This window comes from Streptomyces sp. NEAU-sy36 (genome assembly GCF_013423905.1).
GTDB classification, from domain to species: domain Bacteria; phylum Actinomycetota; class Actinomycetes; order Streptomycetales; family Streptomycetaceae; genus Streptomyces; species Streptomyces misionensis.
Genome location: NZ_CP058977.1, coordinates 4,510,847 through 4,735,643 on the forward strand (window position 1 = coordinate 4,510,847; position 224,797 = coordinate 4,735,643).

The following is a 224,797-nucleotide window of genomic DNA, read 5'->3' on the forward strand; positions in this document are numbered from 1 at the left end:
CCCGGGCAGGACGGCCGACTCGGGGGCCGTGACCGTCGGGGCCGGCTCCGTCCCGCCGCCGGGCACGGCGTCCGGACCGCGGGCGACGCGCGGGCACGCCCCCCGCAGGCCCCTGTCCCTCGACCGCGACGGCCCCCTTTTTTTTCACGCCCGCCGTCCGCCGTCGACCGACATCGCGATCCCGGTGACGTAGGACGCGGCGTCCGAGCAGAGCCAGACCGCCGCCGCGGCGGCCTCCTCCGGCGTGGCCAGTCGGCCGAGCGGTGTGATCGCCGCCTGCCGCGCGATCATGTCGGTACCGGCCGCCACCTCCTCGAACCCGGGAGTGCGGGTGGGGCCGGGGCACACGGCGTTGACCCGGACGCCGTCCGGGGCGTAGTCGACCGCGGTGACCTTGGTGAGGCCGACGACGCCGTGCTTGGCGGCCACGTAGGCGGGGGCGGTCGGGATCGCGTAAAGACCTCCGTTGGAGGCGATGTTCACGATCGCACCGCCCCCACGGCCGCGCAGTACGGGCAGTTCGTACTTCATGCAGAGGAACGTCCCGGTCAGATTGACGCGGACGACACGCTCGAACTCGTCCGGGGTCATCTGGTCGAGTCTGCGGTGGTGCGAGGCCATACCGGCGTTGTTCACCGCGAAATCGAGGCCGCCGAACGCGGCGACCGTGCGCTCGACGGCCGCCCGGACGGACCGTTCGTCGGCGATGTCGACGGTGACGGCCAGCGCTTCCCCGCCGTCCTTCCTGATGGTCTCGGCGGTCTCGGCCGCCGCGTCCGCGTCGATGTCGAGCACGGCCACGGCGGCGCCGCTCCGGGCGAACTGCTGCGCCGCCGCACGGCCGATCCCACTGCCGGCCCCGGTGACCAGACCCGCCTTTCCGGCGGGGCCGCTCATACCAGCGCCTCGTGGTTCGCCCAGGCGACCTTGTACGGGTGCCGGGCCTGCCAGCGGTCGATGACCTCGTGCACGCCCGGCGCGGTGAACGCCTTCGCGAGGGCGTCCATGTCGGCGACGGTCACCTGGACGATCGCGGTCGCGATCAGTGCCGGGATGGCTTCCTCGCCGGGGACGGGAAGGTGGCGCCGGGTCGCGACCGACTGCGCGCAGCCGGAGTCGAGCATGACCTGTTCGATATCCGCGAGGTACTGATCCAGCTCGGCATCGGGCAGCGGCCGGTCGAACGAGACAATCATCGTGTGGTTGATCATGCGGCAATTCTCGACTCCACGCGGCGCCCGCGTCCAAGACCGGTTCGCCATCCGGCGATAACCTGGAGGCATGATCCAACTGGAGACCCGCGAGCTGGAGTACTTCATCGCGCTCGCCGACGAGCTGCACTTCGGCCGGGCCGCCGTCCGGCTTTCGATCGCCCAGCCGGCGCTGTCGAAGGCCATCCGGCGGATCGAGACCCGGCTCGGTGTCCCGCTCTTCGACCGCTCCAGCCGGCACGTCGAACTCACCCCGGCCGGGAAGGCGTTGCAGGAACACGGACGGCACGCGCTCAACGCGGTCGGCGCCGCCATCCGGCACGCCCAGCGCGCCGGCGACACCCAGGCGCACCTGCGGCTCGTGCTCAAGCCCGGCGGCGACGCCGGACTGCTCTCCGGCCTCCTGGCCGCGTACGCGCACCAGCCGGACGCCCGCCAGGTGGACATCCTCTTCAGCGGCCCGGCCGATCGCACCGACTTCCTGCGCGCCGGCCGGGCCGACGTCGGCCTGCTGTACGCGCCGTTCGACGACCTCGACGGCCTGGCCCACGAGACGCTGCTCACCGAGGACCGCGTGGTCATCGTCCCGGCCGGACACCGGCTGGCCGGGCGCCCTTCGGTGCGGATGCCCGACCTGGACGGCGAGACGCTGCCACGCTGGAAGGGCGTACCCGGTGGCGAGGGCAGCGGCCCCGAGGTCGCCGACGTGGTCCAGCTGCTTCAGATGATCATGGTGGGCCGGATGATCGGGGTGCTCCCCCGCTCACTGGTCGAACCCCTCCCGCCCGGCCTCGTGTGCGTCCCGGTGGCCGACGCACCGCCCAGCCGCCTGGTGCTCGCCTGGGCCGAGCAGGACCGCCGGCCACTGGTCGCGTCATTCGTGACCGCCGCGCTCGGACTGCGCTGGAACGGGAAGCGATCCGGCCACGACGGACCCGCCGGACCGCGGGAGGTCCGGTGACCGGCCCCGCCCGAAGGGCTGACCGGCCGGCCAACAGGCAGGTGAAAAAGGGGAGATGAGCACCGGAAGCCCCTGCTATGGTGCGCCGATGTCATCGATCAAGAAGTTCCAGGTCACCTTCGACTGCGCGGAACCCGAGCGCGTCGCCCGCTTCTGGTGCGAGGTGCTGGGGTACGTCGTACCGCCGCCGCCGAAGGGGTTCGCCACCTGGGACGACTTCGACCGCTCACTGCCGCCTGAACGGCAGGGTTCCGCGTTCGCCTGCGTCGACCCCTCCGGCGTCGGCCCGCGGCTGTTCTTCCAGCGCGTTCCCGAGGGCAAGGCGGTCAAGAACCGAGTGCACCTCGACGTACGGGTCGGCACCGGACTCGTCGGCGACGAGCGCCTCGCCGCGCTGGAGGCCGAGCGCGCACGGCTGATGGCGCTCGGCGCCGTACACGTGCGGACGCTGCCGGCCGACGGCTTCAACGAGTCGTGCATCGTGATGCAGGACGTCGAGGGCAACGAGTTCTGCCTCGACTGAGATCCGGGCCGGCGGCCCGGCGCGCGCGCGGGCCGGTCCGTGTCAGGCCGCGAGGGTCTGGTGGAGGGCGTCCAGGCCGTCGCGGTAGATGCCGGTGAACAGGTCCACGACTTCGTCCTCGGTGGCGCCGTCGGGGTTGAAGCGGCCGGACCACTGGACCTCGGCGGCGTTCTCCTGGCCGGGGATCGCGTGGACCCGGATGGTGGAGAGGTAGCCGTCGACGGGGAACGGGGCCTGGAGGATGGTGTAGCTGTAGTGGCGCCCGGTCTCGCTGAAGTCCACGAGGCGTTCGAGGATGACCTCCCCCTCGGGGTTCTTCAGTTGCCGGACCCGGCCGCCTTCGAGGGGGATGCTCTCGGGGATGTAGGGGAGCCAGTCGGGCAGGGCGTCGAAGCCGCCGATGAGGCTCCACACCTTCTCGGGCGAGGCGGGCACTGTACGGCTGACGGATGTCGAGGCCATGGTCTTTCTCCTGGGTCTGTGGTGCCGGCGCGCTGGGACTCGGGGTCAGGCGCCGTTGGGCAGCGGGGCGGCCGGGCTGACCAGGCCGGCGGCGCGCAGGTCCTGCCAGAACGCGGCGGGGACGGTCTCGCCCAGGGCGGCCACGTCCTCGGCGATGCGGCTGGGGCGGGTGGCACCGGGGACGACGGCGGCGGCCACGGGGTGGGCGAGGGAGAACTGGAGCGCGGCGGCCTTGATGCCGATGCCGTGCTTGTCGGCGAGGGCCTTGAGGCGCTCGACACGCTCGATGATGGCGGGCGGTGCCTGCTGGTACTCGAAGTTGGTGCCTCCGGCGAGCACGCCGGAGCTGTAGGGGCCGCCGACGACCATGTCGACGCCCTGTTCCCGGGCCATGGGGAGCAGGCGCTGCAGGGCGTGCTCGTGGTCGAGGAGGGTGTAGCGGCCGGCCAGGAGGAAGCCGTCGGGACGCGGCTCGTCGAGGGCCAGGGTCAGCTCGATGGGCTCGGTCTTGTTGACTCCAAGGCCCCATGCCTTGATGACGCCTTCGTCGCGCAGCCGGGACAGGACGCGGAAGGCGCCGGTGCGCGCCTCCTCGAACTTCTGCAGCCACACGTCGCCGTGGAAGTCCTGGGCGATGTCGTGGACCCAGACGATGTCGAGGCGGTCGACACCCAGGCGCTTCAGGCTGTCTTCGATGGAGCGCTCGGTGGCGTCGGCGGTCCACTCGTGAACTATCTTGTTCGGGCGGCCGTGTTCGAACAGCCCGCCCTTCTCGCCGAGGTCGCGGGCGCCTTCCTCCAGCTCGTCGAGGATGACGCGGCCGACCTTGGTCGACAGGACGTAGGAGTCGCGGGGCTTGGTGGCGAGAACCTCGCCGAGCCGCAGTTCGGCCAGTCCGGCGCCGTAGAAGGGCGCGGTGTCGTAGTAGCGGATGCCCTGGTCCCAGGCGGCCTCGACGGTCGCGCGGGCCTCCTCGTCGGGGATCGCGCGGAACATGTTGCCCAGCGGCGCGGTGCCGAAGCCGAGCTTGCCGGGAAGGATGTCGGTGAGCGACATGGTGGAGCCTCTTCGTTCGTTGTCTCCGTGCCCGAGGTCTCCCTGCCGTTGAGCGAGATCCGGGCGGTCGGATGCCTCTGCGGGGTCGTCGGTCCGTGCGGGCTACGGTGGGGCAGTGGACGCACGGCCCGGCAAATAGATGCAGAAGCGCCTTACGGGTCATAACAATAATTGCAGACGCGTGGTAACGCAAGGAGGGTGGAGGCCCGTCGGCCAAGCTGTGCCGTCAGCGCCCTGACCCAGGCCCGATGCCTGCCCCGATCAAAGCCAGCCGGCCCAGCCGAAGGTCAGGAGATAGGCACGCACGGCTGCCGCCCGCCCGCGGCGCCCGCCACGACGGACCGCGAAAAGGGCGACGGCGAACCAGGCCGCGACCGCCCCACCGACGATCACCGCCGACCGGGCGCCGCCGATCGCAGCGGCCAACGCCACGACGACGGCCGTGATGACGAGCCCGGTATGGGCTCCGCCGGCACTCACGCGGAACAGCTCGCGCACGACCCTACGGTCCTCGGCGAGGACCCGCTCGTACGCATTCGGCTCCCGATCCGCGCCGCTTCGCTCCCGCATACCCCGCTCCACAAGCCTCTCCCCAGCCTCGCGAACCTCACACAGTCTGCCCTGACCGTCCCCGGCCGGGGCCCGCCCGGCCGCCGGGCAAGCCCCTGGTGTCCGAGGAACCCTGGAACTGACGCCTCAGCGCACCGTGGGCCGTTCCTCGGAGGCCATCACGCGCGCATGCTGCCCGCGCCGGCAGTGGACCAGCCGCTCCTGAAGGCCGAGCGCACGGGCCTCGGTCAGGAAGGCGTCGAGCGGGGAGCGGAAGACGGTGTAGTCGTCGTAGTGCACGGGCAGCACGTGCCGGTAGTCGAGGCGGCGGGCGAGTTCTGCGCCCTGGGCACCGTCCATGGTGACCACGAAACCGCCCGGCAGGGTGGTGCCGCCCAGGTGCAGCACCGCGAGGTCCGCGCCGGGGAAGCGGCGGGCGATCTCATCGAGGCCGTCGTAGCGGAGCGTGTCGCCGGAGACGTACAGCCGCAGCCGTGCCGGGCCGCCGCGGGGACCGAATTCCAGCATGCTGCCCATCACCGGCGGCAGCAGGCGCCGCAGCACCGGCTGCAGGGAGTGGCGACCGGGCAGCGATGTCACCCGGACCTGCGCGTCGCCCTGCCGGAAGGTGCAGCTCTCCCAGGTGCGCAGGCCTCCGGCCTGACGGAAGCCCTGCCAGGAGCGCAGCCGGCGGGCGGCATGGGGCGTGGTGACGATCGGCACCGACCGGTCCAGGTGCCGTCGGGCCCTGCGGTCCCAGTGGTCGCCGTGCAGGTGGGAGAGGACCACGGCGTCCAGGCGCGGCAGCTCCCACGGATCCAGCGCCGGTTCGGTGAGACGGCGGCTGATCAGTCCGTATCCGAGGTGGGCGGGTTCGCCTCGGTGCAGGAAGTTGGGGTCGGTGAGCAGGGTGAGGTCGCCGTACCGCAGCAGGACCGTCGCGTTGCCGATGAAGTGCAGGTCGACGGCGGAATCGTCGAAGCTCGCCATGGTGGTCCTTGCCCGACGGGAGGGGCCCGTCTGTGGTTGCGCGGGGACTGGACTGGGCCGTCCTGACCCACCCCGGAGTACCCGCGCCCGGCCGTCCGTACCCGGTACGGCTCGCAGGACCGCCCGGATCCCGGGGGCCCTTGGCGTCGTGCGGCCCGGCGGGAAAGCCCCGGCGGCCGCCCTCAGCCCGGGGCGACCCGGTTGACGGCCAGTGCGTCCAGGCGGTGGGCCCGCGCGTCGGAGGGGGCGTACACCAGGTGGCCGACCATCCTCGGCGGGCGGGCCGGGACGGGCTCACCGCGCAGTGCCGCCTCCACGAAGTGCCACATGCGTGCGCCGCACCGGCGGTAGAACCGCAGTTGGGTGCGGCGGCCGAACAGCCGCCATCCGAGGGAGGTGACGGGACCCAGCGTGGGCGCGCCCTGGGAATGGCACCTGGCCACGAACTCCACCGCTCCGGTCCGGCCGTCCTTCACGACCTCGTAGGTGACCTTCCCGCGCTCCAGGTGGCCACCGAGGGTCTCGTAGGCCCACCCCCAGGCGTGGTCCGTGCCGTCGCGCGTCTCGTCGACCACTTCGGTGACGCGTACGCCGCAGTAGAAGTGCAGGCCGTGGAACCGGGCTTCCAGCAGCATGTCACGGCCGAGCAGGGGTGCGGTCGGGTCGTACAGCGCCCGGACGATCTCCGGCGGGGAGAACTCGTAGTCGCGGATCAGGCGGCGGGCGTGCGTCCACGATCCCCCCGGCGCGGGAGGGCCCGGTGGCTCGGCGGGCAGCGGAGTGCGGTGGATGTCGACGTTCCAGGCGGGACGGCGCACTTCGGCCATCGAGTAGTTGACGGACTCGTCCGCGAGTTCGCGCCACGCCCGCACCACGTCGAGCCGTCCGAGGACCCGGTCAGCCAAGGGTCATCACTCCGGCCGCCGCAGCGATTCGCCGATCAGCCACAGCGTCGGCGGCCACAGGCCGACGAAGAGCGCGCGCCGTTCGGCGTTCCCCCGCTGCTCCTGGTCGACGGTCTTCGCGCGCACCCACAGCGTCACGCACAGCCCGATCGCGCCGAGCGAGGCGAGGTGCAGGTGAGCGCTGCGCACGCCCGCGCGGTGCAGAAGCCGGACCACCATGCGCGCCTCCGGGTTCGTCCACTCGTGTCGCACCACCGTGTCAGCATTGCTATACCAGGGTATGTCCATATTCATTCACATTTCTTCGTGCGTATTTCCACCGATCCGATGCCCTGAGGGGGGTCGATGTCCCCACCACGCTGGCCGCGGCCACTGACCGTGCTGGCGCGATGGCTCCTGGGCACGGTGCTGGTCACCTGGCGCTACCTCTGGGAGACGACGCCGCTGTACCGCGCGGGCGAATGCGAGGGCGACGAGCAGGACCGTCCACCGCGGATCCCGCCCGACGCGGTCGACGACACGGTGCAACTCGCCGAGGACGGCTTCGGTCCCCTGTTCCACCGGACCTTCCGGGTGCACATCGCGGGGGCGGAGGTCGACGGCGCCCGGCTGGTCGAGCAGCTCTGCTGTCACTTCGAACACTTCGTGCCGACGGAGGTGGTCGGCATCCGGGTGGGCGAACTCCGCGCCCACGGACTGAACGTGGCGGACGAACTGCTGGTGGAAATGCCGGGTCCGTGGAACGGCCCGGTGCGGGTCGTCCAGCGTGACAGTGAGCTGCTGCACCTGGTGACCCTGCGCGGGCACATGGAGGCCGGACAGGTGCAGTTCCGCGCACGCCGGGACGGCGACCTGCTGGTGTTCGAGATCGAGTTGTGGGCGCGCGCCGCCACCCGGCTGGTGCACGTGCTGTACTCGCATCTGCGCGTGGCGAAGGAGATCCAGCTCAACATGTGGGTCCGCTTCTGCCTGTCCGCCGTCAAGGCCTCGGGCGGCCGGCTGGTGGACGGAGTGCACATCCGCACCCGCCGGCTCCAGCCGTCCCGGATGACACCGCGGAAGGGATGAGGGCCGACCGGTGGCGAACAGCCCTCTGCGGGACCGGACCGTCGTCATCACCGGAGCAGCGCGCGGACTCGGCGCCACCCTGGCGCGCCAACTCGCCCGGCGCCGGGCGCGCTTGGCCCTCCTCGGGCACGAGGGGGCCGAACTGGGCGCGCTGGCCGCGTCGCTGCCCACCGCTGCCCTGGCGATCGAGGTCGACGTCACGGACCACACCGCCCTGGACGACGCGGCGGCCGAGGTACGCGGCCGTCTCGGCCGGCCCTCGGTGGTCGTGGCGAACGCGGGCATCGCCGAGGGCGGACCGTTCGCGGTGTCCGACCCCGCGTCGTGGCGCCGTGTCATCGACGTCAATCTGACGGGCAGCGCCCACACGGCACGGGCCTTCCTGCCCGATCTCGTCGCGACGGCCGGGTACTTCCTCCAGGTCGCGTCGCTGGCCTCGATCGGTGCCACACCGATGATGAGCGCCTACTGCGCCTCCAAGGCGGGTGTGGAGGCGTTCGCCCACGCGCTGCGGGCGGAAGTCGCGCACCAGGGGGTCGCCGTGGGCATCGCCTACCCCGCCTGGACGGACACCGATCTGATCCGCGAGGCCGAACGGTTCGCCGCGCTGCACGAGTTGCGGGTCCACATGCCGGCTCCCGGGCGCACCATCCACCGGCCCGAAGCGGTCGCCGCACGGCTGGCAAGGGCGGTGGAGCGCCGCCGTACCGCGGTCTACGCACCGTCGTGGCTGCGCTGCCTCCAGGCGGTCCGCTGCGCCCTGCCGCCCGTCGTACTGCGGGTGGCCCGGCACGAGTTGCCCCGCCTGGACGCCGGGCGGCCGCTGCGCGCCACCGGCCCGCTCGGCTCCGGCGGCCGGGCCGACCGGGCCGCGGCGGAGCCGGGAGAGGACTGACGTCCGTGCCGTAGGGAGCAGGGCCGGGGCGCGTGTTCAGCGCAGGACGAGGCGCCGGCCTGGGATGATCCGGTCCGGGTCGGCCCCGATGGCGGTCTTGTTTCTGCGGTACAGCGCCGACCAGGACTGGCCGTTGGCGCGGGCGATGCGGCTGAGGGTGTCCCCCGGGCGCACGGTGTAGGTCTGGGTGCCGGTCCGCTTCCCGGTGAACGGGTCGGCCGCCGCGCTCCTGCCGGTGCAGGAGGTGGCGGTGGAGGGCCGTTCCGGGACCGGTGTGAGGGGGGTGCAGACGGGGGTGGCGAGTCCGATGAGTTCGACCAGTCCCGTGCCGCCGGTGGGCGGGACGATGCGCGACCAGTTGTTGGCCAGCCAGACGTTGCCGGACGGGTCGATCTGCACCGCGGTGAGGTGCTGGATCGCCTTGTTCCGGAAGCCCTGCGCGGGTGACAGGACGGCGCCGGTGGTGCTGCCGGGCGGGCAGGCGCCCGTGTTGGTACCGCACAGTGTGTACACGCTCGGGGTGAGGAAGCCCGCGACCCACACACGGTCGGAGCCGTCGACGGCGACGGACCAGGGCAGCGTCTTCTCGGGCAGCTTGTACGCGCCCGCGACTCTCCCGTCGGGCGTGAGCCGGGTGACGGTGCTGTTGAAGTAGTTGTCGACCCAGGCGTTGTTCTCGGAGTCGATGGCGATGCCCAGGGGCCACTTGAACGAGCTGCTTCGGACGGGCGAGGCCGCCGTGGGTCTGAAGTCCGGCCCGATCACGGTGACGCTGCCGCTGAACTTGCCGATGAGGGGCGCCAGGGGGGTGTTCACCAACCGGGCACCGCCCAGGCCGGCGTTGCTGACCCAGGCCCGCCCGAAGCCGTCGATCTGGACGGCGAACGGGTGGTTGAGGCCGCCGCCGGTGATCTTGATCGCCTTGGCCGGGTCGCCGTGCGGGTAGACGACCACATTGCCCTGGCCCGGTGCGGTCTCCAGACCGTAGTTGTTCGCGATCCACACATTGCCGCGCTGGTCCACGGCGAGTCCCTGCGGATGGACGAGCCCGCCGTTCTTCCAGCCCCCAGGGGGGGACAGCGGTTTGCCGGTGGCCGAGTAGTGCGCGACGGAGTTGCCGCCGTAGCTGCTCATCCAGACCGAGCCGTCCGGGGCGACGGCGGCACCCCAGTCACCGCCCTTCATGCCGCCTCCGGGTATCGGGCTGCCCAGGACCGGACGGCCCGTCGGGTCGAGCACGCTGATGTAGGGGGTGGGCTTCCGGGTGCCGGGCAGCCAGTTGTCGGACGTCCAGACGTTCCCCTTGGCGTCGATGGCGATACGGCCGGGGGCGTACAGGTCGGTGTCGGTGTGGCGCAGCGCCAGTATCCAGGCGGTGGGTGGCGCGGCGAGCGCCGGTGCGTAGTGCTTCGCGGTGCGCGCCAGGCCGTAGAGCCCCGCCGGGGACAGTGTGGGATTGCGGACGAGGTTCAGCACGGCCTGCACGGTGTCCTGGGGCGTCGTGCCGCCGGGCGGTGTCGCCAGCCGGAGCAGGCGCTCGCACCGCGTGGTGTCGGACGCGCAGAGGGAGACCAGGTTGGCGAGCGTGTCGAGGGTGGCCAGGGTCTCGTTGGTGTTGCCGTTGTCGGCGTTGGTGACCGTTCCGCCGGGCTTGCCGGTGACCGGGTCGACGAGGTTGTACGTCGTCGCCGCGGCGTTCTGGAGCCCTGGACTCGGCCCGTCGATGCCGTGCCGACCGCTGAACTGGGCGAGGGCGTACGTGGCGGCGACGGTGGTGAGTTCGTTGACCCGTACCTGGTTCGTCGTCCGTGCGGGCACCGCCCCGCCCCGGCCGACCGCCACCACGGAGCGCAGCCGCAGCCGGCGGGCGCCGGAGGACGTGGCCTCCAGGTACAGCACCCCGGCGGCGGGCGGGGTGTAGGGGATGGCGAAGGAGCCGGTGGCGTCGGTCGTGACCCGGCCCAGCTGTCTGACCCCGGTGCGCGAGCCGGCGTAAAGCGTGACCGTCGCTCCCCGCAACGGCTTGCCCGCGCCGGTGACGGTGCCGTGCAAGGGCCCCGGTGATGCACCGAGCGGGACGGCCGGGACGTTGGCCGCGCCCATCACCATGGCCACCGAGGCCGCCGCCACGGCCGGAGCCCTCAGTGAGAGGCCCTTCCCCCTTCTCCTCCGGAGGCGCTTGGCGGTTGCCGGCCTGCGGGCGGGTATGCCGGATGAGCTCATGGCTGATGAACCTTTCACTGAGGTGGTCGGCCCGGCCCGGTGGAGGGAGTGGCCCGGCCGCCGCGAACTCGGGCGAGGACCGCGTCCGACGCGGGCCCGCCGCGCGCCGGGAGCGGGCGCGGAACAGGCCGGGTACGAGGGAGGCCGGTTACGAGGGAGGCCGGTTACGGGAGAGGTCCGCGCCGCGGCTATCCGGCCCGGGTCTCCCCCGTCCCGGGGAGGGTGCGGTCGACCTGCGGCACCCTGAGGGCGAACCAGCCGACCCTGCACCCGAAGAGCCAGACCACACCGAGGTAGAGGCCCTCACCGACCTGGCGCATCTCGTCGCGGACGCCGCGTGCGACGAGGGAGACCCTGGAGTAGTCGATGACGATGCACTCCTGCTCGTCCATCAGGCTCGGCCCCTTGTAGACCTGAGCCACGACGGCGAGCACGTCGAACGAGGTCATCCGGTTGCTCAGATAACCCTCGTGGTCGAAGACCTTGCCCCGCCACACGGCCGTGCGCACCAGCCAGGCGAGGGGGCGGGCGAGCCCGCTGCCTCCCCATCGCAGGATGCCGGTGCCCTCCAGCGGGCCTCTGGGGACGTCACCGGCCGGACTCGCTCGGAACAGTTCCACGAGACCGTCGTCACCGGCACTGATCAAGTCACCCTCGGTGAGCGCCACATCGTCCTCCTGACGGTCGCCTGAACCGTTGCCTGGGCCGCACCGTGGGACCGGGCGGAAGCCATCGCGAACGGCGCGGGCCGCCCTGCGTGACTCGGCGTGAGGCCACGACGAGCTCGGGGCCACCGGGAAGCCGGTCGCCGAACCGGCGGCCGCGCACCGGGGTTCGCTCTACTAGCTTCGCCGCAGCCACGTGGGCGTCACCACTGCTGTTAGCCCAACGGGGGGACCGAACGGAGCGCGGGCCGCGTGGGATCCGGGCCGCATCCGGTGGGCGGCCTGACCCCGCCGTGCGGCCGGACGGAGCGGTCGGCGCGTCTCTCGCCCGGGTCGGTCGACGTGACCGGATCCCGGGCCGGAGTGCGCCGGCCCGGAACCCGATGACCCCACCTTGCCGCTCCCTGCCCGGCCACGCGATTACCGCACAGGTAATGCCCGGCCCGCCCGGTCGCGTCACCCGTCGAAACGGCGCCGGACACAGCGCACCGGCCCCGCGGGACAAGGAGGCGCAGAGTTCCACTGCTGTTTCCGCGAGACCGGTGCACCGCACACATACCCAACGATGCGCCCGATACGCCCGTTCCGCCCCCTGTGTCGTTGCGCGGGTCCCCATGCATGACGTGGGGCCCGGCCTTACCCGGCCGGGCCCCACGTCGTGCATCTCGTTTACCGCCGGCGCATCTCACACCGGTCGTCTGCGTCTACCAGCGATACCAGCGACCCTTGCGGCCCGTGCCGTCCGCGGACCGGACGACGAAGCCGAGCAGCCAGACGACCAGCACGATCACCGCGATCCACCACAGTGCCTTCAGCGCGAAGCCCGCACCGAAGAGGATCAGAGCCAGAAGAAGAACCAGAAGCAGGGGAACCATTGCTATCAACCTCCTGGCCATCGAATGCCCTTACCTCGCACCTACATGCATACAAATCGCAAGTTATCTTCACGAAATGCGGGGCATGCGCACGCCGGGTGCGGTTCCCCCTCACGGGTCGCCGACGGGCCGGCCTCACCTCGGTGAGCGACCGGCTCCTTCCAGGCGCCGCCGCTGCGGACGCTCGCCGCCCCGGCTGCGCAGAGAGACGTCCGTCTCGGTCAGGACACGGTGGACGAACCCGTACGACCGTCCGTGCGCCTCGGCGATGGCCCGTATGGACATCCCCTGCTCGTACTGCTTCTTCATCTCCTGTGCGAGTTCCTCGCGGGCCGCACCGGTGATCTGCTTGCCCTTGTCCACGGTTCGTCTCCTTCAGGGGTCGACGCGATTGTGCTCGTCGTCTACCCCGGACCAGGGGAACCTTTCTTTCCGGACCGCAGGGCCGGGCCCGGCTCTCCCGGGGCTCGTCACACCTCTGCGCGCCCGGTGCCGCGCGCGTCGCCGCGGTCGGCCAGCGCCTCGGCGGCGCGGTTCCGGTGGGCACGGAAACGGCGCAGGTACGACCGCGCCATGGGCCCCGGCGGGATGCCGCGGGCGAAGGCCCGCATATTGCGTTCGCCCGTGTTGTAGCCCAGGGCGAGGAGTTCGTCGCGGGTGTAGCGGCGCACGTGCCGCCTCGGAAGGCGCCGGTCGAGGTCCTTCATGTGCAGGGCCGCCGCGTGGACGGCGAACGCGGGATCGTCGCGGAGATCCTGCCACCGCCCCGGCAGGCCGTGCGTGCGCCGTACCCGCTCGAACGTCGCGCGGTGCATGTTGGCCACACCGAAGGACGCCCCGGGCTTCCACCACTGCCACAGCCGTTCGAGCAGCGGATGGTGCGGTTTGTACGCCTCGACGTGCAGCACCGTCATGAGGAGCACGGGAGACACGCCGGCCTCCGCGGCGCTGCGCAGCACGGGCCCGGCGTAATCGGCCGGGTCGTAGCGGCCGGGCCGCAGCGGCGGCTTCCGCACACCGTCGCGCTCCGCCGGCGAGGATTGTCCACCCGGCCCCGTCGTCGATCGCTCAACCACCCGCACCCGTCCCTCCCTGCGCCGCCGGGCCGGCGCCCGAACGGCGGCACGTCCACCAGTCGGACGTCCGTCTGCCCCGCCCACCCGGGTGCCAATCCGGCGCCGACCTGCGGGAGTTTCGCCGCACGCCCCTCCCGCCAGCGCGTACACGGGCCGCCGGTACGGCCCCCCGCATCCGCAAGTGAACGCCGCGTCAGGGGACTTACCAGAAGTTTGCCGAACTTCCCTGCCGCCTCGCCAAACCGGTACCACCCCTGGCGAGCAGGTCGATACCGCACGGTAAACCACAGCGGGCACATAGCGGTTGACCAGCGAACTCGGCTATACATCCGCAGATCGGTTGCATCAGGAACTCAATTTGTTCGAATAGAGGGCCGCTGGCTACAGTCGGCCGCCATGACCGCAGACATCGCGTTGATCCGGAGCAGCTTCGCGGCTGTTCAGCCGCACGGTTCGCAGGTGACCGAGTACTTCTACGACCACCTGTTCACCCACCACCCCGGCGTGCGTCCCCTGTTCGCTGCGCACCTCGACGAACAGCGTGACCGCCTGTGGGCGGCGCTGGGCGCCCTGGTCGCGAACCTGGAGAACACCGACACCCTCATGGGCATGCTGCAGAACCTCGGGCGGCGCCACGCGGGCTACGGCGCACTGGCCGAGCACTACCCGGCCGTGGGCGCCAGCCTGATAGCGACCCTGCGCCACCACGCGGGCGATGCGTGGACACCGGCCGTCGAGGAGTCCTGGACGGCGGTCTACGGCGTGATCAGCAGCACGATGGTCGCCGCCGGCGAGGCGGCCCGGAGCTGATCCGGCCGCTGACGGCTCCTCACCGCGAGCCGTCGGACGGCACCCGATTTTTGGAGGTCACCCTGATGTCAGTCACCGGAGGGCGGACGTGAGCGATTCCCAGGCGCTGAGAGATTCCTTCGCTCTCGTCGGCAAGTCGGGGGACGAGGTGCCGCGGTACTTCTACTCCTACCTGTTCCTGATCGCGCCGGAGGTCCGGCCGATGTTCCCGGTGGCCATGGGGGCCCAGCGCGACCGGCTCGTCGCCGCGCTCGGGCGGATCGTCGCGGAGGCGGACGACCCGGACCGGCTCATTCCCTTCCTCCAGCAACTGGGCCGCGACCACCGCAGGTTCCAGGTCGTCGCCCAGCACTACGAGGCGGTGGGGCAGGCGCTGCTGGCCACGCTGGCCTACTTCCTGGGCGACGCCTGGACCCCGGAACTCCAGCGTGGCTGGACCGAGGCGTACTCCCTGGTGGCCCGCACCATGATCCAGGCCGCCGAAGCGGACGGTGCGGTCAATCCGGCCTGGTGGAACGCCCAGGTGGTGCGGCACGAGCAACGCGGCTTCGACCTCGCGGTGCTGACGCTGCGCCTGGACCAGCCGATGGCCTACCAGGCCGGGCAGTCCGTGATGGTGGAAGCCCCGATGCTGCCCAGCACCTGGCGGCCCTACACCCCGGCCAACGCGCAGCGCGCCGACGGGACCATCGAGTTCCACGTGCGCGCCGTCGACGGCGGCCTGCTCAGCCCCGCCCTGGTGTACGGGCTGCGCCAGGGCGACGTGCTGCGCCTGGGCGCCCCGGTCGGAAACCGGCTCACGCTGCGGGCATCCCAGGGCCGGGACCTGGTGCTGGTCGCCGGTGGCACCGGCCTGGCCCCGCTGCGGGCCCTGGTCGAGGAGATCGCGCAGCACGGCCCGTACCGCCGCGTCGACCTGTTCGTCGCGGCACGCGACAACCACGGCCTGTACGACCTGCCCGTCCTCAGGCAACTGGCCCAGGTCCACCCGTGGCTTCGCGTCACTCCGCTGGTCGGCGCCGACGCCGGCACCTTCGACAACCGAAGCCTCGCCGGCCCGGTCCTGCGCTCCGGCGCGGGAGGTGGACGCTCCTTCTACATCTGCGGTTCGTCGGCCATGGTCTCCGCCACCGTGCGTGATCTGGCGGGCGCAGGAATCCCCCACGACCTGCTGCACTACGAAGACGCTCGGTGATCGGAGACAAGTGAACGAGACAGGAGCCCCCCAGCCACAGGCGTCCCAGGAGCCCTGGGTGACGCCCGAGGCCCTGCGATCGATGACCTTTCCCCGCGCGCCCCTGACCCGTCGCGGCTACAGCGAAGAGGCGGTGCACGACGCGCTGCGGCGCTGCGCCCAGGCGCTGACCGCGCTCACGGAGGAGAACGACCGGCTGCGGGCGGACATGCAGCGTCACCGGGACTGGATCCGGGCGAACAACATCGGTGACGGCGGCAGCCCCACCGGGGTGCCGACCGTGGACGCCGTGCTGCAGCAGGCGCGCGCCCAGCAGTCGGCGGAGCAGACCGTCACCGCGGCCCGCGAGCAGGCCCGCAACATGGTGCGGGCCGCGAGGGCGCAGGCCGAGGCGATCCTTCAGCAGCGGTGGGAACAGGCTGCCCAGTCGACCGAGAACGACCAGGAGGAGACCGAGCGGCTCATCTCCTACCTGCGCCAGGTCGCGCAGTCGCTGACCGTCACCGCGGACCAGTACGACACCAAGCGCCCCGCGGCCGCCTCCCCTACGGCCCCCGCCGCCCCGCCAGGGCCCTGACCGGCGCGTACCGCGAACGGGCCCGTGGCCCGGCGCCGACGCGTTCGCGCCGAACCGGTCGGACGGGCCGGCACCACCGTCATGGGGGCGAGGGCCCGTCCGCCGACTCCTCCGTCGTGTCAGGCGGCGCTCTTCTTGCGACGGCGTCCGGTGCGCGCGAGGGCGTCGACGAGTTCCTCACGGCTCATCCTGGACCGGCCGGGGACGCCCTGGTCGCTCGCCCGCCGGTACAACTCCGCCTTGCTCGGCTGCCGCAACCCGTCTCCTTGCCGCCGGAGCCGCCGGCCCGGGAGCGCCTGGACGCCGTCCCGGCCTTCTTCGGCGTGGCCTTCCGGGCCGGCGTTTCGGAGGTGCCGCGCTGAAGCTGGTGGAAGTGTCCCGTAGCGAACTGACGGTCAGTTACACAGAGATCTCGTGTTGACCGATCCACCGCGGCCCCCGTCCGCCGAGCGCGCCGACCTGGGCTGTTGCCCCCCTGTCGGCCTCTGGACCGACCGTCGTCCCTACCGGCGGGAAACCTCAGATCTTCCGCAAACCTTGATCCACACGGTTGCCCGCCCCTCGGTCGGCTGCAAATGTTTCGCGCACCCCCCGCTCCAGTCGGCGACTCCCTCTCAGGAGGGGTGAATCGGAGGTTTCGTGACCACCCGCCGTACCCTGGTGACCGCCGCTTCGACGGCGTTGCTCACTCTTCCCCTGCTCCCCCACACCGCCGCCGCCTCGGCCCCCGCCGCCCCGCAGGAGACGGCTCCCGGGCTCCAGCCGCCCGCCAAGCAGGCAGTCGCCGTCGGTGACGGCGGTGCCGTCGCCAGCGTCAACCCCTACGCCACGCAGGTCGGTATCGACGTTCTGCGCCGCGGCGGCAACGCCATCGACGCCGCCGTCGCCACCGCGGCCGCGCTCGGTGTCGTCGAGCCCTACTCGTGCGGGGTCGGAGGCGGCGGCTACTTCGTCTACTACGACGCCCGCACCCGGACCGTCCACACCATCGACGGCCGGGAGACCGGACCGGCCCGCATGCGGTCCGACTCGTTCACCGATCCCGCCACCGGCAAGGCGATCCCGTTCGACGACGCCGTCAACTCCGGCCTCTCCGTGGGCGTTCCGGGCACCCCGGCGACCTGGCGGAAGGCCCTGGACGCCTGGGGCACCCTCACGCTGGCCGAGGCCATGCGGCCGGCGATCCGGATCGCGGACGAGGGATTCGTCGTCAACGAGCAGTTCCGCGCCCAGACCGAGATGAACGAGGACCGCTTCCGCGACTTCACCTCGACCACCCGGCTGTTCCTGCCGAACGGTCGGCTGCCGGTGGTCGGCAGCCTCTTCCGCAACCCTGAACTGGCCCGGACATACCGGGAGCTGGCCCGCACCGGCATGGACGCGATGTACTTCGGTGACGTCGGCCGCGACGTGGTGCGGACCGTCCAGAACCCGCCGGTGGCCCCGGGCTCCACGCGCACGGTGCGCCCCGGTCTCATGGAACGAGCGGATCTCGCCGCCTACCGGGTGGTCATGCGAGCCCCGACCCGTACGACGTACCACGGCCTTGACGTGTACTCCATGGCACCGTCCTCCTCCGGCGGCACCACGGTCGGGGAGGCCCTCAACATCCTGGAGAACCTCCACCTGTCGCCGGCCGACAAGGTGCAGGCCCTGCACGACTATCTGGAGGCCAGCCGGATCGCGTTCGCGGACCGCAACCGCTGGGTGGGCGACCCGGCGTTCTCCGACGTACCGACCACGGAACTGCTGGGCAAGGAGTTCGCGAAGGACCGCGCCTGCCTGATCCGGCCCACCACGTCGCTGACCAGCCCCGTCGCCCCGGGCGACCCGCGCCACCCCGCGGGCTGCTCCGACTCGGGCACCGGCGCCCTCGAACCCTACGAGGGCCGGTCGACCACCCACCTGGTGGCCTCCGACCGCTGGGGCAACGTCGTCTCCTACACGCTGACGATCGAGCAGACCGGCGGCTCGGCGATCACGGTTCCCGGCCGCGGGTTCCTGCTCAACAACGAGCTGACGGACTTCGACTTCACGCCCTTGCAGGAGGGCGTGCCCGACCCGAACCTGCCGGGGCCCGGCAAGCGGCCGCGCAGCAGCATGTCGCCGACGATCGTCCTGCGCGGTGGCAAGCCTGTGATCGCGGTGGGTTCGCCGGGGGGCGCCACCATCATCACCACCGTTCTCCAGACCCTCGTCAACCGCCTCGACCTCGGCATGACCCTGCCGGAAGCGGTCGCCGCGCCGCGCATATCGCAGCGCAACGGCGCGACGACGGAGGCCGAGCCCGCGTTCCTCGACTCGCCGGAGCGACCCGCGCTCGAAGCCCTCGGCGAGCGCTTCGTCCTGGCCCCGCCGGCCTTCACACCGTCACCCGAGATCGGCGCGGTCGCCGCGCTGGAGTTCGGGTCCCGCGGAAAGGTCACGGCGGTCGCCGAGCCGAAGCGGCGCGGCGGCGGCTCGGCGATGGTCGTCCATCAGAGGTCCTGAGGCCGCACCGGACACCGGCCCCCGGACTCCGTCCCCCGTACACGAACGCGTCGCGGTCGTGTACGGGGGGCGGCGGGAGCGCTCGGTGCCTCTTCGACGCCGGGGGCCACGCCGGCCCCCTCCCCGTCCGCCCCTGACCCGGGGCCCGGACGACCCTGGCGGGCACGGTAATTCGATGGCGCTCTCACCCGGGTGTGACCACCCTGTTCCCATGGCAGAACCCAGGAACCGCATTCGGGCCACGTACACCGACTCCACCGTCACCGTCTACCAGGCGTACACGCCGGAGATCGGCCGCCGGGCAGCCCATGAGGGCCGGTTTCCGCCGACGTGGAAGAGGGACCGGATGACCTGGATCAAGCCGTCGTTCCTGTGGATGATGTACCGCTGCGGGTGGGGGACGAAGGAAGGCCAGGAGACCGTCCTCGCCGTCGAGATCTCCCGCGAAGGCTTCGAATGGGCGTTGGAGAACGCCTGCCTCTCCCACTACGAGCGGGGGCTCCATGCCGACCAGGCCACGTGGAAGCGCCAATTGAAGCGGGCTCCCGCCCGGGTGCAGTGGGACCCCGAACGCGACCTGCGCCTCCAGCCGCTTCCCCACCGGTCCCTCCAGCTCGGCCTCGCCGGGGAGGCGGCACGTCTCTACGCGGACGAGTGGATCACCTCGATCACCGACATCACCCCTGTCGCCCACACGGTCCACGCGCACGTGAAGGCCGGGGACCTGGACGCCGCACAGCGACTCCTGCCCCGTGAACGCCCTTACCTTGTGAAGGAGGGCTTCCTGGCTCACCTGAGCCAGTGAGCCGGCCCCGGTCGGGGCGGGCTTCCGGTGCGAGGGACGGGTGGCATGGCGAACGCGGACGAACGTGTGGCACGGGTTCGTGAGGTGCGCAGGCGGCTCGCCCGGGAGGGGCCCCCGTGGGTGCGCGACCACGAGAGGGACTTCGAGACCGTCTCCGTCCCCGAACGCCATGGCGACCAACTGCGGGATCTGCTGGTCTCCGAGGGCGCCGGGAAGGTCGTGGAGATCGGTCTCGCGTACGCCGCTTCCGCGCTCGCCATCGGTGAGGCGCTGCTGACCGTCGACGCGACATCTCCCCGGCACGTCGTCATCGACCCGTTCCAGGAGAGCGAGTACGCCAACGTCGGCTGGAACCTGCTGTGTTCGGCGGGGCTCGACTCGATCGCCAGGCTCGTGCCCGGTCCGTCGTCGGTCGCGCTGCCACGGCTCCTCGGCGAGGGCTTCGTCGCCGACGCGGCCTTCGTGGACGGCAGTCACCGGTTCCACGAGGTCTTCGTCGACCTGTACTTCCTGCGCAAGATCGTCCGTCCCGGCGGCTTGGTCGTCGTCGACGACGACTGGTGGCCGTCCGTGCACACGGCCGTGCGGTACTACGAGCGGAACACGGGATGGCAGGCCCTCCCCGACGCCTTTCCCGGCGAGCCGGTCGGTGTCCGGCCCCAGGGCCGGCAACGGGCCCGCTGCAAGGCGTACCGTCTGCCCGACCCCCCGTTCGAGCCCTTCTTCCAGGACTTCCGCGCGTTCTGACCCGGAGACGACAAGCGGCCCGCGCCCAGGGCGCCGCCGACCACCGGCGACGGATCAGGCATGAACCGCCCCTACCCTGGAACCCGCTCCTCGTCCAACCCGTACATCAGGAAGCGAGGAGCGCATGTCCCAGGTCGAAGAGTCCATCGAGGTCAACGTCCCCGTCCGCGCCGCCTACAACCAGTGGACCCAGTTCGAGGAATTCCCCCGCTTCATGGGGGGCGTCGAGCGCGTCGAGCAGCGCACCGACACCCTCACCCACTGGAAGACGAAGATCGACGGGATCGAGCGCGAATTCGACGCGGAGATCACCGAGCAGATCCCCGACGAGCGCGTCGCCTGGACTTCGATCGACGGCGAGGCGAAGCAGGCGGGTGTCGTCACGTTCCACCGTCTGGACGACAACACCACCAAGGTCATGCTGCAACTCGGCTACACGCCGCAGGGCGTGACCGAGACCGTCGGGGACAAGCTCGGCTTCGTCAAGCGTCAGGTCAGCGGCGACCTGAAGCGGTTCAAGGAGTTCATCGAGTCCCGCGGCACCGAGACCGGAGCCTGGCGCGGGGCGGTCTGACAGCCAGGCCGGACGGCTGCCCGCGAGGTGACGACCGGGCACTGCCGAGACACCGGGCCGTGGAGACGGGTTCTTCGACAAGGGCGGGGCCCACCGCCGGCAAGGCGGCGGGCCCCGTCCGGCGTGCCGGGCCCGGCACGCCGGCGGCCAGGTAAATGCCTCGACAACGTCCCGCGCCGACCGGCAAAGTGGCCGCCCGTGACGAGCAGTGAGCTGTGGAACCGTGCGACCGCCGACCGTTACGACGCCGAGGAGACCGAGATGTCCTCCGCCGCCGTTCTCGGACCCACCCTCGATTTCCTCGCCGAACTCGCCGGGAACGGAAGGGCGTTGGAGTTCGCGATCGGGACGGGGCGGGTGGGCGTTCCGCTCCGGGAACGCGGCGTTCCGGTGGTGGGTGTCGAACTCTCGGAGCACATGGCGGCGGTCCTGCGGCGCAAGGTCGGCGAGGACGTGCTCCCGGTCGTCATCGGGGACATGGCCAAGACCGTCGTTCCCGGCGAGTTCAGTCTCGTCTATCTCGTCTACAACACGATCTCGAACCTGCTCACGCAGGACGAGCAGGTCGAGTGCTTCCGCAACGCCGCACGTCATCTGGCGCCCGGTGGCCGGTTCGTGATCGAGCTGGGCGTACCGCCGCTGCGTCTCCTGCCGCCCGGGCAGGTCGCGGTGCCGTTCGACGTCTCCGAGCGGCACCTCGGCTTCGACACCTTCGACCTGGTCGAGCAGATCCTCGTCTCGCACCACTTCACCCGCGACGGCGACGACGGCCGCTACCGCCGCGACGCCTCCTGGCACCGGTACGCCTGGCCGGCGGAGCTCGATCTCATGGCGCGGATCGCCGGGCTGGAACTGGAGCGCCGTGTCGCGGACTGGGACGGGGCGCCGTTCACGCAGGACTCGGGCAAGCACATCTCCGTGTGGCGCAAGCCGGCCTGACGCCGCCATCGGCCGGCTCCGGCGACGGTCTTCTTCCCCCCCCCCGGCGCCCTGTCTTGACCTGGAGCGCGCTCCAGCTTCGAGCATGGGCGCATGAACCCCACTCAAGCCACCACTCGACCCCCCGCCCGACCGCAGGTCGTCCTCGGGACGATGGACTTCGGCACCCGCGTGGACCGCGAGCAGGCCTTCGCGGTCCTCGACGCCTTCGTCGACGGCGGCGGAGTCTGGCTGGACACCGCGAACTGCTACGCGTTCTGGGCCGACCCCCGCGGCATCGGCGGCGCGAGCGAGGAGGTCGTCGGCGCGTGGCTCCGGGCCCGGCCGGGAGCGCGTGATGTGGTGCGGATCGCCACGAAGGTCGGGCAGAATCCGCTCGTTCCGCACTCCTGGCCGGACAGCGCCGAAGGGCTGTCCGCCCGCGCCGTCCAGGCCGGGGTCGAGGAGAGCCTGCTGCGGCTGGGGACCGATCACGTCGATCTGCTCTGGGCCCACGCGGAGGACCGTGCCGTGCCGCTGGAGGAGACGGTCGGTGCCTTCGGTGAGCTGGTCGCGAAGGGCGTTGCCCTGCGGGTCGGGGCGGCGAACCATCCTGCCTGGCGCGTCGCGCGTGCCCGGTCGCTCGCCCGGGAGCAGGGCGTGGAACCGTGGACGGCGCTGCAACTGCGCCACTCGCTCGTGCAGCCGCGCCCGTTCACCCCGGTCGCGGAGGCCGGCCACCGCATGCTGACCGCCGAGGACCTGGACCTGGCGCGGTCGGAGGGTCTGGGCGTCTGGTCGTACAGCTCGCTGATGTGGGGATCGTACGTTCGCCCGGACAGGCCGCTTCCGCGGACCTATGATCACCCGGGGACCGAACGGGTGCTCGCGGTCCTGGGCGACATCGCGGGGGAACTCTCGGTCACCGGGAACCAGGTCGTCCTCGCGTGGCTGATGCGGCAGGGGATCGACCCCATCGTCGGCGCGAGCCGGGCGGAGCAGATCGAGGAGGCGCTCGCCGCATGCCGGGTACGTCTCGACGAGGAGCACCTGGTGCGCTTCGCCGGAGCGCGGTAGTGACGGTTCACCCGGGAGACCGTATGACGACCTTCTCGCCGGCGGCGGCCGCCGACCGCACCGGCGTGTCCATCGACACGCTGCGCTATTACGAGCGCGAAGGGCTCATCGGACCGATCCGGCGTTCCCCGGGCGGGCGCCGGGAGTACACCGAGGACGACATCTTCTGGATCGGCCTGGTCACCTGCTTCCGCGAGGCGGGCCTCGGCATCGCGGACCTGCGGGAGTTCGTCGCCATCCTGCGCGCCGAGCACTCCGCTCGGGACCGGGTCGCCTTCCTCCGTGAGCGCCGTGCCGCACTGGAGCACCGGGTGGCGGCGCTCCGCCGGGCGATGGAGGTCCTCGACGACAAGATCTCCTACTACGCCGCGGAGTCCTGAGGCGGCCCCGGTTGCCTCCCGACACCCGCCGGCGCTCCTTCTCAGGGGCCGCCGGCGGGGTGTCGGGAGGCCGGGCCGGGGCTCAGGCCGTAGGCGCGGCGGTGTGGTCGCGCATGTCGATCGTGCCGTCGGCCGCCTCGACGACCACCGGGTCATGGGTGGCGACGACGGTGATGCAGCCGTGCTCGTGTGTGGTGCGTGCGATGAGTGCGGTCAGGTCGTCGGCGCGGGTCCGGTCGACGGCGGCTGTCGGTTCGTCGACGAGAAGGAGTTCGGGCCGGGTGAGCAGGGCGCGGGCCAGGGCGACGCGTTGGCGTTCGCCGCCGGAGAGCTGGTCGGGCCGGTGGCGGAGCCGGTGTCCGAGGCCGACGTCGGCGAGCAGCTCGCGGGCCCGGGCTCGGACCGCGTGGGGTCCGCGGCCGGCGAGGGAGGCTGCGGCGAGCAGTTGTTCCTCGGCGGTGAGGCCGGTGATGAGGTTGCCGCTCTGGAACATGTAGCCGATGCGGGTGCGGCGGGCGCGGGCGCGTTCGCGGTCGGTGAGGGCGGCCAGGTCGGTGTCGCCGAGCAGGACCCGTCCCTCGTCCGGGCGGAGCAGGGCGCCCGCGACGGCGAGGAGGGTGGACTTTCCGGAGCCGGAGGGGCCGACGAGGGCGGTGAGGACGCCCGGGCGGAAGGTGGCGGTCAGTGCCCGCAGGGCGGTGGTGCGGGATTCGCCGCGGCCGAGGGTGACGGTGATGTCGTCGAGTCGGAGGGTCATCGTGCGGCTCCCAGCATGATCATCGGGTCGACGGTGGTGACGCGGCGCAGGGTGAAGGCGGAGCCCGCGAGTCCGACGAGGGTCACCGCGGCCATGGTGGTGGCGAGGGTGGCGGCGGGGAGGCTGAAGGGCACCTGCTCGCCGACGAACAGGCCGACGGCAAAGGCGAGTACGGCTCCGACGGCCGTTCCGGCGACGACGACCACGGCGGCCTGCGCGAGAGTGTGGCCGAGCAGGCGGCGGCGGGAGGCGCCCATGGCGCGCAGCAGGGCGAGTTCCGGGGTGCGCTGAACCGTCCACACGGCGAAGAAGGCGCCGACGACCAGCGGTGCGATGAGGAAGAGGAACGTCTGGATGGAGGTCATCGTCAGGCGTTCGCCCTCGTAGCCGGGGGCCGCGGCGAACGCGTCACCGAGCGGAACGGTGGCCGTGTGGTGGCGGCGGTCCGCGTCGGCGAGCGTCGCGCCGTCGAAGCCGGCGGGGAGCTTGAGGGCCATCGCGCTGTACTGACGCGGGAGGTCGCCGGGGCGCGCGCCGGTGCCCGGTGTGGTGAAGCGGATGCGGCGCCAGGTGTCGGCGGTGACGTAGGCGGCGGGGACGTGCCCGTAGGAGGAGCGACCGGTGGTGCCGACGACCTTCAGCCGGATGCCGAGCCGGTCGATGGCGAGGGTGTCGCCGATGCGGACGCCGTCGCCGACGAGTTGGCGGGAGACCACGATCCCCTGGGGCGCGCTCGCGGCGAGGGGCTTGCCGTCGTCGGCCCCGGGGTCGGTGAAGGCGCCGGGTTCCACACCGAACGCGGCGAGGTCGACCTCGACGTGCCGGTCGGTGGTCCCGCGGGTGATGGCGACGCCGAGCGGGGTGGCCGAGACGCCGGCTTCCCGCCGCCAGCCGCCGACGGTCCGCTCGTCGATCAGACCCCGGGCGAACTGGTCGGAGCCCGAGCCGGCGGCGAAGGCGATGTGGGTGGCGGGCAGTCTGCGCAGGGCGGAGACGGTGTCGTCACCGAGGCCGGTGGTGAACCCGGAGACGATGCCGACGAGCGCGGCGACGAGGACGACGACGCTGCCCATCAGCAGGAAGCGGCCGCGGGCCGCCTTGAGTTCCAGCAGGGCGAGGAACACGGTGTTCCTTCCAAGGATAGGGACAGGGCGTCCCTAAGATAGAAGATGGGGACGCCCCGTCCCCAAGTGGGGGTCCTAAACTGACCGTGTGCCCAAGATCCACGCCGCGTCGGTCGCCGATCACCGCGCCCAGCAGCGGGCCGCCCTGCTCGAAGCGGCACGGGAACTGCTCGCCGAGGGCGGCGCCTCCGAGGTGACGTTCGCCGCGGTCGCCCGCCGCACCGGGCTGGCCCGCAACAGCGTCTACAAGTACTTCGCCGACCGCAGGCAGCTGCTGACCGAGGTGGTCCGGGAGGCCGCTCCGCGCTGGACCGAGCGCATCCGCGCCGCCCTCGCCGCCGCCGGCGACTCGCCCCGCGACCGGGTGGCCGCGTACGTCACCGCGCAACTGGAGATGGTCCGCGACGGCGAGCACCGCATCGCCCGGGCCGACGCCGACGCGCAGGACGCCGCGGCGCTGCGCGCGGGCGCGGACGCGGCACACCGGGCCCTGCTCGACCCTCTCGTGGGCGCACTGGCGGACCTCGGTGACGACGCCCCGCTGCGGACGGCACGGCTGCTGCAGGGGTTCGTCAACGCCGCGACCACGGCGCTGGAGGCGGGCGACGACTACGACGCCGTGGCGGACAAGGCCGTACGACTGGCCGTCGCGGCCCTCGGCGGTCTCACCGCCGAACCGTCGTCCCCGGTGCATACGTAGCGGCCCGGCGCGAACGAGACGGTCTGCCGCGGCCACTCGACTCGTCCGGGGCCTTGCTGTCAAAGTGATCAAGGCCGTGGACGAGCCGAGACCCGACATCGAGGGGGACGACATGCGATTCACCGATGGCCCGAGCGTGCACTGTGACGTTCACGTCCAGGCGGACGTGTGGCGGGTATGGGAGCTGGTGACCGACATCCGGCTGCCCGCCCGGCTCAGCCCGGAGTTGCAGCGCGTCGCCTGGCTCGACGGCGCGGACCGCCCCGTGGTCGGCGCCCGCTTCGAGGGGTACAACCACCACGAGCGGCTCGGCGAGTGGCGGACCGTCTCCCATGTCGTCGAGCTGGCCGAGCCGAGGGTGTTCGCCTGGGCCGTCACGGACCCGGACGGCCGTTACGGAGAACCGGCGCCCGATCCGGCACGGGCCATGGCGACTTGGCGCTGCGAGCTCCAGGCCGAGAACGGCGGCACCCTGCTGCGGCAGTCCGTGCTGATCGGGCCCGGCCGCAGCGGAGTCACGATGGCGCTCGAACGCCGGCCCGACCGCGAGGAGGAGATCCTCGCCTTCCGGTCGAAGGAACTGCTCGCCGGAATGGAGGCGACTCTTCAGGGCATCAAGGCCCTTGCCGAGCAAGGCGGTTGAGCCCGCAGGTAGGGCCCTTCGCCCGCAGGTTCCGCTTCCCGTGGGCGGTCAGGGGGTGCTCACGGTTGTCGTCACCCGTACCAGGCTGGGCCTGCGGGGTGTGGAGCCGAAGCCGAACCGAACCGGTGGACGCACCGCCGTGAGGGCACCGAGGCTCCGTCCCCGCACTACGGCGGTCATCCCGGTGATCCGGTGCAGGTCGTGGGCGCCGTACCACTCGTGGCGCCCGCCGCCGGCCGTGCCCCGGGTGCGCACGCCCAGCAGCAGACGGGCCGGCGGGTCCGTCACCGCGGTCCACCCGGGGCTGCCGGACAGCGCCGCGGGTACCGCACGCAGCAGCAGCCCCGCGGTTCCGCGCCGGCCGACCGTGAACCGCAGATCGAGCAGCGCTCCCGCGGTGACGGCCCAGACGTCGCCGGTGACGCGGACCCGTACGGGTTCGATGCGCACCTCGTCGAAGGCGTAGGTACCGGCGATGAACTCGGCCGTCCGCCGGGTCGGGGCCAGCAGCAGGCGGTGCCCGTCGGGCCGTTCGAGCATCACGTCGCTGAACGGCCCGAAGGGCGAGCGCCGCCAGTGGCCCACGACCAGCCGGGTCCCGGACGCCGTACCGAGGCCGGCGATCCAGCCCTCGAAGCGCATCCGGACCGGCCGCCGGGCCCGCGTGCCCTCACCGGGGGTCCGCATCATCCACCCGCGTCCTCGGGAGCGACCCGGCCCCACGCCGCGTCGCTTCACCGTCTCCCCTTCCGCCGCACCGGTCGCGAAGGCGCGAAGCGCACCGTGCGGACCCCGTCCGAGAAGTGCGCCAGCGGCTCCTCGGCGGGCGGGGGCAGCCCGGCCGCCCTCGTCAGCGTCTCGTCGAGGCCCTCGACGTGCGCCGCGCGCAGCGGCCAGGGCTCGTGCTCGACGGGCGTCTCCCAGAGCAGGCCGAACCCGTGGGTGAAGGCCCGCCAGCGCGAGGTCAGCCACACGTCCCGGCGGGTCGGCCGGAGTGGCTCGCCCGGCCGGACGGTCAGGCGGTACGACGGCCCGCCACGCCCCCGGACGCCGGCATAGGTCAGGGCGTCGCCGTCGCGGGACAGCCCCAGGTGCCCGAGGCGGTACGGCGCGCCGATCACGCGGGCCGCCAGCATCACGGGGGACGCCACTTCGAGGGACAGGAACCACAGGCCGTCCCTGCCGTCCCGGCCACGCGCGTAGGTGCGCAGATTGGTCTCCGCGAAGGGAGGCACGGCGAGCGGGGACCCCGGCACCCGTACGCCCGCCATCACGAACGGCGTCAGGCTCACCCAGGCCCGCCCGTCGCAGGTGTCCGCGGTCAGCCCGTCCGGAAGCAGGCGCTGCACCTGCTCAGCGGGGTAGGACCAGTGCACGAACGTCTGCGTCAGCCATTCGGCGCGCAACGCCGGCAGCCGTACGCGCTGCTCCGCTCCGTAGGACGCCACGGATCCCGACTTTCCCGCAGCCACCCCGTGAAACCGAACGAAGGGGCCTGCCGGCCCGCGGCGGCACACGCGCGGCGCGTGCCGGACGCTCCGCGCCGACCGTGGGGGCCGTGTCGCGTCAGCGGTATCACGGGCGATTCCCGTGCCCCGCCCGGAGCGGCCTCATGTGTTCCGTGGCGGTGGTGTCCGCGGCTGACGGTCACGGTGATCCGGCCACCGGTCCGCGGGGGCGTCGAGCGCCTGCCGTCGAGGACGGGAGCGAGCCGCCGCGGTGCGAGGGGACTGCCGTCGTACGTCATGTCACTTCACGGCGGCCTCGCGGTCCGCGCCGAGTACCAGGCGGTGCTGCCGGGGGACGAGGCGCAGCTCGTCGTGACGGCCCCGCCGGTCGCCGCGGCGGAGCCGAAGCAGGTGGGTTCGCACGCGGTGCGTGTTCCGGCCGTCGCTCAGCCGGTCGGCGTGCCCTGGTGGAAGTACAGCCGCCAGCCCGCTTCCGTCAGCCGCCACACCGAGCTTCTCCATGCCCGGCGGCCCTGGTGGTCGGCGAAGTACGTCAGGTGGACGACGCCCGGCGCGAGGACGGCCCCGGACATGTCACTGACCTCGACCGGCGACTGCGGGGACACCGAACCGTCGCTCGTCACGGCGAGGATCGACCGCACGTCCCAGCGGCGTCCGGAAGCCCCGATCTCGGTGAACTCCGGGTCCAGCAGTTCCAGGACCCGGGCCGGAGAGGCGCGCACCTCCGGATCGAGGAGGCGCATCTCGCCGTCGACGGCCGCCCGCACGGCCCGTTCGTCCTCGTTCACCGGTATCGGCTTCCCCTCGGGTGGGCTCGGCCGGTCACGACCGGTGGCCGCAGTGCCGGGCGGCGGTCGTCGCCGCGCGGGCCAGGACGTCGGCGGTCAGCGCGCCCGCCGCCACCGCGTGGGCGGCGGTGCTGGGCAGGCAGCGCTCGTGTTCGGGGTCGTACTCGGTCATGATGACGCCCGCGTGGTCGGTCGGGACCTCGGCGAGGGATGCCGGCCAGCCCTGTTCCCCGAGCGCCGTGTGCAGTTCGCGGGAACGTGCGACGTCGACCACGGGGTCGGCGGTGCCGTGCACCAGCCACACCGGTATCGGTGGGGGCGGGCCGCCGTCCCGGCGCAGGTCGTCCAGCGGAACGGTTCCGGTGCTGGGGGCGGCCGACGCGTAGGCGCCCGCGATTCCCACGACGGCCTGCGGTCGTCAGTCGCCGAATGCCGTGGGGTTCAGTGCGACGCCCACCGCGGCCTTGCCGCCGCGCGACCAGCCGGCGAGTGCCACCCGCCCGGGGTCTCCGCCGAGGCCGGCCGCGCGCTGCCGGACGAAGGCGGCGGACTCCCTCAGGTGCGTACGGCCGCCGTCCGGAGCGTCGGGGCGCCAGTCCGGCACCAGGACGAGTACGCCCACCTCCGCGGCGGCGCGGGCGACCGGCGCGAGGACGTCCCGTTCGTCGGGGCCCCGGCCGTGCCAGAGCAGCACCACGGGCGCGGGTCCCGGCGCACCCGTGGGCCGGTAGACGTCCATGAGCTTGCCGCTGGGCCCGTACCGGAGCCCCGCCGTGACGACGACTTCCGTGGCCACCGTCCGTCCCCCCTGACTGGTCGCATCGAACGACGTCACGCTATCAACGGAACAGTTGGAGGTCTGCTCGGACCGCCCGAGGGCTTGGCGACGGTCCTGGTCCGCGCTTCGAGAACTCCCCCGGCATCGGCCATCAGTTCTCGGCAGCGCTCCTGTCGTCGGCTTGGCGCGCTGCCTGTTCCAGGCGGTTGCGGTAGGACTCCCACCATGCCGAGTCGCCCGGTGCCATGCTGTCCCTGTCCCTGCGTTCGCCGACGTCGCCGTCGATGAGTTCACGGACGATGTCGGCGTGTCCGGCGTGGCGGTGTGTCTCGGTGAGCACGCGGACGACGGCGTGGTGCAGTGTCATCTCGTCGCGGCCGGCCGGCCACCAGGGCACCTTGCCGATCGTGTCGAGGGGCAGCGCCTCCAGTGTGGCGTCCGCGTGGGACCACGCGCGGCGGTAGAGGCCGACTATGTACTCACGGGACTCGTCGGCCGTGGCCCACATGTCCGCGTTCGTCTCGGCGTCGTCCCCGACCCAGGGCAGCGGCTCCTCGGAGGGCCGACCGAACGTGGCGCCGAGGTAGCCCAGTTCCACACCGGCGACATGCTTCACCAGGCCCAGCAGGTTGGTGCCGGTCGGCGTCAGCGGGCGGCGGATGTCGTACTCCGAGAGCCCTTCGAGCTTCCACAGCAAGGCATCCCGGGCGGTCTGCAGGTAGCGGTGAAGGTCGGCCCTGGCATCTGATGAGGTGGTCATGGGGTCACTTTGCCGCTTCCGCCGCCGTCTTCGGGGGGTTTCCGGCCCGGTGCCGGAAGTTCGGCACCGGGCCCGGGCGGGACGCTCGTCAGGCGGACGGGTTCACGACCACCTCGGCGGAGTTGTTCTCGGTGTCCGGATCGAAGGCGAAGGACGTGCCGTAGTCGGGCCGGGCGACGACGCGGCCCGTGGCGTCGGGGACGACCCGGTCGATGCGCAGCTGGAACGGGAAGCCGACCCGCAGGTCCGGCTTGGCCCACATCGGCAGTGTGCAGGCGTAGTGGCCGATGGCCGGGTCGTCGCCCGACTTCCAGGCGTTGCGGCAGGTGTCGGGCACGGATGTGGCGGTGGTGCCCTCCGGCAGGTAGAAGTCGAGCACGGCCACCGGGTCGCCGGAGCCGACGTTGCCGACCCAGGCCGGGCCCCGGTTGTCGAAGCGGAAGACGGCGGTGACGGTGTCGCCGGCCGCGCCGCTCACCTCGGTGCCGTGCACGGCGAAGTCGGCGGTGTTGTCGGCGTCGACGTGCAGGGAGCGGCCGTTGTCCGAACCGTCGAGGTCGGTGGCGCCGGCGCCCGGCTCGACCTCGTAGTCGAACCGCTCGTACAGCGCGTGGTCGGTGACGGCGAGCCGCAGCGGCTCCGGCGGTTCCACGGTGGCGCCGGGCGCGACCTCGGCGTCGAACGAGCAGGTCACATACGTCATCGACGTGTACGCGCTGACCTCGTCCGGGCCCGTGTACGTGCACTGCGGGTAGCGGGTGACGACATCGAGGCCGTACGTCGCCCACATCCGCACGCTGAAGCCGTGGGCGGTCTCGTTGCCCGTGTTGGTGACGGAGAACGGCACGGTGAGGCTCGTTCCGGGCTCGATCCCGGAGGCGTCCTGCGGGGTGCTCACACCGAGGTCCGGGCCGGAGCCGACGGTCACGGAGGTCTCCGCCGAGTACTCCGGGGCGATGAGTTTCCCGTCGGGCCCGCCGGTCGCCTCCGCCGAGTACTCGATCGCCCCCTGCGCGCCGACGGCGGCGCCCGCTGCGGCCCGCACCTTCAGCTGGACCTGCGGCGTGTACCGGGTCGGCACGTCCCCGGTGTCGCACACCGCGACCGAACCGGCGTCGTCCGGCGTGCAGTTGTCGGGCCAGACCACCTCGGCGACCCCGGCGAGTCCGGAGACGTCGACGGTCAGCCGGCCGTCTGTCACCGAGAAGTCGCCATTGTCGTGGTAGAGGCCGAGCGCCAGCGAGCGGTACTGGGCCGAGCCGTCCGCCGGAGCGACGGTGACCGCCTGCTCGTACGGCGCCTGTATCCACAACTGGTCGGTCTGCGCCTCGTCGGCGTAGGCCGTCCCCGTGCCGAGACCGGCGACGACCAACGCCCCCACGGCCGCGGCGCAGGCCCCGCGGCGCAGTGCGCGCGTGGCGGAGACAGAACTCATGACATCTCCCGATGAGTCGGACAACAGCCCGATGTAATGATCAGAATCGGGCGGCGAGTTGGACGACCTGGGAAGATGAAAGGTTGTAGACAGCCGGCACGGCGCGCGCCCTGTCCCACCGCCGCGTCGCGGAGGGACCCGCACTGTTCCGCCTGCGGCGGAACAGCGGACCGACCGCACTCGCCGCTCACTACAGTCCGGTCGTATGACGACGATTGCCACCCGCACGGTCGAGTACCCGGCCGACGGTCTGACGATGATCGGGCACCTCGCACTCCCGGCCGGAGCCGATCGCCGGCCCGCGGTGCTGCTCGGTCCGGAGGGCATGGGACTCAGCGACGTCGAGCGCCGCCGGGCCGATGCTCTCGCGGAGCTGGGATACGTGGCGCTGGCCTTCGACCTTCACGGCGGGCGCTATCTGGGTGATCCGGAGGAGATGCTGGCCCGTTGCATGCCGCTGCTCGCCGACCCCGACCGGATGCGGGGCATCGGTCATGCGGCGCTCGACGTGTTGCGCGCCGAGCCGCGGACCGACCCCGACCGGATCGCCGCCGTCGGCTACGGCACCGGGGGCGCCGTCGGGCTGGAACTCGGGCGCGACGGCGTCGACCTGCGTGCGATCGGGACAGTCAACGCGCTGACCACGGGCCGACCGGGCGAGGCGGCGCGCATTCGCTGCCCGGTGTGGGCCGGCGTCGGGTCGGAGGACCCGATCATGGGGCCCGCGCAACGGGAAGCGTTCACCGCCGAGATGCAGGCCGCGGGTGTCGACTGGCGCCTCGTGGTCTACGGCGGCGCCTTGCACGCCTTCCACCATCCGCCGGTCGACCACCCCACGGTCCCCGGCGTCGGCTACCACCCACGGCACGCCCAGCGAGCCTGGCACGACGTCGTCGATCTGCTCACCGAGTGCCTGACCGTAACGGAGTGACCTGGCCGGCGACCGCGATTCCGGGCCGCGGACCATGCCTGTCGACCGTCAGGCGGTGTTGCCCGAAGCTGGGACCGTGGACCGGCATGGCGTCCGCGCGCCGCGCGTGCGGCCAGTTCGGTGGCTCAGTGCTGGACCGGCGGGCAGTAGCCGGTCTGCTCGCCGATGCTGTTGATCTCGGCGTTGGAGCGCGGGTCACCGGCGTAGTTGATCTGGTTCGTGCAGCTCACCCCGGGCTTCTTCGGCGTGCCGGCGGGCTTGCTGCCCTTCTCCGGTGCCGGGCAGTAACCCGTCTGTTCGCCCACCGAGTTGATCTCCGCGTTGGACCGCGGGTCGCCCGCGTAGTCGATCTGGTTGGTGCAGCTGACACCGGGCTTCTTCGGCGTGCCGGCGGGCTTGCTGCCCTTCTCCGGTGCCGGGCAGTGGCCCGTCTGCTCGCCGATGCTGTTGATCTCCGCGTTGGACCGCGGGTCACCGGCGTAGTCGATCTGGTTGGTGCAGCTGACGCCGGACTTCTTCGCGCTGCCCGAACTCGTGGTCGTGGCCGAGCCCGCGCCGGTCTTGCCGGCCGGGGAGCCGGGCTGTGCGCTGCTCGTGGAACCGGCCGACGAACTGGCCGTCACGGAAGGGCTGGAGGAGGACGAGGCGCCGTCCGAGCCACTGCCGCTGCCGCTGCAGGCCGTGAGCGACAGACCGACGGCCACACCGGCGACAGCGAGCATCGAGAACTTCCGAACGCGCATCAGATTCCCCCTCAGGGCGGCTCCCGCTCCTGGTGAGCGGGCCTACTGCCCATCCAGACAGGGAGATCGGCGGCCCAGTTGCACCTCGGAGTTCGCTGAGACACACCTGTGACACAGATGGCCGATACACGCACACCGACTGGCGCGAACCGGCCTGGAGCCGGGCCGTGGCGATGCGTGGGGCACGGCCCGGGGCGGGCGGCTCGCGGTCAGGGACGCAGGATCAGCCGGATCGGGTCGCCGGTCTTGTTCTCCAGCCGCTCCACCGCCTCGGCGGCCTGCGCGAGCGGGAGTTCGCCGCTGATCGACCCGGAGAAGTCCAGCCGGCCGCCCTGGAGCAGGGACAGCAACTGCGGCAGCGCGACCGGCATGTCGGAGCCGTAGTGGCCGAGGATCTGCTGCTGGAGGTAGCTGAAGCGGGTGCCGTCGGCGACGGTCAGCGGCTTGTCGGTCAGGCCCACGAGCACCAGCCGCCCCTTGGGCGCGAGCATCTTCAGCGCCTGCTCGCGCACGGCCGGCACACCGGCGAAGTCGAACGCGGCGGCGAGACCCGCGGCGCCGGTCGCCGCGCCGATCCGCTCGCGCAGCGCCGGGTCGGCCGGGTCGAGTGCCAGGTCCGCGCCGTGGACGAGGGCGCGCTCGCGGGCGGTGGGATTGGGGTCGACCGCGATGACGGGGCAGGCGCCCACGGCCCGCAGCAACTGGACGGCGTGGACACCGAGTCCACCGACACCCCAGACACCGACCGCCTCCGCGGGCTTCACGGCACCGGTGACGGTGATGGCGCCCCACGGGGTGGAGACCGCGTCCGGGATGATCGCGCCCTGGTCGAAGGGGATGGCGTCGGGCAGTTCGGTGAGGGCGCCCTCGGCGGAGAGCGCGTACTCGGCCCAGCCGCCGTCGTAGTCCACGCCACGGGTGTAGGTGACACCGTCGCGGATCTCGCCTGCGTACAGCACGACCCGCCGGCCCGGGGTCCAACGGGTGACTCCCGGCCCGGTCTCCGCGATGGTGCCGGACACCTCGTGGCCGAGGGTGACCGTGTCGCCGCGCAGCAGCAGCGGTGTGAGGGTCCCGTCGATCAGATGCACGTCCGACAGGCAGACGCCCGCGGCCTCCACCTTCACCAGGACCTGGCCGGGGCCGGGCACCGGCTTCGCCACCTCCTCGATCCGCAGGGTGCGGCTGGGGATGTGCAGCCGGGCGGCGAGCATCTGCTCCATGACATGGCCTCCTTGACACGGCGGCGACCCGGGGCGCGCGAGACCCCTTAACGCAAGTCACCTTGCGATGAAACGTACGCCCGACCCGGGGGTAAAGCAAGTAGTCTTGCGTTAGGGTTGGGCATGGCCTCCTCCGACCAGCACGCACCGCCCTTGCGCCGCCGAGGGGCCCGCATGCGCTCCGCCGTTCTCGCCGCCACGGTGGACGTCCTGACCGAACACGGGCTCGCCGGCACCACCGTCGGCGCCGTCGCCCGCGCCGCCGGCGTCCACGAGACCTCCGTCTACCGGAGGTGGGGAACCCGGGAGAACCTGATCCTGGAAGCGCTGACCGAGCAGCTCGACGCGGCGATGCCCGTGCCGGACACCGGGCGCGTCCACGACGACCTCGTCGCCTACTTCGGCGCGCTGGCGCGGCTGCTCGCGACGGCGCAGGGCGAGGCGCTGCTCCGGCTGAGCGTCGAGCGCGACGACTCCCTGCCGGACCGCCGCCTCCCCTACTGGACCGAGCGCCTCGAACGCGGCGCCGTCATGGTGCGCCGGGGCATCGAGCGGGGCGAACTGGCCCCGGACGCGGATCCCGGCCTGGTGATCGAGGCCGTCAGCGGCGCCCTGTTCACCCGCGCCCTCATCAGCGGCGCCCCGCTCGACGAGGACTTCGCCGCACGACTCGTCACCCTCGCGCTCACCGGCGCACTCCCCCGACCAGCGGCGGGCCCCTGAACCGGCTTGGCACGCCCTGGACCATGACGCACAGGCATGGGAGTCGGGGGACCGAACCCGTCCGCGATGCGTCCCGCCGCGCATCGGCGGGGCCGGCGGGGAAGGCCGGCCGGCCGCACGGCATCGGCACGGTGCCCACCGGGGTGCTCCCGGTGGGCACCGTGCCGCGTGATGCGGAGAGGGCAGGATTCGAACCTGCGTGGACCCCTGGGGATCCGACCTTGAGGCGTGGCTCGTTGGTCCCCGATCAGCCGCTCCGGGCACCTCTCCTCGCTCCCGACCCCCCTTCTGCCGCCGGGGTCGCTCACGTGAAAGAGAGTGGCACGGGCCCCTGACACGGGGCTGACACGCCGACAACCGCCTGCGGGCCCCGACTCAGCCCGCGTACACACTACCCGCGTTTGCACATATGGCGCGTCCGCAACTATTCTCCGTGTGTGTGCCAGGGGCCCCGACCCCACCGGCACCCAGGCAAGTCGCACATCCGCCCCCAGGGCCCGCGCCACCTCAAGGAGCATCCGCACACATGGCCTCCTCCCCCATCCCCACCGTCACCCTCAACAACGGCGTCGAGATCCCGCAGCTCGGCTTCGGTGTCTTCCAGGTACCCGACGAGCAGACCACCGCCGCCGTGACCTCGGCACTGGAGGCCGGCTACCGCAGCATCGACACCGCCGCGATCTACGGGAACGAGACCGGCGTCGGCCGCGCCCTGGCCGCCGCCGCGCTGCCTCGCGAAGAGCTGTTCGTCACCACCAAGGTGTGGAACGCGGACCAGGGCCACGACGCCACCCTGCGCGCCTTCGACACGAGCCTCGCCAAGCTCGGCCTCGACTACGTCGACCTGTATCTGATCCACTGGCCGACCCCGGCCCGCGACCTGTACCGGGACTCCTGGCGGGCCCTGGAGCGCCTCGCCGCGGAAGGCCGCGTCCGCGCCGCCGGCGTCTCCAACTTCCAGCCCGGCCACTTGGAGCGCCTGCTGGACGGGGCGACGCTGACCCCGGCCGTCAACCAGATCGAGCTGCACCCCGGCCTCCAGCAGCCCGCTCTGCGCGCCTTCCACGCCGAGCACGAGATCGCCACGGAGGCGTGGAGCCCGCTCGCCCAGGGCGCGGTGCTCGACGACCCGGCGATCACCGACATCGCCGCCCGGCACGGCAAGTCCCCCGCTCAGGTCGTCATCCGCTGGCACCTCCAGCTGGGCAACATCGTGATTCCGAAGTCGGTCACCCCGGCCCGCATCCGCGAGAACCTCGACGTCTTCGACTTCGCGCTGTCGGAGCAGGAGATGACGGCGATCGCCGCGCTCGACCGCGACCTGCGCACCGGCCCCCACCCCGACGAGCTCAACTGAGCCGGCGTCCGCCCGGCCGGGTCTGAGCACCCGCCGCCCACCCCCTCGGGGGGCGGCATCCCGCGTCGGCGGGTTCGACTCCCATACCGAGCACGGCTCCTCCCCTCACCGCGAGGGGAGGAGCCGTGCTCGTTTCGGGGCCGTGGAACCCACGGGGACCAACCCCATGACCCCTCCGTGAAAATCGGGTGAAATTTGTGAAATACTCTTACCAGCTTGCTCTAAGTCAGCAACCGCATTCCACTTTCCCCTTCTTTGGCATACCCCACCTATGCCTTACACTAGGAGAATTAAATGAGAATATCGTTTCTTATCCACAATGTGTACGGTTTGGGTGGGACAAATCGGACGACCATCAATCTCGCCGAGGCGCTGGCCGAGCGCCATGAGGTGGAGATCGTCTCGGTCTTCCAGTCCAAGGACGCACCGCTGTTCGCCGTGGACCCGCGGGTCAAGCTGACCAGCCTGATCGACACGCGTGAGGTGCCGGAGAAGGACCGGGCCGTACCGGCCGAGGTCTTCCCGGCGGCCGAGGCCCGTTACCACCAGTACAGCACGATGACCGACGAGCGGGCCGCCGCCCACTTCCGGGAGAACGCCCCCGACGTGCTCATCGGCACCCGCCCCGGGCTGAACGTGTACGCCGCGCGCTTCGCCACCGAACGCACGCTGAGCATCGGCCAGGAGCACATCACGCTCGCCTCGCACCCCGAGGCCCTGCTGCCGGACCTCAAGGAGAACTACGCGCGTCTGAACGCGTTCGTCACCGTCTCCGAGGCCGACGCCGAGAACTACCGGCGCGACATGGCCATCCCGGGCCTGCCGGTCTTCTCCATCCCCAACAGCGTCCCGGCGCCCGCGGTGTCCCCCGCCGACCCCGCCGCCAAGACCATCGTCGCCGCGGGGCGCCTCGCCGTCGTCAAGCGGTACGACCTGCTCGTGCAGGCCTTCGCGAAGGTCGCCGCCAAGCATCCCGACTGGCAGCTGCGGATCTACGGCGACGGCAGCCAGCACGGCAAGCTGCGCGCCCTGATCAACGAGCTCGGCCTGTACAACAGGGTCCATCTGATGGGCCTGGCCTCGCCCATCGAGGCGGAGTGGGTCAAGGGCTCGATCGCCGCGGTGACCTCCGACAGCGAGTCCTTCGGCATGACCATCGTGGAGGCCATGCGCTGCGGCGTCCCCGTCGTGAGCACCGACTGCCCGCTCGGCCCCCGCGAGATCATCCGGGACGGCGAGGACGGCCTGCTGGTCACGCCGGGCGACGTGAACTCCATCGCCGACGGCCTGCTCCGGCTGATCGACGACGACGAGGCGCGGGCCGCGATGGGCGCCGCCGCCCTGCGCAACGCCGCGCGGTTCGACCCCGCGGCGATCGCCATGCGTTACGAGAAGCTGTTCCGCGAACTCGGCGCCCACGACTCCACCGCGGCGCCGGCCCGCCCCTCCCGCTGGAGCCGTCTGCTGCGCCCCCGCGCCAAGCAGGCGGACGCGGCCCGGACGGCCGCCCCCAAGGCTGCACCGAGGATGAGCGGCAGCGTGCACGCCGCCTCGGACGGGTCGCTGCGCGTCGTACCGGCCGCGACCGCCCCGGTCGACCAGGGGGAGCTGCTGCTGATCAGGCGCGGTGGCGAGAACCGTACGACCCTGCGGGTGCCGCTGGTCCCCGACGACCGGGGAGGCGTCAGCGCCGCCATCGAGCCCACCCTGGCATTGGGGAACGCGGTCTGGGACCTGTGGATCGATCCGGCGCACGGCCCGCGCAAGCGCCTGCGCAGCGACCTGCTCGACCTGCGCGGCCTGGTCGGTTTCCAGCCCGACCCGCGGCTGTCCCCGGTGCGGTCCTGGCTCCCCTACACGACGGTGGACGGTTTCGTGGCGCTGACCGCCCGCGAGGCCGAGGTGCACGCGGAGGCCCAGGACATCGACATCGACAACGGCGAGATCCGCGTGGCGGTACGGCTGTTCGGCACCGACGCCGACATCGAGGGGTTCGAACTGCGGCACCGCGGCGACACCGACCTCCCCGTCCTGGAGCCGACCTGGCACCGTGACGAGGACGGGCTGCTGCACGCCACCGTGACGTGTGCGACCGTCGCACGGCTCCACCGCGAGCAGCAGGACCTGTGGGACCTGTCGGTGCGTGTCTCGGGCCGCGCCGAACCGGTGCGCGTCGCCGGCTGGTTCGGCGATGTGCGGGAGCGCAAGAACGTGTACGTGTACCCCGTGACCGTGTTCGAGGACACGCCGCGCGGACGGGCCCGCGTCCGGCCGTACTACGCCGTCGACAACGGCCTGTCCGTCAACGCCGTCGACCTGAAGTAGCGGCACCGGCCGGGTCTCGCGCCGCACGGGTTCCTCGCACCCCTGGAGGTCCGGGGCGATCGTGGGAACCGGCGCGGCGGATGGCGTAATCGCGGGGCGGTGCGGGTGTGCGGGCTGCCGGTCGGCGGGCAGGGATGGTGAGCCCCGTTTCCGGCCACGGCCGCAGCACCCACCACCTCGACGAGGGACGCAGATGCAGATCGATCTCTCCGGCCGTACCGCGCTGGTCACCGGCTCCACGCAGGGCATCGGGCACGCCATCGCCGTCGGACTCGCGCGCGCGGGTGCGCATGTCGTCGTCAACGGTCGCGGCGAGGACCGCGTCGCGGACGCGGTCCGTGACGTGCGGGCCGCCTCCGGCAGCGAGCATGTCACCGGGGCCGCGGGGGACCTCGCGACGGAGCAGGGCACGGCCGCCGTGCTGGAGGCCGTGCCCGCGGTCGACATCCTCGTCAACAATCTCGGCGTCTTCGGTTCCGCGGCTCCACTGGAGATCGACGACGCCGAGTGGCGGCGCTACTTCGAGGTCAACGTCCTGTCCGCCGTACGGCTCATCCGCGCCTGTCTGCCCGGTATGAAGGAGCGGGGCTGGGGCCGGGTCCTCAACCTCGCCAGCGACTCGGCGGTGGTCATCCCCGCCGAGATGATCCATTACGGCATGACGAAGACCTCGCTGCTCGCCGTGGGCCGCGGCTTCGCCAAGGACGCCGCGGGCACCGGAGTCACCGTCAACTCCGTCATCGCCGGACCGACCCGCACGGGCGGCGTGGAGGAGTTCGTCCGCGAACTCGTCGGCGACGAACCGCCCTGGGAGGAGGCGCAGCGCGAGTTCATGGTCAAGTACCGCCCCCAGTCGCTGCTGCAACGCCTCATCGAGCCCGAGGAGATCGCCAACATGGTCGTCTACCTCGCCTCGCCGCTCGCCTCCGCCACCACGGGCGGCGCCCTCCGCGTCGACGGTGGTTACATCGATTCCATCCTCCCCTGAGTCCCGGCCACCCGCTTCGCCCCTACTCCGTGGCCTCCTCGTCGGCCACGGCGCGGCTCGCCAGACGTTCGTAGCGCTGTCTGGCCGCCTGCGGGGTGCCCAGGCCGAGGCCGAAGGCGATCTCCTGCCAGGTCATGCCGCGTCCGCGCGCCATCCGGAGGAGCGAGGTCTCCAGTTCGTCCATTTCCGCCCGGACCAGCGGGACGAGGCTCAGCGCGGCGGTGATGTCGGCCTGGTCCACCTCCGGTTCGCCGTCTTCGGGGTGCGCGGCCCCGCTCAGCAGGAACGACACGAGCCTGACGGCCTCGTGCGGCCCGAGGATTACCGGGTGGATCTGGCGGTGGCGTTGCGCCTCGGTGGCCGCGTGCCGCTCGGCGATGCGCAGCAGCGACGCGTGGACGCGGGCCGCGCGCGCCTGCTCGGGCCGCGGCGGCGCGAAGGGGTCGGTGTGCTGGTCGGAAGGTGACGACATGGCACGAGGATGCGGGGAGGCGTGACATGTTGTCAACAGTCAGTTTTGAACATCTAGTTCAAGCCGGGGCGGTACCAGACTGTTCCCGGCCCTGTGCGCCGGCGAAGAAGGCGGCCGTCTTTTCCAGGCCGTCCTCGCCGAACATGGTGTCCAGGCTGGCCGCGGAGCCTGCGGCGGACGCCTCGCTGCGCGGGAAGAGGGCCTCCTCGTACACCGCGAGGGCGGCCTCGACGTCGCCGGGGTGTGCGGCGATCGCCTGACCGAGTTCCGCGCCGTCGAGCATCGCCAGGTTGGCGCCCTCGCCGGCGAAGGGGGACATCAGGTGCGCGGCGTCGCCCAGCAGGGTGACCCCCGGGACACGGTCCCAGCGGTGCCCGACAGGCAGGGCGTGGATGCGGCGGGGCGTGAGCGTGCCGTCGGCGTCGGCGACGAGGCCGCGCAAGCCCTCGTCCCAGCCCTCGAAGTGGGCGAGGACCGCCGCCTTGGCGGCCGCGGGGTCGCCGAAGTCGATCGTGTCGAGCCAGTCCTCGTCGACCTTGAGCGCGGTGTAGACGTGGAGGCTGCCGTCGGTCTCCCGGTGCGCGAGGAAGCCGCGCCGGTCGCCGAGGCAGATGAAGAACCCGCCGCCGACGACGGCCGCGCTGCGCGGGTGGCGGGCGTCCGCGTCCAGCAGATCGGTCTCCACGAAGGAGATGCCGGTGTAGGCGGGCCGGGCGGCCGAGACCAGCGGCCGGATCCGCGACCAGGCGCCGTCGGCCCCGATCAGCAGATCGGTGGTGATGACGGAACCGTCGGCGAAGGCCACCTCGTGGCGTCCGCCGCCCAGCGGCCGGGCTGCGGACACCTTGCTGTTCCAGCGGATCGTTCCGTCCGGAAGGGAGTTCAGCAGCAGGTCGCGCAGGTCACCGCGGTCCACCTCCGGGCGGCCCCGGTCGGCGTCGTCCACCTCGCGCAGGTGCACGGTGCCGTCGGGGCCGACCAGGCGCATGGCCTGTCCGCCCTCGTGGATGATCTCGCGGAATTCGTCGTGGAGGCCGGCCGCCCGCAGCGCCTTCTGCCCGTCCTCCTCGTGGATGTCGAGCATGCCGCCCTGGGTGCGGACGCCCGCGGAGGCCTCCGCCTCGAAGATCGTGGCGTCGATTCCGTGGACGTGGAGGAGCCGCGCGGCCGTCAGGCCGCCGAGTCCCCCGCCGATGATCGCGACGGGGAAGTGGCTGGTGGTCATCAGGGGCCTCCCGGAGTGGTGTGCGCGGCAGCCATGGCGGAGCCCACGGGAGGCTCCGCCCCCGTGAACTCGCCGACCGAACGCCCTCAACATAACGAACGCGTTCGTTACGAACAAGTTCGGGACGGAGATGCGTGGGGCAAGAGCGGAGGCGGAAGACGGACGACCCCGCCCTCAGGGCTGCAGGAGACGGAAGTGGGCGCGGTCAGTCCGTGCCGGGGACGGGAGTGTGCAGGATGCCGTTGACGAGGACGTCGAAGCCCCAGCGCATGCGGTCCGCCACGGAACCGCCGAGCAGAACGGGCATGTGCGCCGCGATCGCCGGATGAGTGGTCCGGCTCGTGGCGTGCAGTGCGCGGGTCAGGGCGTTCCAGTCGTCCTCGGCCGCGGGGTCGTGCTCCCGCGTCGACTGCTCGGCGGCGGTGGCCGTGGCGTCCTGGAGCAGTTTGTCGACGCCCCAGGCGACCTGCTCGCGGGAAGCGCCGCTGCGGGCGAGCAGGTCGACGATCCGCTCCACCAGGCGCAGGTAGTTCTCGCCGCTGGGACGGGCGACGAGGGCCGACCGGGCGAGCTGAGGGTGCTCGAACAGGACGAGCGTGTAGGACGTCAGCACCGCCAGGAGCTGGTCGCGCCAACCGTCCCCGGCCGCGGCGCCGGCCAGCTCGACCTCCCCCAGCAGCGCGTCCAGCACGGCCGCGTGCAGTTCGGCGGTGTTGGCGACGTAGACGTACAGCGAGGCCGGCCCGGTGTCCAGTTCTTGTGCGAGGCGGCGCATGGTCACCTTCTCCAGCCCCTCGGCACGCATGATCCGCACGGCGGTGTCCACGATCCACTGCCGGGACAGGGCGGGCTTCGCCGGGCGCTCGCGGCGGCTGAGCGGCTCTCTTCTCGCTGTCACACCGCGATCGTAACGAACACGTTCGCCGGGCCCGGTCGCGGTCCGCTCGCGCCGACCGCTCAGCGGCAGGGCATGCTCATGTAGAGGGCCTGTTCGCCCGCCGAGGGGGTACCGTCGTAGAGCGCCGTGTCCAGCCCGCAGAAGGTGAATCCCAGCCGCCGGTTCCAGGCGGCGTAGCCGACGGTGGCGAAGCCCGCCAGGTTGCCGTCCGTGGCGACGGCGACGAAGGTACGGCTGTCCGTGTCCTCCTCGGCCCCGGGGGCGTCGGCGGCTCCTGTCTCCTCGGCCGGGAAGACCTTGCGCAGGGGCGGGTCCACCGGGACCTCACGGAGGGCGAACCCGTTCTCCGTGACGGCCACATGGAAGACGGTGCGGGTGGTGAAGGAGCCGTCGAGCGCCTCGACGGCCGCGGCGTCCTCGGGCCGGGCCGTGCGGAACTCGTACTCCGTGTCACTCATGCTCGTCGCCCGCCCTGTCACCCGGGCCGTCGACGGTCGTCATGGCCCGGGCCGTCGGATCCCAGAGGCCGCCCGCCTCGCCCCGCGCGAGGTGCTCGGCGTAGACGCCGGACTTCCAGGCGATGATGGAGCGGCACTCCTCCAGCGCCTCGATCCGGGCGTCGACGCGCTGCCGGTGGGCGTCGAGGAGGCGCAGGCGTTCGGCCTCGTTGCCCGGGCCCTGGCGCACCAGCTCGGCGAAGCGTCCGAGGTCGGCCAGCGGCATGCCGGACTCGCGGAGCCTGACGCAGATCAGCAGCCAGTCGACGTCGAGACCGGTGTAGCGCCGCCGTCCGCCCGCGGTGCGCCGGACCGGTCCGACGAGCAGGCCCTCGCGCTCGTAGAAGCGCAGTGCGTGGACACTGAGCCCGGTGCGCTCGGCCACCTCGCCGATGCTCAGCCACTCCTCGGTCGCCATGTCCCGCCCCCGTACGACTTGATCTAGACCTCGCTCGAGATCGTAGCGTCGGCCGCATGACCACCACCGAACAGCGGCCGACCGGCTCGCCCTTCTCCGCCCTCAGCACCGCCGAAGACGTCATGGCCGGCCTCGATCTCGCGGGCACCACCGCCGTGGTGACCGGGGGCTACTCGGGGCTCGGGCTGGAGACCACCCGGAGTCTGGCGGCGGCCGGGGCCCGGGTCGTCGTACCGGCACGGCGGCCCGACCTCGCCCGGTCGGCGCTCGCGGACGTGGCGGGTGCCGAGGTCGTCGCCATGGACCTGGCGGACCCGGGCAGCGTGCGGGCGGCAGCCGAGCGGATCAGCGACTTGCTGGACCGGCTCGACGTGCTGATGGCCATCGCCGGTGTGATGGCGACCCCGGAGCGCCGCGTCGGGCCCGGGTGGGAGGGCCAGTTGGCGGTCAACCACCTCGGCCACTTCCTCCTCGTCTGCGAGCTCCACCCCCTTCTGGCCGCCGCCGACGGTGCGCGTGTCGTCGTCAACAGCTCGGCGGGGCACACCCTGACCGGCATCCGCTGGCACGACCCGCACTTCCGCACCGGCTACGACAAGTGGCTGGCGTACGGCCAGGCCAAGACCGCGAACTCCCTGTTCGCCGTCCATCTCGACGCGCTGGGACGGGCGGACGGCGTACGGGCGTTCGCACTCCACCCGGGGAAGATCATCACCGGCCTCCAGCGGGAGATGACGCTCCGGGAACAGATGGACCGCGGCTGGGTGGACGCGGACGGCAAGGTGATCGGCGCCGGTTTCAAGACGCCTTCCCAGGGCGCCGCGACCGGTCTGTGGGCGGCCACGTCCTCCCTCCTCGACGGCCGGGGCGGGCTCTACCTGGAGGACTGCGACATCGCGGTCGTCTCCGCCGCCGACCGCCCGATGGACGACGGCGGAGTGCGCGCGTACGCGGTCGAGCCCGACGCGGCCGCCCGGCTCTGGGACCTGTCCCTGGCGGCGACCGGCGCCCGCCCCGTCCCCGGGTGACCGGGCCGGGCCGCAGGCCCGTGTCCGGCACCCGGTCACCGGTGTCGGATCAGAGGCCCACGTCCCTGCGGCGGATGTCCTCCAGGGTCTCCCGGCGGACGAGCAGGCGGGCGTGGGCGTTGTGTACGGCGACGACGGGTGGCCGGCCGATCAGGTTGTAGGTGGAGGCCATGGAGAAGTGGTAGGCGCCGGTGACGGGGACGGCGAGCAGGTCGCCGGGGCGGATGTCCGTGGGGAGGGACACGGCCTCGGCGATGACGTCGCCCGCTTCGCAGTGCCGGCCGACCACCGTCGCCTGGGCCCGTTCGGGCGTGGCGGGGCGGCCGATCAGGCGTGGGGTGTAGCCGGCGCCGTACAGGGCCGGGCGCGGGTTGTCGCTCATGCCGCCGTCCACCGCCACGAACACCGTCTCGCCGGTGTGCTTCACGGACAGCACGCGGTAGAGGGAGACTCCGGCCGGGCCGGCGATGGCCCGGCCCGGTTCGATGATCAGGCGCGGCACGGGCAGCCCCGCCGCCGCGCAGGCGCCGGTCAGTTCGGCACTCACCCGGTGGGCCAGCGAGGTCGGGTCCAGCGCCTGCTCGCCGGGGCGGTAGGCGACGCCGTGTCCGCCGCCCAGGTCGAGTTCGCGCAGCACCAGCCCGTGCTGCCGGTGCAGGCGGGCCATCAGTCCGGTCATCCGGCGCACGGCGACCAGATAGGGCTTGACGCTGGTGATCTGGGAGCCCAAGTGGCAGTGCAGGCCGGTCAGTTCCAGCCGGGGCTGGTCGAGGATGCGGGCGATGGCGTGCTGGGCGTAGCCGTCGCGGATGGAGAGGCCGAACTTCTGGTCCTCGGTGCCGGTGCGGATCTTGGCGTGGCCGCCCGCGTCGATGCCGGGGACGACGCGGACCATCACCTTCTGACGGCCGCCGGGTCCGACCGCGGCGGCCAGCCGGGCGATCTCGGAGGGGCTGTCGATGACGATGCGGCCGACGCCCAGGCGCAGGGCGGTCTCCAGGTCGCGGGGCGTCTTGGCGTTGCCGTGCAGCACGATCCGTTCGGGCGGGAAGCCGGTGGTAACGGCGAGTTGGAGTTCACCGGTGGAGCAGACGTCCAGGCCGAGGCCCTCCTCGTCAGCCCAGCGGGCCATGGCGCGGCAGAGGAACGCCTTGGCCGCGTAGAGGATTTCGGCGTCGGGGAAGGCGGCCCGGTAGGTGCGGCAGCGGTCACGGACCTCGGCCTCGTCCATGACGTAGACGGGAGTGCCGAAGCGCTCGGCGATCTCGGTGAGCGGGACGCCGCCCACGGCCAGGTCACCGTGGCCGGCGTGCGTGGTGGAGGCGGGCCAGAGGGACAGGTCCCCCATGGCGTGCGCGACGGCGGGTTCGTGGATGGTGGTCATCGTGCGGGTCCCTCTCAGCGGATCCACTTCGTCGGTACGCAGACGAGTGCCGTCGCGGTGGTCGCGTGGACCGCGCCGACGGCTCGCGGGCCGCTGGTGCGGCTGCGGGAGCGGGGCACCGGCGCCTGGGCCGGGGAGGAAGCGGTGAGCTGTGGGTCCACCGTCAAGGTGGTGACGCCGAGTGGCGCGGTCAGCGTGCGCAGGGCGGGTTCCGCCAGCCGGATCCACGCCTGGTCGGGGCCCAGGGCGGCGGTCAGCCGGCCGGCGGAGGTGAAGGCGACGGCGGTGCGTTCGCCGAGCGGTGTGCGCAAGAGGCGGGTCGCGCATCCGAAGGTGCCCGGCCGGACCGGGACGTACAGGAGTCCGGCCGGGGGCCGATCAGGGGGCTCGGGCTCGTCGCCGTGTTCGTCGCCGTGCCGGAGTTCCGTCATGGGGTGCCTCCCGGAAGGGCAGCGTGTGCGAAGGGGAAGGAAGCCCCGGACGCCCGGAGGAAGCGGACCGGGGCTCTGTGTCGACGGTATGCCGCCGCCCCGGCCGGGGAACCGGCCCTGACGGGACACTGACGAGGACCGGTGCGGACTTGACGGGATACTGACGCCTCGTCGCGCCGAGCCCGGCCCTCTCGGGCGGAGCCGGACCGCGTGCCCCTTCTACGAGAAGTCGTACACGGCCCAGTCCGTCAGCCGCTCGTAGCCCAGCCGCTGGTAAAGGGCGTTGCTGGTGGGGTTCTCGGGGTCGGCGAAGAGGACGACGTCGGTCGCGCCCGCGGCCAGGGCGGCTCGGGTGACCTCGGCCGTCACGGCGCTCGCGTAGCCGCGGCCCCGGAGGCGGGGCGGGGTGTACACGGGGTCCACCCGGACCATGCCGCCGATCAGTGCGGTGGAGCCGGCGAGGGAGACGGGGGTGCCGTCCGGGGCCTCCCAGAAGGTGAAGTGTTTGTCGGCGAAGCGGGAGGTGGGCCAGGAGTCGGCGGTGGTCGGGGTTTCCCCGACGGATGCGGCGAAGTCGCGGACCCACTGGAGAAGCCGGTCCTGGTGGTAGGCGGAGGACGGCCGGGGCCGGCCCCCCGGGAGGGGGTTCGGCGGGGTCAGGGTGCCCAGGCGGTACAGGCGGATCCGGATGCGCGGGGCAGGGGTCGCGCCGGTGTGCCGGTGCCATGCCTCGGCGTAGGCGGTGGCGGTCTCGTGGTCCGCGGTGACGTAGGGGTGGGTGTGCCCGACGGCGGCCAGGCGGGCGGCGAGGGCGTCGGCCTGGCCGGGGGCGAGGGGGGTGGGGTTGAGACCGCGTGAGGGCAGGTGGAAGAACGCTGCGTCGGTCCGGCCGTCCGACTCCAGGAGGCCGAAGAGGGGTGATCCGGGGCCGAGTTCACGCGTTCCGTGGGTGCGCAGCCTTTCGAGCACTGTCAGTGCCATGGTGTGCAGGGCGGGGCGCGAACGCAGGAAGACCCCGGCTCGGGCGAGGAAGTCGTCGGCGTCTTCGGTGAGGTGCCAGTCATCCGGGCGCATGCCTCATCATCCCCGCGGTGCGGGGCCCGGGGTCACCTGAGACGGCAGATCGCCGCGTTCGTGTCCGGCCCGGCGCGGGCCATCACCACGCCCCACTGGTTCTCCGGCAGTCGCTGCCGCCGTCGTTCCCGGCGGGGTCTCCGGGATCGGCACGGTCCCCCGGGCGCCCGGGTCGGCGGCGGCCGGCTCGCGGACGTACGCGGCGATCGGTGTCCCGCCGGTAGCGTGCGGCCGTATGGAACCCACGGCTCACCTCGGGTCAGCGCGGGCCGCCCGGCCCCGGGCCCGCGATCTCGGCATCCTCGTCGGGGAGTTCGCTCCCGGCCCGCTCGACGCGATCACCGATGTGCCGGGGGTGCGGGTCGGGCACGCCACCGTCCGCCGGCACCCCGATGTGCACAGCGGGGTGACCGCCGTCGTGCCCGATACGGTCGGCCCCCGTGATCCGCTGCCCGCCGGGGTGTTCACCGGCAACGGCTACGGCAAGCTGATCGGCACCACCCAGCTGTCCGAGCTGGGCACGTTGGAGACCCCGGTGCTGCTGACCTCCACCCTGTCGGCGTTCCGGGTCGCCGACGCCGTCGTCGGGTGGATGCTGGAACGGCCGGACTGCGCCGAGGTGCGCAGTCTCAATCCGGTCGTGGGCGAGTGCAACGACGGCTTCCTGTCCGACATCCGCTCCCGGCCGGTGCGCGAGGAGCATGTGCGGGCCGCCCTCGACCAGGCGACCGGCGGGCCGGTGGCCGAGGGCTGTGTCGGCGCGGGCACCGGCACGGGCGCCCTGGGCTTCAAGGCGGGCATCGGCACCGCCTCGCGCACACCGGAGCTGGCGGGCCGCCGGTACACGGCCGGGGTGCTGGTGCAGGCGAACTTCGGCGGCACCCTGCGGGTGCTCGGCCGCACCGTCACCCCGCGGTCGCTCGGTCTGACCGGTGACACGGGCCCGGCCGCGGAGCACGGCTCCTGCATGATCGTGGTGGCCACGGACGCCCCGCTGGACGCCCGGCAGCTCACCCGCGTCGCACGGCGGGCCGTGTTCGCGCTGGCCCGCACGGGCGCCGCCTACGGCCACGGCAGCGGCGACTACGCCCTCGCCTTCGGCACCCGCCCGGCGGCCGGTGCCCCGCCGGCGGACGCCGCCCTGGGTCCGCTGTTCGAGGCCGTCCTGGACGCCGTCGAGGAAGCCGTGCTCAACTCCCTGCTCGCCGCGACGACGACCACGGGTTTCGCCGGCCGCACCCTGCCGGCGCTGCCCGCGGACCGGCTGCTCGACGTCCTCGGCGGCAGGCCGTCCGGGAATTGAGGTCTCCGGGTGCGCGCGGGCGTCCACGGCGGATCGGGCGGTGGCCGCGGGCGAGATGTCGTCCGGGACGAAGGGAACACGGCCGAGATCAAGTACCTTGCTGGCATGTCCACCCCTCCGGCGCCGCGTCCGCCCCGGGCGTCCCGCGCCGTGCCGAGGCCGATCGACCGAGCAGACCGCGAAGGACAGCCCGCCATGACCGAAGTACGTCCGCCCCTGCCCCCGTTCGACCTCGCAGGCGCCCAGGCCAAGGTGCGGGCCGCCGAGGACGTCTGGAACACCCGTGACCCGCAGCGGGTCGCCCTCGCCTACACCGAGGACTCGGTCTGGCGGAACCGGGACCTCTTCCTCACCGGGCACGACGAGATCGTCCGCTTCCTCACCGACAAGTGGGAGCACGAGCTCGACTACGTGCTGCGCAAGAGCCTGTGGAGCCATGACGGCAACCGCATCGCCGTCCGCTTCCAGTACGAATGGCACAACGCGGAAGGCCAGTGGTTCCGTTCCTACGGCAACGAGCTGTGGGAGTTCGCCGACAACGGCCTGATGCGCCGCCGCGAGGCCTCGATCAACGACGTCCCCATCGAGGAGGCCGACCGGCGCTACTTCGGTCCGCGCACGGCCGAGGAACCCGACCTCCCCCTGGAGTGAGGCAAGCAGTCGCGGCGCTCACCGGTACCGCGCCCGTCCCGCGGCCGCGGCCACCGTCAGCGGCACGCTGAGCAGCGCGGCCAGCCAGAACAGCGGCCGGTACGCGCCCGCCTGCGCGGTGGCGGCGGCCAGCCCGCCGGCCAGGGCGCCGCCTCCGTACAGGGCCACGCCGAACAGGGCCACGCCGGTCGCCCGGGCCGCCGGGCACAGGGTGGTCGCCCACGACTGGACCGTGGAGTGCAGGAAGGACCAGCCGCCGCCGAGGAGCAGCGCGGCCACGACGAGCGGACCGGTGGACTGCCGGTACCCGGCGAGCAGGTAGGCCACGGCCGTCTGGGCGCCGCCGGCCGCGATCAGGGCCGCCGGGGACCACCGGCCCACGAGCCGTCTCACCGCCTGGGACGCCGCCATGGCCCCCGCCCCGTACAGGGCCGCCACCGCGCCGGCGAGGGCGACGGGCACCCCGTGCGCTTCGAGGGCCGGGGCGAGATAGGTCAGGAAGCCGAGCAGCACCGCTCCTTCCAGCAGGGCCACCGCCATGACGTACCACTGCCAGCGCGAGCGCAGGACCGTACCGAAGGGCGCGAGCAGCGCCCCGGGGCGGGGCCGCGCGGGTTCGGGCAGGCGGCGCAGGCCCACGGCGAGGAAGCCGGCGAGGACACCGGGCAGGGCGAACACCGGCCGCCAGGTGAGGTAGTGGGCCAGCGCCCCGGCGACGGCGGTGGCCAGGGCGGTGCCCAGGGCGAACGCGGTCATCAGTTCGCTGAGCGGGCGCTGCCGTACCGCGGCGGGCACGGTGTCGCCGACGTAGGTCAGCGAGGCGGGTATGGCGGCGGCGAAGCACGCGCCGGTGAGCACGCGGGCCCCGATCAGCACGGGCGCGTCGGGGGCGAGGGCCGAGACCAGCGCGGCCGGCGCCGCCCCGGCCAGCGACACCCGCATCACCCGCACCCGGCCCCACCGGTCGCTGGCGGCGCCCCACACCGGCTGCGTCAGCCCATAGGCCAGGTAGTAGCCGCTCGCGGCCAGCACCACGGTGGCGAGCGGTACCCCGAGGTCGGGGCCGATCAGGACCAGCATGGGGGCGATGCAGAAGCGGTCGAAGTTGCTGACGAAACCGGCGGTGCGCAGCAGTCGCAGGGCGGACGGGGACAGGGCGGCCACCGGTCGCGGCGCGGTGGTGCTGACCACGCGGCGCTCCTTCCTGGAGGTCGGACGAGGACGCGGACCGCGGCGGTCGCGGTCCGGCACCAGTCCAGCACCGGGGCCGTGGGGGCGGAGTTCGCTGCCTATTACGATCGCTCACAGCCTGCCGGTGCGACCCGAACCCTGGTCGCGGCAGCATCGGACGAGGGGGCCGGCACCGGGCGGGCGCCCGCTGCGGCGAGGAGGGGCAACGATGACGCGCGGCAGGCCGGGAGCCGCCACGGCCGGGGCTTCGGCGACCGGGGTACGGGAACTCCCCCGCCGGGAGCTGGGTGCCTTCCTGCGGTCCCGCCGGGAGCGGCTGACGCCGGGGGACGTGGGTCTGCCGGACGGCCCGGGGCGCCGCACGCCGGGGCTGCGCCGGGCCGAGGTGGCCGAACTCGCCGGGATCAGCGTCTCCTGGTACACGTGGCTGGAGCAGGGGCGGGTGCGGACCTCGGAACAGGTGCTGCGGGCGGTGGCGCGGGCGCTGCGGCTGGACGGAGCGGAGACGGCGCACGTGCTGTCCTTCGTGGCGGACGACCCGCCGTCCGACGCCCCCACCTGGGTGTCGCCCAATCTGCTGAGCCTGGTGCGGGCCATGACGCCCCACCCGGCCGTGGTGCTCGACCCGCACTGGGACCTGCTGGCCTGGAACGCGGGGTACGCGGCACTGCTGACCGATCCCGCGCGGCTGCACCCCAAACAGCGCAACCTCCTGTGGCTGGTGTTCCGTTGGCCGCCGGCCCGGACCCTGCTCGTCGACTGGGAGCAGGACGCCCGGGCGCTGCTCGGCCAGTTCCGCTCCCGGGCCGCCCGCCGGCCGCGGGACGCGCGGTTCGCCGAACTCGTCGAGGAACTGCGGTACGACGCCGACGCGGCCCGCTGGTACGAGCACCGGGAGACCGCCGCCTTCCATCCCTCGGTGCGCCGCTTCCGGCACCCGACGGCGGGCGAACTCCGGCTGCGGTACGTGAAGTTGGCCGCCGTCGAGGAGCCCGGCCATCACTTCCTGGCCTATCTGCCCGACGACCGGGCCGCCGAGGAGGCCCTGCGGCGGCTCCAGGGCGGGTGAGGCGCCGGGACGGGCGAGGCGGGCGCGGTTGGCCGGATGTCCCTGGCAGGACAGGAGAGGACGAGCAGGCGCAGGAGGGGCAGGGCAGGGGGTGGCGGTCCCGGGGCCGGGCGGGACGCGGGCCCCGGGTGCGGTCGGTCGGAGCGGCCGAGCGGCCCGCGGAACGGCACCGGTCAGCCCCGGTCGCCGGGCGCGCCGCCCGCCGTCCGCTCGCCGACCAGGTCCAGGAACCGTTGCCGGACGGCGGGGTCCGTGGCCAGCTCGACGCCCACCCGGGCCAGGGCGGTCGCGCCGTCCACGACGGCCTGGTCCGCGCCGGGGCCGGTGCCGTGACGGGCGAACGGCTCGGTGTGCTGAAGGGCTCCCCCGGTGTCGTAGCCGATGGTCGGGTGCAGGGACGGCACGGCGTGCGAGACGTTGCCCATGTCGGTGGAGGCCATGACCTCGCCGTGCCGGGGAACCGGTTCGCGGCCCAGGGCGCGGGCGGCCCGCACATAGGCGGCGGTGAGGAAGGGGTCCTGCCGCAGATCGGCGAAGTCGCGTCCGTGGGCGGTGAGTTCGAGTTCCGCCCCGGTGGCGAGGGCACCCGCTTCGAGGCAGGCCCGCACCCGTTCCCGGGCCCGGCCGAGGTCTTCGGTGGTGCGGGCCCGCAACTCGTAGCGGCCTCGCGCCAGTTCGGGGATGACGTTGACCGCGTGACCGGCCTCCAGCACGATGTCGTGGACCAGGGTGCCGGGCGGGAGCTGCTGGCGCAGCAGGCCCACCGCGGTGTGGGCTAGCGTCATCGCGTCGAGGGCGTTGACGCCCTCCCACGGAGCGAGCGCGGCATGGGCGGGCCGGCCGCGGAAGGTCACGTCCCAGGCGCCGACGGCCAGCGAGGACGCGCCGACGGAGTCCTCCGGCGCGGCGTGCACCATCATGGCCGCCGCCACGTCGTCGAACACGCCCGCCTCCAGCAGCAGCGCCTTCCCGCCGATGTCCTCTTCCGCCGGGGTGCCCACGAGTCTGACGGTGATGCCGACGGAGTCCGCCACCGCCGCGAGGGCCAGTGCCGCGCCGACCGCCGCGGCTCCGTTGACGTTGTGCCCGCAGGCGTGGCCGATCCCCGGCAGCGCGTCGTACTCGGCGCACAGGGCCACCACCAGGTCTCCGGTGCCGTAGGTGCCGATCAGTGCGGTGGGCAGGCCGCCGGCCCCCGGGGTCACCGAGAACCCGGCGCTGTCGAGCACCGCCGCGACCTTCGCGGCCGACTTGTACTCCCGCATCGCGGTCTCGGGCTCCGCGTGCAGGCTGTGGCTCAGCCCGACGAGGGTGTCCCGGGCGCGGCGCACGGTGTCCGCGGCCTCGGTCATCGCTCGTTCGCGGTGCGCCTCCCCCCGGCTCCCGGTCCCGCCGTCCGCCGTGTCCGTCGTACGGTCGCTCATGCCGCCTCCCCGCTCGCCGCCGGTCCGAACGCCTGCGCCCGGCCCGGTGCGGCCGTCTCCCGCAGGAGCAGGCCGACCGCGGCGCCGGCCAGCGCGACGGTGGCGCACACCGACCAGGACCACAGGTAGCCTGCCGGGCCGACGCCCCGGCCGATGGCCGGGTGGGCGGCGAAGAGCGCGCCGATCACGGCGGCGCCGATGGCCGCGCCGAGGGAGAGGGCCAGCTCGTTCAGGCCGACGGACAGGGCGGTCTCGGCCTCCTCGACGACCTCCGCGGACAGCGTCCGGGTGGCGGCCTCGAACATGCCCGTGGCGGCCCCCACCACCAGGGCGCCGAGGAGGTATTCGGGCAGCGTGCGGTGCAGGAACACCAGCAGCAGGAAGCCGGCCGCGCCGACGCAGCCGCCCGCCGCGAGGGCCGTACGGTCGCCGGCCAGCCGGGCCAGCCGCGGTGTGGCGGCGGAACCCGCGCAGCCGGCGACGACCATCGCGAGCGAGACCAGCGCGATCGCCTGGGAGCCCAGCCCCAGGCCGTAGCCGTCGCCGTCCGGGTCCGCGCCCAGGAACACGGCGTTCGCGCCGAGGAAGCCGATCGTGCCGAACGCGGCGCAGAAGGTGTGCGCGCTGACGACGGCGAGCCGGGGGTTGCGCAGCAGTCCGACGTCCACCAGGGGGTGGGCGGAGCGCCGTTCGACGCCGATCCAGGCCGTCAGCGACACCGCCGCCACGGCCAGCGCCGCGATGGACCGCGCGGAGGCCCAGCCCCAGGTGCCGCCCTGGGCCAGGACGAGCACCAGCGCGCCGAGCCCCACGGTCAGCAGCACCGCGGCCGGGGTGTTGAAGCGGCCCGCGCGGGGTGCCGCGCTGTCCGGCAGCGCGACGGCCGCGGCGAGGGCGAGCAGGGCGAACGGCACGGCGGTCCACAGCCCCGCGAAGGCGTGCTCCTCGCTCAGCGACCCGGCGACCAGACCGCCCACGCCGATCGCCAGGAGCAGCGCGCCGACCAGGACCGACATGCCCGTACGGCCGTGTTCCGGGGCGCGCGAGCGCAGGATTCCGGCCAGCAGCGGGAAGAAGCCCACGACGGCGCCCTGCAACACCATGCCGACCGCGAGGGTCGCGGTCGCCGGGGCCGCGGCGATGAGCAGTGAGCCGCCCGCGACCATGGCGACGGCGATCCGCAGCAGCCTGCGGTGGCCGTGGATGTCGCCCCATCGTGACAGCAGCGGTGTCAGCGCGGCGAACGCCAGCTGGGACAGCAGATACAGATCGTTCTGGCCGACGCCCGAGATGCCGACCCGCCGCCCGACCACGGGCAGCAGCGGCGTCAGATAGCCCTGCACCACCCCGCTGCACACCACGATCACCGCCATGCAGGCCAGCAGCCCCCGGCCGCGGCGCATTGCTCCGGTCACGGTCACGCCCTCTTCCTTGGCTGGAACCCGAGGTGGTGGCTACAGTGCGGCAACCATCCGAACCGGTGGTGAACTTGGCAGGAAACAGACGCGGAGGACGGCCGGGGTGACGGATTCGGACATGATCAGCGAGCTGGACCTCGCTCTCGTGCACGCGTTGCAGATCCGCCCGCGCGCCGCCTGGTCCGATCTGGCGCCGCTGCTCGGGGCCACGGCGGTGACGCTGGCCCGTCGCTGGGAGCGGCTGACCCGGCGGGGGCTGGCGTGGCTGTCCGCGGTGCCCGGCCGGACCTTCGCGCGGACCCGCTGCACCGCGTTCGTGCTGCTGCGCTGTGCGCCGGCCGCCCGGGAACGGCTCGCGGCGCGGGTGGCGGAGCTGACCGAGGCGGTCACCGTGGAACTCACCGCTCCCGGCACCGCGGACCTGCTGCTCGACGTCCTGACGCCGGACCCGGTCGCCCTGCACCGCTTCCTCACCGAGGAGCTGGCCGCGCTGCCCGACGTGACCGGCGTCGAATGCCTGCACGCGACATCGCTGTACGCCGACGGGACGCGCTGGCGGCTGGGCTCGCTGGACGCCGTTCAGCTCACCGCGCTGGACCGGGCCGGTGCCGGGGACCCGGGCGCCGGGGCCGCGCAGCCGCTGGACGGGCTCGACCGCGCACTGCTGCGCGCGCTCGCCGAGGACGGCCGGCTGCCGCTGGCGGAGCTGGCCCAGCGCACCGGTACCAGCGCCGCCACCGTCCGGCGGCGGCTGCACCGGCTCACCGCGGCCGACATCGTCGCCTTCCGCTGCGACATGGCCCCGGCGCTGACCGGTCTGCCGGTGGCGGTGACCTTCCGCGGCCGGGCCCCGGTCCGCGATGTCAACGCGCTCCACCGCACGCTCGCCACCCTGCCCGAATGCCGGCTCGTGGCCGCCGTCACCGGCCCCGCCAACATCCTCGCCACCTACTGGCTGCGCGACATCGGCGCCGTCCAGCACCGCGAGACCACGCTCGGCGCGCGCCTGCCGTCCCTGGAGATCACCGACCGCATCCTCGCCCACCGCACCGTCAAACGCATGGGCCACCTCCTCGCCCCCGACGGCCGCCGGATCGCGACCCGCCCGATCCGACCGTGGTGAGCGGCGGGCGAACCGGGTGCGGCCCGTCGCCCGGGCGGGCACCCGGCGCCCCGTCCCGGCGCTCGCAGCACCGGTCGCCGTGCACCGCGCCGGTCCGGGTAGTCTGCGTCACCATGAGACGCGCTCGGGCCGTGCCGCTGTTGCTGGTGCTCTGCGGAGCCGTCGCCGCGACCGGTCTGTCACTGGCGGGCCGCGAGGGCCAGGCCGTGGTGTTCGCCCTGGCGTTCCTCGTCCTCGCGGTCGCCGACTCCCCTTTGATCTTCCCGCGTTCGGTCAGTGCGTCCGAGGCACTGCGCCGGAGCGCCTCGGACGGGCGGGCGGTCGTCTACTGGCGGCCGGGCTGCGCCTACTGCCTGCGGCTGCGGCTCGGCCTCCGTGCCCGCCGGTTGCACTGGGTCGACATCTGGCGGGACCCGGACGGCGCGGCGGTGGTCAGGGCGGCCAACGGCGGTGACGAGACCGTACCGACGGTGGTCGTCGCGGGCCGGCCGTACGTCAACCCCGATCCCGCCTGGGTGCGTGGGCTGACGGCGGCCGGGTCTCAGTCCTCCTGACCCCGGAGGACGAGCACCGGGCAGGGCGCGTGCTGGACGCAGTGCTGGGCGACCGAGCCGAGGAGCAGCCCCTTGAAGCCGCCGAGGCCGCGGCTGCCGACGACCAGCAGCGCGGCGCCGCGGGCGGCTTCGAGCAGGACACCGGCGGGGGTGCCGTACCGCACCACCGTGCTGACCTGCACCGTGGGGTGCGCCGCCACGGCCTCCTCCACCGCGCGCGTGACGTCGTCGCGGGCCCGGCCCTCCATGACGGCCTCGTCGGAGCTGGACGGCGGCAGCCAGCCGAGCGCGCCGTGGAACTGCGGGACGTCCCAGGCGATCACCGCCTCCACCCAGCCGCCGGTGAGTCCCGCCTGGCGCACCGCCCAGTTCAGGGCCTGCTTCGACCCCTCCGAGCCGTCCACCCCGACCACGATGCGTTCTCTCTGGCTCTGTCCGTCGGCCATCTTCTTCCCTCGTCCTCGTACGGAGCGCCCTCATCCGAAGGCGACACTGCTGGCGGCGGGCACGGGCAGCGATCCGGCGGCCCGGGGCACACCCGTCGTGGTGTCGAGGTCGAACCACGTCACCTCGCCCGAGCGCTCGTTGGCCGCGTACAGCCTGCGGCCGGGCGGGTCGAGCACGAGGTCACGCGGCCAGCGGCCGCCGCACGGTACGGCCGTCACCGGCTCCACCCGGTCGCCGGAGGCGTCGACGGCGAGGACGACCACGGTGTCCGTGCCGCGCACCGCCGCCCACAGGTACCGGCCGTCCGGGGACACCACCGGGGCCGAGGGCTGCACGGGCACGTCCGGACCGTCCGGGAAGAGGGGGGTCTCCCCCACCGGCCGGAGCACCCCGGCGGTGGCGTCCCACCGGCAGACGGTCACCGTCGGCCGCAACTCGCCCAGTACGTAGGCGTGTTCGCCTGACGGGTGAAACGCGAGGTGCCGGGGTCCGGTGCCCGGCGGCAGCCCGGTCGCGCCGTGCGCGCGCAGTTCGCCCGTGTGCTCGTCCAGTACGCACACCCGGACCGAGTCGGTGCCGAGGTCGACGCAGAGCACCCAGCGGCCCGTCGGGTCGGGCACGACCTGGTGGGCGTGCGCGGAGGCCTGGCGGTCCGGGTCCGGGCCGGAGCCGACGTGGCGCAGCACGCTGCTCGGGGGCAGCGGCATCCCCTCGGCGGTCAGCGGCAGCACGCTGACGCTGCCCGAGCCGTAGTTGGCCGTCAGCAGGTGGCCCTGCGTCAGCGACAGATGGGTCGGTTCGTCGCCGTGCACCCGCACGGGCTCGCCGAGCGGCCGGGGCACCGGTGTGTCGACGGCGTACGCGGCGACGGCGCCCGCCACGGTCTCGGAGACCGCGTAGAGGACGGTGCCCCGCACGGCGAGGTACGACGGGTTCGCGACGGACCGGACGGCGCCCGTCGCGGTCAGCGCCCCGCTGCCCGGGTCCCGGTGGGCGACGACGATGCCCGGCCCACCGGCCGATGTGAACGATCCGATGAAGACGCGCTCCGCGGCGCCGCCGGCCATGCATCCTCCGCCCTCCGCCCCGCGCGACGCACGGCGGAGTCACCACGATGCGGGCGCCGCGCCGGAGTGCGGCGGATTCCCCGGGCGACATGGCCCGGCATTCACCGGAACGCATCAACGGCCGCGCGGCTCCCGGGACCCCGTGAGACGGTGATCACGGTGCGCGAAGCCGTCGCCGGCCCCGGGGACGGCCGTGCCGCCGCCGGGGACGCGGCGGTGCCGATCCGACAGGAGGGCAAAAGCCGGTGAAGGCATTCGTGATGAAGGAGATCGGGAGCGTCGGCTTCATGGACAAGCCGGTTCCCGAACCGGGTCCCCTGGACGCCGTCGTGCGGACGACCAACGCGCTGATCTGCACCTCCGATTCGCACACCGTGCAGGGCGGCATCGGCCCCCGGGAGAACCTGACGCTGGGCCACGAGGCGGTCGGCGTCGTGCACGCCGTGGGCGGCGAGGTGAAGGACTTCCGGCCCGGCGACCGCGTGCTGGTCGGGGCCATCACGCCGGACTGGGGCGACCTCGCCTCGCAGAACGGCTACCCCTCGCAGTCGGGCGGGCCGCTGGGCGGCTTCAAGTTCGCCAACCTCAAGGACGGGGTGTTCGCGGAGTACTTCCACGTCGGCTGGGCGGACGCCAATCTGGCGAAGATCCCCGAGGGCATCTCCGACGAGCAGGCGGTCTACTGCGCCGACATGCTGTCCACCGGCTTCATGGGCGCCGAGCACGGTGACATCCCGATCGGCGGGACCGTGGCCGTACTCGCGCAGGGGCCGGTCGGGCTGATGGCCACGGTGGGGGCGAGGCTGCGGGGCGCTGGGCTGGTCATCGGGGTGGAGTCCGTGCCCGGCCGGCAGGAACTCGCCCGGTTCTACGGTGCGGACGTGATCGTGGACTTCACCCAGGAGGACGTGGTCGAGCGGATCCTCGAACTGACCGACGGCCAGGGCGTGGACACCGCCATCGAGGCGCTCGGCGCGGACGTGACGTTCCAGACCGCGGTCAAGGTCACCAAGCCGGGCGGCACCATCTCCGTCATCGGGTACTTCGGACAGGGCGATTTCGTGCACATCCCGCGCCTCGCATGGGGTGTCGGCATGGCCGACAAGACCATCGCGACCGGGCTGTGCCCCGGCGGGCGGCTGCGGATGGAGCGGCTGCTGCGGGTGCTGGAGAACGGGCGCGTCGATCCGACCCGGCTGACGACCCACCGGTTCCCCTTCGACCGGATGGAGCGGGCGTTCGAGGTGTCGGACAAGAAGCTGGAGGACACCGTGAAGGTCCTGGTGACCTTCGAGGGGTGACGCCGCCGGGCAGCACGGTTCGGTGCCGGCGGGGCCTCGCGCTCCTGCGGCATCAGAGAGGCGAGGCCGCATGTACGATCCCGATCCGCCCTTCCGGCCCGTCCGCGCGCGCGGGGGCTACCTGCCGCTGGAGGACCTCGGCCTGATCGGGGACGGCACCACGGCGGCCCTGGTCGGCCTGGACGGCTCCATCCCGTGGATGTGCCTGCCCCGCTTCGACTCGGAGCCGCTCTTCTGCGGTCTGCTGGACCATGCGCGCGGCGGCCACTTCACCGTGGCGCCCGAGGACCTGGTGGAGGCCCGGCAGCACTACCAGCCCGACACCGGCGTGCTGGTCACCGAACTGCGCTCGCCCACCGGGGTGGTGCGCCTGACCGACGCGCTCGCGCTGCGGTCCGGCGCCGATCTCACCGAGGACGTGCCCGCGGGGCGGGCGGAGCTGGTGCGCTCGGCGGTGGTGCTGTCCGGTCACGTCCGGCTCGGGGTGAGGCTGGAACCGCGCGGCGGCGGACAGGCGCACGCACTGTTCAGCGGGCTGGAGGTGCGCCCCCACCGGCAGCCGGGCCTGCGGCTGCACCTGCGGGCCAACCGCGCCCTGACCGGCCTGCACAGCACCCACGACCTCCAGCAGGGCGAGCACCTCGACCTCGTGCTGTCCTGGGGGCGCTTCCACCGCCACCACCGCTTCGACAGCGACGCCGTCCTCAAGAGCACCGCGGACGCCTGGCACCGCTGGATGCGGCACTGCGACTACGCCGGCCCGCAGGCGTCCCTGGTCAGGCGGGCGGCGCTGACGCTGAAGATGTGCGACGACTGGGCCAGCGGCTCGCTGGTGGCCGCGCCCACCTCCTCCCTGCCCGCCCCGATCGGCGGCATCCGCAACTGGGACTACCGCTACGCCTGGATCCGGGACGCGGCCTACGCCGTGTTCGCGCTGCGCCGCATCGGGTTCGACGGCGAGGCGGACTCCTTCCTCGGCTGGGTGCTCGACGCGTTCGAGCACAGCAGGCAGCCCCGCATCATGTACACCATCGAGGGCGACGCGGTGCCCGACGAGGTGGAGGACGGCGAACTGGAGGGCTACCGCGGCTCGGCCCCGGTGCGCTGGGGCAACGGCGCGGCCGACCAGCGCCAGCACGACGTCTACGGCGAGATCCTCGACTGCGCCGACCAGTGGCTGCTGGCGGGCGGGGAGATCCAGCCGGTGCTGTGGGCGGGCCTGGCCGGGCTCGCCGACGCCGCGGAGGGTGCCTGGCGCCATCCCGACCAGGGGATCTGGGAGGTGCGCAGCGCCGGGCAGGCGTTCACCTACTCGGCCGGGATGTGCCAGGTGGCGCTGGACCGGGCGGTGCGGATCGGTGAACGGCACGGGCTGCCGGGCCGGATCGACCAGTGGCGGGCGGCGGCGGAGAAGGTGCGCCGCATCATCCTGGAGGAGTCCTGGGACGAGGAGGCGCGCACCCTCAGCGCGCATCTGAACGGCGGGGGTGTGCTCGACGCGAGCCTGCTGGCGCTGCCGACGCGCAAGGTCGTGCCGGCCGACCACCCGCGGATGGTGGCCACCACGGCGGCCGTCGCCGAACGCCTGTCGGCCGGTGGCGGGCTGCTCTACCGCTATCTGCACGACGAGGCCCCCGACGGCCTGGCCGGTGACGAGGGCGCCTTCGTGCTGTGCAGCTTCTGGCTGGTCGACAACCTGGTCGGGCAGGGCCGTACCGAGGAGGCCGAGGAGCTGTACGCCTCCCTGTGCGCCCGGGCCAGCCCGCTCGGGCTGCTGTCGGAGCAGATCCATCCCACCACAGGAGAGTTCATGGGCAACTTCCCCCAGGCGTTCAGTCACATCGGCATCATCGCGAGCGGCGTGAACCTCCAGCGGGCGAGGGCGGCGAGCAGGCGATGATCGGCCGGCTCGTCATCCTCGGCGGCACGGGAGACCTCAGCGGTCGCTTCCTGATGCCGGCCCTCGCCGCCCTGCACGCCGCGGGACACCTCGCGGACGGGTTCCGGGTGACCGGCGCGAGCCGCGAGGAGTGGAGCACGGAGCGGTTCCGGGAGTGGATCGCCGAGTGGCTCGACCGGCAGGGCGGAGCCGTGCCGGCCGACGCGCGGCGGGCCGTCGTGGAGTCGGCCCACTACCAGCGGGCCGATGTCACCGACCCGGAGGACGTGCGGGCCGTCGTCGCCGGTGACGAACCCGTGGCCCTGTACCTCGCGCTGCCGCCCGCGCTCTTCCCTCGCGTGGTCACCGCGCTGCACTCGGCGGGCCTGCCGCCGGGGAGCAGGATCGTCCTGGAGAAGCCCTTCGGTGAAGACCTCGACACCGCTCGGGAGTTGAACCGTTTGCTGGCCGAACTGGTACCGGAGCAGGCGGTGTTCCGGGTGGACCACTTCCTGGCCATGACGACCGTGCAGAACGTGCTCGGCAGCAGGCTCGCCAACCGGGTGCTGGAGCCCCTGTGGAACAGCACCCACATCGCCGAGGTGGAGATCGTCTGGGACGAGAGCCTGGCGCTGGAGGGCAGGGCCGGCTACTACGACCGGGTGGGGGCCCTGAAGGACATGGTGCAGAACCACCTGCTCCAGGTGCTCTGCCTGGTCGCCATGGAGCCGCCGGTCACACTCGGCGAACGGGATCTGCGCGACCGCAAGGTGGACGTGCTGCGCTCGGTGCGGCTGCTGACCGAGTCCGACGTGGTGCACCGCACCCGCCGCGCCCGCTACGCGGCGGGGCGGATCGACGGCCGCGAGGTGCCCTCGTACGCGGACGAGGAGGGCGTGGACCCGCGGCGCGGCACCGAGACGTTCGCCGAGGTGGAGCTGGAGCTGGACAGCTGGCGCTGGGCGGGCACGACGTTCCGGCTGCGCAGCGGCAAGGGACTGCGCGGCGACCGCAAGGAGGTGGCGGTGCGGTTCCGGCCGGTACCCCATCTGCCGTTCGGGCACAGCGGGGAGGTGGTGCCCAATGTGCTGCGCTTCGGTCTGGAGCCGGAGGGTCTGACGCTGGACCTGATGGGCACGGGGTCCCGGGCCGGGCACCTCACCGAGCTGGAGCTGTCCGCGCGGATGGAACCGGGTGAACTGCCTGCCTACGGGCGGCTGTTGCTGGACGTCCTGCGGGGCGATCCGGCGCTGTCCATCCGCGGCGACGAGGCGGAGGAGGCCTGGCGGGTGCTCACGCCGGTGCTCTCGGCCTGGGAGCGCGGGCTCGTTCCGCTGGAGGAGTACCCGGCGGGCTCGGACGGGCCCGTGCCCCGGCACGCCTACGGTCCCGGGCCGGTGACCAGGGACGCCCTGCTGCACGAGGAGACGGTGCTGCACACGTCGGGCGAATCCGGCGGCAGGCCGTGAGGGGAGGGCGGCACGATGCGTCGTGAACCGGGACGACGGCCGCCGTGCGTCGTCGTGATCGGGGTGGCCGGGGTGGGCAAGACCACGGTGGCCCGGCTGCTCTCCGGGCGGCTGGAGGTGCCGTTCGCCGAGGCGGACGACTTCCACTCGCCGCGGAGCGTCGCCAAGATGTCGGCGGGTGTGCCGCTCACGGACGCCGACCGGCGGTCCTGGCTGGAGTCGATCGGCGACTGGCTGCGCGAGCGCGACGAGGCGGCGACGGGCGGTGTGGTGCCCTGCTCCGCGCTGCGCCGCCGCTACCGCGACATGCTGCGGGCGGCCTGCCCGGACGCCTTCTTCGTCCATCTGACGGCCGGCCACGAGGTGGTGGGACGGCGCCTGAGCGAACGCACCGGCCATTTCATGCCGCGCGCGCTGCTGGAGTCGCAGGAGGAGACGCTGGAACCGCTGGAGCCGGACGAGCGGGGCGTCACGGTGGACGCGGGCCCGGCTCCCGAGGCCGTCGTCGAGGCGGTGCTGGCACGCATGGCCGACGCGGACGCCGACGGCTGACCGGCGGGTCCGGGCGCGGCGCCCGGGCCCGCCGGGTGTACGGGTCAGCAGCCGCCGCAGTTGTAGTAGAGGGCGTCCCAGTGGTTTCCCTCGTCGGCGTAGACGTTGCCGGAGGCCGAGGTCCACATCGGGTAGCCGTCGCCTCTCAGACCCGAGTAACTGAAGTTGTTCTTGATGTAGTTGGTGACGCAGGTGTTCTTGCCGTAGTCGAGCTTGTAGCCGTTCCAGTGGGAGTAGGTGCCGGAGGCGTGCCCGGTCTCGGTGCCGCCGGTGATGTTCAGGGCGCAGCCGCTGGCGCGCTTGAGGGTCTGGGCGCCCTGGGCGGTGGCCAGGTTGAGCTGGTCGAACGACGTACAGGTCGAGTTGTTGCGGTCGGAGCAGTTGCCGGACGAGGACCAGGTGATGCCGACGTCGCGGAACATCTGGGTCGCCGTGGCTTGGCTGATCTTGGTGACCGCGAAGGCGTCGGTGGCGGTGCCGACGACGGCGACGCCGGGGGCGACGACGAGGGCGAGTGCGGTCACTGCGGAGCGGACCTTCATGGGGAGCCTCCTGCGGATGGCCAGGCTTCTTGTGTGTCGGCTGTGCAGGTGGTGCCACGAGATGATGGCAGACGGCCGCACGGATCGGCCAGCCCCCGCCACCGTCGTCACTCCGGCTTCACCCGTGAACGCCCCTGTCGGCGAGGGCCGTTGGCGCCGCGGTCCGAGGCCGCGCCCCCTTCGTGACGGCGCGGTGCGCCGTGACCTTCTGCACCAGCCCGTAGGCCAGTACGACCAGCAGGGCGTGCGGTTGGTCCGGCAGTGCGCGGACGACGACGACCGCGCCGACGCTGACGTTGCTCATGCCGCAGGCCAGGGTGACCGTGATGGCGGGGCCGGGCGGCAGGCGCAGCGCGCGGGCGGTGAGCGAGCCGCCCTGGAAGGCGAGGCGGCACACGGCCCATCCGACGACGGCGCAGAGCACGATCACCGTCCAGGACTCCCGGCGCAGCACGGGTACCGCGGCGGTCGCGTTGACGTACGTCAGCGCGAGCATCGCCGCCGCCGCCACGACCGGCGCCCGCTCCGCCAGGCGTCCGGCGACGGAGGCCGGGGCGAGCCCCCGGGCCAGCAGGCCGGCCGCGCACGGCAGGGCGACGGCGGCGCTCAGCAGGGTGCGCGTCTGGCCGGAGGCGCCGTGGACCAGCGCGCGCGCCCTGGCCGTCGCCGGCAGGACGTCGCCGAGCAGGCCCAGCGTCGCGGGCATGGTGAGCGGGCTGAGCAGCGCCGAGAGGAGGATGACGGCGAGCAGCGTGGTGACGTCGCCGTCCCGGCCGATCCAGACGGTCGCGGCGGCGGCCACGGGGGCCGCCGTGATCAGGGCCACGGCGCCGGCCAGGCTCCCGGCCAGTTCCTGGCGGCCGAGGGCGGACAGGGCGAGGGCAGTGGCGGGGGCCAGGAGGAAGGCCGTCAGCAGATGCGCGCCCAGCCCGGCGATCAGGGCCGTCGGCCGGCGGACGGCGGCCAGGGCCCGGGCCGGGGGCACCTGGAAGGCGGCGGCGAACAGGATGAGGAACAGGGCGCAGGCGGAGATGTCGAGGCGCAGGCCGTGGAGACCGAGCGTGGCCGTGCGCAGGCGGGTGCCGGGGGCGGGCAGCAGCAGGGCGAGCAGATGGCAGACGAGGACCAGCGGGCCCAGGCGCCGGTGGAGCCAGGCGGCCGGCCGCCGGTCGTGGGGGGTGGGAGCGGGCATGCGCGTTTCCTTGGGGTGCGGGCGCACCGGCGGGCCGCCCGGCCACGCGGACGTCGTCGTGCCAGGCGGTGGGGTGCGCGGGAGGGGGGAGTGAACGCCGACGCTCGGTGCCGGCGCTCCCGCACCCTCGGCAGCGCTTCCGGGCGGCCCGCGACGGCCCGTCGGCACGGCGGTGTGTCCCGGGGGGGGCGGCGGCCCGGTGTGCGCGTGGGCGAGGACGGCCGGCACGCTGCGTGGGGACTCCTACACCCTCAGCAGCACTTCCGGACGGTCGTCGGGAGCCCGTGGACACGGCGGCGCGCTCCCGGGTGGCAGCGGGTCGGCCCGGCGCGGGCGGTGCTCGGCGGGTGCCGCGGCCACGGGAGCCGGGGCCGGAGCGGAGGCGGTGAGGGTCTCGCCGCCCCGGCAGTGCCGACCGTGGGCGCCCGGGGGTTTCGGTACGTCGGCCGCGGCGGCCGGGGGCGCGGCCGAGGAGGGCAGCCGGGGCGCGGCCGGGGCGAGCGGCCTGAACGACGCGTCGGGGGCGGCACCGGCCAGGCTCCGCATGCGCGGGCACCCGCCGAGCGCGGCACCGAGGACGGCGCAGGCGAGGACGCACGTGAGGAGGGTCAGCCAGGCGGTGCGCCCGCGCATCCGCGTCCTCCCGTCTCCTCGTCCAGTGGAGCACTCCGGACGTTAGGCACCGCAGGGGCGGGACGCACCGCGCCTCGCTCGCAGGGCACGCCAGGGGGCGACGGGTCGACCCGTAAGGGTCAACAACAGGCGTTGGCGGTGCGGACCTTGCCTCTCGGGCAAATACCCGCCGGGGTATTTGACCCTCCCCTCCGAGTCGTCCTACCTTCGGCCTCACGCTAACCCCCCGGGGTATTTGAGCAGGCAACCAAACGGGCCTCAGGGCCGGAAGGGAAGGACCTCCACCATGGTCGCCAGTCCCCTCTCCAGCGGCGAGACGATCGCCGGCCGGCACCGCGTCGTCATCATCGGCGGCGGCAGCGCCGGTATCAGCGTCGCCGCCCGGCTGCGCCGCGCCGGCGTCCGGGACATCACGCTCGTCGAACCCTCCGACAGCCACTGGTACCAGCCCTTGTGGACCCTGGTCGGCGGCGGCCAGGCGCCCCTGCGCAGCACCCGCCGCGCCGAGGCCGCGGTCATACCGGACGGCGTGCGGTGGATACGCCGGCACGCCCTCGCCATCGACCCCGACGCGCGCACGGTCACCCTCTCCGGGGGCGCGGAACTCGCCTACGAGTACCTGGTCATGGCCCCCGGGCTGCAACTGGACTGGGACGCCGTACCCGGTCTCGCCGAGGCGGTGGGCCACGACCGGGTGTGCAGCAACTACGCGCCGGAGTACGCCCCGCGCACCTGGGACCTGATCAGGAACATGCGCTCCGGCACGGCCGTCTTCACCCACCCGGCCACCCCGCTGAAGTGCGGCGGGGCGCCACAGAAGATCGCCTACCTGGCGGCCGACCACTGGCGCAGGCGCAAGGTCCTGGACCGCGTCCGGATCATCCTCGTGATACCGGACGCCACGCTGTTCAAGGTGCCCGAGTGGGGCCGCGTACTGGAGCGGGTGGCCGACCGGTACGGCATCGAGGTGTGGCTGCGGTCCGAGATGACCGCCGTGCACGGCGACCGGCGCGAGGTCGTCATCACCGACCACGCGAGCGGCCGCGAGGAGACCGTCTCCTACGACCTGCTGCACGCCGTGCCGCCGCAGAGCGCGCCCGACTGGGTCAAGACCGGGCCGCTCGCCGATCCCGCGAGCCCCCTGGGATTCGTCGCCGCGGACCGGCACACCCTGCAACACCCGCGCCACCCGGAGGTCTTCGCGCTCGGTGACGTGGCCAACCTGCCGACCTCGAAGACCGGCGCGGCCGTGCGCAAACAGGCCCCGGTGGTGGTCGCCAACCTGCTCGACGCCATGCGCGGCAGGCGGCCGGAGCACCGGTACGACGGCTACACCTCCTGCCCACTGGTGACCGCCCGCGACCGGATGCTCCTCGCCGAGTTCGACTACGACCTCAAGCCCACCCCCACCTTCCCGCTGATCGACACCTTCAAGGAGCGGCGCGACATGTGGGTCTTCAAGCGGTTCGCGCTCCCGCAGATCTACTGGCGCGGCATGCTGACCGGCCGTCTATGACCGTCCGCCGGAGCCGCCGCCGGCCGGGCACGACACGGGACCCGGAATACCCCCCGGGGTACTCGTGTTACATTGGATATACCCCGGGGGGTAATTCGGCAGAGGGAGTGACTCCGTGTTCTTCATCGACACCATCGAGCTGGAGGGCCTCGGGAACCGCAGCTATCTGGCCGGCGGGCGGGAGGCGGCCGTGGCGGTGGACCCGCCGCGCGACGTCGACCAGGTACTCGCCGTGGCGGCGCGGCGCGGGGTCCGGATCACGCACGTGGTGGAGACCCACATCCACAACGACTACGTCACCGGCGGCCTGGAGCTGGCCCGGCTGACGGGCGCCGCCTACCTGGTGCCGGCCGGTGCGCGGGTGGCGTTCGCCCGGGTGCCGGTGTCCGACGGCGACACCGTCACCGTCGAGGGCGAACTGGAGTTGCGCGCGGTCGCCACGCCCGGCCACACCCCGCACCACACCTCCTATGTACTGCGCGAGCAGGGGCGTCCGGTGGCGGCCTTCACCGGCGGTTCCCTGCTGATCGGCACGGTGGGCCGGCCCGACCTGGTCGAGCCCCGGCTGACCGAGCGGCTGGCCCGGGCCCAGCACGCCTCCGCGCACCGGCTCGCCACGGAGCTGCCGGACGAGACGTCGGTGCTGCCGACACACGGCTTCGGCAGCTTCTGTTCCTCCGCGCAGGCCGAGGGCGACGCCACCACCATCGGCAAGGAGAAGTCGGTCAACGCGGCGCTCACCACCGACGTGGACTCGTTCGTGGCCCGGCTGCTCGCCGAGCTGGACGACGTCCCCGCCTACTACACGCACATGGGTCCGGCCAACGCCGCGGGTCCGGCGCCGGTGGACCTCACCGCGCCGGCCGTCGCCGACGCCCGGGAGATCGCCGACCGGCTCGCGGCCGGCGAGTGGGTCGTGGACCTGCGCAACCGGGTGGCGTTCGCCGAGGGCCATGTCGCCGGTACCTTCAACTTCGAGGCCGGCGGCAAGCTCGCCACGTATCTCGCCTGGCTGATCCCGTGGGGCAAGCCGGTGACCCTGCTCGCCGACTCACGAGAGCAACTGGCGTCCGCGCAGCGCGAGTTGGTCCGGGTCGGCATCGACCGGCCCGCGGCCGCCGCGACCGGCGCGCCCCATGAGTGGGTCGCCGGGGACGACGACCTCGTCTCCTTCCCGCGCTCCACCTTCGCGGGCCTGGCCGAGCGCGGCACGGACGGCGTCGTCGTCCTGGACGTACGCCGCGACTCCGAGCGGGGCAGCGGGTACATAGCGGGCTCGGTGCACATCCCGGTCCATCAGCTGCACCAGCGGCTGGACGAGGTACCGGCGGGCACCGTGTGGGTGCACTGCGCCGGCGGGATGCGGGCGGCCATCGCCGCCTCCCTGCTGCACGCCGCCGGGCGGGACGTGGTGGCCGTGGACGACGGCTTCGACTCGGCCACCGAGGCGGGTCTGACCGTGGTGGCCGGCTGAGCCACTCCCCCAGCCCGCACCACGCGGGCCCTGCCGTCGTCGGCACAACCGGCCCCGCCCGGCAGACCTGTACGGCCTGCCGGGCGGGGTGTTCTCGGCGGATTTCCCGGCTTACGGCTCGATGCCGCCCGCGAGGGTGCCGCTCACGTACACCGTCACCTTGGTGGCGTCGGCGTACGCGGTGTTGGTCGCGTAGCTGTAGTCGTCGGACTCGCTGAAGTTCGACCAGTCCGTCTTGTTGATCCGGGCCTGGATGTCACCGGTCGACGCCCCGGCCGCGAGGCTGCCCGCACCGGAGGTGAACCCGACCTCCAGGTAGTGGTCCGCGCCGGACTTCGGTGAGGACAGGGCCACGACCTTCTGCGTGACGTTCGAGCAGCCGACCGCCGCGTAGTCACACCACGCGCTGAAGGTGGAGGCACCGCCGTCACCGGTGAAGTAGTAGCGGATGGTCACCTTGGACAGGTCCACCGCGCTGCTGCCGGTGTTCACCACCCTCAGACCCGGCTTGATCTGGTTGTCACCCGGCGCCGAGTCGTTGTTCTTGTACTGCACCTTCACCGCACCCGTACCCGGAGTACCACCGCCGCCGGAAGCCGCCGTGGTCGCGGTCACCGCGCTCGACGCCGCCGACACGTTGCCCGCCGCGTCCTTCGCCTTCACCGTGTACGAGTACGACGTCGACGCCGTGAGCCCGGAGTCGGTGTACGACGTGGACGTGGTGCTGCCCACCTTCGTCGAGCCCCGGTACACGTCGTACCCGGTGACCCCCACGTTGTCCGTGGACGCGGTCCACTTCAACGACACACTCGAACTCGTCGTCCCCGACACCGCCAGACCCGTCGGCGCGGAAGGCGCCGTCGTGTCCGAACCGCCACCGGGCGGGTTGCCCCCTGAACCGCCGAGGGCGCTCTGGACGGCGGCGTACGCGGGCTTCTGCTGGAGGTTCTCGTCGTAGAGGCAGGCGGCGCCCTGTCCCTGGAAGGTTCCCGGCACCCAGGAGTACTTGTCGTCGAAGTCCCACACGGTGATGCCGACGCACCGGGAGACGGCGAGGCAGGCGTTGGTCACCTGACGGTAGTAGTCGGCCTGGGTCGCCAGTTTGGTGCTGTCGGCGGGCATCTCCATGCGCACGTCCAGCTCGGTGAACGCGACGTCGAGCCCCAGGTCGGCGAAGCGCTGGAGGTTCTGCTGCATGTTCGAGGGGAACGAGTACTGGATCGCGAGGTGCCCCTGGAAGCCGATGCCGTCCAACGGCACGCCCTGCTTCTTCAGATCGCTGGCCAGTTGGTACATGGCGTCGGCCTTGGCGCCGCTGCCGTCGATGTTGTAGTCGTTGATGTACAGCTTGGCGCCCGGGTCGGCGGCGTGCGCGGTCCTCAGCGCGTCCGCGATGTAGTCCTTGCCCATGGCGTTGTAGAAGGCGTCGGTCCGGTACGTGCCGTCGTCGTTGAACGGCTCGTTGACCACGTCCCAGGCGTAGACCTTGCCCTTGTAGTGGGATGCCTCCTTGGTGATGTGGTTCTCCATGGCCGCCTGCACCTGGCCGGCCGGCAGGTTGCTCACCCAGCTGGGCAACTGGCTGTGCCAGACCAGGTTGTGGCCGCGCACCTGCTGGTTGTGGGCCTGTGCGAAGGAGACGATCGCGTCGCCGCCGCTAAAGTTGAACTGGCCCTGCGACGGCTCCGTGGTGTCCCACTTCATCGAGTTGCCGGGCGTGATCGAGCCGAACTCGCTGCCGAGGACGGCGGTGTAGGACGAGTCGTTGAGTTCCGAGTTGTCGGTGGCGGAGCCGAAGTAGCGACCCTGCGCCTGCGCCAGCTGGTTCAGGGTGGCGCCCTGGGCGACGGCGGCCGGAGCGGTTCCGACAGCGAGCAGGCCGAGTCCGGCGGTGGCCAGGGTGGCCAGCGCGACCGCCAGCCCCCCACCGCGCATGGGATGCAGAAGGGATCTCACCGCTGTCTCCTCGTCAGTTCGGTTCCGTGCCGCCCGCGAGGGTGCCGCCCACGTACACGGTCACCTTGCTCGCGTCGGCGTACGCGGTGTTGGTCGCGTAGCTGTAGTCGTCGGACTCGCTGAAGTTCGACCAGTCGCTCTTGTTGATCCGGCTCTGGATGTCGCCGGTCGACGCACCCGCGGCAAGGCTCCCGGCGCCGGAGGTGAACCCGACCTCCAGGTAGTGGTCCGCGCCCGCCTTCGGCGAGGAGAGAGCCACGACCTTCTGCGTCAGGTTCGAGCAGCCGACCGCCGCGTAGTCGCACGACGTCGTGAAGGAGGACGACCCGCTGTCGCCGGTGAAGTAGTAGCGGATGGTCACCTTGGACAGGTCCACCGCGCTGCTGCCGGTGTTCACCACCCTCAGACCCGGCTTGATCTGGTTGTCACCCGGCGCCGAGTCGTTGTTCTTGTACTGCACCTTCACCGCACCCGTACCCGGAGTACCACCGCCGCCGGAAGCCGCCGTGGTCGCGGTCACCGCGCTCGACGCCGCCGACACGTTGCCCGCCGCGTCCTTCGCCTTCACCGTGTACGAGTACGACGTCGACGCCGTGAGCCCCGAATCCGTGTACGACGTGGACGTGGTGCTGCCCACCTTCGTCGAGCCCCGGTACACGTCGTACCCGGTGACCCCCACGTTGTCCGTGGACGCGGTCCACTTCAACGACACACTCGAACTCGTCGTCCCCGACACCGCCAGACCCGTCGGCGCGGAAGGCGCCGTCGTGTCCGAGCCGCCACCGGAGCCCTTCGGGCTGGCGGAGAACGAGAAGCTGTTGCTGGCCAGGCCCTGGCCGCCCTGCCAGATCTCGAAGCCGGCCTCGGCGTCGATCAGGTAGTGCGCGGGGTTGATGGAGCCGCGCGCCACCGCGTCGTCGATCAGGGCCTTGACGTCGAGGTTGCTGAACGAGGTGCCGCCGCCCTGGAGGACGTAGGAGATGATCTTCCAGGAGGTCTGCTGGCCGGTCCACACGTCCCAGCCGTGGCCGGCGACGTTCGTGGTGGCGGTCTTGCTGCCGAAGGGCTGGACGCCGCCGCGGCTGTTGAGCCAGATCATCACCTCGGTGCCGTCCGGCTGGTCGTCCGTCGTCGGCGTCGAGTTGAACCAGAGGTCGTACGCGACGTCATAGGCGCCCGACGCCGGCTGCGTGGTCGACCAGGAGGTGGTCGAGCTGCCCAGCTGACTGACCTGGATGGGCAGTCCGCTGCCGGTGGTGCAGGCGCCCCAGTGGCAGCCCTTGTAGATCGACGGGTAGGTGGCCGGGGCGCCGTTGGTGGGCACGCTGAGGTTCGCCTGGGTGACGGACCACGCGCCCGTGGTGGTGTCGATGCTCACGCACTGCGTGTCCGACGAGTTCCATTCGTTCTGCTGGTAGATGTACTCCCCGCCCTGCACGGACGTGGTCCCCCACTGCGTGCAGTCCGTCGTCGTACTGGCCGACGCCGGCTGGCCGACGGCCACGAGCGCGCCGAGCAGCAGGACGGCCATGGCGCCCGCCCAGGCGGCCGCCCGCAGTCGTCTCCACGATGACAGCATCTGTGGTCTCCTATTTCCTTGGCGGATCAGGGCTCGGTGCCCCAGGCGAGGGTTCCGTTGACGTACGCGGTCACCTTGGTGGCGTCCGTGTAGGCGGTGTTCGTGCCGTAGCTGTAGTCGTCGCTCTCGCTGAAGTTCGACCAGTCGCTCTTGTTGATCCGGCACTGGATGTCACCGCTCGACGCGCCGACGGCGAGGCTCCCGGCGCCGGAGGTGAACCCGACCTCCAGGTAGTGGTCCGCGCCCGCCTTCGGCGAGGACACGGCGACCACCTTCTGGGTGACGTTGGAGGCACCGACCGCCGCGTAGTCGCACCAGGTGCTGTAGGTGCTCGCGCCGCTCTCTCCGGTGAACCAGTAGCGCAGGGTGACGGCGGACAGGGACAACGGGCTCGTACCGGTGTTGACCACCTTCAGGCCCGGCTTGATCTGGTTGTCGCCCGGCGCGGAGTCGTTGTTCTTGTACTGCACCTTGACCGCGCCGGTGGGGTTGCCGCCGGAACCGGCCTTGGTGGTGGCGGTGACCGCGCCGGAGGCCGCCGAGACGTTGCCCGCCGCGTCCTTCGCCTTCACCGTGTAGGAGTACGCCGTCGAGGCCTTGAGCCCCGAGTCGGTGAACGAGGTGGTGACCGCGCTGCCGGCCAGGGTCGTGCCGCGGTAGACGTCGTAGCCTGCCACGCCCACGTCGTCCGTGGAGGCCGTCCAGGTCAGCGAGACGCTGGTGTCCGTGGTCGCCGCCACCGCGAGGTTCGTCGGAACGGTCGGCGGGGTGGTGTCACCGGTGCCGCCGCCTCCCCCGGTGCCGACGATCAGCTCGGCGTACACGGCGTACGCCATGGCGATGTCGGCCTGCGCCCAGAAGCGGTGGTAGACGAAGGTGGGCGCCGCCCCGCCGTCCAGATACGCCTGTACCTTGGGCCAGTCCGGGTCCTTCTTGTACCAGGAACGGATGGAGAGGAACGTGGAGTTGGCGTTGATCGGGTCGCCGTTGGGCATCTTGCCCGACCAGCCGGACGGCACGTACACCGGGTCGCTGAACCGGCTGTAGTCGGTGCGGGTCTCCGGTGTGGTGATGCCCTTGGCGTCGGCGAGGGTCGCCATCGCGTCCAGCAGCTTCTTGGCGAGGGCGGCGGAGGCGGTGTCGCCGGACTTGGCCGCGTAGTACGTGAGCGTCTTGACGTAGGCGGCGGCCACACCGGTGTCGTTGCCGTGGTCCACGACCGTCACGTGCAGGCTCTTGTTGCCGGACGGGCTGCTCGGGTTCCAGGTGTCCGGCTGTCCGGTCCAGTTCAGGGTGCCGGGGATCTTGAAGTCGGTGGCGGTGACCGTGGTCTCGGAGGCGGCCCAGGCCACCCACTTGTCGAGGACGGCCTTCGCGGTGGCGTTGCCCGTCACGTAGTAGTACTCGGCGACGCGCTCCAGCGACCAGCACTGGAAGCCGAACCAGTTGTTGCTCGGCGGATCGTGGTAGACCGGCTGCCAGTCGTAGGCCATGCCGTAGAAAGTCGGGGTGCCGGCCGGCGGGGCGCCGTACTGCCCGTTCCAGCTGTTGGTCGCGCCGCCCGCGATGGCGCCCTCGGCGGATTGCAGCCACTGGTAGAACTCCAGTTGGCGCTGGAGGCTGGTGGACCAGTCGCTCTTGGCGGTGGGCGACTTCGGGGTGAGACTCGGCACGTTGGCCAGCGCCCAGGCGGCGAGCGGGTTCTGGTAGCCCTGGTGGGCGCTGCTGTCGCCGATCCGCCAGGCCCAGCCGCCGCCCGGTTCCGCACCGCCCCAGGCGTAGTACCAGGCCAGCAGGTAGTGCTCGGAGTCCCGCCCGGTGCCGGCGGCACAGCTCTTCGGGTCGGTGCAGTTGCCGACCTTCTTGAAGTACTTGTCGAACAGGGCGTACCGCAGGTAGTCGCCCATCTTGGCGGCCTTGGCGACGGAGGCGGAGATCGCCGACTGGTTGCCCTGGGCGGTGGCCCACCGGAAGGCCCAGTACGCCGCCTGCACCGCGCGGGCGTCGGCGTCGGGGGCGTTGGTGTACTTCCACTGCTTGGAGTAGGCGCTGTCCTTGACGAACAGGTCGAGGTAGCCGTTCGTCCCGCCGTACTTGAACAGGTCGGTCGTCGGCTGCGGGACGGTCTCCCACACCGACTCCTGGGCGCCGCGCTGATAGCTGTTGATGTACGACGGCCCCGACGCGGTCGGCCCGTTCTCCGCCCCGGTGCCGGGAGTGTTGCCGTAGCCGTAGACGTTGTCGACGTCCAGCAGCCAGTGCATCCCGTAGATGTCCGGGGTGCCGTAGGCGGAGTTCAGTTCGCTCGCGATCGGGTCCTGGCCGGAGGCGACCGAACTGTCCAGTGCGGAGGGGTACTTGTTGACGTCCGGCCACTCGGGGATGTAGGTCGCCGGGCTTGCCGCGTTGTAGGAGCCGTTGCTCGGCTGGTCGTTGTGGGTGGGGATGATGTACTTCTCGGCGATGGCCCAGGCGTTGTTGAACGGCGTCCAGTCGGCGGTCACCCGGCCGTAGGTGGCCTCCAGCCAGAACCAGTAGCTGAACGCCTCCGAGGTGGTCTGGTGGCCGTGGTCGGGGGCCTCGACGATCAGTGTCTCCACGCAGTGGTACGGGATGCCGTCGGGGCTGAAGTAGCCGTTCGCCGGGTCCTTGATCTTCTTGTACTGGGTCAGGAAGGCCGTGGTGTACGGGTCGTCGGCGACGGCCGTCGGGGACGTGGCGGCCTTCGCGGAGGGCGTCGCGCTGGCGAGCGTGGGCGAGACGGCCGCCCCGAGCAGGGCTCCGCCGACTGCGGCGGCGAATCGCCTGCGGGATATGCCGGAGGCGGACATGGCTTCTCCTCAAGGGAATTGGGGGGACCGCCGGACGCGGGAGTTCGGGGAGCCGGTCCGGCGGGAGCGGAGGGAGCCGGAGCATGGCGCCACCCCTGATGGGCGCCATGCTCCGGGACCCGGCCGCGGCCCGGAGCGGGGCAGGCGGGGCGGGGCGGCCGGGCTGCTTCGCGGTTGCCTCGGTTTACGGCTCGACGCCGCCCGCGAGGGTGCCGCCCACGTACACCGTCACCTTGCTCGCGTCGGCGTACGCGGTGTTGGTCGCGTAGCTGTAGTCGTCGGACTCGCTGAAGTTCGACCAGTCCGTCTTGTTGATCCGGGCCTGGATGTCACCGGTCGACGCCCCGGCCGCGAGGCTGCCCGCGCCGGAGGTGAACCCGATCTCCACGTAGTGGTCCGCGCCCGCCTTCGGCGAGGAGAGGGCCACGACCTTCTGCGTGACGTTGGAGCAGCCGACGGCCGCGTAGTCGCAGGACGTGGTGAAGGTGGAGGCGCCGCCGTCACTGGTGAAGTAGTAGCGGATGGTCACCTTGGACAGGTCCACCGCGCTGCTCCCGGTGTTGACCACCTTCAGACCCGGCTTGATCTGGTTGTCGCCGGGGGCACTGTCGTTGTTCTTGTACTGCACCTTCACCGCACCCGTGCCCGGGGTGCCACCGCCGCCGCCGGAAGCCGCCGTGGTCGCGGTTACCGCGCTCGACGCCGCCGACACGTTGCCCGCCGCGTCCTTCGCCTTCACCGTGTACGAGTACGACGTCGACGCCGTGAGCCCGGAGTCGGTGTAGGACGTGGACGTGGTGCTGCCCACCTTCGTGGAGCCCCGGTACACGTCGTACCCGGTGACCCCCACGTTGTCCGTGGACGCGGTCCACTTCAACGACACGCTCGAACTCGTCGTCCCCGACACCGTCAGCCCCGTCGGAGCGGAGGGCGCCGTGGTGTCCGAGCCGCCACCGGGCGGGTTGCCGCCGCCGGAGATGGGCGGGTAGGCGTTCTGCAGCAGCTGCTGGAACTGGGCGGAGAACCAGTGGCCGGCCACCGGCGCGTTCGGCAGGGCGCCGGTCGGGTTGTTGCCGTTGCGGGCGTTGCCCCCGTAGGTGGGGTCGCACATCTGGTCGAAGCCCTTGCCCTCGTTGTTGTCGACGGGCTGGCTCGAACCGTCCGACTCCCCCGGCGGCTTGACCCACACGTAGGCGTCGATCCCGGAGGCGGGCGCCGCGGTCGGCCGCTCGCCGAGTCCCGCACCGCTCTGGTTGCACCAGTTGCCGGTGTGGATTCGGCGGTCGATCCGGCTTCCGTTGACGTAGTTGTCCACGGAGGTCGTCGGGCCGGGGCCGGTCGGCCGGGCGGAGCCGCCCCAGCCGTTGCGGGAGGTGTCGATCAGCATTCCGATACCGGAGTCGAAGCCCTTCGCCACCAGGGCCGTGCGCAGCGCCTGGGCGTACGACTGCTCGTCGACGTACTGGTTCCAGTCCACCCACTTGGACTGGCGCACCGTCGTGCCGTTGACGTTGTCGCTCACCTTGAAGTAAGGCTCGACCGTGGCCGAGTAGTTGGCCGTGTTGGTGATGAAGCCCTGCACGTCGTTGACGGTGGCGCCGGCGGTGTTCGCCGCCTTGTAGAACTCGTCCACGGCGGGGCCGAGGTTGGTGTCCCAGCCCAGCCAGCCGTGGTGGCCCGCGTCGATGTAGTTGTACACGTTCGGGATCGCGCCCAGGTGGTTGAGCGCGTAGCCCACGCCGGTCTCGTAGTTGCCGTTCGCCTTCATGGTCTCGCACTGGGTCGTCGACCCCGCGCTGCCGCCCGCGTTGGTGACGATGTTCGGCAGCGAGTCGGGCTCGATGACGTTGACGATCCGCAGATTGGCGTAGGCCGGGTCGGCGAGGATCTTGGCGATCGGGTCGATGTACTCGGTCTCGTACCGCCCGATGTCGGTCGGGCCCAGCTCGCCGTTGGAGGCGAGGGCGGAGCAGTCCCGGCCGGGCAGGTCGTAGATGACCAGCGTGATCAGGTTGGCGCCCTGCGACACCGCCTTGTCCAGGTGGTCGCGCAGACCCATCTTGCCGCTGGTGCCCGCGATGGTCGAGATGCTGTCCAGCCACACCGCGGTCGGCGTGTTGGCGACCGCGCTGCCGCCGGGCTCCGCCGCGGCCTCACTCGACCACTCCGGGTTCACGTAACCCTTCGCGCCCGCATAAGGGTTGTCCACCCGGGTGGCCGCCGAAGCGGTCGGCGCGTTGAGCGTCATGGCCAGCGCGGAACTCAGCGCGAGCGCCGAGACCACCGCGAGACCGCGGGTGAGCCGCGATCTGGGGGGATGCTTCTTCACCGGTGTTTCCTTCCGTGGGGTGTTCCGGCGCACGGCTGCACACCGACGCGCCGCCTGCAGGGGGAAGATCAGGGCTCGATGCCGCCCGCGAGGGCGCCGCTCACGTACACCGTCACCTTGGTGGCGTCGGCGTACGCGGTGTTGGTGGCGTAGCTGTAGTCGTCGCTCTCGTTGAAGTTCGACCAGTCGCTCTTGTTGATCCGGGCCTGGATGTCGCCGGTCGACGCCCCGGCCGCGAGGCTGCCCGCGCCGGAGGTGAAGCCGACCTCCAGGTAGTGGTCCGCGCCCGCCTTCGGCGAGGACAGGGCCACGACCTTCTGCGTCAGGTTCGAGCAGCCGACCGCCGCGTAGTCGCAGGACGTCGTGAAGGAGGACGACCCGCTGTCGCCGGTGAAGTAGTAGCGGATGGTCACCTTGGACAGGTCCACCGCGCTGCTGCCGGTGTTGACCACCCTCAGACCCGGCTTGATCTGGTTGTCACCCGGCGCCGAGTCGTTGTTCTTGTACTGCACCTTCACCGCACCCGTGCCCGGAGTACCACCGCCGCCACCGGAAGCCGCCGTGGTCGCGGTCACCGCGCTCGACGCCGCCGACACGTTGCCCGCCGCGTCCTTCGCCTTCACCGTGTACGAGTACGACGTCGACGCCGTGAGCCCGGAGTCGGTGTAGGACGTGGACGTGGTGCTGCCCACCTTCGTGGAGCCCCGGTACACGTCGTACCCGGTGACCCCCACGTTGTCCGTGGACGCGGTCCACTTCAGCGACACACTCGAACTCGTCGTCCCCGACACCGCCAGACCCGTCGGCGCGGAAGGCGCCGTCGTGTCGGTGCCGCCACCGGGCGGGTTGCCGCCGCCGGATCCGAAGCCGGGCGCCTTGACGGACGTCAGGTAGCCGTCCTTGACGGTGTCGACCGTCGACCAGTCGTCCTTGAGGATGCCGCCGGTGTCACCGGAGTCGGGGTTCAGGCACCAGAACGTCCACTGGAAGCTGTCGGCGCCGTACTGCGAGGTCGGGCGGAGGTAGTCGACCAGTGCCTTCAGCCAGGTCTGGTCGACGGCCGACTGGAGCGTCGTGCCGAACTCGCCCACCCAGACGGGCGCGATGTTGTTCTTGAACAGGTAGCCCCAGTGCTTGTCCCAGATCCCCGGCATGTTGTTCGGGAACGACGGGTCGCTGAACCAGGGCTGGTTGGAGACGCTGGTGGCGTAGTCGTGGGCCGAGTAGACGACGCGGTTGGCGACGTCGAGCCGGACCGGGTAGGTGCCGGCGCCCTCCAGGTTGCCGCCCCACCAGGTGGAGTCGCCGTTGTAGGTCTGGATGCCCTCGACGAAGATCAGCATGTTGGGGTTGGCCGACAGCACGGCGTTGCCGCCGCGTTCGGCCGCCAGCCGCCAGTCGGTGCTGGTGTCACCACAGCCCCAGCAGGCCGGGTCGTGCGGCTCGTTGTGCAGGTCGATGCCGATGACCGTGGGATTGTTGGCGTACCGGCTCGCCAGCGTCTTCAGGTCGGCGAGCCAGGTCGACTCCGGGACGCTGCTGGTGTACCACAGGGCGCTCTGGCCGCTGGAGTCCGGCCGGTGCCGGTCGAGGATGACCTTCAGGCCGATCCGGCCCGAGTAGTCGACGATCTTGTCCAGCACGCCCAGCGAGTCCAGGCCCTGCAGGTCGGCGTTCTTGCCACTGGAGAAGTCGATGCTCTCCGGCATGGTGCCCGACTTGAAGATGTCGTCGGAGTACGGAATGCGCAGCGTGTTGTATCCGAGCGAGGAGATCTGGTCGAGCATGCTCTTGTAGTCCCGTGACCACAGGCCGTGGACCACATGGTTCGATGTCTCGAACCCGAACCAGTTGATCCCGGCGATGCGCACCGGGTTCCCGTTCGCGTCCACGATCTGCCGGCCGCTGGTGTGCCAGTAGCCCGCTCCGGCCGTACCGGCTGCCCGAGCGGGCGCAGTGCTCGTCACGGCGGCCAGCAGTGCGAGCAGGATCGCGGCCACGGCGGCAAGCACCGTCAGCCGCCTCGGTGGGCCCAAGTCCGCAGGTCTCATAGCAGCCAACTCCCCTTCGTGTGACGTGCCCCCGTGCTGATTGACAGCTCTCGCTCACCGGTCGCCCGAGCGGGCTCCGGTGTGGTGCGCGTGCGGTGGTACTCGCCGGGACTCGCCGCACCCTCGGAAGGGACCGGAGGCTTCCGCCACTCGATGCCGCGGTGGTCAACTCCGGCGTGGTTCCAGGATGTTGAACGTGGGAGCGCTCCCAGCAAGTGAGGAAAGTAACAACTCGAAACACCGCTGTGAAGGGGCGGGGCGAAACGTGAGCGCAATGGCGTGTTCATGTCGCTCTAACGCCGAAGGGGTGCCGCGCGCCTACTCGTGGGTCACGAGCGCCCGGAACGACGGCGAACTCGCCGCATCCGGCGGCGATGCACCCGGGGCGGTGTGCCACGGCCGGGTCCGCGCGCCGGACCGTCGGGGGCTCGACCGGTGTGCGACGGCGAAAGGAGGGCGGAAAAACCGCCATCCGGCACTTGCACGCGGCTCCGTGCGGCCGGCTGCCGGGCGTGCCGGAGGGCGAGAGGATGTCCCCGTCGCTCACGGGGATCGCCGCGCGCGGCCGGGGGCGGGAGTGCCGGGATACGCCTGGACGTCCCCACCGCGTGGGCGAACATGGCCGGTTCCGCGGTTGTGCTTCGTCCGGCCGCACCGAGGCCGTGGCCGATCGGGGCGGCACGGGAGATCTCCGGTGCGGACTCCTCGCGGCCCACCGCCCGGAGATCGCGCGGGTCCGGCCGTCGGACCGCACCTCGCCCGGGGCACGCGGCAGGCGGCCGTCAGCGGGACGTGCTGGGCGGCACCTGGTCGAGCACAGGTCATGGACGGCCGTGGCGGGCGCCGTTCCGCGTACCGGCCGGTCATGGCGGCGGCGACGGGGACAGGCGGCCGAAGCCGGCGCCGCCCGGCCCGATCCCTTCACCGGGCAGTCAGGTCCCTGCGCCGGTCACCACGGGGGCCGGGGCTCCGCAGCACCACGCCACCGGGCACGCCCAAGCCCCTTGGGCCTGGCGCGCGACGGCCGGAGCCTTTCGGCCCGCGGTCTCACGCGGACTCGCGCCGCACCAGTTCCGTCGACAGCACCACATGGCGCCGGGGACCGGTGCGGGACTCGATCTGCTCCAGCAGCACCCGGGCCATGGTGCGGCCCATGTCCTCGGTCGGCTGGCGCACGCTGGTGAGCGGCGGGTCCGCGTGCCGGGCCACCGCCGAGTCGTCGAAGCCGACCAGCGCCACGTCCTCGGGCACGCGCCGCCCCGACTGACGCAGCACGTGCAGGGCGCCGCTGGCCATCACGTCGGAGGCGGCGAACACGGCGTCGATGCCGGGGCGCCGCTCCAGCAGGGCCCGCATGGCCGCGCGGCCGCCCTCCTCCGTGAAGTCGCCGTGGGCGACCAGCGAGGGGCCACGGCCGAGACCGGCGGCCTCCACGGCCTGGGTGTATCCGTCGAGCCGGCACCGGGCGACGTACATGTCCAGGGGCCCGGTGATGGTGGCGACGTTCCGCCGGCCGAGGGCGAGCAGGTGTTCCGCCGCCGACCGCGCGCCGCCGACGTTGTCGGCGTCGACGTAGGACATCCATTCGCGCTCCGAGCGGCGGCCGTTGAGCACGGTGGGCACCTGGAGCCGTTCCAGCAGGCTGGGCAGCGGGTCGTCCTCGTGCACCGACACCAGCAGCACGCCGTCGACCCGGCGGGCCTCCAAGTGCTGGGCCAGGCGCTGTCGTTCGCGGGGCGTGCGGATGAGGGTGAGCAGCAACTGCATGTCGGTGTCCGCCAGTTCGGTGCTCACACCGCGCACGATGTCCAGGAAGTACGGCTCGGCGCCGAGCCGGGTCTCCGACTCGGGGATGACGAGGGCCACCGCGTCCGTGCGGTCGGCGGCCAGCGCCCGGGCCGCACGGTTGGGCACGTACCCCAGCTCCGCGATCGCCGCCTCCACCGCCGCCCGCGCCTGGGCGCTGACATGCGGAGAACCGTTGACCACCCGGGACACCGTGCCCCGCCCGACACCGGCCCGCGCGGCGACCATCTCCAGCGTCGGCCGGCCGCCGCGCCCCCCGCCCGCAACCGTCACGCTTCTGCCCGTCACCATGGATGACAACCCGTCAGTCGCACCAACTCGGAGTGTTCGTTCCCTTGACACGCCTGCGGGAACAGTGGACCTTCATTATGCCTATCTGGGAGCGCTCCCAAGGGAGCGCTCCCAGATTTCCGCCGCCGGGATCGCGCCGAACCCCCGCTCTCCCGTATGGACGCCCCGTTCCGGAGGGCCGCCGAACGCCAGGGCCGGTGGCCGCGAGCGCCCGGCCACACGGCGCTCGCCCCCGGCGCGGGGTCGCGATCCCTGAGAGGATGGACGGCGGATGTCGGCTTCCGACGTGCCGGGAGGTGCTCGTCATGCCGGAGGAACCGCGGCGGCCGAAAGCGGCGGCCGGGCGCCTGGCCTTGGCGCTGGAGGCGCTGGGCCGGTCGCCGGACGAAGCGGGGCCCGAAGAGCTGAGCACACAGGTGCGGCAGCTGGCCCTCGGCCAGCGGCGGCTGCGCAGGCTGCTGGACGCGGTCGTGGCCATGAGCGAGGACATGGACCTGCGTGCCGTGCTCGGGCACATCGTGGAGGCGGCCACCGATCTGGTCGGTGCCCGGTACGGGGCGCTGGGGGTGCTCGGCTCGGACGGCGAGTTCGTCGATCTGATCACCGTGGGCGTGGACGAGGAGCGGATGCTGGCGGAGTCGGGGCTGCCGCAGGGGCACGGCCTGCTGGTCGGGCTGCTCGCGGACCTCAAGCCCATGCGAGTCGCCGACGTCGGCGCCGATCCCCGCTCGGTCGGCTTCCCGGTCGGCCACCCGATGATGACCACCTTGCTGGGAGTCCCGCTGCTGGTGCGGGGCAGGGCGTACGGCAACCTGTATCTGGCGGACAAGGACGACGGCGCGCCGTTCACCGGTGACGACGAGGCCATCCTGACCGCGCTGGCCAGCGTGGCGAGCGTCAGTATCGAGAACGCCCGTCTGTACGAGGACCTCAAGCAGGCCGCGATGCACTTCCAGCTGCGCATGCTGCCCGAGCTGCCGGATCTGAGCCCGCTCGCGGTGGAGGTCCGCTACGAACCGGCCTCCGAGCTGCCCCGCCTCGGCGGGGACTGGTACGACGCGCTGACCCTGCCGGACGGTGCCGTCTGTCTCGTGGTCGGCGACGTCACCGGTCACGCGGTGGCGGCCGCCCCGGTGATGGGGCAGATCCGCAACATGCTGCGCGCGCTGGCCTACGACCACGGCGGCCCGCCCAGCCTGGTCGTCTCGAAGCTGGACCGCGCCCTGACGATGTTCACCGAGCCGCCCACGGCCACGCTGGTGCTCGCCCGGGTCGAGCACACCGGCGGGGAGTACGTCCTGCGCTGGAGCAACGCCGGGCACCCCCCGCCACTGCTGGTCGAGGCGGACGGCACGGCCCGGTACCTCGCCCCGGCCCGCCACGGGCTGCCGGTGGGCGTCGAGCCCTCGTTCGGGCGCTACGACGACGAGCACCGGCTGCCTGCCGGAAGCACCCTGCTGCTGTTCACCGACGGGCTGGTGGAGCGCCGGGACCGGGACATCGACGCGACCCTGGCCGAGCTGGCCGACCAGGCCGCCCGGCTGGCCGGCGTCCCGCTGGGGCGGCTGTGCGCCGAGCTGGTCGCGGGCCGCGGCCAGCTGTTCGACGACGACGTCACCCTGCTCGCCCTGCGCCTTCCCGGGGACGACCCGGTCAGAACTTCGGGTCGGGCGACTGGGCCCTGACCAGCTGAGCGGCCTCGGCCTCCGATTCCACCGACGGCGGGGAGCCTTCCAGGGGCTTGTTGGCGGTCTCCTTCATGCACAGGACGGCGATGACGCCCACCGCGGCGGCGATCACCGCGTAGTAGGCCGGCACCAGGTTGGTGTGGTACACGCCGATCAGCGCGGTGATCACCAGCGGGGTCGTGCCGCCGAAGAGCGAGGTGGAGAAGTTGTAGGCGACCGAGAGCGAGCCGTAGCGCACATGGGTGGGGAAGATCGCCGGGAGCGCCGCCGACATGGTGCCCAGCATGGCCACCAGGGACAGGCCCATCAGCAGCAGGCCCAGGACGATCAGGGCGACGTCACCCTGCCGGATGAGCAGGAAGGACGGCACCGACAGGAAGAGGAAACCGAGCATTCCCGTCATGAGCAGCGGCTTGCGGCCGAAGCGGTCCGAGAGGCGGCCGACCTGGTTGATGACGCACATCTGGAGGACCATCACGATCAGCAGGATCAACAGGCCGTGATTGGTGTCGTAGCCCAGTTCGTCGGACAGGTACGTCGGCATGTACGACAGCAGCATGTAGTCCGTGACGTTGTACGCCGCGACGAGCGCGATGCACAGCAGCAGCGGCCGCCAGTGGCGGGTGAAGATCTTGCCGAGGTCCGCCGCGGCCGACGTCTCCACGGAGTCGGCCGCCTCGGTCGCCTTGGCCAGGCCGCCCTCCAGCTTCTGGAAGGCGGGCGTCTCGTCCAGCTTGAGTCGCAGGTAGAGGCCGATGAAGCCGAGCGGCGCCGCGACCAGGAAGGGCACGCGCCAGCCCCAGTGCAGCATCTGGTCGTCGCTGAGGAAGCTGCTGAGGGCCACGACGAGACCGGAGGCTCCGACGTATCCGCCGAGCGTGCCGAACTCCAGGAAGCTGCCGAAGTAACCGCGCCGCTTGTCCGGCGCGTACTCCGCGATGAAGGTGGAGGCGCCGCCGTACTCCCCGCCGGTCGAGAAGCCCTGCACCAGGCGGAAGAAGATCAGCAGGGCCGGGGCCCACAGGCCGATGGTGGCGTGCGAGGGGATCAGGCCGATCGCGAAGGTGCCCAGCGCCATCATGATCATGGTGAGCGCGAGGATGGTCTTGCGGCCGATCTTGTCGCCGAGCGGTCCGAGGACCATGCCGCCGATGGGCCGCACCAGGAAGGCGACCGCGAACGTGGCGAAGCTGCTGAGCAACTGGGCCGTGTGACTGCCCGAGGGGAAGAAGACCTGTCCGAGGGTGGCGGCCAGATAGCTGTAGATGCCGAAGTCGTACCACTCCATCGCGTTGCCGAGGGCGGCGGCCTTCGTGGCGCGTTTGACCGCCGCCTCGTCGGTCACGGTGATGTCACTGCGGCGCAGCTTCGGATGGCGCCGCTTCTCGATCGCCCTGAAGAGCATGCGGTGACGTCTGACCGCGGCGGGGTCCACCGTGCTGTCGTGGTCAGTCGCCTCCATGACGGTTTTCCTTTCGCCGATCACATTGCACACGCCAACGCCTGCACAGTTCTCGCGCGCTCAAACTAACCGCTTCGTAGCGCCATCGGGGCAACACCGTACGTGACAGGACCGTGGGTTCAGGGGGTGTCGCCGGTCCAGTCGAAGCGGGTGGGGTCGCCGGGGCGCGGGGTGTACACCGCCCTGCCGCCGGGGCCGAACCGGCCCAGTTCGGTGCGTAGCGGGACACCGGTGGCGGGCGCCTCGCCGGCCCGGTCGGTGATGTCCAGAAGCAGGCCGTCCAGGGGACCGCCGACCAGTTCCGCGTAGCTGCGGTCCGGGCGGGGGCCCGGGTCGTCGTGGTCGTGGCCGTAGACCCGGCCGCGCAGCAGCTGCTCGTCGTCGCCGTTCATGTGACCAGCCTGGCAGCCACCACTGACAGTGGGCGTCCGCCCGAACACACCCGCCCAGGGTGCCCGGCCGGATTTTCTTGCCGGTGTTTGCGGTTGCAGGTTGTGGTGTGTCCGTGCCCCGGCAGGGAACCTGGTTCCTTCGAGTGCGGGGGTCCTGACGGAAAGGAGCCCAGGTGACAGCGTCGACGCCGGCCACAGGCGGTCGTAGTCAGGGGGCTCGGGAAGCCGGTTACGAGCCCGATCCGCGCCGGTGGCGCGCCTTGTGGGTCACGCTCGTGGCCGGCTTCATGAGCCTGCTGGACGTGACGATCGTGGCGGTCGCCCTGCCCACCATCCAGCGCGATCTGCATGCCTCCCCCGCCCAGGTGCAGTGGGTGGTGTCCGGATACGCGCTCACCTTCGCCCTCGCGCTCGTCACCGCGGGACGGCTCGGCGACGCGCTGGACAGGCGCCGCATCTTCCTGCTGGCGCTCAGCGGGTTCGTGCTGTTCAGCGCCGTCTGCGGGGCGGCCCCCGACATCACGCTGCTGGTGGTGGCGCGGCTCGCGCAGGGCCTCGCGGCGGGGTTCATGGCGCCGCAGAACTCGGCGCTGATCCAGCAGCTGTTCCGCGGTGCGGAGCGCGGGCGCGCCTTCGGGTTCTTCGGGGCGACCGTCGGCATCTCCTCCGCCGCCGGGCCCATCACCGGCGGCGCCATCCTGGCGCTGGCCTCCGGCGCCGACGGCTGGCGCTGGGTGTTCTACGTCAACGTGCCCATCGGCATTCTCGCGGTGCTGCTCGGCCGCCGGCTGCTGCCCCGCGTCCAGGGGTCCGGGCGGGGGCACGTGGACGCGTTCGGTGTGCTGCTCCTCGGTGTCGGTGTGCTGGCGCTGATGTACCCGCTGGTCCAAGCCGACTCCGGCGGGATCGGCCGGGTGTGGTGGCTGTTCCCGGTCGGTGCCGTCGTCCTCGCCGGTTTCGTCCAGTGGCAGCGGCGGGTGGTGGCCAGGGGGAGGCAGCCGCTGCTCGATCCACGGCTGTTCAGCACCGTGCGTGGCTATGCGATCGGCGCGGGTGTCGGCACGCTCTACTTCGTCGGTTTCAGCGGCGTGTGGCTGGTCTTCGCCCTGTTCTACCAGCACGGCCTCGGCTTCTCGCCGTTGCGCTCCGGGCTCGCGGTGACCCCCTTCGCCCTCGGCTCGGCGTGCGCGGCCGTGGTCGCCGGCCGGCTGGTCGACCGACTGGGCAGGCTGCTGACCGTGTGCGGGCTCGCGGGTGTGATCGCCGGGCTGGGCGGCACCGCGCTGCTGCTGCACTACGTGGACCTCGGCATCGCGCCCTGGATCGCCGCCCCGGTGCTGTTCCTCGGCGGTGTCGGCAGCGGGTTCGTGGTCTCCCCCAACATCACCATGACGCTGCGGGACGTGCCGGTGAGCATGGCGGGTGCGGCGGGCGGCGCGCTGCAGACCGGGCAGCGGCTCGGGGCGGCGGTGGGCACGGCCGCGCTGCCGGGCCTCTACTACCTGGAGCTCGGCCGGCACAACGACTATCGCGGCGCAGTCGTCCTGGCCCTGGCGGCCGCGCTCATCGGCATGGTGGCGTCCCTGGCCCTCGCGGCGTTCGACTGGCAGCGGGACCGGCTGATCCAGCCGCGGCACCGCACGTGCCCGCAGGAGGTGGCCAACAGCCCGGTGCACTCGCGGCAGTCGTGAGCGCCCCGGTTCAGAAGAAGCCGCCGTCCACGCGCAGGGTGCGGCCGGTCATGTACGCCGCGTCGTCGCAGGCGAGGTACGCGTAGCCCGCCGCGATCTCGTCCGGCCGGGCCAGGCGGCCGAGCGCGCCGTGCGCCGACAGCCACTGCTGCGGTGACACCTTGCCGCGCATCAGGGGATGCTGGTAGCCGGCCGAGTTCTCCGCGGCCATGTCGGTGTCGGTGCCGCCGGGCGCGATGGCGTTGATCGTGATGCCGCGCCGCCCCAGCTCGGCGGAGAGGTTCAGGACCATGGCCTCCACGGCGGCCTTGGAGGCCGCGTACAGGGTGTGCGCGAAGACGGCGCGGGAGGCGCTGACCGAGGAGGTGAGCACGATCCTGCCGCCCGCGTCCATCCGGGCGGCGGCGGACTGCGCCGCGAACAGCTGGCCGCGGGTGTTCACCGCGAAGACGTGGTCGAAGTCGGCGGGGGTCAGGGTCTCCAGTGCGCCGAAGTGCTCGATGCCCGCGCAGGAGGCGAGCACGTCCAGCCGGCCGAATTCCGCGACCGCCCGCTCGACCAGCGCCTCGATCTGCCCGGGGTCGGTCACGTCGGCGCGGTGCGCCAGTGCCCTGCCGCCGTGCGCCTCGATGGCGGCGACCACCTCGTCGGCCGCCGCGCGGTTGCCGCGGTAGCCGACGACGACGGCGGCTCCCTCGGCCGCCAGACGGGTGGCGACCGCCGCCCCGATCCCCCTGCTGCCACCGGTCACCACCGCGGTCCTGCCCACGAAACGCCGGCTGTCCGTTGCCGTCATGAACGGTCCTTCCCCGTCTTCGAAAGGAGGGCCGCCACCAGTGTCCAACATCGGCCGGAACCAGGGGAGTTGGCGCACGCCTCGATAACACGTGCGAATCGGCCCATTCCGTGTCCGACGCCTCGCGGAAGTTGCGAGCCGGGTGGGTTCATATGATCAAATCTGCCGATGCGTACCCCCCACACACCGACGCATCACACCGCTCACTCCGACGGACCCGCGCCCGGCGAGGTTCCCCCCGCCCGGAGTCCGTACGACGAGCTGGCCGCCCTCGCGGACGACCCGGCGGCCGGTCCGGCGGCCGGCTTCCTCGCCGAGGACGACCCCGTTCGGCGACGACAAGGCGACGACGAGGACCCCTGGGAACCACCCAATCACAGGCGCCGGGGCCGCCGCCGCAACCGGGCCACCGGCCTGCCCACCCTGCTCAGGCTGCTGGTCTGGCTGCTCACCGCCGCCTGCCTCGTCACCCTCGCCGACCGCTGGGCGCTGCTGTACGCGGAGCGCCAGGCCGCCGACCGGCTCAAGGACCGGCTGCATCTGACCGCCGCTCCCGAGGTGCGGATCGGCGGCTTCCCGTTCCTGACCCAACTGGCCGCCCGGCGGCTGGACTCGGTCGAGGTCACCGTCCCGGACGTGCCGGCCGAGCGGGTCACCCTGACCCAGGTCACCGCCACCGCACGCGACATACGCATCGACGGCGACGGGCCGACCGCCGTACGCGGGGCACTCGTGCGGCAGGTGCACGGCCAGGTGCTGCTGTCGTTCGCGGACATGAACCGCGAACTGGGCGCCTCCCAGGTGTCGTTCAGCGCCCACGGCCCGGGCCGGATCCGCGCGGTGGGCGCCCTGCGCGTCGCCGGGAGCGACGTGCGGGTGCGCGCCGACGCCCATGTCCGGCGCGAGGGCGAGCGCTCCATCGCCACCTCCGTGGACGGGATGCGGCTGGACATCGGCGACCTCGCGACGTACCGGCCCGGCACCGGCCGCACCGAGGGCCTGCACCTCACCCGGTCCGCGGCGCGCCGGATCTCCCGCGAGGCGGACAAGGTCAAGGCGATGCTGGGCGTGCCGGAGATCGTGCACCGCATGGGCGTACCGCAGCACACGGTGAACGCCGCGCTGCACGACGAGGACGAGCTGCACCGGCTGACGGGCGCGCCGCGCTTCCTGCACCAGCTGACCCGGGTGAACCTGGTGGACGTGGCGCTCGCCCACCCCGAGGTTCTCAAGCGGCTCGGTCTCGACCTGTCCCTGCTCACGTCCCTGGGCAAGCTCACCCGCCCGCAGATCGCCGACCGGTTCCACTTCTCCTTCCGGCTCCCTCGCCCGCCCTCCGGCGACCTGCGCCTCCAGAGCGTGTCGGTGGACAAGGACGGCATCCACGTCCACGTCGGCGGAACCGGGCTGCTCCTGGGCAGGTGAGCGGTCCTTCGGCCTACTCGGGCTCCTCGGACGGGAGACGCACCGGGTAGGGCTCGCCGAAGTCGGCCGAGCGGCTCACCGCCTCCCAGGCGCTCGCCTCTGCGAGCTGCCGCCGGGAATGGTCCAGCGCCATGGTCACGGCGTTCACCCCGAGGAGGAGATGGCCCGGCACCTCGCCGGCGTGCACGGTCCGTACGACGATCTCGGCGGCGCGGTCCGGGTCCCCGGCCGCGCCGGCCGTGTTCTGCCGCATCAGCCGGTTCATCGCACCCACGGTCGCGTCGTACGCGTCGGGCACGGCGTGCACGGTCATGGAGGCGCCCGCCCAGTCGGTGGCGAAGCCGCTCGGCTCGACCACCATGACCCGCACGCCGAACGGTGCGGTCTCCGCCGCCAGCACCCTGCTGAAGCCGTCCACGGCGAACTTGGCCGCCTGGTAGGACGCGATGCCCGGCGATCCGCCCACCCGGCCGCCGACCGAGGAGAACTGCACCACGGTGCCCGCCCCCTGCCGGCGCAGGGTGGGCAGCGCGGCCTTGGTGACGTGGTAGACGCCCCAGAAGTTCGTCTCGAACTGGGCGCGGAAGTCGTCGTCGTCCGTCGTCTCGATGGGGGACACGTTCGCGTACCCGGCGTTGTTGACCAGCACGTCGATGCGCCCGAAGTGGGCGACGGCGGCCTCGACGGCCGCGCGTGCCGCGTCCGCGCTGGTGACGTCGAGGGCGAGGGGGAGGACGCGGGCGCCGTACCCGGCGAAGTCCGCCGCGAGGGCCTCGGGGCGCCGGGCGGTGGCCACGACGCGGTCTCCGGCCGCCAGGGCGGCGGTGACGAGGGCGCGGCCGAGGCCGCGCGAGGAACCGGTGACGAACCAGACCTGGGAATCCTGTCGACTCATGCCGTTAGTAAAACACTGTTCTCTTATTAGTGCAACGCCGTTGTGTTAACTGGTTCCTATGATGTCCTCCATGAGTGAGCCCGCCTTTCGACGTGCGCGCAGCGCCGAGGCCAAGCAGGCCCGGGAAGCAGCCATCCTGGAAGCGGCCCGGGAGCTCGGCCGGGCCCATGGCGTACGGGAGGTCACCCTCACCGACATCGCCGCGGCCGTGGGCATGCACAAGTCCGCGCTGCTGCGCTACTTCGAGACGCGGGAGCAGATCTTCCTCGCGCTGACCGCCGAGGGCTGGCGGGAGTGGTCCGCCGAACTGCGCGGCGACCTGGCCCGGCGGGCGCAGGCCACGCCCGCCGAGGTCGCGGCCGTGATCGCGGGCACGCTGGCGCGGCGCCCCATGTTCTGCGACCTGCTCGCCCAGGCGCCGCTGAACCTGGAGCGGAACGTGTCGATCGAGTCGGTGCGCTCCTTCAAGCTGGTCACGCTGGAGGAGGTCGAGCTGATCGGCGGCGAACTGGGCCGGCTGCTCGGTCTCGACGAGCTGGAGAGCGTCGACACCATCGCCACGGCGACCGGGCTGGCGGGCGCACTGTGGCAGATGGCCACGCCCGGCCCGCGCCTGCGCGAGCTGTACACGAGCGACCCCCGGCTCGGCCACGCCGTGGTGGAGGTGGAGCCGCGGCTGACCCGGGTGCTGACCGCCTGTCTGACCGGGCTCGGCGTACGGTCCGCCGCGGCGAACTGAGCCGAACGGTCCGGGACTTCGGCCGCTTCGGGCGGCGTACGGCCACGCGGCACGCGGGCGTCCATGGCCGCGCCGCACCGTCCCGTTCCCGGGTCGGGAGCGGCCCGGTACCCTCGCGGGGTGACGCAGCAACCCAGGTCCGGCACCAGCAGGCCCGCCAGCGGCGGCCCCAAGGCTGCCGCTCGCAACCGGGCCGCTCTCGTCGCCGCCGCCCGTGAGGTCTTCGCGGAGCACGGGCTGGACGTCCCGCTGTCCGCGATCGCACGCCGGGCGGGGGTCGGCCAGGGCGTGCTGTACCGGCACTTCCCCGACCGGGCCGCCGTGGCGACCGCGGTCCTGGAGGAGAACGTCCGCCAGATCGAGCAGGCGGCGCGGGAAGCGGACCTTGCCGATGTCCTCGGTGTGCTGACCTGGCACCTGGTGCAGTCCGCGGCCTTCATCGGCGTCCTGCACGGCGACGCGGCGGCCGGCCCCTCCGCCGTCCACGCGTACGCGGCGGCGCTGTCCCGGCGGGTGGAGCAGGCCCTGCGCGGACGTCTGCCGGAGGGTCATCCGCTCGCTGCGGAGCCCGACGACCTGATGACCGCCGTCGGCATGGTCTCGGGCGCCGTCACCGGCCGCACCCGTCCGCACCGGGAACGCCGGGCACGGGCGGCATGGCGGCTGCTCGGTGTCGAGGTGGGCCCGGTGCGGCCTTTCGAAGGCTGAGCGGGCGTCAGCCTCCGTTGGACTGGCGCACGCCCTTCCCCCTCGCGTCGAAGGCGAAGAGACAGCCGCCGGCCGGCCCGCTGACGGTCATGTAGGCGCGGGTACCGCCCGGTGTGATGGCCACGTTGGTCGCCGATTCCAGCCCGTCGGCGGCATCGGCCGGGACCTCGACGGTCGCCAGGCGCTCGCCGTCGCTGCCGTACACCGCCATCGCGGGCCGCCCGTGCAGCCCCTGGTAGAGATTGCCGTCCGCGTCCACCGCGATCGAGTCGGTCTGCGCGACACCGCCGTCGACCCGGATGGCGGTGTGCCGCGACGACACCCCGCCCTTCCCGTCGAGGAGCAGGTAGGAGATGCGGTTCTGCGTCAGCTCGCTGAACCACAGCCCGCGGTAGTCCGCGTCGAAGGAGATGCCGTTCGGCGCGGCGAGGCCGTCCGCCAGCACGGCGGCCTGCTTCCCCGTGCGGTCGATGCGCACCACCCGGCCCTCCGCCCTGCCCTCGGACATGCCGCGTGAGTCGCTGACGTACAGATTGCCCTCCCGGTCGAAGGCGAGGTCGTCGGGGTTCATCGGCGCGCCGTCGACCTCGCCGGAGAAGAAGGTCCGCGGATCACCGCCGTCCGGGGCCAGGGTGACGATGTCCCCGTGGGCGAAGTCGGTCAGGTAGATCCGGCCGTCGTACGGGCTGAACTGGGCCGAGGTGTAGGCGCCGCGGTCGTCGGTGTAGACCGGTTCCGACGATGCCTTCCGGACGTCGACGCGCAGCACCTTCGGCTCGCCGGCCGGGGCCGTGACGTCGACGACGAGCAGTTTCCCGTGCGCGTCGAAGGTGGGCCCCTCCAGCAGGGTCGTCCCGGTCCGCCCGTGCGTCGTGGTCGGGCACATGACCCGCTGCGCGCGGATGATCCGCTCCGCGCCGGCGGTGCCCGGGTCCGCCCGCGCGGCGGTGGTCTGCGTGCCGCACCCCGCGAGGGCCGGCACACCGATCGCGGCGAGCATGACGAGTGTCCGGATCGAAAGTCGTCGCACGGGGATCACTCTTCCTGTCCGAAAGTATGCGGAAGCAACCTTCCCACCAACCGGACAGCACTGTCCGGTGCTTGTTACCGTAGTGCATGGCTGCTCAAGTCCCGTGCTCTCGTGCCGAGTTCATGGGCAAGGCGGCCCTCTGCCGGACAACCGGAAGGAACGAGGCCGCGCACATGGCGCATTCACAGCCGCTGACTCCCGAAGCGCTCGCCGAGCTCAGGGACCGTTACCGGGCCGAGCGGGAGCGCCGAGTGCGCCCCGACGGCACCCGGCAGTACGTCCGCGCCGAGGCCGAGTTCGGCTACTACGCCGACGACCCCTACGCGGGTCCGGCGGCCGAGCGCGAGCCGGTGCGGGACAGCGTGGACGTCGCGGTCGTCGGCGGCGGATTCGGCGGCATCCTGGCGGGAGCACGGCTGCGTCAGCGGGGCGTCGAGCGCGTGCGCGTCGTCGAGAAGGGCGGCGACTTCGGGGGGACCTGGTACTGGAACCGGTACCCGGGCATCCACTGCGACGTCGAGTCGCACGTGTATCTGCCGATGCTCGACGAGACCGGTTACGTGCCCGAGTGGAAGTACGCTCCCGGTGAGGAGATCCGCCGTCACGCGGTACGGATCGCCGAGAAGTCCGACCTCTACGCGAACGCCTTGTTCTCCACTGCGGTCACCTCACTGACCTGGGACGACACCGCGCAGGTGTGGATCGTCACGACCGACCGGGGCGACAAGTTCCGGGCCACGTACGTCGTCACGGCCACCGGCACCCTGTCCGAGCCGAAACTCCCCGGCATCCCCGGCATCGAGAGGTTCCGGGGCCACACCTTCCACACCTCGCGCTGGGACTACGCCTACACGGGCGGCACCGCGGACGGGGGCCTCACCGGACTCGCGGACAAGCGCGTGGGCGTCGTGGGCACCGGCGCCACCGGCGTCCAGGTCGTGCCGATGCTGGCCGAGGACGCCGGACACCTCTACGTGTTCCAGCGCACGCCCTCCTCCGTGGACGTGCGCGCCAACCGCCGCACCACCGCTCGTGACGTCGGCGCCGACCACCACGGTTGGGCGCGCGAACGCCGCGACAACTTCCTGCGCATCGTCTCGGGCGAGTCGGTCGACGAGGACCTCGTCGCGGACCGCTGGACCTCGTCGGCCGGACTCCTGGAGAAGCTGTTGCCGAGCTTCAGTCGCCGAGGCGGCGACCCGGCGGCGTTCGAAGCCGCCTACGAGATCGCGGACGCCGCCAAGATGAACGAACTGCGCGCCCGCGTCGACGAGATAGTCACCGACCCGGACACGGCGGACAGGCTCAAGCCGTGGTACCGGTACGCCTGCAAGCGTCCCACCTTCTCGGACCTGTACCTGCAGACGTTCAACCGCGACAACGTCACCCTCGTCGACACCGCCGACACCCACGGCATCGAGCGGATGACCGAGCGCGGCGTCGTGGTCGGCGACACCGAGTACGCCCTCGACTGCCTGATCTTCGCCACCGGATTCTCCGTCGGGGTCTCCGGCGTCCACTCGGGCCGGCTGCCCGTGCGCGGCCGGGGCGGCATCCTGCTGCGGGACGCGTGGGCCGCGCGGGGCCCGCGCACGCTGCACGGCTTCACCGCCAACGGATTCCCCAACCTGATCCAGTTGGGCGGGGTGCAGAGCGCCGGCAGCGTCAACTACACCCACGTGCTGGACGAACACGCCGTCCACGCCGCCGCGCTCGTCGCGGCGGCCGAGGCCGGGAGTGCCGTCGTCGAACCGTCACGCGAGGCCGAGGACGCCTGGCTCGCCGCCCTGGCGGTGAACGCCCCCGACCACGAGCGGTTCCACGCCGAGTGCACCCCCGGCTACTACAACGCCGAGGGGCGCGGCCGGCCGAACCGTCCCACCGCCTACCCCCACGGGGCCGCGGCCTTCCACGCACTGCTGAAGCGGTGGCGGGGGGAGTCCATGGACGAGATCCTCCGGCCCAGGACTTCCGCCCGGGCCTGACGGGTCCCGCCGCGGCGTCCTCGCGCCGACGCCACCGCCGGGCGGGCCGGCGGTGGCGTCGCGGTCGGGCGGTGCCGCTCCGCCCCGGAGGCGGCCGGCCGCCGGCCGTCGCTCTTCGCGACCGATTCGCGGGCGACGGTTCCGTGTCAGACCGCGGACCAGCCGTCGTCGACGGGCAGGATCGCGCCGTTGATGTTGCTCGCGGCCGGGGAGGCGAGGAACAGGATCGCCGCGGCCTGTTCCTCCGGCCGGGACACCCGGCCGAGGTTGGCGAAGTAGGGGCCGAGTTCCGCCGGGCCGTGCGCGGTCGGGTCCGCGTCCACCGAGATGGCGGTCGCGGTGCCGCCCGGGCAGACGGCGTTGGCGCGGATGCCCTTCTTGCGGTACATCACCGCCAGCGACTTCGTCAGCCCCACCACGCCGTGCTTGGACGCCGTGTAGGCGGCGCCCGCCGCGCTGCCGCGCAGGGCGGCCTCGGACGCGGTGTTCACGATGACGCCCCGGCCCGCGTCCAGCATGTGCGGGAGCACGGCGCGGGCGAGGAGGAACGGTGCGGTCAGGTTGACCCTGATGACCCGCTCCCACTCGGCGTCGCTCACATCGGCCAGGGCCGACATGCCGTCCATGATCCCGGCGTTGTTCACCAGGACGTCCACGCCGCCGAACCGCTCGACCGCCGTCGCCGTGACCAGGTCGACGACGGTCTGCTCGCTCAGATCGCCCGTCACGGCCACCGCGGCGCCGCCGGCCGCCTCGATCTCCTTGACGACCGCGCCGGCTCCCTCGGCGTTCAGGTCCGCCACCACCACGCGGTCGCCCTGCCCCGCGAAGGCCAGCGCGGCCGCGCGGCCTATGCCCGATCCCGCTCCGGTGACGATCACGCTGCGCCCGTTCACACCGTCGGCCATGAGGTACTCCGTCCAATTTAATGTCTCTGAGTGACACAAAGTCTTGGTGGAGAATACCCACGACATCGATCACCGGCACGGGAGGGGCGGATGAACGCAGCCCGCGGACGGACGGGGCGGCCCCCGCTGACCGAGGAACGCAAGGCCGCCATCCGGCTGGAGATCGCCCGCGCCGCGGTCGAACTGTTCATCGCCCAGGGCGTCGCCGCGACCACGGGGGAACAGATCGGGCAGGCGGTCGGCGTTTCGGCGCGGACGGTCTGGCGCTACTTCCCCACGAAGGAGAGCTGCGTACGGCCGCTGTTCTCGACGGGCATCGACGCGATCGCCGACGCGTTGCGGCAGTGGCGCCCCCACCGGCCCCTCCAGGAGGCCTTCGACCGCCTGTGGACCACCGACGCGGTGCTGCCCGGACCGGACATCGGCGCCCTGCTGCGGCTGACCCGGACCGAGCCGGGTCTGCGCGCGGTCTGGCTGCAGACCCATGACGAGGCGGAACCCGTGTTCGCGCGTGCCCTCGCCGAGCGCTCCGGGCTGCCCGGCGACGACGCGCGGCCGGCCATCTGGGCCGCCATGCTCAACGCCGCCCTGCGCGCGGCCGTCGAGCACCACGCCTACCGCACGGACGAGTCGGCCACCGACCCCGGGGCCGTCCGGGCCGATCTGGTGGCGGCCCTGCGCGGCGCCGTGGCCCTCGCGGCGGCCGGGATCGCCTGATACTCCTCAGCGACCGGCCGGAGCGGGGGGGCGCGGTCGCTCAACTTCCGTCGGCCGGCGGGAAGTCGAGGCCGGAGGCCCGACGTGCGGCTGGGCTGCCGGACCGGCGGGCCGCCCCGCCGGACGGCGGCCCCTCAGTCGAGCCAGCGGGCCTCGTCCCCCGCGCGGACACGGCCGGGTGTCTCGACCGCCGCGTACACGCCGAAGGTGTTGCCCAGCTCGCGGGCGACCCAGCGCAGTACGGCGCGGTCGTGGGGCACGCTCGGCGTCTCCTTGGTGATCACCACACAGCGGTCGCACCCCTCGGTGAAGCGCAGGATCAGCTCGCCGACGGCCATCCGGCGGCCGATCCAGCCGTGTTCCGGATACCCGGTGGACCCCTCGTCGGGGACGTCGTCGAGCACCATGCCGGGCCGGAACCGGCTGACGTCCAGCGCGCTGTCCGGCAGCGCCGAGGCGAGGCTGCGCAGCGCCGTCGAGGTCAGTATGTGGAGCGCGGCGTGCGGCGGGTGCGCGCGGTGTGCGGCCAGGGTGACCTCGGCCTGGACAGCGGCACTGAGCCGGGCGTCGGCGTCGGGCGCGTCGGAGCGGAACCGCCGGCCGTCCGGCAGCACCAGTTCGGCCACGCCCGGCCCGGCATGGACCGCCCGCACCCGCATGAGCCCGGGAACGGCACCGGCCCAGGTGACCTCTCCTCGCGCGTCGCGCACCGCCATGCCCCGGTCGCCCTCGATTCCCGGCACACCGACCCGGGCAGCGGCCAACCGCTCACCGCCCACGGACTTCACCGGATAGCGCCACAGCTGGTCGACCCGCATGCGTCCCCCTCGCTCCGAACGGCCCCGACGGACCGGTGACCGCGGCCGGCAGGTACCGCGATCAAGCACGGCAGGGTGATCGTATCGAGACGGCGAGGGCGCCCGCCTTCGGTTCCGCGACGTGAAGGCGGGGCGGCCGGTTCCGAGTGGAACGGGGTGCTTCGGTTTCGGGTGGCCGTGGCGCGGTTGCCCTGGCGCGACCACGGCGACGGCCCGCCCGCGCGACGCGCCGGAACGACCGCCCGGTGCGGGGCGGGACCCTAGGGCCTCTCGTCTGGGTCATGCCGGGCTCGCGGGGTCTGGCACGCACATCTGCGGCGTTGTCGTCGGTCGCCAACTCCCCCACGCTCGGCTTCGCTCGCGCGGGGGCACCCCCATCGCGCTGACTCCCTCCTCCGCCTTGCATCTGCACGCACCAGACCCCGCTCCCTGTTCCGGCCTGATCCAAACGAAAGACCCTAGGGCCGCACGTCGGTCGCCCCCTCGGCCGGCAGCACGGGAAGCAACCGGTCGAGCGCCGTGAGGACGTGGGCGCAGACGTCGTCCGGGGCCGCGCTCGCCAGCGGCTCCTGGCCGACGACGACGCGCATCAGGCCGATGCCGAGCAGCCAGGCCATGGCGAGCTGGGCGCGCAGTGTCCCGTCGTCGGCCGGGGAGAGGGCGGCGAGCGCACCGGCGTACTCCTCCCCCAGCAAGCGCACGGTTTCCGGGGCGGCGTCGGCGCTGCCGATCGACCGCAGATACACGGCCAGCAGCCGATCGGCGCCGGCTCCCCCGCCCTCCCCGAGGACCCCGCGCAGCGCGGTCTCGAACAGCCGCTCGGGCGGCGTGGTGCTCACCTGCTCCCTGCCGTCCTGCGCCATCACTTCGGCGAGCAGGGCCTTCTTCGAGCCGAAGTAGCGGAATATGAGCGCCTGGTTCACCCCGGCACGTGCGGCGATGTCCCGGACGGTGGCCGCCTCGTACCCCCGCTCGGCGAACACCGCACCGGCCGCGTGGAGGATGCGCAGGCGGGTGCCCCGGGCGTCGCGGGTCCGGTGCCCACGGGCTTCCCCGGCAGGGGCGCCGGCGGCGCTGCCCGCAGGGGTTCGCGGAGTTTCGCTCCCAAGGGTGTCCGAAGAGATGCCCGTACGGGTGTCCCGGGCCTCGTCCGCAGAGGACGGTGGGGCGTCGCTCGCACGGCTGCGCCGGGGGCCGCTCGCGCAGGCGGGCGACGCGCCGGCCGTGCGGGTCTCCGGGACGTCGCCCGTACGGGTTCCCTCGGTCTGGCCCGCGGACGCGTCCCGGGCATCGCCCGCACGCGTTCCAGCCGGGGCCCCCGCACGGGCACCGGTCACACGGGCGTCCGGGGCGCCGTCCCCACGGGCGTCCGGGGTCTCGCCCGGGGGGATGTCCGGGGCGTCACCCGCACGAGTTCTCAGGGTTTCGCCCGTGTCGAGTCCCACGGCATCGTTCGCACGGCTCACCGGAGCCTCGCCCACGCGGGGCGCCGGGATCTCGTCCGCACCGGCTTCCCCGACCTCGCCCGTACGGGGGCCGCGCTCCTCACCCGCGGAAGTGGCCAGGTCGCCGCCCGCGACCCGCCGAGCCCCGTCCACCCGGGTGCCCGGGTCCTTGCCCGCACGGGGAGCCCGGAACTCGCCCGGCCGGATGTCCCGGTCGTCACTCGAACGGGTCTCCCGGGCCTCCGGCGCGCCCGCCTTCCGGGCCCGGCGCCGGGTGGCTTCCCGGTCTCCCCGCGGGCGGTGCGGCCGTTGTGTCCCGGGGCTGTCCCCGGCGGTCCGGCCCTGGCCCTGTGTGTGCTCGTCGCTGTCCACCCGCTGCTCCTTCTGCCGCCTGCGCCCGTTCGGCCCGCTCGCGTCTGACGAGGACCCGCCAGGGTAACGGCCGATTAGCGTCGTTGACCGCCCGGCGGGCACCTCCTAGCGTTGTAAGCGTGTGCTTACACAAGGGAGACAGCTGTGACGGCAACGGACCACGCACCCCTCGCCTACCCCTTCAACTCCGGTCAGGGTCTCGCCCTGTCCGAGGCCTACGAACGAGCCCGTGACACCCCCGGGCTGCTCCGCGTCCAGATGCCGTACGGGGAGCCGGCCTGGCTCGCCACCCGCTACGCGGACGCCCGGCTGGTCCTCGGCGACCAGCGGTTCAGCCGTGCGCTGGGCCTCGAACACGACGAACCGCGTGCCTCGGAGGGCCGCCGGGACAGCGGGATCCTCAGCATGGACCCGCCCGACCACACCCGGCTGCGGTCCCTGGTCGCCAAGGCGTTCACCGTGCGCCAGGTGGAAAAACTCCGTCCGCAGGTACGGGAGTTGACGGCAAGTCTGCTGGACGCGATGGAGGCGGCCGGACCGCCCGTGGACCTGGTCGACCACTACGCGCTGCCCATCCCGGTCGCGGTGATCTGCCGGCTGCTCGGGGTGCCGGAGGAGGACCGACCGCAGTTCCGGGCCTGGAGCGACGCGGCGCTGTCCACCAGTTCCCTGACCGCCGAGGAGTTCCACCGCAACCGCGAGGAACTGCGCGCCTACATGGCCCGGTTGATCGCCGCGCACCGCAAAGAGCCCCGAGACGACCTGATGACGGCGCTGATCGAGGCCCGCGACCACGGCGACCGGCTCTCGGAGCTGGAGCTCGTCGACCTGTGCGTCGGCATCCTCGTCGCCGGGCACGAGACCACCGCCACCCAGATCCCCAACTTCGTCCTCACCCTCCTGGACCACCCCGACGTGCTGGCCCGGCTGCGCGCGGAGCCCGAGCTGATCACGAACGCGATCGAGGAGCTGCTGCGGTTCGTGCCCCTGGGCAGCGGCGCCGGGCAGCCCCGCTACGCCACCGAGGACATCGAGGTCGGCGGCACCCTGGTGCGGGCCGGCGAGCCGGTGCTGGTGGCCATCGGCGCGGCCAACCGGGACGCGTTGCGCTTCACCGAGGCCGGGACGCTGGACATCACCCGCGACGGCAACGCGCACCTGGGCTTCGGCCACGGTGTGCACCACTGTCTGGGCGCTCCGCTCGCCCGCCTCGAACTCCAGGAGGCCATCGGGGCGCTGGTGGCCCGCTTCCCCGGTCTGCATGTGGCCGGCGACATCACCTGGAAGACCGAGATGCTGGTACGCGGCCCGCGGGTCATGCCGGTGGGCTGGTGAGGCGGCGATGAGCTGGCAGCTGCACGTGGACTCCGGCCGCTGCATCGGCTCCGGCATGTGCGCCGGGACCGCGCCGGACCTGTTCGTCCTGGACGACGACCGCTCGCATCCGGTCAGCGAGCACGTCCCGGAGGGCGAGGAACGCGCCCTGGACGCGGCCGACATCTGCCCGATGCTGGCCATCACCGTCCAGGACGCCGACGGGAAGGAGATCGGCCCCCGCGACTGACCGGGGGCGCCGGCCCGGCTGTTACAAGACAGGGACAAACCATCAGTGAACGCCCGCCCTTGAGCTGTCGTCGTTCCAAGTGACCACGCCAACCGGCATGTTCCTCTCCTTTGGCGTGAACAGTTGAACTCACCACAGAAAAGGACGGATCCATGATGGTCACGAAGCGGCGTTCCCTGCGTGCGGCCGTCGTCGGCGCCCTCGGCGCGGCCTCCCTCGCCCTCGCGGGCACCGCGATGGCGGCCACCCCGGCCGCCCACACCGCGGCTCCCGCCGCGGCCCGCACGGCTCAGTCCGCGAAGGCGAGCATCACGGCGACGCCGTCGGTGTCCTCCGTGCGCGCCTGGACGCTGTTCCGGGTCACCGGCAAGACCACCGGCCTTCAGGCTGGCAGCAAGGTGACCCTCCAGCAGAAGCAGGGCACCAAGTGGGTCACCCTGCCCGCGTCCACGCCCATCGCCCGCAGCGGCTCCTACGCGCTCCGGGTCGAGCTGGGCCTGAAGGGCAAGAACGACCTGCGCATGGTCAGCGGCGGCACGACGTCCCCGGTCTTCGACGTCACGGTCCGCTGACCGGCCGTACCCCACCGCGGGCCGGTGCCGGGGCGGGTTCCTCCGTCCCGGCACCGGCCCGCACGCATTGCGCCGGACGAGCGGCGCACCGGTATCCGCCCCTCGGCGCCGGGTAGGCCTGGCCGGTGTCCGCTCCGGGCGCCCCGGCCCGGCCCGCGGTCACCGATACGCCCCCGGCCTCAGGAGTGAGCATGCCCGGCGCCCCCGCCTCCCGGCCCTTCGGCGGTCACCGGCGCACCCGGCTGCGCGAGCGCTGGCGCACGGTCCTGAAGGAGCACACGGGCCCCACCCAGCGTTCGCTGATGGCCGCGTGGCTCTCCTTCGGCTGCACCTTCGGCACGGTACGGCTGATCACCCACGGCATCCGGGGCGGCTGGCTGCCCTGGGGCAACGTCTCCGCCGGCGGCACCCATCTGCACCACTACAACATCGGGATCGTCACCCTCGCGGGCGTCGGGCTCGTCGCCGTACGCGGTGACCAGCCCTGTGTCGGCCATCCCGGGGTCGGTGCGCTGTACGGCGCCGGATCGGCCCTGATCGCCGACGAGTTCGCCCTGCTGCTGGACCTGAAGGACGTCTACTGGGCCAAGCAGGGCCGCGTCAGCGTGGACGTCTCCCTCGGCATCCTCAGCGCGCTGGGCCTCTACCTGACCGCGGCGCCCTTCTGGCACGAGATCACCAAGGTCACCCGGGACCGGGTGCGCCACCGCCTCACGGCCTGACCCACCCCCTCGTCCGGCGGCGAAATCCCCGGCGCCCGACGGGCCGAATCCCTTACGAAGTTTTTCATAGGGTCCCTATATAGGAGGGTGATACTTAGAGAGTGTGGATCACTCTCACAGAGCTGCGGGCGTGCAGCAGACCGCACAGTTACTGGCCGAGACGGCCGCTGCCGTGATCAGGGTCGTGACCGACCACCGGGACCTCAGCTTCACCGCCGCCTCCACCCTGGCCCGGCTGGAACGCGAGGGGCCGCTGCGGCTCACCCTCCTGGCGGCGGCGGAGGGCGTGGCCCAGCCCTCGATGACCCAGTTGGTGCAACGGCTGGAACGCCAGGGACTGATCATGCGGGTCGGTGACGCGGTGGACGGCCGGGTGACGCTGATCGGCATCAGCGACGCCGGCCGGGACGTCCTGGCCGCACGCCGGAGGTCACGCGACGCGCGCCTGGCCGATCTGATGGCCGCACTGCCCGACGACGACCAGCGGGCCCTCACGGAGGCGATGCAGGTGGTCGCCCCCCTCGTCCAGCGCATGCTCACGGACGACGCACCGCCCGTCCACCAGCCCGAACGGCGAGACACCGGGAGCAACCGATGACGACCAAGGAGACTGGCCGCATACCCGGCGCCGCCACGCCGGGGCAGCACCGCAGGCGCGGCTGGATCGGCGCGGACGACCCCGGTTACAAGTGGGTGGCGCTGACCAACACCACGCTGGGCATGCTGCTCGCCACGATCAACAGCTCCATCGTGCTGATCTCGCTGCCCGGCATCTTCACCGGCATCCGCCTCGATCCGCTCGAACCCGCCAACGTCAGCTACCTGCTGTGGATGCTGATGGGCTACATGCTGGTCACCGCGGTGCTGGTGGTCGCGCTCGGCAGGCTCGGCGACATGATGGGCCGGGTCCGCATCTACAACGCGGGCTTCCTGATCTTCACGCTGACCTCGGTGATCCTCTCGCTCGACCCCTTCCACGGCGGCGGCGGGGCGCTGTGGCTGATCGGCTGGCGCATCGTGCAGGCCGTCGGCGGTTCGATGCTGATGGCCAACTCGGCGGCGATCCTCACCGACGCGTTCCCGGCCCGGCAGCGCGGCATGGCGCTGGGCGTCAACATGGTGGCGGGCATCGCCGGTTCGTTCCTCGGCCTGGTGCTCGGCGGCGTGCTCGTCACCTGGAACTGGCGCTCCATCTTCTGGGTCAACGTGCCCATCGGCCTGATCGGCACGGTGTGGGCGTACAAGTCGCTGCACGAGACCGGCATCCGCCGCCCGGGGCGGATGGACTGGTGGGGCAACATCACCTTCGCCCTCGGTCTGACCGCGCTGCTCGCCGGGATCACCTACGGAATCCAGCCGTACGGCGGTCACACCATGGGCTGGACGAACCCCTGGGTGCTGGCGGGCCTGATCGGCGGCGCGGCAATGCTCGCCGTCTTCTGCCTGGTGGAGAGCCGGGTCGCCGAACCGATGTTCCCGCTGCGCCTGTTCCGCAACGCGGCCTTCGCCGGCGGCAACGCCGCGACGCTGCTCGGCGCGATCGCGCGCGGCGGGCTGCAGTTCATGCTGATCATCTGGTTGCAGGGCATCTGGCTGCCGCTGCACGGCTACGACTACGCGGACACGCCCCTGTGGGCGGGCATCTACATGCTCCCGCTGACCATCGGCTTCCTGCTCGCCGGGCCGCTGTCGGGCGCGCTGTCCGACAAGTTCGGGGCACGGCTCTTCGCGGCCTGCGGATTCCTGGTGATGGCGGTGTCGTTCGCCGGGCTGCTGGTGCTGCCGAGCGACTTCTCGTACTGGGTGTTCGCCGCCCTGATCTTCCTGAACGGGCTGGGCGGCGGTCTGTTCGCCGCTCCCAACACGGCGATCATCATGTCGAGCGTGCCGGCCGACGCCCGCGGCGCGGCCTCCGGGATGCGCGCGACGTTCCAGAACGCGGGGATGGTGCTGTCCATGGGCGTGTTCTTCTCGCTCATGGTCGCGGGACTCGCCGGGACCCTGCCCGACACCCTCTCCACCGGTCTGACGGCCCAGGGCGTCCCGGCGGGCGCCGCGCACACGGTCGCCGCGCTGCCGCCGGTCGGCGTCCTGTTCGCCGCCTTCCTCGGCTACAACCCGATCCAGCACCTGCTCGGCCCGGACATCCTCGGCCATCTGTCGCCGTCCGCCGCGGCGCATCTCACCGGCCGGGAGTTCTTCCCGCACCTGATCTCGCAGCCGTTCCACGATGGCCTGGTCGTGGTGTTCTCCCTCGCCATCGCCATGTCCCTGGCCGCGGCGGGCGCGTCGCTGGTCCGCGGCCGGCGGACGGACGCCGGGGCGGTGGCGCCGGCCGGGTCGCCGACGTCCGGACCCGCGCCCGAACCGTCCGCGACCGCATCCGCGCCGGCGGTGGCGACCGCGACAACGGCACGCCCGGGTCCGGGGGCAGAAGCGGTCGCCCAGAAGGTCGACCGAGAGTCCGTCGAGGAGGCGTCCGGGGAGCCCGTCGCAGGCCAAGGCGCGGCAGCCCCCGGGGGTTTCCTCCGCGGCCGGGTGTACGACAGCGCGGGGCGGCCCCTCCGCCGGGCGAGCCTCACCCTGGTCGACCACGCCGGCCGGCAGCGGGCGCGTGCCACCACCGACGAGCACGGCGCCTATGAACTGACGACGACGGAGACCTCTTCGTACACCCTGGTCGTGTCGGCCGCCGGGCACCACCCGCGGGCCGTCCAACTCGGCGCCGACGCCGGGCCGGTCGTGCCGGACGTCAGACTTGCGGGCCTGGGCAACGTGCACGGGACGGTACGCCACCAGCCCACCGGCCGGCCCGTCCCGGACGCGCGCATCACCCTGCTCAGCGCCTCGGGCGAGGTGGTGGCCTCGGCCACCACGACCACCGACGGCACGTACACCCTCCAGAACCTGGTCCCCGGTTCCTACACCGTGGTCACCTCCGGCTACGCACCCGTCATGGCCGAGGTGACGCTGGGCGAGGGCACGTCCTGCGAGATGGACCTCGACGTGGGACACGACGACGCCGACTGACGAACTCCGGACGGCGGGGGCGCGGTTCGGTCGAGCCGCGCCCCCGCCGCGTCCGTCCGGCACCTCGGGGAAACGGGTCGTCGGTCCCGCGCGGCCGGGCGGTGGAGCGAGGTAGCCCGTACGGGTGTAGCCGGGGGGATGTCCGTGGCGCGTAGGGGGTTGCCTCGTTCCGCATCTGTGTGATGTTTGCCATGTGACGTGATGGAACGGGGATGAACGGGCAACGTTCCCCTTCATGCCCCACGCCAACCCTCTGCGGCAGGTGATTCGATGACCACGGCGACGACCCGGGCGCTCCGGACGCCGCCCGCCCTGACCGGCACGACGAACGCCCGGCTCCCACCCGCCGCCAATCCGTCCCTGCCGTCCCTCACGGGGCTGCGGTGGATGGCGGCACTCCTGGTGTTCGGACTGCACGTCAACAACTTCGGCTATTTCGGCGGTACCGGTGCCCATGTCGTCTTCTGGGGATTCGGCGCCGGTGCCACCGGAGTGTCGTTCTTCTTCGTCCTCTCCGGATTCGTCCTGACCTGGTCGGCACGGCCGGGTGACAGAGCGCTCGCCTTCTGGCGGCGCCGGATCGCCCGTGTCTATCCGGTGCACCTGGTCACCCTCGGGGTGGCCGTACTCATGACGCTGACGCTGGCGCACCAGACCAAACCGGTGCCCAAGCAGGCGCTCGCCACGGTGCTGCTGCTGCACTCCTGGTGGCACCCCTGGTGGCAGACGTTCAACCCGGTCAGCTGGTCCCTGGCGTGCGAAGCCTTCTTCTACGCCACCTTCCCGCTGCTCATCCTGGTGCTGCGCCGGCTCGGCGTGCGCGGATCGGTCGTGCTGGGCGCGCTGTCGGTGGCCGCGATGGTGGTGCTGGCCTGGTCGGACCTCCACCACTGGTGGACGTACACGCTCTACTCGTTCCCCGCCGCCCGGCTGCCCGAGTTCGTGATCGGCGCGGTCACCGCGCGACTGGTGCTGCTCGGCCGGTGGCGCGGTCCGGGGCTGGAGGCCTCGCTCGCGCTGGCGATCCTCGGCTACTTCTTCGTGCCCCAGTTCCGCCCCGGCTATCCCGCCACGCTGTGCACCCTCGTCGGGTTCGCCCTGCTCATCCCGGCGGCGGCCGTCGCCGATCTGAACGGGCAGCCGTCCCTGTGGCGGCACCGGCGACTGGTGCGGCTCGGGGAACTGTCCTTCGCCTTCTACATGATCCATCTGCTGGTGCTGCGCGCCGGCACCAGTCTGCTGGGAAACAAGCCGCACTTCGGCGTCCTCGCGGGACTGGCCGTCACCGCGACCGCGTTCGCGATCTCGCTCGGACTGTCCTGGGTGCTGTACGAGGCGGTCGAGTGCCCGGCCAGACGGCTGCTGCTGCGTCGCCGCACGTCCTCGTCGAAATCCCAGCGTCCGCCCCAGCCGGAAGCGGTACCGGCCCGCCGCGAGGCCCCGGCCGGGACGGCGGACTGAGGAAGCCGCCGAAGAACGAGAAGTGTCCTGCGGTCAGCCGTCAGGTCCCCTTGGGAGGGCCTCGGCGGGACCGTGGGGCGCGTGCGGTGGAAGCACCCCTGCACCCGCCCGGGGACCGCCGTCTCGCTCAGCGTCCGCCCCGGCGCCCGTCCGCCCGGCCGCCCGGCCGTCCGGCGAGCCGACTCCACCGGGCATCGCCGCCGAGCCCCCTGCCCCGAGTGCTCCCCGGCCGAGGCACTCCGGACGACCGTCACGCCGGCCGGCGCCGGGCATGCGCCCGGCAGACAGGCCGGCACCACCGAGCGACCGCCCGGTCGGCCGACGAGCCCGGACGGCCCCGCATACGCCCGTCGGAGTGACATCCGCAACAGTCGGGAGACTCTCGCGCGATCCGGGGTAGACGGCCCACCGGCAGTCGTACCGGTGCGGCGCTCGACAAGGACGTACCGGGTCGGCCGTCGCTGTGAACTGACCGTAGGACAGCGGGAGTTGGCACGTCAGAGCCCTCCTCGGGTTTGGTCGCGCCGGATGGCGGGGCTAATGTTGCCGGACGGTAAAGATCGGCTCGCCGCCGGCCGGACCGGCGGCGATGCCCGGCTGTGCGAGAGGAGAGTGTGACAGTGCCGGAGCAGGACGCGGCCGCATCGGCGCCGCAATGGGTGGGTTCCTTCCTGGAACGGCGTCAGGAGCAGATCGCCCAGCGCTGGGCGGACGCCCCCCTGTTCCGCTCGGTGTTCACCGTCTCCAGAGACGAGGCGGTGGAGGCCTGCAAGGCGGTGGTGGACGCCCTGTCCGACGTGGCCGTCAGCGGTCGCCTGGAGGACACCGGGGCGCCCGGGTACGAACCGGTGCGCGAGCAGTTGGGGCGGATGACCCAGAACCGTGCGCGGACCGGGGCGACGCCGTCCCAGATCGCCGACGAGGTGGCCGCCCTGCGCGCCCCCGCCGTCGACCTGCTGCGTGAGGAGTTCGCGGACCCGGCCACCCCGCAGGCCCAGGAGAGCGTGCTGGCGCTGACCCTGCTGCTGGGCACGCTGCGCCTGGTGGTGCTGGAGACGGCCCTGGACGCGGGCGCGGAACTGATCGAGCGGCAGCGTCAGCAGCTGCTCGAAGTGGCCACGCCGGTCATCAAGCTGTGGGAGGGCACGGTCGCCGTCCCGCTGATCGGGACCCTGGACAGCGCGCGCAGCCAGGTGGTGATGGAGTCGCTGCTGGAGGCCATCGTCGACCAGCGCGCCCGGTACGCCATCCTGGACATCACCGGAGTGCCCACCGTGGACTCCCTGGTGGCGCAGCATCTGATGAAGACGGTGGCCGCGGCGCGGCTGATGGGGGCCGAGTGCATCGTCTCCGGTATCCGCCCGGCGATCGCGCAGACGATCGTGCAGCTCGGCATCGACCTGGGCTCGGTGCTCACCCGGTCCTCGCTCGCCGACGCACTGGCTTACGCGCTGGGCCGGCAGGGCATCGAGGTCTCCCGCGCGCAGACGGGTACGAGCGCCCGGTGAACGAACCCATGGCGCCCGTCCCGGTGCTCGCCCTGGGCGACGTCCTGCTCGTCTCCCTCCAGGGCGAACTGCACGACGGCATGGCGGAACAACTTCAGCAGGACCTCAGCGAACGCATCGCCACGGCCGGGGTGACCGGTGTGGTGATCGACATCTCCGGAGTGGAGATCGTCGATTCCTTCCTGGGCCGGGTGCTCGCGGAGATCGCCTCCACCGCCCGGCTGCTGGCGGCCCGTACGGTGCTGGCCGGGATGCGTCCCGCGGTCGCGATCACCCTGGTGGAGCTGGGGCTGACGCTGCCCGGTCTGACCACCGCGCTGGACGTGGACCGGGCACTGGAACTGCTGTCCCAGAGGGGGAGATGATGCAGTCGTCCGGCCAGGCGTCCGCGACGAGCGTGCCCATCGGTTCGGACGCGGATCTGGCCTGGGTCCGGCAGCAGGTGCGGCAGTGCGCGGCATGTCTCGGGTTCGGTCTGGTACAGCAGACGAAGCTGGTCACGGCGGCGAGCGAGCTGGCCCGCAACACCCTGGTGCACGGCGGTGGCGGGCGCGCCGAGATCACCCCGCTGGACAACGGGCGGGCACGGGGGCTGAAGATGTCGTTCATCGACGAGGGCCCCGGCATCCGCGACCTGGAGCTGGCCATGACCGACGGCTACACCAGCGGCGGCGGCCTCGGCCTGGGGCTCAGTGGTGCCAAGCGGCTGGTCCAGGAGTTCCACGTGGACACCGAGCCGGGCCGGGGTACGACCGTCACGGCCGTGGCCTGGGTGACCCAGGTGCCCTCGGCACGCCCGGGGTTGGGATGAGCCGGGTCTGGGAGGTCCCGGTGCACGACTCCACGCGGGTCCGGGACGCCCGTACGGCGGTGCGGGAGGCGTGCGCGCGGGCGGGGCTGAGCGCTGAGCGCACGGCGGCCGGGGAGCTGGTGGCCACGGAGCTGGCGACCAATCTGCTCCGGCACGCGGGCGGCGGCAGCATGGTGGTCAACCTCGTGACGGCGCCGGCCGGTACGGGTGCCTCGGTGCGGCTGTGGACACTGGACCACGGGCCGGGCATCGCCGATGTCGCGGCGGCGCTGCGCGACGGCTGCAGCACCGCCGCCGAGACCTCCCTCGGCGCCGGCCTCGGCAGCTGTCTGCGCAACGCGGACGCCTTCCACCTGTACGGTGCGCCGGGCCGGGGCACGGTGGCGACGGCACGCATCGACGCCGAGCGGGCGGGCGGTGGCCACGCGCCGCCGCACCCGCCCGGCGGTGCCTCGGCGGGAGGCATCGCCGTGTCCCTCGGGCGGGCCGAGATCTGCGGCGACGCCTGGGGCTGGGCACGCCACGGCGGACTGGTGACGCTGCTGCTCGCCGACGGCCTGGGGCACGGCCCGAAGGCCGCGCACGCGTCCACCGCGGCGGTGGCGGAGCTGGCCCGCTCCGGGCATCTGCCGCCCCCGGAGCTGCTGCGGCGGCTGCACACGGCCCTGCGCCCCACCCGGGGAGCCGCGATCGCCGTCGCCCAGGTGGACACGGACCGCGCGGAACTCGGCTTCGCCGGGGTCGGCAACATAGGCGCCCGGCTACGCACCGCGGACAGGTGGACGTCCCTGCTGTCGCATCCGGGGATCGTGGGGGCCTACTTCCCCTCCCACGTCCCCTTGCGGCGGGTGCCGTGGCACCGGGACAGTCTGCTCGTGCTCCACAGTGACGGGCTGCCCAGCCGCTGGAGTCCCCCCGAGGACCCCCGGCTGCTCGCCCACGACCCGTCCCTCCTGGCCGCGGCGATCCTCCGGGACGCGGGCAGCGCGGCCCGCCCCCCGCGTGACGACACCAGCGTGGCCGTACTGGCCCCCTACTGCCGGACCCTCACAGATGACCGCGACCACTGACACCTGGCCCCTCGCCGGCACCGCCGACGCGGCCCGCGCCCGTGCCCTGCTGGCACGGCTCGCGACGGACGCGGGGGTGCCCGCGACGGCGCGCGCCCGTTTCCTCGCCGAGGTCACCGCCCGGCTGCGCCCCTGCCGGGACGGTCACCGGCAGCACCTGGCCGTGACCGCCGACGGAACCGAACTCCACATCGACCTCTCCGGGCCGCAGCCCTGGCGGCACACGCTGACCTGCCCCTCTCCCCTGCCGCAGCCCCTGCCCCGGCTGGACCGGCTGGACGAGACGGCGCTCGCCGAGGCACTGCTCGGCGCGGGCGAGGAGACCGCCGCCGTGCTCGCGGGCCTGGACGAGGCCGAGGAACTGGTGCGGTTCCACCGGGAGGAGCTGCACCAGACCAACCAGGGTGTGCTCGCGCTGCACGGCGAGCTGGAGGCCGCCGCGCTGGCACAGCGCGACCTCCTCGACGCGGAGCGCACGGCACGCGCGGAGGCCGAGAAGGCGCGGCGGCTGCTGACCTTCCTCGCCGACGCCAGCGCCGCCCTCAACGCCTCCCTGGAGCACGAGGACATTTTGCGCCGACTGCCCAAGCTGCTCGTCCCGGAGTACGCCCGGCACGTCGACGTCTGGCTGATGGACGACGAGCGCACCCAGCCGGCCGGGCGGGCGGCGGCCACGGTGCTGGCGGCCCGCACCGGGCGCCCGCAGCACGCGGGCCCGCGCCCCGGCGGGCTCCCGGGCGTGGACGACCTGCCGGCCTCCGCGCTCTGCCCGGACCGGCCCCTGCTGTGCCTGCCGCTCGGGGCGCGCACGGTGCAGGGCGTGCTGACCCTGTCCGCGCCCGGCGAACGGTTCGACCCGGACACCACGGTGATGCTGGTGGAACTGGCCCGGCGGGCGGGCATCGCACTGGACAACGCGCGCCAGTACGAGCAGCACCGGGACGTCGCCGAGGCGCTCCAGCGCGCGCAGCTCACCGACCTGCCGGCCACCCGTGGCCTGGATCTCGCGGCGCGCTATCTGCCGGCGACGCACGGGCTGAACATCGGCGGTGACTGGTACGACGCGTTCCCGCAGCCCGACGGGAGCGTGCTGGCGGTGATCGGGGACGTCACCGGGCACGGGCTGCGGGCCGCGGTGATCATGGGTCAGCTGCGCACCGCGCTGCGCGCCTACGCCGTGGAGGGCAACGGGCCCGCCCGGATCCTCACCCTGCTGCACCGGATGCTGTGCCACCAGCAGCCTGAGCTGTACGCGACGTGTGCCATCGCCCGGATCACGCCCGGCGAGCCCGGTGTGGTGTGGGCGGCGGCCGGGCATCCGCCCGCGCTGGTGCGCGACCCCGGGGGCGAGGTGCGGGTGCTGGACGCGAAGCCGGGGGTCATGCTCGGGGTCCCGGTGCCCCACGAATACCGGGAGCACCACGAGGAGTTGCCCGCGGGCGCCACGCTCGCGCTCTACACGGACGGCCTGGTGGAGCGTCGCTCCGCCGGGATCGACGCGGGCATCGAGCGGCTGGCGCGGGCGCTGGCCGGACTCGGCACGGCGGAGCTGGACGAGCTGGACTCGGCGGCGGACGCGCTGCTGAGGCCGATGCTGCGCGACTCCGAACACGACGACGACATCTGCCTGTTGCTGTGCCGCACCACGGTGTCCTGACCCGCCCGTGCGCCGGCCCCCGGGGCGGGGAGCCGGCGCACGGGCGCATCGTCACTCGTTGGCGCAGGTGTTGCCGAAGGACGGGTTGAGCAGCCCGACGATGTTGATGGTGTTGCCGCACACGTTGACGGGGATGTCGACCGGGATCTGGACGACGTTGCCGGACGCGACACCCGGGCTGCCGACGGCGGTGCCGGTCGTCGGGTCGGGGTCGGCGGCGAAGGCGGTGGCGGCGGTGCCCAGGGCAAAGACGCCCGCGAGAGCGGCCGTTGTGGCGATGCTGCGGATGCGCATGGATCTGCCTCACTGGTTGACGTAAGGGACAGCACCATCACATCCGGCCGCCGGGGAGTTCGCCTCTCCGGGTACGCCGACGGGGTGGCCCCCTTCGGAGGGAACCACCCCGCGTCGGCGCCGGCCGTCGGCCGCCCGGTTCAGGCGGCGGACGGGAAGCGCTCCCAGACCCGGTGCACGCCGAGCAGTTGGACCAGCTCCTGGAGCACGGTGGTGGCGCCGTCACCGGCGATCACCCCGGGGGCGTCGAGCGGGATGCCCGCCGCCTCCAGCGCGCTCTCGCCGCCCTTGGCGGCGCCGATGGCCTTGCCGTGCCGGAATGCCTCCCCCAGCAGCAGCCCGACCCGGGGGTCGGGGGTGGACTGGGGGTGCGGCAGGCCGGCCTTGGCGTCGCGGGCGCCGTAGGCGTCGGCGCCGACACCGGGCGTGCCGGCCACCAGCAGGGCGTCGAACTCCACGGAGCGCGCGGTGGCGTAGGTCCGCTGCACGGTCAGGGCGTCGCCGCCCGAGCCGAGCTTGCCGCCCTTGGGGGCGATGACCAGCGGCACCATGCCGCCGTCGAGCACCTCCTGGCGGACCGCGGCCACGCCGTCGAGGTCGCCGTCCTCACCGGTGATGATGCCGATGATCCGGCCGTCGACGGGCCAGGTGTGCCCGACCTGGGACAGGGCGGGGCTGGGCGCGACGTCGGCGAGCGGCTCGGTGGGCTCGGGGGCGGGCAGGCCCAGTCCGGCGGCGACGCCCGCGCACAGCTCCGGGTCCACGTTGGCCAGCACCTGCAACGCCCGCTCGCGGATGGCCTGTTCGTAGCACTTGCCGAGTTCGAAGGTGTAGGCGCCGATGATGTGCTCGCGCTCCACCGGGCTCATGCTGAGCCAGAACCGGCGCGGCTGGCTGAAGTGGTCGGCGAACGACTCCGGGGCCTCGCGGACCTTGGTGGCCTCCGGTACCCGTACGGGGGTCTCGACGTAGGCGCCCATGTCGGCGCCCGCCGTGAACGGGCAGCCGCCGTCGAGGGAGTTGGGGCGGTAGGGGGCCACCCCGCGGTGCACGGCCGTCTGGTGGAAGCTGTCGCGCTGCATGTCGTTGACGGGCGCGTGCGGCCGGTTGATCGGGATCTGCGGGAAGTTGGGGCCGCCGAGCCGGGTGATCTGGGTGTCCAGGTAGGAGAAGAGCCGCCCGGCCAGCAGCGGGTCGTCGGTGATGTCGATGCCGGGGACGAGGTGGCCGACGTGGAAGGCGACCTGCTCGGTCTCGGCGAAGAAGTTGGAGGGGTTGCGGTTGAGGGTGAGCAGTCCGATGGGCTGCACCGGGGCCAGTTCCTCGGGGACGATGTTCGTCGGGTCGAGCAGGTCGATGCCCTCGAAGGTCTGGTCGGGGGTGTCGGGGAACGTCTGGATGCCGAACTCCCACTCGGGGTAGGCGCCGGCCTCGATCGCGTCGGCGAGGTCCCGGCGGTGGAAGTCGGGGTCGACACCGCCGATGATCTGCGCCTCCTCCCACACCAGGGAGTGCACGCCGAGCTTCGGCTTCCAGTGGAACTTCACCAGGGTGGTCTCGCCGGCCGCGTTGACCAGGCGGAAGGTGTGGACGCCGAAGCCCTCCATGGTGCGGAAGGACCGCGGGATGCCCCGGTCGGACATGTTCCACAGGGTGTGGTGGGTGGCCTCGGTGTGCAGGGTGACGAAGTCCCAGAAGGTGTCGTGGGCGCTCTGCGCCTGCGGGATCTCACGGTCGGGGTGCGGCTTGCCGGCGTGGATGACGTCCGGGAACTTGATCGCGTCCTGGATGAAGAAGACCGGGATGTTGTTGCCGACCAGGTCGAAGACGCCCTCGCTGGTGTAGAACTTCGTGGCGAAGCCGCGGGTGTCGCGCACGGTGTCGGCGGAGCCGCGCGAGCCGAGGACCGTGGAGAAGCGCACGAACACGGGGGTCTCGACGTCCTCGGCGAGGAAGGCCGCCTTGGTGACGTTGGCCGCGGTGCCGTAGCTGCGGAAGATGCCGTGGGCGCCGGCGCCGCGGGCGTGCACCACGCGCTCGGGGATGCGCTCGTGGTCGAAGTGCATCACCTTCTCGCGCAGATGGTGGTCCTGGAGGAGGACCGGGCCCCGGGGGCCGGCCTTCAGGGAGTGGTCCGTGTCGTAGAGCCGGGTGCCCTGGGCGGTGGTGAGGTAGCTGCCGCTCTGGGCCATCCGGGCCTGGTCGGCGCCGGTGGGCTGGCCGGTGGGCGAGACGGTGTCCGGGCCGGTCTGGTCGGGCTTGGGGGGCAGCGGCTCGCGGGCCTCGGTCGGCTCGGCGACCGGCGGCGACTCGGCTCCCGGCTTGCCGGGGATGCCCTCTTCCGGCCCCTCGCCGCCGCCCTTGAGGGCGTCCGCCGCTCGCTTCAGGGGGTTCTTCTCGCTCATCACTACCTTTTTCCTTCGCTGGTCACGGAGTCGGGCCCGGCGCGGCGAGACGGTCGGCGGTGCGTGGGGCCACGCCCGGGGCACCGCCGGCCCGGTGCGCCGGGTCCGGGTGACGTTCAGGGGACAGCCGGATCGAAGAGGTCGGCCGGGTTCCGTACCGAGGTCCCCGGGCCGGGGCGTCCGAAACCGGGAATCCGGGGATTTCCGGTCGGGGTGAAGTCGGGCCGTCTCCCAATCGAGTTGCCGGGACAGCTGGCCCGCCGGACGCGCTGGTCCGGTCCCGGAGACCGTTCGGGCAGGGCCAAGTCCCCCCTGCCGAGGGCGTGTTCGTCAGGGGCCGGTTTCTTGACCCGAGGAGGCGGCCGGCGCCTGGCCGCCCGCATACGACACCCTAGGGGCTGCCCCGCGTCGGCGCAGTTCGGGACGGCCCATCAGGCGCGGCCGCGGGCCGCCTCGCCATAGGGGGCGGTACGGCCCGTCAGGTACGGGCCACGACCCGGAAGGAGTCCAGTGAGGGGTCCGCCGCGTCCGAGATCAGGAAGCCGTGGGCGACTCCGCTGCGCAGGTAGTCCACCACCTCGTCCGTGATGACCTCGCCGGGGGCCACGACCGGCACGCCGGGCGGATAGGGACTGATCGTCTCGGCGGCGATACGTCCGGCGGCGTGTTCGGCGGGCACGTGTTCGACGGGGGCGAAGAAGGCCGCGCGGGGCAGCATCGCCTGTTCCAGTTCGAGCACGTGGGGCTCGGGCAGGTGGACCGGGGGCCGCCGTTCGATGGAGTCGGCGTGCTCCACCAGGGAGCGCACCGCGTCCACCAGGATCTTCTCGGTGTCGTCGTCGTCCGCGTGGGTGATGGAGGCGGTGATCCGGCAGGTGTCGGAGCCGCCCATGTCGACGTGGCGGTGGACGCGCAGCCATTCGGTGGCCTGCATGCCGCTGATGCCGAGGTCGCGCACGTCCACGACGATCTTCAGCGGGTCGAACTCGGCGGCCAGCCCCTCCTCGATGATTTCGCCGCCCATCACCCGCAGCCCCGGGAACTCGCGCAGCACGGCCCGGATCCGTTCGGCGCGGTGCAGCGCGGCGTCCAGCAGTTCGTGACCCCGTTCGGCCATCTGGCGGCGCCAGCCGTCCAGCGCGCCGTAGACCAGGGAGGAGGCGCTGGTGGTGCCGAGCAGGTCCTCGCGCTGTTTGAGCACCTCGGGGGCGACCCGGTCGTGCTGGAGGTGGAAGACGGAACTCTGCTCGATGGCGCCGCCCATCTTGTGCACGCTGGTGACCACCAGGTCGGCGTCGGCGTCCATGCCCCAGGCGGGCAGCCCGGGGTGGAAGGGCAGATGGGCGCCCCAGGCCTCGTCCACGATGAGCGGCACGTCCGCCGCGTGGCAGGCGTCGGCCACGCCGCGGACGTCGGCGCAGGTGCCCCAGTCGGTCGGCGTGATCAGCAGCATGCCCTTGGCGTCCGGGTGCTCGCGCAGCCGCCGTCGTACGTCCTCGGGCTCGGGCGGATGGGCCAGATGGCGTTCGGTGTCGAACTTGGGATGGACCCAGATCGGCTCCACCCCGTTGATGATCACCGCCGCGATGACCGCCTTGTGCGCGTTGCGGGACAGCAGCAGCTTCTCCCCCGGGCCCGCGACCGACAGCATGGCGGTCTTCACCGACAGGGAGCTGCCGCAGGTGGAGAAGAACGCGTGTTCGGCGCCGACGGCGTCCGCCATCAGCTCCTGGGCCTGTTCCAGCACACCCTGGGACTGGCGCCGGTCGTCGAGGCCGTTCAGGCTGAGCACGTCGGAGCGGAAGACGTCCAGGCCGAGGACGTCGGTGACCCGGGGGTCGGCGCCGCGTCCCTGTTTGTGTCCCGGTGGCCCGAACACGACGTCTCCCCGGCGCCGGAACTCCTCAAGGGCTTCCAGTACGGGTGCGCGCGAGTGGTCCATGCAGTCCTCCTGAGCCGTCGGTGCCGCAACCACCGTGTTGCACCGGCCACGTGCTCCAAACACCCCGGATGGTGTCGGGACCCGTACGGGTGGAACCCGGGCGGCACGTCAGGAGGTCCCGCGAGCCCGTTGGAGGAGCCCTGTGTCGGGTCAGAACGTTGCCGGTCCGCAGGTGGGGCGCGCCGCCCCCGAGGAGGAGGCGCGGCTCGTCCGGGAGGAGGTGGCGCGGCGGGCGGACGCCTTGTGGGCCGTCGCCCGCGCGCTGCACGCCGATCCGGAGACCGCGTTCGCCGAGCACCGGTCCGCGGCGCTGCTCGCGGACGAGCTGGAGCGGGCGGGGTTCGAGGTGCGGCGGGGGGTCGCCGATCTGCCGACCGCGTTCACGGCCCGGTCCGGGCGGGGGCGGCCGGTGGTGGCGTTCCTCCTGGAGTACGACGCCCTGCCCGGCCTCGGCCACGCCTGCGGGCACAATCTGATCGCCGCCGCGGGTCTCGGGGCCGCGCTGGTCGCGGACGCGGTGTCGGCGGGCGGCGAGGGGACGGTGCTGGCGGTGGGCACGCCGGGCGAGGAGGGCCGCGGCGGCAAGGCGGTCGAGGTGGCGGCCGGGCTCTTCGACGAGGTGGACGCGGCCCTGATGTTCCATCCGGGGGTGTACGACTGGGTGCGGGCGCCACTGACCGCACAGGAGCAGTACCGGGTCGCCTTCCGCGGCCGGGCCGCGCATCCGACGGGGAACCCGACCGAGGGGATCGACGCGCTCGCGGCGCTGATCGAGCTGTTCAACGTGATGTCGGCGCTCGGCCGGCGGCTGCCGGAGGGCTCCCACGCGCAGGGCATCGTCACCCACGGCGGCACGGCCACGAACATCGTGCCCGAGTACGCCGAGGGCCGCTTCGGTCTGCGGGCGCTCACCACCGGCGCCCTCGACGATCTCGCGGCGCAGCTGCGCACGGCGGCCGAGGGGGTGGCGGCGGCGACCGGTACGACCGTCACCGTGGACCGGGCGAGCGTGCGTTACGAGCACTTCCGGGACAGCGGGGCGCTCTCCGAGCGGTTCGCCTGGCGTCTGGAGCAGGCGGGGATCGCGCTCACCCCGCCGGTTCCGGGGGTCTATCTGGGCTCGTCGGACATCGGGAACGTCAGCGGGCGGGTGCCCGCCATCCATCCCTTCGTCGCGATCATGGACCCGGACGGCTCCGACCACACCCCGGAGTTCGCCGAGGCGGCGGCCTCCGAGCGAGCCCGCCGGGTGCTCCTGGCCGTCGTGGAGGCGCTGGCCCTGACCGGGCTGGACGTGCTGCGGGACGCGGGGCTGCGCGGCCGGGCGTGGGAGGACCTGCGCCGCGCCGAGGAGTGAGGCGGTGACGGGGGATCGCCGCGGCGAACCGCCGCCCGGGACGGAGGAGTTGCGTCCCGGGCGGCAGGGCAGGTCACGGGAAGGAGGTCACCTTGGACGGGACGGTGCCGGTTCCCGAGGTGGGTGCGCCGATGCTGTTGACGACGTGGGCGTACTGGCCCATGCCGCCGAGGGAGATCACGAGCAGGTCGTGCATCTTGATGCCGGAGGCGGTGGGCACCTGGAAGCCGTGGGCCTGCACGATCGACGGATCGGACGTGTAGTTGCAGTAGCTGCCCAGGCCCCACGCCTCATGGCTGGTGACGGAGTCGGCGACCTTGTAGGCCGCGTAGCCGACGATGCCGTCGTGGGTGATGGCGGCGGCGTTCGGGGCGTCGTACGCCTTCTCGTTCTGGAAGAAGATCGTGCGGCCGCGCTCGCCGTTCCAGTAGACGTCGTACTTGTTGAAGTGTTCGACGAACAGGCCGGTGGCGAGGACGTCGTTGCCGTTGACGCGCAGTCCGTAGTCGGCGCGGTTGGTGTCCCAGCCGACTCCGCTGCCGTGGTCGGCCCGCCAGAGCCAGGTGTGGTCGATGATCACGTTGTTGCTGTTGACGACCACCGAGTTGGTGGCGAGGCCGGGTCCGGCGCCGCCGATGCGGACGAACACGTCCTGCATGGTGGTGGGGTTGGCGGAGTGGTCGGCGCTCGCGCCGGGCCGACCGATGCGCAGCAGCGTGTCGGAGTTGACCGGTCCCGCGTCGATGAGGAAGCCGGCCAGCCTGACCCCGTCCACGTCGGCCACGTGCATGGCGTCGATGCCGTTGTCCGGGACCAGGGTGGCGAGGCCCAGGCCGAGGACGACGGTGTTGGCCCGGTCGACCTCGATGGTCTGGTCGAGGTGGTAGACGCCGGGCGTGAACAGGAGGTTGAGGCCCTGGGCGAGGGCCGCGTTGATGGTGGCCGCGGTCGCGCCGGGCTTGACGACGTAGAACTGGTCGAGCGGGATGGAGGTGCCCGCGTTCGCCGGCCAGGACACGCCCCGGGCGTTGGTGCGCTTGGCCGGTACGAACACCTTGTAGGCGGAGCCGTCCAGGTAGAGGAAGGGCTTCTCACGGGAGACGGGCGTGTTGTCCAGGGTGGTGTAGGGGCCGGTGTCGAAGTTGGTGGCGGGGGCGCCCTGGACGCCGGAGAAGGTCATGTTCCACACGCCGTTGGTCCAGCCGCCGATCGAGCTGTCGCGGGTGTACCACTGCTGCTGGGAGTACGGGCCGACGGTGCCGTCGATCTTCGAGTCGGCGATGTAGCCGCCGGAGGCCCAGCCGTAGCCGTTGGGCGCGAGGTTGAGGCCGCCCTTGACGTGGATGCGGCGGAACGGCGCGGCCTGGGCGACGGCCCAGCGGTCGTCGCCGTGGGACGGTGTGATGGCGAGGTTCTCCGCCGAACGCCAGAAGTTCTGGGTGGCGTTGCCGTTGAACCAGCCGGCGTCGACGGTGACGTCACCGTTGATCTGGGTGTCGTCGGGGTTCAGGCCGAGTCCGGAGATCGAGGTGTAGAAGCCGATCTGGGCGTTGATGCCGTTGTAGGTGCCGGGCTTGAGCAGGAACTGGTAGCGGCCGGTGCCGAACTGGTTCGACTCCTGCTGTGCGAAGACCTGGTCGAACTTCTGCTGGAGGTCGGGGGTGGAGGGGTCCACGACGATGACGTTCGGGCCGAGGTCGCCGCCGCCCACGACCGGCGGGGTGCCGGTGCTCGTGGTGTGCACGGCCACCTCCCACAGGGAGTAGCCGTAGCCGGTGCCGCGCGCGGTGCCGTAGATCCGCAGGTACCGGCCGGAACCGCTGACGTCGTACGACGCGGCGCCGCCGGTGGCGCCGGTGACGCTCTTCAGGGTGCTCCAGCTCTGCCCGTCGTTCGACGTCTGGATCTGGAAGTCCTTGCCGTAGGCGGCCTCCCAGTTCAGCGCGACCTGGCAGATGCTCTTCACGGAGCCGAGGTCGACCTGCACCCACTGCGGGTCGGCGGCCTGGCTGGACCAGCGGGTGCCGGTGTCGCCGTCGAAGGCGGCGGAGGCGGGGGTGCCGGCGTTCTCGGTGGACGAGGCCGAAGCGGGCTTCCCCTGGGCGTCGTTGGCGCTCCCGCAGCCGGCCTGGCTGCCGGACGCCGAGCCGAACACCTGGAACTCCCAGAGGGAGTAGCCCCATTGGGTCGCCCGGTGCACACCCTGGAGGCGCAGGTAGCGGCCTTGTCCGGACACGTCGAGGGTGTCGGTGCCGCCGTCGGAACCGGTGACGGACTTCAGGTCGGTCCAGGTTCCGGCGTCCTGCGATATCTGGATCTTGTAGTCCTTGCCGTAGGCGGTCTCCCAGTCGAGGACCACCCGGGTCACGGACGCGGTGGCGCCGAGGTCCACCTGGAGCCACTGGTCGTCGGTGGCGGCGGAGGACCAGCGGGTGCCGGTGTCACCGTCCACGGCGGCGGAGGCGGGGGTACCGGCGTTCTCGGTGGAGGAGGCGGTGGCCGTCTTCCCCTGGGACAGGGGGGTTTCGGCGGCGGCGGCCGGGGTGTGGGTGAGGGGCAGGGCGACGAGCGCGGCCATGGCGGCCATCGCGACCCCCAGGGCTCTCCAGCGGGTGGGACGTGTTCTCATAGGGCGGCTCCAAGCGGCTGCGGGGTCGACGGCTCGACCCCTCTCCTTAGTTCAAGTTTTGATTTAAGTGGTGAGTCAAGCCGCCGACAAGCCTTCGGGAGCCAAATACTTCGACGAGGTGTCAGTCCCGCTGCCGCCGCACCAGTTCGAGCAGCGCGGCATGCGTCGCCGGGTCGGCCGCCGCCACCAGCCCGCCCGCGCCGGTGTGCACGGGCTCGCCGTACAGACCGGTCACCGTGCAGCCGGCCGCCCGGCACAGGGCGATGCCGGCCGCGAAGTGCACGCTGTCGGCGAGGTGGCCGTCGGTGACGTAGGCGGCCCGGCGGCCGGCCGCCACCCAGGCGACGGCGAGGGTGCTGGAGATCACCCGGGGCCTGAACCGCTCGGCGAAGCCCGGGTCGGCGAGCAGGAGGGCCGCCCGGAAGCCGGGGGCGTTGGGGAACGGCGGGTCGAGGTTGACGTCCACCAGCGCGGAGGCGGCGGACGGGGCCAGCTCCTCCTCGCCGCGGTCGGTGCTCAGCCGGGCCCGGGCGCCGTCGGTCCAGAAGACCTCGCCGGAGAACGGGTCGGCCGTCGCCGCGGCGGTCACCTCGCCCCCCACCCGCAGGGCGACGTTGACGCCGACGAGCATGCTGGACACGGCGTAGTTGAGGGTGCCGCACAGCGGGTCGACCAGCCAGCGGCGGTGGGCTTCGGCGGCGCCGCTGCGGCCGCTCTCCTCGCCCGTGACGGCGTCGTCCGGGCGGGCGGCGCGCAGCACGTCCAGGATGGCCCGTTCGGCGGCCAGGTCGGCCTCGGTCGCGAAGTCGCCCTCGGTCTTCTCGTACCGTGCGAGCCGGCCGCCGTACAGGTCGCGGACGACGGCGGCGCCCGCCCGTGCCGCAGTCACGGCCAGGCGGGCGTCGGATTCCCCGTTGGTGATCGTCATGGCGGCACCCTACGCAAACTGATCGCGCGGGTCGCACAGTTGTCCCCTGTTTCTACTTCCCGACCGGGGCGAGCGTGAGGGTCTGCTCGGCGGCGGTGCGGCCCCGGCCGACGGCGCTGCCGCTGGTGTCGGTCCAGGTGCGCGCCGGGGTGGTCTCGGCGAGCCGGCCGGAGTCGGCGGACAGGCCGAGGACCAGGCCGCTGTAGCGGTTGACGAGGCGGTGGGTCCCGGCCGGGGAGGCGTCCGGGAGGAGGAACCACTGCTGTCCGACGGCCGGGCCGCTGCCGTGCCGGGCGGTGACCACCGGCTTGGTGCCCCAGGCGCGGGAGGCGGTGGTGCCGGAGTCGACGCCGAGCAGCCCGCCGGTCGCCGCGTTGGTCACCGTGTAGGCGCCGTCGCCGGTCGGCTCGAAGGTCCAGGACGCGCGGGCGGTCGGGGTGGGCGGGGCGGCGGTGGTGGCGGAACCGCCGGGACGCTGCACGAGGATCCGGCCGGTGCCGGAGGCGATGTGGTAGCGGCGGCCGGCGACCACGGGCGGGGCGGCGGGCGTGGTGGAGTCGAGGGTGAGGTCGACGTACTCGCCGTCCGCGTCGTGCGAGCAGGCGAAGGCGCAGTACGAGCGGACGGTCCTGCCGACGATCGAGGAACCGGTGCGGCTCACACCGTCGAGGAACCAGCGGTACCAGGAGGCGTTCGTGTAGTCGCCGGTGTCACCGAGCAGGTGCCACTTCTGGGTGGCGAGGTCGTCGGTGGCGTAGAGGTACTGCGGTGACGTGCCGCTCTGGTCGACCGCCTGCGGTTCGCCGATGTACAGCCCGAGGTAGGCGTCGTAGGCGATGTTCATGACGAACAGCGGGGAGGTCGGGGGCGTCTTGCCGGCCGCGATCTGCTCGCTGGTGGTGCCGGTGGTGGCGGGGTCGTACTCGGCGGCGGCAGGGGTGTAGCCGGTGGGGTGGCCGGCGTCGACCGGGACGATGTTGCTCTCCTTGCCGCCGGTGCCGGGCTGGGACCAGGCGCCGTCGTACCACTTGCGCCAGGAGCCGGGAGCCATCTTCGCGGAGATCGGGGCGCGGGCCACGTGCTCGTAGAAGGCCTTCCAGCCGCCCTTCTTGTCGACGATCCGTGAGCCGTAATAGACGTAGAAGTAACCGGAGGCGGTGTCCACGAAGAGCCGCTGGTCGCCGTCGCCGTAGTCGTACGTCTGGTGGGGGAAGGCGGCGGTGTCCCCGCGCGCGGTGCTGTACGGGGACGTGAGGGCGTGGTCCTTGATGGTCCAGGTGTGGCCCTGGTCGGTGGAGACGGCGTAGTCGATGGCGTCGAAGTGCAGTCCGTCGCCGAAGGGCTGCGGGGTGAACTCGTTGTGCACCAGGCCGTACCAGTCGCCGGTGTCCGGGTCGACCCACACCCCGACGAGGTCGCAGTAGTTCTTCTGGGCGTAGCCCGAGCCGGCCGGGGCGTAGCTGGCCTCGCGGCCGGTGGGGCTGTTGTTGCAGCGCCAAGTGGTGTCGTCGTTGCGGTCGTTCGGGTTGGCCGGGTTCACCGCGTTGCTCAGCGAGCGGTCGAAGGTGGCGGTGTCGAAGTCGGTGCCGGTGTAGAAGTCCCAGCTGCGCGGGTCGGTGGCCCCGTAGAGCGCGGCTGCCTGCTGGTAGTGGAAGGTGCCGTCCTTGTCGAGGAAGGGGGTCGCGGGAGTGTCCGTGGGGTTGGGGAAGGGCACCGGGCTGCCGACGGTCACGCGGTAGGCGGCGGGGGCGGCGGACGCCGGGGTGGCGGTGGCGCCGCCCAGGACGAGGGCGGCGGCCGCGGCCACGGCGCCGCCCGCTCTGCTCATGAGTCGCACGGGGACTCCAAGTTGCCAGAGGGATTGAACAGGACCGGTCCCACGGAACGATCAGCCCACGGCGGTTTCCCGGCAATGGACTCCCGTGCGCCGCCTCTTGCACTTTCGCGCGGCAGGCGGTCAGTTCCGTTCGCTCAGCGGTGTGTCCCAGGCGAGTTGGCGGACCAGTTCCTCGTCCTGGTGGTCGGGGCGGTGGTTCGGGTCGGCGGGGCGGGCCGGAGCGTGGGTGCCGCGCGAGATGCCGCCGCTCACGGTGATGTTGTGCTCGACACGGGGGCGCCGGAGCCGCTCGTAGGCGGCGAACGCCCGTGCCACGTCCGGCAGGTCGCGCAGTGCCTTGGCGAGGACGACCGCGTCCTCCAGCCCCGTCGAGGCGCCCTGGCCGGTGGCCGGGGAGGCCGCGTGGGCCGCGTCGCCGATGAGCAGGACGCGGCCGGTGTGCCAGGTGGCGCCGAGCGGCATCTCGGTGGCGTTGGTGACCATGAGGGGGCCCGGCGCGGCGGCGACGAGCGCGGCGGCGGGCGTGGCGTCCTTCTCCAGCACGGACAGCAGGTGCTCGCGCGGGACGGCGGTCCGGGCGGCCGGGGTGCGGCCGGGCAGCGGTTCCTCGCCGACGCGGGCGAACCAGTACGCCTCCCCCGCCGGCGAGACGGCGTATCCGAAGGCGCTCGCGCTGCCGCGCACCATGGTGATCACGCCGCTGCCCGTGCCGCCCGGGGCGCCGGGCGTGTAGCCGTAGTAGACGCGCTGGCCGGCGTAGCCCGGGCGGACGCCGGGGGTGAGGACGCGGCGGACGGTGGAGTTCAGGCCGTCGGCGCCGATGAGCAGGTCGCCTGTGGCGGTGGTGCCGTCGGCGAAGCGTGCGGTGACGCCGTACGGGCCGTCCGTCACGGACGTCAGCCGGGCGCCGTGGGTGAGCCGGATGCCGCGCCGGGCCGCCTCGGCCTGGAGGGCGGCGTTCAGCTCGCCGCGCCGCAGACAGCGGTAGCGCAGATCGGGTTCGGCGACCTCGCCGAGCGGCACATGGGCCAGTTCGGCGCCCTCGGCGTCGATCAGGCGCAGCGAAGTCAGCGGAAAACCGACGGCGGTCACGGCGCTCGTGGCGTCGAGTTGGGCCAGTGCGCGCATGCCGGTGCTCGCCAGGGTGAGGAACGCGCCGATGTCCTCGGCCGAGCCGGGGTGCGCCTCGTACACGCGGACGTGACAGCCCGCCTTGTGCAGGCCCAGCGCGGCGGCGGTGCCCGCGATGCCGCCGCCGATCACCAGTGCCCTGATCGCTGCCGTACCGGTCATGTGCCGCTCCCCGTGCCGACGGTGGTGGGCGACCATCCAAGTACAGCGGCGTCCCGGGGGTGCCGGGCGGGGCCCGGATCCGGACAGGGGCGGGCGGTTCGGCGGCGCGCGCCGGTACGTGTCGTATATGCCCCCGGTAGCCATCCGTGCGGATGGGCCGTGCCCGAGTCCGCCCCTCGTGTGCGGGCGTTTTGGCCGGTGGATTGGGTACGCACCCGGCCATGCGGCTGAGCTTGGTGGATGCGGGGTCGAACACGGTGCGACTGGTGGTCGCGGATGTGGAGGGGGGTGTTCCGCTGCCGGTGCACACCGTCAAGTGGAAGCTGCGCCTGTCCGAACGGGTGAGTGCGGACGGCACCATCGCCGAGGAGGCGGTGGAGCAGCTGGTCGAGGCGGTGGCCGAGGCGGGTGACACGGCGTTGCGGTGGCGGGCCGCGGGCCCCCTGGCGTTCGCGACCGCGGTGGTGCGGGAGGCGCCGAACCGCCAAGAGGTGCTGGAGCGGGTGGCGTCCGGGACCGGGATCCGGATGTGCACGCTGCCGGGCGAGACGGAGGCCGAGCTGACGTTCCTGGCGACCCGCCGCTGGCTCGGCTGGAAGGCGGGCCCGCTCGCGCTGCTCGACATCGGCGGCGGTTCGCTGGAGGTGGCCTTCGGGCGGGGCCGGCTGCCGGACTTCGCCGCGTCGCTGCCGCTGGGCGCGGCCCGGCTGACGCGTGAGTACCTCGGCGTCCAGGACCCGCCCGGGGCGGCCGAGTTGAAGGAGCTGCGCCGCCGGATCCGGCATGAGCTGCGGGATGTGGCGGCGCGGATACGGTGGGAGAGCCCGCGCACCGCGGCCGTCGGCTCCCGTACGTTCCAGCAGCTGGCCCGGCTGTGCGGGGCCGCGCCCGGCCGGTTCGGCCCGTTCGAGCCGCGCCGGCTGGTGCGCCGGGACCTGAAGGAGGCCGTGCGCACCCTGGCCGCCCTGCCCGCCGCCGAACGCGCCCAGCTGCCGGGCGTGTCCGCGCCGCGTGCCGCGCAGAGTCTGGCCGGTGCCGTCGTCGGGCACACGGCGCTGAAGCTGATGGGGCTGCGCCGGGCCGTGGTCAGCCCCTGGGGGATCCGCGAGGGCGTGCTGCTGCGCTATGTCGAGGACGGGGCCGACTGGTGGGCCGAGGCCGGCGGGGCCCGCGTCGCGGTGGCCCCGGCCTCGGCGGTGTCGCTGCGGAGCATCTCGGGACCGCCCGCGTGACAGGGGGGAGGGGCGGCCGTGCGGCCGCCCCTCCCCCGCTCGTACGACCGGTCAGTGCAGCTTGCGCACCTCGATGGTGTAGATGCCCCGGCCGTGGGTGGCGGCGTACAGCGTGCCGCCGTCGGGGCTGGTCCTGAGCTGGAGCACGGCGACGGCGGGCAGGTCACCGACGCGCTTCCAGGTGGTGCTGCCGGGCGCCCGGTGGACGACGCCGAGGTCGGTGGCGACGGCGAGACCGCCGTCCGCCGTCACCAGCGCGGAGTTGGTGGGCACGTCGGGCAGGTTGCCGGAGATGTCCTTCCAGGTGGTGCCGCCGTCGGTGGACTCGAAGACGTGGCCGTCACCGGCGCCGGGGCCCTCGGTCCAGTGCCGGGAGAAACCGTTGACCGTGAGGTAGACGTGGTCGGCGTCGTGCGGGTCGATGGCGAATCCGCTGAGGTAGCGGTTGGGCACCGTGCCGTCCACGGGCAGGTTGATGTCGTGCCAGCCGGTGCCGTCCGCGTTGCCGACGGCGATGCCGCGGGCGAAGCCCACGCTGTCGCACGGTCCGCACCAGGCTGCGTAGACCTTGCCGCCGGACGCGGCGACGGCGGTGGCGGTGCGGCCCTTGCCGAGGTCGTGGGCGCTGGTCCACTCGGAGCCGCTGCGGATGGCGTAGCCGTGGTGCTGCACCCAGATGTGCCGGCCGCCCGCGACCCAGGTGTCGCTGTCCGACAGGTCGGCGGCGAGCGGGGCGATGAAGCGGGCCTCTCCGGTGGCGTTGTCGGGCGGGGCGACGGAGTACGACGTCACCTTGCTCGGGTCGGTCTCCCAGCTGCCGTCGTTCACGGCGCAGTTCTGGGTGACCTGCACGGCGAGGTAGACGTACTCCTGGGCGATGTTGCAGCCGTTGGCGGGGTCGGTGAGGGTGTCGCCGCCGTCGCCGCCGAAGTTGGAGCCCATCACCTTGTCGTTGCTGCGCAGGATCGACTGCCCGTTGTCCTGGAGACCGCCGGTGACGGAGACGCCCCCGTTGTCGAGGTCCTTGCCGATGCCGACGGAGTAGTACTCCAGGGTGTCGATGGTGCCGTCGTTCAGGGACGTCCAGTCGGTGGCGTGACCGGAGGCGTCCTGGGAGCCGTTGAGCGGACGCTTGTAGATGCCGCCGTCGTTGCCGACGTACACGAACGACTTGCCGTGGTAGCTGCCGATGGCGACGCCGTGCTGGTCGGAGTGGGTGGTCTGGTTGCAGTCACCGGTCTGCTTGGCCGGGTCGATGCTCCAGCAGGGGAAGGTGAAGTTCCAGTACGGGCCCACCGTGGACCAGTCGTTGCCGCCGTCCTTGGTCTCGTAGACCTCTTCGAGACCGGCGTACACGTGCTGCGGGTCGCCGGGGTCGACGGCGAGGAACTGGTTGTACCAGGCCTGCACGCCCGGCATGTAGCCCTCGGAGTCGAGCGCCGAGTTGTCGGCGGCCAGCCCCTTGTAGTCGGCGATCTTCGTCCACGGCCCGGTCGGCGAGCCGGACTTGGAGACGTAGATGCCCTCCAGGCCGCTGTCCGGGTTGGTCTTGAGCTGCTCCGGGGACTGGTCGATGGCGTAGTAGCGGGAGCCGTCGGCGGAGCGGGCGAAGGTCACGTTGCCGACGTCGTCCGGGTCGGCCGGGAGGTCGCCGAGGCCGCTGGTGATCCGTGTCCAGGTGCCGTCGACCTTGGTGTAGAAGCCGTTGTAGTCGTCGCCGCTGCGCCAGCCGACCGCGAGGACCACCTTGCCGGGGTCCTCGGGGTCGATGGCGATGTCGTTGGCGATGTTCTTGTACGCCGCCGACGGGTCACCGGCCTTCGGGCCGTTCGGCAGGTAGTCCGGGTTGGGCGCGAACTCCAGCTTCCAGGGGCCGTCGAGGTTCCTGGTGGAGTGGCTCCACACGCCCTCGCTGGTGGCCGCCCACACCTTGCCGCCGCCGAAGCGCAGCTCGTGGATGGTGGTGCTCTCCAGCTCGTCGCCGCCGACCCGAGTGCGCCGGGAGAAACGCTGGTGGTGCGGGTGGGCGAGCACGTAGACGCCGCTGCCGAGGTAGGCGTCGGAGTTGGTGGTGGCCTCACCCGTGCCCAGCCACAGCCGGCCGTCGTCGTCGACCGCGAGGGCGCCGGTGGACTGGGAGGGCAGGTCGTCGCTGATGGGCTGCCAGTCGCCGCCCCCGGTGTGCGAGCGCCACACGCCGCCGCCCGCGCTGCCGGCGTAGACATAGCCGTCGTCGTCGGCAGCGACGGCGGCCATGCGCCCGGTGACGTTGCCGGAACCGCCGCTGGAGTTGGAGTCGTAGTCGCGGTAGCGCGGGTCGTCCGAGTTGTACGGCAGGTCGGTGATATTGCGCCAGTCGCCGCCGGTGCTCTTCAGCTTGGCGAGGTCACCCCAGGCGGCGCCGTACGCGCCCGGTGCGACGATGCCGGGCGAGGTGCGGGCCTCGGCGTACTGGTCCGCGCCCTCGGCGATCTCGTCCGCCTCGTTGCCGTCGTCGTCGTCCGCGGACAGGTGCGGCGACATGGCGCCGACCGACTGCGTCCGCTCCTTGGCGAGTTGGTCGAGGGCACGGACACCGAAGGGGCTCGCCGAGCGGCCGGCGGCGGACGAGGGTATCGCCACCAGCGCGGCCGACGCGGTGATCGCACAGACGGTGAACCACCGTCTTCTGCGGGGTGTTTGGGACACCAGGCCTCCCTGAACAGGCATGCGGTTCTGCCGACGCAGGAGACCTGATCACAGGAGCGGGCGATATTCCACCACCCTGGTGAACTTTTGACACGTACGCGCCAGTAATGCGACTCACCGCCCGTCACCGGGCCCGTGGGAGCGGCGAGTTGCCCGGCCGGAGGTCCGTCATCCCCGACGGGCCGGCGGACGCGAGCCCTCCCGGCACGCGGCCCGGAAGGCCCAGTCGCGCCCATGACTCCGGGGCGGACTTCCGTTCGGCGGCCGGTTCACGGAGACGGGCGCGGGGGCGGCGGCCGGTGTGACGGCCGCTGCCGTCCCTTGGAGCGGCCGGGACGCCGCCCCCGCTGTCCAGAACCCCCACCGCACAGGCGCGGCAGGTCCCTCAGCGGCCGGAAGGGCCCTGGGGCTCGGGGTCGAGGTGGAGGTAACCGTGCTCGCCGGCCCAGCGGAGCTGGTCCAGGACCCACTGACGGCGGATGTCGGTGTGGTCGTCGGCCGTCCGGACGGCGGAGACGGCCGCGGACCGAGGCGCGCCGGGGGCTTGCGTCACCGCCGAGGCGGGGCCCCCGGCGGCGAGGAGGCCAGCCACCGCGGCGGCTGAGGCGATCGCGACGGCGAGCGGGCGCACAGTCCTCTTGCCCATGATTTCTTCTCCTTGTTCACCCCGCGACGTTGCCGGGCAACGTCACGGACCACGCCTTTCGTCAGGCACTTGAGACCCTAGCCCCAAATTGTTGAAGGATGAACCATTCCGGTGGTGAGGTCCGCCACGCCCTCACCGCACAGGTGGTGGCACCGAACCCCGGCAGCCTGGCCGACACGGATCACCTGGGAGATCCTGAGAGCGGTGAGGATGCCAGGAAAGGGCTCCGAAGGGCAGATGATCGATCATGGTTGGACCGGCGACCAGTGACCGTGCCGAACCCGGGGACCCCTTCGCCGCCGACGACGCCATCGCCACGACCACCCCGGACGGTGCGCTGTCCGCCTGGAGCCCCGGGGCGCGGCGGTTGCTCGGCTACTCCGCCGCCGAGGCCGTGGGCCGGCCGGCGACGGCACTGCTCGCGTCCGCCCTGCCCGACCCGGCCCGGGAGAGCCTCGCCGCGCGGCGGCCCTGGACCGGCCCGGCGGTGCTCCGCGACCGCGACGGCGCCCCGGTGGCCTGCCTGCTCCGCATCCGCCCGCTGACCACCGCGCAAGGGGGCACCGGCTGGTTCGTGGAGGCCGCACGGCATCAGGTGACCGCGACAGCGCCCGAACCGGGCTCCGCCGCGAAGCCTGTCCCGCGGCGGCACGAGGAGGCGGTACGAGCCGAGGACCGGCTCCTGCGCTGGGCCTTCTACCAGTCCCCGTTCGCCCTGGCCATCCACGACACCCAGGGCCGGTTCCTGCGGCTCAACGCCCCGATGGAGCAGCAGATGAACGCGACGGAATCGGATCTCCGGGGACGCCTGATCGCCGACCATCTGACCGACCCGGCGTTCGAGATGTCGGGGCGTGCCGTGGAGCGCGTGGCGGTCACCGGAGTGCCGGAGCGGTTCGAGACCCATGCGCGCGTGCCCGGAGAACAGTACGCGCACGCCTGGATCGTCCATGTGTTCCCGCTCAAGGACCCGGACGGCGCCGTGCGCGGTGTCTACGTCTCCGCGCTCGACTTCTCGGAGCAGTCCGTGTCCCGCGAACGGCTGGCCCTGCTCAACGAGGCCAGCAGGCGGATCGGCAGCAGCCTGGACGTCATCCGCACCGCACAGGAGATGGCCGAGGTGTCGGTACCCGGCGCCGCGGACTTCGTCTCGGTCGAACTCCTCGACGCCGTGCTGCAGGGCGACGAGCCCGCGCCGCTCCCCCTCGACGGCACCATGGAGCTGCGGCGCACGGCGGTCCGCTCCGCCGCGCCGACCGTCGTCACGACGGGCGACCTGGTCCGGTACCCGGACGTCTCGCCGCTCGCACGGTGCCTGGCCACCGGCCGCGGCTGCGCCTACCGGGTGACCGACCCGGAGGTCGCCCGCTGGCTGGCGCAGGACCCCGCCCGCGCCACCTGGGTACGCCGGAACCACCCTCATTCGATGATCGCGGTGCCGTTGCGGGCCCGGGGGGTGAACCTCGGCGTCGCCCTGCTCACCCGCAACGACCCGGCCCTGCCGCCGTACGGAGAGGGCGATCTGAGGGTCGCGGAGGAGCTGGCGGCACGCGCGGCCGTCGCCATCGACAACGCCCGCCGCTACACCCGCGAGCGCACCACCACGCTGGCCCTCCAGCACAGCCTGCTGCCCCAGGGCATCCCCGAGCAGGCCGCCGTGGAGGTCGCCGGGCGCTATCTGCCCGCGGTGTCGCGGGCAGGCGTCGGCGGCGACTGGTTCGACGTGATCCCGCTGTCCGGCGCCCGCGTCGCCCTCGTCGTGGGCGACGTCGTCGGTCACGGGCTGCACGCCTCCGCCGCGATGGGCCGGCTGCGCACGGCGGTGCGCACGCTCGCCGACGTCGATCTGCCCCCGGACGAACTCCTGGCGCAACTGGACGACCTGGTCATCCGCCTCAGCACCGGGCTGGAGACCGGGGCCGAGCCGCCGACCGCGGACCTCGGGGCGACCTGCCTCTACACGGTCTACGACCCGGTCTCCCGCGTCTGGTCGCTGGCCAGCGCCGGGCACCCCTGGCCCGCCCTGCTGACCCCGGACGGCACGGCGGACTTCGTCGAGCTGCCCACCGGTCCGCCGCTGGGCCTGGGCGGGCACCCCTTCGAGTCCGTCGAGGTGCCGCTCCCCGAGGGCAGCCTGCTCGCGCTCTACACCAACGGCCTGGTCGAGGGGCACGACCGGGACGTCGACACCGGTCTGCGGGTCCTGCGCACGGCGCTGGACGCCGCGGTGCCGTCGCTGGAGACCAGCTGCGACAACATCCTCAAGGAGCTGCTCTCCGACCGGCGGCCCGCCGACGACGTCGCGCTGCTCATCGCCCGCACCCGCGCGCTGGACGAGCGAGCCGTCGCCCAATGGGACATCGCCGCCGATCCGGCCGCCGTCGCCGAGACCCGGGCGCTGGCGACCGCGCGACTGCGCGCCTGGGGACTCGACGAGCTGGTCTTCGTCGCCGAACTCGTCATCAGCGAACTGGTGACCAACGCCATCCGCTACGCCGCCCCGCCCGTGCAGCTGCGGCTGATCATGGACAGAACGCTGATCTGCGAGGTCGCCGACGGCAGCAGCACCGCCCCGCATCTGCGCCGGGCCCGCATCCTCGACGAGGGCGGCCGCGGCCTGATGCTGGTGGCCCAGCTCACCGATCACTGGGGCACCCGTTACACCGGCACGGGCAAGATCATCTGGGCGGAGATGCCCCTTCCGGACGAACGGGACGGCGTGACGCCGGGCGGGATGTGACGGGCGGGGCGGGAGACCCAGGGCGCGGCGGCACGGCGGGCGGGGGCCGCCGACGCCGTTACCCGTGAGCGCGGGCGACGACGCCGGCCGCTTGGGAACCGAACTCCCCTTCCGCGCCCGGCCGATGCCCACGGCTGGCAGACTTCCCGATCATCTGGTCCCGATGAAAGGCGGTACGTCATGACGTCCCTCCCCGCGCCGGCCGAACTGCTCTCCGCCATGCCGTTCGCGGCCGGTCTCGGCATCGAACTGCGTCAGGCCACCGCGGAGCGCACCGTCGGCTCGCTGGCCTGGTCACCCGAGGTGTGCACGGCCGGTGGCGCGCTGCACGGCGGGGCGCTGATGGCGCTGGCGGACAGCGTGGGCGCGGTGTGCGCCTACCTCAACCTGCCCGAGGGGGCCGGCGGCACCTCCACCGTGGAGTCCAAGACCAACTTCCTGCGGGCGGTCACCTCGGGCCAGGTGCACGCCACGGCCCGCCCGCTGCACATCGGCGGCACGCTCATCGTGGTGCAGACCGAGCTGCGCGACGACCGCGACCGGCTGGTCGGGCAGACCACGCAGACGCAGATCGTGCTGCGCGGGCAGGCCGGCTGAGCCAGGACCGAGGAGGGGCCGGACCGCGCCGGGAGGCGAGGTCCGGCCCTTCGCCATGGGCGCGGGAGCACCTTCGTCTGCGCCCGCGCTATTGACATGAACCTGTGTCCCCTCCGACCCTTCGTGCGTGAAGTTGCTTGATTCTCCGCTGTTTCGAGCGCTTCCGTGCACGCTCAGCAGTCCGCAATGACGCGAGGGGAGCTGTTCCGCCGTGCGAAGACTCCGAGACCGTGTGCCGTGGCCGGCCTGGGTGCCGCTGGGGCTGGCGACCGCCCTGGCGGCCACCGCGCTGGCCGTCCCGGCGCCCGCCGCGGCCGCCGCCACCGGCGCCGTACTGGACCCCACCCACAGCAGTGTCAGCTGGCAGAGCCCGGTCTACGCCAAGGGCACCGGCGGCGGGCCCGGGGACTGCCCGGCCCCCGGCGCCGACCCCGACGACAAGGTCTGCGACCGCTTCGACCTGACCGTCTCGGTGCCGGACGGCTACTGGGACGACAACCCCGAGGGCGGCATCCCGCTGTCGGTCAAGTGGGAGCACCCCACCGACGACTTCGACCTGTACGTGTACGACGACCACAACACCCAGGTGGCCTCCAGCGCGGGCACCGCCGACCCCGAGGCCACGGTGATCCCGCGGGCGTCGGGGACGTACCACGTGGTGGTCGTGCCGTACGACGTGCACGACAACTCCTTCACCGGCACGGCCTATCTGCCCTCGACCACGGACGCCGGCGACCTCACCTCCTTCTCCGGCCGCGACGGCAGTTACACGATCCGCGCCGGACAGCTCATGGCGCGCGCCGACTTCCTGACGGGTGGGCAACTGCGGCTCCAGGCCGACCCGTCGGGCTCGCTGAGCGACCCCGCCGGAACCGAGATCGTGCGCGGGCAGCCGGCGGTGGACCGGCACACCTCGTCCTTCGACGCGGGCACCTACTACGGCATCCGCACCTCCGACGCCGTGCTGCGCGTGTACAAGAAGCCGTTGCGGTTCGGGCTGTACAAGGCGGACGACCGCACCCGGATCTGGCAGGAGGACAAGCCGCTGCGCTGGTCCACGGGCGGGATGCGGCAGAGCCTCGACCGGGGCGCCGACGAGCAGTTCTTCGGCGGCGGCGAGCAGAACGGCAGCTTCTCCCACCGCGGGCGGACGATGTACGTGGCCAACAGCTTCGACTGGGACGAGGGCGGCTACAACAACTCCCAGCCGTTCTACCTCTCCAGCGCCGGTTACGGCGTCTTCCGCAACACCTTCGCGCCGGGCGTCTACACCTTCGGCTCGCCGGTGACCACCGGTCAGCAGGAGCGGCGGCTGGACGCCTACTACTTCCTCGGCGACGCCAAGCAGGTCATCGGCGCGTACACCAAGCTGGTGGGCAAGCCGTTCATGCCGCCGGTCTACGGTCTCGAACCCGGCGACTCGGACTGCTACCTGCACAACGCCAACCGGGGCGAGCGGCACACCCTGGACGCGCTGAAGATCGCCGACGGGTACGTGGACCACCGGATGCCGCTGGGCTGGATGCTGGTCAACGACGGCTACGGCTGCGGCTACGAGAACCTCCCGCAGACCGCCCAGGGCCTGAAGGACCGGCACGCCCAGCTCGGCCTGTGGACGCAGGACGGCATCGACAAGCTCGCCGACCAGGTCAAGGCGGGCCAGCGGATCGCCAAACTGGACGTGGCCTGGGTCGGCAACGGCTACCGCTTCGCCCTGGACGCCTGCGACGCGGCGAAGAAGGGCATCGAGGACAACAGCGACGCGCGCGGCTTCGTCTGGCTGCCCGTCTCCTGGGCGGGCGCCCAGCGCTGCGGGGTGCTGTGGAGCGGCGACCAGCAGCTGTCCTGGGACTACATCCGCTGGCAGATCCCGACCTACGCCGGGGCCACCATGTCCGGCATCGCCTACAACACGGGCGACGTGGGCAGCATCTACCGCCACGACGCCAAGATGTACGCCCGCGACCTGCAATGGAAGGCGTTCCTGCCGGCCATCATGACCATGGACGGCTGGGCCACCGACCTGACCACCAAGAAGCCCGCCGACCAGCAGCCGTGGCTGGACGGGGAGCCGTACACGTCCATCAACCGCAAGTACCTCCAGCTGAAGGAGCGGTTGCTGCCGTACATGTACACGCTGTCGCGGCAGGCCGCCGACACCGGGGTGGGCGCGGTGCGTCCGCTGTGGCTGGAGTATCCGGACGACCCCGGCACACTGGGCGCCGACGCCACGTACGAGTTCCTGTCGGGCCCCGACTTCCTGGTGGCTCCGGTCTACCAGGACACCGACACCCGCGACGGCATCTATCTGCCGAAGGGCACCTGGACCGACTACTGGACCGGCCGCACGTACCGGGGACCGACCACGGTGAACGGCTACCACGCCCCGCTGGACACCCTCCCGCTGTTCGTGCGCGAGGGTGCGATCGTGCCCATGTGGCCCAAGGGAACGACGAGTTGGCAGACCCGTGACCGGCACGAGCTGGACTGGGACCTGTACCCCTCGGCGCACGCCACCAGCCACTACACGCTGTACGAGGACGACGGCGTGACCCGTGACTTCGCCAAGGGAGCGGCCGCCACCCAGCGGGTCTCCGTGCGGCGGGACGCGGGTGGGACGACCGTGTCGGTCGGCGCGAGCAAGGGCACGTACACGGGCAGAGTGGCCGCGCGGACCTACCGGTTCACCGTGCACGGCTCCTCCGCGCCCGCGCGTGTCCTGGTGAACGGCCGCCAACTCCCGGCCTCCGCATGGTCGTTCGACGCCGCGACCCAGGTCACGACGGTCACCACGGCGAGCCTCCCGATGGACCGGGGCTTCAGTGTGCGCCTGGTCGACGGAAGGTAAAGGGTTGGTATGGTCTAGTCCAAAGCAGAATTTGGTCTAGTCCAACTTATTGACGTGACCGCAACAGCTCCCGGAGGGTGGGGCTCCTCCCCACCCGGGCACACCCCCACCCTCTGGAGGCACGCAGTGAGACGTCTTCACGCATGTCTGAGCGCGGCGGCCGCGGTCACGCTCGCCGCCGCCGGCACCACCGCGCTGGTCGCGACCAGCGCCTCGGGCGCGACCGCGAACACCGCACTGAGCAACCGCTGGTACGCCGCGGCCCCCTATCTGATGCCGCTGGACAACGACCCGCCGGACCCCGCCGCCATCATGGACGCCACCGGCCTGAAGGCGTTCCAGCTGGCGTTCGTGCTCGCACCCAACGGTGGCGGCTGCTCCCCCACTTGGGGCGGCACGGCGGCCGTCTCCTCGGACACCGCGGTGAAGTCGATGATCGACACCATCCGCGCCAAGGGCGGCGACGTGTCCGTCTCCATCGGCGGCTACGGCGGCACCAAGCTCGGCCAGGCCTGCTCGGACGCGGCCTCCACCGCGGCGGCCTACCAGCAGGTCATCACCAAGTACGGCCTGCACGCGATCGACTTCGACCTGGAGGAGCCGGAGTACGAGAACACCGCGGCCGTCAAGAACGAGATCGGCGCCGCGAAGATCCTCCAGCAGAACAACCCGGGCCTGTACGTCTCCGTGACCACGGCCGGCACGGCGGACGGCACCGGCTGGTTCGGCAAGCAGATGCTGCTGGAGGCGAAGTCGCAGGGCTTCACCCCGAACAACTTCTCCATCATGCCGTTCGACGGCGGTTTCAACGGGGCGGCCAGCCAGACCAGCGCCCTGACCAACTTCAACTCGATCCTCCAGTCCACCTTCGGCTGGGACGCGGCCACGGCCTACGCCCACGAGGGCTTCTCCGGCATGAACGGCCGCAGCGACACCGGGGAGATGTTCACCCAGGCCGACTTCCAGACGGTGCTGGACTACGCGACGAGCCACAACATGGACCGCTTCACCTTCTGGTCGCTCAACCGCGACCGGCAGTGCACCCCGCCGGACAACGGGGGCCGCACCTCCGGGACGTGTTCGAGCGTCGCCCAGAGCGACTGGGATTTCGCCAAGTACTCGGTGAAGTTCGCGGGCGCCACCCCGCCGAGCGGCACCCCGACCCCCACCCCCACGCCCACCCCGACCCCGACGCCCACCCCGACCTCCTGCAAGACCGCGTGGAACGCGACCACCGCGTACACGGGCGGCGCCGAGGTGTCGTACGGCGGACACAACTGGAAGGCCAAGTGGTGGACCCAGAACGAGACGCCCGGCGCCTCGACCTGGGGTCCTTGGCAGGACGAAGGCGCCTGCTGAGCCCGCTGGGCGGCCGAGGACGCGTGCGGTGTTCGCCGACCCGCACGCCTCCTCGGCCGCCGTGCGTTGCGGAACCCCGCGGACACGCGGCGTGACCTGCGCGACTGGTGCAAACGGCCGCACCGCCGTAGCGTCGATGGCACCTGCTCGGACACGGCACGAACGGTGGGAGCGGCCATGCGCGGATCAGTGGTGGGTACGGCGGTGACCCTTGCGGCGGGCGCCCTGCTCGCGGCCGGCACGACGGCCTCGGCCAGTCCCCCGACCCCTTCCCCGGCCACCACACCGGCCGGCACCGCGACGGCGCAGGCCCCCGGCGGGGAGCGGGTACTGGTGGACTGCTTCGCCCACCGCAATGTCCGCCCGACCGACTTCATCCTGGCCTGCGGCGACGGCAACAGCCGGCTCAAGGGACTGCACTGGACGTCCTGGGGCCCCGGCGGAGCCAGGGGCACCGGCACCAACTGGGTGAACGACTGCAAGCCGTACTGCGCGGCCGGCACCTTCCGTCCCTACCCGGTGGTGATCCGCCTCAGCGGCGGCACGCAGTGGAAGAAGCACCCGTCCTTCGAGCGCTACACGCAGCTCAGCCTGACCTACACCGGCGCTCGCCCCCAGGGCTTCCGGCATGTGATGTCGTACCCGCTCTGGGACGGCCCCACCTCGCCGCGCGCCTGAGGCCACGCGGCCCCAGGCGCTCCGGCGCGGTCTCAGCCGATCTCGACCAGCAGATCGCCGCCCTCCACCTGCTGGATCCGGTTGATGGCCAGCCGGGCCACCCGGCCGGCCTTCGGGGCGGTGATCGTGGCCTCCATCTTCATCGCCTCGATGGTGGCGACGGTGGCGCCGGCCGCCACGTCGTCCCCCTCGGCCACGGCGAGGGTCACCACTCCGGCGAACGGGGCCGGGACGTGGCCCGGGTTCGACCGGTCGGCCTTCTCCGTCACCGGCACGTCCGAGGCCGCCGCCCGGTCCCGTACCTGGATCGGGCGCAGCTGGCCGTTGAGCGTGGACATCACCGTGCGCATACCGCGCTCGTCGGCCTCGCCGATCGCCTGCAACTCGATCAGCAGCCGCACGCCGGGCTCCAGGTCGACGGCGTACTCCTTGCCCGGGCGCAGCCCGTAGAAGAAGGCCTTGCTGTCGAGCACGCTGGTGTCGCCGTACGACTGCCGGTGCGCCTCGAACTCCCGGGTGGGCGCCGGGAACAGCAGCCGGTTGAGGGTGGTGCGGCGCTCCTTGGCCAGCCCCTCGCGATCCTCCGCGGACAGCTCCGGGACCGGCTTGGCGGCCGACCGGCCGCGCAGTGCCTTGGTGCGGAAGGGTTCGGGCCAGCCACCGGGCGGGGTGCCCAGCTCGCCGCGCAGGAAGCCGATCACCGAGTCCGGGATGTCGAACCGGTCGGGGGTCTGCTCGAAGTCCTCCGGGGAGACCCCGGCGCCGACCAGGTGCAGGGCGAGGTCGCCGACCACCTTGGAGGACGGTGTGACCTTGACCAGGCGGCCCAGAATCCGGTCGGCGGCGGCGTACATGGCCTCGATGTCCTCGAAGCGGTCGCCGAGGCCGAGGGCGACGGCCTGGGTGCGCAGGTTGGACAGCTGGCCGCCGGGGATCTCGTGGTGGTAGACGCGGCCGGTCGGGGCGGCGAGGCCCGCCTCGAACGGCGCGTAGATCCGGCGCACGCCCTCCCAGTACGGCTCCAGGTCGCCGACCGCCTGGAGGTCGAGGCCGGTGGGCCGCTCGGAGTGGTCGGTGGCGGCGACGATGGCCGACAGCGAGGGCTGCGAGGTGGTGCCGGCCATGGAGGCGACCGCGCCGTCCACCGCGTCCGCGCCGGCCTGGATCGCGGCGAGATAGGTGGCGAGCTGGCCCCCCGCGGTGTCGTGGGTGTGCAGGTGCACCGGCAGGTCGAACTCGCGGCGCAGCGCGGAGACCAGCTTGGCGGCGGCCGGGGCGCGCAGCAGGCCCGCCATGTCCTTGATCGCGAGGACATGGGCGCCCGCCTCGACGATCTGCTCGGCGAGCCGCAGGTAGTAGTCGAGGGTGTAGAGGCGTTCGGCGGGATCGCCCAGGTCCCCGGTGTAGCAGAGGGCGACCTCGGCGATCGCGGTGCCGGTCTCGCGTACGGCGTCGATGGCGGGCCGCATCTGGCCGACGTCGTTGAGGGCGTCGAAGATGCGGAAGATGTCGATGCCGGTCGCGGCGGCCTCCTGCACGAAGGCGTCGGTGACCTCGGTCGGGTACGGCGTGTATCCGACGGTGTTGCGGCCGCGCAAGAGCATCTGGAGGCAGATGTTGGGCACGGCCTCGCGCAGCGCGGCCAGCCGCTCCCAGGGGTCCTCGGCGAGGAAGCGCAGGGCGACGTCGTAGGTGGCGCCGCCCCAGCACTCCAGGGACAGCAGCTCGGGCAGGGTGCGGGCGACCACCGGGGCGACGGCCAGCAGGTCCTTGGTGCGCACCCGGGTGGCGAGCAGCGACTGGTGGGCGTCGCGGAAGGTGGTGTCGGTGACGCCGATCGTCGGCGACTCACGCAGGTGCCGGGCGAAGCCCTCCGGGCCCCGCTCGACCAGGAGTTGGCGCGATCCGGCGGGCGGCTCCCCGGCGGGCAGCGCGGGCAGCTTGGTCAACGGGTCGAACAGGTCGGGGCGTTCGCCGTGCGGCTTGTTCACCGTGACATCGGCGAGGAAGGTGAGCAGCTTGGTGCCGCGGTCCGCGGAGGAGCGGGCGGTGAGCAGATGCGGGCGCTCCTCGATGAACGAGGTGGTGACCCGCCCGGCCTGGAAGTCCGGGTCGTCCAGCACGGCCTGGAGGAACGGGATGTTGGTGGCGACGCCACGGATGCGGAACTCGGCGACGGCACGCCGGGCGCGGCCGATGGCGGCCTTGAAGTCGCGGCCGCGGCAGGTGAGTTTCACCAACATCGAGTCGAAGTGGGCGCTGATCTCCGTGCCCGCGTGGGTGGTTCCGCCGTCCAGCCGGATGCCGGAGCCGCCCGGTGAGCGGTAGGCGCTGATCCGGCCGATGTCCGGGCGGAAGCCGTTGGCGGGGTCCTCGGTGGTGATGCGGCACTGGAGGGCGGCGCCGCGCAGGGTCACGGTGTCCTGGGCGAGGCCGAGGTCGTCGAGGGTCTCGCCGGCCGCGATCCGCAGCTGTGCCTGGACCAGGTCGACGTCGGTGACCTCCTCGGTCACGGTGTGTTCGACCTGGATGCGCGGGTTCATCTCGATGAAGACGTGGTTGCCGTCCCGGTCGAGCAGGAACTCCACGGTGCCGGCGTTGCGGTAGCCGATCTCGCGGGCGAAGCGGACGGCGTCGGCGCAGATCCGCTCGCGCAGTGCGGGGTCGAGGTTGGGGGCGGGCGCCAGCTCGATGACCTTCTGGTGGCGGCGCTGCACCGAGCAGTCGCGCTCGAAGAGGTGGATGACGTTGCCCGCGCCGTCGGCGAGGATCTGCACCTCGATGTGGCGGGGATCGACCACGGCCTTCTCCAGGAAGACGGTCGGGTCCCCGAACGCCGAGGCGGCCTCGCGGGAGGCGGCCTCGATGGACTCGCGCAGCTGGGCGGGGTCCTCCACCCGGCGCATGCCGCGTCCGCCGCCGCCCGCCACCGCCTTGACGAAGACGGGGAAGCCGACGTCCTCGGCGGCGCGCACCAGTTCGTCCACGTCGGTGGAGGGCTGGGAGGAGCCGAGCACCGGCACGCCGGCCGCGCGGGCGGCGGCGACCGCGCGGGCCTTGTTGCCGGTCAGCTCCAGCGTGGCGGTGTCCGGGCCGACGAAGGTGATGCCCGCCTCCGCGCAGGCGCGGGCCAGCTCCGGGTTCTCGGAGAGGAACCCGTAGCCTGGGTAGACGGCGTCCGCGCCGGCCCGGACGGCGGCGTTCACGATCTCCTCGACGGAGAGGTACGCGCGCACCGGGTGCCCCGGCTGTCCGATCTCGTAGGCCTCGTCGGCTTTGAGCCGGTGCAGCGAGTTGCGGTCCTCGTGCGGGAACACGGCGACGGTGCGCGCGCCGAGTTCGTACCCCGCCCGGAACGCGCGGATCGCGATCTCTCCACGGTTGGCGACCAGCACCTTACGGAACATCCTGGATCCCCTTCAGCTGCCTGCCGGCGACGAACGTCATGGTGTGAGCCACGCCCTGCCCTGCGTTTCCCGCGGCAACCCTAGGGGCTGCCCGTCAGGGCCTGTATGCGAAAACCATCACACCGGGGATGTGTGCGGCGCCACAGGCGCGCGCGGGCCGGTCAGCGTTCGGGGGACGTCATCGCACGGGCACCGTAGGAGCCGCAGGAGCCGCAGGAGCCGCAGGGGCCGTAGAAGCCGCAGGGGCGGTAGGAGCCGCAGGGGCGGCAGGGAGGGTCGGGCCCTCGGTCGTCCCGTGGAGCGCCGGTCGGGGGGCGCGGGTGGGCCGCAGGGAGCGTACGAGGGTCCGGAGCCGTTGCCGGCGGCCGTGCAGGAGGCCGAGGACGACGGCGGAGCCCACCGCGATCAGGTGTTCGCGTCCGGCGAGGTTGGGGACGGCGATCGACTCCCACACCATCGAGCCGCCGGTCAGGACGAACACCACGGGGGCGCGCCGGACGACCGAGAGGTAGGTGAACAGGCCGACGACCGCCGCCGAGGGCCCGGTGTCGAGGATGTGCCCGCACTCGGCCGGGAGGCCGAAGCCCCACCAGCCGGGCCCCGCCGCGATCATCGCCCGGGCCACGAGGGTGCCGGCCAGCGTGGTGGCGTAGGAGATCGCGAGGGTACGGGAGCGGCCGAGGGTGAGTTCGGCGAGGGCGAAGGCCAGGAACAGCTGGGTGATCCCGGCCCAGACCGGCAGGTCGAGCGCCGGGACGTACAGCGACACCGGGGTGCGCAGCAGGGACAGCCACAGCGGCAGGTCGGCCTTGACGCCGCCGAGCCGGGTGACCCAGACCGCCCCGGTGGGGTGCTGGGCGATGTCGTGGAAGAAGATGACGCCGAACGCGGCGACGAACGCCAGCAGCAGCCCGGACAGTCCGCGCCGGGCGAGCTGCCGTACCGGGTCGACGACGATGGCGTGCCACTCGTGGCGCAGCGTGCGCCACGTGAACCGGGCGAGGCGGGCCGCCGCCGGGCGGAGCCGGTCGAGGTGCCCTTCAGCGCTCATGAGACGGGACAGCCCGTCACCTTCGACGCACCTCTCATCCGCACATCGCCCCCCTTCGCCCCGTGTCCGGCGGTCGGCCGTACGAAGCTCTTCCCGTGGTCCGCCCGTTTCAGGCATCACCGAACGGATGCCCGTGTACCCCCGGCCGCATGGTCGTGCGGCCGGGAGACAGTTCAGCGAGCCGGACGGCCACCGTCAAGATCTTCCACGGGTGGGAAGCCCCACAGGCGGACGGAACGGCGCGAAAGCAACCCTTCCCCCCTTCCCGGCGTCATCCGATACGGCCTCTCCAGCCCGCCGTCCGGACGCCCGCCCCCGGTCACCGGGCCAGGGCGACCGGCTCGTCCAGTCGGGTCAGTTTGTCCGGGTTCGCCATGGCGTGGACGCGGGTGACCCGGCCGTCGGCCACCACGAGGCTCAGGGCGGCGAGCCGGCCGTCGGTGTCGATCCGGGCCGCCGGGGCACCGTTGAGCCACACGGTCGTGGTCCTCGACGCGGACCGGTCCACGCCCGCCAGGAGCGTCGCCACCCGTTCGGCCCCGTGGACCGGGGCGGGGGCGGCGGCCGCCAGCCCGCCGCCGTCGGCGACGAACACCACATCCGGTGCCATCACCTCCAGCAGGTCCTGGACCCTCCCGCTGTGCAGTGCGGCCAGGAAGCGCTCCAGCACGGCCTGTTGCTCCGAGCGGCTGACCCGCACGCGGGGCTGCCGGGCCGCCACGTGCGCCCGCGCCCGGTGCGCGATCTGCCGCACGGCGGCCGCGGACTTCCCGACGGCCTCGGCGATCTCCGCGTACGGCACGTCGAAGACCTCGCGGAGCACGAAGACCGCGCGCTCCAGGGGCGCGAGCGTCTCCAGCACGGTCAGCATCGCGAGCGAGACGCTCTCCGCGAGTTCGACGTCCTCCGCGACGTCGGGAGTGGTCAGCAGGGGCTCGGGCAGCCACTCGCCGACGTACTCCTCCCGGCTGCGCGACAGCGTCCGCAGCCGGTTGAGGGCCTGCCGGGTGACGGTGCGCACGAGGTATGACCGGGGGTCGCGGACCCGCGCGTGGTCGGTGCCGGCCCAGCGCAGCCAGGACTCCTGGAGGACGTCCTCCGCGTCGGCGGCCGAGCCGAGCATCTCGTAGGCGACGGTGAACAGCAGCCTGCGGTGGGCGACGAACGGGTCCTCGGTCATGCGGCGGACGTCCCGTGGGGCTCGGCGGGCCGGGTGGCGAGCGGGATCTCGCAGGCGTCGGAGAAGCCCTGCGAGGTGATGCCGCCGGCCACGTTGGCCCGGGTGGCGAGGTTGACGAAGGCGATGAACGCGGTCAGTTCGACCATGGCGGGCGCGCCGAGCCGGTCCAGGAGGCTCGCGTGCTGGGCGTCGGTGACGGTCGGCGGGGTGTTCGTCATCGCCTCGGCGTACGCCAGCACGTCCCGCTCCAGCGGGGTGAAGACGTCCGACTCGCGCCAGACCGGCACCTGGCTCGCCTTGGCCAGGTCCAGCTTCTGGTTCCGCGCCTGGAAGTAGCCGACGTCCAGGCACCAACCACAGCCGACCTGCGCCGCCACGGCCATGTGCGCGTACGACTTCAGACTCGCGTCGGCGGCGTTCCAGGCGCCCACCTCGGCGCCGAACTCCAGGTTGGCGCGGGCGACTTCGGGGTTGTGCCAGAGCGCCGCGATGTTCTCGGGCACGGCACCGAACCGCCGGACCATGTTCTCCTCGACCTCGGCGGGGAGCGGGGCCTTCGGGATACGCGGTGTCATGGTGTCCTCCTCGTGTGTCCGACGGGTACGGCATGAAGACACCGGTGCGCACGGGAATGTGACAGCGTCCGCGCGGCGGGCGCTACGGGCGGCGCGGTCGCCGGGTGCCGAGCAGCACGGCGCAGGCGGCGGCGGTCAGCAGCCCGCCGACGAGGAACGTGCCCCGCACCTCCAGCAGCGGCAGGACCAGTGCGCCGAGCGCGGCGCCCGCGGCGATGCCGGCGTTGTAGGCGCCGGAGTTGGCCGCGAGGGCGAGGTCCGTGCGGCCGGGCGCGCACCGCAGCATCTCGTTCTGGGTGGTCATGAACACCGGGCCGAGGGCACCGCCCGTCAGCGCGAGGAACACCACCGCGGCCACCGGCCGGGTGCCGAGCGCGTACAGCCCGAGCATGCCCACCGCCTGGACGGCCACGGCGGCGGTGAGCGCCGCCCGCGGGAAGCGGTCCAGCAGCGCCCCGGTGATGCTCACCCCGGCCAGGCACGCGGTGCCGAACACCACCAGCAGGACGTCGACGGCGCCGGGCGAGAACCCGCCGACGCCGCCCAGGAACCGCACGATGTACGTGTACCCGGTGAACGCCCCGGTCGCGGACAGGGCGCCGGCCGCCAGCACGGTGGCGAACCGGCGGGCGTCGGGGGCGCTCGCGTAGGCGGCGGGCTCCCCCTCCGGCGGCGAGGTCGGCAGCAGTGCCGCGATCGTCACCAGCGACACGGCTCCCAGGGCGGCCGGCGCCCCCATGGACACCCGCCAGTCGGCCCACCGGCCCAGCCAGGTGCCCGCGGGGACGCCCAGCACGAGGGCGAGGGAACCGGCGACGGACAGCGCCGCGATCACCCGTCCGCGGACCCGGGGCGGGAACAGGCCGACGGCGACCGGTCCCGTCACGGCCCAGAACAGAGCCTGCGCGAGGGCCGTCAGCAGCCGCGCGAGCAGCAACAGCTCATACGAGTGTGCAAGCGCGGCGAGGAGGCTGGAGGCGACGAGGGCGGCCAGCAGTCCGGTGAGCACATGGCGCCGGGGCACGGCCCGGGTGCCGTGGGCGAGCGGCAGGGAGGCGATCGCGACCGTCACGCCGTATCCGGTGACCAGGAGCCCCACGGCGGACAGCGGGACGTTCAGGCCGACGGAGATCAGCTCCAGCAGCCCGACCGGCAGGTTCTCGGCCGTGTTGAAGGTGAGGGCGGCCAGCATCAGCGCGCCGAGCACCGCCGGTCCGCGCCAGGAGGCCGCCCGTCCCGCGACGGCATGGTCCGTCCTGTGCGCCGGTGCGGTGGCGCTTTCCGCTGCTTCCATGGGTCCAGCTCACCGAGGGCACCGGCCGCCCCGCAACACAATTCCCGGCCGCCGGGCGTGCCGGCGGCCGGGGGGGGAAGAAACCTGCCCCGCCGTGTGCGGGGAGGCTTCCGGACCTCGGGGCACGGCGGGGCGGTACGGCACTCACCCTGCCCCCGGAATCCCGGATTCAGAAGCGTGCGGTTGGCATATTCACGGCCTGCTCCCGGCCAACCGCGGGCAAAGCGCGGGGCGCTCCCTGGTGGTGTCCGGACGGCCGGGTCAAGCGGTGCCGCGGGCGCCGACCCCGTGCAGGAACGTGTCGACGACCCGGGTGGCGAGGGCGTCCGGGGCGGCGTCGGTCCGCGGGGCGCGGGTCGCGGCCTCGTGCATTCCCATCGCCCTGTACGACGGCCAACGCCGCGCTCGCTCACCGCGTTCGGCAAGGCCCTGGCGGAGGAGACCGGGCCGCGGGGCGTACGGGTGAACACCGTCTCCCCGGGCCGGTGCGCACCGCCATGCGTACCGCAGCGGCTCGGCCGCGGCGGCCGGCGCCTGCGCGGCGGACGCCGACGGCACCACGCGGGGGCCCGGACCGGGTCAGCGGGCCGGGCCGCGCTCGCGGCGTCTGCGGGCCGTCACCCGGACCAGGTCGAGTGCCGCGGCCAGGGCGAGAACCCCGCAGATCACCGCGAGGGCGGTCAGCGGGCCCTCGCCGGGACTGTCACCGGGGCGCTGGTGTGCGGCCCAGACGGCGAAGCCCGCGGTGGCGGCGGCGAACACGGGCAGGAAGAGGGCGGACAGGATCAGCCGCAGGCCGAGGGCGCTGCGCGCGGTGGCCGGCTCGCTGCCGCTGGGGGTGCGGCGGGCGGTGCCGGAGCGTGCGCGGGGCTCCGGCGGAGCCGGCCGTCCGTGGCGGTCGTCAGCCATAAGGGCCTCCTTCGGGTGACCACGGGGTGTGCCCTCCGCGTAGCCCGTGCCGATGCCCGCGAAACCGGCACCGGACGGTGCTTGTGAGCAACCCCACCCGGGGCGTCAACCGGCTTGCCGCAGGGGACTTTTGGGAGTCGTGCGGCACTGCCGGACACGGTGCTCCGAGCGGTGGTCGCCCGCCGTCTGCCACGATGGTCGACGCCCTGACCGAATGGTCCGGCCGTGCAGCGCAGCCGGCCCGATGGCCACCGTCGGTCGCTTTCCCGACCCCCTGGTTGTCGAGTACCCCGTCGTGCCCTCTTCCTCTGTCCCGGCCACGCCCGCCTCCCGTACCGCCCCCGCCTCGCGCGCTCCGTGGCGGTCCCTGCGCCACCGGGGCATGCGCTGGTGGTCGGCCGCGAACTTCGTCTCCAACGCCGGCACCTGGATGCAGCTCACGGTGCAGAACCTGCTCGTGCTGCACATCACGGGCTCGGCGGCGGCCACCGGTCTGTCGATGTCCGTGCAGGCCGCGCCCGCCCTGTTCGTGAGCCTGCTGGGCGGCGCCGCCGTGGACCGCTGGCCCCGCAAGCTCACGGTCGCCGTCAGCCAGGCCCTGCTGGGCGCGGTCGCCTTCACCACGGCGCTGCTGGTGGCGCTGGACCGGATCGACATGACGTCGCTGCTGGTGCTGGCCGCCGTGACCGGTGTCATCGCCACCGTCGACGGACCGGCCTGCGCGCTGCTCGGCAACGACCTCGTACCCGTGGAGGACGTGCCGTCCGCGATCGGTGTCGGCGCCCTGGTGCACAGCGCGGGACGGCTCGCGGGCACCGCGCTGGCCGGGGTCACCGTCGCCCTCCTCGGCACGGGCGCCGCCTATGCGGCCAACGGCCTCTCCTTCCTGTTCGTGGCGGCGGTGGTGCCGTTCCTGCGGCCCGTGCGCGGGGCCGCCGAGCGGCCGGCGGCCGAGCCGCGGGCGGTGCCGGAACGGGCGGAGATGAGCGTGCGCGAGGGGCTCACGTACTTCGTGCGGCGGCCCCGGCTGATGGCACTGGCCGGGATCACCGGCATCAGCTCGGTCTTCGGCCGCAACTACGGTCTCACCCTGGCCGTCCTCGTCACCGGGCCGCTCGCGGGCGGTGCCGGCTCGTTCGGCACCGTCTCCACGGTGCTGGCCGTCGGCGGCATCCTCGGCGCGGTGCTCGGCGCCCGGCTGCGCCGCCCGTCGGTGCGCACGGTGGGACTGCTCGCGGCAGCGGGCGGCCTGCTCCAGGCGGTGGCCGGGGTGTCGCCGTCGCTCGCGGTGCTGCTCGTGCTGGTGCTGCCGATGGCCGTGGTGGAGTCCGTCTCCGACACCGCGGGCACGGCCGTGCTGCAGACCGATCCGCCCGCGCATCTGCGTGGCCGGGTGCTCGGCGTGTGGAGCAGCATCGGCACGGTGTGGAGCCTCGGCGGGCCGCCCCTGCTGGGCCTGCTGATGCAGACTGCCGGGGCGCGCGGCGCCCTCGTCACGGGCGGCCTGCTGATCGCCGCGTCGGTCGGCGCGGGTCTGCTGGTGCGCCGCCGCGGCGGTGTGCTGCCGGTGACGGCGCTGCCCGCAACGGACGGCGAGGTCACCGGGCGGGCCGCCCTGGGCACGGCCGCCTGACGCCCGCGTCAGCCCGGACGGCCCGGCAGGTTGTACACGTGGAAGGCCTGTCCGATCACCGGCTGGGCGACATTGCGCACGCGCACGCCGCCGCTGGTCATGCCGTGTTCGGTGCCCGCGTGGGCATGTCCGTGGACGGCCAGGTCGGCGCCCGCGGTGTCGATGGCCTCCGCGAGGAGGTAGCTGCCGAGGAACGGGTAGATCTCCGGCGGCTCCCCGGCCAGGGTGTCCGGCACCGGCGAGAAGTGGGTGAGCGCGATCCGGACGTCGCAGCCCCACTGGTCCAGGTCCTTCAGGGCGCCGTGCAGGCCGTCGGCGCAGCGGCGGGTGTAGCGGACGAACTCCTTCATCAGGGGTTCGCCGAACTCGCCCGCGCAGCGGCCCACGAAGCCGCCGCCGAAGCCCTTGGTACCGGCCACCCCGATCCTCGCGTCCCCGGCGGAGACCACGGCGGCCTGACCCTCCAGCACGTGCGCGCCGGCCTCGCGGAGGATCGCCGTGACCTCTTCGGGGCGTTCGTCGTGGTGGTCGTGGTTGCCGAGGACGGCGACCACGGGCACTCCGAGGTTCTCGATCTCGCGGGCGACGACCGCGGCCTCCTCGGGGGTGCCGTGCCGGGTCAGGTCGCCGGCCAGCAGCAGCACGTCGGCGCGGTCGGGCAGCGTTTCGAAGGAGGGGCGCAGCGTGCCCTGGCTTTCGGGGCCCATGTGGATGTCCCCGACGGCCGCGACGCGGATCATGTCAGGTCCTCTCCGTGGTCGGGCGAGGAGGTGCCGGCGATGAGCAGGTCGCTGTGGACCGGGTGGTGCGCCAGTTCCTCGCGGGCCAGTCGCAGGATCTCGTCCCGGCACTCGGTGGACGGGACGGTTCCGGTGAGCAGGACGGCGTCCCCTCGGGTCTCCAGGCGCACACCGAGTTCGCCGAGCCGGCCGGCGGCGAGGCGCTCGGCGAGGTGGGCGACGCGGTAGTCCAGTCCGCTCTCCGGTGGTGGTGCGGCTGCGTCGGTCATGTCCGCTGCTCCCGGGGTGCGATCACGTCGAGGCGTTCGAGGAGGAAGAGGAAGGCGGCCGGCATGGGCTGGTCGCCGCAGGTGTCGCGGATCACGTCCCAGTCGACCTTCTCGCGCACCGCGCGGGCCACCGGCAGTACGGCCCCGAAGTCGCAGTAGTGCTCGGAGAAGGCGCTGATCAGGCTGCGGATCAGATCGGTGGGGCAGAGCACCGGCATCAGCACCGAGTCCACGGGCAGCACGTGCGCGCGCTCCAGCATGTCCTTGGTGACGGGCTCGTGGGCGAGCGCGAAGATGATGTCCACGTTCTGCCCCTGGCACGTGGTCTTCAGCAGCCAGTCCTCCGGCGGGGTGCGGACGGCGAGCCCGGCCTCGCGCAGGGTCGCGGCCACCGCGTCGGCGTCGCCGGGCAGCACGCAGAAGTCGGCGTCGTGCTGGAGGTAGCGGCTGCCGCCGTGGGCGTAGACCGCGACGCTGCCGGCCAGGGCGAAGGGGTGGTCCGCGCGTTTGAGCAGGGCGCCGATCTGCTTGGCGGCCTCCAGGATGGCCTGGCTGCGGTCGTGCGGCAGGTCCGGCGCGTCGTCGCCCGGCGGGGTGCCGCCGTCCTGTGGCAGGTCCGGCGCGTCCGCGCCCGTCGAGGTGCCGCTGCCGTGCGGCCGGCCCGGTGCTTCCTCGCCCGGCGGGGTGCTCCGGTCTCCCTGCGGGGCCTGGGGCCGCGGCCCGTCCGGCGGCAGCCGCAGCTCGGTCACCTCCTGGATCTGCGGCCTGCGCGCGGCCGCGGTCTCCTCCCCGTTGTGCGTCATGGGCCCTCCCTTCGCGCCGTACGTCCCGGGCGCGCGCCGGCCCGGGGGTCGTACGGGTACCCGGCGGTCCCGGGCCGACACGGCCCGAAGCGGCTCCCCGGCGACCGGCCCGGCCGTGGTGACCTGCGGGCACGGCCGCCGCTCGCGGTCCCTGGAGGTCCGCGGACAGGTGGGGCCGCCCTACGGCGGTGGGACTCCCGTCCACCGCGCGGGAGCCGTCACGGCTTGCGGGCGACTGCTCCGTACATGGCGATGTCCTCGTCCCGGATGCCCTGCTCGCCCGTGCCGTCCGGATGCCACTTGTGGACCTGCACGATGCCGGGCTCGATCAGGTCCAGGTCCTTGAAGAACTCCTCGGCCTCGGACATCGTGCGCAGACGCATCGGCATGTCACGGGCCGCGTACTCGCGGGCGACCCGGCCCACCTCCTCGGGGGCGAACTCGGCGGTGCCGATGGACATCGCCAGGTGACTGCCGGCGGGGAGGGGCTCCAGGAGACGGCGTACGACGCCGACCGCGTCGTCCTCGTCCAGCATGAAGTGGACGATGGCGATGACCGTGAGGGCGACCGGGCGCTCCAGGTCCAGGGTCTCGCGCAGCTCGGGGGCGTTCAGGATGGCCGCCGGGTCGCGGAAGTCGGCTTCCAGGTAGGCGGTGCGGCCTTCGGGGGTGCTGGAGAGCAGGCCCTGGGAGAGGGTGAGGACGATCGGGTCGTTGTCGACGTAGACGACGCGGGACTCCGGGGCCACGGCCTGGGCGATCTCGTGCAGGTTGGGCGAGGTCGGGATGCCGGTGCCGATGTCGAGGAACTGGCGCATGCCGGCCTCCTCGGCGAGCCAGCGCACGGCGCGGTTCATGAAGTCGCGGTTGGCGCGCATGTGGACGGGGAGCGCGGGCCACTCGCGGGCCATGGCGTCGCCCGCCTCCCGGTCGGCGGGGTAGTAGTCCTTGCCGCCGAGGATGTAGTCGTAGATGCGGGCCGAGTGGGCGTGCCGGGTGTCGATGCGGTCGGCCGGCCATCCGTTGTCGGGCAACGCCGTGTCTCCCATCCGGATCGGGGATGCGGGCGGTGGCGGATTCCACCGTTTGCGCCAACTGTTCGGGTGTCAAAGGGAGTTCAGTTCCCTGCGAATCCTACCGAGCAGGGTCTCGGTCTTCGCGGCGGACGCCGCCTGCGCGCTCAGCCGGTCCAGGGCCTCGCGGTAGGCCAGGACCTCGTCGGGCTTGTCGACGCGGACGGCGCCGAGCAGGCCTTCCACGTGCACGATGTCGGGCAGTTCCCGGGCCCGGAACCGGAAGAGGTGGTAGGCGCACGCGCGCATCGCGGGGTGCGGGCCGTGGTCGAACGGCATGAGCTGGACGGTCACATGGGGCAACCGGCCGATCTCGACGAGGTGGTCGATCTGGGCGCGCATCGCCTCCGGGCCGCCGACCGGGCGGCGCAGCGCGGTCTCGTCCATCACCACCCAGAGCCGCGGTGGCGCGTCACCGGACAGGAGTTCCTGCCGGCGCATGCGCAGGGCGACCCGGCGCTCGGTGTCCTCGGCGGACGCGTGCGGATGGCTCGCGCGCAGCAGGGCACGGGCGTATCCCTCGGTCTGTAACAGCCCGTGCACACACTGGTTCTCGTAGGCGCGGATCTGTGTCGCGGCCTGCTCAAGGCCGAGGTGGACGGCGCACCAGCCGGGCATGACGTCGCGGTAGGCGTGCCACCAGCCGCGCTGGTTGGCCTCGCGCACGGACCGCAGGAAGGACTCGATCTCCCGCCGGTCGGTGACGCCGTAGACCTGGAGCAGCTTCTCGGCGTCGGTGAGCCGCAGCCGGGCCACCTTGGCGGCCTCCATGCGGCGGATCGTGGAGTGGCTGACCCCGATGGCGGCGCCGGCCTCGGCGTACCCGAGTCCGGCCCGCACCCGCAACTGCTCCAGCTGCCGGCCAAGGATCATACGCAGCACGGAGGGGACGCCGCCCCAGTCGGTCTCCGCGGTCATCCCACCCCCTGGAACAGACATCAGGGTCCACCTTCACACACCGTCGCGCCGGGCGTGCCATGCGCACGCGTCCCCGGAGCGGGCAGCATGCACGGGACGCTGTGCAATTTTCAACTCGCAGGTTGCGAGCCGTTGTTGGCAGATGGGAAAGTGGGGCGACTGCTCCGGCCGACCGAGGAGCAGACGGTGTGGCCCGTCGGGGGAGACCGGGCCGCGGCACGGCTTCGTCCGAGGCGGTGCGTCGTCTGCTGCGCACGGCCGGCAGCCCGACCCCCCACCACGCACGGCCGGACGCATCCCGCGCGAGGCCGGACGAAAGGCGCACGGCAATGGCTCCGCCCTCCGTCCCCCGACCACTCCACCGCCCCCTTGGCGACGTCGGCACGGACCGCTCCTCCGTCGAGGACGCGGGCCCCCGCGCGCCGATGACGGCGCGCCCGCCGCGGGTGGCCGAGGATCCGCACCGGGCCGCGTCCACGGCCCGGCCGCCGCACCGCGTGCCACCGGAACCGGCCGGCACCCCGGACCCCCCTGGCGCCCCGGACTCCGCCGGCGCCCGGACGCCGGGCGACGTCCCCGCGCCGATCGCGGACCGGCGCCGCCCGCGGCTTCCCGGCCGGTCCGCCGCCGGGTCCGGACTCCTCGGTCCCACGGCCTCGTTCGACCTGCCGGCCCGGCCCGCGGCCGTCGGCTCCGCCCGGCGGGTGGTGCGGGAGCTGCTGACCGCCTGGGGCATACCGCAGGACGTGCGGGACGACGCCCTGCTGGTCACCTCCGAGCTGGTCACCAACGCGCTCGTGCACGCGGGCGGCGACCGGATCGCCTGCCGGCTGGACGGCACGGCGGACCGGATACGCGTCGAGGTCGAGGACGAGGCCGGGGACGAGGACGTCGCACTCCCGGTGGCCTGCCGTCCCGGGCCCGACGACCAGCACGGGCGCGGGCTGCTCCTGGTCGAGGCGCTGAGCCGCGGCTGGGGCGTCACCTTCCCGCCCGGCCGCCCCGCCCGCGTCGTCTGGGCCGAACTCGCTTCCGTCTGACGTCTGCCGACCGTCCCTCGCAGATCATCCCCCCACCAGTCCGGAGGACTTCCGTGCACCCCATCGCCCCCGTTCCCGTTCCCGTTCCGGCCGTCGATCCCTCCTGGACCGGCGCCCGCCCCAAGCCCGGCTCCGAGGAGCAGCCCGGCTGATCAACGGGCGGCGGGCCGGGGCTCCGGGGCCGGTCCGTCGCCGCGCGCGTGGATGAGCAACGCCTCGGCGGCGGACCGCAGTCGGTCCGCCGCCGACGTGCAGGCGGCGGCCTGCCGGGCCAGCGCGGCCCGGCTCCCGCCGGGCGCCGCCGGACAGGTGCCGAGCGTGGCGGCGGTGGCGCGCAGGCGCCGGGCGTAGCCGTCCATGAGGTCGGCGTCGGCCCGCAACCGGCCGGCGTGGGCGAGGAGTTCGTCGGCACGGGCCGTGCTCGCCCGGGGGGACTCGGTCACCATGGGTACTCCCGGTCTGCTGTGGGGCTTCAGCGCGCGAGGACGGCGCCGCCGCCGCGATGGGCCATGAACTGCGGGCAGGCCAGCACGAACAGGGGCCGGGCCGCGTCGATGCCGAGCCGGCGCAGCTGTCCGGCGAGGGGTTCGGCCGCCGCGGTGCCCAGCCGTACCCGCACGCCCGCGCCCGGGTGCAGCCGGAGTCCGCCGTGCGCCCGGACCAGGGTGCGCACCGTGCTGGTGGCGCGGCGGCCGTAGAGGGCCCGGTCGGCGTCGGGGCAGCGCACGCCCGGCCCGAGCCGGCCCTCGACCGCGAGGCCGAGGTCCTGGGAGCGGGCCCGGATCTCCCGGCCCGTCAGGTCGGCCTCGACGCGCATCCGCAGCGCGGGCTGCCCCCAGATCTCCCGGGCGACCACGCGGGCGGCCTCGGTGGTGACGGCGAGGGAGAGGACGTAGCGGCCGGTGCGGCGCAGGTCGACGCGGCGCAGCAGATCGGTGACGGCGTCGTACGGGCGCGGCCGCCACAGGTCGTCCACCAGGACGGACAGGGCGATCTCGGTGTACGGGCCGATGGTGGTGCAGCGGTGCTCGTGCACGGACAGCACCGCGAGGGCCCGGCGGCCGAGCCGGCTCGGGGTCAGCCAGGGGGCGTCCGGCAGCAGGTTCCGGGCGGCGTCCGGATCGACGGGGAAGCAGAGGTGGGCAGCTGCGGAGTCGTAGTAGCGCACCGGCACGTCGACGGGGCCGACCGTGGTGCGCACGGGCGCCGTGGCCAGGGTGAGGAAGGGGTGGCCCGCGGGCGGGTGGGCGTGGTCCTGGAGCCGGTATGCCTGGGTGCGGACGACGGGGCCCTGGTAGGGCGTCAGCGCCTCGTCGATGTCCGCGCGGGCCGCGGGCAGCAGGGTCCTGAGGTGCTCGATGTACTCGCGCAGCCGGTGGCACAGCGGGAACTCCCGGCTGGGACCGGCGTACTCGACGTCGTACCGGCCCGGCCGCGGTGGCGTGGGTGCGGGGCGGGTGTGGTCCGCGGGGGTGGCGGGGGCCGCGGGGGTGGCGGGGGCCGCGGGGGCTGTGTGATCCGCCGCGGTCCCGGAGGCCGCCGGGGCCGCGCGGCCGCCGTCGGGGGCGGCCACCAGGTCGAACTGGTTGGTGACGGTGGCCACCCAGGTGCGCGGGTCGGCGGGTTTGCGGTCGCCGGCCGGGGAGCCCACGGCGATGACATGGGTGACCCGGTAGGTGCGGCAGAACTCCTCGTCCTGGGCGAGGTTCAGCACCGCGTTGCCGCCCTCGCCGTGCCCGATCAGCGCGAGTTCGGCGCCGCGCGGAATGCCGTGGCCGGCCACGGCCCGGGTGAGCGAGCGGGTGTACGGCGAGTCCGTGCCGCACAGGTCGCGCCAGGCGCCGACGAGGTCCTGCGGAGCGTCGCTGCGCGGGCGCCCGGGGGCCGTGCCGGGGGCCTGGAGCACATAGCGGACGACGCCGTCGGGGCCGCGCACGTTCTGGACGAGGATCCGCCCGTCGGTGGAGAGCACCTCGATGTTGCGCAGGAAGCCGAGGAAGGAGCCCTCGGTGGCGAGGGTCCGCCGGCGCTGGTCCGCGAGGTCGACGGCCTCGGCCCCGCCCTCGGCGCCGGCCGCCCCGCCGGTCCCGGTCTTCCCGTCCAGCACGTCGCGCACCGCGAGGAGTTCGGCTATCAGCGGTGCGAGCCCGGACAGGGCGCGCTGGGCCGTACGGTCGTGCAGCAGGGCGCGCAGGGCCCGTACGGCGTCCTGGTCGCGGTCGGCGGCGACGGCCCGGGTCAGCAGGCGCATCCCGGGGGCGTGCGCCAGTTCGGGATGGTCGGCGAGCACGGCGGCCACGCGCAGCCGCAGGGAGGTGAGCGCCACCAGGGCGGCCAGGCTTTCGCCGCCGAGCGCCCGGCCGGCGGCGCCCAGCACGCGGGCGGCACCGCCGCGGGGGCCGTCCGCCGTCGTGCCCGCCGGCCGGCCGAGGCCCTGACCTCCGGTGAGGGCCCGCAGCAGCGCCCAGCGTGCCGCGAGGCCGGTACGGGGGCGGCGGGTGGCGGCCAGGCCGGGGGCGCGCAGGGTGGTGGCGGTGCGCTCGGCCACCGCGCGGATGCCCTCGGCGACCTCCAGCACCTCCCGCGCGCAGCCGCGCAGCACTTCCCCTGGGTCAGGACCGCCCGGCGCGGGCCGTCCGGGTGCGGTGCCGTCCGCTCGCATCCGACGCTCCCTCGGCTCGACGACGTACGACGGCTGCGGCCGCGCCGAACGGGACACGACCCGCGTCCATCGTGGGCCAGCGCCACCGGCGCCGCACCTTCGTCCGGGCCCGCGGCGGGGGTGGTCGCGGCGGTGCGCCGCGCCGGGTGGGGGCCGGTGGGCGCGGGGCCGCCGGGCGGGCGCCTCGTACGATCCCGTGCGGCACCCCGTCACTCGTCCGGCCCAGTCGGCCCCCCGGGGCGCCGTGAGCGCGGCGCTCGGCGAGGGGGTCAGCGGGCGCCCGGCCGGGCGAGCCCGTGGTCGTAGGCGAAGATCACCGCCTGGACGCGGTCGCGGGCGCCGGTCTTGGCCAGGACGCGGCCCACGTGCGTCTTCACCGTGGACTCGGACAGCACGAGGCGGGCGGCGATCTCGCCGTTGGTCCAGCCCTTGCCGATGGCGATCAGGATCTCGCGTTCCCGCTCGGTCAGCCGGCCGAGGCGGGGGTCGTCGGCGCCGGTGCGGGCGGCGCCGTAGCGGGCGAACTCGTCCAGCAGGCGGCGGGTGAGGGAGGGGGCGATCACCGCGTCGCCGGCCGAGACGGCGCGGATGCCGGCCAGCAGTTCGTCGGGGCGGGCGTCCTTCAGCAGGAAGCCACTGGCACCGGCGCGCAGGGCCGCGTGCACGTACTCGTCCAGGTCGAAGGTGGTGAGCACGAGGACGCGCGAGCGGTGTCCGGCGGCGACGATGCGGCGGGTGGCCTCGATGCCGTCCATCCCGGGCATGCGGATGTCCATCAGCACGACGTCCGGGCGCAGTTCGGCGGCCCTGCGCACGGCCTCGGCGCCGTGCTCGGCCTCGCCGACCACCTCGGTGCCCGGCACGGAGCCGAGCAGCATCCGGAAGCCGTACCGTTGCAGCGGCTGGTCGTCCACGATGAGCACGGTGGTCACGCGGTGCCCTCCTGCGGGGTGAGGTCCAGGGTGGCCGCCACCGCCCAGCCGCCGCCCGGGGCCGGGCCCGCGCTGACGTGTCCGCCGTAGAGCGCGGCCCGCTCGCGCATGCCCAGCAGGCCCTGCCCTTCTTCCGTTCGGCGTCCTTCGCGGGTCCGGCCGGTGTCGCGGACGCGGATGCCGAGCCGGGTGTCCTCGACGTCGATCGCGAGGTCCACCCGGGTGCCGGTGCCCGCGTGCTTCAAGGTGTTGGTCATGGCTTCCTGCACGATCCGGTAGACGGTCAACTGCACGCCCCCGTCGAGGGCTTCGGTGTTCCCCGCGGTCCGGTAGACGACGTCGAGGCCGGCGGCGCGCACGCCCTGGCACAGCGCGCCGATGTCCGCGAGGCCGGGCTGCGGACTGAGGTCGGACGGGCCGAGGCCGGACCGGCCGGACGCGGGGCCGGCGGGCGGACCGTCGGCGTCGCGCAACACGCCCAGCACGCGCCGGAGTTCGCCGAGCGCCTGGCGTCCGGTGTCGCCGATCAGCCCGAGTGCCTCCGCGCCGCGCGCGGGGTCGGCCGCGCAGGCGTGGGCGCCCGCGTCGGCGAGGGTGATGATGACGGACAGGTTGTGTCCGACGATGTCGTGCATCTCCCGTGCCATCCGGGCCCGTTCGGAGGCGGCGGCCAGTCTGCTGCGCTGGTCGCGCTCCGTCTCCAACCGTGCCGCCCGGTCCCGCAGCGCGGCAAGCTGGGCGCGGCGGATCCGGATCACCAGGCCGAGCGCGAGGGCCGCGGTCGCCGTGCTCAGCAGGAAGAACAGCGCGTCCACCGTGGACACGACCACCGACATCCGCGCCGCGACCAGGGCGAGGGCCGCCGCCATCACCGCGCAGGCGAAGGGCAGTCGGCGCGGCCGGCCGTGCAGGGCCAGGCTGTACAGGGCGAGGAAGAGGGCGACGTCCGCGTGCAGGGCCGCGCCCAGGGCCCATTGGAGGACGAACACGGCGGCGATCGCGCCGAAGGCGGCCGTGGGGTGGCGCCGGCGCCACAGCAGCGGCAGCACCAGGCCCGTCTGGAGGGCGAGCATGGCGGCGGGCGGCAGCCTGGTGAAGGCGAGCCGGAACCGGCGCGGGCCGTCGGCGTCCACGACGCCGCCGTGCAGCAGGTCCGGCAGGCAGAACAGCAGGAAGACCACCGCCACCAGCGCGGTGTCCAGCACCCAGGGGCGGGCGCGGTCGGCGCGCCGCAGCCGCCGGCCGGCCCGGCCGAGCCGGGCGGCGAGCGGCCCCATCGCGCCGAGGTCCGCCGTGGTCGTGGCGGGTCCCGCGCCGTGCGGGCGGTCAGACGTCACCGCGGCGCAGCCGGTACGCGGCGCCGGCGAGTGCGAGCGCGGTCCAGCCGAGGAAGACGAGCAGTCCGGTGCCGGGCGCCAGGGTGGTGGCGTCGTGGGTGAGGGCGTACATCGCCTGGCCCGCGTTGCTCGGCAGGTAGGGGGTGAGGTCGTCCTGCCAGGAACTCGGCAGCAGCGAGGCGAGGCCGGGGACGAGCATGAAGACGGCGACCAGGACCGAGATGCCGCCGGCCACCGAGCGCAGCAGGGCGCCCAGGGCGGCGCCGACCACCCCGACCAGGCCGAGGTAGAGTCCGGCGCCCAGCAGGCCGCGTACGACGCCCGCGTGGCCGAGGGTCAGGGCGGCGGGGGTGCCGGCGACGATACGGCTGCCGATCAGGAAGGCGATCCAGGCGCCGACGGTGCCGACGACCAGCGCGACCAGCCCGTACACCGCCGCCTTGCACCACAGCACGGGCAGCCGGCGCGGCACCGCGGCCATGGTGGAACGGATCATGCCGGTGGAGTACTCCCCCGCGGTGACCAGCACGCCGAGTACGCCGAGGGCGAGTTGGGCGAAGTTGGCGCCGAACAGGGACAGGCTCAGGGCCGTGGAGCGGGCGAAGTCCCGGTCCATCCGGGGCGATCCGGTCATGGACGTGTAGCGGCTCGCGGCGATGACGCCGAAGGCGACCAGGAACAGCAGTCCCAGGCCCAGGGTGATCCAGGTGGAGCGCAGGGACCATAGCTTGGCCCATTCGGAGGCGAGGACCCGCCGTCCGGTGACACGGTAGGCGGGGCGGCCGGGCGCGGCCTGGGCGCTCCCGGTGGGGTTGCCGGTCTCGGTGAGGGTGCTCATGCGGCGCTCCCGGTGCGGTCGGTGCCGGTGCCGGTGGCGGTGGCGGTGGCGGTGGCGGTGGCGGTGGCGGTGCCGTGGTACTCGACGGCGTCCCTGGTCAGTTCCATGAAGGCGGATTCGAGCGACACGACCTTGGTGGTCAGCTCGAACAGGGGGATGCCGTGCTCGGCCGCGGTCAGCCCGATCTGGCGGGCGCCGACCCCGGTGACCTGGAGTTCTTCCGAGCCGACCCGGCCGGTGATCTCCACACCGGGTCCGGCGAGCACCTCCCGCAGCCGCGCCGGGTCCTGGGTGGCGACCGTCACGGTGTCGCCGCCCGCCTCGCGCACCAGGTCCCGGACCGTCGTGTCGGCGAGCAGCCGGCCGCGGCCGACCACGATCAGGTGGTCCGCGACCAGGGCGACCTCGCTCATCAGGTGGGAGGAGACGAACACGGTCCGGCCCTCGGCCGCGAGCGAGGTCAGCAGGTTGCGGATCCACAGGACGCCCTCGGGGTCGAGGCCGTTGACGGGCTCGTCCAGCATCACCGTGCGGGGGTCGCCGAGCAGGGCGGCGGCGATGCCGAGCCGCTGGCCCATGCCCAGCGAGAAGGAGCCGGCCCGTTTCCCGGCGACGCTGCCGAGGCCGGCGAGTTCGATGACCTCCTCGACCCGGCGGCGCGGGATGCCATGGGTCAGCGCGAGGGCGCGCAGGTGCTGGTAGGCGGTGCGTCCCGGGTGCACGGACTTCGCCTCCAGCAGCGCGCCGACCTCCTGGAGCGGGGCGCGGTGACCGGCGTAGCGGCGGCCGTTCACGGTGACGGAGCCGCTCGTGGGCGCGTCGAGGCCGACGATCATGCGCATGGTGGTGGACTTCCCGGCGCCGTTGGGGCCGAGGAAACCGGTGACGGTGCCGGGTCTGACCACGAAGTCCAGTCCGTCGACCGCCGTCTTCTCGCCGTACCTCTTGGTCAGTCGTCGCGCGTCGATCATTCGCACTCCCTCTGTCGCGGGCCGTGGCGTCCGTCACGCCTGACGCCTCACTCGCCACGCTAGGCGCCGTGACCCCGCGAACCCGTGGTACCGGGGGCTGAACGGGGCAGAGGGGGTGGTACCGGGGTACTACAGCGGCCTGGCGTGCCGGTGCGGACGGCAGTGCGGATGCCGGTGGGACGCGCCGTCCCGGTCGGTGGCGACCGGGGCCGGGCGGGTGGTGGCGCACTGCGCCGAACGGGCCGTCACGACCATGCGCTCGCTGTCGGACGCGGCCTCGGCGAGGCTCGCGCAGCACAGCGCCAGCAGCACCGCGCCGGCCACGAACGGCAGGGTGCGCGGCGCCGGAGGGGGAGCCAGCAGGGCCCGCACCCGCTGCGGCACGGCGCCGCCGGTCGCGGCGAGTTGGCGCTGGCGGTGCGCGGCGGCGGAGGCCAGGGCGGCCCGGCCGACGGCGCGGGCGACCACCGTGCGGCTGCCCACGTGCGTGGCCGCGTCCTCGTCGGCCCAGCGTTCCAGCACGAAGCCGCCCGCGTCGGCGAGGGGGCGCAGCAGCGGGGTGACGGCGGCCGTGAGCCGCCACAGCGCGAGGTAGAGGTGGTGCCGGCCGCGCAGGTGGGCCCGTTCGTGGGCGAGCAGGGCGGCGCGTTCGTCGTCGCCGAGGCAGCGCAGCATGCCGCGGGAGACCACGATCCGGCCGGGCGCGCCGGGCAGCGCGAAGGCCTGTGGCACCTCGTCGTCGAGGACGGTGAGTTCGGTGTCGCCGGGCACCGCTGCGGCCTCCCGCCGGGCCCACAGCAGTTGCCGGGTCTGCCGTACGGCGGCCACGGCGAGCGAGCCGAACGCGGCGATCAGACCGAGCGCGCCCAGTGCCGCGACGGCCAGGGAGACCGGGTCCTCGGCGCGCAGCGCGGCCACCGACCAGTGGCCCTGCTCGGCGACCTCGGGTATCTGCGCGAGGCCGGTGAAGGCGAGCAGGGCGAGCGAGCCGAGCCAGCCGGTGGCCGTCACCAGCGCGGCGCAGGCCAGGGAGCGGGCGGCGGCGCGGGGCGGCAGCCGGCGGGCGGCGGGGGCGAGCACCGCGAGGACGACGGTCACCACCAGCGGCACGTAGACGGTGAAGGTCACCCGTTCACGCCCTCTCGCCGGGGCGGCCCGGGTCGGACCCGCCGAGCAGCCGCTGGAGCAACTGCTCGTCGGCGGCGGAGAGTTCGGAGACGAACCGGGCGAGCACCGCCTCCCGGTCCGAGCCGCGGTCCAGCAGGGTGCGCATCCGGGCGGCGGTGTCGGATGCCTCGTCGCGGGCGGGGGCGTAGGCGTAGCCGCGGCCCTCGCGCCGCCGGACCAGCATGCCCTTGCCGTGCAGGCGGGACAGGATGGTCAGCACGGTGGTGTACGCCAGGTCGCCGGAGAGCCCGTCGAGGACCTGCCGGGCGGTCAGCGGCCCGTCCGCGGCCCAGAGCACGGCCAGCACGCCGCTCTCCAGTTCCCCGCGCGCCCTGCGGCCGGGCGACTCCCCGGCCGCGTCGCTCGCTCGGTCGCGCATTGTCTTCCCTCCTCGCGCCCCCCGTCGGGCTTTTGCCCGGCCTTGACGGTCCGGCGGAACAGCCTACCCGCCTGCTACTACATCTCGTACGAGGCTATCTACTACATGTTGTAGAGTGCGGTCGCTCCGCCCGGCTCCCGCGCGGAACCACACCTCCTGCTGCTCCGCGCGGAAGGCACACGCATGCCCCACCTCGGAAGTACGGCCCATCTGCGCGCCCTGGCGGCCGCCACCCTGCGCACCGCACCGCCCGCCGGACCCACGGCACCGGCCGAGCGGGTCACGCTGCTGTCCGCCGGCATCGGCGCCGGGCACGACGGCGCCGCCGCCGAACTGGACCGCCGGCTCACCGCGGACGGCTTCACGGTGGACCGGCTCGACCTGCTGGACCTGCTGCCCGCCCGCGCCGGCCGGCTCATCCGGGACGGCTACCACCGGATGCTGCTCACCGCGCCCTGGGCCTACCAGCGCATCTACCGCAGCACCGAACGCGCGGGCGGTGGCGGCCCGCTCGCCGCGGCGCTGCTGCGCCGCACCGAGGAACGGGTGCTGCGGGCCCTGCCCGCGGGCACCCGGGCGGTCGTCTCCACCTACCCGGGCGCCAGCCGGGTCCTGGGCGGGCTGCGCCGCTCCGGCCGGCTGACCGTGCCGGCGCTCACCTATCTGACCGACTTCTCGGTGCATCCGCTGTGGGTGGCCGACGGCATCGACGTCCACCTCGCGGCGCACGCCGTGCCCGCCGAACAGGCCCGGGGCGCCGGGGCGCGGGACGTGCGGGTGACCGGGCCGGTCACCGACCCCCGCTTCCGCCCGGCCGGCGAGGACGCGCGCGCCGCCGCCCGCGCCCGCTTCGGCCTGCCCGCGCACGCGCCGCTGGCCCTGCTGGTCGCCGGTTCGTGGGGCGTGGGCCCCGTCCGCCAGGTGGCCCTGGAACTGCGGGCGTCCGGGGTCGCGGTGCCGGTGGTGGTGTGCGGCCGCAACGCGGCGCTGGCCGCACGGCTGCGCGCCGAAGGCGTCGAGCACGCCTTCGGCTGGGTGGACGACATGCCAGGGCTGATGCACGCCGCCGACGTGCTGGTGCAGAACGCGGGCGGGCTGACCTCCCTGGAGGCCTTCGCCGCGGGCCTGCCGGTCGCGAGTTACCGCTGCATACCCGGCCACGGGCAGACCAACGCCGCCGCGCTGGAGGAGGCGGGCGTCGCCGCGTGGATCCGGGACCCCGGCCGACTGGCGCCGGTCGTGGCGGAGTTGGTCCAGGGGGCGCGGGGGCTGCGGCAGCGCGCGGCCGCGCTGGCGCTGTTCGCCGACGCCGGGTGCGGCCCGGCCGCCGAGATCGCGCGGATCGCCCGGAGGTCCACCGCGGGTCTGCCCGTACCGGCTGCGGTGCGGCGCCGCGCCGGCCGCCCGCGCCGGTTCGTCGCCGTCGCCTCGGCCGCCTGCGCGCTGTGGGTGACCGCCATCGGCACGGCGGTCGCCACCACCGACGACGGCCCCCGCCTGATCCACGCCCTCGGCCACGAGCTGCACTTCGAGGGCGCGGGCCACACCCCGGGCACCGGCGCCCCGGGCGCCGCGCACCGCGGGAGCCACCGCTCATGACCGTCGTACCCGCCCTGCGCGGCGCCGCTCTGGCCGCGCTGCCCGTTCTCGCCGCCGCGCACGCCGCGCCGGTGGTCACCACGTTCGGCCCGCTGCGCAATCGCGTCACGCCCCGACTGGCCGGGCGGGGCCGGGCCGGCCATGTCGCGCTGACCTTCGATGACGGTCCGGATCCGCACTCCACCCCGCTGTTCCTGGGCGCGCTGGCCGCGCGCGGGGTGCGCGCGACGTTCTTCCTGCTCGGCGGCGAGGCCCGGCGCAGCCCCGGGCTGGTCCGCGAGATCGCGGCCGAGGGCCACGAGATCGGCGTCCACGGCTGGCTGCACCGCCCGTTGCTGCTGCGCGGACCGCGGGCGACGTACGACGACCTCGCCCGCGCCCGGGACCTGGTCGGCGATCTCACCGGCCGGCGTCCCACCCTGTTCCGGCCGCCCTACGGCGTGATGTCGTCCGCCGCCCATCTGGCCGCGCGCCGGCTGGGCCTCACGCCGGTGCTGTGGACCTGCTGGGGCGAGGACTGGACCGCCCGGGCCACCCCCGCCTCCGTGCACCGCACGGTCGTGCGCGATCTGCGCGGCGGCGGCACCATCCTGCTCCACGACTCCGACCGCACCTCCGTCCCCGGCTCCTGGCGCGCCACCCTCGGCGCGCTGCCGCGCATCCTGGACACCTGTGACCGGCGGGGCCTGGAGGTCGGTCCGCTGTGCGAGCACGGGTGGGCGGGGAGCCGGCGGACGGCGTGAGCGGCCGGGTCAGCCGGCCAGGCCCGCCGCCAGGGTGGCGCCCAGTTCCCAGCACGCCTCCGTGTCGGCCTTGCCCGGCGCTCCCGTCACGGTGACCGGTTCGGCCGCGCGGCGCCAGCCGAGGCCGGTGGTGATGGCGTCGAGGGCGCGCACGGCGCCCGTGACGTCGCTGCCCCCGTGGATGTAGGAGCCGAAGGGGCGGCCCCGGGTCTCGTCCAGGCAGGGGTAGTAGATCTGGTCGAAGAAGTGCTTGAGGGCGCCGGAGATGTAGCCGAGGTTCGCGGGGGTGCCGAGGAGATAGCCGTCGGCTTCGAGGACGTCGGTGGCGGTGGCCGCGAGGGCCGCGCGGCGGATCACCCGGACGCCCTCGATCTCGGGTGCCGTGGCGCCCGAGACGACGGCCTCGAACAGCGCCTGGCAGTTGGGCGACGGGGTGTGGTGGACGATCAGCAAGGTGGGCACGGCAGCACCCTGCCGGGTCCGGCGCCCGGTGCGCAAACGGGTCCGGCCCGGGGTCGTTGTGGGTGGCCGCGCGGGGTGCGAGGATGCGCGGCATCGATGCCGTGCGACGGGAGGAGCCGTGGTGGCCGAGGAGGAACGCCGGGCGCCGGCGGCCGAGGTGTTCGACGCGCTAGGACTCGACTACGAGAAGGCGTTCGCCTCCTCCGCGGCCCACCGGGCGTCCCTGCGGTGGCTGCTGGAGCGGCTGGCACCGGGCAGCCGGGTGCTGGACGTGGGCAGCGGGACCGGGCGGCCGACCGCCAAGACCCTCGCCGAGGCGGGCCACCGGGTGCTCGGCATCGACGTGTCACCGGTGATGGTGGAGCTGGCCGCCCGGCAGGTGCCCGGCGCCGAGTTCCGCCGTGCCGACGTCCGTGAACTCCCGCTGGACGAAGGGTCGTTCGACGCGGCCTGCGCCTACTTCTCGCTGCTCCAGATGGACCGGTCCGAGCAGGAGGCCGTGGTGCGCCGGCTGGTGCGGGCGGTACGGCCGGGCGGGCCGGTGGTACTGGCCACCGTGCCCTTCGACGTGGAGGGCGCCCAGGGGCTGTTCATGGGGCAGCCGGTGCGGGTGACGAGCTTCGCCGCCGAGGCCTTCGAGGACATGGCGGTCCGCGCCGGACTGACCGTACTGGCGGCGGAGCGCGTCGAGTTCGCGCCGGCCCACCCCGCCGCCGCGCCCGAGCCGCACCTGTTCCTGCACTGCCGGCGCCCCGCGGAGTGAGCACCGGCCAGCCTCTGGTCTTCCTCAAGCCGCTTGGCGCCTCCCGTCGTCGACGGTCAGGATGGCGGGCATGGCAGGACTGACGGGACTGAACAGGAAACACAACAGCGTGCTGGTCATCCGGGACGCGGACGTGGTGGCGGCGGCGCTGCGCGAGGCGCTGGCCGGGGCCTCGCCCGAGGAACGGCCGGGCCTGGAACGAGCCGTGGCGCTGGTCGAGTCCACCGCCGAAGCCACCGCGACACAGCTGCGCGCCGACTGGACCCGCTCCCGGCTGGCGGCCGTCGGCTTCACCGGCGACCCCTCCTCGGTCGCCGCGACGAAGGCGCTGCGGCAGGCGGAGCCGGGCCTGAGCCTGCTGGCGGCGGTGCAGTTGCAGAAAGAGGCGCTGACCCACCCCGCCTGATCGGAGGCGGGGGCCGCCGTCACCCTCGGCTACAGTGACCGCGCTGAACCGGAGGGGAGACGGACGGACATGCAGGTCGACGTGGGGGTGCGGGCGGTCGTGGCGGTGGCGCTCGCGGCGGTGCTGGGCGGCTGCGCGGGACAGGACGACGCCGGCACACCGCGGGCCGGCGGAACGAGAACCGGGGCGACGGCCGAGGCGAAGGACCCGGCGGCGGTGAGCGGCGGCACGATCGGCGCCGCCGGTTCGCCCTGCGCGCTGCCCGTCCGGTTCGACGTCGCCGAGGACTGGAAGGCCGAGTCGGTCGACGCGCGGGGCGCGCAGAACGACGGACTCGGCGCGGCGCTGCTGCGGCAGGGCCCGGTGACGGCCGCCTGCGAGATCGACGCCAAGCCGGCCGGCCACATCGGCTTCCTGCGGGTGTGGACCGGCCGGGCGGGTGACGCCGGCGCGCGCGGCGTGCTGCGGGGGTTCGTGGCCGCGCAGGGCCACGTCGGCGAGGAGCGGTACCGGGCGTTCACGACGGGCGGCGGTCTGCGCGGTACGGAGGTGGAGTACTCCTCCACCAGCGAACTGCTGGACGAGACCAAGAAGGAGTGCGCCTTCGCCGTCGACACTCCCGGCGGTCCGGTGGTCGTCCATCTCGGCGGGATGGACTCGGCGGAGCACGACGCCATGCTCCCGGCCTACGAACTGGCCAAACGGACGCTGCGGGTGGCCGGGTGAGGGCCCCGGTGCAGCGGCCGGGCAGGGCGCCGGAGGTCTTCATAAGGCGCCCCTGGGGATGTCATAAGATGCCCTTATGAGGTCATAGACCGGACCCGCGTACCTGGTTAGGTCTGCCTTAGCCTAGGCTTCCCGATCGAGTCGACTGTTTCACGCTCGAAGGGAAACTGATCATGCCGCGCCCCCTGCGGGTAGCCATCGTCGGAGCCGGTCCCGCCGGGATCTACGCCGCCGACGCCCTGCTCAAGTCCGAGGCGGCCACCGACCCCGGTGTCTCCATCGACCTCTTCGAGCGCATGCCCGCCCCGTTCGGCCTGATCCGCTACGGCGTCGCGCCCGACCACCCGCGCATCAAGGGCATCGTCACCGCCCTGCACCAGGTGCTGGACAAGCCGCAGATCCGGCTGTTCGGCAACGTCGCCTACCCGACCGACATCAGCCTGGACGACCTGCGCGCCTTCTACGACGCGGTGATCTTCTCCACCGGTGCGATGGCCGACCGCGCGCTGTCCATACCCGGCATCGACCTCGACGGCTCCTACGGCGCCGCCGACTTCGTCTCCTGGTACGACGGCCACCCCGACGTGCCGCGCACCTGGCCGCTGGAGGCCGAGAAGGTCGCCGTGCTCGGCGTCGGCAACGTGGCCCTGGACGTCGCCCGGATCCTCGCCAAGACCGCCGACGAGCTGCTGCCCACCGAGATCCCGCCGAACGTCTACGACGGGCTCAAGGCCAACAAGGCCCTGGAGATCCACGTCTTCGGCCGCCGGGGCCCGGCGCAGGCGAAGTTCAGCCCGATGGAGCTGCGCGAGCTGGACCACTCCCCCAACATCGAGGTCATCGTCGACCCCGAGGACATCGACTACGACGCGGGCTCCATCGAGACCCGGCGCGGCAACAAGCAGGCCGACATGGTCGCCAAGACGCTGGAGAACTGGGCGATCCGGGACGTCGGCGACCGTCCGCACAAGCTCTTCCTGCACTTCTTCGAGTCGCCCGCGGAGATCCTCGGCGAGGACGGCAAGGTCGTCGGCCTGCGCACCGAGCGCACCGCCCTCGACGGCACCGGCAACGTCAAGGGCACCGGCGAGTTCAAGGACTGGGACGTCACCGCCGTCTACCGCGCGGTCGGCTACCTCTCGGAGAAGCTGCCCAAGCTGCCCTGGGACATCGACTCGGGCACCGTGCCGGACGAGGGCGGCCGGGTCGTCGAGGAGGGCGGCACGCACCTCCAGTCCACCTACGTCACCGGGTGGATCCGGCGCGGCCCGGTCGGCCTCATCGGCCACACCAAGGGCGACGCCAACGAGACGGTCGCCAACCTGCTGGACGACCACGCCAACGGCCGGCTGCACACCCCCTCCTCGCCCGCCCCGGAGGCCGTGGACGCCTTCCTCGCCGAGCGCAACGTCCGCTACACCACCTGGGAGGGCTGGTACCGCCTCGACGCCGCCGAACGCGCCCTGGGCGAGCCGCAGGGCCGCGAGCGCGTGAAGCTCGTCGAGCGCGAGGACATGCTGCGCGAGAGCGGCGCCTGAGCCGCGCCGGCCGGGTCCGCTCCGTTCCCGAGGCAACCCGCCCGGGCGGAGCGGACGCGGCCGGGGGCGGCGCTCGCGCGCCGTCCGTTAAACTCCCCGCCGAACATGGCCACTCGGGGGGAGACATATGTTCACCAGGCGCGCGACGGTGATCACCGCGGCGGCGACGACGGCGGTCCTGCTGACCGGAGCCGGCGCGTACGCCTACTTCGACCGCGACTGGCGCTCCGCCTCCGCTCCCGAGACCGTGACCGGGCTGCGCGACACCGTCCAGCACCTCACCGAGCGGACCACCCCGGCCACCCGGCCCCACCTGATCACCCGCTGCACCACCGGCACCCACCGGGTCAGGCACACCTCCCGCAGCGGATCGGGCACCCACCGCACCACCCACACCTGGTACACCACCGAGCGCCACCGGGACTGCCACACGATCCGCAGCGGCACGGAGACGTACCTGCGCGTGATCCGGCCGGAGCGGTGGTGCGTGCGGCTGGACGACGTCGACGGGGACACCGGCCGGGACGACGTCTGGTACCGCGTCGAGCGCTCCGACTACGACACGGCCCTCGGCGCCGCCGACCACGCCCGCCTGGAGTTCGTCCCGCTCGACCAGAACCCCGCCTGCTGAGCACGCGTCCGGCCGCGGCGGGAAGCCGCCGGGCGGGGCGCGCGGCACGCGGCGCGCGGGGCCGTCTACGTTTCGGCGGGCCGAGCGGTGATACTGGGAGGCGCACCCACACCCATCAGCAGATTGGCCCATGTCGAACTCCGCCACCGACCGCGCCGCCATCCCCCAGACCGTCTGGGCGGCCCGCGGCCGTCACACCGGTCCCGATCCCGAGGACGTCGTCCGCCGTACCCTGCGCCGGCACAAGGAGAGCGGGGACCTCGACGACTTCGCCGAACCGCCCGCGCCCGAGGACTCTCCCGGCACGCTCTTCGAGGCGCGCTGGCGGGCCGGCGGCACGGTGACCGTGCGGGCCCGGCTCACCCTCGTACCCCGGCACGGCAAGCCACAGGGGCACGAGTGGCGGCTGGTCGCGGAGGCCGAGCAGCCGTGGGACGAGGGCTGGCCCTCGCCCGCGACCCTGTTCTGGCCCGAGGGCGGCTCCGGTGACGACGGCTCCTGGGACCACCACCCCACGGTCGCCGGGCTGCGCTTCCGCCAGGTCAACGCGCTGCCCGCGGACGACAAGGAGATGCGCCGCCGCCTGCGCGAGGCCGCCCGCGAGGCATGGTGCGTCAATCTCGTCGTGCACGAGGCGATGACCCCCGACGAGCAGGGCAAGCTGCCGCTGGCCCGGCTGCTGCCGCCCGGCCTCAGGCACCGTGTCGTGGAGCACCGCGCCGCACCGCACCAGCTGCGCGGTGTCAACTGGGCGCTGAAGGACCTCGATGTCGAGGTGCCGCGCGGCGGCGCCGTGCTGCTGCCCCCGGATCCGGCCCCGGAGGACTACGACGGCACACCGCACCGGGTGCGCAACGTCTTCCTCGACGGCTCCGAGCCGGCCGAACTCGTCGCGGCGCTGCGGCACTTCGTCGCCCTGCCCCGGCCCGCCCCGCAGGACGCCGCCGAGGCGCTGGCGGACCTCAGGGACAACTGGACGCTGATGACCCACCAGGAGGAGCTGGACCGGGAGCGGCGGCTGGTCGCCATGTACGCCGAGGCGCTGGAGGCCATGACCAAGTCCCGCGACCTGTACAAGCAGGCCGCCGAGCAGGCCCTGGAGGCACTGGCGGCCTACCGCGACGTCCCCGCGCCCGCGCTGCCCCGGCAACGGCCCGCGGCCCGGACCCCCGCCGCGCTCCAGCAACTCACCCAGACCTTCGGACGGCTGAAACTGCCGGGGTTCACCGGCAGGGCGAAGGCGGTACCCGAGGACACCGGGGACGGCGCGGACCTGCCGTCCCCGGACCGGCCCTCGTAGGCCCCGCACCGCACGAAGAGCCGCCTGGAGCGCCCAAGGAGCCCCGATGGATTCCACCACCACCCTGCTGCTGATCGCCGGCGTCCTCGCGGCCGGCCTGCTCGCCGGTGCCGTCGCCCTGCTCGTGCGGCTGGTCCGCACCCGGCGCACGCTGCTGCGGGCCGGGCTGCCGACGGGCCCGCGGTGGGTGTTCTGGGGCGCGGTGGCCTATCTGGTGCTCCCCACCGACCTGCTGCCGGACCCCGTCTACCTGGACGACATCGGCGTGCTCCTGCTCGCCCTGCGCAGCCTGCGTTCCGCCCTGCCCGCCTCCTCGGAGCCGACCCGGCTGCCCTGATCGCCGCCGGGCGGGCCGCCATGGGGCGACGCAGCCCCTGTTCACCGGCGTGTCCGATGCCCCGGCCGCCCCGGCTCGCCGTCGTCGACGTGATGCGCGCGTTCGCCGTGGCCGCCGGGGCGTTCCGGCGCGGCGCCGAGCGGATCGTGTCCGCGGCCACCCAGGAGGAGGCACTGGAGCTGAAATCCCGCAACCCGACCGGCTCGCCCGCCAGGACGGGGCGCCCGTGCCGGGGTTCGACCTCGCCGACTCCCCCGCCCGGCGCGCATGTCCGGGGCGCTCGCCGTGGCGGACGCCGGGCTGCTGCCGTGTGCGAGCTTCCCGGTGGCCGCGGCGACCGCCGAGGTGCTGTGGGGCACCGGGGCCCGGACGGTCGCGTTCGTGGTCACCGGGGACGACGGACGGGCGGCGGCGGACCTGGCCTGCACCGAGTGCCAGAGGGCGTGCGGCGCGGTTGGGGCGGGGTGCGCACCGAGGACGTGAGGCTGTGCCCGGAGGCGGGCGGCGACCCGTTCGTGACGGCCGCCCCCGTCTGGACCGGCCTCTGGTGCTGCGGCCGGTGAGCTGACTCAACTCCCGTCTCGGGCACGGCTGCCGGGGCCGAGCAGCACGGTCAGCACCACCCCCAGCGCGGCGCACGCGGCCGCGGCCGCCGCCGTGCCGGCCAGCCAGGGCGGGGCGAGGGTCGCCGCCCACAGCCGGGCCGGGTCCGGCAGCCCGAACCGGCCGCCGAGCACCTGGCCCGCGCCGAGCACCGTCGTGACCGCGAGGGCGGCCGTCGCCGCGGCGAGCCGGGCCTGCGCCGCGCGCGCGGGCAGGGCGAGGCCCAGCAGCATGCACAGCGCGGAGGCGACGAGGGTGGCGCCGAGCAGGCCGTGCGAGAGACCGGCCCAGTAGCGCGGGGCGTGGGCCGCGCCGCACAGGAACACCAGCGCCGCTGCCGCCCGGGTGCCGGTACCGGCGAGGGCGGGCGAGCCGGTCCGGGGCCGGTCGGCCGGTTCCGGGGCGGGCGGTGCGACGAGGGCGGCGGGCCCGGGGTCCGCGACATCGACAGCGGCCGGTTCCGGCTGCCGCTCCGGGCCCTCGGCGGCCAGGTGGCCGAGCAGTTCGGCCACCTCCTCGACGGGCCGGCCGGCCGCGGCCCGTACGGCGAGCCGCGCGCAGCGCGGTGCCAGGGGCGGCCGGTGCAGCATCCGCAGCAGCCGGCCGACGTCCCGCGGGGAGCGGAGCCCGGCGGCGGCGCGCACCACCGCGTCCGCGCTGTCCGGCTCCCCGGACGGCCGGCCGAGCAGCGCCACCAGCCGGGTGACGTCCGCCACGGACCGGACGACGCCCGCCGAGCGCAGCGCCTCCGCCCTGGTCGGGGCATGCTCCGGCGAGCTTTCCAGCAGGGTGAGGAGCCGGACGACGTCCTCCAGCGGACGGTCGGCGACGGCCGTACGCACCAGGTCCAGCAGCGGATCGCCGTACCGGTCGTCGTCGTTCCCGACGCCGTCCCCGGGCGGCCCGCCGACCCGCGACCCGGGCGGTGGCGCGAACCGCGTCAGGACCCGGACGGACGGGAGGCGCACCCCGGCCGGGACCGGGCGTATGAGGGAGTCGTCGGAACAGGCGGACGAAGAGCGGGTGGTCATCTCGGCTCCAGTCGAGGAGTGCGGCCGCGTCTGACACCCCCGTCCGCGGCACGCGCGGTACGCAGTCCATTACTAGGAGCGGCCGCCGCGCACCGCCACCCGGGTGCGGCACTGGTGTGAGCCCCCGTCGTCCCGGTCCGCGGCCGAAGTGCGGCCCCCGCCGTCCCTGGCGCATTCTTGCTTGTGTGATCCATCCGGAGGCGCAGGGGACGAGGTAGGACCGATGGCGGGGAGCGGGGAGCAGGCGGTCCGCGGGCGGGCCCGGCTGGCCGCGCTGCTCGCGAACGCCGCGACCGCGGCGCTCCGTGCGACGGACGGCCGGGTGGCGGGCGTGTATCTGCGCGGGGGCGGCCCGGGGCAGGGCGAGGTCCCCGAGCTGGTCGGCCCCGCCGACGCCCCCACCGTCCTGCGCCTGGCCGTCCTCGCCGGTCTTCCGGGCCCCCTCTTCCGTCCGTGGTGGCGGCTGCACGCCGCCCGGCCCTTCCCGGTCTCCGACGCCTACCGGCTGGGCACGCCGGTGGTGCTGCCGAACGCGACGGAGACGGTGCGCCGCTACCCGCAGTTCGCGGCTGGCCTGCCGTTCCCGTTCGGGTCGGTGCACATGCCGGTGCCGGGCGGGCGCGCACCCTTGGGGGTGCTGAGCGTGCTGCGCCCGTCGGTGGCCGGCGCAGAGGAGTCGCTCGACCGGGAGCTGCTGGCGCGGCTGGCCGAGGGCCTGGGCGTGGAGCTGCTCGCGCTCGCCGACGGGGACGCGAGCGCGCTGGTCTGGGACGGGGAGCCGCAGTGCGTGCGGCCGCCCGCGCGCCGGCCCCCGCAGGCCGCGACGGGACGGTTCACCTGGGACCCGGTGACCCGCGCGGTACGGGTCGACGACCGGCTGCACGCCCTGCTCGGGCTGGCGCCCGAGGGGTTCGAGGGGACGGACACCGCGCTCGCCGAGGCCCTGGCCCCGGCCGAGGCGTACCGGGTGCTGGCCGCGCTGCGCGACACCGCCGCCGGGAAGCCGCCGCCCGCCCCGCTGAGCCTGCGGGCCGGCGACGGCGCGCCGCGGCTGCTGGACCTGTGGCCGGCCGGCGAGGGCCGCTCGGTACCGGCGGTCGGCGGGGTGGTGCTCGACCCCGGTTCCCTCTCCCTCGCGGACGGCGCGGCCGACCCGCTGCCGCAGGGGGTGTTCTGCCTGGACCGGCTGGGTGTGATCGTGTACGCCAACGACGCCGCGGCCCGGCTGGCGGGGGCGCCGGACGGACTGCGTGGGCGGCCGCTGTGGGAGGCGATGCCGTGGCTGACCGCAGCGCCCTACGACGACCATCTGCGGGCCGCCCTGCTGTCCCCGGAACCGGTGCACTTCCATGTGCGGCGCAAGGGCGGGGAGACGGGCGGGTACGACGGGCTCGCCGTGTCCGTGCATCCGGGCGAGGACCTGCTGACCTGCACACTCGTTCCGGCCAGCCGGATGGAGACGCCGGCCGGGCCGGTGCCGCCCGCGGAGCCGGTGGCGGACGATCCCGCGACGGCGGCGGTGTACCGGCCGATCGCGCTGGCCATCGCACTGACCGACGCGGTGACGGCCCAGCAGGTGTCGGCGGTGGTCATGCGGGAGCTGCTGCCCGCGTTCGGGGGCCGCCGGCTCGCCATCTACCTGCTCCAGGACCGGCACATGTACCTGGCGTGGGAGACCGGTTTCCCGCCGGGTTTCCTGGAGCAGTTCGACGGCGTGGGGCTCGATGTGCGGATCCCGGGGGTGGAGACCCTGTCGACGGGCCGGCCGCTGTTCTTCGAGTCGATGCCGCAGCTCGCGGCGACCTATCCGGGGATGCCGCTGGACGCCGAGGAGGGATCCCGCGCCTTCCTGCCGCTGATCGCCTCCGGCCGGATGGTCGGCTCCTGCATCCTCGGGTTCGACCGGCCGCGCCGTTTCAGCACGGAGGAGCGCACCGTGCTGACCGCGCTCGCCGGGCTGATCGCGCACGCCATGGAGCGGGCGCGGCGCTACGACAGCGAGGCGGCCCTCGCCCGCGGCCTCCAGCAGGCGCTGCTGCCGAGCCGGCTGTCGGCTCATCCGCGGGTGGAGACCGCGGGCCGCTACCTGCCGGGCACCGACGGCCTGGAGGTGGGCGGCGACTGGTACGACGTGGTGGAGGCCGGCCAGGGGCTGGCGCTGGTCATCGGGGACGTGCAGGGGCACGGGGTACAGGCGGCGGCCACCATGGGCCAGCTGCGCAGCGCGGTACGGGCGTTCGCGCTGGGCGACCGGCCGCCGGACGAGGTGCTGAGCGGCACCAACCGGCTGCTGATCGGCCTGGACCCGGGCCAGTTCGCCAGCTGCTGCTATCTGCGCCTGGACCCGGACACCGGGCGGGTCCGGATCGCCCGGGCGGGTCATCCTCCGCCACTGCTGCTCTCCCCCGGCGGCCGGGCACGGGCGCTGGACGTCCCCGGCGGGGTGGTCCTCGGGGTGGACCCGGAGGCCCGGTACCCGGTGACCGAGCTGGAGCTGGAGCCGGACGCGATCCTCGCGCTGTACACGGACGGCCTGGTGGAACGGGTGGGCGCCGACATCGACGAGGGGATCGCGGAGCTGTGCGCGGCCCTGACCCGGGCGGGTGCGGCGGCCGGCCGGCGCGACGGGCTGTCGCTGGACGGGGTCGCCGACCGTCTCACCGCCGCGGTCCGGCACGCCGGTGCCCGCCCCGACGACGTGGCCCTGCTGCTCGCGGCGCGGAGCCTGCGCCGTGCGTAGCGGCGACCGTGCGGTGTCCGGGGTGACGGTCTCGCCTGATGGCGTCGGGCAGTGTAGACATGGGCACATGGTGCGACTGCCCGGCCGGCCCGTGTCCCGGCCGCCCCGACCTTTCGGGCAACCGCGCGCACCACTGGCCCCGCCGCCGGACGGCCCCGGCGCGAACGGCGACCGGCCGGGGGTGCTGTGGGCGGCGGTGACCGGACGCAGCGTGGCCGGTCAGGTGTTCGTGCTGCAAGTCGTGATCGTGCTGCTGCTGGTGGTCTCCGCGGTGGTGGCGCAGGTGCTCCAGGTGCGGCACGACACCGAAGCCGAGGCCCGCAACCGCTCCCTGGCCGTGGCCCAGACGTTCGCCAACGCGCCCGGCACGGCCGCCGCGCTGCGCACCCCCGACCCGACGGCGGTGCTCCAGCCGGAGGCCGAGGCCACCCGCAAGGCGACCGGCGTGGACTTCGTCGTCGTGATGAACACGCAGGGCGTGCGCTACACGCATCCCCTGCCCGACCGGATCGGGAAGAAGTTCGTCGGCACCATCGGCCCGGCGGTGGCCGGGGGCACGGTCGTGGAGCAGGTCAACGGCACACTCGGCCCGCTGGTGCAGAGCGTGGTGCCGGTCAGGGACGCCGGTGGCACGGTGGTGGGGCTGGTCTCCGCGGGCATCACCACCGCGCACGCGGGCGGGGCGGCCGACCAGCAGCTGCCGTTGCTGCTCGCGGCGGCCGCCGCCGCGCTCGCACTGGCCACCGCGGGCACGGCGCTGGTCAGCAGACGGCTGCTGCGCCAGACACACGGTCTCGGGCCGTACGAGATGACCCGGATGTACGAGCACCACGACGCGGTGCTGCACGCGGTCCGCGAGGGGGTGCTGATCGTCGGCCGCGACGGCCGGCTGCTGCTCGCCAACGACGAGGCGCAACGCCTGCTGGACCTGCCCGAGGACGCCGAGCGACGGCACGTGCTGGAACTGGGCCTGGACGACGAGACGGCGCGGCTGCTGGCGTCCGGGCGGACGGCGACCGACGAGGTGCGGCTGGTCAAGGACCGGTTGCTGGCGATCAACCAGCGGCCCACCGAACTGCGCGGCGGCCCGGCGGGCAGCGTCACCACGCTGCGCGACTCCACCGAGCTGCGGGCGGTGTCCGGGCGGGCCGAGGTGGCCCGCGAGCGGCTGAACATGCTGTACGAGGCCGGGGTGGGCATCGGCACCAGCCTGGACGTGACCCGTACCGCCGAGGAGCTGGCCGAACTCGCGGTGCCCCGGTTCGCGGACTTCGCCACCGTGGACCTGTATGAACAGGTGCTGAACGGGGAGGAGCCGCGGCCGGGGAGCGCGCTGCGCCGGGTGGCCTGTGCGGGCGTCCGCAAGGACTCCCCGCTGTACCCGCTGGACGAGCGGATCCGGTTCGTGCCGACGTCGCCGCAGGCGCGCAGCCTGACGAGCGGGCAGTCGGTGGTGGAGCCGCGGCTGCGCGACGCGCCGGGCTGGCGGGCGCAGCAGCCGGAGCGCACCGACCAGGTGCTGGAGTACGGCATCCACTCACTGATCACCGTGCCGCTGCGGGCGGGCAGTCTGGTGCTGGGGCTCGCCACCTTCTGGCGGTCGGAGAAACCGCAGCCGTTCGACACCGAGGAGCTGGCGCTCGCCGAGGAACTGGTGGCGCGGGCGGCGGTGTCCATCGACAACGCCCGCCGGTACACGCGTGAGCACAGCATGGCGGTGACGTTGCAGCGCAGCCTGCTGCCGCGGACGCTGCCCGAGCAGGGCGCGCTGGAGATCGCGTACCGGTATCTGCCGGCGCAGTCCGGGGTGGGCGGCGACTGGTTCGACGTGCTGCCGCTGTCCGGGGCGCGGGTGGCCCTGGTGGTGGGCGACGTGGTGGGGCACGGGCTGCACGCGGCGGCGACCATGGGCCGGCTGCGCACGGCCGTGCACAACTTCTCCGCGCTGGATCTGCCGCCGGACGAACTCCTCGGACTGCTGGACGAGCTGGTGAGCCGGATCGACCAGGACGAGAGTTCGGACGAGGGCGCCGCGGTGACCGGCGCGACCTGTCTGTACGCGGTGTACGACCCGGTGGCCCGGCGGTGCACCATGGCCCGGGCGGGTCATCCGCCGCCCGCGCTGGTGCGTCCCGACGGGCGGGTGGAGTTCCCGGAGCTGCCGGCCGGGCCGCCGCTGGGCCTGGGCGGGCTGCCGTTCGAGACGGCCGATCTGGAGCTGGCCGAGGGCAGCCGCCTGGTGCTGTACACCGACGGTCTGGTGGAGGACCGGGAACGGGACATCGACGTCGGCCTGGAGCTGCTGGGGGACGCCCTGCGCCAGGCGCCGGACGCTTCCCCGGAGGCCACCTGCCGTACCGTGCTGGAGCGGCTGCCGGCCCGGCCGAGCGACGATGTCGCGCTGATCGTGGCCCGGACCCGGGTGCTCGGGGCGGACCGGGTGGCGCGGTGGCAGGTGCCGTCCGATCCGGCGGCGGTCGCGGAGGTGCGCGCCTCGGTGACCCGCACGCTGGAGGAGTGGGGGCTCGACGAGCTGGCGTTCTCGACGGAGCTGATCCTCAGCGAGCTGGTCACCAACGCCATCCGCTACGGGAGGCCCCCGATCGAGGTACGGCTGCTGCGCGACCGCACGCTGATCTGCGAGGTCTCCGACCGCAGCACGACCTCGCCGCACCTGCGGTACGCGGCGAGCACCGACGAGGGCGGCCGGGGCCTGTTCCTGGTGGCTCAGGTCGCCGAGCGCTGGGGCACCCGCTACACGCCGAACGGCAAGATCATCTGGGCGGAGCAGCCGCTGCCGTAGACCCTGCCGTCCGGCCCGCCGTCAGGCGGCGGTGGGGGCTCCGGCGACGCGGCGCTCGCCGCCGTTGCGGCGCTGCCACAACCGGTAGACCTCGACCGCGTCCGCGCGCGGCTCGTGCCGCATCGGCAGCCGGCGCTCGTCCCAGTTCTTGCCGAACTCCTCGTAGAAGGTGTCCAGTTCGAAGTACTTGCGGTCGTCGACGTAGTGCGGTTCGTAGGCGTCGCGGGTGGTGAGGAAGACGACCTCGTCGGGCGAGCAGTAGTACAGCGCGCCCAGGCACATGGGACAGGGGTGGGCCAGGACGTAGACGGTGGTCCCGGTCAGGTGCTCGGTGCCCAGCCGCACGCAGGCCTCGCGGATGGCGAGGATCTCCGCGTGCGCGGTGGGGTCGTTGGTCTGGGCGACCTTGTTGGGGCTCTCGGCGAGGATCTCGCCGTCCTTGACGATGACGGTCGCGAAGGGGCGGCCGCCCTCTTCGACGTTGCGGCGGGCGAGGTCGACGGTGCGCTGGACGAAGTCCATGGTGGCCTCCGGGGAAAGGGGGGTGGGCGATCAGAACGGCTTGGTCGGCAGGTACTTGCCGTCCAGGGTGATGACGGCGCGCTCGCCGCCCTCGGGGTCGGCGACCTTCTTGACGTCGAGCCTGAAGTTGATCGCGGAGATGATGCCGTCGCCGAACTGCTCGTGGACCAGCGCCTTGAGGGTGGTGCCGTAGACCTGGAGCATCTCGTGGAAGCGGTAGATCGTCGGATCGGTGGGGATGCCGCCGGGGATCGAGCCGCGGGTGGGGATGGTGGCCAGCAGCATGGCCGCGTCCTCGTCGAGGCCGAGGAGTTCGGCGACGGCCCGGGCGGACTCCTCGGGCAGGGCGTGCTGGCCGAGGACGGCGGCGGTGGTGAAGGCGACCGACAGTCCGGCGGTGTCGGCGATCCGCTGCCAGGTGAGGTCCTTGCGGGTCTTGGCCTCGACCGCGGCGGCGGCAAGCGCCTGACGGGCGGCGGGGTCGAACTGGGCGTGGATCACGGTGGGTGCTCCTTGTGCGGTGGAGGAGTGGGGTGGAGGGAGGGGGCGGAGAGGTCAGGCCGCGAGCGGGGTGCCGTCGGCGCCGGCGGTCAGTTCGTCGATACGGCCGGTGGCGATGTCGAAGACCCAGCCGCGCACGGTCATCTCGTGCCGTGCCAGGGCGCGGGCGACCGAGGGGTGGGTGGCCAGGTTGGCCAGCTGGGCCAGCACGTTCTGCCGTACCAGGGCGGGCACGTCGGCGGCGCCCTCGGTGCGGGCCACCGAGGCGTCGGCGAGCCGCAGCCAGTCGGCGACGGCCGGGGCGCCGCTGAGGTCGTGACCGTGGGCGAGGGCGGTCATCGCGCCGCACCCGGAGTGCCCGCAGACGACGATCTCCCGCACTCCGAGGGTGCCGACGGCGTACTCGATGCTCGCCGCGACCCCGTCGGCGCCCGGGGCGCGGGCGGGCACGAGGTTGCCGGCGGTGCGGATGACGAACAGCTCGCCGGGCTCGCAGCCGGTGATCAGCTCGGGCACGACGCGGGCGTCGGAGCAGCCGATGAACAGCGTGTGCGGCGTGTGCCGCGCGGCCAGACGGGCGAACAGTTCCCGCTTGGCCGGGAAGACGTCCTGCTGGAAGCGCGCGACGCCCTGGTCGAGGTCATGCATGGGGTCACTCCCTTTCATGGCGGCCGGACCCGCGGGGCCCGGCGAAATCCACCATGCATGACCTCGGCCTATAGCGTCCAAGACACACTGGGCATCCCTGCTATTGGTGTCATCTATAGTTCTGGGCATGGCCCTGGAACTGCGCCATCTGCGCTATCTGCTCGCCGTGGCCGAGCACGGCAACTTCACCCGCGCCGCCGAGGACCTGCACATCTCCCAGCCCACGCTGTCCCAGCAGGTCAGGCAGCTCGAACGGACCCTGGGCATCCAGTTGCTCGACCGCACGGGCCGTACCGTGCGGCTGACCGACGCGGGCGAGGCGTACGCCCATCACGCCCGCGGCGCACTGCACCAGCTCGCCGCCGCCGAGCGCGCCGTCCACGACGTGCGGGACCTCTCACGCGGGCAGCTGCGGCTGGCGGTCACCCCTACCTTCACGGCCTATCTCGTCGGCCCGCTCACCGCCGAACTGCACGGCCGCCACCCGGGCATCACCCTCACCGTGCGGGAGACGACCCAGGACCGCATCGAAGCCGGGCTGCTGGCCGACGAGTTCGACCTCGGCATCGCCTTCCAGGGCGCCCACCTGCCCGGCATCACCGCCACCGCCCTGTTCACCGAGACGCTCACCCTGGTCACCGGCACACGGCACGCCGGCACCGGCGGACCGGCCGCCCTGCCGGTACGCGCCCTCGCCGACCGGCGACTCGCCCTGCTCAGCGGGGACTTCGCCACTCGCGGCCACATCGACGCCTATCTGGAACGGCACGGCGTCAGCCCGCGCATCGCCGTCGAGGCCAACTCCATCCAGGCCCTGACCGAGGTCGTCCAGCGCACCTCCATCGCCACCGTCCTGCCGGACGCGATCACCCACGACCACCCGCGCCTCACGCCCGTGCCGCTCGACCCGGCCCTGCCGACCCGCACCGTCACCCTCCTCGGCCGCGCCGACGCCTACCGCAGCGCCGCCACGCGCGCCTTCACCCGGCTCACCCAGGAGCTGGTGCGGGCGCGCGGGTACGCCGGCGCTGCCTGAGCGCACGACGGGGCGGGCCCCGGTGGGCCCGCCCCGAAGGTCCGGTCGCGCCCCGGCGGGGCGGCCCGGTCAGGCGCTGAGCCGCGAGCGCAGCAGCTGCTTGCCGAGTTCCGCGCCCTTGCGGCTGTCGGCCTGGGCCTTGCGGAACAGCTCCACGACCTCGTTGTCCTTGTCCCGCTCGGCGTCCTGGATGTACGTCTCCAGCCGCAGGGCGTTGTTCAGGCACGACTCGACGTACCAGATGAGGTTGTAGTCCTTGTCCCGGGTGCCGGTGACCTGGCCGGTCTCACTGGTGCTGGTCATACGGGGTCTCCTCCTTCTGTCGACCCTGTCGGTCGCCTTTCGCAGCCCCGGGTACCCCTGCGACCTGCGGACACACGGCCGCGGCCGGGTCAGCCGAGAGCGCGGTCGAGGTTGAAGGCGGCACTGATCAGCGACAGATGGGTGAACGCCTGCGGGAAGTTCCCCTGTTGCTCTCCGGTACGGCCGATCTCCTCGGCGTACAGGCCGAGATGATTGGCGTAGGTGAGCATCTTCTCGAAGGCCAGCCGGGCCTCGTCCAGGCGGCCGGCCCGCACCAGCGCCTCCACGAACCAGAAGGAGCAGATGGAGAAGGTGCCCTCGTCGCCGCGGAGCCCGTCCGGGCTGACCAGGGGGTCGTAGCGGTAGACCAGCGAGTCGGAGACCAGTTCCGCGGTGAGCGCGTCCAGGGTGGACAGCCACTTGGGATCGGTGGGGGCGATGAACTTGGCGAGCGGCATCATCAGCACCGAGGCGTCCAGGACGTCGCCGTCCTCGTGCTGCACGAAGGCCTGCCGGCGCGCCGACCAGCCGCGGTCCATGATCCGCCGGTAGATGGTGTCCCGGGTCGCCCGCCAGCGGGGCAGCTCGGCGGGCAGGCCCCGCCGGTTGGCGAGCCGGATGGCGCGCTCGACGGCCACCCAGCACATCAGTCGCGAGTACAGGAAGTTCTTGCGCCCGCCGCGGGTCTCCCAGACGCCCTCGTCGGGCTGGTCCCAGTGCTCGCAGACCCAGTCGACCAGCTGGCACACGTCGTCCCACTGATCGCTGGAGATGGGCTGGGCCCACTTGTCGAAGAGGTAGACGGAGTCGATCAGGGCGCCGTAGATGTCGAGCTGGAGCTGGTCGGCGGCGGCGTTGCCGATCCGGACCGGGGCCGAGCCCTGGTGACCCTCCAGATGGGGCAGCTCGCGCTCGGGCAGCTCGGCGCGGCCGTCGATGCCGTACATGATCTGCAGCGGGCCGGAGGCGGCGCCGTCGCCGGGGCTGATGTGCGTGGTCAGGAACCGCATGAAGGCCTCGGCCTCACCGCTGAAGCCGAGCCGCAGCAGCGCGTAGACGGCGAAGGCCGCGTCGCGCACCCACACATAGCGGTAGTCCCAGTTGCGCTCGCCGCCGAGCTGCTCGGGCAGGCTGGTGGTGGGGGCGGCGACGATGGCACCGGTGGGGGCGTACGTGAGCAGCTTCAGGGTGAGCGCGGAGCGGTGCACCATCTCGCGCCAGCGGCCCCGGTAGCGGGACTGGGCCAGCCAGCGCCGCCAGTAGGCGACGGTCGCGTTGAACTCGTGCTCGGCCTCCGCGTGGGCGCAGCCGCGCGGGGCGATCGCTGCGCCGGCCTGGTCCAGGGCGAACACCGCGGTCTCGCCCTCGCCGAGCTTGAAGTCGGCGCGCGCGTCACGGCCGTCGCACTCCACGGCCACGGTCGTGGTGAGCATGAGCCCTTGCTCGGGGGATTCGAACAGCAGGACCCCGTCGAGGTCGCGGACGGTGTGCGGGGCGGCGCCGTAGTCGAAGCGGGGCGCGATGAGCGCGCGGAAGGGCACCCGGCCGCGCACACACACCACGCGCCGGATCAGCCGGTGCCGGACCGACTCGCAGGGCCGCCCCTCCTGCACGTCGACCGGCATGAAGTCCTGCACCTCGCCGACGCCCTCCTCGGTGAAGAACCGGGTGATCAGCACATTGGTGTCGGGGAAGTAGAACTGCTTGGTGCGGGCCGGGACGGCCGCGGCCAGCTCGAAGCAGCCGCCGCGCTCCGCGTCCAGGATGGCCGCGAAGACGCTGGGCGAGTCGAAGGACGGCGAGCAGTACCAGTCGATCGTGCCGTTGCTGCCGACCAGGGCCACACTGCGCAGGTCGCCGATGAGACCGTGCTCGGCGATCGGCAGATAGCGGGGGCCCGCGGGACTGTCCGCGGGGAACGGCGTCCGGGTCATCGGCGGCCTCCCAGGGCGGGTGCGCGATGTATCCAGCTTATGGGCGAGTGGGGCGCGATGGGGTGGGCACACGCATCTCACCCGTCGCCGGGGTGCCTTCCGGATGCAGGGTGCGCCGCGGCGGGCAATGGTGAGAGTGTGCCCCATTCGGCGGCACCGGCACGGATGCGGTCATCCGGACCGAGGAGGAGGCAACATGTCGACATCCGCACCTGGAGGGTCCCGGTCGTCCGACGACCACTGCACTCCGGACTCCCTGCTCCACTCGGCTCCCCAGCAGGACGTCACCCCGGAGGACCTGGTGATGGCGGCCGGCAGGGACGTTACTCCGAAGACGCTCGACTGGGCGCGCCGCAAGCTGGAGACGGAGGGTCCTGCGGCGATCGAGAAGCTGCTGCCTTAGGGGGTACCGGGGAACCAGGGCGGGCGGCGCCGTACGGCGCCGCCCGCCCTGGTTCGCGAGGGGGCGGCACGTCGTCCCGTCCCCTGCGGGCCGGACGCCGGCCTACCCTGGCAACTCGGTGTCGTCGGGCACGACATGCACCGCGGCCTCCTCGGCGCCCGCCGCCCCGCCGTCGATGCCGACGTCCTCGGCGACCTCTTCCTTGGTGGTGTCGGAGTGCGCGCCCTCGTCGGGCGCGACCAGACGGCCGGCCCGGGCGTCGCCCGCCTCCGGATCGACCGGTTCGCCCTCGCCGCCGGGCAGGTCGCCGATGTCGTCGCCGGCCGGCTGGTCGGTGTCGGGCACCTCCTGGCGGAGCCGCTCGTCCAGGGTCTCGCCCTCGCGCTGCTCGGCGGCGGTGGTGCCGCGCTTGGTGACGCCCAGCGGGCGTTCGGGCGGGGAGTAGCCCTCGTCGAGCATGTCGTCGTACGAGCGCCCGCCGATCGCGTCCTGCGGGTCCAGGGGCGCCGCGTCCTCCTGCTCCTCGTTGGTCCCGGTGGGCTGGTAGGCGTCGTCCCCCATCGGGGTCCGGTCGCTCATCGCCGACTCCTTCCGTGCGCGTACGGCGGTCACGGTCCGCGTTTCCCGCAGCCGGGAGATCAACCCCGCCGGGCCGGATTCAGTCGGCGGACCGCTCGGCGAGTCCCGCGCTCCACTTCTCCTCGATCCGGCCCGCCTTCCACACCAGCAGCGCCAGCGCCCAGGTGACGAAGAACAGGCCGACGATGACGAAGCCGACCGTGTTGAGGTCGAGGCCGGAGATCCAGTCCCAGAAGAAGCCGTGCAGGTCCAGCTTGTCGGCGAGCAGTCCGAGGAGTTCGACGGAGCCGATGATCAGGGCGACGGCGACGGACAGCCCGGTGATGGTGAGGTTGTAGTAGACCTTGCGGACCGGCTTGGAGAACGCCCAGCCGTAGGCGAAGTTCATGAACGAGCCGTCGATGGTGTCCAGCAGCGCCATGCCGGCCGCGAACAGCACCGGCAGGGTGAGGATGGCGTACCAGGGCAGGCCCGAGGCGGCGCCGGAGCCGGCGAGGACGAGCAGGGCGATCTCCGTCGCCGTGTCGAAGCCGAGCCCGAACAGCAGCCCCAGCGGGTACATCTGCCAGGGCTTGCTGATCGAGCCGGTGACCCGGCCCAGCAGGCGGTTCATGAAGCCCCGGTTGTCGAGCTGGGCCTCCAGGGCGGCCTCGTCGTAGTGGCCGGTGCGCATCCGGCGGAACACCTTCCAGATGCCGGCCAGGATGACGAGGTTGATCACGGCGATCAGGTAGAGGAAGGCGCCGGAGACGGTCGTGCCGATGAGGCTGGTGACCTGGTGCAGGTGGGAGTCGTCGTCGCGCACCGGCCCGGCCAGGGCCTTCATGCCGAGCGAGAGCAGCAGGGCGAGGCCGAAGACGATGCTGGAGTGGCCGAGGGAGAACCAGAAGCCGACCGAGAGCGGGCGCTGTCCGGAGCCCATCAGCTTGCGGGTGGTGTTGTCGATCGCGGCGATGTGGTCGGCGTCGAAGGCGTGCCGCATGCCCAGCGTGTAGGCGGTCACGCCGATGCCGATGCCGAAGGCCGCCGGTTTTCCGGCAGCTGTGCTGCCGACGCTGAAGTGCTGCGGCGCGATGATGCCGACCAGCGTGCCCCAGCCGATGACGTGCAGTGCGAGCACGAAGGCGGCCATGGAGCCGACCCTGGTCCACTCCTGGCGCGTCATGGAACCACGGACGCGTTGCCAGGCCGACGGCTTGGCGTCGGCCTGGGCGGGGAGGGGCGGAGCGGAACCGGGGGCGGCCGTCATCGGGAAGGTCGTTCCTCACGTCGTAGGGATGGGGGCGGCCGCGCACCGCAGCCTTGTGCCATACTCCCGCACTTGCAATTGATGTGCAGTAAAGGGGGCGGCAGGCCTTTCCCATGGACGGGAAAAAGCCGAGGGCAGGAAAGCGCCAAGAACAGGGAAAAACCGCTCCCCCGGACAGGGGGAGCGGTAGAGGCGTACGGGACGGTGGCGCGACAGGAGGCGGCGGGTCAGGCAAAGAACATGCCCCGGCCCAGCCAGTCCTCCTTGTCGCGCACTCCGGGCAGCGCGAAGAAGTAGCCGCCGCCGGTCGGCGAGATGTAGTCCACCAGGGGCTCGTCGATCAGCCGGGTCTGCACGGCCTCGAACTGGCGCTTGACGTCCTGCTGGTAGCAGCAGAAGACCAGGCCCATGTCGAGGTTGCCGACGTTGTCCACGCCCCGGTCGTAGTTGTAGCCGCGGCGCAGGATGCGCGAGCCGTCCGTCGCCGCGGTGCGCGGGTTGGCCAGGCGGATGTGGGCGTCCAGCGGGATGGCGTTGCCGTGCGGGTCCTTGGCGTAGTTGGGGACGTCGGTCTCCTTGGCGCCGTCGAGCGGGGCGCCGGTGTCCTTGCGGCGACCGAACATCTTCTCCTGCTCGGTGAGCGAGACCCGGTCCCAGAACTCGACCAGCATCCGGATGATCCGGATGACCTGGTAACTGCCGCCGGTGGCCCAGGCGGGCTCGCCCTGGCCGTCGCCGACCCAGATCAGCTTGTTCGTCTCCCGGGCGGAGTTGACGTCCGGGTTGGCGATGCCGTCCTTGAAGCCGAGCAGGTTGCGCTGGGCGCCGGTGGGACGCGGCGCGTTCTGGAAGCCGTCGATGCGCCACTTGATCTGCATCGCGCCGCGGGTGTGCCGGGCGATGTCGCGCAGGGCGTGCAGCACGGTGTCCTGGCTCTGCGCGCAGATCTGGAGGGAGAGGTCGCCGTGGCACTCGGCCGGGTTCAGGTTGTCGTTCGGGAAGGTCCGCATCGGCACCAGCCGGGCGGGCTTCGCCTTGGCGAGGCCGTAGCGGTCGTCGAAGAGCGAGGGGCCGACGCCGAGGGTGAGGGTGAGGGCGTCCGCCGGGACCTCGGGGCCGAGGATGCCGTTGTCGGAGGGCGGCGCGCCCACGCCGAGGTCGGCGGGGGCGCCGCCGGAGGTGAGGAAGCGGGCCCGCTCGGTGACGGTCTTCAGCAGGTCGGTGAGGCCCTTGCGGTCGTCGGCTATGACGTCGAAGGAGACGAACGCGGCGGCGGCCGGCTGCGGGGTGACGATCCCGGCCTGGTGGGCGCCGTGGAAGGGCACCTTCGCCCGGCCGTCCGGGCCCGCGGCCGCCGCCTGGGCCGTGCCGCCGCTCTCGCCGAGCGCGAAACCGCCGCCTGCCAGGACCGCCCCGGCGGCACCGGCGCCCAGCGCTGTGCGCACGAAGGAGCGGCGGGCGGGACCGACGGGGCAGGACGGCGTGTCGGCGGTGGGCATGGGCGGGTTCCCTTCGGGGTGCGGGTGCGCGGTGGTCATCAGGCGGACTTCCGGATCTCCAGCAGGTCCGGGACGGGGGCCAGGTCCTCGAGCAGCTGGCCGGTGGCCCCGTCGAGGCGCTGCCGGACGGGCGCGGGAAGCTTCTCGACGGGGGTCCAGTGGCCGCCGTCGTGGGCCGCGTCCAGCAGCTTGTGCACCCGGTCGATGTCGGCGTCGACGGTGGGCAGCAGCCGGGGCGAGCGACTGGTGAGCAGCGGTTCGAGGACGGTGAGCAGCTCGCGGGTGCCGGCGAGGTTGGCGTCGGCGGTGGCGAGGTTCGTGCCGCTGCCCTCGTCGGTGTCGCCGGTCAGCTCGAACTGGAGGGTGTTCTCCAGGATCTCGTGGGCGCGCAGCGGCAGGTCGCCGGGGTCGAAGTCCTGACGCGGGAATGCCTTGCGCAGCCCGGCGGCGTCCGTGTCCAGCTGCCGGGCGGGGCCGGTCAGCTCCTTGGCCGACTGGCCGTGCCACAGGCCGTACTCCAGACGGAGGAAGCCGGTGAAGTCCTTGTCGTGCTCGCCGCCGGGCAGGCCGTCGGCGCGGCCGTCGATCTTCTTGTCGAAGTCCTCGAAGGTGCCGTAGGCGGCGCCGAGCGAGGCGTAGGTGCGGTGGGCGGTGAGCCAGTCGGTGCGGGCCTTGCCCAGGTGGCCGCCCTCGATGTCACGGCGGAGGGTGCCGGTCTGGCCGACGAGGGTGTCCAGGCCGTGGGCGACGTACGCCTTGTACGCCTTCAGGGGGCCGGCGAGGTCCTGCTCGGAGACGGGGGTGACCGGCTTGGCCGCGCCGCCGCCGCGCACGGTGACCGGCTTGGAGGTGACGGCCTTGCCGCCGGCCGGGACGCAGCGCCAGGCGTAGGTGCCGCCCGCGACGGTGGCGACGAGGTCGCGGGTGGTGCCGGGGGCGAGGCCCTCGATCTCGCCGTAGACCGCGTTGGTGGACGGGTCGACCAGGTAGACCTCGGAGGCCTGCCGGCCGGTGTTGCGCATCCGGAAGGTCTGCCGGCCGGGCGCGGGCGCGGTGAAGCCCCTGCCGCAGTCGGTCTCGGAGACGGCGACGGTCTGGTCCCCGGCGGGCTTGGGCCGGCCGAGGGCGACGACCAGTGCCGCGATCACGGCGGGTACGGCGACCACGGCGGCCGGGACCACCCAGGCCGGGCGGCGCCCGGTGCGGGGCCGCGGGCCGGCGGGCGCCTCGGTGGCGGGCCGCTCGGCGGGCTCGGGCTTCGGCTTCGGAGCGGTGGCGCGCACGCCGCGCACGAACAGGGCCATCACCACGACGAGGTAGCCGACGTAGGCGACGACCTGGAGCCAGGTCATGGTGGGCATCAGGTTGAAGACGCCCTGGACGAGGGTGCTGTACCAGGAGCCCGCGTCGATGCTGCCGGCGAGGTCGAAGGCGTAGGCCGTCCTGCCGGGCAGCACGCCGCCCTCCTGGAGGTCGCGCAGGCCGTAGCCGAGCACGCCGGCGGCGATCACGATGAGGACCACGCCGGTGGCGGTGAAGAATTTCGTCAGGTTGATTTTGAGGACCCTGCGGTACAGGCCCCAGCACAGGCCGGCCGCGAGCACCAGGCCGATGGCGGCGCCGGTCAGCGGGCCCGCCGACTCACCGGCCGCCTGGGCGGTGGTCCACAGGAAGAGGGCGGTCTCCAGGCCCTCGCGGCCGACGGCGAGGAAGGAGGTGAGCACCAGCATTCCGGAACCCATGGCGAGGGCGCCGGTGACCTTCTGCTTCAGCTCGCTGGAGAGGTTGCGGGCCGAGCGGCGCATCCAGAACACCATGGCGGTGACGAACGCGACGGCGATCACGCTGAGGGTGCCGCCGAAGGCCTCCTGGGCGGTCTGCGGCATGGAGGCGGCGGTGAAGGTGAGGACGGCGCCGAAGCTCATCGCCACGGCGATCGCGGCCAGGACGCCGGTCCACACCTGCGGCAGCCGGGAGCGCGCCTCGGCGCGCACCAGTGTCGCGACCAGGATGGAGACGATGAGTCCGGCTTCGAGTCCCTCCCTCAGTCCGATCAGGAAACTCGGAAACGCGTCGTCCCACATGCCTGGCGGCCCTCCCAGTAACTTAGCGAAGGCATGCCTTACCTTCGCGACCATGATGACCACCCGTTCGTAGGCATCCGGTCATCAACCGGCAATCGCCGGGCAAAGGCCGGGCAGGAACCCCTGTCCGTGTTCGTCGGCACGACGGGCTACCGTCTACAAATGTGTAGTCACATGTTGTCGAAGCAAGTCGAAGGAAAGGGCGTGCGGCGATGGCCACTCCCCCACATCTGGCATCGCAGCTCGCGGTCAACGTGCTCGACGCCCATTCGCTGCTGGCCGCCTTCGGCGTGTTCGGCGTCGGCGTGGTGCTCTTCGCGGAGACGGGTCTGCTGATCGGGTTCTTCCTGCCCGGGGACTCGCTGCTGTTCACGGCGGGCCTGCTGTGCACCGGCTCGGCCGAGCACGGGCTGCACCTCTCGCTCGGACCGCTGCTGGTCGCGGCGGCGCTCGGCGCGCTGGTGGGCTCCCAGTGCGGGTTCCTGATCGGCCGGAAGGCGGGCGGCGCGCTGCTGGCCCGCACCCGCTCGGCGAAGCTGCGCGAGGGCGCCCGCCGCGCGGAGGAGCTGCTGGAGCGGTACGGCCACGCGAAGGCGATCGTGCTGGCCCGGTTCGTGCCGGTGGTGCGCACGGTGCTCAACCCGATGGCGGGCGCCCTCGGCGTGCCGACCCGCACGTTCACCGTGTGGCAGGTGGCAGGCGGCCTGGTCTGGAGCCTCGGCCTCACCCTGGGCGGGTACGCGCTCGGCTCCTCGATCCCGAACGTCGACAAGTACCTGCTGCCGCTGATCGCCCTGATCGTCGTGATCTCCCTCGTCCCGCTCGCCGCGGAGGTGCTGCGCTCGCGCAGGGCGGCGAAGGAGACGCTGTGAGGTCCGCCGCGTGCCGAGGAGTGTTCCGGGCGTGCTCGGTCCGGTGAGCCGCAAGTGCCTCGTGGGGCTGGCCGCCTGGCCGGCCTTCGCCGCGCTGACCGTGCTGGTGGTCCTGGGCCACGGCGCCCCGCTGGCCCCCGACCGGGGCCTGCACGCCTGGTCCCTCGCACACCGGCCGCCGGTGGCGGCGGCCGTGGCGCGGGGGCTGACCGACACCGGCACCGGGGTCGTGCCGTACGCCCTCGCGGTGGTGGCGGGCGTGATCGCGGCCCGTACGCGACGGCAGCGGGGCACCGCCGTGCCGCTGGCGCTGGGCTGCCTCGTCCTGGGGCAGGTCGCCCGGTACGGCGTGATGGCCCTGGTCGGCCGGGCCCGGCCCCCGCACGCGGACTGGCAGGCACTCGCCTCCGGCTGGTCGTACCCCTCCGGGCACACCACCACGTCGGCCATGACCGCCGGGCTGCTGATCGCGGCGCTGTACCTGCGCGCCCCGCGCGGCCGGGGGCCGCTGATGGCGCTGGCCGCCTGCTGGGCGGTGGCGGTCGGGCTGACCCGGGTCTTCCTGGGCGTGCACTGGTTCACCGACGTGGTGGGCGGCTGGCTGTTCGCGACGGGCTGGCTCTGCGCGTGCGGTGCCGTGGCGGCCCGATGGCTGCCCGGCCGCCCCGGCCCCGGCGCTCCGGAACCGGGCCCTGCCGATCCGTCCGGCGAGGCCGAGGGGCCGCTGGAGAGGGATACGGCCGAGGACCCTCCCCGTCGGGGCGGAGCACGGCCGGCGTGAGGGGCCGCGGCGGGGTCTCGGGCGAGGGCTTCGACCGGTCACCGGGAACCGCCCGACGCGGACGGCCCGAGGTGTGCCGGGCCTGCGCGCCAACGGCTGCACCGCTGCGGCGCTCCCGCTGCCCGCGCGGCACGGGCCGACGGACCGGCTCCCCGGGACCGTCCAGGAGTTCCCCGGCCCTCGAAATCCCCCTTCCACGGCGCAGCCGTCGCTGTAACGTCGGCCCCGGGCCCTCGCGAGGAGGGTCTCGGGGAGGCAGGGGGAGGACCGTGTCAGACATTTCCCGGCGCACCGTCCTGGGCGCCACGGGCGCAGTCGCCGCGTCGGCGCTTCTCACGGCGCCCGGCACGGCGCAGGCAGCCGAGACCGCGGGCGGCAAGGACACGAACACACCGCACAACACCTCGAAGGAGACCGTGACAACCATGGCCGGTGGCAGCCAGACCCTCAAGTACGTGGCGTACGTCTCCAGTCCCGACATGGAGGTGCTGAACGACGCGACGTTCGGCGTCGACGCCGACCCCGCCGACATGTGGGCGTATCTCGACGACGCCACGGCGCGGCTGAAGGACAGACACCCCTCCTATTCCTTCACCCCTCATCTCGTCCGGTACGACGAGGTCACCACCGAGATAGCGCACCCCTGACACGTACCGCGCCGACCCGGCCGGTGCGCGACCGTGCGCGGGGCATGACCCCTCCCCTCGCGGCCGGCGCCGTGGTCGACTTCCCTCCCACCGGTCGGCGCACGGGCCGGCCGGTGCCGGGAACGAGCACGGGAGGCGGAGTTGATCCTCGAACGAGCGCTGGCGCCCAGCGAGGCGGCGATGGTCCTGGCCGGCAACCCCGTCGCCGTCGGCTGGACGGTGCATGGACGCCTGGACGTCGAGCTGCTGCGGGCCGCCGTCCACGAACTGTCGCGCCGGACGCCCGTGCTCGCGGCTCGGATCGTCGAAGGACCCGACGGCCCGGTGCTGCGGCGCGACCTCGCCGACGCGCCCGTCGGCCTGGATCTCGCGCCCGACGGCTGGGCACCGCAGGACGCGGTCTTCCTGCGGCCCGGCGAGCGGGTGCTGCGCGTCCTGCTCCACCGTGACGCCCCGGACCGGCACACCCTCACCCTGCTCGCCTGGCACGCCGTCAGCGACGGCGCCTGCCTGATGGCGCTGCACAGACGGCTGTGGTCGATCTGCCGGGAACTCGCCGACGGGGCCGGTACGAGGGCCTCCGCACCCGGTGAGCTGCCCCGGCCCGTGGAGGAACGGCTCCACCAGCGGTACGGCGCCGCGGACATCGCCGCCTACGCCACCCAGTGGTCGGCACGGCTGGACGCGTCGCCGTCGGCCGCCCTGGTGCCGCGGGCCGCCCGCGACGGCGGTCCGGGCCCGGCCCACGGAGCCCACCGCCACCGGTTCGTGCTGTCCGCCGACCAGACCAGGTCGCTGATCCAGCAGGCACGCCGTGCACGGGCGACCGTCAACAGCCTCGTCTGCGCCCTGGCGATGACGGCCGTCCGCGGCTTGCTGCCGCCCGACGACGGCCCGCTGCGGCAGAGCTGTCTGATCCCCGTCGACCTGCGGTCACGGCTGCGTCCCCCGCTGCCGGCCGACGAGTTCGCCTTCGCCGCCTCCACGACCTCCGCCACCGCCCTGGTCGGCCCCGGAACGCCGGCCGGCGCCCTCGCCGGGCAGATCAGCCGTCAGGTGCGGGACTCCCTCGGCGCCGGGCACGCCGAACTGGAGTACCTGGCCACCGCGCGGATGCTCGGCCGGCTGGCCTCCGCCGCCCTCACCGTGGCCGTCAGCAACGTGACCCACCACTGCGCTCCCCCGGTGCTGCCCGACGGACTGACCGCCACGCGCCCGTCCGTCCTCACCATCCCTCCCGGCCCGCTCCCCACCCTCTTCGTCACCCGCCACCGCGAAGCCGTCTGCCTGGACCTCGTCCAGCCCCGCGCCTGGTACACCCGGGAACAGGCCGGCCGGCTGGCCGACGCCCTGCGAAGCGCGGTCGCCGCCGTCACCGGGACACCCGACGTGGAAGACCTCACCCGCCCCGGAACCTGACCTTTCCTCACCGGCGGTTCCCGGCCGTCCGGCCGCGCCCGGCGCTCGGCGGCCCCCGGACGGCGACCGAGGGCCGGGGCAGGACCGGGCGGTGGGGCCGACGCCCCGTCGGGCGGGGTCAGTCGGCCGCGGCGGCCAGCGACTCCCCGGCAGGGCCCGCGGGGCCCGTCGGCGCCCGAACGGCGTCGGTGCCGCTCACCGCCGTGGTGATCTCGTCCGCGACCGCGGACGGCTGTGGGAAGACCAGGCCGACGACCAGGTACAGGGCGAGGGAGGTCACCAGCGGCGTCGCGATGGTGAGCGTCTGGTCGGTGCTGTCCATGACGTACTTCACGACGACGAAGCCCGCCAGGCCGCACGCCCAGGAGATCAGCGCGGCCAGGGAGCCCCAGCGGCGGAACGCCGGCAGCAGGCCGAGCAGCATCGGGATGGAGATCGGTCCCATCACCGCGGCGACGAGGGCGGTGATGATGCCCAGCGGGCCGCCGAAGTGCTTCGCCTCCATGGCAACCACCATGCTCACCGCGATGAACGAGACCGTGCAGACCCGCGCGGCGAGCAGTCCGGTCCTGGCACCGAGCCCCCGGCCCTTGCGGGCGACGGCCGGGATGATGTCCCGGACGACCACGGAGGCGATGGCATTGGCGTCCGACGAGGCCATCGCCATGGTGTGCGAGAACATGCCGGCCAGGGTCAGACCGACCAGACCGGCGGGCAGCAGGTTCTCGGCCATCAGCGCGTACACCTGCTGCGGGTCCGCGATGTGCGGCATCAGCACCGGCCCGACGACGGACGGGAAGAGCAGCACGGCGGGCCAGATCAGGTAGAGCACCGCGGACAGGACGGCCGAGCGCTTGGCGGCCGGGGCGGAGTCCGTGGCCATGTAGCGCTGGGCAAGGTTCCACATGCCGCCGTTGTACTCGAAGAGCTTGACGACCACGTACGCGGTCAGGAAGCCGGCCGTGTACGGACCCACCAGCGGGTGGGTGTGACCGTCGGGCAGCCGGTCCCAGAGGGAGCCGAGGCCGGAGAAGCCGCCGACGTGGTCCAGGGTGACGATCACCATGGACAGCGCGGCGACACCCTGGATGACGAACTGGCCGAAGTCGGTGAGGGCGTCCGCCCACAGACCGCCGACGGTGCAGTAGACCAGGGTGACGACGCCGGTGATCAGGATGCCGATGTTGAGCGAGACTCCGGTGAACACGTTCAGCAGGATGGCGACCGAGGCCCACTTGGCGGCGACGTCGAAGACCTTGAGCAACGCGCCGCTCCACGCCAGCGCCTGCTGGGTGGCGACGTTGTACCGCCGGGACAGATACTCGAGCGGCGAGGCCACGTGGTAGCGACGGCGCAGCCGGTTCCAGCGCGGGGCGAACAGCCAGGCCCCGACACCGGTCGCGACGGCGAGCGGCAGGAACGCCCAGACGTAGATGGTGATGCCGTAGCTGTAGGCGACCGCCGCGTAGGCGACGAAGACGGCGGCGCTGTACCCCGACATGTGGTGCGAGATGCCGGACAGCCACCAGGGCATCCGGCCGCCGCCGGTGAAGTAGTCGCTCACGTCGTTGACGCGTCTGTGCGACCAGACGCCTATCAGCAGCATCACCACGAAGTAGCCACCGAGGGCCACCCAGTCCGGCCAAGCCATGCGAACTCCTCGATGCCGACGGCGCGTCGGCAGTAGCGAGCGGTAGGGGGCGGAGGCGGAGCGTCGGCGCGCCGGGGCCCGGACCTCCATGCATGGACGAAAGCTCGACTTGACCACGCCGTCTACATATGTAGACTCAGTTCTCATCCATGCTTTTCTGCGCGCACGTTAGCCTGGCGTACAGGGGCGGTCAATGTTTCGGGAAGTTTTCGTTGGCGCGACGGGCGGGACGCCCCGCCTCCGGTACGGCGAGGGGCGCCGTCGGCGTTCGGGGACGGCGCGATGGCCGGGGAGAGACAGGTGAATTGGGGTGGAGCCAATGACGGAGACGGGCGACGGCGCCCGCGGGCCGGTGAAGTCGGCGGAACGCACCGTCCAGATCATGGAGGTGCTGTCGGCCTCCCCGGAGCGGCTCACACTGGGCCAGCTGCAGGAGCGCACCGGATACCCGCGTTCCAGCCTGTACGCGCTGCTGCGCACCCTGGTGGGGCTCAAGTGGATCGAGGTCGAGGAGGGCGGCGAGGCGGCCGGCTTCGGCATCGGCCCGCGTGCCCTGCTGTGCGGAACGGCGTACCTGGACCGGGACCCGGCGCTGCCGTACGCGGTGCGGCAGATCGAGCAGCTGCGCGCGGACGTCGGCTACACCACGCACTACGCCCGGCTGGACGGCTCCAACGTCATCTACCTGGCCACCCGTGAGGCCACCGACTCCCGTCGGCTGACCTCCCGCGTGGGCCGGCAGCTCCCGGCGCACGCGACGGCCCTCGGCAAGGCGCTGCTCGCCGAGCTGACCGTGCGGGAGGTGGACGGACTGCTGCCGGAGCGGCTGGACGCGCTCACCCCGCACACCGTCACCCGGCGCCCGGCGCTGCGGGAGGAACTGGAGCGGACGCGCACCCGCGGCTGGGCACTGGAGAGCGAGCAGAACACCCCCGGACTGTGCTGCGTCGCCGCGGCGGTGCCGTACCGCATCCCGGCCACCGACGCGATCAGCTGCTCGATCCCGCTGGACCACGCCACGGACCAGGAGACCGAGCGGGTGGCGGAGGCGGTGAGCAGGCACGCCGCGGCCCTGGCCCAGACCCTGCGCCGCAACGGCATCCGCTGACGCGCGGCCGGCTGGTGGTGCCCCGCCGTCCGGACGAGGGGGCACCACCGGTCTCACCGGCCCGGCGCCGGGGCCCTCACCAGCGCGGGACCTTCTTCTCGTACGACGGGTCGATCCGCCGCATGTAGCCGGTGTCGTCGCGGTTGCGCAGTCCGCAGGACACGTACTGCTCGTGCAGGCGGGCCAGCGCGTCCCGGTCGAGTTCGACGCCGAGACCGGGCGCGGTGGGCACGGCGACGGAGCCGTCGCGGAACTCCAGGGCGCCCGCCGCGACGACCTCCTCGGTCTTCCAGGGCCAGTGGGTGTCGCAGGCGTACGTCAGGTTCGGCGTGGCCGCCGCCAGATGGGTCATCGCGGCGAGGCTGATGCCCAGGTGCGAGTTGGAGTGCATGGACAGGCCCAGATCGAAGGTGTCGCAGATCCCGGCGAGCACCTTCGAACGCTGCAGACCGCCCCAGTAGTGGTGGTCGGACAGCACCACCTGGACCGCGTCCAGGGCCACCGCGGGCCTGAGTTCGTCGAAGGCGACCACGCACATGTTCGTGGCGAGCGGCATCGGCGCCTCGCGCGCGACCCGGGCCATGCCCTCCTGCCCCGGCGTGGGGTCCTCCAGGTACTCCAGGACGCCGTCCAGCTCGCGGGCCACCCTCAGGGAGGTCTCCACCGTCCAGGCGGCGTTGGGGTCGAGCCGCAGCGGCCGGTCGGGGAAGGCCTCGCGCAGGGCGCGGACCGCCTCCATCTCCTCCTCGGGCCGGAACACACCGCCCTTGAGCTTGAGGGCCGAGAAGCCGTATTGGTCGATCATGCGGCGGGCCTGCGCCACGATCCCCTCGGGGTCGAGCGCCTCGCCCCAGGAGTCGGGCTCGTCACCGGGGTGCCCGGCCCACTTGTAGAACAGGTAGGCGCTGAAGGGCACGTGGTCCCGCACGGCGCCGCCGAGCAGGTCGGACACCGGGCGCCCGGCCGCCTTGCCCTGGATGTCCAGGCAGGCGACCTCGAAGGACGAGAAGACCCGGTCCACCGTGCTGCTGGTGGTGATCATGCCGGTGAGGCCGTGCCCGTCGCTGCCGGTGTCCCCGCCGAGCGCGGCGGCGACCACGGCGTGCATCCGGCCGAGCCGGTGGACGTCCAGGCCCACCAGCGCGTCGGCGGCCTGCCGCAGCCGGCGCAGATGGCCCTCGTCGGCGTAGGTTTCGCCGAGACCGGTGATCCCCTGGTCGGTGTGCACCTCCAGGACGGCGCGCAGCGCGTACGGCTCGTGCACGCCGACGGCGTTGAGCAGGGCGGGGTCGCGGAAGGCGACGGGGGTCACGGTGACGTCGGTGATGCGGATCGCGTCGCTCATCGGGCGATGTCCTCCACGAGGGCCAGGCCCGCGTCGGTGATCCGGCGCAGGGCGTCGAGGTGTTCGGGGGCCGGGTCCACCAGCGGGGCGCGCACCCCGCCGACCTCCAGGCCCCGTTGCCGCACGCCCGCCTTGACCAACGAGACGGCGTAGCCCGGCACCTGGTCGCGCAGCGCCACGAGCGGATGGAAGAACTCCCGCTGCAACCGCTCCACCGTGTGCCGGTCGCCCTTCTCGACCGCCTGGTAGAAGGCGTTGGAGATCTCCGGGGCGAAGCAGAAGACGGCGGAGGAGTACAGGTCCACGCCGATGCCGCGGTATGCCGGGACGGTCACCTCGGCGGTGGGCATGCCGTTGAAGAACTGGAACGGCTTGGCGGTGCCCGCGAGTTCGTGCCGTACCGCGGTCACGATGCGCGAGAGCCGGTCCAGGTCGCCGACCCCGTCCTTGAGGCCGACCACCTTGTCGTGGCGGGCCAGTTCGGTGGCGGTGGCGGCGTCGAAGCGGGCGTTGGAGCGGTTGTAGACGATGACCGACAGGTCGGCGGCGTCCGCGACCTGCCGCGTGTAGGCGGCGAGTCCGGCCGCCGGGGCCTGTACCAGGTAGGGCGGGAGCAGGAGCAGGCCGTCGGCGCCCGCGTCCTGGGCGACACGCGAGTACCGGCGGGCCAGCGGCAGCGGGCCGCCGGTACCGGCGAACACCGGGACACGGCCGGCCACGGTCTCGACCGCGGTGCGCACGGCCTCGCCGTGCTCCTCGGGGCTCAGGGCGTGGAACTCGCCCGTACCGCAGGCGACGAAGACCCCTCCGGGACCGGCGGCGAGGCCGCGGCGCAGATGCTCGGCGAGCACCTCCCGGTCGACCTGCCCGGACGCCGTGAAGGGCGTCACCGGAAAGAACAGCACGCCGTCGAACATGGGCACTTGGCACTCCTCCGTCGTCTACATATGTAGACAGCCTCCACATTTGCGAACCTGCCTTCGAACTGTAAGACTCGGCCAGGAGTACGGTCAAGACGGCTAGAAGCCGCCGAGAGGAGATGGGGCGAGTGACCCAGCGCATCGTGATCACCGGAGCCGCGGGAGGGGTCGGCACCCTGCTCCGCCCCAGGCTGGCCCGGAAGGGCCGGACCCTGCGGCTGCTGGACGTGGCGCCGGTACCGGCCGCGGCCGAGGGCGAGGACGTGGAGTGCGTGCGGGTGTCGGTCACGGACCTGCCGGGGATGCGCGCGGCCCTCGCCGGGGCCGACGCGGTCATCCACCTCGGCGGCCTGAGCGTCGAGGGGCCGTGGGACCGCATCCTCGACATCAACATCAACGGCACCCGCACGGTCCTCGAAGCGGCCCGCCGGGCCGGCGTGCCCCGGGTGATCATCGCGAGCAGCAGCCACGCGGTGGGCTTCCACCCCCGGGGCGAGGGCGAGGCACCGGACTACCTCTTCCCCCGGCCCGACACCTACTACGGCGTCAGCAAGGTGGCCGCCGAGGCCCTCGGCAGCCTCTACCACGACCGCTACGGCCTGGACGTGGTCTGCGTCCGCATCGGCGGCTGCTTCGAAACCCCCATCGCCACCCGCCAGTTGGCCACCTGGCTGTCCCCGGACGACTGCGCGCGCCTGATGGAGGCGCTCATCGCCACGCCCTCGCCCGGCTTCCGCGTGGTGTGGGGCGTCTCGGACAACACCCGCCGCTGGTTCTCGCTGGACGAGGCACGCGCCCTGGGCTACGAGCCCCGGGACGACGCCGAGCGCTTCGCCGCCGAACTCCAGGGCCGGCACGACCCGTTGGACGAGATCTATCTGGGCGGCGCCTTCTGCTCGCCCGAACTCGACGCGGACGCGGACGACTGACACGGCACCCGCCGCCACGGCCCGCCGCACCGCGGCTCCCCCCGAATCCCCCCGTACGACCCGGAGGTTCGACCGATCCGATGACCGACACCACGACCGCCCCGCTGCGGGGCATCAGCCCGCGTACCGGTGAGCCCGTCGGCGACCCGGTCCCCGTGTCCACCGCGCAGGACGTCGACGCCGCGGCCCGCGCCGCCGCCCGGGCCTTCCCCCTCTGGTCCGCGCTGCCCGCCGCCGACCGGGCCGCGGCCCTCGACGCCGCCGCCGACGCGCTGGACGCGGCCCGCGCGGAACTCGTCGCGGTCGCCGACGCCGAGACCGCGCTCGGCGAGGTCCGGCTGACCGGCGAGGTGGGCCGCACCAGCGGCCAGCTGCGCCTGTTCGCCGAGGTGCTGCGCGACGGCGGCCATGTGCAGGCCGTCCTCACCCCGGCCGACCCGGCCGCCGGGCGTCCCGACATCCGCCGGATGCGGCAGGCGATCGGTCCGGTGGCCGTGTTCAGCGCCTCCAACTTCCCGTTCGCCTTCTCCGTGGCGGGCGGTGACACCGCCTCCGCCCTCGCGGCCGGCTGCCCGGTGGTGGTCAAGGCGCACGAGGGCCACCCGGCGACCTCGGTCGCCGTCGCGCGCGTCGTCGCCGGGGCGCTGCGCGACGCCGGCGCCCCCGACGGCGTCCTCGGCCTGGTCACGGGCTTCGAGGCGGGTACCGCGCTGGTGAACCACCCGGCCGTCAAGGCCGTCGGTTTCACCGGCTCGCAGTCCGGCGGCCGGGCCCTGTTCGATCTCGCCGCCGCCCGCCCCGAACCGATCCCCTTCTACGGCGAACTCGGCAGCGTCAACCCGGTGGTGGTCCTGCCGGACGCCGCCGCGCGGCGCACCGGGGAGATCGCGGAGGGGTACGCCCGGTCGCTCACCCTGGGCACCGGCCAGTTCTGCACCAACCCCGGTCTGCTGTTCGTCCCCGAGGACGGCCCGCTGCCGGACGCCGTCGCCGCCGCGGTCGCCGCCACCACGACCGGAGCCATGCTGACGGCCGGCATCCGGGACGGGTACCGGGCCCGGGTCGCCGCACTGGACGAGTCGGCCGGCCTCGTCCCGCTGGCCTCCGGAGACGCGAACGACGACTCCTTCGCGGTGGCTCCGCGCGTGTGGCGGTGTTCCCTGACGTCCTTCGCCGACCGTCTGGACGCCCTGGCCGAGGAGTGCTTCGGCCCGGCCGGCCTGGTGGTGACGTACCCGGACCCGGACGCGCTGGCCGAGGTACTGGCGGCCCTCCCGGGCAGCCTCACCGGCTCGGTGCACGCCACGGCCGGTGACGCGGCGGCGGCCGCCCGGGTGGCCGCGGTGCTGCGGCACCGCGTGGGCCGCCTGGTCCACAACGGCTGGCCGACCGGCGTCGCCGTCTGCCGGGCCATGCATCACGGCGGCCCGTGGCCGTCGACGACGGCTTCGCTGCACACCTCGGTGGGGGCCACGGCGATCGACCGCTGGCTGGTCCCGGTCGCCTACCAGGACTGGCCGGACGAACTGCTCCCGCCCGAGCTCCAGGACGCCAACCCGCTGGGGATTCCCCGCCGGGTGGGCTGATCGGACCGCCGGAGCGCGGGCGTACCGATCAGTTAGGCGTCCACCTCGTAGCGCCCGTGCTCCAGGAAGTAGCGCAGCGCCTCCGGCGTGCCGTCGTCCAGGGCCTTCTCCGCCGCCGCGCGGAGGGCCGGGCTGGTGGCCGGGTCGGCGAGGATGCGGGAGATCGCCACCCTGTCGTCCTCGGCCTGAGCCGTCCGGTAGCCGGTCTCCAGGAAAGCCCGCAGGGCCTCCGGGGAACCATCGTCCAACGCCGCCGTGGCCGCCCGGACGACCGCCTTCTGATTGTTCTGCTGCGCGATACCCAGGATGCGGAAGACGGCCACACTGTCGTCCTCCGCCTGGGCCTGCCGGTAACCCGTCTCCAGGAAAGCCCGCAGGGCCTCCGGGGAACCATCGTCCAACGCCGCCGTGGCCGCCCGGACGACCGCCTTCTGATTGTTCTGCTGCGCGGTGCCCAGGATGCGCAGGACGGCGACCCGGAGGTCGTCGTCCGACATGTCGCCGACCGGGGTGTCGGTGGCCGCCGTCGCGGGCGTCGCCACGGCCGTGGTGGTGGACGTGCCTTCGGCGAAGGCCGGAGCACTGAGCAGGAGTGCCGGGGTCAGTGCGGTGGCCGCGACGGTCAGGGCGGCGCGGGTCAGTCTCATACGGGAACGCTCCTTGCTGGCCTGGAAGTGCGGGCGGAGTGCGCACTCGGACATCGTGTCGGCGGACGAGGCGCCGGCTCGGCCCACGCCGCCGTCGCCCTGTCGTCGCCAGGAGACGGTGGCGTGCGGCCCTCCCCCGAGCCCGTGCGTACCCCCGTGCCTCATCCGCCGTACGGCAATCTAGACGCCGGGGCTACGCGCGTTCATTGCCCGGAGCAGGAAGTGTTCGGGGCTTGTTCGTTGCCGTTCGAATGTCACCCCGCGGGAGCTACGGTTCGACGTGCGGCCCGTCCGGGCGGCCCGCGCGCTGCCGCACCATCTCCCGGCTCAGCTCCTCGGTCTGCGACTGCGGCAGCCGCTCGAAGCCGTCCTCCGTGATGAACGAGATGATCGGGAAGATACGGCGGTTGAGGTCGGGGCCGCCGGTGGCCGAGTCGTCGTCGGCGGCGTCGTACAGCGCGTGCAGCGCGGCGAGCGCGGCCTCGCGGCGCGGCAGGCCCGGCCGGTAGAGCTTCTTCAACGCGCCGCGGGCGTACGGGGATCCGGAGCCCTCCGCGTGGAAGCCGCGCTTCTCGTACAGGCCGCCGACCGCGTCGTAGGCGAAGATGCGGCCGCCCTCCCCCGCCGGCGCGGTCAGGTCGTAGCCCGCGAGCAGGGGGACGACGACGAGGCCCTGCATGGCCTGGGCGAGGTTCTGCCGGATCATGGCCGCGAGACGCGTGGCCTTCGCGGCGAGGGTCATCGGCGTGCCCTCGATCTTCTCGAAGTGGGTCAGCTCGACCTGGTAGAGCCGCACCATGTCGAGGGCGAGTCCGACGGTGCCGGCGAAGGCGACGGCGGTGTGCTCGTCGGCGGGGTGGACCTTCTCCAGATCGCGCTGGGCGATCAGGTTGCCCATGGTGGCCCGGCGGTCCCCGGCGATCAGCACGCCGCCGGCGTACGTCAGGGCGAGCACCGTGGTGCCGTGCGGGAACCGGCCGGGGGCCGCGCTCGTCCCGGCGGGCAGCGGGGACACGGTGGGCAGCAGGCCCGGCCGGTGCGCGGCCAGGAACTCGGTGAAGGACGAACCCCCCGGCGTGAAGAACGCCTCGTCCGGCAGCCCCGCGGTGTCGTTCCCCGTCATCTGCTTCCCCTCCGTCGGCACGCGGTCTCCTCCGTGTCCTACCTCGCCGGACGCACCGGAAACCCCGCGGGGCGACGCCGTCACACACCGCTGCCCGGCAGCGTGTAGTACAGCCGCCGCCCCTCGGCCGGGACCCAGGCCCAGTCGCGGGCGTAGGCGGGCGGCCGGGCGCCTTCGGGAACCAGCGTGGCCGCCGGGATGCGCCGGGCGGTACGGGCGATGGCGTCGGTGGTCGAGTTGGCGTTGGGTCCGCTGGTCGCGGCCGAGGCGCAGCCGGCGTAGAAGGCGACCGGCAGTGCCTCGTCGCCGGTGACCAGGCAGGGGGCGCGGACCCCGACCCGGTGCAGGGTGGCGGCGGTGCGCGACCAGACGCGGTGGGCGGCGGTGGTGCCGCGCACCGTGTGGATGAGCACGCTCAGTTGGGCGCCGAGGTGCAGCGCGAGGCCCAGGCAGAGCAGGGTGCGGACGACCGGGCGCCAGGGCCCGCGCGGAGCGGTCGCGAGCCACGGCAGCGCGGCGGCGACCGGGACCGCCAGCAGGGCGTAGGCGGGCAGCAGGAAGCGGGGGGCCGCGTAGCCGATGAGGAAGAGGTAGGGGAAGGCGGCCGACGCCGCGCAGGCGAGCGGCAGCGCGGTGGCCGCCGGGCGCCGGGCGCGGACCGCGAGGACCAGGGCGAGCAGCGCGAGCAGGGGCAGCGCGAACCACCAAGCGGTGACGAGCGGGCTGGGCAGGGCGCCCGTGCACGGCCGGCACAGGGAGCGTCCGCCGAGGCTGCGCAGTTGGTCGGTCACGGCGACGTGCCAGCCGAGCCCGCCCTGGATCGCCGAGCCCTCGTGCAGCCGCTGGAAGAGGCCGCCATAGCTGACGTACGCCTCGATCACCCACTCGGCCACCCCGGCGGCGAGCCCCGCGAGCAGCGCGGCCGACCGCTTCCAGGAGCGGCGCACCAGCGCGACGGCGAGCAGGGGCAGTACGGTCCAGACCGCGTCCACGGGACGCATCCAGCCCATCAGCGCGGTGCCGGCGGCGAGGCCCAGGAGCGCGGCCCGGTCGCGGCCCGTGGACGGCGCGCCCGCGGGCGGCGTTCTCGCGGGCGGCTCGCCGACGCGCAGGAAGAGCCCGGTCGCCGTCAACGCCCCGATCGCCACCCAGTAGTTGGGCATGGCCTGGGGGCCGTAGAAGAGGGTGATCCACAGGGAGGCGAAGAGCGCGCCCGCGAGGGCGAGGACGCGGACCGGGAAGAGTCCGCGCCAGGCGCGCAGTGCCAGGTACAGGGCGAGGCCGGACAGGACGGCGAGGTAGCAGCGCAGCAGGACCGTCGAGGACGACCACGCGGTGACGGGTGCGACGAGCAGGGAGATGCCGCGGGCCCGGGGCGCGCTGAAGTAGGCGGCGGGGGCGTGCGCGCTGATCTGGCTGACGTACACCGTCTCGTCCCAGCCGAGTCCCATGCCGGGTCGTACCAGGAGCAGTTGGGCCAGGGTGAAGGCCGCGGCGACGGCCGCGAGCGGGACGGCGGCCCGCACGCCGGGACCGCGCCCGGTCAGGTGCCGGGAGCGCTCGGCCCGCGTCCCGGCGAGTGCGGCATCCGTGCTGCCGGTCATCCTCACCCCTTCGCCCCGTGCGGGCAGAACCGGAGGGGACCACCACATCACGGAGCCGCCGCGGATCGGGGGCGACCCGCCCACTTCCGCCCGGTTGGTGGGCAGGCGGGCACGGCCCGCGGACCCGGCCCCTACGCGCTGTAAGGTTGGGGCATGGCTAGGGCGGAACGGCGCAGCGCCGGTGAGCTGGAGAGTGAGGTGCTGGCCGCCCTGTGGGCCACCGATCGGCCGCTCACGCCGGCGGAGATCCAGACCGAGATCGGCGGTCTGGCGTACAACACCGTGCACACCATCCTCAAACGGCTGTACGACAAGGGGCTGGTGCTGCGGGACGCGGACGGGCGGCGCGGCGCGTACCGCCCGTCGAAGAACGCGGCCGAGCTGACCGCCGAGGCCATGCGCCGGGCCCTGGACCGGGGCCCCGACCCGATCGCCGCCCTCCAGCAGTTCGTGACCGGTCTGAGCCACGAGGAGGAGCGGGCCCTGCGCGAGCTGCTCGCGCAGGGCGGGGGCGACCCCGGCTGAGCGGTGTCGCCCCGGCCGATCAGCGGCCCGGGTGACACCGCCCGTTCCCTCACTCCCCGTGCGGCGCCCGGTGTCGCGGCTGCTGGGGCGCGGGGCGGCGGACGGCCGGGGGGACGGCCCGGACCGCGGGCTCGCTCGTGGTCACGGTGAGCGGCTCGCCGTGGTGGTGGAGGGTCAGGGGCGGCCCGTCGAGGAGGGCGTAGGTGGTCTTGTCGGCGTCGATCTCCACCCGCAGCCGGCGTCCGCGGAACTGCACGTGGAAGGCGAGCCGGGCCAGGCGTTCGGGCAGCCGGGGCGCGAACCGCAGCCGTTCGCCGTCGCGGCGCATGCCGCCGAAGCCCGCCACCAGGGCCATCCAGGTGCCGGCGAGCGAGGCGATGTGCAGCCCGTCGCGGGTGTTGTGCTCCAGGTCGTGCAGGTCCATCAGGGCCGCCTCGGCCGTGTAGGCGTAGGCGAGGTCGAGGTGGCCCGTGCGGGCGGCGACGACGGCCTGGCAGCAGGCGGACAGGGAGGAGTCGCGCACGGTCAGCGGCTCGTAGTAGGCGAAGTCGCGGGCGATCTGCTCCTCGTCGCAGCGTTCGGCGAAGTACCCGTCGCAGGTGTACAGGGCCAGCACCAGGTCGGCCTGTTTGACGACCTGCTTGCGGTAGAGGTCGAAGTAGGGGAAGTGCAGCAGCAGCGGGTACTGGTCGGCGCGGGTGGCGTCGAAGTCCCAGCGCTGGTAGCGGGTGAACCCGGCATGCTGTTCGTGGACGCCGAGTTCGGCGTTGTAGGGGACGTGCATCGCCGCGGCCGCGTCCCGCCAGGCCGCGCTCTCCTCCTCGTCCACCCCGAGCCGGGCGGCCTCGCGCGGGTGGCGTTCGACGGCGTCGACGGCGGCCAGCAGGTTCTGCCGGGCCATCAGGTTGGTGTAGGTGTTGTCGTCGGCGACCGCGCTGTACTCGTCGGGGCCGGTGACGCCGTCGAGGTGGAAGACGCCGTGCACGTCGTGGTGGCCGAGCGAGCGCCACAGCCGGGCGGTCTCCACGAGGAGTTCGACCCCGGCCTCGCGTTCGAAGTCGGTGTCGCCGGTGGCCTCGACGTAGCGGACGACGGCGTCGGCGATGTCGGCGTTCACATGGAAGGCGGCGGTGCCGGCGGGCCAGTACGCCGAGCCCTCCGGTCCCGCGATGGTCCGCCAGGGGAACGCGGCCCCGGCCAGCCCCAGTTGCGCCGCGCGCTCGCGGGCCTCGTCCAGGGTGCCGTACCGCCAGCGCAGCGCCTCGGCGACGGCGGCGGGCGCGGTGTGGGTGAGCAGGGGCAGCACGAACATCTCGGTGTCCCAGAAGGCGTGCCCGTCGTAGCCGGAGCCCGTCAGCCCCTTCGCGGGGATGGCGCGCCGCTCGGCGCGGGCCCCCGCCTGGAGGACGTGGAACAGGGCGAACCGTACGGCCTGCTGGATCTCCTCGTCCCCGGTCACCTCGACGTCGGCGCGCGCCCAGAAGTCGTCCAGGCAGGCCCGCTGGTCGGCGAGCAGGCCGGGCCAGCCGTCGTGGGCGGCGGCCGCGAGCGCGGCGTCGACCTGGTCGGCCATGGCGGGCAGCGAGCGGGTGGCCGACCAGCCGTGGGCGACCAGCTTCTCGACCCGCAGCGTCTGCCCGGGCTCCAGCACCGAGGTCACGGTCAGCCGGGCCAGGTCGGTGCCGCTCTCGCTGCGGGTGGTGGTGCGTTCGGGCCCGCTGACCAAGTGGTCGGCGGCCACCGCGACCCGCAGGCCGCTGCGCCGGGTGCGGTGCACCAGGCGCAGCCGCTCGCCCGCGGCGAGGTGGTCCTCCTGTTCCAGGGGCGACTGGAGCGCCATCGCGGCGCGCGGGTCGCCGTCGCCGCCGGGCAGGCTCTCGTTGGCGACCAGTTCGGACTGGATCACCACCCGGGTACGGCAGTCGACGGCCTCCACCTCGTAGGCGACGGCGGCCACCGCGCGCTGGGTGAGCGAGACCAGCCGGGTCGAGCGGACCCGGACCGTGGAGCCGGCCGGCGAGGTCCACTCGCAGGTCCGCTCCAGCACTCCGCGGCGCAGGTCCAGCACCCGCTCGTGGGCGACGAGCCGGCCGTAGCGCAGGTCGAACGGCTCGTCGTCGACCAGCAGCCGCAGGATCTTGCCGTTGGTGACGTTGATGACGGTCTGCCCCGACTCCGGATAGCCGTACCCGGCCTCCGCGTACGGCAGCGGGTGCACCTCGTGGACGCCGTTGAGGTAGGTGCCGGGCAGGCCGTGCGGTTCCCCCTCGTCGAGGTTGCCGCGCCAGCCGACGTGGCCGTTGGAGAGCGCGAAGACGGACTCGCTCTGCGCGAGCACGTCGAGGTCGAGCGCGGTCTCCCGGACGGCCCACGGCTCGACGGCGTACGAACCCTGCGTGATCACCGCTCGTCCCCCAGTTCGGCGAGGTCCTCGACGACGACGCTCGCGCCGTGCGCGTAGAGCGCGTCGCGCTGGCCGACCCGGTCGACGCCGACGACGTATCCGAAGCCGCCCGCGCGGCCCGCGTCCATGCCGGCCAGCGCGTCCTCGAACACGGCCGCCCGGGACGGTTCGACGCCGAGGTCGCGGGCGGCGGCGAGGAAGGTGTCGGGGTGCGGTTTGCCCGGCAGGTTCCGCTCGGCGGCCACCACGCCGTCGATCCGTACGTCGAAGTAGTGCTCGGCGCCCACCGACCGCAGTACGTCACGGCAGTTGGCGCTGGAGGAGACGATCGCGGTGCGCAGCCCCTCGGTGCGGACCGCCGCCAGGTAGCGCAGGGTGTCCTCGTACGCCTCGACGCCGCCGGTCCGGATCTTTGCGAGGAGCAGCTCGTTCTTGCGGTTTCCGAGGCCGTGCACGGTCAGGGCGTCCGGCGGGTCGTCCGGGGTGCCTTCCGGCAGCCGGATGCCGCGGGAGTCCAGGAAGGCGCGCACCCCGTCGGCGCGCGGCCGGCCGTCGACGTACTCGTCGTAGTCGGCGACCGCGTCGAACGGCCGTGCCTGCTCGCCCCCCTGGGAGCGCAGGAACGCGTCGAACGTCTCCTTCCACGCGGCCGCGTGCACGACGGCCGTCTTGGTGACGACCCCGTCGAGATCGAAGAGACAGGCCTGGATGTCGTCGGGCAGACCGAGCTGAGTCATACCGAGCACTGTTCCCCGTGAGCGGCGGTCCAGTGAGTGGCGCACGCCACATGTTCCCGCGGCCCGAAGTGACAGACTCTGCTGTCGTGCCACCGACCTTCGACGACCTCCTCGCACGCGCCCGCGCACTCCCCCGGGCGGGCCGGCGCGCCGTGCTCGGCATCGCGGGCGGCCCGGGAGCGGGCAAGTCCACGCTGGCCGAGGGGCTGGTGCGCGCCCTGAACGCCGGCGGCCCCCCGTGGGTCGCCCACGTCCCCATGGACGGCTTCCACCTGGCGGACGCCGAACTCGACCGGCTGGGCCGCCGGGACCGCAAGGGCGCCCCGGACACCTTCGACGCGGCCGGGTACGCGGCGCTGCTGCGCCGGCTGCGCGAGGACGGCGACGAGGTGGTGTACGCGCCCGGGTTCGAGCGGGTCCTGGAGCAGCCGCTGGCGGGGGCGATCCCGGTGCCGCCGAGCGCCCGGCTGGTGGTGACCGAGGGCAACTACCTTCTGCTGGAGGAGGGTTCGTGGGCGCGGGTGCGGCCGTGCCTGGACGAGGTGTGGTTCTGCGAGCTGCCCGAACAGGAGCGGGTCAGCCGACTGGTCGCCCGGCACGAGCGGTTCGGCAAGGACCACGCGGCGGCGCTCGCCTGGGTGCTGAGCACGGACCAGCGCAACGCCGATCTGGTGGCGACGACCCGCGGCCGGGCGGACCTGCTGGTCCCGGCGGACGTCCTGCCGCCGCCGTCGTCGTCGCCGGGCTGAGGCCGCTGGTCAACCCGCTGGTCACGGCCTTGGGTGAGCTATGTTGAGTGCTCGTGGCAGACAAAGGAGACGGACCGGTGCCCTCGCCGCAGCAGGCCCGCGCACAGGCGTCGGCGATCACTTCTGGCAAGACCGCACCGCAGGCCGAGGCCGCCCCTACCTCCCGGCTCAGGGAGCTGTTCGACGGTCCCCGGCTGTCCCCCGGCCAGCGCCGGATCGCCCAGTACCTGATCGAGCACATCACCGAGGCCGCGTTCCTGTCCATCACCGAGCTGGCGGACCGGGTGGGGGTCAGCCAGCCGTCCGTCACCCGGTTCGCCGGTGCGGTCGGCTTCAGCGGCTATCCCGCGCTGCGCGAGCGGTTGCAGTCGATCGCGCTGCAGACCCTGGCCGGCGGCCCCGGCGACCCGAACCGAGCCAACGAGCTCCAGGCCGCCGTGGACGCCGAGATCCGGAACCTGGAGAACCTGCGGCGCGACTTCGCGGACCCGGACCGGGTGATCCACGTCGGCCGGGAGCTGTCCCGCTCCACCCCGCTGACCGTGCTGGGCCTGCGCATCTCGGAGTCGCTGGCCGAGTACTTCGGGTACGCGGCGCGCCGTATCCACCCCGATGTACGGCTGGTCACCCGGGGCGGCAGCGTGGCCTACGACGCGCTGCTCCAGTCCCGTGAGGCCGGCGGCAGCTGGGTGCTGGCGTTCGCGATGCCCCGGCACTCGCACGAGACCCTCCAGGCCGTCCGGGTGGCGCACGACGCCGGTCTGAAGGTTGCCCTGATCACCGATCTCGCGCTCGGACCGCTGGCCGACGAGGCCGACGTCACCTTCGCCACCGGCACCGGCTCCCGGCTGGTGTTCGACTCCTACGCCGCGCCGGGGGTGATGGCCGCCGCGCTGCTGCAGGCCATGACCGACGCCGACCCGGAGCGCACTCAGGCCCGGCTGGAGAAGTACGAGCAGATCTCCGAGCAGCACCAGTTCTTCGTCAGGGACTGAGTCCGCCGCTCCCCCGCCGCCACGCCGCCGTTCTCTCTTCAACGGTGGGCCTCATCCGTGAAGATCTTGCGGTCACCCCCCACCCGCAGCGGGATCTTTCACCCCATATCGCGCATGAATGTTTTCATACGTCTTGCAAAGTGATCGGTATATATAAATACTCGCCCGGGGCACCCGCGCGGACACCCCGGGGCCGGCCGCCACCTACCCAGGCCGGCGGCGGGATGTCCGGTGGTGCGGCGTCCCTGCGCCGCACCCGGGGCGGCCCCGGTCATCCCCTGGACCGGGGCCGCCCGCCCTCGTCGGACCACCCTCACGACGCGCAGACCGGAAGTGACCATGACCCTCACCAGCACGCGCATCAGCCCCGACTGGCCCTGCCAGGTCAAGACCCCGGGTTCGTACGACTGGGAGCGCTCGGCCGCCAGGTGGCTGCGCGAGCTGGTCCCCGCGCGCTACGCGAGCTATCCGGCCCTGATCCGCCACCCGGTGCTCCTCGCCCGGCACGCGCAGCTCCAGGTGCAGCAGGAGATCCGGGTGGCCCGCACCGCCCTCCAGACGGCGCGGGCCGAACTCCCGGTGCTCGGGCTGCCCGAGTCGGTCATCGAGCACACGATCAAGCTGTACGCGGCCGAAGTGCTCCAGCTCCAGCACATCGCCCGCAGCGTCCGCGCGGTCACCGAGGCCCTGGCGCGCCGCGGCGGCCACCCGGCCTGACGCACGGGCGGGGGCCTCCCCGCCGCTCCGCTCCTCCACACCGGTGATCGAAGGGGGCCGAATGTGCGATGCTCGTCGCGTGACGAGCGAGTCCGTTCCCCCGATGGGCGACCCCGGCACCGGCGCCGACAGCGCCGCGCTGGCCAGGGTCGTGGCCCGGCAGCGCGCGGAGCTGGAGCGGCTGCGGGACCGCGCCGCGACGGCGGCGGTGCTGGAACGGGCCAAGGGCGCCCTGATGGCGCTCACCGGCTGTACCCCGGACGCCGCCCACGACGAGCTGCGGCGCCGTGCCCGGGACAGCGGGCGCACCCTCGTCGAGGAGTGCTGGCTCGCCCTGGGCTCGCTCCCGCCGTCCAAGGAGGAGGCGGACCCCCCGGCCGCGTCCCCGCCCCCTCGCGAGACCCCGCCCGCCGGTGCCCCGGACCTCGCCGAGGCGCTGAGCAGGATGGGCCGGGACCTGGTGCGCGTCGGTTCCCCGCAGGAACTGGCCGGGCGCCTCCTGGACCAGCTGGCGGCCGAGGTGCGGGCCGACGCCGTACTCCTCTACGAGCGGCAGGCCGAGGGCGGGATCGAACTGATCGGGCACGCGGGCGCCGACCCCCGGTTCGCCGCCCAGTGGCGGCATGTGCCCCCGCTGACCGGGGTGCCCGCCTTCGAGGTGCTGGCGACGGGCGAGCCCCTCTGGCTGGAGGACCTGCCCGCCGACCGCGGCCGGTACCTGCTCAGCGGCAGCCCGCCCGAGCGGTGGCCGACCCGGGCCTGGCTGCCGGTGCCGGCCGGGGGTGCCGGCCGGGTCGCCCTCGGGGTGCTGCGTCGGCACGACCAGCCGTTCGAGCCGCGCGAGCGCGAACTGCTGCGCGCCACCGCCCGGTTGTGCGCCGGCCGCCTCCGCGCCCTGGACGCCCCGCGGGAGGCCCCCGGCGAACTCGGTCTCACCGCGGCCGTGCAGGCGGTCTTCGAGGCGCTGCCGGGTGCCGCGGTCCTGCTCACCCCGCTGCGCGGCCCCGCGGGCGAGGTGGAGGACTACCGCATCGACGCCGCCGCGCCGCGGACCGTCGACGTGTTCGGCCGCACCGGACGCGACATGGTCGGCCGGCGCATCCTGGAGAGCTACCCGTCCGTCGCGGGCGAACCGCTGTGGCGGGGCTATCTGACGGCCCTGGAGACGGGGGTGCCGTTCGAGGGCGAGCCGTTCGCCTACCAGGACGTGTCCGGCGGGGTGGCCGTGACCGCCACCTACTCGGTGCGGGCCGCCCCGCTGGGCGAGGGGCTGCTGGTGTCCTGGCTGCGGTACGACCCGACGGAGCGGCAGGAGCAGCGGCTGGCCGACGTGCAGCGGCTCGGCAACCTCGGCTGGGCGAACTGGAACCTGGTCACCGGGGAGATCTCCTGGTCCGCGCAGGCCTACGCCGTCCTGGGCCGCGACCCCGCGCGCGGGCCGCTGGAACTGGCGGAGCTGCCCGGACTGGCCCTGCCCCAGGACGCGGACCAGCTGACCGCCGCGATCACCGGCCTGGTCCGCCGCGGCCGGGCCTTCGACGCTCCGTTCCGGGTCGAGGCGCCCGAGGGGGTACGGCATCTGCGGCTGGTGGCCGAGGCCGTCACCGAGCCGGACGGCACCCCGGCCGAGGTGCACGGCTTCGTCCAGGACCTCACCGCACAGCGCAGCGCGGAACTCGCCCTCGTCAAGAGCGAGCGCACGATGCTGCTCCAGCGCGGGGTGCTCCAGGCCGAACGGGCGCTGGCCGCCCGGCTCCAGCACGCCCTGCTGCCGCTGCCCAGCAAGCCGGTGCGGCTGGCCGGGCTGCGCGTCGAGGTCGCCTATCTGCCCGCACAGGCCGGCATCCACGTCGGCGGCGACTGGTTCAGCGCCATCGAACTGCAGGACATGGACGCGCTGTTCGTGGTCGGCGACGTCGCGGGCCACGGCATCGACGCGGTGGCCACCATGGCCCAGCTTCGGTTCACCGCCAAGGGGATGGTCAGCACCGGCACCTCCCTCACCGTCGCCCTGGCCCGGCTCAACCAGCTGCTGCTGCACTCCCGGGACGGCCGGCGCACCGCCACCATGATCATGGCCCGCTACGAGCCCGACCAGCAGCTGCTGACCTGGGCGCAGGCCGGGCACCCGCCGCCGCTGCTGGTGCGCGACGGCGAGGTGCGCTACCTCGACCGCCCCGTCGGCATGCTGCTCGGCGCCAGCGCCCGTCCCTCGTACGATTCGGCGCAGCTGCGCCTCGCCCCCGGGGACCGGCTGCTGCTGTACACCGACGGCCTCATCGAGCGACCCGGCGAGGGCCTGGACGTGGGGCTGGCCCGGCTGGCCGAGGCGGCGCGGGCCCAGGGCGACGGCGGCGGGGACTCCCTGGACGCGCTGCTCGCCGCCATGGTCGCGGACGAGCGGCGCGACGACGTGTGCGTGCTGGACATCCGGATGCCCGCGCGCGCCGACGACCGCACCGAGGAGCCGGTCGACGCGGCGGACACGGGAAGCTGGGAGGCCCCGAACGGCTAGGGTCTTTCGTTTGGATCATGCCGGATCAGGGAGCGGGGTCTGGTGCGTGCAGATGCAAGGCGGAGGAGGGAGTCAACGCGGAGCGTTGGCGACCGACGACAACGCCGCAGATGTGCGTGCCAGACCCCGCGAGCCCGGCATGATCCAGACGAGAGGCCCTAGGGTCTTTCGTTCGGACAGGCCCGGCCCGAGCCGAACGAGAGGCACGAGTGCCGGCCCCGCGGATCACGGGCCGAGGCAGGACCGGACCGGAGCGAGGACCCGCCAGTGCCCTTATCGGGTTGACCGCCCCCGGCAGACGGTGCTGGAGTCGGCGCGTGGACAGCATCCCCGCCAACCGGCGGTTCTGGAACCGGATCAGCGGCACCTACCAGCACGAGCACGACCCGCGCATCGGCGCCACACCCCGGCTGTGGGGCATGTACTCCATCCCCGACGCGCAGCTGCACGCCCTGGGCGACGTCACCGGCAAGCGCGTCCTCGAACTCGGCTGCGGTGCCGGACAGTGGTCCAGGGCGCTCGCCGCCGAGGGCGCCGCCGTGGTGGGGTTCGACCTGTCCGAGGCCCAACTCGCCGCGGCCGCCGCCGCGATGGGAGCGGCCCGCTACCCGCTGGTGCAAGGCGCCGCCGAACAACTCCCCTTCGCCGCCGACAGCTTCGACCTGGTGTTCTGCGACTTCGGCGGGCTCAGCTGGGCGTCCCCGCACCTGGCCGTCCCACAGGCCGCACGCGTCCTGCGCCGAGGCGGGCGCCTGGTGTTCAACGTCGCCAGTCCCTGGTTCGAAGCCTGCTACGACGAGGCCGCCGGCCGCGTGACCACGACCCTCACGCAGGACTACTTCGGGCTGGACACCATCGCCGAGGACGACGGCGCGACCAGCTATCAGCTCACCTACGGCGACTGGGTCAGGGTCCTGCGCGGTGCGGGTCTCGTCATCGACGACCTCATCGAGCCGCGGCCCGCACCCGGAACACCCAACGGCTACAACGAGACCGATCCACCCGACTGGGCGCGCCGCTGGCCGGCGGAGCTGCTCTGGGCAACCCACAAACCGTGAGTTCCGCGGTGCCGTCGGGGCGGGGTCAGTCCGCGGGGTGGCCTGCCTCGATGCCGATCGCGTCGGACAGCCGCAGCAGCGGGCCCGAGCGCCCCTCTCCCCACTCCAGGGGGTCGAGGACGAAGCCGACGTGGTCACCGCCGTCGACGCGGTGCAGGATGGTGCCGACGCACCAGGCCGCCGCGTCCGCGAGGACCACGGCGCCGCCGGGCACCCGCACCAGGTCCAGCCCGGCGAACTTGTCGGTGTCATCGCCCGTGCGGCCGCCGAAGAGCTCCGCGAGGGCGCGCTGGTCGCGGGTGAGCAGGTGGACGGCGAGGCACTGTGCCGCGCGGGCGACGCGGTAGGTGCGATTGGCCTTGGACAGCCACACGGCGAGCCGGGGCGGCTGGATGGAGCACTGCGCGGCGAAGCCGACCAGGCAGCCCGCCCGCTCGCCGCCGGCCGCGGCCGTGACCACGCACATGTCGGGGTCGAGCCGCCCAAGGAAAACGTCTGCCCGCGTCATGCCGCTCCGCTCCGTCCACCGCCGGTCGGTCCCCGTACACCGATGTTCCCGCGCAGGAAGGTTCCCCGCGCGCCGTCCCCCAATCGCCCGGCTTCGATCGGCCCACCGATCCGCCGCCCCCTCCGCCGACCGCCCCGGCCGCCCGCGTGGGCCGTCTTCCGTACATAAAACGATCAGACGATCATCTCGGTCTTCCCTGTTGATCGTCTTCCCCGGCGGCACGACGCCGCTCCCTCACGCTCACCTTCGGCGACCTCAGGGGCACGGCAGGCGTGAGCCAGCGGATCACCGTCAGGCTGGGCCGACCGCTCCCCGGACGAACCGGCTGAGGGACGCCGTGACCGCGCCGACGAAGGCGTCCCTGTCCCCCTCCGGCAGCGCGTCCAGCGACAGATAGGGGTTCAGGTCCTCCAGCTCGACCAGCAGCAGGGCGCCGTCCGGGGCGCGGCAGGCGTCGACGCGCTGGATGCCGTGGCCGAGGTCGTTCCAGTCGACGAAGCGCCGGGCGAACTCCAGGTCCGCGGCGGTCGCCGCGTACGGCTTCAGCTCCCAGCGGCGGCGCGGGTCGGGGGCGTACAGGGCGTACTGGAAGTCGTCGTCCACGAAGTAGAAGGAGATCTCGTGGTCGAAGTCGACGTAGGGCTGTATCAGCATGTCGTCCCCGGCGAAGGCGGCGACCCGGCCGGCGGGGACGATCCGCAGGCCGAGGGAGTCCGCGCCGGTCCGGGGCTTGCAGACGTAGCGGTCGACGGCCGGCAGCCGGTCCAGGTCCGCGGCCCGGCCGACGGTCGGGATCACGGGGTACCCGGCGTCGGTCAGGTCGAGCAGATACCGCTTGCCGGCCATGTCCGCCTTGCCGGTGAGCGGGTTGTACACCGGGGTCCCGCGCTCCAGCGCCCGCGCGCGGAAGGCGTCGTACGCCTGCTGGTAGCCGAGCACGGGCCCGCTGTTGCGCACCACGACCGCGTCGTATCCGTCCATCAGCGCCACCGCGTCCAGCGGATGGCACAGGGCCAGGTCGAAGTGGGCGCGCAGCCGGGAGGTGAGCAGGATGTCCTCGTCGCAGTAGCGGCGCCCGCGGGCCTGGTACGCCAGGTCGGTGACGTAGAGAAGGCGGGGGCGGGCGTCGGGCATACGGGTCTCCTCGGGCGTGGTCGGGTACGGGTGCCGGTAGGCGCAGAAAGGTTACGCCCGCATGATCGGCTTCCACCGGTCGGGGCTCGGCACTCCCGTGCCGGCCGGGAGGGTGGTGCGACGACGGCGCTCTCCCTGGCGCCTTGACGCCTTCGCGCCTTCCGTCCTGGCGCCCTCGTTCCCTGATGACCCGGCGACCCGGCGACCCGGCGACGTGGCGCTTTGGCGCTTTGGCGCTTTGGCGCTTTGGCGCTTTGGCGACACCCTGCCGGAGACCTCCGGGGCGCGCGGAGCCCGGAACCTAGCACCGCTCGGGGCTCCGCGCCATGGACGGATCGGAGTGTCCGGCCCCCCACCGGGGCGCCATCGCGTCCAGTGCGCCCGGGGGCCGGCGGCCCGCACAATGTCGGCCTCGGTCGGCCGCCGCACCCGGGAGACCAGGGCGTGCGGCCGTCGGAGCGCGTACGGTCCGGGCGAACAGGGCCGCGCCGCGCGCGAGTTCTCGTCCCGCACCACCACCGTGCACCTGCGTGGCTCCGACAGGAGGACATCGTGACCGCTTCCGTCCCGCTGCCGCTGAGCGGCGTCCTCGTCGCCGACTTCGGGCGCGTGCTGGCCGCGCCGTACGCCACCATGCTCCTGGCCGACCTGGGCGCGGACGTCATCAAGGTCGAGCACCCGGAGGGCGGCGACGACACCCGCGCCTGGGGTCCTCCGTACGCGCACGGCGAGGCCGCCTACTTCCTCTCCGTCAACCGCAACAAGCGCTCCGTCGCGCTCGATCTGCGCGACGCGGACGACCGGCGTCGCGCCGGTGAACTGGCGCGCCGCGCCGATGTGCTGTTCGAGAACTTCCGGCCGGGGACGCTGGGGAAGTACGGGCTCGGCTACGAGGACGTGCGGGCCGGGAACCCCGGGATCGTCTACTGCTCGATCACCGGCTTCGGCTCCGGGCCGGGGGCCGCGCTGCCCGGGTACGACCTGCTGATCCAGGCCGTGGGCGGACTGATGAGCGTCACCGGGCCGGCGCCCGGGGAGCCGGTGAAGACCGGAGTGGCGCTGGTGGACGTGCTCACCGGGCTGCACGCGGCGGTCGGTGTGCTGGCCGCGCTGCGGCACCGGGACACGACCGGCGAGGGGCAGCGCATCGAGGTCGATCTGCTCTCCACCCTGCTGTCGAGCCTGGTCAACCAGTCCGCCGGGTACACCCTGGCCGACCGGGTGCCGGGCATCCTGGGCAACCGGCACCCGTCCATTGCGCCGTACGAGGTGTTCCGGGCCAAGGACCAGCCGCTGGTGATCGCCGTCGGCAACGACCGCCAGTTCGCGGCGCTCTGCCGCGGCCTCGGCGTGCCGGAGCTGGCCGCCGACCCGCGCTTCGCCGGCAACGCCGACCGGGTGACCCATGTGGACGAACTGGCCGGCATTCTCGGCGAGTTGCTGGCGGCCCGCACGGCGGAGGAGTGGTTCGGGCACCTCACTCCGCTCGGTGTCCCCTGTGGCCCGGTCAACGACCTCGGCCAGGCGTTCGCGCTCGCCGAGCGGCTCGGTCTGTCGCCCCGGGTGCCGGTGGCCGACGGCGACGGCGACGCCCTGGACCTCGTCGCCAACCCGATCAACCTCTCCGGTACCCCGGCCCGTTACGACCGCCGGCCGCCCCGTCTCGGCGAGCACACCGGCGAGATCACCGACTGGCTGGACTCCTGCACGCCCGCGGACGCGTGGGCACGGACCGGTCCGGTGCCGCCGCTCAGGACGCGTCGGCGGCCGCGCCCCGGGCGCCGCAGGAGGTGCGGATGCGCAACTCCGGCAGCAGGTCGAGGTGTTGGCGCGGGCCCGGCAGCTGCCGGCCGGCGCGCTCGGCGATGCGGCGCAGCAGGATGCCGGTGGCGTGTTCGCCGACCGAGCGCCTGGGCGGGGCGACGGCGGTCAGCGGCACGTCGGCGAGCGCGGCGACCTGGTCGTCGTAGGTGATGAGGGCGAGGTCGTCGGGCACGCGCACGCCGTGCGCCTGGAGGCGGGGCACGAGCACGATGGCGTCCTCGTCGCTGTGCACCAGGGCGGCGGTGATCCCGTGGGCGCGGACCGCCTCGACCAGGTAGTCCACGCTGGTGTCGTAGTCGCCGTGCGCGCGCACCGTCGGGGCGCCCTGGTGGGCCTCCAGGCCGCGGGCGCGGACGGCGGCCTGGAACCCGGCGCCGATCTGCGCGGCGTGCGGGCCTTCCTGGAGAACGGCGGTGATCCGGCGGTGGCCCAGGTCGGCGAAGTGGCCGACGGCGACGGCGGCGCCGTGGGCGCGGTCGGTGCGCACCCGGTCCAGGTCGGCCGCGGGGCTGCCGGGCGGGGCGGAGCGCTCGACCAGGACGACGGGCACTCCACACTCGGTGAGCCACTTCTCCCGTCCGGCCGCGGGGACGCCGCCGAACCAGCCGGGCGCCACCAGCAGCCCCTGGGCGCCGCCCGCGATCAGGTGTTCCGCCTGGAGCGAGTCCTCGGTGTCGACGTAGCCGGAGACCCCGAGCACCAGGCGGCCACCGTGGGCCGCGACGGCCTCGCGGGCGCCGGCGACGATGTCGGTGAAGAGGGAGACGGTGGTCGGCACGATCATGCCGATCACCGCGCCCTCGGCCCGCTCGGGCGGCCGGTCACGGGTGGCCGGGGCGGTGCCGTCGGCGTGATCGCCCGGCCAGACCACCGCGCCGTGCAGCCGCCGCAGCCGGCCCCCGGCGGCCAGGGTCTCGACGTCGCGCCGCAAGGTGACGGCGGAGACGCCGAGTTCGGCCGCCAGTTCGGCCACGCGGAGGCTGCCGCGCTCCCGGACGAGTTCGAGCACCCGCTCATGGCGCTGGTCGACGTGCGGTCGCATGGGCTCCCCCTGGACGAAGATCCGAAGCGCTCACTCTACGCCCACTGCCGTATCGATCGAATGCAATCAATTCGATCGCTCCGGTGTTCGAACGCACAGCGCGTGCAGCACTCAGTTCCCTCGTTCCTTCACAGTGGCTGCACTGAGTGTCAGAATTTCCGGCCCGAATGCTACGTTCCCGCCATGAGCTCCAGCAGCACGGCGCCCGCCGCCAAACCGCCGATGCGGGACGCCCTGGTCGCGGCGGCCTTCCGGCTCTTCCTGGAACGCGGCTACGAGCAGACCACGGTGGACGACATCGTCGCCCTGGCCGGGGTCGGCCGGCGTTCCTTCTTCCGGTACTTCCCCTCCAAGGAGGACGTGGTCTTCCCCGACCACGAGCGCTGCCTGGCCGACATGACCGCCTTCCTCGCCGCGAGCGGCCCGGAGCACGAGCCGGTGCGCCGGGCGTGCGACGCGGCCCGGCTGGTGCTCCGGATGTACGCGGAGAACCCGGCCTTCTCCGTGCAGCGCTACCGGCTCACCCGGAAGGTGCCGGGCCTGCGGGCGTACGAGCTGTCGGTGGTCTGGCGCTACGAGCGCGCGCTGGCCCGGTATCTGCGCGACCGGTTCGCCGGGCGCCCGGACGGGACACTGCGGGCCGATGTGATCGCGGCCGCGGTGGTCGCCGCGCACAACAACGCGCTGCGCTCCTGGCTGCGGTCGGACGGACAGGGCGACGCGGGCGCCGCGGTGGACCACGCGCTGGGGTGCGTGCAGCGGGAGTTCGCGCGCCCGCAGGACGCCGGCCCGGCCCGGCCCGTCGCGCGCGTCACCTCGCCGAACGGCGAGCGGACCGCCTCCCCGGCCGACGACGTGCTGGTCCTCGTCACCCGGCGCGACGCCCCGCTGTGGCGGGTGGTGCAGGAGTTGGAGGCGGTGCGGGACCGCGCCTGACGGCCGCGCCGCGGATCCGCGATTCCCCTTTTTTCGGGGTACCGAGTGCCTTTACGAGTGACACTGAGTGCCATTAGTCTAACGGTGTGCACGGCGGCCGGGCCGCCGGCACACGCGTGCAACGGGACCTGCACGCGGGATTCCGGCCGAGCGCAGGGAGTTGACCAGGATGTTCCACCACTCAGCGAGCGCCCCGTCCGTGGTGGCCGGCTCCGCGGCGGGTGTTCTCGATCCCGTCGCCGCGGCCCCCAAGGACGCCCTCCTCTTCCAGCGCTGCACCTGGTGCGGCACCGCGATGTTCCACCGGCTGCTGTGTCCGGTGTGCCGGGGCAGCGAGCTGCGCACCGAGCGCAGCGAGGGCGTCGGGACCGTCCGCCACTCCACCGTCGTGCACCGCAACACCCCCGCGGCGCGCAATGTGTCGCTGATCGAGATGACCGAGGGGTTCGTCGTGCGGGGCCGGGTGATGGGTCCTCCGGTCGGCGTCCACAGCGGCGACCGGGTCCGGCTGTCCACCGCCAAGGACCCGGTGCGCGGGGAGCCGGTCTTCCAGCTGCTGGACGAGCCGTACCGGGCCTGGAACTGACGGCACGTCCCCTGATCCCCCTCCCCCAGGCGGCCCGTACCTCCTTCCCGCCCGAGTCGCACCTGTGATCCATCGCCGCTCTTTCACAGGCAACCCACAGCCACCGCGTTCCGTCCTCCGGGAACGAGGGGCTCCCGGGACGGCCGGGGCGCCCGAGGTCTGGGTTCGAGGAGGAACAGTGGTCCGTGCCCGACGCATATGGGTCACCGCCGCCGCGTTATGCGCGGTGGCGGGAGCGTCTCCAGGGGTGGCCGCCGCCCGCAGTCAACCGCCGTCGGTCGCGGGGCCGTCGGCCTCCGTCGGCGGCGAGGCGCTGCCACCGGGCTGGCGGCTGACCGGCGGGGGCCCGGCGCCCCGGCTGGAGTGGCAGGCAGGCCGGCCGGTGCCGATGGGTGACGCGCGGGTGGAGTTCCGGTCGGGCAACCGGCTGTTGGGGGTGCCTCGGCCCAGCGCCGACGGTCGCACCTTCCGGCTGCCGCTGGACGGACGGCGGCCGGCCGAGCTGCGCTCGCTCGAAGTCTGGTCCGGCGGACACCGGTTGGACGTCCGGGCGACCGGGGCGGCTTCCTCGCCGACGGTCACGCCACCGCCCAAGCTGCCCGCGAACGGCGTGGACCCGGGCAAGCCGGGCACGTACCGGACCAGGACCGGCGAGTACAGCCTGAAGTCGGTCCGGCTGCCCGGCTTCAAGGCACCGGTGGAGATGCGCGCGGTGGTCGTCGCCCCCGTCGGCGCCCGGGGCGAGCGGCCGCTCGCGCTCTTCCTGCACGGCCGGCACTACACCTGCTACCGGGGCGACGAGATATCCGGCGACTGGCCGTGCAAGCCCGGCCACCAGCCGGTACCGAGCCACCGCGGCTATCTGCGCGACCAGCGGCTCCTGGCCTCGCAGGGCTATATGACGGTGTCGATCGCGGCCAACGGCATCAACGGCCAGGACGACGAGTCGGCCGAGGACGGCGGCGCCCAGGCCCGCTCCTCCCTGGTCCGGCTCCATCTGGGCCAGTGGGCGCGGTGGGCCAGGCACCCCGCGTCGGCACCGGCGATCGTCCGCGACGCGCCCCGCGCCGACCTGTCCCGCGTACTCCTCGTCGGGCACTCCCGAGGCGGCGAGGGCGTCAACCGGGCGGCCCTGGACAGCCTTTACCCGCCGCCCGCCGACCAGGACGGCTACCACGGCCCGGTGGACTGGACCATCCGTGGCATGGTGCTCATCGGCCCCACCGTCTTCGGCCAGAACCCCGTGCCCGACGTGCCCTCGGTAACGGTCCTGCCCGGCTGCGACGGCGACGTCTCCGATCTCCAGGGCGAGGTGTACGTCGACGGGACACGCGCGGTCAGCACCGGCACCGCACTGCACAGTGCCGTGTACGTCGTCGGCGCCGACCACAACTTCTTCAACTCCGAGTGGACCCCGGGCACCTCCGCGGCGCCCTCCGAGGACGACTTCTACGACGATCCGGACCGGCCCGACCCGGTGTGCGGCACGCACGCCGCGACCCGGCTCACCGCCGACCAGCAGCACCGGGCCGGAGCCACGTACATCGCGGCCGCCGCGCGGCTGTTCCTGGCCGGGGACGACCGGGTGCGGCCGCTGCTGGACGGCTCCGGCAAGCGGGCGCCGTCAGCCGACCCGGCGCGGGCCCTCAGCCACGCCGTGGGGGCGCGCCGCGACGGCGGGCTGCTGCCGGACGGCAAGGTGTCGGTGACCGGTGGCCGGCTGTGCGACGCCGTCGACCCGAACCCGGCCAGGGCCTGTCTGGGCGAGGACGCCAAGGGGTACTCGCCGCACTTCGCGCAGTGGGTCACCGGCCGGGAGACCGGCCGGCGCGCGATCGCGCTGCGCTGGACGCACGAGGGCGCCCGCACCCGGCTGGCGCCCGGACGGCCGCTGTCGCTGTCCGGCGCCAACGAGCTGGCGCTGCGGCTGTTCGTGCCGCCCAACTCCCGTGGCACGCGACTGGATGTAACCCTCACCGACACCAGCGGCCACCGGGCCACGCTGGGCCGGGTCCGCGCCGACGGACTGCCCGGCAGCGAGCGGACCGCCTCGTACTGGGCCCGTGAGATCCGCGTACCGCTGACGGCGGCCACCCGCGCGGGCCTCGACCTCGGGGCCGTCAAGTCCATGGAGCTGACCTCGCGTTCGCCGTCCGGCCGGGCCTGGCTGATGGACGCCTGGGGCTGGCGCCCGGGGACGCCCGAGGCCCGTGCGGCGGCCCTGCCCCGCGTGGACCTCGGCCGTGAAACGGTCGACGAGGGCGACTCGGGCGTGCGCACCTACCACGTCCCGGTGCGGGTGTCGGGCCACGGCAGCGGCCAGGTCCGGGTCTACGTCCTGGACCCGGCCACCGGTCAGGCCAAGGACCGGCTGGTCACCGTGCACCCGGGCGGCCGTGACATCGACGTGCCGGTCGAGGTGAAGGGCGACACCCGCTACGGCCCGGACCGGTCGTACGACGTCCTGGTCAAGGCGGTGCACGGCGCCGTCGTCGGCTCCTACCAGGGCGGGTTCACCGTGCACGACGACGATCCCGCCCCCACCATGACGGTGACCCCGCTCGCCGACCGGGTCACGGAGGGCCGACCGCTGCGGTGGCGGCTCTCCCTGTCCGAGCCGGTCGACGTGGACATGGGCGCCGTCTTCGGCGTCGTCCCGCCCGCCTCCGGCGCCGAACTCTCCACCAAGGACGTCTCGGCCGCCTGGCTGCGCGACACCACCGGCCAGTCCCCCGACCCGGAGCGTCCGCTGTCCAAGGTGAACGGCCTCTACCTCTGGGTGGACGTCCCGCCGGGCCGGACCAGCACGGACATCACCCTGCCCACCGTCGAGGACAAGGTCGCGGAACCCGCGGAGTCGGTGACCTTCCGCCGGCTCGACGACATGACCGGCGAGCCGCTGCCCGACGGCCTGGCCTTCTCCGGCACGGTCCTGGACGGACCCGCCGGACTCCGGCCGTAACAGGGAACCGTCACCTGCCGGGCAGGGCGTCGAATGCACCTTCGTGCGCGCTGCCCGGCGGGGCGGATGGTCAGGCCCGGAAGGTCACCCGGATGCCGACCGTGCCGTCCAGGCCGCGGCGCAGGCGGCTGCCCAGCAGGGTGAGGCGGCCGACGAGGCCGTACTTGCGGGCGATCAGGGCGCGGTAGCGGGCGGTGGTGGCCGGGTCGGTGATCTCGGCGGTGGCCGCCACCTGGTCACCGGTGGGATTGCCGCGCAGGTCGCAGGGGCCGACCAGAACGTCGGCGCGGCGCCGGATCCGCTTGACCTTGTGACTGTCGGCGGCCGTCCAGACGCCGAGCCCGTCCCCGTCGCGCACCACCCACACCGGGGTGGCGACCGGGGTGCCGTTCCCCCGGTAGCTGGTGACCAGCAGGTACTTCCCGGCACCGAGTCGGGCCGCCAGCGCGTCGTCGTCCATGGCGGGAGTCTAGGCCGCGCCGGACGGGGGACGCGCCGCCGGTGGGTCACTTCACCGCGGCCGCCATCCGCCGTACCGCCTCTGTGAGGATCTCGGGCGAGGTCGCGAGGTTGAGGCGGACATGGCCCGCGCCGCCGGTGCCGAACGGCGGGCCGGCGGTAAGGGCGATCCGGCCGCGGTCCAGGAAGACCTGGGCGGGGTCGTCACCGAGGCCGAGCGCGCGGCAGTCGAGCCAGGCCAGATAGGTGGCCTCGGCGGGATGGACGCGGACATCCGGCAGGTGCTCGGCCAGCAGGTCGGCGAACAGGCGCCGGTTGTCGCTGATCCCGGCGAGGAGGGCGTCGAGCCAGTCGGTGGCCTCGCGCAGGGCGGTGGTGTGGGCGATGATGCCCAGATGGCTGGCACCGTGGCCCACCTCCTCGGGCATGCCGGCCAGTTCGGCGGCGGCGCCGGGGCCGGCCAGGGCGAGGGCGGCCTTGAGGCCGGGAAGGTTCCAGCCCTTGGACGCCGACATCAGGGACAGGCCCCGGTCGGCGCCGGGCACGCTGAGGTAGGGCACGAAGGCGACGCCGGGGGCGACGAGCGGGGCGTGGATCTCGTCCGCGACGACCCGTACCCCGTGGCGTTCGGCGAGTTCGGCGACGGCCGCGAGTTCGGCGGCGGTGTGGACCGTCCCGGTGGGGTTGTGCGGGCTGCACAACAGGTACGCGGCACGCCCGCCGCCCGCCGTCGCCCGCGCGAACGCCTCCTCCAGCGCGGCCAGGTCGAGCCGCAGGTCCGCGCCGAGCGGGACCTCCACCACCCGCCGGTCCATATGGGTCGCGAACATGAAGAACGGCGGGTACACCGGCGGGTTGACGATCACCGGATCGCCCGGCCCGGTGACCAGCCCGAGCATCTCGACCACGCCGAGCATCACATCGGGAACGATCGCCGTGCGCTCCACGGCGATCCCGTCCCAGCCCCAGCGCCGGGCGGCGAAGCCGGCCAGGGCCTCGGCGTAGGCGGTGCCGACCGGATACCCGGTGTCGCCGAGGGCGAGCGCGTCGGTGAGCGCCCGGACCACGGGCGGGGCGAGCGGGACGTCCATCTCGGCCACCCACAGCGGGAGCACGTCCTGGGGGTAGGTGCGCCACTTCATGCTCGTACGACGACGCAGCCGCTCCAGGTCGAGGGCGCGCAGCGGGTTCGGTTCTCCGGCGGTGTCGTGCGGGAAGCTGGTCATGCGGCACAAGATAAGGGGGGCGTGCGGTGAGCGGGAACGGGGCGGAGGGGCGAGCCGGTGCCGGGGACGACGACCGGCCCCGGATTCGATGGAGCGGCGACGGAGATCAAGTCATGGGCTTAGATTGCGTATTGAAGGATCTATCCCTCCTCCAGGCACCCAGGAGCTGACGCACGTGACCGACAACCCCGCAGCCACCAATGACGTGGCGGTGTCGCTGCGCGCCCGCATCAACACCGGCCAGCCGCACACGGCGCGGATCTGGAACTACTGGCTCGGCGGCAAGGACAACTACGAGGTCGACCGCGCGGCCGGTGACCAGATCCGCCGACTGCATCCGGGCATCGGGGAGTACGCGCGTGCCGACCGGCTGTTCCTGGGCCGGGCGGTGCGGCACCTGGTCGGCGACGTGGGCATCCGCCAGTTCCTGGACGTCGGCACCGGGCTGCCCACCGCCGACAACACGCACGAGGTCGCGCAGCGGATCGCGCCGGAGTCCCGGATCGTGTACGTCGACAACGACCCGCTGGTGCTGGCGCACGCGCGGGCCCTGCTGACCAGCACGCCCGAGGGACGTACCGACTACCTGGACGAGGATCTGCGCAATGTGGACGCGATCCTCGAACACGCCTCGCAGACCCTGGACCTCAGCCGGCCGGTGGCGCTGATGCTGCTCGGCGTGGTCATCTTCATCGGCGACGACGAGGAGGCGTACGGGCTGGTGCGGCGGTTGATGGAGCGGCTGCCCGAGGGCAGCCACCTCGTGCTGTCGCACACCGTCACGCATCCCTCGATGCCGGATGTGGACGAGGCGGTCAAGTTCTGGAACGAGCACGGCACGCCGAAGCTGACCCAGCGCACCCCACAGGACGTCACGCGGTTCTTCGACGGCCTGGAGTTGCTGGAGCCCGGCGTGGTCTCCTGCTCGCGCTGGCGCCCGGAGCACGCGCACGGGGCGGAGCCGGAGGAGGTCGCCATGTTCGGCGGGGTGGCCCGCAAGGGCTGAGACGGTCGGGTGGCCCGCGACACCCGTCGGGTGTCGCGGGCGCGTCGTGAGGTCAGACGGCCCGGCGCGGCCGTGGGGCCGCGGCGGCCCACTCCATCACGAGGCGCTGGTACTCCTTGCGCTGCTCGGTGGTCAGCGTCCCGCCCGACCGGCGCCACAGGGCCCGGATCTCCTCGTTGACCTCCGCGGCCGATCGCTCGGAGGCGGCTTCAACAGTGGTGGACATGTTGTGAAGCATATGCCGCTCGCCGTGAAGGCGCTGTGAGTAAGTACCCTCGATGCGGACATTTCGGACCGTGTTGCTCATCACGTCGAGTGTCAAGCCACGCACGGGAGTTCACACCCGCCCCTCACCCGGCGACCGCGAGCAGCGGCGGCCGGGGAGGGTGAGCGACGCCACAGCGCCGCTCGGCCGTTCGAGCGCTCCCCCGGCGAGCCCAACGGCTCAGGTGCCGGGCTTGCGGCCGTAGACGAAGACGTCGTCGCCGTTGCGCAGCAGCGACCAGTACTTCTTGGCGTCCTTGCCGGTCATGTTGACGCAGCCGTGCGAGCCCGGCGGGTTCCACATGCTCAGGCCCACCGAGTGGAAGGCCTGGCCGCCGTCGAAGAACTGGCTGTACGGCATGGGCACACCGTTGTACAGCGACGAGACGTGGTCGATGTCACGCCAGTAGATCTTCTTCAGGCCGGTGCGGGTGACGTATCCCTTGCGGCCGGTGCGCACGGGCACCGGACCGTAGACGAGCTTCTTGCCGTCCTGGATCCAGCTGAGCTGGTGGGTCAGGTCCACGCACGCGATCCGGCCCTTGTTCACCGGGCACGCGCCGCTCTTGTTGGGGTTCTTGCCCACGGCACGCTGCTTGGTGATGAGGTCCATCACACCCCAGGTGACATTCCCGGCGTAACCGATGGTGGGCGTGATGCCGTTCTTGGCCTGGAAGGCGCGGATGGCCTTGCAGTCGGCGGCGGACTGCCGGCCGTCGACCGGACGGCCGAGGAACTTCTCCACCTGCTTCTGGTGCGGGCCCGTCGCGGTGGTGCAGTAACTCGCGGCCTGGGCCGGGGCCGCGGTGAGAGCCAGTGTGAGCGGCGCCACCAGGCCCGTGACGCCCAGCGCGACAACGGCTCGTCTACGTATGTCCCCCATGAGGGATCTTCACCTTCTCCCCAGTTCGCCCAGGGACATCCCCCGGGTGTTTCTGTGCGATTCCCACGATCTCGGACAAGTAGACCCCGGGGGAAATCGTAGGGTTGTGCTTCCGGTCACGCTGTGACGAAACGGTGAACTTCCTCACCCCGCAGCCGGTCCTCGGGTATGCGCCGGTCCAGGCCGAGGGCGACCGTGACGTCCAGCCCGTGGACGACGTCGTGGCCGAGGGCCGCGGCACGGCCGCCGACCGGGGGTGTCCAGGGGTGGTGGGCGTGGGTGCGCAGGAACCCGGCGAGTTCGCGGTCCGGGTACGCGGCCGCGTCCCGGCGGGCGAGCCGGTCGGTCGTACGGTGCAGACTGCCGCGCGCCTTGACCAGTTCCAGCAGCACCTTCGCCGTCGGGTGGCGGAATCCCGTCGACATGTGCGCGACCACCTCCCGTACCCGCCAGCCCGCGCAGAGACTGGGCGCCTCCCACTGCGCGGGACTGAGGCCCTCGAAGAAATTGGCCAGTTCACGGCGTTCGGCGGCGATGAGCGTGGCGATGTCGGCGGCTGCTTTCCCCATGTCTCCAGCATGGGCGGGCCGTCATGAGAAGTCCAAGACATGATCCGTCTCCGAACTAGCATGACGGGTTATGGAGTTGAGGCAGCTGCGGTACTTCGTGGCGGTGGTGGAGGAGGGCGGTTTCACCCGGGCCGCCGAGCGGTTGCGGCTGGCGCAGCCGGGGCTCAGCGCGCAGATACGGCAGCTGGAGCGGGAGTTGGGGCAGCCGCTGCTGGACCGCTCCGGACGGGCGGTGCGGCCGACGGAGGTCGGGGAGGCCGTGCTGCCGTACGCACGGGCCGCGCTCGCGGCGGTCGAGGGGGTGCGGCAGACCGCCGAGGAGTACACGGGCCTGCTGCGCGGGCGGGTCGCGATCGGCCTCGTGCCCGGCACCCTCGCCCACGCCTTCGACCTGGCCGGACTGCTGGCCGCCTTCCACCGGGCGCATCCCGGGGTGGAGGTCACCCTCACCGAGGACGTCTCGGACCGGATGCTGACCGCGCTGCGCGGCGGCGCGCTGGACCTCGCGGTGGCCGGGGTGGCGCGACAGGACCCGCCGCCGGGCATCGCGTGGGAGGTGGTCATCGACGAGCCGCTGGTCGTGGCGGCCGTCCCCGGGCACCCCCTGATGACCGGGCACCCGCAGGCACGGGCCGTCGCGCCGGCCGCGCTGGACGGACACCGGCTGATCGGGCTGCCGCACGGGACCGGGATGCGGACCGTCCTGGACCGGCTGTGCGCCGGGGCCGGGTTCCGGCCGCACATCGCCTTCGAGGCCGCGACCCCGGACGCGCTGGCGCGCCTCGCCGCGCGTGGTCTCGGCGTCGCCGTCCTGCCCGGCCGCGGTCCCCGCCCCGGCCTGCGCACCCTCGCCCTCGCGGACCCGCGCGCCCGCGGCCGGGTGGCCCTCGCCTGGCGCACCCCGGACCCGCTGAGCCCCGCCGCGCGGGAGCTGCTGCGCCGGCTGCGGCAGGGGATGCGCGCCGAGCGCTGACGGCCGCCCCTGGAGCCGGACGGACAGCGGGCACGGCCGGCGAAACGCCCGGGGAGGCGATCCGGTGGCCGGCGCCCCGACCGCCCGACCGCCCGACCGGCCCGGCCGTCAGCCGCGCGGATGCCGCAGCGCCTGGTGGAAGCCGGTGTGCACCGCGGTGAGGCCGCCGTCGACCACCAGGGTGGTGCCCGTGACCCAGGCGGCGTCGCGAGAGGCGAGGAAGGCGACCGCGGCGGCGATGTCCTCCGGCTCGCCTACCCTGCCCAGCGGATACAGCCCGCGGACGGCCGCCACGTCGTCGTCACGCCCCTCCCAGGCCGAGGTGCGGACCGTGCCCGGTGCCACCAGGTTGACCCGGACGCCCCGGGCCGCCACCTGCCCGGCGAGGGTGCGGGTGAGGGAGCCGAGACCGGCCTTGGCGGCGCTGTAGGCCTGGTTGCCGAAGTCCTGGAGGCCGTTGACGGAGCCGATGCTCACGATGGCGCCGCGTCCGGACGCGGCCAGGTGGGGCAGGGCCGCGCGGCAGCAGCGGTAGGCGCCGGTCAGGGTGACGTCGAGGTCGCGTGCCCATGCCTCGTCCGAGCCGTCCTCGAAGAGCGGGGCGTCCGGGGAGCAGTGGGCGGCGCAGTTGACCAGCACGTCCAGGGAGCCGAAGGCGTCGACGGCACGCGCCACGGCCGCCTCC

At 73.2% G+C, this 224,797-nt stretch carries 203 protein-coding genes and 4 pseudogenes (1 of these 207 only partly in view); 94 read left to right on the plus strand and 113 right to left on the minus strand.

Annotated features, from left to right (window positions below; all coding sequences use genetic code 11):
* Positions 1-144: 144 nt before the first annotated feature.
* Positions 145-897 carry an SDR family NAD(P)-dependent oxidoreductase gene (locus tag HZZ00_RS20445; RefSeq protein ID WP_180327789.1) on the minus strand — a complete coding sequence of 251 codons (753 nt, stop codon included), beginning with the start codon at positions 895-897 and terminating at the stop codon, positions 145-147.
* Entirely contained in the window at positions 894-1,211 is a 318-nt protein-coding gene (locus HZZ00_RS20450; protein ID WP_180327790.1) for a hypothetical protein, read from the minus strand. The genes HZZ00_RS20445 and HZZ00_RS20450 overlap by 4 nt, the downstream gene beginning before the upstream one ends.
* Before the next feature lie 70 nt (positions 1,212-1,281).
* On the opposite strand from HZZ00_RS20450, the gene HZZ00_RS20455 reads away from it, so the two are divergent.
* Positions 1,282-2,172: a LysR family transcriptional regulator gene (locus tag HZZ00_RS20455; RefSeq protein ID WP_180327791.1), complete on the plus strand. Its 891-nt coding sequence runs from the start codon at positions 1,282-1,284 to the stop codon at positions 2,170-2,172.
* A gap of 88 nt (positions 2,173-2,260) precedes the next feature.
* Positions 2,261-2,695: a VOC family protein gene (locus HZZ00_RS20460; protein WP_180327792.1), complete on the plus strand. Its 435-nt coding sequence runs from the start codon at positions 2,261-2,263 to the stop codon at positions 2,693-2,695.
* A 42-nt stretch (positions 2,696-2,737) separates the two neighbouring features.
* Here the strand turns inward: HZZ00_RS20460 and HZZ00_RS20465 are convergent, their stop codons facing one another.
* The 6 genes from HZZ00_RS20465 to HZZ00_RS20490 form a co-directional block, all read right to left on the minus strand.
* Entirely contained in the window at positions 2,738-3,157 is a 420-nt protein-coding gene (locus HZZ00_RS20465; protein ID WP_180327793.1) for an SRPBCC family protein, read from the minus strand.
* A gap of 45 nt (positions 3,158-3,202) precedes the next feature.
* The gene (locus HZZ00_RS20470) at positions 3,203-4,213 is read right to left on the minus strand and encodes an aldo/keto reductase (RefSeq protein ID WP_180327794.1); all 1,011 of its coding nucleotides are present in this window, start codon (positions 4,211-4,213) and stop codon (positions 3,203-3,205) included.
* 261 nt (positions 4,214-4,474) lie between these two features.
* A complete protein-coding gene (locus tag HZZ00_RS20475; RefSeq protein WP_257584925.1) occupies positions 4,475-4,711 on the minus strand; it encodes a hypothetical protein in 237 nt (78 codons plus the stop codon).
* Between the two features lie 198 nt (positions 4,712-4,909).
* The gene (locus HZZ00_RS20480) at positions 4,910-5,752 is read right to left on the minus strand and encodes an MBL fold metallo-hydrolase (RefSeq protein WP_180327796.1); all 843 of its coding nucleotides are present in this window, start codon (positions 5,750-5,752) and stop codon (positions 4,910-4,912) included.
* Between the two features lie 182 nt (positions 5,753-5,934).
* Positions 5,935-6,657: a DUF1990 domain-containing protein gene (locus HZZ00_RS20485; RefSeq protein WP_257584926.1), complete on the minus strand. Its 723-nt coding sequence runs from the start codon at positions 6,655-6,657 to the stop codon at positions 5,935-5,937.
* Between the two features lie 6 nt (positions 6,658-6,663).
* Positions 6,664-6,912, minus strand: coding sequence for a hypothetical protein (locus HZZ00_RS20490; RefSeq protein WP_257584927.1), 249 nt, complete (start codon positions 6,910-6,912; stop codon positions 6,664-6,666).
* 90 nt (positions 6,913-7,002) lie between these two features.
* On the opposite strand from HZZ00_RS20490, the gene HZZ00_RS20495 reads away from it, so the two are divergent.
* Entirely contained in the window at positions 7,003-7,725 is a 723-nt protein-coding gene (locus HZZ00_RS20495; RefSeq protein WP_180327797.1) for a DUF1990 domain-containing protein, read from the plus strand.
* Between the two features lie 10 nt (positions 7,726-7,735).
* Complete coding sequence (locus HZZ00_RS20500) at positions 7,736-8,620, plus strand: SDR family oxidoreductase (RefSeq protein WP_180327798.1); 885 nt, start codon at positions 7,736-7,738, stop codon at positions 8,618-8,620.
* 36 nt (positions 8,621-8,656) lie between these two features.
* Here the strand turns inward: HZZ00_RS20500 and HZZ00_RS38665 are convergent, their stop codons facing one another.
* The 5 genes from HZZ00_RS38665 to HZZ00_RS20525 all read right to left on the minus strand — a co-directional run bounded on the left by HZZ00_RS38665 (position 8,657) and on the right by HZZ00_RS20525 (position 13,399).
* On the minus strand, positions 8,657-10,750 hold the full coding sequence (locus tag HZZ00_RS38665) for a LysM peptidoglycan-binding domain-containing protein (RefSeq protein ID WP_180327799.1): 2,094 nt from the start codon (positions 10,748-10,750) through the stop codon (positions 8,657-8,659).
* 281 nt (positions 10,751-11,031) lie between these two features.
* The gene (locus tag HZZ00_RS20510) at positions 11,032-11,511 is read right to left on the minus strand and encodes a hypothetical protein (protein ID WP_180327800.1); all 480 of its coding nucleotides are present in this window, start codon (positions 11,509-11,511) and stop codon (positions 11,032-11,034) included.
* A gap of 701 nt (positions 11,512-12,212) precedes the next feature.
* Complete coding sequence (locus tag HZZ00_RS20515; protein WP_070029835.1) at positions 12,213-12,383, minus strand: hydrophobic protein; 171 nt, start codon at positions 12,381-12,383, stop codon at positions 12,213-12,215.
* A gap of 135 nt (positions 12,384-12,518) precedes the next feature.
* Complete coding sequence (locus HZZ00_RS20520; RefSeq protein ID WP_070029834.1) at positions 12,519-12,746, minus strand: helix-turn-helix domain-containing protein; 228 nt, start codon at positions 12,744-12,746, stop codon at positions 12,519-12,521.
* Positions 12,747-12,853: 107 nt separating this feature from the next.
* Positions 12,854-13,399, minus strand: coding sequence for a lytic transglycosylase domain-containing protein (locus tag HZZ00_RS20525; protein ID WP_257584928.1), 546 nt, complete (start codon positions 13,397-13,399; stop codon positions 12,854-12,856).
* A 456-nt stretch (positions 13,400-13,855) separates the two neighbouring features.
* On the opposite strand from HZZ00_RS20525, the gene HZZ00_RS20530 reads away from it, so the two are divergent.
* From HZZ00_RS20530 to HZZ00_RS20540, 3 genes are all read left to right on the plus strand, one after another.
* Entirely contained in the window at positions 13,856-14,269 is a 414-nt protein-coding gene (locus HZZ00_RS20530; RefSeq protein WP_180327802.1) for a globin family protein, read from the plus strand.
* Between the two features lie 88 nt (positions 14,270-14,357).
* On the plus strand, positions 14,358-15,464 hold the full coding sequence (locus tag HZZ00_RS20535; protein ID WP_180327803.1) for a globin domain-containing protein: 1,107 nt from the start codon (positions 14,358-14,360) through the stop codon (positions 15,462-15,464).
* Between the two features lie 58 nt (positions 15,465-15,522).
* Positions 15,523-16,041 carry a DivIVA domain-containing protein gene (locus tag HZZ00_RS20540; protein ID WP_180327804.1) on the plus strand — a complete coding sequence of 173 codons (519 nt, stop codon included), beginning with the start codon at positions 15,523-15,525 and terminating at the stop codon, positions 16,039-16,041.
* Between the two features lie 119 nt (positions 16,042-16,160).
* On the opposite strand, the gene HZZ00_RS20545 is transcribed toward HZZ00_RS20540, so the two are convergent.
* On the minus strand, positions 16,161-16,298 hold the full coding sequence (locus HZZ00_RS20545) for a hypothetical protein (RefSeq protein ID WP_306856108.1): 138 nt from the start codon (positions 16,296-16,298) through the stop codon (positions 16,161-16,163).
* Between the two features lie 382 nt (positions 16,299-16,680).
* On the opposite strand from HZZ00_RS20545, the gene ggt reads away from it, so the two are divergent.
* From ggt to HZZ00_RS20580, 7 genes are all read left to right on the plus strand, one after another.
* Positions 16,681-18,531, plus strand: coding sequence for a gamma-glutamyltransferase (gene ggt, locus HZZ00_RS20550; protein ID WP_180327805.1), 1,851 nt, complete (start codon positions 16,681-16,683; stop codon positions 18,529-18,531).
* Between the two features lie 211 nt (positions 18,532-18,742).
* Positions 18,743-19,336, plus strand: a complete 594-nt coding sequence (locus HZZ00_RS20555; protein ID WP_180327806.1) for a DUF4291 domain-containing protein — start codon at positions 18,743-18,745, stop codon at positions 19,334-19,336.
* A gap of 45 nt (positions 19,337-19,381) precedes the next feature.
* Positions 19,382-20,083 (plus strand): class I SAM-dependent methyltransferase, encoded by a 702-nt coding sequence (locus tag HZZ00_RS20560; RefSeq protein ID WP_180327807.1) that lies wholly within the window; start codon positions 19,382-19,384, stop codon positions 20,081-20,083.
* A 124-nt stretch (positions 20,084-20,207) separates the two neighbouring features.
* Positions 20,208-20,657 carry an SRPBCC family protein gene (locus HZZ00_RS20565; protein WP_180327808.1) on the plus strand — a complete coding sequence of 150 codons (450 nt, stop codon included), beginning with the start codon at positions 20,208-20,210 and terminating at the stop codon, positions 20,655-20,657.
* Positions 20,658-20,855: 198 nt separating this feature from the next.
* The gene (locus HZZ00_RS20570) at positions 20,856-21,596 is read left to right on the plus strand and encodes a class I SAM-dependent methyltransferase (protein WP_180327809.1); all 741 of its coding nucleotides are present in this window, start codon (positions 20,856-20,858) and stop codon (positions 21,594-21,596) included.
* A gap of 93 nt (positions 21,597-21,689) precedes the next feature.
* Complete coding sequence (locus tag HZZ00_RS20575; RefSeq protein ID WP_257584930.1) at positions 21,690-22,652, plus strand: aldo/keto reductase; 963 nt, start codon at positions 21,690-21,692, stop codon at positions 22,650-22,652.
* A 23-nt stretch (positions 22,653-22,675) separates the two neighbouring features.
* Positions 22,676-23,032 (plus strand): MerR family transcriptional regulator, encoded by a 357-nt coding sequence (locus HZZ00_RS20580; protein WP_180327810.1) that lies wholly within the window; start codon positions 22,676-22,678, stop codon positions 23,030-23,032.
* 82 nt (positions 23,033-23,114) lie between these two features.
* Here HZZ00_RS20580 and HZZ00_RS20585 read toward each other — a convergent pair whose 3' ends face one another.
* Together HZZ00_RS20585 and HZZ00_RS20590 are read right to left on the minus strand one after the other, a co-directional pair.
* On the minus strand, positions 23,115-23,789 hold the full coding sequence (locus tag HZZ00_RS20585) for an ABC transporter ATP-binding protein (RefSeq protein ID WP_180327811.1): 675 nt from the start codon (positions 23,787-23,789) through the stop codon (positions 23,115-23,117).
* Positions 23,786-24,913 (minus strand): FtsX-like permease family protein, encoded by a 1,128-nt coding sequence (locus tag HZZ00_RS20590; protein WP_180327812.1) that lies wholly within the window; start codon positions 24,911-24,913, stop codon positions 23,786-23,788. Before HZZ00_RS20590 ends, HZZ00_RS20585 begins: the two co-directional genes overlap by 4 nt.
* Positions 24,914-25,001: 88 nt before the next feature.
* On the opposite strand from HZZ00_RS20590, the gene HZZ00_RS20595 reads away from it, so the two are divergent.
* Both HZZ00_RS20595 and HZZ00_RS20600 read left to right on the plus strand, forming a co-directional pair.
* On the plus strand, positions 25,002-25,613 hold the full coding sequence (locus tag HZZ00_RS20595) for a TetR/AcrR family transcriptional regulator (RefSeq protein ID WP_180327813.1): 612 nt from the start codon (positions 25,002-25,004) through the stop codon (positions 25,611-25,613).
* Positions 25,614-25,725: 112 nt separating this feature from the next.
* Positions 25,726-26,256, plus strand: a complete 531-nt coding sequence (locus HZZ00_RS20600) for an SRPBCC family protein (protein ID WP_180327814.1) — start codon at positions 25,726-25,728, stop codon at positions 26,254-26,256.
* A 48-nt stretch (positions 26,257-26,304) separates the two neighbouring features.
* On the opposite strand, the gene HZZ00_RS20605 is transcribed toward HZZ00_RS20600, so the two are convergent.
* The 8 genes from HZZ00_RS20605 to HZZ00_RS20630 form a co-directional block, all read right to left on the minus strand.
* Complete coding sequence (locus HZZ00_RS20605) at positions 26,305-26,946, minus strand: hypothetical protein (protein ID WP_257584933.1); 642 nt, start codon at positions 26,944-26,946, stop codon at positions 26,305-26,307.
* Positions 26,947-26,990: 44 nt separating this feature from the next.
* On the minus strand, positions 26,991-27,704 hold the full coding sequence (locus tag HZZ00_RS20610) for a YqjF family protein (RefSeq protein ID WP_180327815.1): 714 nt from the start codon (positions 27,702-27,704) through the stop codon (positions 26,991-26,993).
* Between the two features lie 300 nt (positions 27,705-28,004).
* Positions 28,005-28,127, minus strand: coding sequence for a hypothetical protein (locus HZZ00_RS38670; protein ID WP_257584935.1), 123 nt, complete (start codon positions 28,125-28,127; stop codon positions 28,005-28,007).
* 23 nt (positions 28,128-28,150) lie between these two features.
* Positions 28,151-28,468, minus strand: a complete 318-nt coding sequence (locus tag HZZ00_RS20615; protein ID WP_180333632.1) for a DUF4440 domain-containing protein — start codon at positions 28,466-28,468, stop codon at positions 28,151-28,153.
* A 79-nt stretch (positions 28,469-28,547) separates the two neighbouring features.
* Positions 28,548-28,916, minus strand: coding sequence for a hypothetical protein (locus HZZ00_RS38675; protein WP_257584936.1), 369 nt, complete (start codon positions 28,914-28,916; stop codon positions 28,548-28,550).
* 15 nt (positions 28,917-28,931) lie between these two features.
* Positions 28,932-29,309, minus strand: a complete 378-nt coding sequence (locus HZZ00_RS38680) for an alpha/beta hydrolase (RefSeq protein ID WP_257584937.1) — start codon at positions 29,307-29,309, stop codon at positions 28,932-28,934.
* Positions 29,310-29,442: 133 nt separating this feature from the next.
* Positions 29,443-30,051 (minus strand): DinB family protein, encoded by a 609-nt coding sequence (locus tag HZZ00_RS20625; RefSeq protein WP_180327816.1) that lies wholly within the window; start codon positions 30,049-30,051, stop codon positions 29,443-29,445.
* A gap of 88 nt (positions 30,052-30,139) precedes the next feature.
* Complete coding sequence (locus HZZ00_RS20630; RefSeq protein ID WP_180327817.1) at positions 30,140-31,486, minus strand: hypothetical protein; 1,347 nt, start codon at positions 31,484-31,486, stop codon at positions 30,140-30,142.
* A gap of 205 nt (positions 31,487-31,691) precedes the next feature.
* Between HZZ00_RS20630 and HZZ00_RS20635 the strand changes: the two genes are divergently transcribed.
* Entirely contained in the window at positions 31,692-32,417 is a 726-nt protein-coding gene (locus HZZ00_RS20635) for a dienelactone hydrolase family protein (protein WP_180327818.1), read from the plus strand.
* Positions 32,418-32,542: 125 nt separating this feature from the next.
* Here HZZ00_RS20635 and HZZ00_RS20640 read toward each other — a convergent pair whose 3' ends face one another.
* Both HZZ00_RS20640 and HZZ00_RS20645 read right to left on the minus strand, forming a co-directional pair.
* On the minus strand, positions 32,543-33,160 hold the full coding sequence (locus tag HZZ00_RS20640) for a hypothetical protein (protein WP_180327819.1): 618 nt from the start codon (positions 33,158-33,160) through the stop codon (positions 32,543-32,545).
* A gap of 209 nt (positions 33,161-33,369) precedes the next feature.
* Positions 33,370-34,383, minus strand: a complete 1,014-nt coding sequence (locus HZZ00_RS20645) for a zinc-binding dehydrogenase (RefSeq protein ID WP_180327820.1) — start codon at positions 34,381-34,383, stop codon at positions 33,370-33,372.
* 174 nt (positions 34,384-34,557) lie between these two features.
* Between HZZ00_RS20645 and HZZ00_RS20650 the strand changes: the two genes are divergently transcribed.
* Positions 34,558-35,106, plus strand: a complete 549-nt coding sequence (locus HZZ00_RS20650; protein WP_257584941.1) for a TetR/AcrR family transcriptional regulator — start codon at positions 34,558-34,560, stop codon at positions 35,104-35,106.
* A 174-nt stretch (positions 35,107-35,280) separates the two neighbouring features.
* Here HZZ00_RS20650 and HZZ00_RS20655 read toward each other — a convergent pair.
* Positions 35,281-35,376 (minus strand): annotated as a pseudogene (locus HZZ00_RS20655).
* 256 nt (positions 35,377-35,632) lie between these two features.
* On the opposite strand from HZZ00_RS20655, the gene HZZ00_RS20660 reads away from it, so the two are divergent.
* The 3 genes from HZZ00_RS20660 (at position 35,633) to HZZ00_RS20670 (ending at position 39,776) form a co-directional block, all read left to right on the plus strand.
* Positions 35,633-36,463 carry an aldo/keto reductase gene (locus HZZ00_RS20660; RefSeq protein WP_180327822.1) on the plus strand — a complete coding sequence of 277 codons (831 nt, stop codon included), beginning with the start codon at positions 35,633-35,635 and terminating at the stop codon, positions 36,461-36,463.
* Between the two features lie 321 nt (positions 36,464-36,784).
* The gene (locus HZZ00_RS20665; RefSeq protein ID WP_257584943.1) at positions 36,785-38,788 is read left to right on the plus strand and encodes a glycosyltransferase family 4 protein; all 2,004 of its coding nucleotides are present in this window, start codon (positions 36,785-36,787) and stop codon (positions 38,786-38,788) included.
* Between the two features lie 193 nt (positions 38,789-38,981).
* On the plus strand, positions 38,982-39,776 hold the full coding sequence (locus HZZ00_RS20670; protein WP_180327824.1) for an SDR family NAD(P)-dependent oxidoreductase: 795 nt from the start codon (positions 38,982-38,984) through the stop codon (positions 39,774-39,776).
* A gap of 22 nt (positions 39,777-39,798) precedes the next feature.
* Here the strand turns inward: HZZ00_RS20670 and HZZ00_RS20675 are convergent, their stop codons facing one another.
* The 5 genes from HZZ00_RS20675 to HZZ00_RS20695 form a co-directional block, all read right to left on the minus strand.
* On the minus strand, positions 39,799-40,248 hold the full coding sequence (locus HZZ00_RS20675) for a DNA-binding protein (RefSeq protein ID WP_180327825.1): 450 nt from the start codon (positions 40,246-40,248) through the stop codon (positions 39,799-39,801).
* Positions 40,249-40,306: 58 nt separating this feature from the next.
* Positions 40,307-41,473 carry an NAD(P)/FAD-dependent oxidoreductase gene (locus HZZ00_RS20680; protein ID WP_180327826.1) on the minus strand — a complete coding sequence of 389 codons (1,167 nt, stop codon included), beginning with the start codon at positions 41,471-41,473 and terminating at the stop codon, positions 40,307-40,309.
* A gap of 205 nt (positions 41,474-41,678) precedes the next feature.
* On the minus strand, positions 41,679-42,371 hold the full coding sequence (locus tag HZZ00_RS20685; protein WP_180327827.1) for a TetR/AcrR family transcriptional regulator: 693 nt from the start codon (positions 42,369-42,371) through the stop codon (positions 41,679-41,681).
* A gap of 59 nt (positions 42,372-42,430) precedes the next feature.
* Positions 42,431-42,829, minus strand: coding sequence for a hypothetical protein (locus tag HZZ00_RS20690; RefSeq protein ID WP_180327828.1), 399 nt, complete (start codon positions 42,827-42,829; stop codon positions 42,431-42,433).
* Positions 42,822-43,286 (minus strand): MerR family transcriptional regulator, encoded by a 465-nt coding sequence (locus tag HZZ00_RS20695; RefSeq protein WP_180327829.1) that lies wholly within the window; start codon positions 43,284-43,286, stop codon positions 42,822-42,824. The genes HZZ00_RS20690 and HZZ00_RS20695 overlap by 8 nt, the downstream gene beginning before the upstream one ends.
* Positions 43,287-43,342: 56 nt before the next feature.
* On the opposite strand from HZZ00_RS20695, the gene HZZ00_RS20700 reads away from it, so the two are divergent.
* Positions 43,343-44,314 carry an SDR family NAD(P)-dependent oxidoreductase gene (locus tag HZZ00_RS20700; RefSeq protein WP_180327830.1) on the plus strand — a complete coding sequence of 324 codons (972 nt, stop codon included), beginning with the start codon at positions 43,343-43,345 and terminating at the stop codon, positions 44,312-44,314.
* Positions 44,315-44,363: 49 nt separating this feature from the next.
* On the opposite strand, the gene lysA is transcribed toward HZZ00_RS20700, so the two are convergent.
* The 3 genes from lysA to HZZ00_RS20715 all read right to left on the minus strand — a co-directional run bounded on the left by lysA (position 44,364) and on the right by HZZ00_RS20715 (position 47,203).
* Positions 44,364-45,698 (minus strand): diaminopimelate decarboxylase, encoded by a 1,335-nt coding sequence (gene lysA, locus HZZ00_RS20705; protein ID WP_180327831.1) that lies wholly within the window; start codon positions 45,696-45,698, stop codon positions 44,364-44,366.
* 14 nt (positions 45,699-45,712) lie between these two features.
* The gene (locus HZZ00_RS20710; RefSeq protein WP_180327832.1) at positions 45,713-46,129 is read right to left on the minus strand and encodes an SAV_915 family protein; all 417 of its coding nucleotides are present in this window, start codon (positions 46,127-46,129) and stop codon (positions 45,713-45,715) included.
* Between the two features lie 219 nt (positions 46,130-46,348).
* Positions 46,349-47,203 (minus strand): GNAT family N-acetyltransferase, encoded by an 855-nt coding sequence (locus tag HZZ00_RS20715; protein WP_180327833.1) that lies wholly within the window; start codon positions 47,201-47,203, stop codon positions 46,349-46,351.
* Positions 47,204-47,438: 235 nt separating this feature from the next.
* On the opposite strand from HZZ00_RS20715, the gene HZZ00_RS20720 reads away from it, so the two are divergent.
* The gene (locus HZZ00_RS20720) at positions 47,439-48,506 is read left to right on the plus strand and encodes a P1 family peptidase (RefSeq protein ID WP_180327834.1); all 1,068 of its coding nucleotides are present in this window, start codon (positions 47,439-47,441) and stop codon (positions 48,504-48,506) included.
* A 195-nt stretch (positions 48,507-48,701) separates the two neighbouring features.
* Positions 48,702-49,157 carry a nuclear transport factor 2 family protein gene (locus tag HZZ00_RS20725; RefSeq protein WP_180327835.1) on the plus strand — a complete coding sequence of 152 codons (456 nt, stop codon included), beginning with the start codon at positions 48,702-48,704 and terminating at the stop codon, positions 49,155-49,157.
* Between the two features lie 18 nt (positions 49,158-49,175).
* On the opposite strand, the gene HZZ00_RS20730 is transcribed toward HZZ00_RS20725, so the two are convergent.
* On the minus strand, positions 49,176-50,348 hold the full coding sequence (locus HZZ00_RS20730; protein ID WP_180327836.1) for an MFS transporter: 1,173 nt from the start codon (positions 50,346-50,348) through the stop codon (positions 49,176-49,178).
* A gap of 208 nt (positions 50,349-50,556) precedes the next feature.
* Here HZZ00_RS20730 and HZZ00_RS20735 point away from each other — a divergent pair, with 208 nt between their 5' ends.
* Complete coding sequence (locus HZZ00_RS20735; RefSeq protein ID WP_180327837.1) at positions 50,557-51,417, plus strand: helix-turn-helix transcriptional regulator; 861 nt, start codon at positions 50,557-50,559, stop codon at positions 51,415-51,417.
* 173 nt (positions 51,418-51,590) lie between these two features.
* Here the strand turns inward: HZZ00_RS20735 and HZZ00_RS20740 are convergent, their stop codons facing one another.
* Together HZZ00_RS20740 and HZZ00_RS20745 are read right to left on the minus strand one after the other, a co-directional pair.
* Positions 51,591-52,841, minus strand: a complete 1,251-nt coding sequence (locus tag HZZ00_RS20740) for an amidohydrolase (protein ID WP_257584950.1) — start codon at positions 52,839-52,841, stop codon at positions 51,591-51,593.
* Positions 52,838-54,262, minus strand: a complete 1,425-nt coding sequence (locus HZZ00_RS20745) for an MFS transporter (protein WP_257584951.1) — start codon at positions 54,260-54,262, stop codon at positions 52,838-52,840. Before HZZ00_RS20745 ends, HZZ00_RS20740 begins: the two co-directional genes overlap by 4 nt.
* Positions 54,263-54,362: 100 nt before the next feature.
* Between HZZ00_RS20745 and HZZ00_RS20750 the strand changes: the two genes are divergently transcribed.
* Positions 54,363-55,382 carry an Lrp/AsnC family transcriptional regulator gene (locus tag HZZ00_RS20750; RefSeq protein ID WP_180327838.1) on the plus strand — a complete coding sequence of 340 codons (1,020 nt, stop codon included), beginning with the start codon at positions 54,363-54,365 and terminating at the stop codon, positions 55,380-55,382.
* Positions 55,383-55,495: 113 nt separating this feature from the next.
* The gene (locus tag HZZ00_RS20755) at positions 55,496-55,936 is read left to right on the plus strand and encodes a glutaredoxin domain-containing protein (RefSeq protein WP_180327839.1); all 441 of its coding nucleotides are present in this window, start codon (positions 55,496-55,498) and stop codon (positions 55,934-55,936) included.
* On the opposite strand, the gene HZZ00_RS20760 is transcribed toward HZZ00_RS20755, so the two are convergent.
* The gene (locus HZZ00_RS20760) at positions 55,924-56,382 is read right to left on the minus strand and encodes a universal stress protein (RefSeq protein ID WP_180327840.1); all 459 of its coding nucleotides are present in this window, start codon (positions 56,380-56,382) and stop codon (positions 55,924-55,926) included. The genes HZZ00_RS20755 and HZZ00_RS20760 overlap by 13 nt on opposite strands.
* 30 nt (positions 56,383-56,412) lie before the next feature.
* On the minus strand, positions 56,413-57,450 hold the full coding sequence (locus HZZ00_RS20765; RefSeq protein ID WP_180327841.1) for a lactonase family protein: 1,038 nt from the start codon (positions 57,448-57,450) through the stop codon (positions 56,413-56,415).
* A gap of 245 nt (positions 57,451-57,695) precedes the next feature.
* Between HZZ00_RS20765 and HZZ00_RS20770 the strand changes: the two genes are divergently transcribed.
* The 4 genes from HZZ00_RS20770 (at position 57,696) to HZZ00_RS20785 (ending at position 62,651) form a co-directional block, all read left to right on the plus strand.
* Positions 57,696-58,751, plus strand: a complete 1,056-nt coding sequence (locus HZZ00_RS20770) for an NAD(P)-dependent alcohol dehydrogenase (protein ID WP_180327842.1) — start codon at positions 57,696-57,698, stop codon at positions 58,749-58,751.
* Positions 58,752-58,821: 70 nt separating this feature from the next.
* Positions 58,822-60,651 (plus strand): glycoside hydrolase family 15 protein, encoded by a 1,830-nt coding sequence (locus HZZ00_RS20775; RefSeq protein WP_180327843.1) that lies wholly within the window; start codon positions 58,822-58,824, stop codon positions 60,649-60,651.
* Positions 60,648-62,099, plus strand: a complete 1,452-nt coding sequence (locus HZZ00_RS20780; RefSeq protein ID WP_180327844.1) for a glucose-6-phosphate dehydrogenase — start codon at positions 60,648-60,650, stop codon at positions 62,097-62,099. The genes HZZ00_RS20775 and HZZ00_RS20780 overlap by 4 nt, the downstream gene beginning before the upstream one ends.
* A 15-nt stretch (positions 62,100-62,114) precedes the next feature.
* Positions 62,115-62,651: a gluconokinase gene (locus HZZ00_RS20785; RefSeq protein ID WP_180327845.1), complete on the plus strand. Its 537-nt coding sequence runs from the start codon at positions 62,115-62,117 to the stop codon at positions 62,649-62,651.
* 44 nt (positions 62,652-62,695) lie between these two features.
* Here HZZ00_RS20785 and HZZ00_RS20790 read toward each other — a convergent pair whose 3' ends face one another.
* The 3 genes from HZZ00_RS20790 to HZZ00_RS20800 all read right to left on the minus strand — a co-directional run bounded on the left by HZZ00_RS20790 (position 62,696) and on the right by HZZ00_RS20800 (position 65,018).
* Positions 62,696-63,193 (minus strand): hypothetical protein, encoded by a 498-nt coding sequence (locus HZZ00_RS20790; protein WP_070029785.1) that lies wholly within the window; start codon positions 63,191-63,193, stop codon positions 62,696-62,698.
* A 118-nt stretch (positions 63,194-63,311) separates the two neighbouring features.
* Positions 63,312-64,385, minus strand: a complete 1,074-nt coding sequence (locus HZZ00_RS20795) for a sodium-dependent transporter (RefSeq protein ID WP_180327846.1) — start codon at positions 64,383-64,385, stop codon at positions 63,312-63,314.
* Between the two features lie 243 nt (positions 64,386-64,628).
* A complete protein-coding gene (locus tag HZZ00_RS20800) occupies positions 64,629-65,018 on the minus strand; it encodes a hypothetical protein (RefSeq protein WP_180327847.1) in 390 nt (129 codons plus the stop codon).
* Positions 65,019-65,304: 286 nt separating this feature from the next.
* Here HZZ00_RS20800 and HZZ00_RS20805 point away from each other — a divergent pair, with 286 nt between their 5' ends.
* On the plus strand, positions 65,305-66,534 hold the full coding sequence (locus tag HZZ00_RS20805; protein ID WP_180327848.1) for an FAD/NAD(P)-binding oxidoreductase: 1,230 nt from the start codon (positions 65,305-65,307) through the stop codon (positions 66,532-66,534).
* A 115-nt stretch (positions 66,535-66,649) separates the two neighbouring features.
* Entirely contained in the window at positions 66,650-68,008 is a 1,359-nt protein-coding gene (locus tag HZZ00_RS20810; RefSeq protein ID WP_180327849.1) for a rhodanese-like domain-containing protein, read from the plus strand.
* A gap of 111 nt (positions 68,009-68,119) precedes the next feature.
* Here the strand turns inward: HZZ00_RS20810 and HZZ00_RS20815 are convergent, their stop codons facing one another.
* The 6 genes from HZZ00_RS20815 to HZZ00_RS20840 form a co-directional block, all read right to left on the minus strand.
* Positions 68,120-69,964 (minus strand): endo-1,4-beta-xylanase, encoded by a 1,845-nt coding sequence (locus HZZ00_RS20815; protein ID WP_306856109.1) that lies wholly within the window; start codon positions 69,962-69,964, stop codon positions 68,120-68,122.
* 13 nt (positions 69,965-69,977) lie between these two features.
* Positions 69,978-71,543, minus strand: coding sequence for a cellulose binding domain-containing protein (locus tag HZZ00_RS39245; protein WP_180327850.1), 1,566 nt, complete (start codon positions 71,541-71,543; stop codon positions 69,978-69,980).
* Between the two features lie 26 nt (positions 71,544-71,569).
* Complete coding sequence (locus HZZ00_RS20825; RefSeq protein WP_180327851.1) at positions 71,570-74,374, minus strand: glycoside hydrolase family 48 protein; 2,805 nt, start codon at positions 74,372-74,374, stop codon at positions 71,570-71,572.
* Positions 74,375-74,558: 184 nt separating this feature from the next.
* Positions 74,559-76,622 (minus strand): glycoside hydrolase family 6 protein, encoded by a 2,064-nt coding sequence (locus HZZ00_RS20830; protein WP_180333636.1) that lies wholly within the window; start codon positions 76,620-76,622, stop codon positions 74,559-74,561.
* A gap of 149 nt (positions 76,623-76,771) precedes the next feature.
* On the minus strand, positions 76,772-78,754 hold the full coding sequence (locus tag HZZ00_RS20835; RefSeq protein WP_180327852.1) for a cellulase family glycosylhydrolase: 1,983 nt from the start codon (positions 78,752-78,754) through the stop codon (positions 76,772-76,774).
* A gap of 1,047 nt (positions 78,755-79,801) precedes the next feature.
* The gene (locus HZZ00_RS20840; RefSeq protein ID WP_180327853.1) at positions 79,802-80,851 is read right to left on the minus strand and encodes a LacI family DNA-binding transcriptional regulator; all 1,050 of its coding nucleotides are present in this window, start codon (positions 80,849-80,851) and stop codon (positions 79,802-79,804) included.
* A 305-nt stretch (positions 80,852-81,156) separates the two neighbouring features.
* Between HZZ00_RS20840 and HZZ00_RS20845 the strand changes: the two genes are divergently transcribed.
* Complete coding sequence (locus HZZ00_RS20845) at positions 81,157-82,536, plus strand: PP2C family protein-serine/threonine phosphatase (protein ID WP_180327854.1); 1,380 nt, start codon at positions 81,157-81,159, stop codon at positions 82,534-82,536.
* Here the strand turns inward: HZZ00_RS20845 and proP are convergent.
* Positions 82,505-84,001, minus strand: coding sequence for a glycine betaine/L-proline transporter ProP (gene proP / locus HZZ00_RS20850; RefSeq protein WP_180327855.1), 1,497 nt, complete (start codon positions 83,999-84,001; stop codon positions 82,505-82,507). The genes HZZ00_RS20845 and proP overlap by 32 nt on opposite strands.
* Before the next feature lie 119 nt (positions 84,002-84,120).
* A complete protein-coding gene (locus HZZ00_RS20855) occupies positions 84,121-84,393 on the minus strand; it encodes a hypothetical protein (RefSeq protein ID WP_180327856.1) in 273 nt (90 codons plus the stop codon).
* A gap of 287 nt (positions 84,394-84,680) precedes the next feature.
* Between HZZ00_RS20855 and HZZ00_RS20860 the strand changes: the two genes are divergently transcribed.
* Positions 84,681-86,084 carry an MFS transporter gene (locus HZZ00_RS20860; protein ID WP_374028471.1) on the plus strand — a complete coding sequence of 468 codons (1,404 nt, stop codon included), beginning with the start codon at positions 84,681-84,683 and terminating at the stop codon, positions 86,082-86,084.
* 10 nt (positions 86,085-86,094) lie between these two features.
* Here HZZ00_RS20860 and HZZ00_RS20865 read toward each other — a convergent pair whose 3' ends face one another.
* Positions 86,095-86,880, minus strand: a complete 786-nt coding sequence (locus HZZ00_RS20865) for an SDR family NAD(P)-dependent oxidoreductase (RefSeq protein ID WP_180327858.1) — start codon at positions 86,878-86,880, stop codon at positions 86,095-86,097.
* A 168-nt stretch (positions 86,881-87,048) separates the two neighbouring features.
* Here HZZ00_RS20865 and HZZ00_RS20870 point away from each other — a divergent pair, with 168 nt between their 5' ends.
* Positions 87,049-88,305, plus strand: coding sequence for a DUF2993 domain-containing protein (locus tag HZZ00_RS20870; RefSeq protein WP_180327859.1), 1,257 nt, complete (start codon positions 87,049-87,051; stop codon positions 88,303-88,305).
* A 13-nt stretch (positions 88,306-88,318) separates the two neighbouring features.
* On the opposite strand, the gene HZZ00_RS20875 is transcribed toward HZZ00_RS20870, so the two are convergent.
* A complete protein-coding gene (locus tag HZZ00_RS20875; RefSeq protein ID WP_180327860.1) occupies positions 88,319-89,200 on the minus strand; it encodes an SDR family NAD(P)-dependent oxidoreductase in 882 nt (293 codons plus the stop codon).
* A 70-nt stretch (positions 89,201-89,270) separates the two neighbouring features.
* On the opposite strand from HZZ00_RS20875, the gene HZZ00_RS20880 reads away from it, so the two are divergent.
* Together HZZ00_RS20880 and HZZ00_RS20885 are read left to right on the plus strand one after the other, a co-directional pair.
* On the plus strand, positions 89,271-89,939 hold the full coding sequence (locus HZZ00_RS20880) for a TetR family transcriptional regulator (RefSeq protein ID WP_180327861.1): 669 nt from the start codon (positions 89,271-89,273) through the stop codon (positions 89,937-89,939).
* Between the two features lie 120 nt (positions 89,940-90,059).
* Positions 90,060-90,647 carry a TetR/AcrR family transcriptional regulator gene (locus tag HZZ00_RS20885; RefSeq protein WP_257584956.1) on the plus strand — a complete coding sequence of 196 codons (588 nt, stop codon included), beginning with the start codon at positions 90,060-90,062 and terminating at the stop codon, positions 90,645-90,647.
* Between the two features lie 7 nt (positions 90,648-90,654).
* Here HZZ00_RS20885 and HZZ00_RS20890 read toward each other — a convergent pair whose 3' ends face one another.
* Positions 90,655-91,677 (minus strand): SMP-30/gluconolactonase/LRE family protein, encoded by a 1,023-nt coding sequence (locus HZZ00_RS20890; protein WP_180327863.1) that lies wholly within the window; start codon positions 91,675-91,677, stop codon positions 90,655-90,657.
* Between the two features lie 173 nt (positions 91,678-91,850).
* Here HZZ00_RS20890 and HZZ00_RS20895 point away from each other — a divergent pair, with 173 nt between their 5' ends.
* The gene (locus HZZ00_RS20895) at positions 91,851-93,662 is read left to right on the plus strand and encodes an NAD(P)/FAD-dependent oxidoreductase (protein ID WP_180327864.1); all 1,812 of its coding nucleotides are present in this window, start codon (positions 91,851-91,853) and stop codon (positions 93,660-93,662) included.
* Positions 93,663-93,808: 146 nt separating this feature from the next.
* Here HZZ00_RS20895 and HZZ00_RS20900 read toward each other — a convergent pair whose 3' ends face one another.
* Positions 93,809-94,570 (minus strand): SDR family NAD(P)-dependent oxidoreductase, encoded by a 762-nt coding sequence (locus HZZ00_RS20900; RefSeq protein WP_180327865.1) that lies wholly within the window; start codon positions 94,568-94,570, stop codon positions 93,809-93,811.
* 90 nt (positions 94,571-94,660) lie between these two features.
* Here HZZ00_RS20900 and HZZ00_RS20905 point away from each other — a divergent pair, with 90 nt between their 5' ends.
* Positions 94,661-95,287, plus strand: a complete 627-nt coding sequence (locus HZZ00_RS20905; RefSeq protein WP_180327866.1) for a TetR/AcrR family transcriptional regulator — start codon at positions 94,661-94,663, stop codon at positions 95,285-95,287.
* A gap of 134 nt (positions 95,288-95,421) precedes the next feature.
* Here the strand turns inward: HZZ00_RS20905 and HZZ00_RS20910 are convergent, their stop codons facing one another.
* On the minus strand, positions 95,422-96,105 hold the full coding sequence (locus HZZ00_RS20910; RefSeq protein WP_180327867.1) for an MOSC domain-containing protein: 684 nt from the start codon (positions 96,103-96,105) through the stop codon (positions 95,422-95,424).
* Positions 96,106-96,563: 458 nt separating this feature from the next.
* Positions 96,564-97,088: a TetR/AcrR family transcriptional regulator gene (locus tag HZZ00_RS20915; protein WP_306856110.1), complete on the minus strand. Its 525-nt coding sequence runs from the start codon at positions 97,086-97,088 to the stop codon at positions 96,564-96,566.
* A 978-nt stretch (positions 97,089-98,066) separates the two neighbouring features.
* Here HZZ00_RS20915 and HZZ00_RS20920 point away from each other — a divergent pair.
* The 13 genes and pseudogenes from HZZ00_RS20920 (at position 98,067) to HZZ00_RS20975 (ending at position 110,317) form a co-directional block, all read left to right on the plus strand.
* The gene (locus HZZ00_RS20920) at positions 98,067-99,257 is read left to right on the plus strand and encodes a cytochrome P450 (RefSeq protein WP_180327868.1); all 1,191 of its coding nucleotides are present in this window, start codon (positions 98,067-98,069) and stop codon (positions 99,255-99,257) included.
* A 7-nt stretch (positions 99,258-99,264) separates the two neighbouring features.
* Positions 99,265-99,486, plus strand: a complete 222-nt coding sequence (locus HZZ00_RS20925) for a ferredoxin (RefSeq protein ID WP_070029763.1) — start codon at positions 99,265-99,267, stop codon at positions 99,484-99,486.
* A 152-nt stretch (positions 99,487-99,638) separates the two neighbouring features.
* On the plus strand, positions 99,639-100,058 hold the full coding sequence (locus HZZ00_RS20930; RefSeq protein WP_180327869.1) for a hypothetical protein: 420 nt from the start codon (positions 99,639-99,641) through the stop codon (positions 100,056-100,058).
* A 191-nt stretch (positions 100,059-100,249) separates the two neighbouring features.
* Complete coding sequence (locus tag HZZ00_RS20935; RefSeq protein WP_180327870.1) at positions 100,250-100,780, plus strand: hypothetical protein; 531 nt, start codon at positions 100,250-100,252, stop codon at positions 100,778-100,780.
* Positions 100,781-100,910: 130 nt separating this feature from the next.
* On the plus strand, positions 100,911-101,378 hold the full coding sequence (locus HZZ00_RS20940; RefSeq protein ID WP_257584961.1) for a MarR family winged helix-turn-helix transcriptional regulator: 468 nt from the start codon (positions 100,911-100,913) through the stop codon (positions 101,376-101,378).
* Positions 101,375-103,087: pseudogene (locus tag HZZ00_RS20945) on the plus strand (MFS transporter); the annotation flags it as partial. The gene HZZ00_RS20940 and the pseudogene HZZ00_RS20945, both read left to right, overlap by 4 nt.
* Positions 103,088-103,318: 231 nt before the next feature.
* The gene (locus HZZ00_RS38695) at positions 103,319-103,810 is read left to right on the plus strand and encodes a collagen binding domain-containing protein (RefSeq protein ID WP_257585982.1); all 492 of its coding nucleotides are present in this window, start codon (positions 103,319-103,321) and stop codon (positions 103,808-103,810) included.
* Positions 103,811-104,080: 270 nt separating this feature from the next.
* Positions 104,081-105,271 carry an acyltransferase gene (locus tag HZZ00_RS20950; protein WP_180327872.1) on the plus strand — a complete coding sequence of 397 codons (1,191 nt, stop codon included), beginning with the start codon at positions 104,081-104,083 and terminating at the stop codon, positions 105,269-105,271.
* A 614-nt stretch (positions 105,272-105,885) separates the two neighbouring features.
* The gene (locus tag HZZ00_RS20955) at positions 105,886-106,779 is read left to right on the plus strand and encodes an STAS domain-containing protein (RefSeq protein ID WP_374028472.1); all 894 of its coding nucleotides are present in this window, start codon (positions 105,886-105,888) and stop codon (positions 106,777-106,779) included.
* 8 nt (positions 106,780-106,787) lie between these two features.
* Positions 106,788-107,144, plus strand: coding sequence for an STAS domain-containing protein (locus HZZ00_RS20960; protein ID WP_070029930.1), 357 nt, complete (start codon positions 106,788-106,790; stop codon positions 107,142-107,144).
* Positions 107,144-107,590, plus strand: a complete 447-nt coding sequence (locus HZZ00_RS20965) for an anti-sigma regulatory factor (RefSeq protein WP_180333639.1) — start codon at positions 107,144-107,146, stop codon at positions 107,588-107,590. Before HZZ00_RS20960 ends, HZZ00_RS20965 begins: the two co-directional genes overlap by 1 nt.
* Positions 107,587-108,660 carry an ATP-binding SpoIIE family protein phosphatase gene (locus HZZ00_RS20970; protein ID WP_180327874.1) on the plus strand — a complete coding sequence of 358 codons (1,074 nt, stop codon included), beginning with the start codon at positions 107,587-107,589 and terminating at the stop codon, positions 108,658-108,660. The genes HZZ00_RS20965 and HZZ00_RS20970 overlap by 4 nt, the downstream gene beginning before the upstream one ends.
* Complete coding sequence (locus HZZ00_RS20975) at positions 108,644-110,317, plus strand: PP2C family protein-serine/threonine phosphatase (protein WP_180327875.1); 1,674 nt, start codon at positions 108,644-108,646, stop codon at positions 110,315-110,317. Before HZZ00_RS20970 ends, HZZ00_RS20975 begins: the two co-directional genes overlap by 17 nt.
* Before the next feature lie 51 nt (positions 110,318-110,368).
* Here HZZ00_RS20975 and HZZ00_RS20980 read toward each other — a convergent pair whose 3' ends face one another.
* The 3 genes from HZZ00_RS20980 to HZZ00_RS20990 all read right to left on the minus strand — a co-directional run bounded on the left by HZZ00_RS20980 (position 110,369) and on the right by HZZ00_RS20990 (position 114,958).
* Positions 110,369-110,611, minus strand: a complete 243-nt coding sequence (locus HZZ00_RS20980; protein WP_180327876.1) for a chaplin — start codon at positions 110,609-110,611, stop codon at positions 110,369-110,371.
* Positions 110,612-110,751: 140 nt separating this feature from the next.
* Positions 110,752-113,016 carry a catalase gene (locus HZZ00_RS20985; RefSeq protein ID WP_180327877.1) on the minus strand — a complete coding sequence of 755 codons (2,265 nt, stop codon included), beginning with the start codon at positions 113,014-113,016 and terminating at the stop codon, positions 110,752-110,754.
* Positions 113,017-113,494: 478 nt separating this feature from the next.
* Entirely contained in the window at positions 113,495-114,958 is a 1,464-nt protein-coding gene (locus tag HZZ00_RS20990) for an aminotransferase class I/II-fold pyridoxal phosphate-dependent enzyme (RefSeq protein WP_180327878.1), read from the minus strand.
* Positions 114,959-115,130: 172 nt separating this feature from the next.
* On the opposite strand from HZZ00_RS20990, the gene HZZ00_RS20995 reads away from it, so the two are divergent.
* A complete protein-coding gene (locus HZZ00_RS20995) occupies positions 115,131-116,315 on the plus strand; it encodes an amidohydrolase (protein WP_180333640.1) in 1,185 nt (394 codons plus the stop codon).
* Between the two features lie 73 nt (positions 116,316-116,388).
* Here HZZ00_RS20995 and HZZ00_RS21000 read toward each other — a convergent pair whose 3' ends face one another.
* The 4 genes from HZZ00_RS21000 to HZZ00_RS21015 form a co-directional block, all read right to left on the minus strand.
* A complete protein-coding gene (locus HZZ00_RS21000) occupies positions 116,389-118,944 on the minus strand; it encodes a discoidin domain-containing protein (RefSeq protein ID WP_180327879.1) in 2,556 nt (851 codons plus the stop codon).
* A 121-nt stretch (positions 118,945-119,065) separates the two neighbouring features.
* Positions 119,066-119,872 carry an inositol monophosphatase family protein gene (locus HZZ00_RS21005; RefSeq protein ID WP_180327880.1) on the minus strand — a complete coding sequence of 269 codons (807 nt, stop codon included), beginning with the start codon at positions 119,870-119,872 and terminating at the stop codon, positions 119,066-119,068.
* A 52-nt stretch (positions 119,873-119,924) separates the two neighbouring features.
* Complete coding sequence (locus HZZ00_RS39125) at positions 119,925-121,700, minus strand: RICIN domain-containing protein (protein ID WP_180327881.1); 1,776 nt, start codon at positions 121,698-121,700, stop codon at positions 119,925-119,927.
* Positions 121,701-121,829: 129 nt separating this feature from the next.
* A complete protein-coding gene (locus HZZ00_RS21015; protein WP_180327882.1) occupies positions 121,830-123,002 on the minus strand; it encodes an NAD(P)/FAD-dependent oxidoreductase in 1,173 nt (390 codons plus the stop codon).
* A gap of 221 nt (positions 123,003-123,223) precedes the next feature.
* On the opposite strand from HZZ00_RS21015, the gene HZZ00_RS21020 reads away from it, so the two are divergent.
* Positions 123,224-124,234, plus strand: coding sequence for a Ppx/GppA family phosphatase (locus tag HZZ00_RS21020; RefSeq protein ID WP_180327883.1), 1,011 nt, complete (start codon positions 123,224-123,226; stop codon positions 124,232-124,234).
* A 51-nt stretch (positions 124,235-124,285) separates the two neighbouring features.
* Here the strand turns inward: HZZ00_RS21020 and HZZ00_RS21025 are convergent, their stop codons facing one another.
* Complete coding sequence (locus HZZ00_RS21025) at positions 124,286-126,922, minus strand: two-component regulator propeller domain-containing protein (RefSeq protein WP_180327884.1); 2,637 nt, start codon at positions 126,920-126,922, stop codon at positions 124,286-124,288.
* Between the two features lie 385 nt (positions 126,923-127,307).
* Positions 127,308-127,568: a hypothetical protein gene (locus HZZ00_RS21030; RefSeq protein ID WP_180327885.1), complete on the minus strand. Its 261-nt coding sequence runs from the start codon at positions 127,566-127,568 to the stop codon at positions 127,308-127,310.
* Between the two features lie 247 nt (positions 127,569-127,815).
* Here HZZ00_RS21030 and HZZ00_RS21035 point away from each other — a divergent pair, with 247 nt between their 5' ends.
* The 5 genes from HZZ00_RS21035 to HZZ00_RS21055 all read left to right on the plus strand — a co-directional run bounded on the left by HZZ00_RS21035 (position 127,816) and on the right by HZZ00_RS21055 (position 135,790).
* The gene (locus tag HZZ00_RS21035; protein WP_180327886.1) at positions 127,816-130,308 is read left to right on the plus strand and encodes a SpoIIE family protein phosphatase; all 2,493 of its coding nucleotides are present in this window, start codon (positions 127,816-127,818) and stop codon (positions 130,306-130,308) included.
* A gap of 180 nt (positions 130,309-130,488) precedes the next feature.
* Positions 130,489-130,905, plus strand: coding sequence for a PaaI family thioesterase (locus HZZ00_RS21040; RefSeq protein ID WP_180327887.1), 417 nt, complete (start codon positions 130,489-130,491; stop codon positions 130,903-130,905).
* Between the two features lie 676 nt (positions 130,906-131,581).
* Positions 131,582-133,753, plus strand: coding sequence for a TIM-barrel domain-containing protein (locus tag HZZ00_RS21045; RefSeq protein ID WP_257585983.1), 2,172 nt, complete (start codon positions 131,582-131,584; stop codon positions 133,751-133,753).
* 126 nt (positions 133,754-133,879) lie between these two features.
* Positions 133,880-135,112, plus strand: coding sequence for a chitinase (locus HZZ00_RS21050; RefSeq protein WP_180327888.1), 1,233 nt, complete (start codon positions 133,880-133,882; stop codon positions 135,110-135,112).
* A gap of 177 nt (positions 135,113-135,289) precedes the next feature.
* Entirely contained in the window at positions 135,290-135,790 is a 501-nt protein-coding gene (locus tag HZZ00_RS21055) for a hypothetical protein (protein ID WP_180327889.1), read from the plus strand.
* 32 nt (positions 135,791-135,822) lie between these two features.
* On the opposite strand, the gene HZZ00_RS21060 is transcribed toward HZZ00_RS21055, so the two are convergent.
* The 6 genes from HZZ00_RS21060 to HZZ00_RS21085 all read right to left on the minus strand — a co-directional run bounded on the left by HZZ00_RS21060 (position 135,823) and on the right by HZZ00_RS21085 (position 144,206).
* Entirely contained in the window at positions 135,823-139,197 is a 3,375-nt protein-coding gene (locus tag HZZ00_RS21060) for a pyruvate carboxylase (RefSeq protein ID WP_180327890.1), read from the minus strand.
* A 178-nt stretch (positions 139,198-139,375) separates the two neighbouring features.
* Positions 139,376-140,248 carry a hypothetical protein gene (locus HZZ00_RS21065; RefSeq protein ID WP_180327891.1) on the minus strand — a complete coding sequence of 291 codons (873 nt, stop codon included), beginning with the start codon at positions 140,246-140,248 and terminating at the stop codon, positions 139,376-139,378.
* Between the two features lie 319 nt (positions 140,249-140,567).
* A complete protein-coding gene (locus HZZ00_RS21070) occupies positions 140,568-141,428 on the minus strand; it encodes an RNA polymerase sigma-70 factor (RefSeq protein ID WP_180327892.1) in 861 nt (286 codons plus the stop codon).
* Positions 141,425-142,003: a carboxymuconolactone decarboxylase family protein gene (locus HZZ00_RS21075; RefSeq protein WP_180327893.1), complete on the minus strand. Its 579-nt coding sequence runs from the start codon at positions 142,001-142,003 to the stop codon at positions 141,425-141,427. Before HZZ00_RS21075 ends, HZZ00_RS21070 begins: the two co-directional genes overlap by 4 nt.
* Before the next feature lie 82 nt (positions 142,004-142,085).
* On the minus strand, positions 142,086-143,195 hold the full coding sequence (locus HZZ00_RS21080; RefSeq protein WP_180333642.1) for an MFS transporter: 1,110 nt from the start codon (positions 143,193-143,195) through the stop codon (positions 142,086-142,088).
* Positions 143,196-143,876: 681 nt separating this feature from the next.
* Entirely contained in the window at positions 143,877-144,206 is a 330-nt protein-coding gene (locus HZZ00_RS21085) for a DUF6343 family protein (RefSeq protein ID WP_180327894.1), read from the minus strand.
* Positions 144,207-144,588: 382 nt separating this feature from the next.
* Between HZZ00_RS21085 and HZZ00_RS21090 the strand changes: the two genes are divergently transcribed.
* Positions 144,589-145,839, plus strand: coding sequence for an MFS transporter (locus HZZ00_RS21090; protein ID WP_257585984.1), 1,251 nt, complete (start codon positions 144,589-144,591; stop codon positions 145,837-145,839).
* Between the two features lie 8 nt (positions 145,840-145,847).
* On the opposite strand, the gene HZZ00_RS21095 is transcribed toward HZZ00_RS21090, so the two are convergent.
* From HZZ00_RS21095 to HZZ00_RS21115, 5 genes are all read right to left on the minus strand, one after another.
* Positions 145,848-146,579, minus strand: a complete 732-nt coding sequence (locus tag HZZ00_RS21095) for a metallophosphoesterase (protein WP_180327896.1) — start codon at positions 146,577-146,579, stop codon at positions 145,848-145,850.
* On the minus strand, positions 146,576-146,848 hold the full coding sequence (locus tag HZZ00_RS21100; protein ID WP_180327897.1) for a BON domain-containing protein: 273 nt from the start codon (positions 146,846-146,848) through the stop codon (positions 146,576-146,578). Before HZZ00_RS21100 ends, HZZ00_RS21095 begins: the two co-directional genes overlap by 4 nt.
* A complete protein-coding gene (locus HZZ00_RS21105) occupies positions 146,845-147,651 on the minus strand; it encodes a nucleotidyltransferase family protein (protein WP_257584980.1) in 807 nt (268 codons plus the stop codon). Before HZZ00_RS21105 ends, HZZ00_RS21100 begins: the two co-directional genes overlap by 4 nt.
* Positions 147,652-147,869: 218 nt before the next feature.
* Positions 147,870-148,685: an SAM-dependent methyltransferase gene (locus HZZ00_RS21110; protein WP_180327898.1), complete on the minus strand. Its 816-nt coding sequence runs from the start codon at positions 148,683-148,685 to the stop codon at positions 147,870-147,872.
* A 72-nt stretch (positions 148,686-148,757) separates the two neighbouring features.
* Positions 148,758-149,642, minus strand: a complete 885-nt coding sequence (locus HZZ00_RS21115; RefSeq protein WP_180327899.1) for a helix-turn-helix transcriptional regulator — start codon at positions 149,640-149,642, stop codon at positions 148,758-148,760.
* 329 nt (positions 149,643-149,971) lie between these two features.
* Here HZZ00_RS21115 and HZZ00_RS21120 point away from each other — a divergent pair, with 329 nt between their 5' ends.
* Positions 149,972-150,682 (plus strand): ATP-binding protein, encoded by a 711-nt coding sequence (locus HZZ00_RS21120; protein WP_180327900.1) that lies wholly within the window; start codon positions 149,972-149,974, stop codon positions 150,680-150,682.
* A gap of 152 nt (positions 150,683-150,834) precedes the next feature.
* On the opposite strand, the gene HZZ00_RS21125 is transcribed toward HZZ00_RS21120, so the two are convergent.
* From HZZ00_RS21125 to HZZ00_RS21160, 8 genes are all read right to left on the minus strand, one after another.
* Positions 150,835-151,128, minus strand: coding sequence for a hypothetical protein (locus HZZ00_RS21125; protein ID WP_180327901.1), 294 nt, complete (start codon positions 151,126-151,128; stop codon positions 150,835-150,837).
* A 26-nt stretch (positions 151,129-151,154) separates the two neighbouring features.
* A complete protein-coding gene (locus tag HZZ00_RS21130) occupies positions 151,155-153,344 on the minus strand; it encodes an acetoacetate decarboxylase family protein (RefSeq protein WP_180327902.1) in 2,190 nt (729 codons plus the stop codon).
* Between the two features lie 269 nt (positions 153,345-153,613).
* Positions 153,614-154,276: a response regulator transcription factor gene (locus tag HZZ00_RS21135; protein WP_180327903.1), complete on the minus strand. Its 663-nt coding sequence runs from the start codon at positions 154,274-154,276 to the stop codon at positions 153,614-153,616.
* The gene (locus HZZ00_RS21140) at positions 154,273-155,553 is read right to left on the minus strand and encodes a sensor histidine kinase (protein ID WP_180333643.1); all 1,281 of its coding nucleotides are present in this window, start codon (positions 155,551-155,553) and stop codon (positions 154,273-154,275) included. The genes HZZ00_RS21135 and HZZ00_RS21140 overlap by 4 nt, the downstream gene beginning before the upstream one ends.
* Positions 155,554-155,602: 49 nt before the next feature.
* Positions 155,603-156,451 carry an ABC transporter permease gene (locus HZZ00_RS21145; protein WP_180327904.1) on the minus strand — a complete coding sequence of 283 codons (849 nt, stop codon included), beginning with the start codon at positions 156,449-156,451 and terminating at the stop codon, positions 155,603-155,605.
* On the minus strand, positions 156,448-157,422 hold the full coding sequence (locus HZZ00_RS21150) for an ABC transporter ATP-binding protein (protein WP_180327905.1): 975 nt from the start codon (positions 157,420-157,422) through the stop codon (positions 156,448-156,450). The genes HZZ00_RS21145 and HZZ00_RS21150 overlap by 4 nt, the downstream gene beginning before the upstream one ends.
* A gap of 129 nt (positions 157,423-157,551) precedes the next feature.
* Positions 157,552-158,550 carry a M56 family metallopeptidase gene (locus HZZ00_RS21155; RefSeq protein ID WP_180327906.1) on the minus strand — a complete coding sequence of 333 codons (999 nt, stop codon included), beginning with the start codon at positions 158,548-158,550 and terminating at the stop codon, positions 157,552-157,554.
* A 4-nt stretch (positions 158,551-158,554) separates the two neighbouring features.
* Positions 158,555-158,968 carry a BlaI/MecI/CopY family transcriptional regulator gene (locus HZZ00_RS21160; RefSeq protein ID WP_180327907.1) on the minus strand — a complete coding sequence of 138 codons (414 nt, stop codon included), beginning with the start codon at positions 158,966-158,968 and terminating at the stop codon, positions 158,555-158,557.
* A 183-nt stretch (positions 158,969-159,151) separates the two neighbouring features.
* On the opposite strand from HZZ00_RS21160, the gene HZZ00_RS21165 reads away from it, so the two are divergent.
* Positions 159,152-160,567: a glycosyltransferase gene (locus HZZ00_RS21165; RefSeq protein WP_180327908.1), complete on the plus strand. Its 1,416-nt coding sequence runs from the start codon at positions 159,152-159,154 to the stop codon at positions 160,565-160,567.
* The gene (locus tag HZZ00_RS21170; RefSeq protein ID WP_180327909.1) at positions 160,564-161,310 is read left to right on the plus strand and encodes a polysaccharide deacetylase family protein; all 747 of its coding nucleotides are present in this window, start codon (positions 160,564-160,566) and stop codon (positions 161,308-161,310) included. Before HZZ00_RS21165 ends, HZZ00_RS21170 begins: the two co-directional genes overlap by 4 nt.
* A gap of 9 nt (positions 161,311-161,319) precedes the next feature.
* On the opposite strand, the gene HZZ00_RS21175 is transcribed toward HZZ00_RS21170, so the two are convergent.
* Positions 161,320-161,772: a flavodoxin family protein gene (locus HZZ00_RS21175; protein WP_180327910.1), complete on the minus strand. Its 453-nt coding sequence runs from the start codon at positions 161,770-161,772 to the stop codon at positions 161,320-161,322.
* A 118-nt stretch (positions 161,773-161,890) separates the two neighbouring features.
* Here HZZ00_RS21175 and HZZ00_RS21180 point away from each other — a divergent pair, with 118 nt between their 5' ends.
* The 7 genes from HZZ00_RS21180 (at position 161,891) to HZZ00_RS21210 (ending at position 167,473) form a co-directional block, all read left to right on the plus strand.
* A complete protein-coding gene (locus HZZ00_RS21180) occupies positions 161,891-162,535 on the plus strand; it encodes a class I SAM-dependent methyltransferase (RefSeq protein WP_374028473.1) in 645 nt (214 codons plus the stop codon).
* Positions 162,536-162,605: 70 nt separating this feature from the next.
* The gene (locus HZZ00_RS21185; RefSeq protein WP_180327912.1) at positions 162,606-162,941 is read left to right on the plus strand and encodes a hypothetical protein; all 336 of its coding nucleotides are present in this window, start codon (positions 162,606-162,608) and stop codon (positions 162,939-162,941) included.
* A gap of 69 nt (positions 162,942-163,010) precedes the next feature.
* Entirely contained in the window at positions 163,011-163,667 is a 657-nt protein-coding gene (locus HZZ00_RS21190; RefSeq protein ID WP_180327913.1) for a lipoprotein, read from the plus strand.
* A 173-nt stretch (positions 163,668-163,840) separates the two neighbouring features.
* Positions 163,841-165,205, plus strand: a complete 1,365-nt coding sequence (locus HZZ00_RS21195; protein ID WP_180327914.1) for an FAD-dependent oxidoreductase — start codon at positions 163,841-163,843, stop codon at positions 165,203-165,205.
* Positions 165,206-165,332: 127 nt separating this feature from the next.
* The gene (locus tag HZZ00_RS21200; protein WP_180327915.1) at positions 165,333-165,836 is read left to right on the plus strand and encodes a hypothetical protein; all 504 of its coding nucleotides are present in this window, start codon (positions 165,333-165,335) and stop codon (positions 165,834-165,836) included.
* Between the two features lie 130 nt (positions 165,837-165,966).
* Entirely contained in the window at positions 165,967-167,136 is a 1,170-nt protein-coding gene (locus HZZ00_RS21205) for a hypothetical protein (protein WP_180327916.1), read from the plus strand.
* Positions 167,137-167,182: 46 nt separating this feature from the next.
* Positions 167,183-167,473 carry a DUF1232 domain-containing protein gene (locus HZZ00_RS21210; RefSeq protein ID WP_070023387.1) on the plus strand — a complete coding sequence of 97 codons (291 nt, stop codon included), beginning with the start codon at positions 167,183-167,185 and terminating at the stop codon, positions 167,471-167,473.
* A 569-nt stretch (positions 167,474-168,042) separates the two neighbouring features.
* Here HZZ00_RS21210 and HZZ00_RS21215 read toward each other — a convergent pair.
* Positions 168,043-169,107: a hypothetical protein gene (locus HZZ00_RS21215; RefSeq protein ID WP_180327917.1), complete on the minus strand. Its 1,065-nt coding sequence runs from the start codon at positions 169,105-169,107 to the stop codon at positions 168,043-168,045.
* Between the two features lie 223 nt (positions 169,108-169,330).
* Between HZZ00_RS21215 and HZZ00_RS21220 the strand changes: the two genes are divergently transcribed.
* On the plus strand, positions 169,331-171,847 hold the full coding sequence (locus tag HZZ00_RS21220; protein WP_180327918.1) for a SpoIIE family protein phosphatase: 2,517 nt from the start codon (positions 169,331-169,333) through the stop codon (positions 171,845-171,847).
* A gap of 67 nt (positions 171,848-171,914) precedes the next feature.
* Positions 171,915-174,650 (plus strand): SpoIIE family protein phosphatase/ATP-binding protein, encoded by a 2,736-nt coding sequence (locus HZZ00_RS21225; RefSeq protein WP_180327919.1) that lies wholly within the window; start codon positions 171,915-171,917, stop codon positions 174,648-174,650.
* Positions 174,651-174,671: 21 nt separating this feature from the next.
* On the opposite strand, the gene HZZ00_RS21230 is transcribed toward HZZ00_RS21225, so the two are convergent.
* From HZZ00_RS21230 to HZZ00_RS21240, 3 genes are read right to left on the minus strand one after another with little or no spacing between them, the layout of a single operon-like run.
* Positions 174,672-175,172 (minus strand): nucleoside deaminase, encoded by a 501-nt coding sequence (locus HZZ00_RS21230; protein WP_180327920.1) that lies wholly within the window; start codon positions 175,170-175,172, stop codon positions 174,672-174,674.
* 30 nt (positions 175,173-175,202) lie between these two features.
* On the minus strand, positions 175,203-175,673 hold the full coding sequence (gene cynS, locus HZZ00_RS21235) for a cyanase (RefSeq protein WP_180327921.1): 471 nt from the start codon (positions 175,671-175,673) through the stop codon (positions 175,203-175,205).
* A 54-nt stretch (positions 175,674-175,727) separates the two neighbouring features.
* A complete protein-coding gene (locus tag HZZ00_RS21240; RefSeq protein WP_180327922.1) occupies positions 175,728-176,321 on the minus strand; it encodes a carbonic anhydrase in 594 nt (197 codons plus the stop codon).
* Positions 176,322-176,448: 127 nt separating this feature from the next.
* Here HZZ00_RS21240 and cynR point away from each other — a divergent pair, with 127 nt between their 5' ends.
* Positions 176,449-177,357 (plus strand): transcriptional regulator CynR, encoded by a 909-nt coding sequence (gene cynR / locus HZZ00_RS21245; protein WP_180327923.1) that lies wholly within the window; start codon positions 176,449-176,451, stop codon positions 177,355-177,357.
* 69 nt (positions 177,358-177,426) lie between these two features.
* Here cynR and HZZ00_RS21250 read toward each other — a convergent pair whose 3' ends face one another.
* Both HZZ00_RS21250 and HZZ00_RS21255 read right to left on the minus strand, forming a co-directional pair.
* Entirely contained in the window at positions 177,427-177,660 is a 234-nt protein-coding gene (locus HZZ00_RS21250; protein ID WP_070023380.1) for a hypothetical protein, read from the minus strand.
* A gap of 89 nt (positions 177,661-177,749) precedes the next feature.
* On the minus strand, positions 177,750-179,594 hold the full coding sequence (locus HZZ00_RS21255) for a glycoside hydrolase family 15 protein (RefSeq protein WP_180327924.1): 1,845 nt from the start codon (positions 179,592-179,594) through the stop codon (positions 177,750-177,752).
* A 196-nt stretch (positions 179,595-179,790) separates the two neighbouring features.
* On the opposite strand from HZZ00_RS21255, the gene HZZ00_RS21260 reads away from it, so the two are divergent.
* Positions 179,791-179,997, plus strand: coding sequence for a hypothetical protein (locus HZZ00_RS21260; RefSeq protein ID WP_070023378.1), 207 nt, complete (start codon positions 179,791-179,793; stop codon positions 179,995-179,997).
* Positions 179,998-180,099: 102 nt separating this feature from the next.
* Here HZZ00_RS21260 and HZZ00_RS21265 read toward each other — a convergent pair whose 3' ends face one another.
* From HZZ00_RS21265 to efeU, 4 genes are all read right to left on the minus strand, one after another.
* Positions 180,100-180,576, minus strand: coding sequence for a DUF5709 domain-containing protein (locus tag HZZ00_RS21265; protein ID WP_180327925.1), 477 nt, complete (start codon positions 180,574-180,576; stop codon positions 180,100-180,102).
* 79 nt (positions 180,577-180,655) lie between these two features.
* Positions 180,656-181,825: a HoxN/HupN/NixA family nickel/cobalt transporter gene (locus tag HZZ00_RS21270; protein ID WP_180327926.1), complete on the minus strand. Its 1,170-nt coding sequence runs from the start codon at positions 181,823-181,825 to the stop codon at positions 180,656-180,658.
* A gap of 227 nt (positions 181,826-182,052) precedes the next feature.
* Positions 182,053-183,324 carry an iron uptake transporter deferrochelatase/peroxidase subunit gene (gene efeB / locus HZZ00_RS21275; RefSeq protein ID WP_180327927.1) on the minus strand — a complete coding sequence of 424 codons (1,272 nt, stop codon included), beginning with the start codon at positions 183,322-183,324 and terminating at the stop codon, positions 182,053-182,055.
* A gap of 38 nt (positions 183,325-183,362) precedes the next feature.
* Positions 183,363-185,408, minus strand: coding sequence for an iron uptake transporter permease EfeU (gene efeU / locus HZZ00_RS21280; RefSeq protein WP_180327928.1), 2,046 nt, complete (start codon positions 185,406-185,408; stop codon positions 183,363-183,365).
* A 212-nt stretch (positions 185,409-185,620) separates the two neighbouring features.
* Between efeU and HZZ00_RS21285 the strand changes: the two genes are divergently transcribed.
* The 4 genes from HZZ00_RS21285 to HZZ00_RS21300 all read left to right on the plus strand — a co-directional run bounded on the left by HZZ00_RS21285 (position 185,621) and on the right by HZZ00_RS21300 (position 189,127).
* Entirely contained in the window at positions 185,621-186,280 is a 660-nt protein-coding gene (locus HZZ00_RS21285; RefSeq protein WP_180327929.1) for a DedA family protein, read from the plus strand.
* Positions 186,281-186,311: 31 nt separating this feature from the next.
* Positions 186,312-187,061, plus strand: coding sequence for a phosphatase PAP2 family protein (locus HZZ00_RS21290; RefSeq protein WP_180327930.1), 750 nt, complete (start codon positions 186,312-186,314; stop codon positions 187,059-187,061).
* Between the two features lie 269 nt (positions 187,062-187,330).
* On the plus strand, positions 187,331-187,708 hold the full coding sequence (locus HZZ00_RS21295; RefSeq protein ID WP_180327931.1) for a hypothetical protein: 378 nt from the start codon (positions 187,331-187,333) through the stop codon (positions 187,706-187,708).
* Between the two features lie 141 nt (positions 187,709-187,849).
* Positions 187,850-189,127: a hypothetical protein gene (locus tag HZZ00_RS21300; protein ID WP_180327932.1), complete on the plus strand. Its 1,278-nt coding sequence runs from the start codon at positions 187,850-187,852 to the stop codon at positions 189,125-189,127.
* Positions 189,128-189,245: 118 nt separating this feature from the next.
* Here the strand turns inward: HZZ00_RS21300 and HZZ00_RS21305 are convergent, their stop codons facing one another.
* Positions 189,246-190,778, minus strand: coding sequence for a sodium:solute symporter family protein (locus tag HZZ00_RS21305; protein WP_180327933.1), 1,533 nt, complete (start codon positions 190,776-190,778; stop codon positions 189,246-189,248).
* A 319-nt stretch (positions 190,779-191,097) separates the two neighbouring features.
* On the opposite strand from HZZ00_RS21305, the gene HZZ00_RS21310 reads away from it, so the two are divergent.
* Positions 191,098-191,886 (plus strand): IclR family transcriptional regulator, encoded by a 789-nt coding sequence (locus HZZ00_RS21310; protein ID WP_180327934.1) that lies wholly within the window; start codon positions 191,098-191,100, stop codon positions 191,884-191,886.
* A 76-nt stretch (positions 191,887-191,962) separates the two neighbouring features.
* Here HZZ00_RS21310 and HZZ00_RS21315 read toward each other — a convergent pair whose 3' ends face one another.
* Entirely contained in the window at positions 191,963-193,231 is a 1,269-nt protein-coding gene (locus HZZ00_RS21315; protein WP_180327935.1) for a glucarate dehydratase family protein, read from the minus strand.
* Positions 193,228-194,148 carry a 5-dehydro-4-deoxyglucarate dehydratase gene (locus HZZ00_RS21320; protein ID WP_180333644.1) on the minus strand — a complete coding sequence of 307 codons (921 nt, stop codon included), beginning with the start codon at positions 194,146-194,148 and terminating at the stop codon, positions 193,228-193,230. The genes HZZ00_RS21315 and HZZ00_RS21320 overlap by 4 nt, the downstream gene beginning before the upstream one ends.
* A 122-nt stretch (positions 194,149-194,270) precedes the next feature.
* Here HZZ00_RS21320 and HZZ00_RS21325 point away from each other — a divergent pair, with 122 nt between their 5' ends.
* On the plus strand, positions 194,271-195,080 hold the full coding sequence (locus HZZ00_RS21325) for an NAD(P)-dependent oxidoreductase (protein ID WP_180327936.1): 810 nt from the start codon (positions 194,271-194,273) through the stop codon (positions 195,078-195,080).
* 80 nt (positions 195,081-195,160) lie between these two features.
* Positions 195,161-196,666, plus strand: a complete 1,506-nt coding sequence (locus HZZ00_RS21330; protein ID WP_180327937.1) for an aldehyde dehydrogenase (NADP(+)) — start codon at positions 195,161-195,163, stop codon at positions 196,664-196,666.
* Between the two features lie 32 nt (positions 196,667-196,698).
* On the opposite strand, the gene HZZ00_RS21335 is transcribed toward HZZ00_RS21330, so the two are convergent.
* The 3 genes from HZZ00_RS21335 to HZZ00_RS21345 all read right to left on the minus strand — a co-directional run bounded on the left by HZZ00_RS21335 (position 196,699) and on the right by HZZ00_RS21345 (position 200,040).
* Positions 196,699-197,313, minus strand: a complete 615-nt coding sequence (locus HZZ00_RS21335) for an ALF repeat-containing protein (RefSeq protein WP_180327938.1) — start codon at positions 197,311-197,313, stop codon at positions 196,699-196,701.
* A 268-nt stretch (positions 197,314-197,581) separates the two neighbouring features.
* Positions 197,582-198,436, minus strand: a complete 855-nt coding sequence (prcB, locus tag HZZ00_RS21340) for a proteasome subunit beta (RefSeq protein ID WP_180333645.1) — start codon at positions 198,434-198,436, stop codon at positions 197,582-197,584.
* 80 nt (positions 198,437-198,516) lie between these two features.
* On the minus strand, positions 198,517-200,040 hold the full coding sequence (locus tag HZZ00_RS21345) for a hypothetical protein (protein ID WP_180327939.1): 1,524 nt from the start codon (positions 200,038-200,040) through the stop codon (positions 198,517-198,519).
* Positions 200,041-200,193: 153 nt separating this feature from the next.
* Between HZZ00_RS21345 and HZZ00_RS21350 the strand changes: the two genes are divergently transcribed.
* Positions 200,194-200,565 (plus strand): BlaI/MecI/CopY family transcriptional regulator, encoded by a 372-nt coding sequence (locus HZZ00_RS21350; protein WP_180327940.1) that lies wholly within the window; start codon positions 200,194-200,196, stop codon positions 200,563-200,565.
* A gap of 49 nt (positions 200,566-200,614) precedes the next feature.
* Here the strand turns inward: HZZ00_RS21350 and HZZ00_RS21355 are convergent, their stop codons facing one another.
* Both HZZ00_RS21355 and HZZ00_RS21360 read right to left on the minus strand, forming a co-directional pair.
* Positions 200,615-202,969: a glycoside hydrolase family 65 protein gene (locus tag HZZ00_RS21355; RefSeq protein ID WP_180327941.1), complete on the minus strand. Its 2,355-nt coding sequence runs from the start codon at positions 202,967-202,969 to the stop codon at positions 200,615-200,617.
* Positions 202,966-203,706: a beta-phosphoglucomutase family hydrolase gene (locus tag HZZ00_RS21360; RefSeq protein WP_180327942.1), complete on the minus strand. Its 741-nt coding sequence runs from the start codon at positions 203,704-203,706 to the stop codon at positions 202,966-202,968. The genes HZZ00_RS21355 and HZZ00_RS21360 overlap by 4 nt, the downstream gene beginning before the upstream one ends.
* Positions 203,707-203,792: 86 nt before the next feature.
* Here HZZ00_RS21360 and HZZ00_RS21365 point away from each other — a divergent pair, with 86 nt between their 5' ends.
* The 5 genes from HZZ00_RS21365 (at position 203,793) to HZZ00_RS21385 (ending at position 209,740) form a co-directional block, all read left to right on the plus strand.
* On the plus strand, positions 203,793-204,455 hold the full coding sequence (locus HZZ00_RS21365) for a nucleoside/nucleotide kinase family protein (protein WP_180327943.1): 663 nt from the start codon (positions 203,793-203,795) through the stop codon (positions 204,453-204,455).
* A gap of 77 nt (positions 204,456-204,532) precedes the next feature.
* On the plus strand, positions 204,533-205,450 hold the full coding sequence (locus HZZ00_RS21370; RefSeq protein WP_180333646.1) for a MurR/RpiR family transcriptional regulator: 918 nt from the start codon (positions 204,533-204,535) through the stop codon (positions 205,448-205,450).
* 339 nt (positions 205,451-205,789) lie between these two features.
* Positions 205,790-206,167, plus strand: a complete 378-nt coding sequence (locus HZZ00_RS21375; protein ID WP_107409236.1) for a hypothetical protein — start codon at positions 205,790-205,792, stop codon at positions 206,165-206,167.
* Positions 206,168-206,270: 103 nt separating this feature from the next.
* Positions 206,271-208,682, plus strand: coding sequence for a SpoIIE family protein phosphatase (locus tag HZZ00_RS21380; protein ID WP_257585985.1), 2,412 nt, complete (start codon positions 206,271-206,273; stop codon positions 208,680-208,682).
* Between the two features lie 317 nt (positions 208,683-208,999).
* Complete coding sequence (locus tag HZZ00_RS21385; RefSeq protein WP_180327945.1) at positions 209,000-209,740, plus strand: class I SAM-dependent methyltransferase; 741 nt, start codon at positions 209,000-209,002, stop codon at positions 209,738-209,740.
* A 25-nt stretch (positions 209,741-209,765) separates the two neighbouring features.
* On the opposite strand, the gene HZZ00_RS21390 is transcribed toward HZZ00_RS21385, so the two are convergent.
* Together HZZ00_RS21390 and HZZ00_RS21395 are read right to left on the minus strand one after the other, a co-directional pair.
* Positions 209,766-210,248, minus strand: coding sequence for a flavin reductase family protein (locus HZZ00_RS21390; protein WP_180327946.1), 483 nt, complete (start codon positions 210,246-210,248; stop codon positions 209,766-209,768).
* A 291-nt stretch (positions 210,249-210,539) separates the two neighbouring features.
* Positions 210,540-211,382, minus strand: a complete 843-nt coding sequence (locus tag HZZ00_RS21395) for a hypothetical protein (RefSeq protein WP_180327947.1) — start codon at positions 211,380-211,382, stop codon at positions 210,540-210,542.
* Between the two features lie 633 nt (positions 211,383-212,015).
* Here HZZ00_RS21395 and HZZ00_RS21400 point away from each other — a divergent pair.
* Positions 212,016-213,083: pseudogene (locus HZZ00_RS21400) on the plus strand (CaiB/BaiF CoA transferase family protein); the annotation flags it as partial.
* Positions 213,084-213,132: 49 nt separating this feature from the next.
* Here HZZ00_RS21400 and HZZ00_RS21405 read toward each other — a convergent pair.
* Positions 213,133-214,248 carry a substrate-binding domain-containing protein gene (locus HZZ00_RS21405; RefSeq protein WP_180327948.1) on the minus strand — a complete coding sequence of 372 codons (1,116 nt, stop codon included), beginning with the start codon at positions 214,246-214,248 and terminating at the stop codon, positions 213,133-213,135.
* A 183-nt stretch (positions 214,249-214,431) separates the two neighbouring features.
* On the opposite strand from HZZ00_RS21405, the gene HZZ00_RS21410 reads away from it, so the two are divergent.
* From HZZ00_RS21410 to HZZ00_RS21420, 3 genes are all read left to right on the plus strand, one after another.
* Positions 214,432-215,184 (plus strand): TetR family transcriptional regulator, encoded by a 753-nt coding sequence (locus HZZ00_RS21410; RefSeq protein WP_180327949.1) that lies wholly within the window; start codon positions 214,432-214,434, stop codon positions 215,182-215,184.
* 169 nt (positions 215,185-215,353) lie between these two features.
* Positions 215,354-215,770 carry a Zn-ribbon domain-containing OB-fold protein gene (locus HZZ00_RS21415; RefSeq protein ID WP_180327950.1) on the plus strand — a complete coding sequence of 139 codons (417 nt, stop codon included), beginning with the start codon at positions 215,354-215,356 and terminating at the stop codon, positions 215,768-215,770.
* 178 nt (positions 215,771-215,948) lie between these two features.
* On the plus strand, positions 215,949-218,732 hold the full coding sequence (locus HZZ00_RS21420) for a hypothetical protein (RefSeq protein WP_180327951.1): 2,784 nt from the start codon (positions 215,949-215,951) through the stop codon (positions 218,730-218,732).
* A gap of 70 nt (positions 218,733-218,802) precedes the next feature.
* Here the strand turns inward: HZZ00_RS21420 and HZZ00_RS21425 are convergent, their stop codons facing one another.
* Complete coding sequence (locus HZZ00_RS21425; RefSeq protein ID WP_180327952.1) at positions 218,803-219,192, minus strand: PPOX class F420-dependent oxidoreductase; 390 nt, start codon at positions 219,190-219,192, stop codon at positions 218,803-218,805.
* 46 nt (positions 219,193-219,238) lie between these two features.
* A complete protein-coding gene (locus HZZ00_RS21430; RefSeq protein ID WP_180327953.1) occupies positions 219,239-220,417 on the minus strand; it encodes a MalY/PatB family protein in 1,179 nt (392 codons plus the stop codon).
* 175 nt (positions 220,418-220,592) lie between these two features.
* Here HZZ00_RS21430 and HZZ00_RS21435 point away from each other — a divergent pair, with 175 nt between their 5' ends.
* Positions 220,593-221,423: an SAM-dependent methyltransferase gene (locus tag HZZ00_RS21435; protein ID WP_180327954.1), complete on the plus strand. Its 831-nt coding sequence runs from the start codon at positions 220,593-220,595 to the stop codon at positions 221,421-221,423.
* A gap of 52 nt (positions 221,424-221,475) precedes the next feature.
* On the opposite strand, the gene HZZ00_RS21440 is transcribed toward HZZ00_RS21435, so the two are convergent.
* The 3 genes and pseudogenes from HZZ00_RS21440 to HZZ00_RS21450 form a co-directional block, all read right to left on the minus strand.
* Complete coding sequence (locus tag HZZ00_RS21440) at positions 221,476-221,661, minus strand: hypothetical protein (protein ID WP_180327955.1); 186 nt, start codon at positions 221,659-221,661, stop codon at positions 221,476-221,478.
* A gap of 207 nt (positions 221,662-221,868) precedes the next feature.
* Positions 221,869-222,570, minus strand: coding sequence for a L,D-transpeptidase family protein (locus HZZ00_RS21445; protein ID WP_180327956.1), 702 nt, complete (start codon positions 222,568-222,570; stop codon positions 221,869-221,871).
* A gap of 149 nt (positions 222,571-222,719) precedes the next feature.
* Positions 222,720-223,139: pseudogene (locus HZZ00_RS21450) on the minus strand (maleylpyruvate isomerase family mycothiol-dependent enzyme); the annotation flags it as partial.
* Positions 223,140-223,209: 70 nt separating this feature from the next.
* On the opposite strand from HZZ00_RS21450, the gene HZZ00_RS21455 reads away from it, so the two are divergent.
* The gene (locus HZZ00_RS21455; protein WP_180327958.1) at positions 223,210-224,112 is read left to right on the plus strand and encodes a LysR family transcriptional regulator; all 903 of its coding nucleotides are present in this window, start codon (positions 223,210-223,212) and stop codon (positions 224,110-224,112) included.
* A gap of 108 nt (positions 224,113-224,220) precedes the next feature.
* On the opposite strand, the gene HZZ00_RS21460 is transcribed toward HZZ00_RS21455, so the two are convergent.
* Positions 224,221-224,797: the 3' portion of an SDR family NAD(P)-dependent oxidoreductase gene (locus HZZ00_RS21460; RefSeq protein WP_180327959.1), read on the minus strand. The gene runs 218 nt beyond the window's last position; 577 of the gene's 795 nt are visible here — the last part of the coding sequence; its start codon lies beyond the right edge, outside the window; the stop codon is at positions 224,221-224,223.

Bases quoted from the DNA above. Each gene is read 5' to 3' on its own strand.
- HZZ00_RS21350 (WP_180327940.1), top strand. From the start codon at position 200,194: ATGGCTAGGGCGGAACGGCGCAGCGCCGGTGAGCTGGAGAGTGAGGTG.
- HZZ00_RS21040 (WP_180327887.1), top strand. From the start codon at position 130,489: ATGACGTCCCTCCCCGCGCCGGCCGAACTGCTCTCCGCCATGCCGTTC.
- HZZ00_RS20450 (WP_180327790.1), bottom strand. From the start codon at position 1,211: ATGATCAACCACACGATGATTGTCTCGTTCGACCGGCCGCTGCCCGAT.
- HZZ00_RS20835 (WP_180327852.1), bottom strand. From the start codon at position 78,754: ATGAGACCTGCGGACTTGGGCCCACCGAGGCGGCTGACGGTGCTTGCC.
- HZZ00_RS20580 (WP_180327810.1), top strand. From the start codon at position 22,676: ATGACGACCTTCTCGCCGGCGGCGGCCGCCGACCGCACCGGCGTGTCC.
- HZZ00_RS20740 (WP_257584950.1), bottom strand. From the start codon at position 52,841: ATGAGCGACCGTACGACGGACACGGCGGACGGCGGGACCGGGAGCCGG.
- HZZ00_RS21055 (WP_180327889.1), top strand. From the start codon at position 135,290: ATGCGCGGATCAGTGGTGGGTACGGCGGTGACCCTTGCGGCGGGCGCC.
- HZZ00_RS20805 (WP_180327848.1), top strand. From the start codon at position 65,305: ATGGTCGCCAGTCCCCTCTCCAGCGGCGAGACGATCGCCGGCCGGCAC.
- HZZ00_RS20480 (WP_180327796.1), bottom strand. From the start codon at position 5,752: ATGGCGAGCTTCGACGATTCCGCCGTCGACCTGCACTTCATCGGCAAC.
- HZZ00_RS21130 (WP_180327902.1), bottom strand. From the start codon at position 153,344: ATGCGAGCGGACGGCACCGCACCCGGACGGCCCGCGCCGGGCGGTCCT.
- HZZ00_RS21375 (WP_107409236.1), top strand. From the start codon at position 205,790: ATGACCCTCACCAGCACGCGCATCAGCCCCGACTGGCCCTGCCAGGTC.
- HZZ00_RS20985 (WP_180327877.1), bottom strand. From the start codon at position 113,016: ATGAGCGAGAAGAACCCCCTGAAGCGAGCGGCGGACGCCCTCAAGGGC.
- HZZ00_RS21030 (WP_180327885.1), bottom strand. From the start codon at position 127,568: ATGGGCAAGAGGACTGTGCGCCCGCTCGCCGTCGCGATCGCCTCAGCC.
- HZZ00_RS21415 (WP_180327950.1), top strand. From the start codon at position 215,354: ATGTTCCACCACTCAGCGAGCGCCCCGTCCGTGGTGGCCGGCTCCGCG.
- HZZ00_RS20960 (WP_070029930.1), top strand. From the start codon at position 106,788: ATGGCGCCCGTCCCGGTGCTCGCCCTGGGCGACGTCCTGCTCGTCTCC.
- HZZ00_RS21320 (WP_180333644.1), bottom strand. From the start codon at position 194,148: ATGTTCGACGGCGTGCTGTTCTTTCCGGTGACGCCCTTCACGGCGTCC.
- HZZ00_RS21310 (WP_180327934.1), top strand. From the start codon at position 191,098: ATGACGGAGACGGGCGACGGCGCCCGCGGGCCGGTGAAGTCGGCGGAA.
- HZZ00_RS21085 (WP_180327894.1), bottom strand. From the start codon at position 144,206: ATGGCTGACGACCGCCACGGACGGCCGGCTCCGCCGGAGCCCCGCGCA.
- lysA (WP_180327831.1), bottom strand. From the start codon at position 45,698: ATGACCACCATCCACGAACCCGCCGTCGCGCACGCCATGGGGGACCTG.
- HZZ00_RS21380 (WP_257585985.1), top strand. From the start codon at position 206,271: ATGGGCGACCCCGGCACCGGCGCCGACAGCGCCGCGCTGGCCAGGGTC.
- HZZ00_RS21250 (WP_070023380.1), bottom strand. From the start codon at position 177,660: ATGACCAGCACCAGTGAGACCGGCCAGGTCACCGGCACCCGGGACAAG.
- HZZ00_RS20630 (WP_180327817.1), bottom strand. From the start codon at position 31,486: ATGAGTTCTGTCTCCGCCACGCGCGCACTGCGCCGCGGGGCCTGCGCC.
- HZZ00_RS20530 (WP_180327802.1), top strand. From the start codon at position 13,856: ATGACCGCAGACATCGCGTTGATCCGGAGCAGCTTCGCGGCTGTTCAG.
- HZZ00_RS20895 (WP_180327864.1), top strand. From the start codon at position 91,851: ATGGCGCATTCACAGCCGCTGACTCCCGAAGCGCTCGCCGAGCTCAGG.
- HZZ00_RS21210 (WP_070023387.1), top strand. From the start codon at position 167,183: ATGGATTCCACCACCACCCTGCTGCTGATCGCCGGCGTCCTCGCGGCC.
- HZZ00_RS21360 (WP_180327942.1), bottom strand. From the start codon at position 203,706: ATGACTCAGCTCGGTCTGCCCGACGACATCCAGGCCTGTCTCTTCGAT.
- HZZ00_RS21255 (WP_180327924.1), bottom strand. From the start codon at position 179,594: ATGACCCGGACGCCGTTCCCCGCGGACAGTCCCGCGGGCCCCCGCTAT.
- HZZ00_RS20700 (WP_180327830.1), top strand. From the start codon at position 43,343: ATGACCACCACCGAACAGCGGCCGACCGGCTCGCCCTTCTCCGCCCTC.
- HZZ00_RS21220 (WP_180327918.1), top strand. From the start codon at position 169,331: ATGGCGGGGAGCGGGGAGCAGGCGGTCCGCGGGCGGGCCCGGCTGGCC.
- HZZ00_RS20710 (WP_180327832.1), bottom strand. From the start codon at position 46,129: ATGACGGAACTCCGGCACGGCGACGAACACGGCGACGAGCCCGAGCCC.
- HZZ00_RS21020 (WP_180327883.1), top strand. From the start codon at position 123,224: ATGCGGCTGAGCTTGGTGGATGCGGGGTCGAACACGGTGCGACTGGTG.
- HZZ00_RS21230 (WP_180327920.1), bottom strand. From the start codon at position 175,172: ATGGACTTCGTCCAGCGCACCGTCGACCTCGCCCGCCGCAACGTCGAA.
- HZZ00_RS20695 (WP_180327829.1), bottom strand. From the start codon at position 43,286: ATGGCGACCGAGGAGTGGCTGAGCATCGGCGAGGTGGCCGAGCGCACC.
- HZZ00_RS21440 (WP_180327955.1), bottom strand. From the start codon at position 221,661: ATGCTTCACAACATGTCCACCACTGTTGAAGCCGCCTCCGAGCGATCG.
- HZZ00_RS21265 (WP_180327925.1), bottom strand. From the start codon at position 180,576: ATGAGCGACCGGACCCCGATGGGGGACGACGCCTACCAGCCCACCGGG.
- HZZ00_RS20935 (WP_180327870.1), top strand. From the start codon at position 100,250: ATGCCCGGCGCCCCCGCCTCCCGGCCCTTCGGCGGTCACCGGCGCACC.
- HZZ00_RS21335 (WP_180327938.1), bottom strand. From the start codon at position 197,313: ATGAGACTGACCCGCGCCGCCCTGACCGTCGCGGCCACCGCACTGACC.
- HZZ00_RS20660 (WP_180327822.1), top strand. From the start codon at position 35,633: ATGGCCTCCTCCCCCATCCCCACCGTCACCCTCAACAACGGCGTCGAG.
- HZZ00_RS20645 (WP_180327820.1), bottom strand. From the start codon at position 34,383: ATGGAGCAGATGCTCGCCGCCCGGCTGCACATCCCCAGCCGCACCCTG.
- HZZ00_RS20715 (WP_180327833.1), bottom strand. From the start codon at position 47,203: ATGCGCCCGGATGACTGGCACCTCACCGAAGACGCCGACGACTTCCTC.
- HZZ00_RS21225 (WP_180327919.1), top strand. From the start codon at position 171,915: ATGGTGCGACTGCCCGGCCGGCCCGTGTCCCGGCCGCCCCGACCTTTC.
- HZZ00_RS20965 (WP_180333639.1), top strand. From the start codon at position 107,144: ATGCAGTCGTCCGGCCAGGCGTCCGCGACGAGCGTGCCCATCGGTTCG.
- HZZ00_RS20840 (WP_180327853.1), bottom strand. From the start codon at position 80,851: ATGGTGACGGGCAGAAGCGTGACGGTTGCGGGCGGGGGGCGCGGCGGC.
- HZZ00_RS20470 (WP_180327794.1), bottom strand. From the start codon at position 4,213: ATGTCGCTCACCGACATCCTTCCCGGCAAGCTCGGCTTCGGCACCGCG.
- HZZ00_RS21345 (WP_180327939.1), bottom strand. From the start codon at position 200,040: ATGACCGGCAGCACGGATGCCGCACTCGCCGGGACGCGGGCCGAGCGC.
- HZZ00_RS20640 (WP_180327819.1), bottom strand. From the start codon at position 33,160: ATGCGCGTTCGGAAGTTCTCGATGCTCGCTGTCGCCGGTGTGGCCGTC.
- HZZ00_RS20880 (WP_180327861.1), top strand. From the start codon at position 89,271: ATGAGTGAGCCCGCCTTTCGACGTGCGCGCAGCGCCGAGGCCAAGCAG.
- HZZ00_RS21090 (WP_257585984.1), top strand. From the start codon at position 144,589: ATGCGCTGGTGGTCGGCCGCGAACTTCGTCTCCAACGCCGGCACCTGG.
- HZZ00_RS21000 (WP_180327879.1), bottom strand. From the start codon at position 118,944: ATGAGAACACGTCCCACCCGCTGGAGAGCCCTGGGGGTCGCGATGGCC.
- HZZ00_RS21200 (WP_180327915.1), top strand. From the start codon at position 165,333: ATGTTCACCAGGCGCGCGACGGTGATCACCGCGGCGGCGACGACGGCG.
- HZZ00_RS21330 (WP_180327937.1), top strand. From the start codon at position 195,161: ATGACCGACACCACGACCGCCCCGCTGCGGGGCATCAGCCCGCGTACC.
- HZZ00_RS21165 (WP_180327908.1), top strand. From the start codon at position 159,152: ATGCCCCACCTCGGAAGTACGGCCCATCTGCGCGCCCTGGCGGCCGCC.
- HZZ00_RS21410 (WP_180327949.1), top strand. From the start codon at position 214,432: ATGAGCTCCAGCAGCACGGCGCCCGCCGCCAAACCGCCGATGCGGGAC.
- HZZ00_RS20780 (WP_180327844.1), top strand. From the start codon at position 60,648: ATGATCGGCCGGCTCGTCATCCTCGGCGGCACGGGAGACCTCAGCGGT.
- HZZ00_RS21015 (WP_180327882.1), bottom strand. From the start codon at position 123,002: ATGACCGGTACGGCAGCGATCAGGGCACTGGTGATCGGCGGCGGCATC.
- HZZ00_RS20795 (WP_180327846.1), bottom strand. From the start codon at position 64,385: ATGCCCGCTCCCACCCCCCACGACCGGCGGCCGGCCGCCTGGCTCCAC.
- HZZ00_RS20910 (WP_180327867.1), bottom strand. From the start codon at position 96,105: ATGCGGGTCGACCAGCTGTGGCGCTATCCGGTGAAGTCCGTGGGCGGT.
- HZZ00_RS20930 (WP_180327869.1), top strand. From the start codon at position 99,639: ATGATGGTCACGAAGCGGCGTTCCCTGCGTGCGGCCGTCGTCGGCGCC.
- HZZ00_RS21195 (WP_180327914.1), top strand. From the start codon at position 163,841: ATGCCGCGCCCCCTGCGGGTAGCCATCGTCGGAGCCGGTCCCGCCGGG.
- HZZ00_RS21205 (WP_180327916.1), top strand. From the start codon at position 165,967: ATGTCGAACTCCGCCACCGACCGCGCCGCCATCCCCCAGACCGTCTGG.
- HZZ00_RS21260 (WP_070023378.1), top strand. From the start codon at position 179,791: ATGTCGACATCCGCACCTGGAGGGTCCCGGTCGTCCGACGACCACTGC.
- HZZ00_RS21035 (WP_180327886.1), top strand. From the start codon at position 127,816: ATGGTTGGACCGGCGACCAGTGACCGTGCCGAACCCGGGGACCCCTTC.
- HZZ00_RS20950 (WP_180327872.1), top strand. From the start codon at position 104,081: ATGACCACGGCGACGACCCGGGCGCTCCGGACGCCGCCCGCCCTGACC.
- HZZ00_RS21170 (WP_180327909.1), top strand. From the start codon at position 160,564: ATGACCGTCGTACCCGCCCTGCGCGGCGCCGCTCTGGCCGCGCTGCCC.
- HZZ00_RS21405 (WP_180327948.1), bottom strand. From the start codon at position 214,248: ATGCGACCGCACGTCGACCAGCGCCATGAGCGGGTGCTCGAACTCGTC.
- HZZ00_RS20900 (WP_180327865.1), bottom strand. From the start codon at position 94,570: ATGGCCGACGGTGTGAACGGGCGCAGCGTGATCGTCACCGGAGCGGGA.
- HZZ00_RS20790 (WP_070029785.1), bottom strand. From the start codon at position 63,193: ATGAAGGTCCGCTCCGCAGTGACCGCACTCGCCCTCGTCGTCGCCCCC.
- HZZ00_RS20555 (WP_180327806.1), top strand. From the start codon at position 18,743: ATGGCAGAACCCAGGAACCGCATTCGGGCCACGTACACCGACTCCACC.
- HZZ00_RS21120 (WP_180327900.1), top strand. From the start codon at position 149,972: ATGGCTCCGCCCTCCGTCCCCCGACCACTCCACCGCCCCCTTGGCGAC.
- HZZ00_RS20775 (WP_180327843.1), top strand. From the start codon at position 58,822: ATGTACGATCCCGATCCGCCCTTCCGGCCCGTCCGCGCGCGCGGGGGC.
- HZZ00_RS20465 (WP_180327793.1), bottom strand. From the start codon at position 3,157: ATGGCCTCGACATCCGTCAGCCGTACAGTGCCCGCCTCGCCCGAGAAG.
- HZZ00_RS20755 (WP_180327839.1), top strand. From the start codon at position 55,496: ATGAGACGCGCTCGGGCCGTGCCGCTGTTGCTGGTGCTCTGCGGAGCC.
- HZZ00_RS21070 (WP_180327892.1), bottom strand. From the start codon at position 141,428: ATGACCGAGGACCCGTTCGTCGCCCACCGCAGGCTGCTGTTCACCGTC.
- HZZ00_RS21270 (WP_180327926.1), bottom strand. From the start codon at position 181,825: ATGACGGCCGCCCCCGGTTCCGCTCCGCCCCTCCCCGCCCAGGCCGAC.
- HZZ00_RS21185 (WP_180327912.1), top strand. From the start codon at position 162,606: ATGGCAGGACTGACGGGACTGAACAGGAAACACAACAGCGTGCTGGTC.
- HZZ00_RS21115 (WP_180327899.1), bottom strand. From the start codon at position 149,642: ATGACCGCGGAGACCGACTGGGGCGGCGTCCCCTCCGTGCTGCGTATG.
- HZZ00_RS21065 (WP_180327891.1), bottom strand. From the start codon at position 140,248: ATGAGCGCTGAAGGGCACCTCGACCGGCTCCGCCCGGCGGCGGCCCGC.
- efeU (WP_180327928.1), bottom strand. From the start codon at position 185,408: ATGTGGGACGACGCGTTTCCGAGTTTCCTGATCGGACTGAGGGAGGGA.
- HZZ00_RS20585 (WP_180327811.1), bottom strand. From the start codon at position 23,789: ATGACCCTCCGACTCGACGACATCACCGTCACCCTCGGCCGCGGCGAA.
- HZZ00_RS21105 (WP_257584980.1), bottom strand. From the start codon at position 147,651: ATGACGCACAACGGGGAGGAGACCGCGGCCGCGCGCAGGCCGCAGATC.
- HZZ00_RS20455 (WP_180327791.1), top strand. From the start codon at position 1,282: ATGATCCAACTGGAGACCCGCGAGCTGGAGTACTTCATCGCGCTCGCC.
- HZZ00_RS20975 (WP_180327875.1), top strand. From the start codon at position 108,644: ATGACCGCGACCACTGACACCTGGCCCCTCGCCGGCACCGCCGACGCG.
- HZZ00_RS39125 (WP_180327881.1), bottom strand. From the start codon at position 121,700: ATGAGCAGAGCGGGCGGCGCCGTGGCCGCGGCCGCCGCCCTCGTCCTG.
- HZZ00_RS20560 (WP_180327807.1), top strand. From the start codon at position 19,382: ATGGCGAACGCGGACGAACGTGTGGCACGGGTTCGTGAGGTGCGCAGG.
- HZZ00_RS20830 (WP_180333636.1), bottom strand. From the start codon at position 76,622: ATGACGCTCAACGCGCCGACCGCTTCGGCGGCCACCCGGGTGGACAAC.
- HZZ00_RS20670 (WP_180327824.1), top strand. From the start codon at position 38,982: ATGCAGATCGATCTCTCCGGCCGTACCGCGCTGGTCACCGGCTCCACG.
- HZZ00_RS20785 (WP_180327845.1), top strand. From the start codon at position 62,115: ATGCGTCGTGAACCGGGACGACGGCCGCCGTGCGTCGTCGTGATCGGG.
- HZZ00_RS21455 (WP_180327958.1), top strand. From the start codon at position 223,210: ATGGAGTTGAGGCAGCTGCGGTACTTCGTGGCGGTGGTGGAGGAGGGC.
- HZZ00_RS20690 (WP_180327828.1), bottom strand. From the start codon at position 42,829: ATGAGTGACACGGAGTACGAGTTCCGCACGGCCCGGCCCGAGGACGCC.
- HZZ00_RS21390 (WP_180327946.1), bottom strand. From the start codon at position 210,248: ATGACGCGGGCAGACGTTTTCCTTGGGCGGCTCGACCCCGACATGTGC.
- HZZ00_RS20845 (WP_180327854.1), top strand. From the start codon at position 81,157: ATGCCGGAGGAACCGCGGCGGCCGAAAGCGGCGGCCGGGCGCCTGGCC.
- HZZ00_RS20865 (WP_180327858.1), bottom strand. From the start codon at position 86,880: ATGACGGCAACGGACAGCCGGCGTTTCGTGGGCAGGACCGCGGTGGTG.
- HZZ00_RS39245 (WP_180327850.1), bottom strand. From the start codon at position 71,543: ATGCTGTCATCGTGGAGACGACTGCGGGCGGCCGCCTGGGCGGGCGCC.
- HZZ00_RS21395 (WP_180327947.1), bottom strand. From the start codon at position 211,382: ATGCCCGACGCCCGCCCCCGCCTTCTCTACGTCACCGACCTGGCGTAC.
- HZZ00_RS20680 (WP_180327826.1), bottom strand. From the start codon at position 41,473: ATGACCACCAGCCACTTCCCCGTCGCGATCATCGGCGGGGGACTCGGC.
- HZZ00_RS21140 (WP_180333643.1), bottom strand. From the start codon at position 155,553: ATGGGGCCGCTCGCCGCCCGGCTCGGCCGGGCCGGCCGGCGGCTGCGG.
- HZZ00_RS20825 (WP_180327851.1), bottom strand. From the start codon at position 74,374: ATGTCCGCCTCCGGCATATCCCGCAGGCGATTCGCCGCCGCAGTCGGC.
- HZZ00_RS20575 (WP_257584930.1), top strand. From the start codon at position 21,690: ATGAACCCCACTCAAGCCACCACTCGACCCCCCGCCCGACCGCAGGTC.
- HZZ00_RS21160 (WP_180327907.1), bottom strand. From the start codon at position 158,968: ATGCGCGACCGAGCGAGCGACGCGGCCGGGGAGTCGCCCGGCCGCAGG.
- HZZ00_RS20760 (WP_180327840.1), bottom strand. From the start codon at position 56,382: ATGGCCGACGGACAGAGCCAGAGAGAACGCATCGTGGTCGGGGTGGAC.
- HZZ00_RS20855 (WP_180327856.1), bottom strand. From the start codon at position 84,393: ATGAACGGCGACGACGAGCAGCTGCTGCGCGGCCGGGTCTACGGCCAC.
- proP (WP_180327855.1), bottom strand. From the start codon at position 84,001: ATGGAGGCGACTGACCACGACAGCACGGTGGACCCCGCCGCGGTCAGA.
- HZZ00_RS20605 (WP_257584933.1), bottom strand. From the start codon at position 26,946: ATGATGCGGACCCCCGGTGAGGGCACGCGGGCCCGGCGGCCGGTCCGG.
- HZZ00_RS20990 (WP_180327878.1), bottom strand. From the start codon at position 114,958: ATGGACCACTCGCGCGCACCCGTACTGGAAGCCCTTGAGGAGTTCCGG.
- HZZ00_RS20870 (WP_180327859.1), top strand. From the start codon at position 87,049: ATGCGTACCCCCCACACACCGACGCATCACACCGCTCACTCCGACGGA.
- HZZ00_RS21315 (WP_180327935.1), bottom strand. From the start codon at position 193,231: ATGAGCGACGCGATCCGCATCACCGACGTCACCGTGACCCCCGTCGCC.
- HZZ00_RS21075 (WP_180327893.1), bottom strand. From the start codon at position 142,003: ATGACACCGCGTATCCCGAAGGCCCCGCTCCCCGCCGAGGTCGAGGAG.
- HZZ00_RS20735 (WP_180327837.1), top strand. From the start codon at position 50,557: ATGACGCGCGGCAGGCCGGGAGCCGCCACGGCCGGGGCTTCGGCGACC.
- HZZ00_RS20625 (WP_180327816.1), bottom strand. From the start codon at position 30,051: ATGACCACCTCATCAGATGCCAGGGCCGACCTTCACCGCTACCTGCAG.
- HZZ00_RS21095 (WP_180327896.1), bottom strand. From the start codon at position 146,579: ATGATCCGCGTCGCGGCCGTCGGGGACATCCACATGGGCCCCGAAAGC.
- HZZ00_RS20675 (WP_180327825.1), bottom strand. From the start codon at position 40,248: ATGTCGTCACCTTCCGACCAGCACACCGACCCCTTCGCGCCGCCGCGG.
- HZZ00_RS21190 (WP_180327913.1), top strand. From the start codon at position 163,011: ATGCAGGTCGACGTGGGGGTGCGGGCGGTCGTGGCGGTGGCGCTCGCG.
- HZZ00_RS20970 (WP_180327874.1), top strand. From the start codon at position 107,587: ATGAGCCGGGTCTGGGAGGTCCCGGTGCACGACTCCACGCGGGTCCGG.
- HZZ00_RS20725 (WP_180327835.1), top strand. From the start codon at position 48,702: ATGACCGAAGTACGTCCGCCCCTGCCCCCGTTCGACCTCGCAGGCGCC.
- HZZ00_RS20615 (WP_180333632.1), bottom strand. From the start codon at position 28,468: ATGCGCCTCCTCGATCCGGAGGTGCGCGCCTCTCCGGCCCGGGTCCTG.
- HZZ00_RS20875 (WP_180327860.1), bottom strand. From the start codon at position 89,200: ATGAGTCGACAGGATTCCCAGGTCTGGTTCGTCACCGGTTCCTCGCGC.
- HZZ00_RS20635 (WP_180327818.1), top strand. From the start codon at position 31,692: ATGACGACGATTGCCACCCGCACGGTCGAGTACCCGGCCGACGGTCTG.
- HZZ00_RS20905 (WP_180327866.1), top strand. From the start codon at position 94,661: ATGAACGCAGCCCGCGGACGGACGGGGCGGCCCCCGCTGACCGAGGAA.
- efeB (WP_180327927.1), bottom strand. From the start codon at position 183,324: ATGCCCACCGCCGACACGCCGTCCTGCCCCGTCGGTCCCGCCCGCCGC.
- HZZ00_RS20720 (WP_180327834.1), top strand. From the start codon at position 47,439: ATGGAACCCACGGCTCACCTCGGGTCAGCGCGGGCCGCCCGGCCCCGG.
- HZZ00_RS20650 (WP_257584941.1), top strand. From the start codon at position 34,558: ATGCGCTCCGCCGTTCTCGCCGCCACGGTGGACGTCCTGACCGAACAC.
- HZZ00_RS20800 (WP_180327847.1), bottom strand. From the start codon at position 65,018: ATGCGCGGGCGCACCGCCTGGCTGACCCTCCTCACGTGCGTCCTCGCC.
- HZZ00_RS21215 (WP_180327917.1), bottom strand. From the start codon at position 169,107: ATGACCACCCGCTCTTCGTCCGCCTGTTCCGACGACTCCCTCATACGC.
- HZZ00_RS20495 (WP_180327797.1), top strand. From the start codon at position 7,003: ATGTCCCCACCACGCTGGCCGCGGCCACTGACCGTGCTGGCGCGATGG.
- HZZ00_RS20445 (WP_180327789.1), bottom strand. From the start codon at position 897: ATGAGCGGCCCCGCCGGAAAGGCGGGTCTGGTCACCGGGGCCGGCAGT.
- HZZ00_RS21425 (WP_180327952.1), bottom strand. From the start codon at position 219,192: ATGGACGACGACGCGCTGGCGGCCCGACTCGGTGCCGGGAAGTACCTG.
- HZZ00_RS21145 (WP_180327904.1), bottom strand. From the start codon at position 156,451: ATGAGCACCCTCACCGAGACCGGCAACCCCACCGGGAGCGCCCAGGCC.
- HZZ00_RS20925 (WP_070029763.1), top strand. From the start codon at position 99,265: ATGAGCTGGCAGCTGCACGTGGACTCCGGCCGCTGCATCGGCTCCGGC.
- HZZ00_RS20860 (WP_374028471.1), top strand. From the start codon at position 84,681: ATGAGCCTGCTGGACGTGACGATCGTGGCGGTCGCCCTGCCCACCATC.
- cynR (WP_180327923.1), top strand. From the start codon at position 176,449: ATGGCCCTGGAACTGCGCCATCTGCGCTATCTGCTCGCCGTGGCCGAG.
- prcB (WP_180333645.1), bottom strand. From the start codon at position 198,436: ATGACGGGGAACGACACCGCGGGGCTGCCGGACGAGGCGTTCTTCACG.
- HZZ00_RS21285 (WP_180327929.1), top strand. From the start codon at position 185,621: ATGGCCACTCCCCCACATCTGGCATCGCAGCTCGCGGTCAACGTGCTC.
- HZZ00_RS21080 (WP_180333642.1), bottom strand. From the start codon at position 143,195: ATGCTGGCCGCCCTCACCTTCAACACGGCCGAGAACCTGCCGGTCGGG.
- HZZ00_RS21305 (WP_180327933.1), bottom strand. From the start codon at position 190,778: ATGGCTTGGCCGGACTGGGTGGCCCTCGGTGGCTACTTCGTGGTGATG.
- HZZ00_RS21100 (WP_180327897.1), bottom strand. From the start codon at position 146,848: ATGACCGACGCAGCCGCACCACCACCGGAGAGCGGACTGGACTACCGC.
- HZZ00_RS20600 (WP_180327814.1), top strand. From the start codon at position 25,726: ATGCGATTCACCGATGGCCCGAGCGTGCACTGTGACGTTCACGTCCAG.
- HZZ00_RS21125 (WP_180327901.1), bottom strand. From the start codon at position 151,128: ATGGTGACCGAGTCCCCCCGGGCGAGCACGGCCCGTGCCGACGAACTC.
- HZZ00_RS20980 (WP_180327876.1), bottom strand. From the start codon at position 110,611: ATGCGCATCCGCAGCATCGCCACAACGGCCGCTCTCGCGGGCGTCTTT.
- HZZ00_RS21005 (WP_180327880.1), bottom strand. From the start codon at position 119,872: ATGACGATCACCAACGGGGAATCCGACGCCCGCCTGGCCGTGACTGCG.
- HZZ00_RS21445 (WP_180327956.1), bottom strand. From the start codon at position 222,570: ATGGGGGACATACGTAGACGAGCCGTTGTCGCGCTGGGCGTCACGGGC.
- HZZ00_RS21060 (WP_180327890.1), bottom strand. From the start codon at position 139,197: ATGTTCCGTAAGGTGCTGGTCGCCAACCGTGGAGAGATCGCGATCCGC.
- HZZ00_RS21150 (WP_180327905.1), bottom strand. From the start codon at position 157,422: ATGATCGACGCGCGACGACTGACCAAGAGGTACGGCGAGAAGACGGCG.
- HZZ00_RS20460 (WP_180327792.1), top strand. From the start codon at position 2,261: ATGTCATCGATCAAGAAGTTCCAGGTCACCTTCGACTGCGCGGAACCC.
- HZZ00_RS20515 (WP_070029835.1), bottom strand. From the start codon at position 12,383: ATGGTTCCCCTGCTTCTGGTTCTTCTTCTGGCTCTGATCCTCTTCGGT.
- HZZ00_RS20765 (WP_180327841.1), bottom strand. From the start codon at position 57,450: ATGGCCGGCGGCGCCGCGGAGCGCGTCTTCATCGGATCGTTCACATCG.
- HZZ00_RS21325 (WP_180327936.1), top strand. From the start codon at position 194,271: ATGGGGCGAGTGACCCAGCGCATCGTGATCACCGGAGCCGCGGGAGGG.
- HZZ00_RS21240 (WP_180327922.1), bottom strand. From the start codon at position 176,321: ATGCATGACCTCGACCAGGGCGTCGCGCGCTTCCAGCAGGACGTCTTC.
- HZZ00_RS20565 (WP_180327808.1), top strand. From the start codon at position 20,208: ATGTCCCAGGTCGAAGAGTCCATCGAGGTCAACGTCCCCGTCCGCGCC.
- HZZ00_RS21430 (WP_180327953.1), bottom strand. From the start codon at position 220,417: ATGACCAGCTTCCCGCACGACACCGCCGGAGAACCGAACCCGCTGCGC.